The organism is Streptosporangium album (assembly GCF_014203795.1).
Classification (GTDB): domain Bacteria; phylum Actinomycetota; class Actinomycetes; order Streptosporangiales; family Streptosporangiaceae; genus Streptosporangium; species Streptosporangium album.
The window spans coordinates 392,452-616,945 of sequence record NZ_JACHJU010000002.1 but is presented as its reverse complement, the minus strand read 5'-3'; the positions used below and the strand labels follow the sequence as shown (position 1 = coordinate 616,945).

At 70.2% G+C, this 224,494-nt stretch carries 216 protein-coding genes, 4 tRNA genes, 6 pseudogenes and 1 riboswitch; of the genes and pseudogenes, 100 read left to right on the top strand and 126 right to left on the bottom strand.

Annotated elements, in window-relative coordinates; all coding sequences use genetic code 11:
* Positions 1-68 precede the first annotated feature (68 nt).
* Positions 69-2,348, top strand: a complete 2,280-nt coding sequence (locus FHR32_RS26580; RefSeq protein WP_376773393.1) for a xanthine dehydrogenase family protein molybdopterin-binding subunit — start codon at positions 69-71, stop codon at positions 2,346-2,348.
* A gap of 34 nt (positions 2,349-2,382) precedes the next feature.
* Positions 2,383-3,759, top strand: coding sequence for an NCS2 family permease (locus FHR32_RS26575; protein ID WP_184757276.1), 1,377 nt, complete (start codon positions 2,383-2,385; stop codon positions 3,757-3,759).
* A gap of 82 nt (positions 3,760-3,841) precedes the next feature.
* Here the strand turns inward: FHR32_RS26575 and FHR32_RS26570 are convergent, their stop codons facing one another.
* Together FHR32_RS26570 and FHR32_RS43125 are read right to left on the bottom strand one after the other, a co-directional pair.
* Entirely contained in the window at positions 3,842-3,991 is a 150-nt protein-coding gene (locus FHR32_RS26570) for a DUF4267 domain-containing protein (protein ID WP_312882710.1), read from the bottom strand.
* Between the two features lie 109 nt (positions 3,992-4,100).
* Positions 4,101-4,985: an excalibur calcium-binding domain-containing protein gene (locus FHR32_RS43125; protein ID WP_221466221.1), complete on the bottom strand. Its 885-nt coding sequence runs from the start codon at positions 4,983-4,985 to the stop codon at positions 4,101-4,103.
* Positions 4,986-5,443: 458 nt separating this feature from the next.
* Here FHR32_RS43125 and ald point away from each other — a divergent pair, with 458 nt between their 5' ends.
* Positions 5,444-6,559 (top strand): alanine dehydrogenase, encoded by a 1,116-nt coding sequence (ald, locus tag FHR32_RS26560; RefSeq protein WP_184757275.1) that lies wholly within the window; start codon positions 5,444-5,446, stop codon positions 6,557-6,559.
* Positions 6,560-6,643: 84 nt separating this feature from the next.
* Here ald and FHR32_RS26555 read toward each other — a convergent pair whose 3' ends face one another.
* Positions 6,644-7,354, bottom strand: coding sequence for a thioredoxin-like domain-containing protein (locus FHR32_RS26555; protein ID WP_184757274.1), 711 nt, complete (start codon positions 7,352-7,354; stop codon positions 6,644-6,646).
* Positions 7,355-7,518: 164 nt separating this feature from the next.
* On the opposite strand from FHR32_RS26555, the gene FHR32_RS26550 reads away from it, so the two are divergent.
* Both FHR32_RS26550 and FHR32_RS26545 read left to right on the top strand, forming a co-directional pair.
* Entirely contained in the window at positions 7,519-8,127 is a 609-nt protein-coding gene (locus tag FHR32_RS26550; protein WP_312882709.1) for a DUF305 domain-containing protein, read from the top strand.
* Positions 8,128-8,220: 93 nt separating this feature from the next.
* Entirely contained in the window at positions 8,221-8,520 is a 300-nt protein-coding gene (locus FHR32_RS26545) for a DUF3467 domain-containing protein (protein ID WP_184757272.1), read from the top strand.
* 22 nt (positions 8,521-8,542) lie between these two features.
* Here the strand turns inward: FHR32_RS26545 and FHR32_RS26540 are convergent, their stop codons facing one another.
* From FHR32_RS26540 to FHR32_RS26525, 4 genes are all read right to left on the bottom strand, one after another.
* A complete protein-coding gene (locus FHR32_RS26540) occupies positions 8,543-8,854 on the bottom strand; it encodes a tryptophan--tRNA ligase (protein WP_184757271.1) in 312 nt (103 codons plus the stop codon).
* A gap of 87 nt (positions 8,855-8,941) precedes the next feature.
* A complete protein-coding gene (locus tag FHR32_RS26535; protein WP_184757270.1) occupies positions 8,942-10,000 on the bottom strand; it encodes a threonine aldolase family protein in 1,059 nt (352 codons plus the stop codon).
* A 65-nt stretch (positions 10,001-10,065) separates the two neighbouring features.
* Positions 10,066-10,707, bottom strand: a complete 642-nt coding sequence (locus FHR32_RS26530; RefSeq protein WP_184757269.1) for an SDR family NAD(P)-dependent oxidoreductase — start codon at positions 10,705-10,707, stop codon at positions 10,066-10,068.
* Entirely contained in the window at positions 10,704-12,773 is a 2,070-nt protein-coding gene (locus tag FHR32_RS26525) for a DUF6421 family protein (RefSeq protein ID WP_184757268.1), read from the bottom strand. The genes FHR32_RS26530 and FHR32_RS26525 overlap by 4 nt, the downstream gene beginning before the upstream one ends.
* A 361-nt stretch (positions 12,774-13,134) precedes the next feature.
* On the opposite strand from FHR32_RS26525, the gene FHR32_RS26520 reads away from it, so the two are divergent.
* On the top strand, positions 13,135-13,851 hold the full coding sequence (locus FHR32_RS26520) for a poly-gamma-glutamate hydrolase family protein (RefSeq protein ID WP_184757267.1): 717 nt from the start codon (positions 13,135-13,137) through the stop codon (positions 13,849-13,851).
* 115 nt (positions 13,852-13,966) lie between these two features.
* A complete protein-coding gene (locus tag FHR32_RS26515; RefSeq protein WP_221466220.1) occupies positions 13,967-14,179 on the top strand; it encodes an MBL fold metallo-hydrolase in 213 nt (70 codons plus the stop codon).
* Between the two features lie 160 nt (positions 14,180-14,339).
* Here FHR32_RS26515 and FHR32_RS26510 read toward each other — a convergent pair whose 3' ends face one another.
* Positions 14,340-15,176, bottom strand: coding sequence for a nitrilase-related carbon-nitrogen hydrolase (locus tag FHR32_RS26510; protein WP_184757266.1), 837 nt, complete (start codon positions 15,174-15,176; stop codon positions 14,340-14,342).
* The gene (locus tag FHR32_RS26505) at positions 15,173-16,636 is read right to left on the bottom strand and encodes a purine-cytosine permease family protein (protein ID WP_184757265.1); all 1,464 of its coding nucleotides are present in this window, start codon (positions 16,634-16,636) and stop codon (positions 15,173-15,175) included. The genes FHR32_RS26510 and FHR32_RS26505 overlap by 4 nt, the downstream gene beginning before the upstream one ends.
* 112 nt (positions 16,637-16,748) lie before the next feature.
* On the opposite strand from FHR32_RS26505, the gene FHR32_RS26500 reads away from it, so the two are divergent.
* A complete protein-coding gene (locus FHR32_RS26500; protein ID WP_184757264.1) occupies positions 16,749-18,254 on the top strand; it encodes a PucR family transcriptional regulator in 1,506 nt (501 codons plus the stop codon).
* A 160-nt stretch (positions 18,255-18,414) separates the two neighbouring features.
* Here the strand turns inward: FHR32_RS26500 and FHR32_RS26495 are convergent, their stop codons facing one another.
* Positions 18,415-18,612 carry a hypothetical protein gene (locus FHR32_RS26495; RefSeq protein WP_184757263.1) on the bottom strand — a complete coding sequence of 66 codons (198 nt, stop codon included), beginning with the start codon at positions 18,610-18,612 and terminating at the stop codon, positions 18,415-18,417.
* The gene (locus FHR32_RS26490) at positions 18,609-18,842 is read right to left on the bottom strand and encodes an ATP-binding cassette domain-containing protein (protein WP_184757262.1); all 234 of its coding nucleotides are present in this window, start codon (positions 18,840-18,842) and stop codon (positions 18,609-18,611) included. The genes FHR32_RS26495 and FHR32_RS26490 overlap by 4 nt, the downstream gene beginning before the upstream one ends.
* 378 nt (positions 18,843-19,220) lie before the next feature.
* On the opposite strand from FHR32_RS26490, the gene FHR32_RS26485 reads away from it, so the two are divergent.
* The 3 genes from FHR32_RS26485 to FHR32_RS26475 all read left to right on the top strand — a co-directional run bounded on the left by FHR32_RS26485 (position 19,221) and on the right by FHR32_RS26475 (position 21,537).
* On the top strand, positions 19,221-20,066 hold the full coding sequence (locus FHR32_RS26485) for a class I SAM-dependent methyltransferase (RefSeq protein WP_184757261.1): 846 nt from the start codon (positions 19,221-19,223) through the stop codon (positions 20,064-20,066).
* A gap of 30 nt (positions 20,067-20,096) precedes the next feature.
* Entirely contained in the window at positions 20,097-20,735 is a 639-nt protein-coding gene (locus FHR32_RS26480; RefSeq protein WP_184757260.1) for a TetR/AcrR family transcriptional regulator, read from the top strand.
* Positions 20,736-21,117: 382 nt separating this feature from the next.
* Positions 21,118-21,537: a hypothetical protein gene (locus FHR32_RS26475; RefSeq protein ID WP_184757259.1), complete on the top strand. Its 420-nt coding sequence runs from the start codon at positions 21,118-21,120 to the stop codon at positions 21,535-21,537.
* Between the two features lie 124 nt (positions 21,538-21,661).
* On the opposite strand, the gene FHR32_RS26470 is transcribed toward FHR32_RS26475, so the two are convergent.
* The 6 genes from FHR32_RS26470 to FHR32_RS26445 form a co-directional block, all read right to left on the bottom strand.
* Positions 21,662-23,197, bottom strand: a complete 1,536-nt coding sequence (locus FHR32_RS26470) for a serine/threonine-protein kinase (RefSeq protein WP_184757258.1) — start codon at positions 23,195-23,197, stop codon at positions 21,662-21,664.
* Positions 23,194-24,819 (bottom strand): zinc ribbon domain-containing protein, encoded by a 1,626-nt coding sequence (locus tag FHR32_RS26465; protein ID WP_184757257.1) that lies wholly within the window; start codon positions 24,817-24,819, stop codon positions 23,194-23,196. Before FHR32_RS26465 ends, FHR32_RS26470 begins: the two co-directional genes overlap by 4 nt.
* Before the next feature lie 271 nt (positions 24,820-25,090).
* Positions 25,091-25,768 carry an adenosylcobinamide amidohydrolase gene (locus tag FHR32_RS26460; protein ID WP_184757256.1) on the bottom strand — a complete coding sequence of 226 codons (678 nt, stop codon included), beginning with the start codon at positions 25,766-25,768 and terminating at the stop codon, positions 25,091-25,093.
* A 91-nt stretch (positions 25,769-25,859) separates the two neighbouring features.
* Entirely contained in the window at positions 25,860-26,633 is a 774-nt protein-coding gene (locus FHR32_RS26455; protein ID WP_184757255.1) for an ABC transporter ATP-binding protein, read from the bottom strand.
* Between the two features lie 67 nt (positions 26,634-26,700).
* Positions 26,701-27,666 (bottom strand): FecCD family ABC transporter permease, encoded by a 966-nt coding sequence (locus tag FHR32_RS26450; RefSeq protein WP_184757838.1) that lies wholly within the window; start codon positions 27,664-27,666, stop codon positions 26,701-26,703.
* Between the two features lie 222 nt (positions 27,667-27,888).
* Complete coding sequence (locus FHR32_RS26445; RefSeq protein WP_184757254.1) at positions 27,889-28,848, bottom strand: ABC transporter substrate-binding protein; 960 nt, start codon at positions 28,846-28,848, stop codon at positions 27,889-27,891.
* A 266-nt stretch (positions 28,849-29,114) separates the two neighbouring features.
* Between FHR32_RS26445 and FHR32_RS26440 the strand changes: the two genes are divergently transcribed.
* Positions 29,115-29,480 (top strand): hypothetical protein, encoded by a 366-nt coding sequence (locus FHR32_RS26440; protein ID WP_184757253.1) that lies wholly within the window; start codon positions 29,115-29,117, stop codon positions 29,478-29,480.
* A 65-nt stretch (positions 29,481-29,545) separates the two neighbouring features.
* Here the strand turns inward: FHR32_RS26440 and FHR32_RS26435 are convergent, their stop codons facing one another.
* Positions 29,546-30,400, bottom strand: a complete 855-nt coding sequence (locus FHR32_RS26435; RefSeq protein ID WP_184757252.1) for a Gfo/Idh/MocA family protein — start codon at positions 30,398-30,400, stop codon at positions 29,546-29,548.
* Between the two features lie 166 nt (positions 30,401-30,566).
* On the opposite strand from FHR32_RS26435, the gene FHR32_RS26430 reads away from it, so the two are divergent.
* Positions 30,567-31,148: a histidine phosphatase family protein gene (locus tag FHR32_RS26430; RefSeq protein WP_184757251.1), complete on the top strand. Its 582-nt coding sequence runs from the start codon at positions 30,567-30,569 to the stop codon at positions 31,146-31,148.
* A gap of 200 nt (positions 31,149-31,348) precedes the next feature.
* Here FHR32_RS26430 and FHR32_RS26425 read toward each other — a convergent pair whose 3' ends face one another.
* The 3 genes from FHR32_RS26425 to FHR32_RS26415 all read right to left on the bottom strand — a co-directional run bounded on the left by FHR32_RS26425 (position 31,349) and on the right by FHR32_RS26415 (position 32,844).
* Positions 31,349-31,606, bottom strand: a complete 258-nt coding sequence (locus tag FHR32_RS26425) for a hypothetical protein (RefSeq protein ID WP_246467434.1) — start codon at positions 31,604-31,606, stop codon at positions 31,349-31,351.
* Between the two features lie 140 nt (positions 31,607-31,746).
* Complete coding sequence (locus FHR32_RS26420) at positions 31,747-31,983, bottom strand: DUF397 domain-containing protein (protein ID WP_184757249.1); 237 nt, start codon at positions 31,981-31,983, stop codon at positions 31,747-31,749.
* The gene (locus tag FHR32_RS26415) at positions 31,984-32,844 is read right to left on the bottom strand and encodes a Sco1979 family transcriptional regulator (RefSeq protein ID WP_376773407.1); all 861 of its coding nucleotides are present in this window, start codon (positions 32,842-32,844) and stop codon (positions 31,984-31,986) included. It abuts the gene before it with no gap.
* Positions 32,845-33,150: 306 nt separating this feature from the next.
* Between FHR32_RS26415 and FHR32_RS26410 the strand changes: the two genes are divergently transcribed.
* The 5 genes from FHR32_RS26410 (at position 33,151) to FHR32_RS26395 (ending at position 38,375) form a co-directional block, all read left to right on the top strand.
* Complete coding sequence (locus tag FHR32_RS26410) at positions 33,151-33,543, top strand: ATP-binding protein (protein WP_184757247.1); 393 nt, start codon at positions 33,151-33,153, stop codon at positions 33,541-33,543.
* Positions 33,544-33,815: 272 nt separating this feature from the next.
* Positions 33,816-36,209 (top strand): helicase-associated domain-containing protein, encoded by a 2,394-nt coding sequence (locus tag FHR32_RS26405; RefSeq protein ID WP_184757246.1) that lies wholly within the window; start codon positions 33,816-33,818, stop codon positions 36,207-36,209.
* Between the two features lie 329 nt (positions 36,210-36,538).
* Positions 36,539-37,483: a sensor domain-containing protein gene (locus FHR32_RS26400; protein ID WP_312882708.1), complete on the top strand. Its 945-nt coding sequence runs from the start codon at positions 36,539-36,541 to the stop codon at positions 37,481-37,483.
* Between the two features lie 5 nt (positions 37,484-37,488).
* Positions 37,489-37,752, top strand: coding sequence for a sensor histidine kinase (locus tag FHR32_RS44770; protein WP_246467432.1), 264 nt, complete (start codon positions 37,489-37,491; stop codon positions 37,750-37,752).
* Entirely contained in the window at positions 37,704-38,375 is a 672-nt protein-coding gene (locus FHR32_RS26395; protein WP_184757245.1) for a response regulator, read from the top strand. Before FHR32_RS44770 ends, FHR32_RS26395 begins: the two co-directional genes overlap by 49 nt.
* A gap of 49 nt (positions 38,376-38,424) precedes the next feature.
* Here the strand turns inward: FHR32_RS26395 and FHR32_RS26390 are convergent, their stop codons facing one another.
* Both FHR32_RS26390 and FHR32_RS26385 read right to left on the bottom strand, forming a co-directional pair.
* A complete protein-coding gene (locus FHR32_RS26390) occupies positions 38,425-39,681 on the bottom strand; it encodes an ArgE/DapE family deacylase (RefSeq protein WP_184757244.1) in 1,257 nt (418 codons plus the stop codon).
* A gap of 4 nt (positions 39,682-39,685) precedes the next feature.
* Positions 39,686-41,296, bottom strand: coding sequence for a DUF885 domain-containing protein (locus tag FHR32_RS26385; RefSeq protein ID WP_184757243.1), 1,611 nt, complete (start codon positions 41,294-41,296; stop codon positions 39,686-39,688).
* A gap of 113 nt (positions 41,297-41,409) precedes the next feature.
* On the opposite strand from FHR32_RS26385, the gene FHR32_RS26380 reads away from it, so the two are divergent.
* The 5 genes and pseudogenes from FHR32_RS26380 (at position 41,410) to FHR32_RS26355 (ending at position 43,418) form a co-directional block, all read left to right on the top strand.
* Positions 41,410-41,811: a hypothetical protein gene (locus FHR32_RS26380; RefSeq protein WP_184757242.1), complete on the top strand. Its 402-nt coding sequence runs from the start codon at positions 41,410-41,412 to the stop codon at positions 41,809-41,811.
* Positions 41,811-42,050: a helix-turn-helix domain-containing protein gene (locus tag FHR32_RS26375; protein ID WP_184757241.1), complete on the top strand. Its 240-nt coding sequence runs from the start codon at positions 41,811-41,813 to the stop codon at positions 42,048-42,050. Before FHR32_RS26380 ends, FHR32_RS26375 begins: the two co-directional genes overlap by 1 nt.
* 45 nt (positions 42,051-42,095) lie before the next feature.
* Positions 42,096-42,413: a hypothetical protein gene (locus tag FHR32_RS26370; protein WP_184757240.1), complete on the top strand. Its 318-nt coding sequence runs from the start codon at positions 42,096-42,098 to the stop codon at positions 42,411-42,413.
* Positions 42,377-42,980: pseudogene (locus FHR32_RS47365) on the top strand (endonuclease/exonuclease/phosphatase family protein). Before FHR32_RS26370 ends, FHR32_RS47365 begins: the two are co-directional and overlap by 37 nt.
* A gap of 117 nt (positions 42,981-43,097) precedes the next feature.
* The gene (locus FHR32_RS26355) at positions 43,098-43,418 is read left to right on the top strand and encodes a GroES family chaperonin (protein WP_184757238.1); all 321 of its coding nucleotides are present in this window, start codon (positions 43,098-43,100) and stop codon (positions 43,416-43,418) included.
* Between the two features lie 103 nt (positions 43,419-43,521).
* Here the strand turns inward: FHR32_RS26355 and FHR32_RS26350 are convergent, their stop codons facing one another.
* The 3 genes from FHR32_RS26350 to FHR32_RS26340 all read right to left on the bottom strand — a co-directional run bounded on the left by FHR32_RS26350 (position 43,522) and on the right by FHR32_RS26340 (position 45,500).
* A complete protein-coding gene (locus FHR32_RS26350) occupies positions 43,522-44,469 on the bottom strand; it encodes a hypothetical protein (protein WP_184757237.1) in 948 nt (315 codons plus the stop codon).
* 228 nt (positions 44,470-44,697) lie between these two features.
* On the bottom strand, positions 44,698-44,991 hold the full coding sequence (locus FHR32_RS26345; protein ID WP_184757236.1) for a hypothetical protein: 294 nt from the start codon (positions 44,989-44,991) through the stop codon (positions 44,698-44,700).
* A 134-nt stretch (positions 44,992-45,125) separates the two neighbouring features.
* Positions 45,126-45,500, bottom strand: a complete 375-nt coding sequence (locus FHR32_RS26340) for a hypothetical protein (protein WP_184757235.1) — start codon at positions 45,498-45,500, stop codon at positions 45,126-45,128.
* 240 nt (positions 45,501-45,740) lie between these two features.
* Between FHR32_RS26340 and cpt the strand changes: the two genes are divergently transcribed.
* A complete protein-coding gene (gene cpt / locus FHR32_RS26335; RefSeq protein WP_184757234.1) occupies positions 45,741-46,274 on the top strand; it encodes a chloramphenicol phosphotransferase CPT in 534 nt (177 codons plus the stop codon).
* A 63-nt stretch (positions 46,275-46,337) separates the two neighbouring features.
* Here the strand turns inward: cpt and FHR32_RS26330 are convergent, their stop codons facing one another.
* The 3 genes and pseudogenes from FHR32_RS26330 to FHR32_RS44760 form a co-directional block, all read right to left on the bottom strand.
* Positions 46,338-46,817, bottom strand: a complete 480-nt coding sequence (locus FHR32_RS26330) for a TIGR02611 family protein (protein ID WP_312882707.1) — start codon at positions 46,815-46,817, stop codon at positions 46,338-46,340.
* A 194-nt stretch (positions 46,818-47,011) separates the two neighbouring features.
* Entirely contained in the window at positions 47,012-47,182 is a 171-nt protein-coding gene (locus FHR32_RS44765; RefSeq protein WP_312882759.1) for a cellulose binding domain-containing protein, read from the bottom strand.
* A 67-nt stretch (positions 47,183-47,249) separates the two neighbouring features.
* Positions 47,250-47,357, bottom strand: a pseudogene (locus FHR32_RS44760) (hypothetical protein); the annotation flags it as partial.
* A 419-nt stretch (positions 47,358-47,776) separates the two neighbouring features.
* Here FHR32_RS44760 and FHR32_RS26320 point away from each other — a divergent pair.
* Complete coding sequence (locus tag FHR32_RS26320) at positions 47,777-48,703, top strand: phosphotriesterase family protein (RefSeq protein ID WP_184757232.1); 927 nt, start codon at positions 47,777-47,779, stop codon at positions 48,701-48,703.
* Positions 48,704-48,706: 3 nt separating this feature from the next.
* Positions 48,707-49,585, top strand: coding sequence for a sugar phosphate isomerase/epimerase family protein (locus tag FHR32_RS26315; protein WP_184757231.1), 879 nt, complete (start codon positions 48,707-48,709; stop codon positions 49,583-49,585).
* A 47-nt stretch (positions 49,586-49,632) separates the two neighbouring features.
* On the opposite strand, the gene soxR is transcribed toward FHR32_RS26315, so the two are convergent.
* Positions 49,633-50,145 carry a redox-sensitive transcriptional activator SoxR gene (gene soxR, locus FHR32_RS26310; protein WP_184757230.1) on the bottom strand — a complete coding sequence of 171 codons (513 nt, stop codon included), beginning with the start codon at positions 50,143-50,145 and terminating at the stop codon, positions 49,633-49,635.
* A 50-nt stretch (positions 50,146-50,195) separates the two neighbouring features.
* On the opposite strand from soxR, the gene FHR32_RS26305 reads away from it, so the two are divergent.
* Both FHR32_RS26305 and FHR32_RS26300 read left to right on the top strand, forming a co-directional pair.
* The gene (locus FHR32_RS26305) at positions 50,196-50,363 is read left to right on the top strand and encodes a PNPOx family protein (protein WP_184757229.1); all 168 of its coding nucleotides are present in this window, start codon (positions 50,196-50,198) and stop codon (positions 50,361-50,363) included.
* 171 nt (positions 50,364-50,534) lie between these two features.
* Positions 50,535-50,900 carry a nuclear transport factor 2 family protein gene (locus FHR32_RS26300; protein ID WP_184757228.1) on the top strand — a complete coding sequence of 122 codons (366 nt, stop codon included), beginning with the start codon at positions 50,535-50,537 and terminating at the stop codon, positions 50,898-50,900.
* A gap of 122 nt (positions 50,901-51,022) precedes the next feature.
* Here FHR32_RS26300 and FHR32_RS26295 read toward each other — a convergent pair whose 3' ends face one another.
* Complete coding sequence (locus FHR32_RS26295; protein WP_184757227.1) at positions 51,023-51,244, bottom strand: DUF6158 family protein; 222 nt, start codon at positions 51,242-51,244, stop codon at positions 51,023-51,025.
* Between the two features lie 136 nt (positions 51,245-51,380).
* Here FHR32_RS26295 and FHR32_RS26290 point away from each other — a divergent pair, with 136 nt between their 5' ends.
* The gene (locus FHR32_RS26290; RefSeq protein WP_184757226.1) at positions 51,381-52,340 is read left to right on the top strand and encodes a LysR family transcriptional regulator; all 960 of its coding nucleotides are present in this window, start codon (positions 51,381-51,383) and stop codon (positions 52,338-52,340) included.
* A gap of 78 nt (positions 52,341-52,418) precedes the next feature.
* Positions 52,419-53,855: a hypothetical protein gene (locus FHR32_RS26285; RefSeq protein WP_184757225.1), complete on the top strand. Its 1,437-nt coding sequence runs from the start codon at positions 52,419-52,421 to the stop codon at positions 53,853-53,855.
* Between the two features lie 64 nt (positions 53,856-53,919).
* On the opposite strand, the gene FHR32_RS26280 is transcribed toward FHR32_RS26285, so the two are convergent.
* From FHR32_RS26280 to FHR32_RS26255, 7 genes are all read right to left on the bottom strand, one after another.
* Positions 53,920-54,240 carry a PadR family transcriptional regulator gene (locus FHR32_RS26280; RefSeq protein WP_184757224.1) on the bottom strand — a complete coding sequence of 107 codons (321 nt, stop codon included), beginning with the start codon at positions 54,238-54,240 and terminating at the stop codon, positions 53,920-53,922.
* Between the two features lie 80 nt (positions 54,241-54,320).
* On the bottom strand, positions 54,321-55,154 hold the full coding sequence (locus FHR32_RS26275) for an amidohydrolase family protein (RefSeq protein ID WP_184757223.1): 834 nt from the start codon (positions 55,152-55,154) through the stop codon (positions 54,321-54,323).
* A gap of 248 nt (positions 55,155-55,402) precedes the next feature.
* Positions 55,403-56,242: a sugar phosphate isomerase/epimerase family protein gene (locus FHR32_RS26270; protein WP_184757222.1), complete on the bottom strand. Its 840-nt coding sequence runs from the start codon at positions 56,240-56,242 to the stop codon at positions 55,403-55,405.
* A 93-nt stretch (positions 56,243-56,335) separates the two neighbouring features.
* A complete protein-coding gene (locus FHR32_RS26265) occupies positions 56,336-57,517 on the bottom strand; it encodes a substrate-binding domain-containing protein (protein ID WP_184757836.1) in 1,182 nt (393 codons plus the stop codon).
* A gap of 111 nt (positions 57,518-57,628) precedes the next feature.
* Positions 57,629-58,567 (bottom strand): ABC transporter permease, encoded by a 939-nt coding sequence (locus FHR32_RS44755; protein ID WP_312882706.1) that lies wholly within the window; start codon positions 58,565-58,567, stop codon positions 57,629-57,631.
* Positions 58,564-59,610: an ABC transporter permease gene (locus FHR32_RS44750; protein WP_312882705.1), complete on the bottom strand. Its 1,047-nt coding sequence runs from the start codon at positions 59,608-59,610 to the stop codon at positions 58,564-58,566. The genes FHR32_RS44755 and FHR32_RS44750 overlap by 4 nt, the downstream gene beginning before the upstream one ends.
* Entirely contained in the window at positions 59,607-61,055 is a 1,449-nt protein-coding gene (locus FHR32_RS26255) for a sugar ABC transporter ATP-binding protein (protein ID WP_376773392.1), read from the bottom strand. Before FHR32_RS26255 ends, FHR32_RS44750 begins: the two co-directional genes overlap by 4 nt.
* Before the next feature lie 211 nt (positions 61,056-61,266).
* On the opposite strand from FHR32_RS26255, the gene FHR32_RS26250 reads away from it, so the two are divergent.
* Positions 61,267-62,448: an ROK family protein gene (locus FHR32_RS26250; protein ID WP_221466219.1), complete on the top strand. Its 1,182-nt coding sequence runs from the start codon at positions 61,267-61,269 to the stop codon at positions 62,446-62,448.
* Positions 62,449-62,468: 20 nt separating this feature from the next.
* Positions 62,469-62,960, top strand: a complete 492-nt coding sequence (locus FHR32_RS26245; protein WP_184757220.1) for a GNAT family N-acetyltransferase — start codon at positions 62,469-62,471, stop codon at positions 62,958-62,960.
* A 96-nt stretch (positions 62,961-63,056) separates the two neighbouring features.
* Here FHR32_RS26245 and FHR32_RS26240 read toward each other — a convergent pair whose 3' ends face one another.
* A complete protein-coding gene (locus FHR32_RS26240) occupies positions 63,057-64,334 on the bottom strand; it encodes an alpha/beta hydrolase (protein ID WP_184757219.1) in 1,278 nt (425 codons plus the stop codon).
* Positions 64,335-64,393: 59 nt separating this feature from the next.
* On the opposite strand from FHR32_RS26240, the gene FHR32_RS26235 reads away from it, so the two are divergent.
* Positions 64,394-64,945 (top strand): helix-turn-helix domain-containing protein, encoded by a 552-nt coding sequence (locus FHR32_RS26235; RefSeq protein WP_184757217.1) that lies wholly within the window; start codon positions 64,394-64,396, stop codon positions 64,943-64,945.
* 188 nt (positions 64,946-65,133) lie between these two features.
* Here FHR32_RS26235 and FHR32_RS26230 read toward each other — a convergent pair whose 3' ends face one another.
* Positions 65,134-66,444: a WD40 repeat domain-containing protein gene (locus FHR32_RS26230; RefSeq protein WP_184757216.1), complete on the bottom strand. Its 1,311-nt coding sequence runs from the start codon at positions 66,442-66,444 to the stop codon at positions 65,134-65,136.
* A gap of 72 nt (positions 66,445-66,516) precedes the next feature.
* Between FHR32_RS26230 and FHR32_RS46140 the strand changes: the two genes are divergently transcribed.
* The 3 genes from FHR32_RS46140 (at position 66,517) to FHR32_RS26215 (ending at position 68,834) form a co-directional block, all read left to right on the top strand.
* A complete protein-coding gene (locus tag FHR32_RS46140) occupies positions 66,517-67,434 on the top strand; it encodes a sensor histidine kinase (RefSeq protein ID WP_312882704.1) in 918 nt (305 codons plus the stop codon).
* Positions 67,431-67,703, top strand: coding sequence for a response regulator transcription factor (locus FHR32_RS46780; protein WP_184757214.1), 273 nt, complete (start codon positions 67,431-67,433; stop codon positions 67,701-67,703). Before FHR32_RS46140 ends, FHR32_RS46780 begins: the two co-directional genes overlap by 4 nt.
* A 132-nt stretch (positions 67,704-67,835) precedes the next feature.
* Positions 67,836-68,834, top strand: coding sequence for a DUF8094 domain-containing protein (locus FHR32_RS26215; RefSeq protein WP_184757213.1), 999 nt, complete (start codon positions 67,836-67,838; stop codon positions 68,832-68,834).
* A 192-nt stretch (positions 68,835-69,026) separates the two neighbouring features.
* On the opposite strand, the gene FHR32_RS26210 is transcribed toward FHR32_RS26215, so the two are convergent.
* Positions 69,027-70,070: a P1 family peptidase gene (locus tag FHR32_RS26210; RefSeq protein ID WP_246467428.1), complete on the bottom strand. Its 1,044-nt coding sequence runs from the start codon at positions 70,068-70,070 to the stop codon at positions 69,027-69,029.
* Between the two features lie 136 nt (positions 70,071-70,206).
* On the opposite strand from FHR32_RS26210, the gene FHR32_RS26205 reads away from it, so the two are divergent.
* Entirely contained in the window at positions 70,207-70,551 is a 345-nt protein-coding gene (locus tag FHR32_RS26205; protein WP_184757211.1) for a YbaB/EbfC family nucleoid-associated protein, read from the top strand.
* 4 nt (positions 70,552-70,555) lie between these two features.
* Here FHR32_RS26205 and FHR32_RS26200 read toward each other — a convergent pair whose 3' ends face one another.
* Positions 70,556-71,431, bottom strand: a complete 876-nt coding sequence (locus tag FHR32_RS26200; RefSeq protein WP_184757209.1) for a WXG100-like domain-containing protein — start codon at positions 71,429-71,431, stop codon at positions 70,556-70,558.
* A 23-nt stretch (positions 71,432-71,454) separates the two neighbouring features.
* Positions 71,455-71,766: a hypothetical protein gene (locus tag FHR32_RS26195; protein WP_184757207.1), complete on the bottom strand. Its 312-nt coding sequence runs from the start codon at positions 71,764-71,766 to the stop codon at positions 71,455-71,457.
* Positions 71,767-71,797: 31 nt separating this feature from the next.
* Between FHR32_RS26195 and FHR32_RS26190 the strand changes: the two genes are divergently transcribed.
* Positions 71,798-72,121, top strand: coding sequence for a hypothetical protein (locus FHR32_RS26190; RefSeq protein ID WP_184757206.1), 324 nt, complete (start codon positions 71,798-71,800; stop codon positions 72,119-72,121).
* Between the two features lie 73 nt (positions 72,122-72,194).
* Here the strand turns inward: FHR32_RS26190 and FHR32_RS26185 are convergent, their stop codons facing one another.
* Positions 72,195-75,077 (bottom strand): hybrid sensor histidine kinase/response regulator, encoded by a 2,883-nt coding sequence (locus FHR32_RS26185; protein ID WP_312882703.1) that lies wholly within the window; start codon positions 75,075-75,077, stop codon positions 72,195-72,197.
* Between the two features lie 166 nt (positions 75,078-75,243).
* Between FHR32_RS26185 and FHR32_RS26180 the strand changes: the two genes are divergently transcribed.
* The 6 genes from FHR32_RS26180 (at position 75,244) to FHR32_RS26155 (ending at position 80,168) form a co-directional block, all read left to right on the top strand.
* The gene (locus FHR32_RS26180; protein ID WP_312882702.1) at positions 75,244-75,927 is read left to right on the top strand and encodes a response regulator; all 684 of its coding nucleotides are present in this window, start codon (positions 75,244-75,246) and stop codon (positions 75,925-75,927) included.
* The gene (locus FHR32_RS26175; RefSeq protein ID WP_184757202.1) at positions 75,924-76,775 is read left to right on the top strand and encodes a glutamate ABC transporter substrate-binding protein; all 852 of its coding nucleotides are present in this window, start codon (positions 75,924-75,926) and stop codon (positions 76,773-76,775) included. The genes FHR32_RS26180 and FHR32_RS26175 overlap by 4 nt, the downstream gene beginning before the upstream one ends.
* A gap of 150 nt (positions 76,776-76,925) precedes the next feature.
* Positions 76,926-77,705 (top strand): amino acid ABC transporter ATP-binding protein, encoded by a 780-nt coding sequence (locus FHR32_RS26170; protein ID WP_184757200.1) that lies wholly within the window; start codon positions 76,926-76,928, stop codon positions 77,703-77,705.
* Between the two features lie 12 nt (positions 77,706-77,717).
* The gene (locus FHR32_RS26165; RefSeq protein WP_512700854.1) at positions 77,718-78,554 is read left to right on the top strand and encodes a glutamate ABC transporter substrate-binding protein; all 837 of its coding nucleotides are present in this window, start codon (positions 77,718-77,720) and stop codon (positions 78,552-78,554) included.
* A gap of 73 nt (positions 78,555-78,627) precedes the next feature.
* Positions 78,628-79,296 (top strand): amino acid ABC transporter permease, encoded by a 669-nt coding sequence (locus tag FHR32_RS26160; protein WP_184757197.1) that lies wholly within the window; start codon positions 78,628-78,630, stop codon positions 79,294-79,296.
* A complete protein-coding gene (locus FHR32_RS26155) occupies positions 79,293-80,168 on the top strand; it encodes an amino acid ABC transporter permease (RefSeq protein ID WP_184757195.1) in 876 nt (291 codons plus the stop codon). Before FHR32_RS26160 ends, FHR32_RS26155 begins: the two co-directional genes overlap by 4 nt.
* A gap of 109 nt (positions 80,169-80,277) precedes the next feature.
* Here FHR32_RS26155 and FHR32_RS26150 read toward each other — a convergent pair whose 3' ends face one another.
* A complete protein-coding gene (locus tag FHR32_RS26150; protein WP_312882701.1) occupies positions 80,278-80,715 on the bottom strand; it encodes a MarR family winged helix-turn-helix transcriptional regulator in 438 nt (145 codons plus the stop codon).
* 79 nt (positions 80,716-80,794) lie between these two features.
* Here FHR32_RS26150 and FHR32_RS26145 point away from each other — a divergent pair, with 79 nt between their 5' ends.
* On the top strand, positions 80,795-81,376 hold the full coding sequence (locus FHR32_RS26145) for a TIGR03086 family metal-binding protein (RefSeq protein WP_184757193.1): 582 nt from the start codon (positions 80,795-80,797) through the stop codon (positions 81,374-81,376).
* A 46-nt stretch (positions 81,377-81,422) separates the two neighbouring features.
* On the opposite strand, the gene FHR32_RS26140 is transcribed toward FHR32_RS26145, so the two are convergent.
* Positions 81,423-82,388, bottom strand: coding sequence for a UDP-glucuronic acid decarboxylase family protein (locus tag FHR32_RS26140; protein ID WP_184757192.1), 966 nt, complete (start codon positions 82,386-82,388; stop codon positions 81,423-81,425).
* A complete protein-coding gene (locus FHR32_RS26135) occupies positions 82,385-83,392 on the bottom strand; it encodes a glycosyltransferase family 9 protein (protein WP_221466216.1) in 1,008 nt (335 codons plus the stop codon). Before FHR32_RS26135 ends, FHR32_RS26140 begins: the two co-directional genes overlap by 4 nt.
* Before the next feature lie 509 nt (positions 83,393-83,901).
* Here FHR32_RS26135 and FHR32_RS26130 point away from each other — a divergent pair.
* Positions 83,902-84,861 (top strand): glycosyltransferase, encoded by a 960-nt coding sequence (locus FHR32_RS26130; RefSeq protein ID WP_184757191.1) that lies wholly within the window; start codon positions 83,902-83,904, stop codon positions 84,859-84,861.
* A 92-nt stretch (positions 84,862-84,953) separates the two neighbouring features.
* On the opposite strand, the gene FHR32_RS26125 is transcribed toward FHR32_RS26130, so the two are convergent.
* The 7 genes from FHR32_RS26125 to FHR32_RS26095 all read right to left on the bottom strand — a co-directional run bounded on the left by FHR32_RS26125 (position 84,954) and on the right by FHR32_RS26095 (position 94,299).
* Positions 84,954-85,622 (bottom strand): AIM24 family protein, encoded by a 669-nt coding sequence (locus FHR32_RS26125; protein WP_184757189.1) that lies wholly within the window; start codon positions 85,620-85,622, stop codon positions 84,954-84,956.
* An 85-nt stretch (positions 85,623-85,707) separates the two neighbouring features.
* Positions 85,708-87,720, bottom strand: a complete 2,013-nt coding sequence (locus tag FHR32_RS26120; protein ID WP_184757829.1) for a beta-galactosidase — start codon at positions 87,718-87,720, stop codon at positions 85,708-85,710.
* Between the two features lie 58 nt (positions 87,721-87,778).
* Positions 87,779-88,711: a dihydrodipicolinate synthase family protein gene (locus FHR32_RS26115; protein ID WP_184757187.1), complete on the bottom strand. Its 933-nt coding sequence runs from the start codon at positions 88,709-88,711 to the stop codon at positions 87,779-87,781.
* Positions 88,708-89,751 (bottom strand): oligopeptide/dipeptide ABC transporter ATP-binding protein, encoded by a 1,044-nt coding sequence (locus tag FHR32_RS26110; RefSeq protein ID WP_184757185.1) that lies wholly within the window; start codon positions 89,749-89,751, stop codon positions 88,708-88,710. The genes FHR32_RS26115 and FHR32_RS26110 overlap by 4 nt, the downstream gene beginning before the upstream one ends.
* Positions 89,748-91,715 (bottom strand): dipeptide/oligopeptide/nickel ABC transporter permease/ATP-binding protein, encoded by a 1,968-nt coding sequence (locus tag FHR32_RS26105; protein WP_184757184.1) that lies wholly within the window; start codon positions 91,713-91,715, stop codon positions 89,748-89,750. Before FHR32_RS26105 ends, FHR32_RS26110 begins: the two co-directional genes overlap by 4 nt.
* Positions 91,715-92,656, bottom strand: coding sequence for an ABC transporter permease (locus tag FHR32_RS26100; protein WP_246467426.1), 942 nt, complete (start codon positions 92,654-92,656; stop codon positions 91,715-91,717). The genes FHR32_RS26105 and FHR32_RS26100 overlap by 1 nt, the downstream gene beginning before the upstream one ends.
* 20 nt (positions 92,657-92,676) lie before the next feature.
* Positions 92,677-94,299, bottom strand: a complete 1,623-nt coding sequence (locus tag FHR32_RS26095; protein WP_184757180.1) for an ABC transporter substrate-binding protein — start codon at positions 94,297-94,299, stop codon at positions 92,677-92,679.
* 298 nt (positions 94,300-94,597) lie between these two features.
* On the opposite strand from FHR32_RS26095, the gene FHR32_RS26090 reads away from it, so the two are divergent.
* Positions 94,598-95,359, top strand: coding sequence for a FadR/GntR family transcriptional regulator (locus FHR32_RS26090; RefSeq protein ID WP_221466214.1), 762 nt, complete (start codon positions 94,598-94,600; stop codon positions 95,357-95,359).
* On the opposite strand, the gene FHR32_RS26085 is transcribed toward FHR32_RS26090, so the two are convergent.
* The 12 genes from FHR32_RS26085 to FHR32_RS26030 all read right to left on the bottom strand — a co-directional run bounded on the left by FHR32_RS26085 (position 95,344) and on the right by FHR32_RS26030 (position 109,844).
* Positions 95,344-96,333 carry an ABC transporter ATP-binding protein gene (locus FHR32_RS26085; protein ID WP_184757177.1) on the bottom strand — a complete coding sequence of 330 codons (990 nt, stop codon included), beginning with the start codon at positions 96,331-96,333 and terminating at the stop codon, positions 95,344-95,346. The two genes, FHR32_RS26090 and FHR32_RS26085, sit on opposite strands and share 16 nt — an antisense overlap.
* Positions 96,330-97,346, bottom strand: coding sequence for an ABC transporter ATP-binding protein (locus tag FHR32_RS26080; protein ID WP_184757175.1), 1,017 nt, complete (start codon positions 97,344-97,346; stop codon positions 96,330-96,332). Before FHR32_RS26080 ends, FHR32_RS26085 begins: the two co-directional genes overlap by 4 nt.
* A 31-nt stretch (positions 97,347-97,377) precedes the next feature.
* On the bottom strand, positions 97,378-98,259 hold the full coding sequence (locus FHR32_RS26075; protein ID WP_184757173.1) for an ABC transporter permease: 882 nt from the start codon (positions 98,257-98,259) through the stop codon (positions 97,378-97,380).
* 1 nt (position 98,260) lies between these two features.
* Positions 98,261-99,238: an ABC transporter permease gene (locus FHR32_RS26070; protein ID WP_184757172.1), complete on the bottom strand. Its 978-nt coding sequence runs from the start codon at positions 99,236-99,238 to the stop codon at positions 98,261-98,263.
* Positions 99,235-100,884, bottom strand: a complete 1,650-nt coding sequence (locus FHR32_RS26065) for an ABC transporter substrate-binding protein (protein ID WP_184757170.1) — start codon at positions 100,882-100,884, stop codon at positions 99,235-99,237. Before FHR32_RS26065 ends, FHR32_RS26070 begins: the two co-directional genes overlap by 4 nt.
* Positions 100,881-101,591 (bottom strand): PIG-L deacetylase family protein, encoded by a 711-nt coding sequence (locus tag FHR32_RS26060; protein ID WP_184757168.1) that lies wholly within the window; start codon positions 101,589-101,591, stop codon positions 100,881-100,883. Before FHR32_RS26060 ends, FHR32_RS26065 begins: the two co-directional genes overlap by 4 nt.
* 23 nt (positions 101,592-101,614) lie before the next feature.
* The gene (locus FHR32_RS26055; protein ID WP_221466213.1) at positions 101,615-102,541 is read right to left on the bottom strand and encodes a GNAT family N-acetyltransferase; all 927 of its coding nucleotides are present in this window, start codon (positions 102,539-102,541) and stop codon (positions 101,615-101,617) included.
* 408 nt (positions 102,542-102,949) lie between these two features.
* Positions 102,950-103,666: a maleylpyruvate isomerase family mycothiol-dependent enzyme gene (locus FHR32_RS26050; protein ID WP_184757164.1), complete on the bottom strand. Its 717-nt coding sequence runs from the start codon at positions 103,664-103,666 to the stop codon at positions 102,950-102,952.
* A gap of 70 nt (positions 103,667-103,736) precedes the next feature.
* A complete protein-coding gene (locus FHR32_RS26045) occupies positions 103,737-105,311 on the bottom strand; it encodes a serine/threonine-protein kinase (RefSeq protein ID WP_184757162.1) in 1,575 nt (524 codons plus the stop codon).
* A 68-nt stretch (positions 105,312-105,379) separates the two neighbouring features.
* On the bottom strand, positions 105,380-107,050 hold the full coding sequence (locus FHR32_RS26040) for a glycerol-3-phosphate dehydrogenase/oxidase (protein ID WP_221466212.1): 1,671 nt from the start codon (positions 107,048-107,050) through the stop codon (positions 105,380-105,382).
* A gap of 112 nt (positions 107,051-107,162) precedes the next feature.
* Complete coding sequence (locus FHR32_RS26035) at positions 107,163-108,005, bottom strand: MIP/aquaporin family protein (protein WP_184757158.1); 843 nt, start codon at positions 108,003-108,005, stop codon at positions 107,163-107,165.
* A gap of 486 nt (positions 108,006-108,491) precedes the next feature.
* Positions 108,492-109,844: an APC family permease gene (locus FHR32_RS26030; RefSeq protein WP_184757156.1), complete on the bottom strand. Its 1,353-nt coding sequence runs from the start codon at positions 109,842-109,844 to the stop codon at positions 108,492-108,494.
* Between the two features lie 226 nt (positions 109,845-110,070).
* Between FHR32_RS26030 and selD the strand changes: the two genes are divergently transcribed.
* The 3 genes from selD to FHR32_RS26015 all read left to right on the top strand — a co-directional run bounded on the left by selD (position 110,071) and on the right by FHR32_RS26015 (position 114,433).
* On the top strand, positions 110,071-111,063 hold the full coding sequence (gene selD, locus FHR32_RS26025; protein WP_184757154.1) for a selenide, water dikinase SelD: 993 nt from the start codon (positions 110,071-110,073) through the stop codon (positions 111,061-111,063).
* 107 nt (positions 111,064-111,170) lie between these two features.
* Positions 111,171-111,920 carry a TetR/AcrR family transcriptional regulator gene (locus FHR32_RS26020; protein ID WP_184757153.1) on the top strand — a complete coding sequence of 250 codons (750 nt, stop codon included), beginning with the start codon at positions 111,171-111,173 and terminating at the stop codon, positions 111,918-111,920.
* Complete coding sequence (locus FHR32_RS26015; protein WP_184757151.1) at positions 111,917-114,433, top strand: PEP/pyruvate-binding domain-containing protein; 2,517 nt, start codon at positions 111,917-111,919, stop codon at positions 114,431-114,433. Before FHR32_RS26020 ends, FHR32_RS26015 begins: the two co-directional genes overlap by 4 nt.
* A gap of 200 nt (positions 114,434-114,633) precedes the next feature.
* Here the strand turns inward: FHR32_RS26015 and FHR32_RS26010 are convergent, their stop codons facing one another.
* From FHR32_RS26010 to FHR32_RS46775, 5 genes are all read right to left on the bottom strand, one after another.
* Positions 114,634-115,275, bottom strand: a complete 642-nt coding sequence (locus tag FHR32_RS26010; protein WP_184757828.1) for a protein-L-isoaspartate(D-aspartate) O-methyltransferase — start codon at positions 115,273-115,275, stop codon at positions 114,634-114,636.
* Between the two features lie 174 nt (positions 115,276-115,449).
* On the bottom strand, positions 115,450-115,824 hold the full coding sequence (locus tag FHR32_RS26005; protein ID WP_184757149.1) for a hypothetical protein: 375 nt from the start codon (positions 115,822-115,824) through the stop codon (positions 115,450-115,452).
* A 101-nt stretch (positions 115,825-115,925) separates the two neighbouring features.
* On the bottom strand, positions 115,926-117,104 hold the full coding sequence (locus tag FHR32_RS26000) for a hypothetical protein (RefSeq protein WP_184757147.1): 1,179 nt from the start codon (positions 117,102-117,104) through the stop codon (positions 115,926-115,928).
* Between the two features lie 2 nt (positions 117,105-117,106).
* Positions 117,107-117,418 (bottom strand): calcium-binding protein, encoded by a 312-nt coding sequence (locus FHR32_RS25995; RefSeq protein WP_184757146.1) that lies wholly within the window; start codon positions 117,416-117,418, stop codon positions 117,107-117,109.
* A 42-nt stretch (positions 117,419-117,460) separates the two neighbouring features.
* Positions 117,461-118,348, bottom strand: a complete 888-nt coding sequence (locus FHR32_RS46775; RefSeq protein ID WP_312882700.1) for an NUDIX hydrolase — start codon at positions 118,346-118,348, stop codon at positions 117,461-117,463.
* A 239-nt stretch (positions 118,349-118,587) separates the two neighbouring features.
* On the opposite strand from FHR32_RS46775, the gene FHR32_RS25985 reads away from it, so the two are divergent.
* On the top strand, positions 118,588-119,805 hold the full coding sequence (locus FHR32_RS25985; RefSeq protein ID WP_312882699.1) for an MFS transporter: 1,218 nt from the start codon (positions 118,588-118,590) through the stop codon (positions 119,803-119,805).
* 266 nt (positions 119,806-120,071) lie between these two features.
* Here FHR32_RS25985 and FHR32_RS25980 read toward each other — a convergent pair whose 3' ends face one another.
* From FHR32_RS25980 to FHR32_RS25960, 5 genes are all read right to left on the bottom strand, one after another.
* The gene (locus FHR32_RS25980) at positions 120,072-121,139 is read right to left on the bottom strand and encodes a class I SAM-dependent methyltransferase (protein ID WP_184757145.1); all 1,068 of its coding nucleotides are present in this window, start codon (positions 121,137-121,139) and stop codon (positions 120,072-120,074) included.
* A gap of 174 nt (positions 121,140-121,313) precedes the next feature.
* Positions 121,314-122,441 carry an SMI1/KNR4 family protein gene (locus FHR32_RS25975; RefSeq protein ID WP_184757143.1) on the bottom strand — a complete coding sequence of 376 codons (1,128 nt, stop codon included), beginning with the start codon at positions 122,439-122,441 and terminating at the stop codon, positions 121,314-121,316.
* 79 nt (positions 122,442-122,520) lie between these two features.
* Positions 122,521-123,759, bottom strand: coding sequence for a sugar ABC transporter permease (locus tag FHR32_RS25970; RefSeq protein ID WP_184757141.1), 1,239 nt, complete (start codon positions 123,757-123,759; stop codon positions 122,521-122,523).
* Complete coding sequence (locus tag FHR32_RS25965) at positions 123,756-124,568, bottom strand: ATP-binding cassette domain-containing protein (protein WP_184757140.1); 813 nt, start codon at positions 124,566-124,568, stop codon at positions 123,756-123,758. Before FHR32_RS25965 ends, FHR32_RS25970 begins: the two co-directional genes overlap by 4 nt.
* Positions 124,569-124,575: 7 nt before the next feature.
* Complete coding sequence (locus tag FHR32_RS25960; protein WP_184757138.1) at positions 124,576-125,652, bottom strand: substrate-binding domain-containing protein; 1,077 nt, start codon at positions 125,650-125,652, stop codon at positions 124,576-124,578.
* A gap of 623 nt (positions 125,653-126,275) precedes the next feature.
* Here FHR32_RS25960 and FHR32_RS47360 point away from each other — a divergent pair.
* From FHR32_RS47360 to FHR32_RS25940, 4 genes and pseudogenes are all read left to right on the top strand, one after another.
* Positions 126,276-126,578 carry a hypothetical protein gene (locus FHR32_RS47360; protein WP_221466210.1) on the top strand — a complete coding sequence of 101 codons (303 nt, stop codon included), beginning with the start codon at positions 126,276-126,278 and terminating at the stop codon, positions 126,576-126,578.
* Between the two features lie 130 nt (positions 126,579-126,708).
* A complete protein-coding gene (locus FHR32_RS25950; protein WP_184757136.1) occupies positions 126,709-127,695 on the top strand; it encodes an outer membrane protein assembly factor BamB family protein in 987 nt (328 codons plus the stop codon).
* Between the two features lie 28 nt (positions 127,696-127,723).
* Positions 127,724-127,840: pseudogene (locus tag FHR32_RS25945) on the top strand (IS5/IS1182 family transposase); the annotation flags it as partial.
* A 154-nt stretch (positions 127,841-127,994) separates the two neighbouring features.
* Complete coding sequence (locus tag FHR32_RS25940) at positions 127,995-129,035, top strand: trypsin-like serine peptidase (RefSeq protein WP_184757134.1); 1,041 nt, start codon at positions 127,995-127,997, stop codon at positions 129,033-129,035.
* Between the two features lie 316 nt (positions 129,036-129,351).
* Here FHR32_RS25940 and FHR32_RS25935 read toward each other — a convergent pair whose 3' ends face one another.
* From FHR32_RS25935 to FHR32_RS25925, 3 genes are all read right to left on the bottom strand, one after another.
* A complete protein-coding gene (locus FHR32_RS25935; protein ID WP_184757132.1) occupies positions 129,352-129,972 on the bottom strand; it encodes a transposase in 621 nt (206 codons plus the stop codon).
* Positions 129,973-129,999: 27 nt separating this feature from the next.
* Entirely contained in the window at positions 130,000-130,296 is a 297-nt protein-coding gene (locus FHR32_RS25930; RefSeq protein ID WP_184757130.1) for an AfsR/SARP family transcriptional regulator, read from the bottom strand.
* A 96-nt stretch (positions 130,297-130,392) separates the two neighbouring features.
* On the bottom strand, positions 130,393-131,751 hold the full coding sequence (locus FHR32_RS25925; RefSeq protein WP_184757128.1) for an MFS transporter: 1,359 nt from the start codon (positions 131,749-131,751) through the stop codon (positions 130,393-130,395).
* Between the two features lie 91 nt (positions 131,752-131,842).
* Here FHR32_RS25925 and FHR32_RS25920 point away from each other — a divergent pair, with 91 nt between their 5' ends.
* Positions 131,843-132,436, top strand: a complete 594-nt coding sequence (locus FHR32_RS25920) for a TetR/AcrR family transcriptional regulator (RefSeq protein ID WP_184757127.1) — start codon at positions 131,843-131,845, stop codon at positions 132,434-132,436.
* A 47-nt stretch (positions 132,437-132,483) separates the two neighbouring features.
* Here FHR32_RS25920 and FHR32_RS25915 read toward each other — a convergent pair whose 3' ends face one another.
* Complete coding sequence (locus tag FHR32_RS25915; protein WP_184757126.1) at positions 132,484-133,449, bottom strand: helix-turn-helix transcriptional regulator; 966 nt, start codon at positions 133,447-133,449, stop codon at positions 132,484-132,486.
* A 62-nt stretch (positions 133,450-133,511) separates the two neighbouring features.
* On the opposite strand from FHR32_RS25915, the gene FHR32_RS25910 reads away from it, so the two are divergent.
* The 3 genes from FHR32_RS25910 (at position 133,512) to FHR32_RS25900 (ending at position 136,258) form a co-directional block, all read left to right on the top strand.
* Positions 133,512-134,660 (top strand): epoxide hydrolase family protein, encoded by a 1,149-nt coding sequence (locus FHR32_RS25910; RefSeq protein ID WP_184757124.1) that lies wholly within the window; start codon positions 133,512-133,514, stop codon positions 134,658-134,660.
* A gap of 189 nt (positions 134,661-134,849) precedes the next feature.
* Positions 134,850-135,608, top strand: coding sequence for a CoA transferase subunit A (locus FHR32_RS25905; protein ID WP_184757122.1), 759 nt, complete (start codon positions 134,850-134,852; stop codon positions 135,606-135,608).
* Positions 135,608-136,258: a CoA transferase subunit B gene (locus FHR32_RS25900; RefSeq protein ID WP_184757120.1), complete on the top strand. Its 651-nt coding sequence runs from the start codon at positions 135,608-135,610 to the stop codon at positions 136,256-136,258. The genes FHR32_RS25905 and FHR32_RS25900 overlap by 1 nt, the downstream gene beginning before the upstream one ends.
* A gap of 65 nt (positions 136,259-136,323) precedes the next feature.
* On the opposite strand, the gene FHR32_RS25895 is transcribed toward FHR32_RS25900, so the two are convergent.
* From FHR32_RS25895 to FHR32_RS25875, 5 genes are read right to left on the bottom strand one after another with little or no spacing between them, the layout of a single operon-like run.
* Positions 136,324-137,412: a branched-chain amino acid ABC transporter permease gene (locus FHR32_RS25895; protein ID WP_221466208.1), complete on the bottom strand. Its 1,089-nt coding sequence runs from the start codon at positions 137,410-137,412 to the stop codon at positions 136,324-136,326.
* On the bottom strand, positions 137,409-138,275 hold the full coding sequence (locus FHR32_RS25890; RefSeq protein WP_184757118.1) for a branched-chain amino acid ABC transporter permease: 867 nt from the start codon (positions 138,273-138,275) through the stop codon (positions 137,409-137,411). Before FHR32_RS25890 ends, FHR32_RS25895 begins: the two co-directional genes overlap by 4 nt.
* Positions 138,272-138,967, bottom strand: a complete 696-nt coding sequence (locus FHR32_RS25885) for an ABC transporter ATP-binding protein (RefSeq protein WP_184757116.1) — start codon at positions 138,965-138,967, stop codon at positions 138,272-138,274. Before FHR32_RS25885 ends, FHR32_RS25890 begins: the two co-directional genes overlap by 4 nt.
* The gene (locus FHR32_RS25880; protein ID WP_184757114.1) at positions 138,964-139,740 is read right to left on the bottom strand and encodes an ABC transporter ATP-binding protein; all 777 of its coding nucleotides are present in this window, start codon (positions 139,738-139,740) and stop codon (positions 138,964-138,966) included. The genes FHR32_RS25885 and FHR32_RS25880 overlap by 4 nt, the downstream gene beginning before the upstream one ends.
* The gene (locus FHR32_RS25875) at positions 139,737-140,597 is read right to left on the bottom strand and encodes an ABC transporter substrate-binding protein (protein WP_376773406.1); all 861 of its coding nucleotides are present in this window, start codon (positions 140,595-140,597) and stop codon (positions 139,737-139,739) included. The genes FHR32_RS25880 and FHR32_RS25875 overlap by 4 nt, the downstream gene beginning before the upstream one ends.
* Positions 140,598-141,211: 614 nt before the next feature.
* On the opposite strand from FHR32_RS25875, the gene FHR32_RS25870 reads away from it, so the two are divergent.
* Positions 141,212-141,805, top strand: coding sequence for an RNA polymerase sigma factor (locus FHR32_RS25870; protein ID WP_312882758.1), 594 nt, complete (start codon positions 141,212-141,214; stop codon positions 141,803-141,805).
* Positions 141,798-142,814, top strand: coding sequence for a CU044_5270 family protein (locus FHR32_RS25865; RefSeq protein WP_184757112.1), 1,017 nt, complete (start codon positions 141,798-141,800; stop codon positions 142,812-142,814). Before FHR32_RS25870 ends, FHR32_RS25865 begins: the two co-directional genes overlap by 8 nt.
* A 128-nt stretch (positions 142,815-142,942) precedes the next feature.
* Here the strand turns inward: FHR32_RS25865 and FHR32_RS25860 are convergent, their stop codons facing one another.
* Positions 142,943-144,355: an amidase gene (locus FHR32_RS25860; RefSeq protein WP_184757110.1), complete on the bottom strand. Its 1,413-nt coding sequence runs from the start codon at positions 144,353-144,355 to the stop codon at positions 142,943-142,945.
* Between the two features lie 719 nt (positions 144,356-145,074).
* Between FHR32_RS25860 and FHR32_RS25855 the strand changes: the two genes are divergently transcribed.
* From FHR32_RS25855 to FHR32_RS25840, 4 genes are all read left to right on the top strand, one after another.
* On the top strand, positions 145,075-145,842 hold the full coding sequence (locus tag FHR32_RS25855) for a DUF899 domain-containing protein (protein WP_184757108.1): 768 nt from the start codon (positions 145,075-145,077) through the stop codon (positions 145,840-145,842).
* A 93-nt stretch (positions 145,843-145,935) separates the two neighbouring features.
* Positions 145,936-146,112: a hypothetical protein gene (locus tag FHR32_RS25850; RefSeq protein WP_184757106.1), complete on the top strand. Its 177-nt coding sequence runs from the start codon at positions 145,936-145,938 to the stop codon at positions 146,110-146,112.
* A gap of 11 nt (positions 146,113-146,123) precedes the next feature.
* Positions 146,124-147,140 (top strand): sigma-70 family RNA polymerase sigma factor, encoded by a 1,017-nt coding sequence (locus tag FHR32_RS25845; RefSeq protein ID WP_246467424.1) that lies wholly within the window; start codon positions 146,124-146,126, stop codon positions 147,138-147,140.
* Positions 147,115-147,573, top strand: coding sequence for a hemerythrin domain-containing protein (locus FHR32_RS25840; RefSeq protein ID WP_221466207.1), 459 nt, complete (start codon positions 147,115-147,117; stop codon positions 147,571-147,573). The genes FHR32_RS25845 and FHR32_RS25840 overlap by 26 nt, the downstream gene beginning before the upstream one ends.
* A gap of 24 nt (positions 147,574-147,597) precedes the next feature.
* Here the strand turns inward: FHR32_RS25840 and FHR32_RS25835 are convergent, their stop codons facing one another.
* The 4 genes from FHR32_RS25835 to FHR32_RS25820 all read right to left on the bottom strand — a co-directional run bounded on the left by FHR32_RS25835 (position 147,598) and on the right by FHR32_RS25820 (position 150,040).
* Complete coding sequence (locus FHR32_RS25835; RefSeq protein ID WP_184757102.1) at positions 147,598-147,852, bottom strand: hypothetical protein; 255 nt, start codon at positions 147,850-147,852, stop codon at positions 147,598-147,600.
* Entirely contained in the window at positions 147,803-148,456 is a 654-nt protein-coding gene (locus tag FHR32_RS25830) for a hypothetical protein (RefSeq protein WP_184757100.1), read from the bottom strand. Before FHR32_RS25830 ends, FHR32_RS25835 begins: the two co-directional genes overlap by 50 nt.
* A 65-nt stretch (positions 148,457-148,521) precedes the next feature.
* Positions 148,522-149,010 (bottom strand): GNAT family N-acetyltransferase, encoded by a 489-nt coding sequence (locus tag FHR32_RS25825; RefSeq protein WP_184757098.1) that lies wholly within the window; start codon positions 149,008-149,010, stop codon positions 148,522-148,524.
* 76 nt (positions 149,011-149,086) lie between these two features.
* Positions 149,087-150,040: a LysR family transcriptional regulator gene (locus tag FHR32_RS25820; RefSeq protein ID WP_184757096.1), complete on the bottom strand. Its 954-nt coding sequence runs from the start codon at positions 150,038-150,040 to the stop codon at positions 149,087-149,089.
* A 284-nt stretch (positions 150,041-150,324) separates the two neighbouring features.
* Here FHR32_RS25820 and FHR32_RS25815 point away from each other — a divergent pair, with 284 nt between their 5' ends.
* A complete protein-coding gene (locus tag FHR32_RS25815; protein WP_184757095.1) occupies positions 150,325-152,631 on the top strand; it encodes a M64 family metallopeptidase in 2,307 nt (768 codons plus the stop codon).
* 102 nt (positions 152,632-152,733) lie between these two features.
* Here the strand turns inward: FHR32_RS25815 and FHR32_RS25810 are convergent, their stop codons facing one another.
* Positions 152,734-153,846: a CapA family protein gene (locus FHR32_RS25810; RefSeq protein ID WP_184757094.1), complete on the bottom strand. Its 1,113-nt coding sequence runs from the start codon at positions 153,844-153,846 to the stop codon at positions 152,734-152,736.
* A 161-nt stretch (positions 153,847-154,007) separates the two neighbouring features.
* Here FHR32_RS25810 and FHR32_RS25805 point away from each other — a divergent pair, with 161 nt between their 5' ends.
* Positions 154,008-154,697 carry a phosphotransferase family protein gene (locus FHR32_RS25805; protein ID WP_184757822.1) on the top strand — a complete coding sequence of 230 codons (690 nt, stop codon included), beginning with the start codon at positions 154,008-154,010 and terminating at the stop codon, positions 154,695-154,697.
* Positions 154,698-154,844: 147 nt separating this feature from the next.
* Here the strand turns inward: FHR32_RS25805 and FHR32_RS25800 are convergent, their stop codons facing one another.
* Positions 154,845-155,798 carry a pyridoxal-phosphate dependent enzyme gene (locus FHR32_RS25800; protein WP_184757093.1) on the bottom strand — a complete coding sequence of 318 codons (954 nt, stop codon included), beginning with the start codon at positions 155,796-155,798 and terminating at the stop codon, positions 154,845-154,847.
* Between the two features lie 89 nt (positions 155,799-155,887).
* On the opposite strand from FHR32_RS25800, the gene FHR32_RS25795 reads away from it, so the two are divergent.
* Complete coding sequence (locus FHR32_RS25795) at positions 155,888-156,040, top strand: hypothetical protein (protein WP_184757091.1); 153 nt, start codon at positions 155,888-155,890, stop codon at positions 156,038-156,040.
* A gap of 12 nt (positions 156,041-156,052) precedes the next feature.
* On the top strand, positions 156,053-158,110 hold the full coding sequence (locus FHR32_RS25790; RefSeq protein ID WP_184757089.1) for a hypothetical protein: 2,058 nt from the start codon (positions 156,053-156,055) through the stop codon (positions 158,108-158,110).
* A gap of 224 nt (positions 158,111-158,334) precedes the next feature.
* On the opposite strand, the gene FHR32_RS25785 is transcribed toward FHR32_RS25790, so the two are convergent.
* Positions 158,335-158,634, bottom strand: a complete 300-nt coding sequence (locus tag FHR32_RS25785) for a nucleoside triphosphate pyrophosphohydrolase (protein ID WP_184757087.1) — start codon at positions 158,632-158,634, stop codon at positions 158,335-158,337.
* Between the two features lie 154 nt (positions 158,635-158,788).
* Here FHR32_RS25785 and FHR32_RS25780 point away from each other — a divergent pair, with 154 nt between their 5' ends.
* A complete protein-coding gene (locus tag FHR32_RS25780) occupies positions 158,789-159,802 on the top strand; it encodes an HNH endonuclease family protein (RefSeq protein WP_221466206.1) in 1,014 nt (337 codons plus the stop codon).
* 118 nt (positions 159,803-159,920) lie between these two features.
* Here FHR32_RS25780 and FHR32_RS25775 read toward each other — a convergent pair whose 3' ends face one another.
* Both FHR32_RS25775 and FHR32_RS25770 read right to left on the bottom strand, forming a co-directional pair.
* The gene (locus FHR32_RS25775) at positions 159,921-160,157 is read right to left on the bottom strand and encodes a DUF397 domain-containing protein (RefSeq protein ID WP_184757083.1); all 237 of its coding nucleotides are present in this window, start codon (positions 160,155-160,157) and stop codon (positions 159,921-159,923) included.
* Entirely contained in the window at positions 160,154-161,011 is an 858-nt protein-coding gene (locus FHR32_RS25770) for a helix-turn-helix domain-containing protein (RefSeq protein ID WP_184757081.1), read from the bottom strand. The genes FHR32_RS25775 and FHR32_RS25770 overlap by 4 nt, the downstream gene beginning before the upstream one ends.
* 336 nt (positions 161,012-161,347) lie before the next feature.
* Here FHR32_RS25770 and FHR32_RS25765 point away from each other — a divergent pair, with 336 nt between their 5' ends.
* Positions 161,348-161,848 carry an ATP-binding protein gene (locus FHR32_RS25765; RefSeq protein ID WP_184757080.1) on the top strand — a complete coding sequence of 167 codons (501 nt, stop codon included), beginning with the start codon at positions 161,348-161,350 and terminating at the stop codon, positions 161,846-161,848.
* A 325-nt stretch (positions 161,849-162,173) separates the two neighbouring features.
* On the opposite strand, the gene FHR32_RS25760 is transcribed toward FHR32_RS25765, so the two are convergent.
* Positions 162,174-162,416, bottom strand: a complete 243-nt coding sequence (locus tag FHR32_RS25760; protein ID WP_221466205.1) for a hypothetical protein — start codon at positions 162,414-162,416, stop codon at positions 162,174-162,176.
* A 145-nt stretch (positions 162,417-162,561) separates the two neighbouring features.
* Between FHR32_RS25760 and FHR32_RS25755 the strand changes: the two genes are divergently transcribed.
* The 9 genes and pseudogenes from FHR32_RS25755 (at position 162,562) to FHR32_RS25715 (ending at position 171,327) form a co-directional block, all read left to right on the top strand.
* Complete coding sequence (locus tag FHR32_RS25755) at positions 162,562-162,813, top strand: AbrB/MazE/SpoVT family DNA-binding domain-containing protein (protein ID WP_184757078.1); 252 nt, start codon at positions 162,562-162,564, stop codon at positions 162,811-162,813.
* 3 nt (positions 162,814-162,816) lie between these two features.
* Positions 162,817-163,227 carry a type II toxin-antitoxin system VapC family toxin gene (locus FHR32_RS25750; RefSeq protein ID WP_184757076.1) on the top strand — a complete coding sequence of 137 codons (411 nt, stop codon included), beginning with the start codon at positions 162,817-162,819 and terminating at the stop codon, positions 163,225-163,227.
* A 187-nt stretch (positions 163,228-163,414) separates the two neighbouring features.
* Positions 163,415-164,581 carry a DUF2207 domain-containing protein gene (locus tag FHR32_RS25745; RefSeq protein WP_184757073.1) on the top strand — a complete coding sequence of 389 codons (1,167 nt, stop codon included), beginning with the start codon at positions 163,415-163,417 and terminating at the stop codon, positions 164,579-164,581.
* A gap of 160 nt (positions 164,582-164,741) precedes the next feature.
* Positions 164,742-164,966, top strand: a pseudogene (locus FHR32_RS25740) (NADAR domain-containing protein); the annotation flags it as partial.
* Between the two features lie 88 nt (positions 164,967-165,054).
* The gene (locus FHR32_RS25735; RefSeq protein ID WP_184757072.1) at positions 165,055-165,861 is read left to right on the top strand and encodes a neutral zinc metallopeptidase; all 807 of its coding nucleotides are present in this window, start codon (positions 165,055-165,057) and stop codon (positions 165,859-165,861) included.
* 196 nt (positions 165,862-166,057) lie between these two features.
* On the top strand, positions 166,058-167,602 hold the full coding sequence (locus FHR32_RS25730; protein WP_184757071.1) for a PucR family transcriptional regulator: 1,545 nt from the start codon (positions 166,058-166,060) through the stop codon (positions 167,600-167,602).
* Positions 167,603-167,747: 145 nt separating this feature from the next.
* A complete protein-coding gene (locus FHR32_RS25725) occupies positions 167,748-168,998 on the top strand; it encodes an NAD(P)/FAD-dependent oxidoreductase (protein ID WP_184757070.1) in 1,251 nt (416 codons plus the stop codon).
* 78 nt (positions 168,999-169,076) lie between these two features.
* Positions 169,077-169,694 (top strand): TetR/AcrR family transcriptional regulator, encoded by a 618-nt coding sequence (locus FHR32_RS25720; protein WP_184757069.1) that lies wholly within the window; start codon positions 169,077-169,079, stop codon positions 169,692-169,694.
* Positions 169,684-171,327 (top strand): acyl-CoA dehydrogenase family protein, encoded by a 1,644-nt coding sequence (locus tag FHR32_RS25715; protein ID WP_184757068.1) that lies wholly within the window; start codon positions 169,684-169,686, stop codon positions 171,325-171,327. The genes FHR32_RS25720 and FHR32_RS25715 overlap by 11 nt, the downstream gene beginning before the upstream one ends.
* Positions 171,328-171,647: 320 nt before the next feature.
* Here the strand turns inward: FHR32_RS25715 and FHR32_RS25710 are convergent, their stop codons facing one another.
* Positions 171,648-172,517, bottom strand: a complete 870-nt coding sequence (locus FHR32_RS25710; RefSeq protein ID WP_184757067.1) for a class II glutamine amidotransferase — start codon at positions 172,515-172,517, stop codon at positions 171,648-171,650.
* Between the two features lie 137 nt (positions 172,518-172,654).
* A complete protein-coding gene (gene gad / locus FHR32_RS25705) occupies positions 172,655-174,085 on the bottom strand; it encodes a glutamate decarboxylase (protein WP_184757066.1) in 1,431 nt (476 codons plus the stop codon).
* 202 nt (positions 174,086-174,287) lie between these two features.
* On the opposite strand from gad, the gene FHR32_RS25700 reads away from it, so the two are divergent.
* The 5 genes from FHR32_RS25700 to FHR32_RS25680 all read left to right on the top strand — a co-directional run bounded on the left by FHR32_RS25700 (position 174,288) and on the right by FHR32_RS25680 (position 176,623).
* Positions 174,288-174,911, top strand: a complete 624-nt coding sequence (locus FHR32_RS25700; protein ID WP_184757065.1) for a hypothetical protein — start codon at positions 174,288-174,290, stop codon at positions 174,909-174,911.
* A gap of 106 nt (positions 174,912-175,017) precedes the next feature.
* Positions 175,018-175,093 (top strand) — tRNA-Lys (locus FHR32_RS25695).
* Positions 175,094-175,121: 28 nt separating this feature from the next.
* Positions 175,122-175,343, top strand: a complete 222-nt coding sequence (locus FHR32_RS25690; protein WP_184757064.1) for a cold-shock protein — start codon at positions 175,122-175,124, stop codon at positions 175,341-175,343.
* A 107-nt stretch (positions 175,344-175,450) separates the two neighbouring features.
* The gene (locus FHR32_RS25685) at positions 175,451-175,966 is read left to right on the top strand and encodes a hypothetical protein (protein ID WP_184757063.1); all 516 of its coding nucleotides are present in this window, start codon (positions 175,451-175,453) and stop codon (positions 175,964-175,966) included.
* Between the two features lie 102 nt (positions 175,967-176,068).
* Positions 176,069-176,623 carry a hypothetical protein gene (locus FHR32_RS25680; protein WP_184757062.1) on the top strand — a complete coding sequence of 185 codons (555 nt, stop codon included), beginning with the start codon at positions 176,069-176,071 and terminating at the stop codon, positions 176,621-176,623.
* On the opposite strand, the pseudogene FHR32_RS47700 reads toward FHR32_RS25680, so the two are convergent.
* Positions 176,608-176,764: pseudogene (locus FHR32_RS47700) on the bottom strand (IS982 family transposase); the annotation flags it as partial. The gene FHR32_RS25680 and the pseudogene FHR32_RS47700 overlap by 16 nt on opposite strands.
* A 201-nt stretch (positions 176,765-176,965) precedes the next feature.
* Between FHR32_RS47700 and FHR32_RS25675 the strand changes: the two are divergent.
* The gene (locus FHR32_RS25675) at positions 176,966-177,310 is read left to right on the top strand and encodes a hypothetical protein (protein WP_184757061.1); all 345 of its coding nucleotides are present in this window, start codon (positions 176,966-176,968) and stop codon (positions 177,308-177,310) included.
* Between the two features lie 10 nt (positions 177,311-177,320).
* A pseudogene (locus tag FHR32_RS43110) lies at positions 177,321-177,847 on the top strand (NAD-dependent epimerase/dehydratase family protein).
* A gap of 143 nt (positions 177,848-177,990) precedes the next feature.
* On the opposite strand, the gene FHR32_RS25665 reads toward FHR32_RS43110, so the two are convergent.
* Both FHR32_RS25665 and FHR32_RS25660 read right to left on the bottom strand, forming a co-directional pair.
* Positions 177,991-181,122 carry a S8 family serine peptidase gene (locus FHR32_RS25665; protein ID WP_184757060.1) on the bottom strand — a complete coding sequence of 1,044 codons (3,132 nt, stop codon included), beginning with the start codon at positions 181,120-181,122 and terminating at the stop codon, positions 177,991-177,993.
* A 396-nt stretch (positions 181,123-181,518) separates the two neighbouring features.
* Entirely contained in the window at positions 181,519-182,049 is a 531-nt protein-coding gene (locus FHR32_RS25660) for an SRPBCC family protein (RefSeq protein WP_184757059.1), read from the bottom strand.
* Between the two features lie 508 nt (positions 182,050-182,557).
* On the opposite strand from FHR32_RS25660, the gene FHR32_RS25655 reads away from it, so the two are divergent.
* From FHR32_RS25655 to FHR32_RS25645, 3 genes are all read left to right on the top strand, one after another.
* Positions 182,558-182,824, top strand: coding sequence for a hypothetical protein (locus tag FHR32_RS25655; RefSeq protein WP_184757058.1), 267 nt, complete (start codon positions 182,558-182,560; stop codon positions 182,822-182,824).
* The gene (locus FHR32_RS25650; protein ID WP_184757057.1) at positions 182,797-183,072 is read left to right on the top strand and encodes a hypothetical protein; all 276 of its coding nucleotides are present in this window, start codon (positions 182,797-182,799) and stop codon (positions 183,070-183,072) included. The genes FHR32_RS25655 and FHR32_RS25650 overlap by 28 nt, the downstream gene beginning before the upstream one ends.
* Positions 183,073-183,756: 684 nt before the next feature.
* The gene (locus FHR32_RS25645) at positions 183,757-184,524 is read left to right on the top strand and encodes a sulfite exporter TauE/SafE family protein (RefSeq protein ID WP_184757820.1); all 768 of its coding nucleotides are present in this window, start codon (positions 183,757-183,759) and stop codon (positions 184,522-184,524) included.
* Positions 184,525-184,849: 325 nt separating this feature from the next.
* On the opposite strand, the gene FHR32_RS25640 is transcribed toward FHR32_RS25645, so the two are convergent.
* Together FHR32_RS25640 and FHR32_RS46770 are read right to left on the bottom strand one after the other, a co-directional pair.
* A tRNA-OTHER gene (locus FHR32_RS25640) sits at positions 184,850-184,926 on the bottom strand.
* Between the two features lie 42 nt (positions 184,927-184,968).
* Positions 184,969-186,672 (bottom strand): tetratricopeptide repeat protein, encoded by a 1,704-nt coding sequence (locus FHR32_RS46770; protein ID WP_184757056.1) that lies wholly within the window; start codon positions 186,670-186,672, stop codon positions 184,969-184,971.
* A 392-nt stretch (positions 186,673-187,064) separates the two neighbouring features.
* Here FHR32_RS46770 and FHR32_RS25630 point away from each other — a divergent pair, with 392 nt between their 5' ends.
* Positions 187,065-187,586 (top strand): hypothetical protein, encoded by a 522-nt coding sequence (locus FHR32_RS25630; RefSeq protein ID WP_184757055.1) that lies wholly within the window; start codon positions 187,065-187,067, stop codon positions 187,584-187,586.
* A gap of 257 nt (positions 187,587-187,843) precedes the next feature.
* On the opposite strand, the gene FHR32_RS25625 is transcribed toward FHR32_RS25630, so the two are convergent.
* On the bottom strand, positions 187,844-189,241 hold the full coding sequence (locus FHR32_RS25625) for an IS1380 family transposase (protein WP_184751892.1): 1,398 nt from the start codon (positions 189,239-189,241) through the stop codon (positions 187,844-187,846).
* 1,119 nt (positions 189,242-190,360) lie between these two features.
* Here FHR32_RS25625 and FHR32_RS25620 point away from each other — a divergent pair.
* Entirely contained in the window at positions 190,361-190,588 is a 228-nt protein-coding gene (locus FHR32_RS25620) for a hypothetical protein (RefSeq protein WP_184757054.1), read from the top strand.
* Positions 190,589-191,158: 570 nt separating this feature from the next.
* Positions 191,159-192,589 carry an IS66 family transposase gene (gene tnpC, locus FHR32_RS25615; RefSeq protein ID WP_184757053.1) on the top strand — a complete coding sequence of 477 codons (1,431 nt, stop codon included), beginning with the start codon at positions 191,159-191,161 and terminating at the stop codon, positions 192,587-192,589.
* Between the two features lie 20 nt (positions 192,590-192,609).
* Here tnpC and FHR32_RS25610 read toward each other — a convergent pair whose 3' ends face one another.
* Both FHR32_RS25610 and FHR32_RS25605 read right to left on the bottom strand, forming a co-directional pair.
* A complete protein-coding gene (locus tag FHR32_RS25610) occupies positions 192,610-193,608 on the bottom strand; it encodes an IS3 family transposase (RefSeq protein WP_184757819.1) in 999 nt (332 codons plus the stop codon).
* 29 nt (positions 193,609-193,637) lie between these two features.
* Positions 193,638-194,045, bottom strand: a complete 408-nt coding sequence (locus FHR32_RS25605; protein WP_184754033.1) for a transposase — start codon at positions 194,043-194,045, stop codon at positions 193,638-193,640.
* Positions 194,046-194,149: 104 nt separating this feature from the next.
* Between FHR32_RS25605 and FHR32_RS25600 the strand changes: the two genes are divergently transcribed.
* On the top strand, positions 194,150-194,842 hold the full coding sequence (locus FHR32_RS25600; protein WP_184757052.1) for a site-specific integrase: 693 nt from the start codon (positions 194,150-194,152) through the stop codon (positions 194,840-194,842).
* A 141-nt stretch (positions 194,843-194,983) separates the two neighbouring features.
* Here the strand turns inward: FHR32_RS25600 and FHR32_RS25595 are convergent.
* A tRNA-Ile gene (locus tag FHR32_RS25595) sits at positions 194,984-195,057 on the bottom strand.
* Positions 195,058-195,212: 155 nt separating this feature from the next.
* On the opposite strand from FHR32_RS25595, the gene galK reads away from it, so the two are divergent.
* Entirely contained in the window at positions 195,213-196,331 is a 1,119-nt protein-coding gene (gene galK, locus FHR32_RS25590) for a galactokinase (protein ID WP_184757051.1), read from the top strand.
* A gap of 8 nt (positions 196,332-196,339) precedes the next feature.
* Here the strand turns inward: galK and FHR32_RS43105 are convergent, their stop codons facing one another.
* Together FHR32_RS43105 and FHR32_RS25580 are read right to left on the bottom strand one after the other, a co-directional pair.
* The gene (locus tag FHR32_RS43105; protein ID WP_221466201.1) at positions 196,340-196,750 is read right to left on the bottom strand and encodes a class I tRNA ligase family protein; all 411 of its coding nucleotides are present in this window, start codon (positions 196,748-196,750) and stop codon (positions 196,340-196,342) included.
* 113 nt (positions 196,751-196,863) lie between these two features.
* Complete coding sequence (locus FHR32_RS25580) at positions 196,864-197,433, bottom strand: MarR family winged helix-turn-helix transcriptional regulator (protein ID WP_184757050.1); 570 nt, start codon at positions 197,431-197,433, stop codon at positions 196,864-196,866.
* Between the two features lie 65 nt (positions 197,434-197,498).
* Between FHR32_RS25580 and FHR32_RS25575 the strand changes: the two genes are divergently transcribed.
* Positions 197,499-198,833 (top strand): MFS transporter, encoded by a 1,335-nt coding sequence (locus FHR32_RS25575; RefSeq protein ID WP_184757049.1) that lies wholly within the window; start codon positions 197,499-197,501, stop codon positions 198,831-198,833.
* On the opposite strand, the gene FHR32_RS25570 is transcribed toward FHR32_RS25575, so the two are convergent.
* From FHR32_RS25570 to FHR32_RS25550, 5 genes are all read right to left on the bottom strand, one after another.
* Positions 198,779-200,389, bottom strand: a complete 1,611-nt coding sequence (locus FHR32_RS25570) for a dipeptide ABC transporter ATP-binding protein (RefSeq protein ID WP_184757048.1) — start codon at positions 200,387-200,389, stop codon at positions 198,779-198,781. The two genes, FHR32_RS25575 and FHR32_RS25570, sit on opposite strands and share 55 nt — an antisense overlap.
* Positions 200,386-201,255: an ABC transporter permease gene (locus FHR32_RS25565; protein ID WP_184757047.1), complete on the bottom strand. Its 870-nt coding sequence runs from the start codon at positions 201,253-201,255 to the stop codon at positions 200,386-200,388. Before FHR32_RS25565 ends, FHR32_RS25570 begins: the two co-directional genes overlap by 4 nt.
* Positions 201,256-201,379: 124 nt before the next feature.
* Positions 201,380-202,351 carry an ABC transporter permease gene (locus FHR32_RS25560; protein ID WP_184757046.1) on the bottom strand — a complete coding sequence of 324 codons (972 nt, stop codon included), beginning with the start codon at positions 202,349-202,351 and terminating at the stop codon, positions 201,380-201,382.
* The gene (locus FHR32_RS25555; protein ID WP_312882698.1) at positions 202,348-203,979 is read right to left on the bottom strand and encodes an ABC transporter substrate-binding protein; all 1,632 of its coding nucleotides are present in this window, start codon (positions 203,977-203,979) and stop codon (positions 202,348-202,350) included. Before FHR32_RS25555 ends, FHR32_RS25560 begins: the two co-directional genes overlap by 4 nt.
* A 27-nt stretch (positions 203,980-204,006) precedes the next feature.
* Positions 204,007-205,761: an FAD/NAD(P)-binding protein gene (locus tag FHR32_RS25550; protein WP_184757045.1), complete on the bottom strand. Its 1,755-nt coding sequence runs from the start codon at positions 205,759-205,761 to the stop codon at positions 204,007-204,009.
* Positions 205,762-205,889: 128 nt separating this feature from the next.
* Positions 205,890-206,002, bottom strand: a riboswitch (SAM riboswitch).
* Between the two features lie 52 nt (positions 206,003-206,054).
* Here FHR32_RS25550 and FHR32_RS46130 point away from each other — a divergent pair.
* Positions 206,055-206,555, top strand: a complete 501-nt coding sequence (locus FHR32_RS46130) for a DUF402 domain-containing protein (RefSeq protein WP_184757044.1) — start codon at positions 206,055-206,057, stop codon at positions 206,553-206,555.
* A 27-nt stretch (positions 206,556-206,582) separates the two neighbouring features.
* On the opposite strand, the gene FHR32_RS25540 is transcribed toward FHR32_RS46130, so the two are convergent.
* From FHR32_RS25540 to FHR32_RS25530, 3 genes are all read right to left on the bottom strand, one after another.
* Positions 206,583-207,356, bottom strand: a complete 774-nt coding sequence (locus FHR32_RS25540; RefSeq protein ID WP_184757043.1) for an enoyl-CoA hydratase — start codon at positions 207,354-207,356, stop codon at positions 206,583-206,585.
* 287 nt (positions 207,357-207,643) lie between these two features.
* Positions 207,644-208,765, bottom strand: coding sequence for a nitric oxide synthase oxygenase (locus FHR32_RS25535; RefSeq protein ID WP_184757042.1), 1,122 nt, complete (start codon positions 208,763-208,765; stop codon positions 207,644-207,646).
* Between the two features lie 348 nt (positions 208,766-209,113).
* Positions 209,114-209,186, bottom strand: a tRNA-Asn gene (locus tag FHR32_RS25530).
* Between the two features lie 180 nt (positions 209,187-209,366).
* Between FHR32_RS25530 and FHR32_RS25525 the strand changes: the two genes are divergently transcribed.
* Complete coding sequence (locus FHR32_RS25525; protein ID WP_376773405.1) at positions 209,367-209,666, top strand: YtxH domain-containing protein; 300 nt, start codon at positions 209,367-209,369, stop codon at positions 209,664-209,666.
* Between the two features lie 89 nt (positions 209,667-209,755).
* On the opposite strand, the gene FHR32_RS25520 is transcribed toward FHR32_RS25525, so the two are convergent.
* Together FHR32_RS25520 and FHR32_RS25515 are read right to left on the bottom strand one after the other, a co-directional pair.
* On the bottom strand, positions 209,756-210,217 hold the full coding sequence (locus tag FHR32_RS25520; RefSeq protein ID WP_184757040.1) for a hypothetical protein: 462 nt from the start codon (positions 210,215-210,217) through the stop codon (positions 209,756-209,758).
* Positions 210,214-211,512, bottom strand: a complete 1,299-nt coding sequence (locus FHR32_RS25515) for an MGH1-like glycoside hydrolase domain-containing protein (protein ID WP_184757039.1) — start codon at positions 211,510-211,512, stop codon at positions 210,214-210,216. The genes FHR32_RS25520 and FHR32_RS25515 overlap by 4 nt, the downstream gene beginning before the upstream one ends.
* Before the next feature lie 176 nt (positions 211,513-211,688).
* Here FHR32_RS25515 and FHR32_RS25510 point away from each other — a divergent pair, with 176 nt between their 5' ends.
* Positions 211,689-212,117, top strand: a complete 429-nt coding sequence (locus tag FHR32_RS25510) for a hypothetical protein (protein ID WP_184757038.1) — start codon at positions 211,689-211,691, stop codon at positions 212,115-212,117.
* A 223-nt stretch (positions 212,118-212,340) separates the two neighbouring features.
* Here FHR32_RS25510 and FHR32_RS25505 read toward each other — a convergent pair whose 3' ends face one another.
* The 5 genes from FHR32_RS25505 to dnaG form a co-directional block, all read right to left on the bottom strand.
* Positions 212,341-213,681 (bottom strand): sensor histidine kinase, encoded by a 1,341-nt coding sequence (locus FHR32_RS25505; RefSeq protein WP_184757037.1) that lies wholly within the window; start codon positions 213,679-213,681, stop codon positions 212,341-212,343.
* 2 nt (positions 213,682-213,683) lie between these two features.
* Positions 213,684-214,364 carry a response regulator transcription factor gene (locus FHR32_RS25500; RefSeq protein WP_184757036.1) on the bottom strand — a complete coding sequence of 227 codons (681 nt, stop codon included), beginning with the start codon at positions 214,362-214,364 and terminating at the stop codon, positions 213,684-213,686.
* A gap of 87 nt (positions 214,365-214,451) precedes the next feature.
* Entirely contained in the window at positions 214,452-215,654 is a 1,203-nt protein-coding gene (gene efeB, locus FHR32_RS25495; RefSeq protein WP_184757035.1) for an iron uptake transporter deferrochelatase/peroxidase subunit, read from the bottom strand.
* Between the two features lie 305 nt (positions 215,655-215,959).
* The gene (gene rpoD / locus FHR32_RS25490) at positions 215,960-217,063 is read right to left on the bottom strand and encodes an RNA polymerase sigma factor RpoD (RefSeq protein ID WP_376773382.1); all 1,104 of its coding nucleotides are present in this window, start codon (positions 217,061-217,063) and stop codon (positions 215,960-215,962) included.
* A 185-nt stretch (positions 217,064-217,248) separates the two neighbouring features.
* Positions 217,249-219,099 (bottom strand): DNA primase, encoded by a 1,851-nt coding sequence (dnaG, locus tag FHR32_RS25485; protein WP_184757034.1) that lies wholly within the window; start codon positions 219,097-219,099, stop codon positions 217,249-217,251.
* Between the two features lie 337 nt (positions 219,100-219,436).
* Here dnaG and FHR32_RS25480 point away from each other — a divergent pair, with 337 nt between their 5' ends.
* Positions 219,437-220,099, top strand: coding sequence for a M23 family metallopeptidase (locus tag FHR32_RS25480; RefSeq protein ID WP_312882697.1), 663 nt, complete (start codon positions 219,437-219,439; stop codon positions 220,097-220,099).
* Positions 220,100-220,134: 35 nt separating this feature from the next.
* On the opposite strand, the gene FHR32_RS25475 is transcribed toward FHR32_RS25480, so the two are convergent.
* Together FHR32_RS25475 and ppdK are read right to left on the bottom strand one after the other, a co-directional pair.
* Positions 220,135-221,367, bottom strand: coding sequence for a deoxyguanosinetriphosphate triphosphohydrolase (locus tag FHR32_RS25475; protein WP_184757816.1), 1,233 nt, complete (start codon positions 221,365-221,367; stop codon positions 220,135-220,137).
* 147 nt (positions 221,368-221,514) lie between these two features.
* Positions 221,515-224,157 (bottom strand): pyruvate, phosphate dikinase, encoded by a 2,643-nt coding sequence (gene ppdK, locus FHR32_RS25470; RefSeq protein WP_184757032.1) that lies wholly within the window; start codon positions 224,155-224,157, stop codon positions 221,515-221,517.
* Between the last annotated feature and the right edge of the window lie 337 nt (positions 224,158-224,494).

Genomic DNA, 224,494 nt, shown 5'->3' with positions numbered 1-224,494 from the left:
TCAACGGCCCCGTCCCGTGTTTCGTCACGTCTGCCATGGTCACCCCTGACCTGGGCTGATGTACTGCAGTGGTGAGCGGCACAGAGACTCGCCAGAGCCAGAGCCCGACCGAGAGCCCGGCCCGGGGTCCCGGCCCGGTCCGGACCCAGAGCCCGGCTCGGAGCCGGGGCGTCGGCGAGAGCGTGCCGCGCCCCGACGGGACGCTGAAGGTGACGGGCGAATTCGCCTACTCCTCCGATCTCTACCTCGCGGACATGATCTGGGGGGTGACCCTGCGCAGCCCGCACCCGTCTGCCTGGATCCGCTCCGTCGACATCGGTCCCGCGCTGGCCATGCCGGGCGTGCTGGCGGTGCTCACCCACGAGGACGTGCCGGGTGAGAAGTTCTACGGTTTGGAACACCGGGACCAGCCGGTGCTGGCCATCGACCAGGTCCGCTACCAGGGGGAGCCGGTGGCGCTGGTGGCCGCCGACCATCCGGAGCGGGCCAGGCGGGCGGCCGAGGCGATCGTCGTGGAGTACGAGGTCCGCGAGGCGGTCGTCGACCCGCGCCGGGCCGCCTTCGACCCCTCCTGCCCGGCGGTCCACGAGAGCGGCAACGTGCTGCGCCACCAGCCGGTGCGGGTCGGCTCACACTTCACCGCCCCCGTGGTGGTCGCCCGGGAGTACGAGGTGGGCATGCAGGACCAGGCCTTCCTCGGCCCGGAGTCCGGCCTGGCCGTACCGGCCGAGGACGGCGGGGTGGACCTGTTCGTCGCCACCCAGTGGCTGCACGTGGACCGCGACCAGATCGCGCCCTGCCTCGGGCTGGAGCCGGAGCGGGTACGGCTGTCGCTGGCCGGGGTCGGCGGCGCGTTCGGCGCCCGTGAGGACCTGTCCATGCAGGTGCACGCGTGCATGCTGGCACTGCGCACCGGTCGCCCCGTGAAGATCGTCTACGGCCGGGAGGAGTCGTTCTTCGGGCATGTGCACCGGCATCCGGCCCGGATGCGTTACGAGCACGGCGCGACCGCGGACGGCAGGCTGGTCTACGTGAAAGCGGAGATCCTGCTCGACGGCGGCGCCTACTGCTCCTCCTCCCTCGCCGTGGTGGGCAACGCCGCCTCGCTCGGGGTGGGGCCGTACGAGGTGGACAACGTCCGGATCGACGCCTACGGCGTCTACACCAACAACCCGCCCTGCGGGGCGATGCGCGGCTTCGGGGCCGTGCAGGCCTGCTACGCCTACGAGTCGCAGATGGACGCGCTGGCCGAGGCGTGCGGCATCTCCCCGGTCGAGGTCCGCGTCCGCAACGCGGTCTCCCAGGGCTCCAGACTGGCCACCGGCCAGGTGATCGACACTCCCGCGCCGCTGGCCGACATGCTCCGCGAGCTGGAGGCCATGCCGTTGCCCGAGGCCGGCGGCACGGGCCTGCTGGACATGCCCGGCGGCGTGTCGCAGACCACCCACGGCGAGGGGGTGCGGCGGGGCGTCGGGTACGGCGTGGGCATCAAGAACATCTGCTTCTCCGAGGGCTTCGACGACTACTCCACCGCCCGGGTCAGGGTCGAGTTGCTCGGCGGCGAGCCGCACGTTCTCGTGCACACCGCCGCGGCGGAGGTCGGCCAGGGCCTGGTGACGCTCCAGGAGCAGATCGCCCGCACCGAACTGGGCATCGACCGGGTGACGGTCGCCCAGGCCGACACCGCCGTGGGCTCGGCCGGGTCCTCGTCCGCGTCCCGCCAGTCCTACGTCACCGGCGGTGCGGTCAAGGCCGCGTGCGAGGCCGTCCGGAAGCGGCTGGACGACCTGCGGGCCGGCGGCTCGACGCTGGAGGAGGCGCTGGAGCAGGGCGGTGCCGTCGAGGAGACCCGGGAGTACCGGCACCGGCCGACCTTCCCGCTGGACCCGGTCACCGGGCAGGGCGACTCCCACACCCAGCTCGCGCTGTGCGTGCACCGCGCCGTGGTCGACGTGGACACCGAGCTCGGCCTGGTCAAGGTGGTGGAGCTGGCGGCCGTACAGGACGTGGGGAAGATCATGAACCTGCAGGCGCTGGAGGGGCAGATCCACGGCGGATCCGCGCAGGGGCTGGGGCTGGCGCTGATGGAGGAGATCCAGGTCACGGAGGGGCGGGTGCTCAACCCCTCCTTCACCGACTATCTGATCCCCACCATTCTCGACATGCCGCCCATGCGGGTGTCGATCCTGGAGAACCCCGACCCGCACGCCCCTTACGGCCTGCGCGGCGCGGGTGAGCCCCCCACGCTGTCGTCCACCCCGGCCGTGGCCGCCGCCGTACGGGCCGCCACCGGCCTGCCCCTGTCCCGCGTGCCCATCCGTCCCCATGACATCGCGCTGAACGGGTAGGAACGGCTCATCCCCCGCGCCTTGAGAGGGGATCATGGATCGGTTCTTCGAGCTCACCGCACGCGGGTCGAGTGTCGGCCAGGAGGTCAGGGGAGGTCTGACCACGTTCATGGCCATGGCCTACATCATCCTGCTGAACCCGATCATCCTGGGCGGGGCCGCCGACGTCACCGGCGCGAAGCTGTCGATCCCGCAGCTCACCACGTCGACCATCATCGCCGCTGCCGTGAGCACGATCCTGATCGGGCTGGTCGGCAACGCCCCGTTCGGCGTCGCCGCGGGACTGGGGCTGAACGCGGTGGTCGCCTACCAGGCCGCACCGCACATGACCTGGGCGCAGGCGATGGGACTGGTCGTGCTGGAGGGACTGGTGATCGTGCTGCTGGCGGTCTCCGGGGCGCGCCGGCTCATCATGAACGCCATACCGCTCGCGCTGAAGCACGCGATCAGTGTGGGGATCGGGATGTTCATCACGCTGATCGGGCTGGTGGACGCCGGGTTCGTCGCCAAGGGGACGGGGACGCCCGTACAGCTCGGCGCCACCGGGCACCTGACGGGCTGGCCGGTGGCGGTGTTCTGCTTCGGCCTGCTGCTGGTGATCGTGCTGTCCGTGCGCAAGATCCGGGGCGCCATCCTGATCGGCATCGTGGTCACCGCCGTACTGGCGATCGCGGTCAACTCGCTCGCGACGATCAACCCGGCGAGCTGGGGTGTCGTGGTGCCCAGGGTGCCGGAGGCGGTGGTGTCGCTGCCGGACGCCGGGCTGGTCGGCCGGGTGGACCTGTTCGGCGGCTTCTCCCGCGCGGGAGTGGTGACCGCGACGGTCGTGCTGTTCACGCTGGTGCTGTCGGGGTTCTTCGACGCGATGGGCACGATCATCGGGGTGAGCGACGAGGCGGGCCTGGTGGACGCCGAGGGCCGGGTGCCCCGGCTGGGGGCCATCCTGACCGTCGACGGCGTGGCCGGGGCGATCGGCGGGTTCTCCAGCGCCTCGGCCAACACGGTCTTCGTCGAGTCGGCGGCCGGTGTCGGCGAGGGGGCCAGGACCGGCCTGGCCGCCGTGGTCACCGGCACCATGTTCGTACTGACCCTGTTCTTCACCCCGCTGGCGGCGGTCGTCCCCGCCGCCGCCGCGGCTCCCGCCCTGGTGCTGGTGGGCGCGCTGATGATGACGCAGGCCAGGAACGTGCCCTGGGAGGACCTGACGCTGGCCGTCCCCGCGTTCCTGACGATCGCCCTGATGCCGTTCACCTACAGCATCACCAACGGCGTCGGTGCCGGTGTGGTCGCCTACACGGTCATCCAGGCGGCGACCGGCCAGGCCCGGGGCATCCCGCTGCTGCTCTGGGTGGTCACGCTGGTCTTCGCGGCGTACTTCGCCATCGAGGGCATCCGGGGACTGTTCGTCTAGGGACATCCGGCCCGATCAGTGACATCTGCACGGCTCCCTGCCGCCAGGACGATCGATTCTGTTCATGGACGGGCTCCGGCCTTCAGCTGGCGAAGAGGAGGGCGGCGCTGATGAGCACGGCCACGGCGGTGGCGAAGTGGATGCCGAAGGCCACGGCCTTGGTGCCGCCGTGGCGCAGGACGATGACGGTGTCGCCGAGGGCAACGAGGGCGACGACCAGCACGAGCAGCACGAGCAGCGGCTGGCGCTCCTGATCGGGCGGTTCTCGGACTGACTCCGGGGATCGCCCGGGCCGCGCTCACCGCCCGGGCGTTTCCCGCGCCGTCACCCCCGGACCCTCTTTACGACAGCCCGCCGGTCTCGCAGGCCACGCCGTCCCCGTCCGCGTCGGTGTACCAGTAGTACTCCTCGTGGACGCCCCGGGTGTAGGGGCCCCCGTAACCGTCGGCGATCGCCGCCTTGCAGCTGGGATAGCGCGGGTCGGGCTCGCGCCCGCCGGACGTGGTGCTGCCCGACGAGGTGGCCCGTGGACCCCCCGTCACGGAGGTGGTGGCGCGGGCGCCGGAGGACACGGTGGTGGCCTGCGGGGTCGTCGTCGCAGTGGTCACGGCGGCCGGCGGGGTCGTCGTGGGCGTGGGGGTGGGAGTGGTCGCGGTCGAGGGGTCCGAGCTGGGCGGGGTCACGGGCAGGTCGGAGGCCGGGGAGGAGACCGACTGGCTCGGCTGGGGCTGTCCGGTGGCCGGCGGAGCGGTGCCCGCGGGTCCGCCCAGCCGTACGACCATGGCGGCCGCCTGCTCCTTGGTGAAGGATCCCGCGATGCTGAGGCTGTCCTCGGTGATCACCTGGGCGACGAGGGGGGCCGCCACCACCTTCTCCCCCGCGACGATCGCGAGCTGCTGCTTGACCGCCTCCTGGGTCAGGTCGTTGATCTGGTCGCGGAAGGCGGAGGCGAACGCGATCCTGACCGAGTAGGCGCCTCCTTTGTCCTGGACCGTCTCGATCTTCCGCACGGCGTTCACGCTGACTCCGGCGGCAAGGGTGTAGCAGGTCTGTCCCGCGTCGTCGGGCACGCCCTCGGGGGTCGTGCAGGCGCCGGCCTGCGAGCCGATCACCGGGGCGAAATGGATGGGGACACGCAGGCGCTGGGGAGGGGGTGCGCCGAGCGGCACACCGGGGTCCCTGGTCATGAGCACCGCGAGGGTGCCGAGCACACCGGTGGTCAGCACGACGACGACCAGGGCGACGATCAGTATGACGGTGGTGACCCGGCTCGCCCGGGGATCCCCCGGCGCGCCGCCACCGGGATCGGTGCCCGGTCTGCCCGGTCCCTGCGGGCCTCGCGGCCCCGAGGGAGGGCCGGCAGGTGGGGGGTCATGGGGCCCGGACGGCCCGGAGGGGGGGACCCGAGGCCCAGGTGGAGGTCCCTGTGGCACGGGTGGGTCTCCCGGACCCGAGTGCGTCTCCATCGTCATATGCCTGCATCCCTCACATCTGGCTCGCGGGTGAGCCTACCGATCACCGAAAGGGGCCGGTAACCAGCCGGACGGGCCGGCTGTGCGGGCCGGGTTCTACGGCGCTTGACGAAATGTCAGCAATTTTTGTGAATTCCTTCCATCGTGCGCATGGTGGCCCCCTTCCCGGGGACGCAGAGTGAAGAAGATACAGGCGCAATCCTGGAGGAGCCGTGAAGATCGCAGTTCCCCGCGAGGTCAAGAGCCACGAGTATCGCGTGGCCCTCACTCCCGCCGGAGCGCACGAGTTCATCCGGCACGGCCACCGGGTCTTCGTCGAGAAGAACGCCGGCGCCGGATCCTCGATCACCGACGCCGACTTCCAGAGCGTGGGCGCGACCATCCTGGAGTCGGCGGACGAGGTGTGGGCCGAGGGCGACCTGGTGCTGAAGGTGAAGGAACCGGTCGCCGAGGAGTACCACCGGATGCGCAAGGGACAGGTGCTCTTCACCTACCTGCACCTGGCCGCGTCCGAGCTGTGCACCCGGGCCATGCTCGAATCCGGCGTCACCGGAATCGCCTACGAGACCGTGCAGAGCGAGAACGGCTCGCTGCCGCTGCTGGCTCCGATGTCGGAGGTGGCCGGACGGCTCGCCCCGCAGGTGGGGGCCTACCACCTGATGCGGCCCGAAGGCGGGCGGGGCGTGCTCATGGGCGGGGTGTCGGGCGTGCACGCGGCCAACGTGGTCGTGATCGGCGCCGGGGTGTCCGGTATGAACGCCGCGGTCATCGCGCTCGGCATGCAGGCCGAGGTGGTGCTGCTGGACCGCAACATCGACCGGCTCCGCCAGGCCGACCTCGTCTACCAGGGCCACTGCCAGACGGTCGCCTCGAACAGCTACGAGGTCGAGCGCGCGGTCCTGGCCGCCGACCTGGTGATCGGCGCGGTGCTGATCCCCGGTGCGAGGGCCCCCAAATTGGTGAGCAACGAGCTGGTCTCGCGGATGAGGCCCGGCTCGGTCCTGGTCGACATCTCCATCGACCAGGGAGGCTGCTTCGAGGACTCCCGGCCGACCACCCATGACGCGCCCACCTACCGGGTGCACAACTCGATCTTCTACTGCGTGGCCAACATGCCGGGCGCGGTCCCGCACACCTCGACGTACGCGCTGACCAACGTGACCCTGCCCTACGCGCTGGCGATCGCCGACCTGGGCTGGCGCGAGGCGCTGCGCGGCGACCCCGCGCTGGCCGGGGGCCTGAACACGCATGAGGGGCACCTGACCAACCTGCCCGTGGCCGAGGCTCACGGACTGGAGGCGGTGCCCCTGGAGCGGGCGCTGGACTGAAGGGCGCCCCTGCCGGGTAGGGCCCGCGCCGGGGTGCGGGCCCTACCGGATGCGCACACCGTGGGGGATTCGCATCCGGCGAGGTCAGGAGCTCGGGGAGGAGCTGGGCGAGGGGGTCGCGGACGGGTCCGTGGACGGGTCCGCGCTCGGAGCGGCCGTCGGGGTGGCCGTCGGGATCGGGGCCTCCGCGGTGGTGGTGTCCACGCCTCCGGTGCAGGGCGAGCCGAGCTCGGGGGTCTCTGTGCTGTTGTTCCTGTACTTGGCGATGTACCTGGGCAGGCGCGGGTCGTCGGCGCGGTCCAGCTTGAGCTGCTTGTTCCAGGAGCTGGCAACGATCTTGGCGGGCAGCCCCGGGTACGGGCTCAGCAGCATGTACTCCTTGGAGGACAGCTCCTTCAGCTTGTCCACCTGGTCCTTGGGCAGGTCCGGCTGGTAGGTGATCCAGACGGCGCCGTGCTCCATCGCGTGGACGGCGTTCTCGTTGTTGACCGGCTGGTCGTAGATGCCGCAGTTCTGCCAGGCCGGGTTGTGCTCGCCCCCCATCGGGGGGTTCTCCTTGTAGCTCACCTTGGTCTGGATGTGCATGCTGCCCGGATATTTGGCGCTGGTAACGGCGTCCAGCGAGCCGACTGCCCGCTCGTTGACCAGGTAGAAGCCGACGATCCCGACGAGCAGGACGATGACGGCGCCACCGGCGCCCCACATCAGGAACGCGGTCCGGCGTTCCTTGCGCTTCTGCTCCTGGCGCATCCGGGCGAGATGTTCCCGTCTCGCCTGCGCCTTTTTCTCCGTCATCGACCCTCCAGCCGGGAACCAATTTCGGGTCACACTATGCCCTACTGGTGTGTGTGGAGAATAAGGCAAACACAACGGGTGATAGAGCAACGATTCCTGACAGTGGGTACTCTGGGCAGGCGATGGAAACGCCTCCCCAAGCCAATGCGACCCCAAGGCGCCGCGTGGCGCTCGGCCTGCTGCTCGGATGCCTGGCCGTGGCGGCCGTCCTGCTGCTGATCATCGGCAGGACCACGGCCCCGACCGACGCCTCCGCCGAGGCGGGATTCTCCCGCGACATGGCCGTCCACCACGCCCAGGCCGTCGAGATGTCCTTCATCGCCAGAGACGGCAGCAAGGACGAGGGGCTGCGGCGGCTCGCCTACGACATCATCGTCACGCAGACCGCCCAGCGCGGCATGTTCATGGGCTGGCTGCAGCAGTGGGGGCTGGACCAGTTCGGCGAGCGGCCGGCGATGGCGTGGATGGCCGGCCACGGCCACGGCGGGACGGCCCCGGCCTCCGCCGCGATGCCTGGGATGGCCGGCCAGGAGGAGCTCAAAAGGCTCCGCGAGGCCACCGGCAAGGACCAGGAGGTCCTCTTCCTGCAGCTCATGATCCGCCACCACGAGGGCGGCGTGCAGATGGCCCAGGCTCTGCTGAAACTGTCGGACCGCGACGAGGTGGCCACCATGGCCCGGCACATCGTCGAAGGTCAGGCGAGTGAGATCAATCTGATGACCGACATGCTGAGGCAGCGCGGCGCCCAACCGCTGCCTTCCATCCTTAAATGACGTCGACCTTGAATGGCGTCGGCGCGTCCTTGCGCGGCCGGTTTCCGGCCAGGGCAGCATGGAGCCAACCTGGTCGGAGGAGACGGAAACATCATGGTGAACGACGAGCCGGAGAACCGCCTGGAGGTGAGCATCTCCGCCGAGGTGGAAGCGGGACAGTACGCCAACTTCGCCTCCGTCTGGCACACCGAGGACGGCTTCGTCCTGGACTTCGCAGTGATCACCAGACCTCCCCAGCTCGCCAACGACCCCTCCTCCGGGCAGCACTTCGTCAGCGTGCCGACCCGGATCGTCAGCCGGATCCGGATCCCCCCGAGCCAGGTGTTCGAGCTGATGAAGGCCCTGGAACAGCAGCTCACCGCCTATGAGCAGGAGACGGGCCGCAAGAACTGACCCGGGGGATCACCCGGCCCCTTCAGGGCAGGCCGATCGCCTCACGGGCGGCGGCCATCACTCCGGCGCCGCGCTCGACAGCTCGCGCGGCGCCGGCGTCCAGCAGCCGCGACAGCTCGGCCGGGTCGGCCGACAGCTCCCGGTAGCGCTCCTGGATCGGCCGCAGCGTCTCCACCACGGCTTCGGCCGCCTCCCGCTTGAGCGCGCCGTACGTCTCGTGGGTGAGCGACTCGACCGGCCGCCCGGAACAGGCTGCGAGGACGGTGAGCAGGTTGGAGACGCCGGGCTTGTCCTCCGGGCCGTGCCCGGAAACGGAGAACGGCCGCCGGTTCACGGCGGCCGTCTGGTTGCGCAGTCGAGGCTGGCTAGCGGGTCCGCCGATGGGCGGCCCGCCACAGACCCAGACTGTGCGTGCTCATGATCACGACCTTAGCTCCTCCGCCACCGCGAGGGCAAAGGCGTCCACATCTGCCTCGGTGGTGTCGAACGCGGTCATCCAGCGGACCTCGCCGGTGGCGACATTCCAGGTGTAGAAGCGGAAGCGCTTCTGCAGGCGCTCGGTCACCTCCGGCGGCAGGATCGCGAAGACCGCGTTGGCCTGCACCGGGCGCGGCACCTCGACGCCCGGGATCTCCCGGACGGCGGCGGCCAGCCGCCGGGCCATGGCGTTGGCGTTGCGGGCGTTGCGCAGCCACAGGTCGCCCGCGAGCAGCGCCTCGAACTGGACCGAGACGAACCGCATCTTGGAGGCGAGCTGCATCGCGGTCTTGCGCAGGTAGCGCAGACCGCGCACGGCCTCGGGGTTGAGCACCACGACGGCCTCGCCGAACATCAGCCCGGCCTTGGTGCCACCGAAGGAGAGCACGTCCACTCCCGCGTCCGTGGTGAACGCGCGCAGCGGCACGTCCAGCGCGGCGGCCGCGTTGGTGGCGCGGGCGCCGTCAAGGTGGACGAGCATGCCCAGCTCATGGGCGTGATCGCAGATCGCCCTGATCTCCTCCGGGGTGTAGAGCGTGCCCAGCTCGGTGGTCTGCGTGATCGAGACGACCTTGGGCTGGGCGCGGTGCTCGTCGCCGAAACCCCACGCCTGCCGGTCGATCAGCTCGGGGGTGAGCTTGCCGTCCGGGGTGGGGACGGGCAGCAGCTTGAGCCCCGCCGTCCGCTCCGGCGCCCCGCCCTCGTCGGTGTGGATGTGCGCCGACTCGGTGCAGACCACCGCCTCCCAGTGCGCGGTCATCGCGCGGAGCGCGACCACGTTGGCGCCGGTCCCGTTGAACACCGGCCAGACCTCGGCCGCCGGGCCGAAGTGCCTCCTGAAGACCTCCTGCAGCGCCTGCGTGTAGACGTCGTCGCCGTAGGCGATCTGGTGTCCCCCGTTGGCGAGCGCGATCGCCTGGAGGATCTCCGGGTGCACCCCGGCGTAGTTGTCACTGGCGAAACCCTTCACCAGCGGGTCGTGCCTGCGAATCGCGTCCGTCACTTCTTCCCCTCCGGAAGCGGCCCGGCCGCACGGGTGTACGGCCGGCCGCTGTTGTGCACGTGCCCTCACTCGCGGGTGAGGTCGATCCTGGTGCCGTTGGCGTCGGTGTCCCACAGACCCTCGATCGCGGCGGCGAGGTCGTCGACGTCGGTGAAGCCGGGGAACCTCCGTTCCGGGCTCGCCGTGCGCATGGCCTCGTTCACCAGCGCCTTGACCACCAGGACATTGGCCGTGGCGCCGGTGCCCTCCAGGGCGTCGGCGAAGGCCAGGGTCCAGGCCTCGGAGGCCGCCTTGGCGGTGCCGTAGGCCGCGCCGCCCTGGGTGGGGTGCTCGGCCGCCTTGGCAGAGACGATGGCGAACCGGCCCCGCTCGGCGGCCTTGAGCAGCGGCTCGAAGGCGAGCGTGACGTGCTGGAGGGTGCGGATGAGCAGGTCGTGCAGGAGGTCCCAGTCCTCCAGCCGGGTCTCGGCGAAGGTCTTGGAGCCGCGCCAGCCGCCGACCAGGTGGGCGATCCCGTCCAGGTGGCCGTGCTCGGCCTCGATGGCGCGGGCGAGCCCCTTCACGGCCTCGAAGTCGAGCAGGTCGACCGCCAGCGTCCCGCCGGCGCCGGACTTGTCGACCCCGATGACCGTGTGCCCCTTGTCGGTGAGACGGCGGACGACGGCCTGACCGGCGGGGCCGGCCGCACCGGCAACAAGGATGATCATGCTCGGATCCCCTTCGTGGAGTCGACGACATCGCTGAGCTTACGGCGCAGGGCCTCGTAGAACATGCTCAGGGGGAACTCGTCGGGCAGCACCGCGTCCACCACGGCCTTCGGGAATCCCTCGACGGGCAGCGCGTCCACGCCGCGGTTCCAGGCCGAGGCGGGGTGCGGCGCCACGTAGGCGGCGACGAGCTGGTGCGCGGCCAGCCAGTGGGCGAGCTTGGAGCGGTCGATGCCGTCGCGGTAAAGCTTCTCCACCTCGCCGCGCAGGTCCGCGACGCCGTCGGCGACCCGGTTCCAGTCGACGCTCAGCCGGTTGTCGGTCCACCGGACGACGTCGTTGCGGTGCAGGTAGGCGAAGAGAAGCTGCCCGCCGAGCCCGTCGTAGTTGCGGACCCGGTCACCGGTGATCGGGAAGCGGAAGAGCCGGTCGAAGAGGATCGCGATCTGGACGTAGCGGGCGTGCGGCACGCCCTCCTTCTCCAGCTTCACGGCCTCGCCGTACGCGGTCAGGTCGCAGCGGAGCTCCTCCAGGGAGTACAGCCAGTACGGCATGCGCTGCTTGATCATGAAGGGGTCGAAGGGCAGGTCGCCGTGGCTGTGGGTGCGGTCGTGGATCAGGTCCCAGAGCACGAAGGTGTCCTGCGCCAGCTCCTGCGACTCGATCAGCCGGGCCGCGTCCGGCGGCAGCGCCAGCTTGAGCGTCGCCGCGGCGGCCTCGCTCACCGCTCGGAACCGGGCGGCCTCACGGTCGGCGAAGATACCGCCCCAGGTGAAGCGGGGCGGGGTCTCGCGGACGGCGACGGTCTCGGGGAAGAGCACAGCGGAGTTGGTGTCGTAGCCGGAGGTGAAGTCCTCGAACGCGATCGGCACGAACATCGGGTTGTCGTAGCCGGAGCCCTCCAGCTCGGCCAGCCACTCGGGCCAGATCGTACGGATCCAGACGGCCTCGATGTGGCGGAAGGTGGTGCCGTTCTGGGTGTACATCGGGAAGACGACCAGGTGCTCCAGGCCGTCGATCCGCTGGGCGTCGGGGTGGAAGGCGTTGAGCGAGTCCAGGAAGTCGGGCACGCCCAGGCCCTGCTCGACCCACGTGCGGAAGTCGGCCACCACCGCGGCGAGGTAGGTCTCGTCGTGCGGGAATAGGGGCGCGAGCCGTTCGACGTGACCGACGATCTCGGAGACCAGCTCGGCCGCCCGCTCGCGGTCGCCCTCGATCGAGCCGTCCTTGGCCTGGAGCGGCTTGATCGCCTCCACGGCGTTCTTGAGCCCCAGGAAGGCCTCACGTGCCGCCGGCTCCCCGGTGGCCGCCGCCGGGACGGGGACGCGCGCGGCCCAGGTGACGAGGTTGCCCCAGAGCGCGGCGTGGTCGTAGTCGCCGATCGAGTCGTCGCCGAACAGGTCGGAGTCGGCGAGCACCACGACGCGGCCCCTGCCGTGCCGTACGGCCACCGCCAGCGGCCGGCCCGCGGGGTCGGCGGTGGGCGACGTCCGGAACAGGACGGTCGCGTCGGCGGGTGCGGTGAGGACTCCGGCGCGGTAGAAGCACGCGCGGCGGGCTCCCGCGAGGAGATCCTGGCCGTCGGCCTCGCCGGGAGAACCCAGGACCCAGGAGGCCACGCCGTTGTGGGCGCTCCTGGGGTCCTGGACGGTGGTGTGCTCGACGCCGACGCCGAAGCGGGCGAGCAGCTCGTCGAGGTTGCTGCCGTACTTCTCCTGCTCGCACTCGGCCAGCACGACCAGGCCGCCGCCACCGTCGACATGGGCCTCGATCGCGTCGAGCTCCTCAACGGGGAAGACCGGGCTGCCCAGGCCGGTGGTGCGCTCCCAGCGGCCGGCCGAGGGGTGGGCGATCACGAAGACGTCGTTGGGGCCCAGCAGCGCGGGAGTGATCGGGCCCTCGGTGTGGGTGGCCACCGTGTGGCCCAGGCGGCGCAGGATGTCGGCGGCGCGGACGTAGCCGTTGTCGTCGGGATGCCCGGGATTCATCGTCTCGGCCACGTCCCGCCGGATGGTCCACGACTCGCTGTGTGCCTCGTCGAACAGTACACGCGGGAAAGCTCTCACGATAAATCCTCCCTCAGATGAGACTCAATAACGGAAAATATACACAATCCATCCAAATATTGACATGTCCCTTACGGGCAAGCCGAGGCGGGAACGAAGGATCTTCTGCGGTCCCGGCCCCGGAGCAGCGCCCAACGGCCTCACCCGCCGTAACCGGTCACGGCGGGGATCCGCCCTCCCGCGGGTACGACCATGGCCCGGACGACGGGCACCGTCGGTGCGATCCGGCCGTACGGGGTACCGCCGGGGATACGGCCGGGCTCTCGCCGGCGGAGGCACCGACCGGGCCCCGGCACCTGAGCGTGGAGCTCCGATTAGGATTTTGGCCGACAACGTCCCAAGATCGTCTCAGGAGTGATCCGTGAAGAGAGCCCTGCTCGTCGCCGGAATCGCCGCCTGCCTGCTCGGCAGTGCGGCACCGGTGCAAGCGGCCGACAAGTATCGCGGTTACGCCGAGCTCGCGGCGCACGAGGTAGAGGGCAAGGACTACCGTCTCGTCCAGCGGTTTTCTCGCGGGACAAAAGTGGCGCACATCGCCATCCACGGCGGCGCCATCGAAGCCCCTACCACCCAGCTCGCGGACTACGTGGCGCAGGCCGGCAACCACACCTTCTACTCCTTCGAGGGCATCAAGCCCGCCGGCAACTCCGGTCTGCACCTCACCTCCACCCACTTCGACGAGCCGAAGGGGGTCAAACTGGTCGCTCGTAGTAGCTACACCATCTCCTGGCACGGCGCGTCCGGCGCCGATGCGACCACATACGTGGGCGGCCGCGACACCGCGTTGATCAGAACGGTCACCGCTGAACTACGCGCCGCCGGGTTCACGGTCGCCAACTCGGTACCCGAGGAGATAGGCGGGGACAGCTCACGCAACATCGTCAACAGAAACCTCAGGCACAAGGGCGTCCAACTCGAACTCTCCAAGGGCCAGCGCGAGCAGTTCTTCAAAGACGGGAGACTGGCCCGCTCCTGGATAGAGAACCCGGCCAACCGCACCGCGGCGTTCTACCGCTACACCGCGGCGGTCAACCGCGCTCTGGCCTCGACCCTCGCCCGATCCGGCCTTACTCGGTAAGCCGCAGAGCCCTTACATAAGAAATAACCGGACCCGCCGACACCGGCCCCCGCCAGTCGGCGGGCATCCACACCCGCACGCTCGCACCAGCGACGATCGGTGTCCGCACCTGGTGATGGCACACCGCCTTGAGGCCCCCGTCATCCGCGGCGAGGTCCCCGGGCCGCCGCCCGTCTTCACCGACGCGCCCGACTGGGAACGCGACTTCTACGAGAACAAGCCCGCCCTGCCCTCGGCCCCGCCCGTGCGGGTGGACCGCGAGCTCGAAGACGGCGATGTGATCGACTTCGGCGGCGGGGCGCGCGTGGTCGGTCACCCCAGACCTTGACGCCGTCCTCCGGGGCCGCGCGGGACATGCCGGCGAGGGTCTCGGGTGTCTCCGGCCTAGATCGCCGTGGCGCCACGAGATCCACAAAACACGCCTTAGGACCCCGGCAGCGTGGAGATCCGTGGCTGCGGGCGCACCGGCGGGCGATGGGCCTGCGGGGCTAGACGATCGACCGGTACAGCTCCGGCCGCCGGTCGGCGTGCACGTCGTTGTGCTCGCTGATGCGTTTGTTGCGGGCGTCGCCGAGCCGGCACTCGGCGATCAGCAGGCCCTCGTCGTAGCGGGGGCGGGGACCGGCGAGGGGGAAGCCGTCGGCGTCGGTGATGACCGAGCCGCCGACCCAGGCCACTCCGCGCTCGGGTCCGGTCCGGTCGCAGGCGGCGACGAACATGCGGTTCACCGCGGCGCTCGCCTGTGCCCGCACCACCTCGGCGGGGCGCTCCCCCTCGGGACGCGGGGACAGCGGCCAGTTCGTGGGGACGCAGAGCAGGTCGGCGCCGCGGAGTGCCACGGTGCGGACCCACTCGGGGAACTCCAGGTCGTAGCAGACCAGGGCGCCGATCCGGCCGACCGGCGTTTCGATGACCGGCGGCAGCTCGTCACCGGGGGTGAAGACGGTCTTCTCCCTGTCCCACAGGTGCGCCTTGCGGTACACGGCCCGCACGCCGCTCTCGTCGACGAGGACGGCGGAGTTGCGCACCAGTCCGTCCTCGTCGCGCTCACACAGCCCGCCCACCATGATGAGGCCGTTCCGCCGTGCGCAGGCGGCCCAGCCCTCGACGGTGGGACCGTCCAGGGGCTCGGCGAGTTCCGCCGCCTCCGCCGGGTCGCGGAACACGTATCCGCTGTTGGCCAGTTCGGGCAGGACCACGACCCGGGCGCCGGCTGCCGCGGCGCGCTCGACGGCCCGCAGGCCGGCGGCGCGGTTGGCGTCCGGGTCCCCCACGGCGAGGGTGATCTGGCAGCAGGCGACCGAGGTCGGCGGCATCTGGATCATCCCGCCGCCACCGGCGCCGTGGACGGGTCGTGGGCCCCCTCCAGCTCGCGGTCACTGGCGGCGACCGCCGCCTCCTCGGCCCTCAGGTCGATCCCGCGTGTGAGCGCGAAGTACAGCACGCCCGACACCAGCAGGCCCACCGCGAAGGAGATGTCGGCGCCGTCCAGTGCGGCGGCCACGGGGCCGGTGTAGAAGGAGGTGGAGAAGAAGGGGACCATCGCGACCATGCCCACAAGGTAGGCGGCCAGGCCGCGCCAGGACCAGAGCCCGTAGATGCCGCTCGGATCGAAGATGGCGGTGATGGCGTAGTGTCCCCGTCGCACGAAGTAGAAGTCGACGAGGTTGACCGCGGTCCACGGGATCAGGAAGTACAGCATGAGCAGCAGGAAGACGTTCAGGCTGCCGAGATAGTCGGCCGGCAGGAGCAGCGCCACCACGAGGACCACGGCCTGGATCGCCACGACGCCGATCACCCGGATCCCGATGGTGGGCCGCACCGCGCGGAAGGCGTCCACCATGCTGGCGGAGGTGAGCATCCCGCCGTACGCGTTGACGGCCATGACGCTGATCAGCGCCAGTGCCGAGACGACCACGGCGAAGGTGCCGAAGCCGGGCACGATGGCGTTCCCGACCTGCTGGATTCCGGCGATCGCGTCCGGCTTCGGCATCGCCGAGGCCAGCAGGGCGCCCAGCGACATGAGCCAGACGGCGGAGCCCGCGGCGCCGGCGTAGGTCCACCAGATCACCTTCTTGACCGGCACATCCTTGGGCAGGTAGCGGGAGTAGTCGGACACGTAGACCGCGTAGCTGATCTGGTAACCGGCGGCGGCGGAGAACACCAGAAGGAACGACGTCCAGGAGAAACCGGAGCCCGGGGCCGCCGCGGGCACGTCCAGCTGGGTCATCGCCCCGACCGTGAGGACACCGAACACCGCGATGAGCAGGTAGGTGAGCCAGCGCTGCACCCTGTGCAGCAGGTCGTGCCCGATCACGGCCAGCACGATCGCGAGACCGATGAGGAGCGGGTACCACAGGCCGATGCCGCCGGGCAGGATGGTCTGCATCCCCTGCGTGGCCAGCACGACGTTGAAGACGTTGAACCCCACGTAGACGAAGACCACGGCGGCGAACGGGACGATCGCCCCGCGGAGGCCGAACTGGGCCCGCGACTGGATCATCTGCGGTAGGCCCATCCGTGGTCCCTGGTTGGCGTGGAAGGCCATGAAGAAGGTGCCGAAACACGCCCCGAGCACGACGGCCAGCACCGACCAGCCGAGGCTGAGCCCGACGGTGGGGCCGAGGAAGCCGGTCACCATCGTGGTCAGCACGAAGTTGCCGGTGAACCAGAACGGCCCCTGGTGCCAGACCTTGCCATGCCTCTCACTCGCCGGCACGTAGTCGATGGAACGCACCTCGATGGCACGCAGGCCGGACGCGGGCTTTGGGCGGTCGCTGTTCATGGGTCTTCCTCGAAGCATCGCGGCGAGCTGATGCAGTGAACGTATGTGGTTGAAATAAAAACCAGCATGGCAAAAATGTCGATTATGTCCGAATCTAGTGGACACTGTGTCCATGCCGTTCCATCTCGCCGACCTGGTCACGATCCCTGAGCTTCATCTGTCGGTGGTCGCCGGGTCGGATCGCCTGGACCGCCCGGTCGAAGCCGCCCATACGTCCGAACTCGTCCGGCCGGGCGAGTGGTTGCGGGGCGGAGAGCTGCTCATGACCATCGGGGTGCTGCTGCCGATGGACCTCGCCTCATGCCGGGCCTACGTGCGCGACGTCACCGACGGCGGGGCCTGCGGCCTGGCGCTCGGGCTCGGTCACGGCCTGCCGTACCAGCATGCGCCGGCGCCGCTGGTCACGGCCGCCGAGGAGGCCGGGCTGCCCCTGCTGACCGTGCCCGACGAGATTCCCTTCATCGCTGTCACCAAGGCGGTCTTCGCCGCGCGGGCGGCCGAGCAGCGCCGCGAGCTGGAGCGCGCGTTCGAGACCCAGCGGAGGCTGACGACCGCCGCGGCCTCGGGCCGCGGGCTCTCGCCCATCCTGAAAGCGTGGACGGAGGCCACCGGGCTCGGCGTCGCGGTGACGGACCCTCTCGGACGGCTGATCGCCGCCGCCGGTCGGGGTACGGCCGACCTGCTCGACTCCGGCACGGACCTGGTCCAGCAGGTCGCCGCCCGGGGCATGCGCGGCAGCGGGATCAGCATCGTGGGCGGCACCCACGCGGAGGTACAGCCACTCGGCGCCCAGAGGCTGCGCGGGCTGCTCATCCTGAACGGTTCGATGGCACCGACGACGCGGCTGCTGTCCTCGGGGCTGGTCTCGCTGCTCTCACTCGAACTCGAACGGCGTCACCTGGCCGAAGAGCCCGAGCGCAGGCGCCGGTCCGCGCTTCTGGAGCGGCTGCTGGACGCGACCTCGGCCGGACAGGCCCGAGACGTGCTGGGGGCGGCCGGGCTGACCGCCGACACCGTACGCGGCCTCGTGGTCGAGCCCGCCAGCGAGGCCGCGGAGGTGGCGGCGGACCTGGCACTCGCCGCGCCGGGCGGGCTGGCCCGGATCTCGGCGGGGGCCGTCGAGCTCGTCGTCGGCGGCGACCTCGACGTGCAGGAGCTTCTCGATCGGTTCGCTCCAGGCTGCCCAGCGGGTATCGGGTCCCTCGTCCCGCCGGGTTCGGCGGTGTCGTCGATCCGGCAGGCCAGAAATCTGCTGGAGGTGAGCAGGCTGACCGGGCGGCCGGCGGAGGCGCAGGTGAGCGGGTCGAGCCGGCTGCTGCTGGGACTGGGCGACCGCCGGGCGCTGCGGGGCTACGCCGACGCCGTGCTCGGGGCGCTCGACGGCGCCGACCCCGCCGGCAACCTGGTGACGACCCTGGCCACCTGGCTGGACACCGGCGGTTCCTGGGACGAGACCAGCCGGCTGCTCAACGTGCACCGCCACACCGTGCGCAACCGGATCGACAAGGCGATGCGGATCACCGGCCGCCGCCTCGACGACGCCAACGACCGGTTCGACCTCTGGCTGGCCACCCGATCCCGCCAGGCCTCGCGGGACGCGACCCACTCCACCGGCTAGCCGATGGACCGCTGCCGGCTCACTCATGACGCACATGCGCCAATTGCGACGGTGACCGTGGTGCTCCCCGGTTCTCATGTCTGCTGGATGTCCGGATCCTTCCGTCCGGCCGGGGCGGGGGCCAGGGTGATGCCGAGAAGGGCACGGGCGGGCTTGTGCCTCATGTCAGTACCGGCACCGCGACCAGCATCGCGAACAGAGAGGCGGCCACGGCCATGATCTTGCTGCTGTGCGTGTCGAGGAGTTTGCGGGTCTCGACCGCCGGCAGCCGGTGGAATGGGATCGAGGTCCGGGTCCGATGGCCGTCCATGGACTTCGCGTCGCCGCTCCTGGTCGCGGGGACGTTGACATCGGTCATGCCGCACTCCGATCGGTGTCGGCGGTCAGTTCGAGGAAGGTCTGTTCGAGGCTCTGGCCCTGGTTGAGCTCGTCGACGGTGCCCTGGACGAGGAGACGGCCGCGGCCGATCATCACGATGTGGCCGGCGACCCGCTCCACCTCGTGCAGCAGGTGCGAGCTGATTAGCACCGAGCAATCCGAGTCGGCCAGGCCCCGGAGCAGCCCGCGCATCCAGTTGAACTCGATCATTGGTCCAGTCCATCGGATGCGCGGCCGCCGGTCATCGGCCCCGGGGCGAGGGCCGCAGGTCCAGGTCCGTCGCCCCGGACATGGACCTGGGTCGATCTGGATGTCGACCCAGGTCGCCAAAGCCACGGTCCGGCGGTCCATGGGCCGGGGCGAGACAGGCGGCCCTCTGCCGCCCGGGAGAACGCGGAGCCCCGTCCGGGAGCCGTCACATCCGGCCGGCGGCCGACCGCCGCCGGTGTCGTGCCCTGTTGACATCCCTCGGCCCCTCACCCCAATATGAACACACATTCATGAACGACTGTTCATAATGGATCGCAGAGTCATCGGGGCCGTCGAGATCATCCGGCGGCACCCGGAGACGGCCACGGGAGGAAAGAGATGCAGTCCGTCGTCAACACCCACCAGTCCGAGGCCTGGAACGGCTACGAGGGCAACCACTGGGCCGATCACCAGGACCGCTACGACGCCGTGAACAGCGGGTTCAACGACCACCTCATCGGGGCGGCCGCCATCGGCGAGCATGATCGCGTGCTCGACGTCGGGTGCGGCAACGGACAGGTGACCCGGCTGGCAGCCCGGCGGGCACGGCTCGGGCACGCCACCGGAGTCGACCTGTCGGCGCCGATGCTGCGGCGGGCGGGAGCCACCGCGGCCGGCGAGGGGGTCGCCAACGTGACCTTCGAGCGGGGCGACGCCCAGGTCCACCCCTTCCCGGACGGCGGTTTCGACGTGGCCGTCAGCCGGTTCGGGATCATGTTCTTCGCCGACCCGGTCGCCGCGTTCGCCAACATCGGCCGCGCGCTGCGGCCGGGGGGACGCCTGGCCTTCCTGTCGCTGCGGGATATGGGAGACAACGACCTCGGCCCCGTCTTCGCCGCGATGGCGCGGCACCTCCCGGCCAGGCCCGCCTCCACCGAACCCGGCGCCGCCGGGCCGGAGTCACTGGCCGATCCGGCGCGCATCCAGGAGGTGCTCACCGGCGCGGGATTCGAGAAGGTGACCTCGACGGCCGTCGACGCCCCCCAGGTGTGGGGCCGGGACGCCGAGGACGCGGGGGATTTCCTCGGCGCGTGGGGACCTGTCCGTTTCATGCTCGACCAGGTCGACGAGGCCGCCGCCGCCCGGGCCCGTGACGCGCTCACCGCGGCGCTCCGTCCCTACGAGGAGGGCGACGCCGTACGGCTGCGCGGCGCCGCCTGGCTGGTCACCGCCGTCCACCCCTGACCACCTGGTCACCGCCTACGATGCGATGTGATGTCACCGAGAAAAGCAGCGGTCCTGCGTGACGGCGGCGGCCAGAGCCTGCGCGAGCACCTGGTCGCCGCCGCCGAACGCCTCATATCCCGGCGGGGCACCGCCGGGCTCACCGTGCGTGACATCGCCCGTGAGGCCCAGGTCGCCGACGGGGTGCTCTACAACCACTTCGCGGGCAAGGAAGAGCTCATCGCGCTCGCCCTGCAGGCCCACGTCCAGACCGTCCAGCGCCGGTTGGGCGAGCTGCCCGCGGAGGCGGGCAGCGGCACCGTCGAGGCCAACCTGCGCACCTACGTCGCCTACGGCCTGGCGCTGCACACCGCGATCCTGCCCGCCTTCGCCGGGCTGCTGTCCCAGCCGGAGGTCCTCAGCCTGCTGACCGACATGCCCGACCCCGTCGGGAAGGGACGCGGGCTGAAGGCGGAGCTGACCGCATACCTCCGTGCCGAGCAGGACCTCGGCCGCCTCGCCCGGCACGCCCGCGCCGAGGCCGCCGCCACGATGGTCGTCGGAGCCTGCCACGAGCTGGTCCTGCCCCACCTGTTCCGAGGTTCCGCCCCGGCCTCCCTGGAGGTCCCGCCCGGTTTCGTGGACGACCTGGTGGCCACCGTCATGAACGGCATCGCCCCGTCCCCCTGACCACCGGGCCACGGCTCCGTCGGACGCCTCCGCACCCAACAGCCCCGGAGAGCGGAGCCCTCAAGAGTGCCGCCCGTCAGTGACCACCTGGCTGGACGCGATGCGGGCGCTCCGGGTCCGGACGGCTCTTGGCGATCAACGGGTCTGAAGACGCCCAAGTGATCGTCGGGCTCCCGCCGGCAGACCGCCACGGATTTTCCGGTACGAATGCGACAGGATCCCGTCCTGCGGGGGCGCCGTCATCCTCGACCCCGGCACCTGGGGTGACGATCGCGAAGCCGTCAGCTACGGCGTCAACCCCGCCCTGGCCCAGGCCGAGTCGGCCCTGTACCACTGGGCCTACCTGCTGATGGCCCTGGTCGCCCTCGCCCTCCTGCACGTGATGCGCCGCCGCGTGGTGCTCTTCGGCCACATCGTGGGCCCGCTGACCGCTCTCGGCTACATCAACCTGTCGGGGCTGCTCATGATCGACCCGGTGGAGCGGCGGCTCGGACAGCACAACAGCCCCGAGAAGACCGCCCGGATCCTTGAGGAGATGCTGAACCTGCCCGGCGTCACCTTCGGTTTCCAGATGCCGTGGATCTTCTTCGCCCTCTTCGGCCTGCCCATCCTGCTGATCGGCGTCTGGCGCTCCGGGTTCGCGCACTGGTGGGTCCCGCTCGCCGGCGGCGTCGTACTCGGTCGCGACGGTGAACGCCTCCAGCAGGCCGATGGCGATGATCCCGCATCCGACGATGCACATCGATTTTCGGCAGGGTGCGGAAGTGCCGCGTCAATGGCACGGTGTGAAAAAACTGGGTGAACGGCACCGCACGGAGACGTCGAACGGGGGGAAGGGGCACCGCCATGCCGGGAGCCTAAACACTTGTATCGACCTTGCCCATAGGACAAACACCCCAGCAAACCGATTGCAAGTGGACGACAAGTCACGACGTCTGGAACGACACGCTCCGTACGAACCGGTTGGCGAGCGCGTCGTCACATGTGCTGGGCGCACAGAAGTAGATCATGAGGGCGGGCTTGTCCGCCCGCTCCACCGCCCAGCCTGTGAAGTCGAGCCGGCCACCGCGCTGCGGGTCCGTGATCGACCCCTCCAGCCGTACGGCGGGCTTCCCGCCCACGCGCACCTGCACCACCTCGGAGTAGACGTTGACCGTACCGGGCAGCGAGGACTGCAGGGTCTCCTGGAGCTGCTGGGCGCCGCTGCGGGGGTCGAGGGTGTCCAGGGTCTGCGCGTAGACGCCGGTGGCCTCCTCCGGCGTGTTCTTGATGATCTCGTTGACGGCCGCCCAGTCAGCGGTGACGGGTGTGCCGAACAGCGTGTCGAACTCCCCCACCTTCGGCGAGGCCACCACGAACACGTCCGCGTGCGGGCGCAAAGTCCAGTCACCGGGACGCTCGAAGGCGATCGGCACGGCGGCGGAGCCCTCGTAGGCCACCCAGGCGTCACTTCCCCGCATGACCGTCGCGAGCACCACCACCAGCGCGATGATCACCGCGATCGCCGCTCCCGCGCCGATGAGAATGCCCCGGCCACCGGACCCGGGCTCCTTCCGCCTCTTCTTCTCCGCCCGCACCGTCGGAGGGCTCTGGACGAGTTGGTAGGGCTGGCCGCTGATCGCATCCCGGAGTTCGGCGACGAACTGCGTGCACGTGTCGTACCGCTGCTCGGGCGACTTGGCCAGCGCCCGCATCATGACCCCGTCGACCTCCAGCGGGAGCTCTGGCCGGAGCGTGCTGAGCGGGGTGGGCGTCTCGGCCAGATGGGCCCAGAGCAGCGCGATCTCGTTGTCCCGCTGAAACGGCAGCCTCCCGGCCAGCGCCTCGTAGACCACGCAGGCCAGGCCGTACTGGTCGCAGCGGCCGTCGATGTGCTCCTTGTTGATCTGCTCGGGAGACATGTAGCGGGGGGTGCCGATGAACTGGTCGGTCTGGGTCAGCCCGGAGATCGAGGTGCGGTGCTTGGTGATGCCGAAGTCGGTGAGATAGGCGTGGTCACCCTCGGTGTGGCCGGCGATCAGGATGTTGGCGGGCTTGACGTCCCGGTGGATCAGGTCGTGCGCGTGCGCGGTGTCCAGAGCGGCGGCCACCTGGGCGAAGATCCTGTTGACCTGGCTGATCGGCATCGGCCCCCGGTCGTAGAAGAGGCGGCGCAGGTCGGGACCGTCGACGTAACGCATCGCGATGTAGAGCGTGCCGTCGGCGGCCGAGTCGGCCTCGTAGATCGGGATGATGTTGGGGTGGTCCATGCTCGCGACCGTCCGCGACTCCAGGACGAAGCGCTGACGGAAACGGTCGTCCTCTCCCAGCAGCGGATTGAGGATCTTCAGCGCCACCCGGCGGTTGAGCCGGGGGTCCACCGCGAGGTAGACCACGGCCATGCCGCCCTTACCGATGATGTCCTCGATGTAGTAACCGGCCACCTCCTGCCCGATCAGGGCCCGCTCGTTCACGGCCGTCACGTCTCCGAGGGATGGCCGCAGTAGCCGCAGAAGCGGTGGACCGGGCCCAGCCGCATCCCGCAGGCGGTGCAGTACTTCTGGGCGGCCGGATCCGCCGACCTGGCGCCGGTCCCCGGAGCGGTCGGGTCCGCCGGCTTGGCGCCGGGATCTCGCGCGACCAGTACGGGCTGGCCCGGCGAGGTGGAGGACACCTTGGGCAGGGCGGGGAACGACCGGCCGACCACGACGGTCGGGGAGGCCCCCTCGTCACGCAGCGGGCGCCGCAGCGGGGGCGGCGGTCCCGGGACCGGCGGGGGGGTGTCTCCTCCGGGCCTGGTGCCCCCGGTCGAGCTCTCACCGGGGCGGGTGGCCGCGGACGGGCCTGCCGCGGGCTCCGGCGAGGACCTGCGCCTCCAGAGCAGCAGCGCGGCGGTCACGACGGCCGCCACCAGCACCCCGCCGACGGCCAGGAACATCCAGAGCGGCGGCCCGCCGCCGCCGTCGACGGCGGCGTCCGCCTTCTTGGCCCCCTCGTCCTCGGCGGTTCCACGCTTCTGCTGGGACGTCTTCAGATGCGCCGCCGCCACGGTGTGCCCGGGATACAGGTCCAGGACGTGCTGGAAGGCGGGCACGGCGTCGCCGTAGTACTTGGTGTGGAAGCGGGTCAGCGCCTGCTCGAAGGCCGCGTCGATCGGGCCGCGCCGGGGCGCGACCTTCGCCTCGGCCAGCGCCTTGGTGATCTCCCGGACCCCGATCATCCGGCCGTCCTTGCCGCCACCGACCAGCAGCCCGACGACCTCGCCCTTCTTGTCCTCGATCACCGGACCGCCGAGCAGCCCCCTGTCGACGAGGGCGCCCAGCTTCTCCGGCTCGTTGACCTTGTTCTGCGGGTCCCTGAACTGCCGACCGTTCTCACCCGCGCCTCCCGCGCGCAGGTGCGCGATGTCCACGGTCTCGGGCAGGTTGACGGCGGGCCGTCCGGTGAATCCGGCGACCGCCACCGGCGAGGCGTCCTTGTCGGGCACCGCGGCCGCGAGCGGCGCCGTGGGCAGGCCCGCGCCGCCGTCCGCGCGGCCGACGGGCACCAGCACCGCGGGCCCGTCGGGGCTGGAGTCGGCGCGGACGATCTCGGCCTTGAACCCCTCCTTGTCGGGAGGGGAGATGTTGGGGAAGACACGGATCTCGGTGGTCACGTCGAAGATGCAGGTCGCCGTGGGCTGCTTGGGCGGGTAGCACTCCTGCAGGTGATGGTTGAGCTGGTCGTTCTTGACCGTGTGCCGCTCGAAGTCGTCGGGGATCTTGACCTTGTAGTGCTCGGCGAAGACCTTGTTGGCGGCGTAGACCTCGATGTCCTTGCCGGACTTGACCACCCGGGTGAGGGTGACCATGCCGCCCTCGGGGTTGATCACGGTCCCGGTGCCGCTGCCGATCGGCACCTTGTAGCTCCGCTCCACGTGGATCAGCTCACCGATGTGGTCCAGCAGGGTGATGTCGACGTGCGCCTCCGCCTCGATCCGGACCACTGCGGGGGTGACCAGATCGGTGATCCCGCTGGGATGCTCGTGCGCCAGGGCGGGAGACATCGCGGCGACCGCCAGCACAAGGCCGCCGAAGATCGTCAGAGCCGAGCCGAATCGCCTCATCGCCACTCCATAAAGGGGAATAAGGACCAGCGTGGCAACCGTAGTGCAGAAGTCAATAGAACAATGGCCAGACAAACGATTCTCGGGGAGAGAGCCCGCGCTTCCTCAGCCAGTGGACAACCCGACTATGTTCACAAATGCCAAATCCATCTACAAAAAGGACGGATCGACCGCACAAATGGGGAACCGGTCCGGTCAGCCGTCCGCCTGGTAGTCGGCTCTGTCGTCGCCATCGCGATCACCTGCTCATCGCCGGGAGTCTCGCGCTCGTTCACATGCTACTTCCCATGATTTCTTGACTCAAAGTAGCCGGCACATCACGGCCCGCCCATCCGTGGGCGCCTCGCCGTACGGCGTCGTGGACGGCGCGGGCGACGCGGGCACCCCAGACCGACCGGGGTCCGCCGAACAGCTCCTCGGGGCCGTCGTCGCGTACGGCCACGCAGACCGCGTCGGAGGCCGTGCCCGTACAGGGGAAGCCGGCCTCCAGCAGCGCCTGGGTCTTGGCCTCGGTCACCGTCATGACCGCGTTGACCAGCGCGGCGTCACTCATCGCGACCGGTACGGCGACGATGATGTTGACCGTGCCGGGGAGATGGATGGGTGCGAGCTCGGGGTCGGGGACGCCGTCGGGGGCGGCGGCCCAGGTGGGGACGCGCAGCCCGACGGTCGCCACCGCCTCCACTCCCCCGTCGGCCGCCCGGGTGAACCGGTCGACCGAGGCCGCGGTCAGCATGCCGACGCCCGGCCCCGGCGGGGCCATCTCCAGCAGGTGGTCCACCGGGTCCATCCGCGCGTAACCGCCGGCCACCTGGGCGTTGAGCACCCATTCCACCGGACCGATGCCGCCGCCGACCATCGCCGAGGAGATCGCCCGCCAGCCGGGCCCGAACTCCCACAGCAACGAGGCCAGCCGGGCCCCGTCCTCCTGGCGGTGGCGCAGTTTCACGGGGGCTCCACTCGGGTCTTGGCCTGGGCCGGCGCACTCCGGTCCCACGGATGCTCCGCTCACGTCTCGGCCGGGGCGACGCGTTCCGGCCTCATGGGCGTTCCAGATGGACCTCGGGCCTGCCGCCGGCGCCGGTACCGACGCGGACGCGGGCGTCGAAGTGCTCGCCGATCAGTTTCTCCGTCAGCACCTCGGCCGGGGCGCCCGAGGCCGCCACCCTGCCTCCGGCGACCAGCATCATCGAGTCGGCGTACTGGCCGGCGAGGCTCAGGTCGTGCAGGGTCGTGACCACGGTCAGCCCGTCGGCCAGGCGGAGCCGGTCGAGGAGCTCCAGGACCTGCTGCTGGTGCCCCAGGTCCAGGGCGGTGGTGGGCTCGTCGAGCAGGAGCACGGGGGCCTGCTGGACCAGCGCCCTGGCGAGCACGACGCGCTGGCGCTCACCCCCGGACAGGTGGCCGAGGGCGCGGGAGGCGAACGACGCCAGGTCGAGCCGGTCCAGCACCGACGCGGTCACCTCGCGGTCGCGGCGGCTCTCCCTGCCCAGATAGGAGATGTACGGCGTGCGGCCCAGCAGGGCGTAGTCGAACACGGTCATGTCGACGGGGAGCGCCGGCGCCTGCGGGGCGTAGGCGAGCAGCCGGGCCCGGTCCCTGGGCCGGAGCCGGCGGGCGGGCCTGCCGTCGATGAGCACCTCACCGGAGCACGGCAGTACCCCGGCGAGCGCTCTGAGCAGCGTGGACTTGCCCGCGCCGTTGGCTCCGATGACGGCCAGCCAGTCACCGCCGCGTACCTGGAAGTCGACGCCGGACAGCACGGTCCGCGTCTCCAGGACGACGGTGAGGTCGCGCACCTCGACGTGGCTCACGTGATCCCCCCGTCCTGCGGGCCTGAACCCGCGCGGGCGTGTGCGCCGCGCCGTGCGGCCGGCCCGCTCATGTCTCCACCCGCCTGGTCATGCGGAGCACCGCGACGAAGAACGGCGCGCCGAAGAAGGCGGTGACGACGCCGATGGGCAGCTCGGCCGGGGCCAGCGCGGTCCGGGCGATCAGGTCGGCGAGGACCAGGAAGGCGGCGCCGCCGATCAGCGAGAGCGGGAGCACGACCCGATAGGACCCCCCGGCCAGGCGGCGGACCACGTGGGGGACGACGATGCCGACGAAGCCGATCAGCCCGCTGACCGCGACGGCCGCCGCGGTGGCCAGGGAGGCGGCGAGCAGCACGGCCAGCCTGACCCGGGCGACGTTCAGGCCGAGGCTGACCGCCTCGTCGTCGCCGACCGAGAGCACGTCGAGCAGCCTGCCGTGGAGCAGCATGACCACCACCGAGACCACGGCGTACGGCGCGACCAGTGCGACCTGGTCCCAGCCGCCGCCGACGTCGCCGAGGATCCAGGCGTAGACGCGCTGGAGCTCCTCCACCCTGAGCTGCTGCAGGAAGGTCTGGACGGAGGTGAGGAAGGACGAGACCGCCACGCCGGCGAGGACCAGTGTGGCGGTGCCGCCGCCCCGGCCGGCGACGTTGCCCAGGGCGTAGGCGAGCAGGACGCCGCCGATGGCCCCCGCGAACGCGGCGACCGGGATGAGGAGGGCGTCGTTGTCGCCCTTCATGAAAACGATCGCCGTCGTGGTCGTGAGGCCGGCGCCCGCGGCGGCTCCCAGTAGGTAGGGATCGGCCAGCGGGTTGCGGAACACCCCCTGGTAGCCGGCGCCCGCGGTGGCCAGCAACCCGCCGACGATCGCGGCGAGCAGGACCCTGGGCAGCCGGAGTTCCAGCAGCAGGCCCTGCTCGACCGGCGCCAGCCCGGAGTCGGCCGAGACGAACGGCAGCCAGTCGAGCAGTTGCAGCGCCACCTTCTCCGGGGCGATGTCCGCCGCGCCGATCATCAGGGCGGCGAGCATGGCGGCCAGCAGGAAGGCCGGCGCCAGCAGCCATGCCGACCGCCGGGGACCGGCGGCCGGCCGCGGCGGGACGCCGGCCGCCTTCGCGTCACGTCCCGCCGTCCCGGCCTGCAGGGAGCCCGCGCCGTGCTCCGCCGCGGGGGCGTCCGGGGAAGGGGGGTCTGCTGCCCCGGCGGTCCCGGCCGGGCGGGCGGCTCCGGCCGGGCGGGAGAGATCGGCCATCTAGTCGGTCGCGGCCTTCTGGACGGCGTCGCCGACCTGCTTGGCGAGGTCCACGATGCGCGGCCCCCACCGGGAGGCGATGTCGTCGTCGAGGCCGATGACCTGGTCGTTCTTGACGGCGGAGAGCCTGGACCAGCCGGGGCGCTTGGCGAGGGCGTCCCTGGACTGGGCGCAGCACTTGGTGTCGGCCAGGAAGATGAGGTCCGGGTCGGCCTGGGCGACGAACTCGGCGGAGAGCTTGGGGTAACCGCCGGCCGCGTCGGGGGCCTTGTCGGCGACGTTGGTCAGGCCGAACAGGCCGTAGATCTGGCCGATGAAGGTGGTGGACGTGGCCGAGTAGGGCGTGGTGTCCAGCTCGTGGTAGTAGGTGAGCTTCTTGTCCTTGGGCGCGGCCGCGGCGAGCGCGTCGATCTGCTTCCGCATCCCGGCCACGACCTCGTCGGCCTTGTCCTCGTTGCCGGTGGCCGCGCCGAGGTCGGCGATCTGGTCGTAGGCCTCGTCGAGCTTGGTGGCCGCGGGCTCCAGCAGCACCGGGACGTTGACCTTGGTCAGCTTGGCCACGACGTTGTCGATGTCGTTGGAGAGCACCACCAGGTCGGGCTTCTGGGCGATGATCGCCTCCGCGTTCGGTTTGAAGCTCGACAGGTCGCTCTTCGGCGCCTCCGCCGGGTAGTTCGACTGGTCGTCCACCGCGACGACCAGGGGGCCGGCTCCGATCGCGAACAGGTTCTCGGTGGCGGTGGGCGACAGCGAGATGATCCGCTCGGGCCTCTTGGCGAGGGCCACCGACCCGTTGCCCGCCTCGACGGTGACCGGGAAGCCCGCGGCGGCCGGGGAGGCGGGAGAGGCCGGGGATGCGGTGGCCGCGGCGGGGGTGGCGGGGGCAGGACTCTGACCGCATCCGGCCAGGGTCAGTGCGCCGAGGAACGCGCCGGCGAGAGTGGTACGTACGGGCCTCAAGCGAGGTCCTTTCAGTTGCCGGAACCGAGAGACCCGCAAAAGGGACGGATCACCCTTTTCCACGAGGGTTGACGGCGTCGACGGCAGCGGAAGGCGACCTGGCTCGATCCGTGAGGACCATGACAGTTGCGGGACAGCGCCGGACTCACACCGGACTTCGCTACGCGCTGCGCGTGGGACAAACGTTACCAAGTGTGCCGGATACTCCGGTGCCGCGGGCTCCTGCCCCGCCCTCCCGCACCGGAGACCGGCGACACTCATGCCGGGTGCGACATGGCAGCCGGCCGGTCCGCCTCCCGGATGCCGTACGCGCCGAGTCCCTCTTCAAGCATGCCGAAGCCCTGTTCCGCGTTGGCGAGCGCGTCAGGATGGACGGCGTCGGCGGACTCCCCCTCAAGGAGACGCCGCAGGTTCTCCGTCACGAGCGCGTTGCGGACGCCCATGATCTGCGCGGCCGCGAGCCGGGCGGTGACCTCCACGGCCTCGACCGCGTCGCCTGGCTGGTCGCGGCGTTCACCCTGGGGGCGACGGCGATGCTGCCGCTCTACGGCCGACTCTGCGACGTATTGGGCGCCAAGCAGGTCTACCTCGCGGCGATCCCCACCGCGGAGCAGACGAACATCCGCCGGTAGTCACCGGACGGCCGGGATGCCGGCGACGGCCGTTGCGGCCCTCGTGCCCGGCGCGGGGCCACCCGCTAACCGAGTTGGTCCTCCGCAGCGGAGATGATCTCCTGGAGGCGGAGGCCGTGAGCGGCGTCGAGCGGGTGACCACCGCCCCGGCGCACGGTCTGGGCGAACTCGGAGAGCATGACGGCGAAGGCGTCGGAGCCGATCTGGTCACCGTCGATGACCTCCCGGCCCAGCCGGCCGTAGACCTCCACCCTGGAGGGCGGCGTCTCGCCCGGCACGCTCATGCAGAGCGAGGCCTCGCTCACCGCGCCGGTCTCGTGTTCCAGCAGCAGCCCGGCCCATCCCAGCGTGTTGCCGTGGGCGCGGACCCCGGTGACACGGCCGAGCGCGGCGTCCAGCATGTCGATCATGTGTGGGCCGACGTCGAGGATCGCTCCGCGCTCCAGCCGCCACGGGCTGGCGAAGTCACCGCCGAGCAGCGCCCCGGAGATGTTGGCCGCGTATCCCCCGAACGGTTCGAGGGCCGAAACCCGTGCCAGGAAGGACCGTGTGGCGGCCGAGTAGCGCCAGGTGAGCACCATCTGCGAGGCCACGCCCGCCTCGGCGACCGCCTCGGCCAGCCGCCGCGCCCCGTTCAGGTCCGCGGCGAGCGGCTTCTCCAGCAGCAGGGCCTTGCCCGCCTTGGCGGCGAGCACCCCGATCTCGGCCTGTACGGCGGGCGGTACCGAGAACGCGACCGCCTCGCAGTTGTCGAACAGTTCCTCGACGCGTTCGAAGACCGGGACGCCGAATCTCGAGGCCGCCTCGGGGCGCCGCGCCCACACGCCTGCCAGCCGGGTATGGGGTCCGGCGGCCAGCATCGGCGCGTGCACCTTCTCCGCCCAGGGCCCTGCGCCCACCAAACCCACAGATATCGTCACTGGCCCAGTTTCTCACGCCCCTGTGCTCCGATCACGGCCTCGGGGCGGTGCACGATGACCATGCCGGCCCTCCCCACGAGCACGATCCGGACGTCTCCCCGGTCGCCGAAGATTTCGCGGGGCGCTGACCGGCCACCGCAGACCGTACCGGCATGATGGGGACATCATGAACGAGATGATTCTGCTGCGGCACGGCGAGACCGAATGGAGCAGGGACGGGCGTCATACCGGGCGCACCGACCTGCCGCTCACCGGCAAGGGTGAGAACCAGGCATGGGCGCTCGCCCCACTGGTCAAGGGCCGGACCTTCGACCTGGCTCTTGTCAGCCCCGCGCTACGCGCCCAACGGACGGCCGAACTCGCCGGGCTCACGACCTACGACACGGATCCCGACCTGTGGGAATGGGACTACGGCGGTTACGAGGGCATCACCACGCCGGACATCCGCCGGACACGTCCCGACTGGTATCTGTGGCGCGACGGGGTCATCCCCGGCGACGCCGAGCACCCCGGCGAGAGCGTGGAGGAGGTCGGCGCCCGCGCCGACCGGCTGATCGCCCGGGCCCGTACGGTCGACGGCGACGTGGCCCTGGTCGCCCACGGGCACTTTCTCCGGGTGCTGTGCGCCCGCTGGCTCGGCCTGCCCGCGCGGGACGGCCGCTTCTTCCGCCTGGACACGGGCACCTACTCCCGGCTCGGCTTCGAGCACGGCGAGCCCGTCGTCCTCACCTGGAACGCTCCCGTCTGACCCGGACGGCTCCGGCCGGAGCGACCCCGGCCGGAGCGGGTCCGGCCGGAACAGCTCTGGTCGGGACCAGCCTGGTCGGAGCAGGCGGAGTGCCGGGTGCGGTGGGTGACCGTACCCGGCGCCGGTTACATGGCGTCAGCCGTCGCCATCATCGTGAAAGCCGATCCCCAGGTCGACGGCCACCACGCCCTTCCTTACCGTCAAGCGGCCGCGGCGTGCGGCTGCGGGCCCCGCCCGGTCAGCCATTCCAGGACCTTGCGATGACCGTGACAGGCGTCTTCGAAATGCCCCCAGCGCCAGTAACGAGGCTGGTCACGGACCCCGGTGACCCACGTCCGGTAGGAAACCGTGGTGGCCTCCCCCTCGTGCGCGGCCACCGAGGCGACACCGTAGGTGCGGATCACGACACGGCCACCGGGCGCGAACAGTACGTCGTCGGCCACGGGATACAGGGTCATCTGGTCAAGCATGGTCTGGGCCCCCAATTTCTCCGCCCCATTGTCCCTCTGAGAACACAGACTCTGCCCGACCTGCTTACTTCTTGCGTTACATCACCGACGCACCAGGGTTACGAGGTGAGCCGGATGTAAAAACAGTGTTACACCGTCAGGCTGTCAAACTCGCCATCCTTCACCCCGAGCACCAGCGCACGGATCTCGTCGCGGGTGTAGATCAGGGCTGGGCCGTCGGGAAAACGGGAGTTACGGACCGCGATGCTGCCATCTGAAAGTTCGGCGAGCTCCACGCAGTTTCCCTGTGAGTTGCTGTAGCGGCTCTTGCGCCAACTGGCTCCCGCCAGGTCCGTGGCGGGCATGCCGTTGTAAGTCTGCTCCATTTAGATCTCTCTGAGAAGGTCGCCGAGGATCTCGGCGGTGCCCCCGGGCGTGGTGCTTTCCACGCACAGCTGCTCCATAGCCGTGAGGTATGGATCGACGTCCTCACGTTTGTCCAGGTAGAGGGCACCCCAGAGCTGCTCGACATAAACGACGTCCGACAGGTCGGACTCGGGAAAACGCAAGATGCTGAACGCGCCACCCTCGGCCGCGTGCATACCGAATCGGAAGGGCATCACCTGGAGGGTGATGTTGGGCAACGTGGCCACCTCCAGCAGGTGCTGGAGCTGTTCACGCATGATCTCCTTACCTCCGATGGGCCGCCTCAGGGCCGCCTCGTCGATGACCGCCCACAACCGCGGGCCGTTCCTCTTCGTCAGGCGATCCTGTCGCTGCATTCGCATATGCACACGACGGTCGATCTCCGCCTCCGGTGCGTCCGGATAGCCCAGTCGCATCACCGTGCGCGCGTAGGCGGACGTCTGCAGCAGGCCGGGGACGAACTGCACCTCGTAGGTGCGGATCACGTCCGCCGACTCCTCCAGCCCCACATAGGTGGTGAACCAGTTCGGCAACAGGTCACCGAACTTGTGCCACCAGCCGGGGGTGTTCGCCTCGCGGACCATCTCCAGCAGGCCGCGCCGTTCGGCGTCGTCGAGCACGCCGTATAGGGTGAGCAGGTCTTCCACGTCCCGTGTCTTGAAACCCACACGGCCGAGCTCCATTCGGCTGATCTTGGACTCGGAGGCGCGGATGTGGAATCCGGCCGCCTCACGGGCGAGCCCCTTCTCCTCACGCAGGCGACGCAGGCTTGCGCCGAGCATGATGCGCCGAACAGTGGAACCGGTACCGGGCGGGTCCATGGACACGTGTGCTCCTTGCTCGCTTCCCTGACCGACAGTCTGTCACTTCACGGCCCAAGATTCCTTAGCCGCGAACAAGGTCCCCTTTCCGTACGGATTGCCGAATCTGGGGTAACCGTAGCGCTTGCACATCCCTTATGCACGTGCATTCGCTCTTGCACCTGCACGCGAGTTTGCACCATGATGACCGGTGTGCAGTCCGCCCAAACCGCGCCCCCCCGAACGTCATGGACAGCGCTCGACTGGTGGCCCCCAGTCGGCTGGTGGCCAGACGCGGCGCGTGACCTCCTGTCCGGATCTCCGGCCATGGCCAGCGCCACCTTCGTGCTCCCCCCACAGGCCGAGTCCGTCCACTCGGCCCGCAGCTTCGCGACGGGCACCCTCACCGGGTGGAAGCTCACCGAGCTGAGCGAGAACATGGAGCTGGTCGTCTCGGAGCTGGCCACCAACGCCTTCAGGCACGGCCTGCGGCTGGCCGAATCACGCGCCAGGGAACCGATCAGGCTCTCCCTGATCCGCCGGAACCGCCTCGTCGCCTGCGCGCTCAACGATCCCGGGGCGGGCCTTCCCGCGCTCCGCGACCCGTCGCCGCTGGACATCGGTGGCCTCGGCCTGCACATCGTCGAATCGCTCAGCCTCCGCTGGGGCTGGGCGCCGCTGGCTCCCTACGGCAAAATCGTCTGGGCCGTCCTCCGGTAAAGATCCATGAGCAGCCCTCAGCGGGCCTCTCCCTCCATCAGAAGACCTTCCCGTGAAGGCGCCGCCTCTTCCCCTCATCTGGCGCCGATCGGTCCCGGGCCCGCCGAGCCTCCCCCGCCGGCGGTCCCGGGATCGGTCAAGAATGCGGGAGAACACCCCCGGAACGCATTGCATTCTGCGCGGTACATGCCGTCGGGGATGCCCTCTGCATTACCGTGGATTCCTATGGCTCACGGAGAGTCCCCGCGCGAGATTCCTGAGAGAGCTGCGAGATGGACGATCACCTGCTCGGCTGGTTGAAAACCCTCGACGAAGAACGGCTCACCCACGTGCTGGCGAACCGGCCGGACGCCATCGCCCCGCCGTGGCCGCGCCGCCTGGACACCCTGGCGCAGCGGCTGGGCAACGGGTTCGCCCTGATGTCCGTCATGCGCGGGCTGCCGCTCCCGTGCCTGGAGGTCGCGCAGGCCGCCCTGTCCCTGGGCGCCCGGGTCGACCTGGAGGCACTGGCCCGGTTCATGGGCGTGCCGGAGGCCGACGTGGCCCCCTGGATCGACCGGCTGTTCGACCATGCCCTGGCCTGGCCGGACGACGAGGGGCGGATCCACATCGCCGACGGGGTCTCCCGCTGGTGGACGGCCCCCTGCGGACTCGGCGAGCCGCTCTCGCACTACCTGAACTCCTGGGCGGTCAGCGCCGACGCCCTCCGCGCGCTCGCCAGGGCGCTGGGCCTGCCCCACGGCCCCAAAAGGCGGATGGTCATCAGGGTCACCGAGGTGCTCTCCGATCCCCGGCGGGTGACCGCCATGGTCGAACGGGCTCCGGAGGGCACGGAGCGGCTGCTGGACGAGTTCGCCTGGGACGGCCCGATCCGCGATGTGGACGGCGGCCGGTTCGTCATACCGGGCACGCCGGAGAAGTGGGTCGCCGATCACGGTCTGCTCTTCCGGCCGAGCTGGAACGTGGCCGAGATGCCCCGGGAGGTGGCGCTCGCGCTGCGCGGTCCCGGCTACCACCCCCCGTTCACCCCCTGCCCGCCCGAGCTCGCGACCGTGCCGGTGGACCCCGAGACAGTCGACCACCTGATGACGCTGGCCGCCCCGCACGTGGTCGAACGCTGCGCCGCGATGCTGGAGAACACCGCCAAGGTCCCGCTGCCGCTGCTGAAGGCGGGCGGGGTCGGTGTGCGCGAGGTCCGCCGGCTGGCCAAGGACACCGGCTGCGACGAGGACGAGACCCGGCTCCTGCTGGAGATCTGCGCGGTGGCCCGGCTGCTGGCCTGGGACGAGCCGACCGGCGGGCTGGTGCCCACCGAGAAGTTCGACCGCTGGCGGCTGGACGACGCGGCGGCCAGGCTGCGGGTGCTGCTGGCGGCGTGGTGGCGGATGGAACGCTCGTCGCTCCGCAGGATCGGCGGCAAATACGGCACGGTGCTCGGCGACGACCCCGCCGGGGCCGCGGTCGGCCGGGCCCGGCGGGCGGTGCTCGGCGTGCTGGCCCGCCTGCCCGCCAGTACGGCATGCACGGACCAGGCCGGATTGGTCAGATCCGCGCACTGGCACGCCCCGCTGCTGGAGCAGTCGCTCTTGGCCGAGTGCGCCCCCGCCGTACTCGAAGAGGCCCGGATGCTCGGGCTCGTCGCCTACGACACGATCACCGACCTGGGCCGCGCGCTGGCCGCCCTGGACACCTGGGCGGGCGACGAGAACGACGACTCCACCCCGGTCGTGGAGCACGACCCGCTACTGATGGAGTGCTCCACCCGCGCACTGGCCAGCGTACGGCGGAGCGCCCTGTTCGGCGCCGACCTCACCGCCGTGGTGACCGGGCCGCCCTCCACCGAGCTGGCCGAGCTGCTGGACCGGACCGCCGAACGCGAGTCACGCGGCGCGGCCTCGGTATGGCGCTTCACCCCGGCGAGCGTGCGCCGGGCGATGGACGCGGGCTACGGCGCCGACGCCCTCCTGGCCGACCTCGCCGAGGTGGGAACGGTGCCGCAGCCTCTCGACTATCTGGTGCGTGACGTGGCCAGGCGGCACGGCGAGGTCACCGTGACCACGGTCGCCTGTATCGTGCAGGCCTCCGACCCGGTGCTGCTGGCCGAGATCGCCGGGCACCGGCGGCTGGGCAGACTGGGCCTGCGCCTGCTGGCGCCGACCGTGCTGGCCAGCTCGGTGCCCGCCGACAAGACCCTCGCCGCCCTCCGGGAGAACGGCTACGCCCCGGTGCCGATCGAGGACACCGGGGAGATCACCATCCGCCGCGCCCGGATCGAGGAGCCGCAGAACGGGCGGCTGATCCTGCTGCCCGGCGGCCGGGTGGCCGAGCTGGAGCAGTCGTACCCGCTGCTGGAGCCGCCTCCCGACCCGCACGAGCACGCCCGGCGGCTGCTCACCGCCGAGAACGACGTCACCCGGCACCAGGGCAGGACGTGGGCGGTCATCGGCCGCATGGCCTCCCGGCTGCCGACCGCCCAGCAGTCGCTGCTCGGCTTCGTGGTGGACCGGGGGGTGCGGGCGGCGATCACGCTGACCGACGGCCTGACCGCCACCATCAGCCACGGCGAGCTGCGCAGCGGCGTGCTCGACGCGTGGTGCGAGGAGGCCGGCGATTACCTGGAGTTCCCGCTGGCCGACATCGTCGAGGTCCGCGGCACCTACGCCTGACCTCGCAGGACTCCACGCCGTCCGCACCCGGTGGAGGACCCGGGATCCGGCTCGGCCGGGCTATTCGACGGCCGAACGCTCGCAGGTGGTGCCTTGCGGGGGGAGGCGGACGCCTGGCTCGCCGGGCCGGCCGGAGGTGCCGGGGCCGGTCGGTTTTTCCAGGAAAACGGTCACGGAGACTCCCATCGCTTGAGTGACGTGATCCAGCCTCCAGACACGGCTCAGCGGCCGCCATCGGTGCGAGTCCCCCGCAAAGGTGGGATATCGCCACCCACCGTGGTGGGGCTGGGCCTACCGTCTCCGCGGCGTCGAACGGGCAGACTGATCCGGTGACAAGGATCCGCCGCGCGCTGAAGCATGGACTCGTCTCCGCCGGAGAGCTGTCGCTGAACGCCGCCACGGGCGTGGCCGCGCTGCTGCTCACCGCCACGGTGCTGGCCGGTGTCGCACTGGTCCCGGTGGCCGGGATCGGACTCCCGCCGCTGGCCCGCCTGCTCACGCCGGTCCGGTCCTTCGCACGCTTCCAGCGGGCCCGGGTGAGCAGGGCCCTCGGCCGCGCCATCGCCGAGCCGTACAGCTCACCGGCCGGACCGCGGATCCGGGCTCATCTGATCCCCGCCCTGCGCGACCCCGCCACCTGGCGTGACCTCCTCTGGCTGGCCGTCCACGGTGTCACCAGCGCGGCCTTCGGGATCGCCGTCTGGGCGATGCTGTCCGCCGTCGGCGCGATCTGGACCCTGCGGACGGTGGACACGGGCCGGATGGTGACGTTCACCCTGTCACTGTCGATCCTGTTGATCATCTTGGCGGCCGTGCCCCTGTTCCGCACCGGGCAGGCACGCATGGCCCACCTGCTGCTCCGGCCGACGTCCTCACCGGCCCGGCGGATCAGGGAGCTGACCGAGTCCAGGGCGGCGGCCCTCGACGCGCAGGCGGCCGAGCTGCGCCGGATCGAGCGCGACCTGCACGACGGTGCGCAGGCCAGGCTCATCTCGGTGCGGATGAACCTGGGGCTGGCCAGGGGCTCCCACGATCTCGCCCAGGTTCAGGAGCTGGTCGAGGAGGCCTGGGGTCCACCGGCCAGGCCCTGGCCGAGCTGCGGGACATCGTGCGCGGCATCCATCCGCCGGTGCTCGCCGACCGGGGGCTGGCCGGGGCGATCGAGGCCGCCGCGCTGCTCTGCCCGGTCCCGGTCGAGATCGGAATCGACCTGCCGGGCCGCCCCGAGGCACCGGTCGAGTCCGCCCTGTACTTCGCGGCGGGTGAGGCCCTGACCAACATGGCCAAGCACAGCGACGCCACCCGGGCATGGGTACGGCTGCGCCACTCGGACGACGTCCTGCGCCTGACCGTCGGCGACGACGGGCGCGGCGGCGCCGACCTCGCCGCCGGCACCGGCCTGCGCGGCATCGAACGCCGCCTGTCCGCCTTCGACGGCTCGCTCGCGGTGAGCAGCCCCTCCGGCGGCCCGACCGAACTCACCATGGAGCTGCCGTGCGCGTTGTCATCGCCGAAGATCTCGCCCTCCTGCGGGACGGCCTGATCCACCTGCTGTCCGCCAAGGGGCTCGACGTGGTCGAGGCCGTCGACAACGGACCGATGCTGCTCGACGCGCTGATGCGGCACCGCCCCGACGTCGCCGTGATCGACGTACGGCTGCCGCCCACCTTCACCGACGAGGGGCTCCGCACCGCCCTGGAGGCACGGCGCCACGTGCCGGGGCTGCCGGTGCTGATCCTGTCGCAGTATGTGGAGCAGCTCTACGCCCGCGAGCTGCTGTCCGACCGCACCGGCGCGGTGGGCTACCTGCTGAAGGACCGGATCGGCGACGTCGACCAGTTCGTCGACTCCGTGCGGCGGGTGGCCGCCGGGGGCACCGCCATGGACTCCGAGGTGATCTCCCAGCTGCTGACCCGCCACGGCAGGGACGAGCCGCTCGCCGAACTGACGCCACGGGAGCGGCAGGTGCTCGCGATGATGGCCGAGGGCATGTCCAACCTCGCGATCGCCGGACGCCTCCACGTCACAGACAAGGCGGTCGGCAAGCACACCAACAACATCTTCGCCAAGCTGGGACTGCCGCCGTCCGACGACCACAACCGGCGGGTGATGGCCGTCCTGGCCTGGCTCGAAGCCGAACCCCGTCCCTTCGACCCGCCGAGGTGACGCCGCGCGCCGCCCTCCGGCGACACCGGCGCCGCCGCCGGCTGACGGGTCAGCCCCTGACGCCGCACCGGCGCAGGACCAGCAGGGCGAGCGCCCGGGTGACGTCGCGGAGCTCGCGCAGGTCGACCTGCTCGCGCGGGGCGTGGGCGAAGCGGACGTCACCCGGCCCGTAGTGCAGGGCCGGGATGCCGCCCGCGGCGTACAGGCGCAGGTCGCTCCCGTACGGCGCGGCCGTCTCGGCGGGGCGGGTCCCGGTCACGTCGGCCACCGCCGTGGCGACCTGGTCCAGCAGCTCGTGCCCGGCGGGCAGCCGGCCGCTGGCGAACTGGCCGCCCGGCCAGGTGACGGCGGGGGGATGTTCCCGCAGCCACGGGTGGCCGAGCTCGGCGACAGCGGTCTCCAGGGCGAGACGCGCCTGGGCGGGGTCCTCGTCCAGGCGCACGCCGAGACGGCCCTCGGCGACGAGCAGGTCCGGCACGCTGCTGGCCCAGTCGCCCGCCCGGACCGTCCCGATCTCGATCGGGTAGGGCAGCGGGTTCCCGTCGAAGACCGGGTCGGGGGCGCGGTTGCGGTCGGCCTCCAGCCGCCTGATCGCCTCGAAGACCGGCCAGAAGACCTCCAGGGCGTTGACGCCCTCGTAGCGGGTGGCGCCGTGGGCCGCCCGCCCGGCGACCTCGATCCTGAAGGTCAGCGCGCCGGCCGTCGCCGCGATGATCGCCCCGCCGGTCGGCTCGGTGATCACCGCGGCCTCGCCCCGGTGGCCGCGGGCCAGGGTGGCGAACGCGCCCAGGCCGCCGTCCTCCTCCCCCACCACGCAGTGCACGGCCAGCGGCCGGGCCAGCCGTACCTTCGACCTGCGGAGGGCGGCGACGACGGCGAGGTTCGCCGCGAGTCCCGCCTTCATGTCGCAGGCCCCTCTGCCGTGCAGGACGTTTCCGCCGATCCGGGCGCCGAAGGGGTCGCCGCCCTCCCACTTGGCCAGGTCGCCGGTCGGCACCACGTCCACGTGCCCCTGCAGGACGAGGGCGGGGGCGCCCTCGCCCCCGGTGACGCCGACGACGCCGTAGCCCTCGACGCGGGGGGCCTCCGTGCCGGGGAATCCGGGGGCGGCCTGGAGGGTGTCGAGGTCGAGCTTCCAGACGTCGACGTCCAGCCCCGCCTCGGTGAGCAGCCCGCCGCAGCGGTGCTGCAGATCCGACTCGGCGTCGGTGCCGGTCACGCTCGGCACCCGGACCAGCTCGGTCAGGAGCCGGACCGTCTCCGCCTCGTCCAGGGCGTCCAGAACCCTCGCCTCGTCGTCGGTCATGCCGTCAGCCTTCCAGGGCCACCCGGCGGGCCAGCCCCAGGGGGAGGCCGCCGGAGCCCGCCAGGGCGTCGTGGAAGGTGCGCAGGTCACCGCGGTCCGCGGCCAGGTAGTCGTCGCGGATGCGGTCGATCTCCAGGGCGCCGGTCAGGTAGGAGGGGGCCTGGGTGGGCCAGGCGCAGTAGCGGGCGACCTCGCCCTTGGCCGTGCCGGGGGTGAGCGAGGACCGGGTGGTCATGAACTCCTCGGCCTCCTCGACGCTCATGTCACCGCAGTGCAGCGAGGTGTCCACGATGATGCGGGCCGCCCGGAAGAGGCGGAAGTCCAGGTGGGCGAGCTCCTGGGCGGGGGTGGTGAAGTAACCCTGCTCCCGCATGACCTTCTCCACGTACAGGGCCCAGCCCTCGGTGAAGTAGGGCGTGCGGAACAGCCTGCGGGCCCGGCGCGGGTTGCCTGCCATCCAGGACAGGTGCCAGTGGTGACCGGGGTAGGCCTCGTGGACGGCGATGGAGGGCATCTGCGCCCTGGCGTTGGTGCGCAGCCGCTGGCGCACCTGCTCCTCGGTGAAGGAGTCGGGGGTGAACGGTACGAAGAAGTGCCCGATCCGCGAGGGGGACAGGGGCGGGGGCTGCAGGTAGGAGGCGACGGCCAGGATGGGCCGCTGGAACTCCGGCGACGGCACCACCCGGCACTCCTCGCCCTCGGCGAACGTCACCAGGCCGTGCTCGCGCACGAATCTCCTGGCCCGCTCGGTCTCGGCGTCGTACTCGGCCCGCATGTCCTCCAGGGTCGGCGCGTGGTCGTCCTGGAGGGCGACGACGGCGGCGTGCCAGTCATCGGAGCCGCCGGGCAGCCGCCGGGCGACCTCGCGCATCTGCGCGTCCAGCTCGTCGTAGGCCGCCTGACCGCGTTTGAGCAGCTCGTCGGCGCCGTAACCGAGCATCTCCCGCTCGCGCAGCAGCGTGGAGTAGAGCTCCTGGCCCATCCGCCAGGTGCCGGTGGCCTGGAAACCCTCCAGGAACCCCACCAACTCGTCGAAGGCCGCCGCCGCGGGCTCGGCCGCCGCGACCAGCCGGGCGCGCAGCGTCTCGTCGGCCACCTGGCCGGGGACCGTCTCGGTGAGGAAGCGCCGGGCGGTCCGCGCCTGGCCCAGACCCCGCTCGATCAGCAGCGGGGCCGCCAGCGCGGGATCGAGGTTCGTACGGCAGGCCGCGATGACGCCCGGCACCTCCGCCAGCCGCGCGACGGCCGCCTCGACCAGCTCGCCCTCGGGTGCCAGCCGGTTCAGGAACGGGCTGAACATCGAGTTGAAGACCGGCCCCAGGTAGACGGACGGGTCGCGCCGCCAGGCGGGCCAGGCCTCGTAGGCGAGCCCGCCGCGCAGGGTGGACATGATCAGCTCGCGGTCGACCACGTCCTCGAAGTCTCCGCCCCGCGCCGCCTGGAAGCGCGCCAGCCACTGTCGCGACTCCCGCTCGCGGGCGAGGATGCCGGCCTCGGTGAAGTCGCCGAGGGTCCTGTCATAGCCTTCCGCGTCCGCGAGGGCGGCGTGGATGGGGTTGGCCGCGAGATACCAGTCGAGGTAGTCACCGACCAGGTCAGGGGAGAGGTCCGTCATGTCCGGTGAGCCTACTCCGCGCTCCCGACATCCGGGATCCGACTTGCCATATCGACTTTCGATGGTTACGTTCATCGATACTATCGATATTCGATATTCCTTGGAGCGGTCGCGTGGCAACGCAGAACAACATGATCGGACGCATGACGGCCAGGCCCGCCGTGTTCGTCCTCCTGGTCGTGATAACCGGAGCGATCACCGGCCTGGTGCTCTACTCGCGGGCGGGCCTCTTCGGCCTGACGTACGGCTCCGTCGACGCACGCACACCCAACTCCTTCTACGGCTTCTCCGTGCAGGACGAGGAATGGGCCGCGCAGCTGGCCAGACCCGGCGTCATGCCCAACATGTCCGGCCGGCTCGGCTTCCACGACCCCACACCCGACACCGGCCAGCTGATCTGGCAGGCAATGATCTTCCCCGGTTTCGTGGTCGCCGCCGGCCTCGGCCTGCTGGTGCTGTCCGGCGTCCTGCGCGACGGGGTCCGGATGCGCGACGACCTGGAAGGGACGGTCTGATGTCACCGGCCGAGATGGAGTCCCACTCCATCGCCGTCCACCTCGACCACCTGCTGGCCGAGCGCGGGATGACACTCACCGAGCTGGCCGAGCGCGTCGGGGTGACCGTGGTCAACCTGTCGATCCTGAAGAACGGCCGGGCCAAGGCCGTCCGGTTCACCACGCTGACCCGGCTCTGCGAGGTTCTGGAGTGCCAGCCGGGAGACCTGCTGAGCCACCGTCCCCCGCAGGAGCGGTGATCCGGGCCTTCTCCCGGCGCGCCTGAACCGGTAGCGTCCGGCGAGATGACCACCGAAACGATCTCCACTACGGCCCCGCCTGCCGACCGCCCGCACCGGAGGCGCTGGATCAGCGTCCTGATCTGGATCCTGGTGACGCCGTTCGCGGCCTGGGCGGTGCTGCGGACGACCGGCTGGGACGCCGGATTCCGGTGGATCCAGCTCGTGGCGTTCACCCCGTACGTGGCGGCGGCCTCGGTCGCCGTCGCGCTGCTCGCCCTGGTCCTGCGCCGCTGCGGGTGCTGGCCGCCAACCTCGCGCGCGGCGACGCCGACACCAAGACGGTCATGGACCTCGTCCTACGGCTCAGGCCCGACATCCTGACCCTCCAGGAGCTCACCCCCGAGGCGGCCGAGCGCCTGGAGAAGGCGGGCATCCGCAAGGCCCTCCCCCACCTGGCCGGCGAGCCCGTCCCGGGCGTCTGGGGCTCCGGCGTCTACGCGCGATTCCCGCTCCGCGCGGACCAGGCCGCGCTCAACTACGGCAACTTCCGCCAGTCGGTGGCCGTCGCGCCCGAGCAGAACCTCCAGATCGTCTCGGTCCACCCCTGCGCCCCCCGGTTCGACTACAAGGCGGCCTGCTGGGCCCAGGGCCTGCGGGCGCTGCCCAGGCCCGGCGCCGGGCCGTACCGGGATCCTGGCCGGGGACTTCAACGCCACCCTCGACCATGCGGTCATGCGGGAACTCCTCACCGCCGGCTACCGCGACGCCGCCGACGTCACCGGGCAGGGTTTCACCCCGACCTGGCCCCAGCAGGGCTGGGAGCCGGTCCCCGGGGTGACGCTGGACCATGTGCTCGCCGACCCCCGGATCGGGGTCCGGTCGTTCGGCGTCCACCGTGTCCCCGGCACCGACCACCGGGCCGTCTTCGCCGAACTGGTGCTCCCCTGAACCGCAGGTTGACCGGCCGATCCGGACCCGTGCGGGCGACTCCCGACAGGCCCGGGGAGGACGGCCGAGCCACCGGGCCCGCCGGGGCGATCCCGCCGGTCCCATAAGCTTTGTCCTGTGGGTGACCCGAAGTTCGAGATCCAGATGCTCCACGACCGCGTCATGATCAAGGTTGAGCAGGAGCCGGAGGAGCGGCGCAGCACGGCGGGCATCGTCATCCCCGCCACGGTGAAGATGGCCAACCGGCTCGTCTGGGGCGAGGTCTGCGGTGCGGGCCCGAACGCCCGCGCGGTGAAGGTGGGCGACAAGGTGCTGTTCAATCCCGAGGACCAGTACGAGGTCGAGGTCCACAGCCAGCTCTACCTCATCATGCGCGAGCGCGACCTGCACGCCATCGCCACCCCGCAGACCGACAACGGCACCGGCCTGTACCTGTAGCCGTGACCGGAGCCGCCCTGCCGGCGCGCCCGGAGCCGGGCTTCTCCGATCTGTCCGCCGGTCCGGTACGGCGGGCGCGGCGGCCGTACCGGACCGGAGGTCGTCACCGGCGGGTGTAGCTGAGGTAGACCTTGTTCTTCCAGTCCTCGGCGGAGATGTCGGCCAGCACCCGCGTGGCCTTGCCCTGGAGGTCGAGCACGGCGACCCGGTAGGCGTTCCCACTGGCCATGACGGCGATGATGTGCTTGTCGTCCCACCAGCCCAGCAGGGCCTTCGGCTTGACGTCCGCCTTGCCTGCGAGCTTGCCCGTGGCCCGGTCCCAGAAGCAGACGTACTCGGTGTAGGACGCCGGACACCAGGTCATGAAGGTGCGCGCGGAGGGTGCGAAGGCGTCCTCGCCGCCGGCCGGGATCCCTGTCTTGGCCAGGGCGCGCCGGACCACGCCGGCCTGGTCGTAGAAACGGGTGCCGCCCTGGTAGTCGGCCACCACGTAGACGCCGTCGGGGCTCCAGCGGAACCTCGCCGCCCTGTCCACCCCCTTCACGATCACCGTCCGGGCGGTCTTCGCCGTCGCGTCGACGATCACGAAGCCCGTCGTCTCCCAGAGCGTGCCGTTCCTGCCCTGGACGGTCAGGACGGCCTTGGTGCCGCTCCGGGACCAGTGGGCGAACTTGGCGATGGACGGCTTGGCGACGGTCTGGATCTTGCTGGCCTTGTTCGCCGCCAGGTCGGCGAGGAGCACCGAGTCGTGGCCCGCACTGTAGGAGGTGGGCACCGCGAGGGCCATGGTCCCCTTGGGGGCGACGGTGACCTCCTGATAGCCGATCTGCTTGACGAACCCGGTGCTTCTGCGTAGGTATGCCGAGTTGCCGAGGGTGTACGAGGTGATCGTGAACGGGTCCGTGGAGCTCTCGCGCACGGTCACCCGGGTGTCGGGGAGCGCGACGTCCACGGAACTGGCGGCGTAGGCGGCGGTCGGGGTGAGCGCGAGCGTCGAGGCGACGATGACGGCGCATCCGAGTGGTCGGTAAATCCCAGGAGTCACAGACACTGCGGCATTTTAAGCCGGAAATTCATCCGGGATCCCACCCATGCTTAATTGATTTATCCGGCACCTCAATATGCTCCGACATATTAACATATAAATGTTATGTCCATATTATGAAATCACCGCATAAACGCTCTCCATGCCGGGGCGGCCAGGCGGTCGACATCCGAGGAGTCGGCCGAGCGGGCCAAGAACGCGATCTCGCTCGACAGCCGGGCCCTGTCCGGCTGATCACGTGGCCTTCCGCGTGCGGGGCGGGGCGGCCGCCGCCACCTCCCCGCAACGGGCGCATTCGGCCGCCATCGTGACGCGGAGCCGGCGCTCCTCGTAGAACCGGTGCCCCAGCGCGGCCACCACCAGGATCGCGCCGAGGAGGAGAAGCATCACCGGACCGTACTTGTCGTGCCCGATCAGGCCCATGACGAGGTGGGCCATGCCTGCGGCGACGATGATCGCGCCGACGTTGAGCAGTTCCCTGTTGAGCGTCCACCCCGAGGCGGATCGTCTCCGTTCCGTCTCACTCATGCACCCCAGGATGGCTACCGCGAGTTACATCACCGGTCGGATCCTGTGACCGACGTGTAAAGGATGCGGGCTCCTCCGTTACATGCGGGAACGCCACGGACGGCCGGTCGGGTGTCCCCGGCTCCGGAACGGGGTCAGAAGTAACCGGCGCCCGCGATGGTGGCGGGGGTGGTGCCGAGGTTCTTCACCTTGAAGCGGATGCAGGCGGGGGCCGTGTCGGGGTCGGCGGCGACGTAGGGCGCGTGGTCGTTGGCGACGATGGTCACCGCCCCGATGGCCTTGCCCTTACAGGTACCGATCTTCACCTCGGTCGGCACCGTGTTGTTCTCCAGCTTGACCAGGACCTTGCCCTTGTACGGGGCCGTGGGGACGAGCCCCTTGGCGAGGGACACCTCGGCGCCGGGCAGGATCGTCGCTCCCAGATTGACGGTGTCGGCCCGGGCGGCGACGCCGGTCACGATAACGATTCCGGCCGCCGCCAGGGCGACCATCGAGGTCAGGGCGCGCATCGGATGTCACTCTCCTTGTGTCCAGCTTCGGGGATCAGACGGAGAGAGACTACGGAGAGGGACGTCCCAAAATGATCATGTGGCTGGAAGCTCCGGGTAAAACCTCTCCGGAGACGCCGCGCCTGCCGGCCGGATTCCGTCCGGCGCGGTGGTCGGGGACGTCCGCCGGGTCGTGGTGGGCGGGAGGCGGCCGCCGTAAATCCGTTCCGGTCACGCCTTCGGAGCATTTACTGTGGCGCGATGACGACCGAAATGATCGTTCTCAACGGTGGTTCCAGCGCGGGGAAGTCCGGGATCGCCCGGTGCCTGCAGGCGATCCTGCCGGATCCGTGGCTGACCTTCGGGGTCGACACGCTGGTCCAGGGGATGCCCGCGTCAATGCGGACGCCGGGGGCGGGGATCGAGTTCGCCCCGGACGGTGAGGTGATCGTGGAGCCCGCGTTCCGGACTCTGGAGGAGGCGTGGATCCAGGGGATCGCCGCGATGGTCCGCGCGGGCGCACGCGTCATCGTGGACGAGGTCTTCCTCGGTGGGGCGGCTTCGCAGGAGCGATGGCTGAGGGCGCTTGACGGGCTACAGGTGCTCTGGGTCGGTGTGCGCTGTGAGAGTACGGTCGCCGCGGGCCGCGAGGTCGCGCGGGGCGACCGGGTCACGGGAATGGCGCGGTCGCAGGCGGACACGGTCCACCACGGTGTGGCCTACGACCTGGAGGTGGACACGACCCGCACCGAGTCCATGGAGTGCGCCCGGATCATCGCCGCCCGTCTCAGGTGATCCGGCCCGCCCGTCACGACGCGGCCGCCGCCGGCCGTACGGCGGGCAGGAGCGGTCACCGTGCTAACGGTTGATCAGCTTCCGCGCCTCGGCGATCAGGTCGAAGTGGAAGCTGAGCTTGAGGCCGTAGTAGACGATGGCCATGGCGGCCACGGCGGCCACGAGGACGACCAGGATCTTGACCGGCCAGCCCTGGCGGCCGAGCCAGGCCGTCCAGGCCGACAGGGTCCGCTTGCCGAACTCCAGCAGCAAATGTGCCCAGTGGAACTCGGTGGCGAGCACGGCGAGGCCGGCGAAGACCACCAGCCAGCCCGGTCCGGGGAAGGGGACCATGACGAGGCCGGCGATGACCAGCACGGCACCGAGGAAGCCAATAACGATCTTGAGGGTGAGACGGCCCGTCCGGGTGGACCTGACGCCGTCAAGCCAGCCGTGGATGCCCGATCGCCGCGCCGCCTCGTCCTTCAACGCGTCGGCGTCCCCGGTCTCGGACGGCCGCTCGGTCCCGGCCTGGGTTTTCCGCACCTCATCAGAGATAGCCACGCGTCCCCCGGACAGTCGGTTTCGCTCCAGAATAGGCCAGCCCATTCCAGCTCCGCTCCTTCTGGGGGATGAGCCGCGCCTGTTCTGGAGAACGAGTCGCGCCTGCGCCCTGGGTCGCACGGAGAGGGTGTGGCCCGCGCCCGGGTCCCGCGCGGCTTCGGAGGGCCGCGCGGAACCACGGTCGGGCCGGCCGGTCAGCCGGCCGTGCAGGTGACGGTGTCGGGGACGCCGTTGGTGCCGGTCCAGCTACCCCCGAAGCCGAACGTCGTGGACGCCCCGCTCCCCAGGTTGCCGTTCCAGCTCGCGTTCTTCACGGTGACGTCGGCGCCGGTCTGGGTGTGGACGCCGCTCCAGAGCTGGGTGATCTGCTGGCCGTTTGCGAACGACCACGTAGTAGGTGAAGGAGGTGTCGGCGGCCAGGCCGGTCAGCGCGAACGACGCCGAGGACGGCGAGCCGGCCTTCACGTCGGTCGCCCCGGCCTCCCGGTAGACGTCGTAGCCGGTCACCGCGGTGTTGTCGGTGGACGCCGTCCAGGTCAGCGTGGCACCCGAAGAGGTGATCGCCGAGGCGACCGGCTTTCCGGGCTTGGACGGCGGGGTGGTGTCGTCGGGCGGGACGGTCCCGCCGTTGTCGGCGTAGAGGATGCCCCGGCCGTTGGTGCCGAGGTAGACCCGCGGGAAGGCCGCTCAGCCCGTACCGGGTCCGCCTCGGTTTTCGCCGTCTCCGTGCGAAATTGGGGACGCCCGCCGGCTCACCGAAACTCACCCGCCCCGGACCCGGACCCGGACGCCCAAAAGGATCAAGGAACCGGCCGAAGGACAAGCGTCCACCCTACCGAAAGACCGTAACGACCGGCAACGAACACCGAGAGTGACGTTAAATCGCAAGCTAAGGGCAACAAGGTAAAACCATTGAGGCTTCCATTATGTTTACCCAAAATATGAGTTAATGTCCGTTCATGCCCGAGGCTCTCCTCGACACAATCGAGGCTCCCCTTGTCAGGACCGTCACCGGCTCCTGCGCTCCGTCCGCCATCGACGGGGCAGTCCTCCCCCGCGAGCACCTGCGCAGCGACATGCGCAGGGCCGCCGACGCCGGATCCGACCCGCACCGCTGGCTGGACGAGGAGCAGGAGGTCATTCGGGAACTGTGCGGGCTACGCCAGTCCGACAGGCTCGGCCTGGTCGTCGAACTGAGCTGCATCGGCATGGGTCGCGACGCCGCCACGCTGGCCCGGGTCACCGCCGGCAGCCGGGTGGCCGTGGTGGCCGGGACCGGATTCTTCTCCGGCCCCTTCACCCCCTCCTGTGCCCTCGACGCCGACGTGGACGCCCTCACCGCGCACCTGCTGACCGAGATCGAGGACGGGCTGGACGGCACCAGCGTCCGCCCCGGCGTGATCGGTGAGATCGGCATCTGGGGCCAGAAGCCCACACCCGCCGAGGAGCGCTGCGTGGCAGCCGCCGCCAGGGCGTCCCTGGCCTCCGGCCTGCCCGTCGCCACCCATCACCGCGGCGGTCTGGCACTGCTGGAGATCCTGCTCGGCGAGGGCCTGCCCGCCCACCGGGTCAGCGTCGCCGGCTCCGGGACGGACCCGGCGACCCCCCAGAGGATCGTGGAACGCGGGGGCTACGTCTGCCTCTCCTCCCTCGGCGCCGACCGGCTCCGGCAGGCGCTGGACCTCATCGAGGCCGGATACGCGCACCGTCTGCTGCTCAGCAGCGGCCTGTCGAAGGTCTCCGAGATCGAGCGGTACGGCGGAGCCGGCTACAGCCATCTGTTCCGCACCTTCCTGCCCCGGCTGCGCGAGTCCGGGGTCGGCGAGGAGACCATCCGCCTGATCACCCACGACAACCCCCTGCGCTGGCTGAGCCACATGGAGTGACCCATGTCGATCAAGGTCGCGAACGCCCCCGTCAACTTCGGGATCTACCAGGTGGAGGGCGCCCCGCTGGACGCCGACACCATGCTCGGCGTGCTCGCCGAAGCCGGCTACGACGGGGTCGACTCGGGCCCGATCGGCTACCTGGGAACCGGTGCCGAGCTGCGGGAGCGGCTGGGACGGACCGGGATGGGACTGGCCGGCGGCTGGGTGGACCTGCGCTACGAGGACGCCGGCGCCTTCGCGGCCGACCTGGCCGGGCTGGACGCGGCGCTGGCGGTGTTCGCGAGCGTGCCGGTCGGCGACGGGCGGTTCGCGCCCCGGCCCACCCTGGCCTGCCCCGCCCACCCGGCGCGGTTCGCCGGGGGCGTCGCCCCCGGCCTGCCGGGCGAGGCGTGGGCGGGGTTCGCCTCCCGCGTCCAGCAGGCGGCCGACCGCTGCCGCGACCGCGGCCTGGAACCCGTCTTCCACCACCACGCGGGAACGCTTGTGGAGACCCCCGATGAGGTCGAGCGGCTGCTGGAGCTCACCGACGTCTCGCTCTGCCTGGACACCGGCCACCTCTGGCTGGCCGGCGGCGACCCGGTGGCGGCGCTGCGGGAGTGGGGCGGCCGCATCGGCCAGTTCCACCTCAAGGACGCGAGCCGGGAGGCGCGCGACCGGGTGCGGGCGGCCGGCGGCGACCTGGCGGCGGCCGTCGCGGGCGGCGCGTTCCCCCCACTCGGCGCAGGAGAGATCGACCTGACCGCCGTTCTGGGCGCGCTCGGCGGCTACCAGGGCTGGCTGGTCGTCGAGCAGGACGTTCCGGGCTCCGGCCAGGACCTCGACCGGATCCTGGACGACCAGCGCGCCAACCGCGCCTGGCTACGCGCCCACGGCCTCTGACGTCCCCGGGGGACGTCTCCGCGGCCGTGTGCGCGCACCGGACGCCGTTATGCCCCCACCGCCTCCGGAGACTCCAGGTCCGGGCCCGCGCAGGAGGAGGGAGGGGCGCAGTCACGGCGCGGGACGACCATCAGACGCGAGCCGGGTCCCCGGGCCGCCGCCACGTCGTCGGGGTTGGCCAGCGCGCAGCGGTCCAGGGACAGGCAACCACAGCCGATGCACTCGGTAAGACCGTCGCGGAGCCGCTGGAGCTGCCTGATCCGGTCGTCCAGCTCGCTCCGCCACGCCACCGAGAGCTTCGCCCAGTCCTCGCGGGTGGGGGTGCGCTCGTCGGGCAGGGCGGACAGGGCCTCCTGGATCGACCTCAGGGGGATGCCGACCCGCTGCGAGACCCTGATGAAGGCGATCCGGCGCAGCGTGTCACGGGTGAAGCGACGCTGGTTGCCGACCGTACGGCGGCTGCTGATCAGCCCCTTGGACTCGTAGAAGTGCAGGGCCGAGACGGCGACCCCGCTGCGCGAGGCCAGCTGCCCCACGGTGATCTCCACATTCTTGGGCATGCCTCACCATAGCTTGACCTCAACCTTGGATGAGGTCGCATGCTCGTCCCATGACGTTCACCCAGGCAGAATTCGACTATCTCGCGAGCCGGCGGCTGGTCCGCCTGGCCACGGCGAGCCCCGACGGCGTGCTGCAGAACAGCCCCACCGGTTTCTCCTGCGCCCCCGAGACCGGCACCCTCGACATCTACGGCCGGGCCAGAGGCCGCGACGTCTGACCCCGCCTTCGAGGCCTTTCCCCGCTGATGCCGTCACCGCGGACCGGACACATCCGGGTCGACCTATAGAGAGCCCGGTAAGTACTGGTGGACGACGGATTCCGCGTTCCGCCGATCTCCGTAGCTTTATGACCTGCAGGAACAACCGCAGGAAACAAGGAGACGGACGACATGAGCGACACCGCCAAGCTGGTCGAGCGCTACCTGGCCACCTGGAACATCACCGACGCCGCCGAGCGTCGCGCGGAGATCGACGCCCTCTGGGCCGAGGACGGCCGCTACATCGACCCCCTGGTCGACGCCGCCGGCCGCGACGCGATCGACGCCACCATCGCCGCGGTCCAGCAGCAGTTCCCCGGCCTGGTCTTCACCCTGGGCGGCGACGTCGACGCCCACCACAACCTGGCCCGCTTCACCTGGAACCTCGGCCCTGAGGGCGGCGAGGCCATCGTGGTCGGCTTCGACGTCGCGGTCATGACCGAGGACGGCCGCATCCAGACCGTCCACGGCTTCCTCGACCAGGTCCCCACCGCCTGAACGGCCATGGCCGGACCGCCCCTGGAAGCGCGGCTGGCCGCACTCGCGACATCCGGAGGCGGTCGTCTGTGATTGCGGCCGAACAGCTCGGTGCTGGTCGCCCCGGGGTCACCTCACACCCCCTAACGCCGTCGCGCGCCGTCGCGCAGCCGTCCGGGGTCGATGTCCCGCTCGGGGTGCCGGCGGAGATATTCCTGCTCCAGTTCCTCGGTGCGCATGGTGTGGTTGGCGAGCGCGTCGCCGGAACCGTGCAGGAGCGTGTCGGTCCGGGTCGCGTGCAGGTGCCGCAACTCGCGGAGCATGTCGTCCTCTGTCAGTTCTGCCGGATCGATTCCCATGGTCATGAGGTCTCGTTACCCTGTCACGGCCTTTCCTCACTCCCTTCTCCATCACTTCCATTAGAACGATTTCACGAAATTGAGTCAGATTTCATGACTTGTTTGCATTGCAGGCATACCGCGGCGGCCTTACCTTCCCGGTATGGACCTCGAGCTCCGACATCTCAAGATCGTGCGCGCGGTCGCCGAGGCCGGGAGCGTCACCAAGGCGGCCACCCACCTCGGACTGGCCCAGCCTGCGCTGACCGCGCAGCTCAAACGGATAGAACGGGTGCTCGGGGGAGCTCTTTTCGATCGCGACCACAACGGCGCGCGGCCCACGCCTCTCGGGGAGCTGGTGCTGTCCAGGGCGATGGTGCTGCTCCCCGCCGCCCGGGAGCTCCAGGAGGAGGCGGTCCGGTTCGCCAATAACGGCGGGGACATCCCCAGCTACCGGCTGGGCGCCACCAACGGGCCGATCCTGGGCGGGCTGGTGGACCGGCTCGCCACGGCATGGCCGTCGTCCCCGGTGAGCACCTACACCTCCTGGTCCGCCAGGGAGCTGACCACGATGGTCATGCTCGGCCGGCTCGACTTCGCGCTCATCGGCGCCTGCGGGGAGAGCCCGCCCCCGACGGCCGGGCCGGTGGTGTGGCTGACGGTGGGGGTGGACCCGATCTTCGTCCTGCTCAACGAGGAGCACCCGCTGGCCGTCCGCAAGGAGGTGGCACTGGCCGAGCTGTCCGGCGAGCAGTGGGCGGGCACCCCCGGCGACGGCTGTTTCGGCGACTGCTTCGCCACGGCCTGCGCCCGCGCGGGCTTCACGCCCCAGACCATCTACGAGACCGACGTGGCCACCTGCCTGCATCTGGCCGCGGTCGGCCGCGCCGCCGTACTGTGCAAGGCGACCTTCCAGCCGGCCCCGGGCGTGGCGATGGTGCCGCTCGCCGACGCACCGCTGCACTGGCGGCAACTGCTCGGCTGGCATCCGGAGGCGCCCGCCGCGCGGGTCGCGGCGGCGGTCGCCGAGCAGGCCAAGGCCGCCCACGCCGACGCGGTACGGCGCAGCACGCGTTACGCCGCCTGGCTGGCAGACAATCCCCGATTCGGCACCGCTCCCTGACGTCCCGCCGGCCGGCGCCGGACGATTCCGGGAGGGGCGGCGGTGCCGCCGTATCCGGAGGTCCAGAAGAATGAAGGGATGAGCGAGCTTCTGAGGCTGAGCGAGGGCGCGGTGCTGACGCACCTGGCCACCCGTGCCGAGCTGGCGGCCGATGCCCTGACGGCCGTCGACGACCTGCGGCTGTGGGCACGGCTGGCCGACGGTGAGGGGGTGCCGCTGGCCGGGGGCGGGGTGGTCCGGACCGTGGTCGACGCGGGCGAGCCCTCCCTGACGGGACCGACCGGCTGGCTGGCGGGTGTGGAGCCGGAGGACATGGTCGCGCTCCGCCTGCGCGACGGCAAGCTGGAGCTGTCCACCACGACGCTGACCGACTTCCCCGCGGAACGGGCGATCCGGGTCGTCGAGGAGTTCGGCGGGCAGGCGCTGGAGGGGTTGCGGGCCTTCGCCGAGGGGTTGGAACCCAGCCCCGGCGTCTCGATCGACGTGGTGGTCCTGGAACTGCTGATGAAGGCGCCGGAGACCTTCGCCGATCCGCTCCCGCCGCTGGCCCCGCTGCTGCGCGAGGCCTCTCTGGAGCTGCGGGGCGGACGGGTCGGCATCGTGGGCGCGCCCTGGGAGGTCGGGTCGGTCGCCGATCTGGCCCCGCTGGACATCATCAGGCTGGCTCTGGTGCGCAGCGCGCTACGCACCTACGACGAGGGCGCCGACCTGTCCAAGGCGGTCGCCTACCTGTCCCGGTCGGAGACGGTGCTCGCGAGGATCGCCGACGAGGTGGAGCGCGAGCCGCTCGGCCCCGGCCTGATCGAGGCGCTCCCCCGCGACGAACCGGCCGCGCTGCTGCTGATCGCCCGGTCGGCCGAGGGCGAGGGACGGTCGTTCGAGGCGGCCGGGATCATCACCGAGGTGCTCTCCCTCGCCCCGGACCTGGGCCCCGCCCAGCGGGACGCGGCCGAGTACGCCGCCTGCCGTACCGCCCCGGACGACCCGCTGCCCGTGCGGGCCGCGCACCTGTTCCGGCAGTTGCTCACGTATGTCCACCGCCCGGCCCGCCGCCGCCTGATCGACGACCTGGTGGCGCTGAGCGTCCGGGTGGCCGAGCCCGCCCTGGCCGACCTGGCGCTGTTCGAGAACGACGTCGTCGGCGAGTTCCTGGACGCGCGGGGCGACTGGCTGCGCGACGACGAGGTGGAGCTGCTGGAGTCCTGGCGCAGGACACCGCTGCGCCTGTGGGACGTCCTCGACGTCGCCGGCGACCGGATCACCCTGCGTGAGGCCGGGAGCGACGGCGGGGAGCCGGTGACGCTGACCGACGAACTGCTCCCCCAGCAGGCCCTGCCCGGCGATCTGATGCTGACCAGGCTGCTGGGCGACGGAGAGGGCCCGCGCGTGTTCGGCCACCCGTTCAAGGTGGACCCGGCGCGCCGCGAGGAGATGCTCGCCCTGCTCGTCGACCCGGTCGACCCCTACGCGGTGGCCGCCTTCTTCAGACGGGCCGGGCGGGCTCCGGCGCCGTGAGGACCGGGCGCTCCGGACGCGGCGGATGAGGGCTCGGAGCGGCGCGAGGGCCTGGTGCCCGCGGTCAGTCCGAGCCCAGGACTCCGCCCACGACGCCGCTGAACGCCTTCCAGGTGGCGCGTTCGCCGGCGAGGGCCTTGTGCCCGGCGGCGGTCAGCTCGTAGGTCCGCCGTTTGCGTCCGGCGACGGTGCTCCAGTCGCTGCTGACGTATCCGGCCCTCTCCAGCCGGCGGAGCGCCGGGTAGACGGTGCCGGTGGGAAGGTCGAGGGAGCCGCCGCTGCGTGACTTGAGGGTGGTGATGATGGCGTAGCCGTGCAGCGGCCCCTGCTCCAGCACCGCCAGGATCAGCGCGTCCAGTTGCCCGCGGAGCATGTCGAGCTTCATATAGCCACTCTACATGTATCGAATCTGAGGGTCGCCGGCCTTCCCTGCCTGGTCAGCGAGGCCTGGTGTCTCCGGCGGGCTCAGGCGAGACCGTAGACGCGGGCGGCCACCCCGCCGAACACCCCGTCGCGCTCGGACTCCGACAGGTGCGCGGTGAGCGTGCGGGCGCTCTCCAGCACCGTTCCGTACGGCGCGGCCAGCAGGCAGACGGGCCAGTCGGAGCCGAACATGACCCGGTCGGGCCCGAAGGCCTCCAGCACCACGCCGGCGTAGGGCCGCAGATCCCCGACCGTCCAGCCGCCCCAGTCGGCCTCGGTGACCAGGCCGGACAGCTTGCACGTGACGTTCGGGCGGGCGGCCAGCTCGCGGATCAGCGAGGCCCACGGTTCCAGCTCCCCCGAGGCGATCGGCGGCTTGGAGCAGTGGTCCAGCACGAAGTCCACCTCGGGCAGCGCGGCCACGGTCTCGATCGCGGCGGGCAGCTGGTGCGGGAGGGTGAGCAGCTCGTAGACGAGCCCGGCCCGCCCGACGGCCGCCAGGCCGCGCCGTACGTCGTCGCGGCAGAGCCAGCGCGGGTCGGGCTCGCCCTGGACCTGGTGCCGGATGCCACGCAGGTAGCGGCCGCCCGGTACGGCCAGCAGCGCGGCGAGGTCGTCGCCCACCGAGGGCGTGGTCAGGTCGGTCCAGCCGACCACCGCCGCGACCAGGTCGTGCGCTTCGGCCAGTGCCAGGAACTCCGGCGTCTCCTGCGCCACCGTGACCGTCTGCACGAGCACCGTGGCCGTGATCGCCGCGGCGTCCACCGGCAGGTCTCCGATGCCGAAGTCCCTCCGCAGCGGGGCCATCTCCGGACCGGTGATCCACTCCTGGTCCCGCACGGACAGGTCCCAGACGTGGTGATGCGCGTCGATCATGGCACCCCCCAGGGGATTGATCCGATCATTCAATCGACAGGAAGCCTCATCGGGCAAGCTCTCGGCCTCGAAGCAGGGCATTGATCGGATCTCAGGGAGGGCTTCTCCGGGAGCCAGGCGCTCCGGGTGCAGCCCCGCGCACTCGGCGCGCGGGGCTGCACCTCAGGGGAGAGCCGCCCCCAGCCGTCTTGGGGATGGCATCCGCCGGGTCTGCCCCTCGCACGCTCAACCGGGCCGGAGGCCGCCGTTCACAGGGTGCGAAGAAAGGCCAGGCCCCGGGTGGCGAGGTCGTCCTGGGTCGTGGCGAGCGGCCGCCAGATCGAGGCGGCGGTGGCGATCGACCGGTTGTGCGCGGTGAAGGACTCGATGCAGAGCGGGCCCCGGTAGCCCACCTCGCGCAACGCTCCGGCCAGGCCCGGCCAGTCGAGGTGGTCGGCTCCGGGGGCGCCGCGGTCGTTGGCGCAGACCTGGACGTGCGCGACCAGCTCGTCGGCCTGCCGTACGGCCGCCGCGAGATCCCGCTCCTCGATGTTCATGTGATAGACGTCCAGCGCGAGACCGACCCCCGGTATCCCGCCGACCGCCTCGACGGCCTGCTCGACCGTGTTGATCAGGCTGCTCTCGTAGCGGTTGAGCGGCTCGACCGCGACCGTCACCCCGCGCTCGGCCGCATACTCCCCGACCGGCGTCAGGTTCTCGCGCAGCTCGGCGTAGCACGCGCGCCGTTCCTCCCCCGACATCCGCCAGGTCCGGCCGACGGACGCGTACGCCGGACCGCCGATCACCGGGCTTCCCACGGCCACCGCGGCGTCGACGCAGCGCCGGAGGTAGTCCTGGGTCGCGCGGACCGTCGCGCCCTCCGCCGCGACGAGTTCCCTGCCGGGCGGCATGACCAGCACCACCGACGCCTTCAGCCCGAGCTCCGCCAGCAGGTCGGCCGCCTGTTTCGGATCCCAGTCGCCGATCTGTTCCACCGGCAGCTCGATGACGTCGAACCCCCAGCCGGCCACCTTCGGGGCCAGCCGTACAAGGTCCTCACCGGTCAGCGGCGAGACCCACACCCACGTGTTGACACCGATGGAGAACATCGGCAATCCCTTCTCGTCTTGAACGGCCGCCCGGGACGGCGGCGCCCGGCCCTTGCCGGGACGGGCGCCGCCGTCGTCGTCACCTCGACGGTCCTACTTGCCGCCCCATTTGGCGGGGAAGCCGGGCAGGTCCTCGCAGCCGCAGAGCGCGTAGTGCAGCGGCGGCATGTTGGGCTGCAGGTAGGTGTCCAGGGACTCAGAAGTGATCTTTGGCTGCGGGAGCTTCCACGTCTTGGGCACCTCCTCGCCCTTGAGGATCTTCAGGGCGGCGATCACCGGGGTGCGCCACTGATAGGTGGGGTAGGTGGGCGCGACGGCGGTGAGGCCGCCCTCCTTCCACTTCTGCAGGAAGTCCTGCTGGTCCTCGCCGACGATCGCCGGCACCGGCTGGCCGGCGTCCTCGAACGCCTCGACCGCGGCCACGGCGGTCGCGCCCGCGTCCATCCAGACGCCGTCGAGCTTGCCGTTCCGCTGGATGTAGTCGCTCACGATGCTCTTGGTCTTGGCCGCGTCGCCGTCGGTGAACTCCACCCCGACCACGTCGAGCCGGCTCTTGTCGAAGACCACCTTGGCCGCCGACCAGCGGGTCTCCAGGACGTCCACGCCCGGCAGGATCCGCAGCGCGAGGACCTTGCCCCCGGCGGGGACCTTCTCCACCAGGAACTCCGCGCCGTCGGCGCCGAAGGCGTAGCCGCCGATGGGGTTGATGAACGTCACCGGGCAGTCGGTGTCCACCCCGCGGTCGAAGACGATCACGGGGACCTTCGGGCAGGCGCCCGTCACCGCGGGGGTCAGCGTCGCGGTCGTGTTGGGCGAGACGATCAGCGCGTCACAGCCCTTGCCGACCAGTTCGGCGATGTCGGAGATCTGCTTGTCGTCCTTGCCCTCCGCGTCGAGCGCGGTGAACTTGGCGATCTCCTTGTGCAGGGCCACCTCGGCCTGCATGGTCTTCCAGCCCACCTGCCGCCAGGGGTTGTTGACCGCGGCGTTGGAGAAGCAGAGGTGGTAGGGGCCGTCCTTCTTGTACTTGGCGGTGTCCGCCTTCTCACCCGGCGCGATGGCCTGCTCCCACGGCTTGCCCTCCGGGCCCTCGGGGGTCTGGGCGCGCATGCCGAGCTGGGCGTCGAAGTCGGCCTGGACGAAGAACTTCGACTGCTCGCCGGTCCCGGAGGACGTGGTCGCGACCGGAGCCGACGCCGAGGCGGCCGTCGAGGCCGCGGAGGTCGCGCCGGTGGCGGCCGGCTTGTCGCTGGCGCATCCGGCGGCGAGCAACATCGCGGAGACGCCCGCGACGAGAGCCACGATAGACCTGTTCAACTCAAGGTCTCCTTCTTTTCTTTTGGGGGGTGCCTCTTCATGGGGGAACACGTTCGAAAAGAGGTGTGTTCAGACGCGTGCCGCCCGTCGGAGCGGGAGCCGTACGGCCCCCGCGGCGACCGCGGCGATGATGATCACGCCTTGGACGGCATACTCCAGGGCCCCCGAGATACCGTGCAGGTTGAGCAGGGTGAACAGGGCCTCCAGTGTGAACGCCCCGGCCATGGCCGCCACCACCGAGCCGCGCCCGCCGCCGAGCACGACGCCACCGAGCACGACGGCGGTGATGGCCTGGAACTCCAGCCCCTGGCCGACCTGGGCGGAGACTCCCGCGAAGCCGCCGAGCAGGATGCCCGCCACGGCCGCGGCCAGGCCGGAGACGACGAAGGCGAGGACCCGGGTCCGGCCGACCCGGACGCCCGACAGGGCCGCCGCGCGCTCGTTGTCGCCGGTGGCGATGAGCCGCTTGCCGAAGTCGGAGCGCATGAGCAGGATCGCCGCCGTGCCCACGACCAGGAGGATGAGCACCGACCAGGGCACCGGCCCGAGGTCTTTGCGGCCGAACATCCGGAACGTCTCCGACAGCGCACCCCGCGGGGCGCCGCCGGTCCACAGGAACACCGCGCCGGACAGCACCAGCATCATGCCCAGCGTGGTGATGAACGACGGCACCCGCAGCCCGGTGGTGATCACCCCGTTGACCAGCCCGACCAGCAGCCCCAGCGCGAGCAGCAGGGCCAGCACCGGCCAGGTCGCCGCCTCGTCGCCCTCGATCAACCGGGCCGCCACCACCACCTGAACGGTGACCAGCGACCCGACCGACAGGTCGAACTCCCCCGAGACGATCACGAAGTACTGCCCGGCCGCCAGGATGACCAGCGGCGCGGCCCGTTTCACGAACGCCAGGAACCCGGCGGGCTCCAGGAAGAACGGGTTGGCCACGGCGATCAGCACCAGCAGCACGGCCAGCACGAGGAAGATCGGCCCTGCGGACCTGAGGGCTCTCACCGGGATCGCCTCCTGACGGTACGGCGTGCGTAGCCGGCCACCGCGACGACGATGACCACGCCGCGCACCACGTCCTTGAAGAACGCGTTGACCTCGAGCTGGTTGAAGACGCTGTCGAGCACGGCCAGCAGCAGCACCCCGCCGACCGTCCCGGGGACCCCGCCCCGGCCCCCGGCCAGGGCGGTGCCGCCGAGGACCACCGCGGCGATCGACTCCAGGTCGTAGCCGCCGTCGGTGCCGACCGTGGGTGCCCCCGCGCCGAGCCTGCCGGCCAGCAGCAGGCCGGCGATCCCCGCGCAGACCGAGCACAGGACGTGCGTGGCGACGATGACCCGGCCGGTCCGCACCCCGGACAGCCGGGCCACCTCCTCGTCCCCGCCGACCGCGTAGATCCGGTATCCGAGCCGGGTACGGCGCAGCAGGAACCAGGCGGCGACCGCGACGGCGGCCCAGAGCAGCGCCGAGACCGGGACCGGCCCGAGTCTGTCGTAGCCGAGCCGCTGGAAGGACTCCGGAACGCTGCCCGCCGGACCGTCGTAGAGATGGTCCACGACCCCCCGGATGATCAGCGCCGTGCCGAGCGTCGCGATGAAGGCGTGCACATGGAGCCGGGTGATGACGAGGCCGTTGACCAGGCCGACCAGCGCGCTCACCGCGAGCACCGCCGCGACGGCCGGCACGATCCCGCTGTCCTGGCCCGCCATGATCTCCGCCGCGACGAGCGAGGTGAGGCTGATCAGGTACGCCACCGACAGGTCCAGCGACCCGGCCAGGATCGCCAGGGTCTGCCCCACCGCGACGATGCCCAGCGCGGCCGACCGCTGCTGGATGCCGACGATGGTCTCCAGGGTGAGGAAGTCGCCCCCGTCGAGGGCCACCAGCGCCCATCCGACGAGCATGACCCCGGCCAGGGCCAGGTAGATGACCTGTGTCGAGCCGATACGACCCGACAGCACCCCTCCACGGCGTGCGGCGGCGGCCGGCTCGGCGGGGACGGACGCCGCCGGGGGCCGGGCGAGGCGGAGCCTCTCTCGTGCGGTCACGGTGACACCTCGCCGGCTGCCAGACGCATGACCGCCTCCTCCGAGGGACCGGAGGGGAGCTCTCCGGCGATGCGGCCGTCGCGCATCACGACGATGCGATCGCTCATGCCGACGAGTTCGGGGAGTTCGGAAGAGATCATCATGATGGCCATGCCGTCCTTCGCCAGGCCGCGCATCAGGTCGTAGATCGCGGCCTTGGCTCCCACGTCGACTCCGCGCGTGGGCTCGTCGAACACGAGAACCTCCGGTGCCACGGTCATCCACTTCGCCAGCACGACCTTCTGCTGGTTGCCGCCGGACAGGTAGCGGACCTCCTGCTCGGGGCGGGGAGGCTGGAGCCGTACGGCCTCCAGCAGTGCCCTGACGTCGCCGCGGCCGCCCCGCCGTACGGAGCGGGAGACCAGCAGGGCGTTGTCGCGGACCGACTGGCGCAGCGCGAGCCCCTCGGCCTTCCGGTCCTCGGTCACCAGCCCGATCCCGGCCGCCACGGCCTGCCGTACCGACGCGGGCCGCAGCGGGGTCATCTCGCCGCGGGTGAACGGCTCGGCGCCGAAGAGGGCCTTGGCCAGCTCCGTCCGGCCCGAACCCTGCAGCCCGGCCACCCCGAGGATCTCCCCCGCGCGCAGGTCGAGGTCGATCCCGTCGAGTACGGTGTTGCCGCCGCCGCGCACGCCGAGCCGTACCTCGCCCGCCGCGCCTGCTTCCCGGGGCGGGAAGTAGGCGCGCAGGTCGCGGCCGACCATCAGCCGGACCAGCTCGTCGGAGGTGATCTGTGCGGTCTCCGCGGTCGTGACCAGCGTGCCGTCCTTCAGGACGGTCACCCGGTCCGCCAGGTCGAACACCTCGCGCAGCCGGTGGGAGATGTAGAGGACGGCGATCCCTCGCTCCCGCAGCCGCGAGACGAGCCGGTAGAGCAGCTCCACCTCGTGGTCGGCGAGCGCGGCCGTCGGCTCGTCCATCACGATGATCCGGGCGTTCTGGGAGAGCGCCTTGACGATCTCCACCACCTGCTGCTGGGCGATGGACAGGTGACGGACCAGGTCGCGGGGGCCGAAGGAGGTCTCGCCCAGCTGCTCCAGCAGCCGCGCGGTGGCGGTCTCCATCGCGGCCCGGTCGACCAGGCCCCGCCTGACGGGCTCGCGGCCGAGGAAGACGTTCTCCGCGACACCGCGCTCGGGCAGCAGGTTGAACTCCTGGTAGATGATCGCCACCCCGGCGCGCTGGGCGTCAAGGGGATGGGAGAAGGAGACCGGGGAGCCGTCGATCTCGACGACGCCCTCGTCCGGCAGGTGGACACCGGCGAGGATCTTCATCAGCGTGGACTTGCCGGCACCGTTCTCCCCGACGACCGCGTGCACCTCGCCCGCGGCCACCTCCAGTCCGACCCCGCTCAGCACGCGCACGCCGAGGAAGCTCTTGGCGATGCCGCGCATCTTCAGGATCACGACGCGTCCACCTCCCGCCATCATCCGGTTCCGGTGACACCCGCATGGACGGCATCCGCCGGTAACCGTCGGATTTCCTCCATATTGCGGGATGCTAAAGGGAGCTTATGGCGATGGTCAAGCAAAAGTCAGCGTCATTTAGGCATAATGGTGACATGGGTAAGCGTAAGCTGCTTTGACGCGGTGTAAACGAGGAGTGTTGACTGTGCGCATGCTGAGCGAAGCGAACGGTTCAATCGCCGGCGCGGGGGCGCTTCTGACAATCCTGCGTGACGGTCAGGCCCGGACCCGGGCCGAGTTGGTGCAGCTGACAGGGCTGGCACGGTCCACCCTCGGGCAGCGACTCGACGTGCTGCTGAGCCAGCAGTGGATCGTCCCGACCGAGGAGGCCATCTCCTCGGGAGGCCGTCCCGCCGTCGCCTTCACCTTCAACCGCGCCGCGCGCATCGTCCTGGCCGCCGATCTCGGCGCCACCCACGCCCGGGTGGCGATCACCGACCTGGGCACCGAGGTCCTGGCCGAACGGGCGGACGAGGTGCCGATAGACCGTGGTCCGGTGGAGACGCTCACCTGGCTCCAGCACATCTTCGAAGACATGCTCGCCGAGACCGGGCACACCCCGGAGGAGATCTGCGGCATCGGCGTCGGCCTGCCCGGCCCGGTCGAGCACAGTTCGGGCCGGCCGGTCAATCCGCCGATAATGCCGGGCTGGGACGGCTTCCCCGTCCCCGAGTGGCTCGGCGAGCGCTTCGGTGCCCCCGTGCTCGTCGACAACGACGTGAACATCATGGCCCTCGGCGAGCACTGGGCCGCCCGGCCCGAGGCCGACCACCTCATCTTCGTCAAGATCGGCACCGGCATCGGGTGCGGCATCATCAGCGACCGCCACCTGCACCGCGGCGCCCAGGGCGCGGCCGGCGACATCGGCCACATCCAGGTGGTCTCGGCCTCCGACACCGTCTGCCGCTGCGGCAACCTCGGTTGCCTGGAGGCCGTCGCCAGTGGCGCCGCCATGTCCGCCCGCCTCTCCTCCAGCGGCGTGGAGGCCTCCGACAGCCGCGACGTGGTCCGTCTGGTGCGCAGCGGCAACACCCAGGCCGTCCAGCTCATCCGCCAGGCCGGCCGCGAGGTCGGCGACGTCCTCGCGTCGATCGTGAACTTCTTCAACCCCTCGGTGATCGTGGTCGGCGGCGACATCGCCGAGGCGGGCGAGCAGATCCTCGCCGGCCTCCGCGAGGTCATCTACAGCCGGTCCCTCCCCCTCGCCACCCAGCACCTGACGATCACCGCCAGCGAACTCGGCGACCGCGCGGGCGTGATCGGCGCCGCCGTCATGGTCATCGAACACGTCCTGGCCCCGGGCACCGTCGACCAGTCCGTCACCCGCGCCTGATCGTGGCATGCTGACCCACCATGGACGCCGAACCGATCAGGACCCCACGGCTCACGCTCGAACCGCTGGCCGTGGAACACGCTCCAGAGATGGCCGAGGCACTCGACGATCCCGCCCTCCACACGTTCATCGGAGGCTCCCCCGCGACCGCCGGGCAGCTCCGTGACCGCTACACCCGCATGGTCGCCGGGCCGCCGGCCGGCGGTGACGACGCCTGGCTCAACTGGGTGATCCGCCTGGACGGCCCGGACTGCCTGGTCGGCTACGTCCAGGCCACCGTGACCTCCGGCCGGGCGTCGGTGGCCTGGGTGGTCGGCACCCCGTGGCAGGGCCGGGGCATCGCCGGCGAGGCCGCGCTCGCACTCACCGGCTGGCTCGGGGAACACGGCGTGCACGCCCTCGTCGCGACGGTCCACCCCGACCACGCGGCCTCCTCGGCAGTGGCCCGCCGTATCGGTCTCGTCCCGACCGACGGCCGGGTGGACGGGGAGGTCGTCTGGCGGTCCGAGTAGCCAAACTCGACACCGCAGGGTGGAGGCCGCTGCGGCCTGCACAGCTTCGGGAACCGGGGCTGACGCCCTGAGTCGGGTCTTGGCTCCGGAGGCCGGTCAACCGATCTTCCCACGGTCCGGCGTCAGCCACTCGACGATGTCGGCGACGACGGCCGGGTCCACGTGTTGCGCAGGTTCGTATTCCGCAGGCGTGGACGGACCTGCGCCGGGAAAAAACAGGTGGTTGTCGGCATCGTAGACGCGGATCGTGACATCCGGCCGGTGAGCGAGGCCGGCCTTCCACTGTGAGAGATCGTCCGCGACGGTCACTTGATAGTCGCGGCCGCCCTGGAGGATGAACATCGGCTTGTCCAGCGCCGCCGCGGTCGCGACCGGGTCGTAGCCGCGCAGATCCAGCCAGTACGCTGCCGGTCGGCCGAACAGCAGCGCTTCGGTCGGCGTCGACGGTGACAGGTCGGGGCTGGCGACCATCGCAGCCTGCCGCACAATCGCCTCGACGGCGGCCTCCACCGCCGGGCCGGGATCCAGCGAAGCGAGGTAACGGACGACGCGGACGGCGGCCTGATGCATCGGCTGCGTATCGCCGGCCATGATCACCAAACCGGCGACGGACGCCTCGGCGGTCGCGACACGCGGGGCGACCTTGCCGCCCATACTGTGGCCGAGAACGAAGACGCGGGCAGGGTCCACGCTCGACTGCTGCTGGAGCAGTTGGACGGCGGCGACCGCGTGCGGCACGTACTCGTCGGCCATCGTGAAGCCGGGTGCGTTCGCCACCTGGCCGCTGTGGGTGTGGGTCACCTTGTCGAACCGCAACACCGCAACACCGCGGCCGGCCAGCCCCCAGGCCAGATCTTTGAGCGGTTTGTTGGCTCCGCTGGTGGCGTCGCGGTCGAAGGGCCCTCCCCCGCTGAGCAACACGACGCCCGGTCGCGGGCCGGGCCCATGCGGCATGCTCACCGTGCCGGACACGGCGAGAGGTCCGTCGCCAACCGTGACGTGGTGCTCAGCGAACCTCGTCGGGTCGGCGTACGGCGGCGGCGTCCAAGGCCCGGTGGCCGCGGCAAGCCGCAGACCGTTCAGCATGCCGTCGTGGTCGACCGCCATGACCACGGTGAGTCCCCCGCGCTCGCAGGCCACCGGGACACTCACGCGGACCAGCCCTGCCTCGATCCGCTCGCTCACCGGCTCCCCGATGGTGGAAACCTGTCCGCTCTTGCCCATCTCGGCCGCCCAGGCGACCTGCAGCGCCTCAGCGTTGACCACCGCTCGCAGCGGCGGCGCGAAGAGCCGTTCGATCTCGGCGAAGCGTCCCTTACATGCCATCTCGACGACCGCAACGGCGGTCGCTGCCGGGTCGGCTCCCATCGTCATCTCCAACCCTTTCCTTTCTCATTTTTTGAGAAAGGTAGCACATGTGAGATCATAGGGGGGTGGACACGTTAGAGCTTCTTGCGCACCCGGTGCGGCTGCGAGTCGTGCACGCGATGCGCGGAGGGCGGATGCTGACGACTTCCCAGCTGTGCGCTCGGATCCCCGATGTCTCGAAGGCCACCGTTTACCGGCACGTCGACCTGCTCGTGACCGGGGGAATCCTGGAGGTGGCCGACGAGCAGCGAGTACGCGGCGCGGTGGAGCGCCGATACCGACTGCGTCAGGACCGGGCGGCGATCGACGCCGACACGATCGAGTCGCTGTCGCTCGACGATCATCGGCGCGGATTCGCCACGGCGACGGCCACCCTGCTCGCCGAGTTCAACACCTACCTCGACCGAGATCACGCCGACCCGACGGCAGACCTCGTCGGCTATCGACAGCATGCTGTCTGGCTCAGCCGAGACGAGCTCCTCGAGATGATCAGCGAACTGCGCAGCGCGATCGCGCCCCGGCTGGCGAACCAATCCACACCCGACCGCGCGCAATACCTGCTCAGCCCGATCCTGTTCCCGACCGAGGAACCGTCCGCCGGCCCCGAGGCCGGTTGAGCCGCCACCACACGCTCACGCTGCTACGGGGTAGCCCGGCTGGAATCCGACAGCTATCTGATCAGCGTCCTGCTCTGGGGAGACAGCTCTACCTTTCACTTGGTGACACGAACCCGAGCACCGGGCCGACTCGGACGACAGCGGGGCCCGGTCGAGTGCCGCGGCGTAGCCGGCGAGCACGGCCGCTGTCAGTTCTTCGCTGTGATCGGGGACGGCGGCGGGCGTCCGTCGTAGAGGAACCAGGCGACGACCTCATCTGTGTCATCGATGGTCACCAGCACGCGCGCATCGGCGGCGAAGGCTGCGACCAAAGAGTTCGGATGCTCGATACGCCGGGTCCACAGCTCGCGGCCCGCGCCATCGGTCACGGTCGCATGCCGGTCTCCGATGACCAGGGCGCGCGGGCCGTCCGAGGACCAGACCACCGATCGGCACGTCCCATCGATCCGGACGCGTTCCGGACGCCCATGTCCTGGGCGCAGCACCTCGATGGCGCCGTCTCCCCCGACGGCGATCGCGTCGCCGTCGGGAGAGCACGCGAGCGCGCGGGCGCCGGGCAGGCCGGTGCGATGCCGGGCCACGACCTCGCCAGAGGACACGTCGTAAATCACCACTTCGCCGTCTGCCGCGATGTGGGCCAGTCGCCGCCCGGAGTGGTCCAGTACCGCCTCGCCTCGGGCCGGGACGGTCGTGGCGAACACGACCTCGCCGCTGTCTGCCACGGCCACCACGATGCGTCCCTCCCTGGCGCTCGGGTAGTACGGCCTGCCGTCATCGGCCGCGACGACCAGCCGCCCGTCGCCGCTGAAACCGGTGTGGAAGAACAACGCCGACTCGTCATCGTCATCCGCCGACTCTGACAAGCCGCGAAACCCCCACGCGTCCGCGGTCCCCGCCGTGACGGCCTCCGGCCCTGCGGACCACAGACAGGTCATGTCGTGGGTGCGCCAGACAAGCATCTGCAGGTCCGTTGAGGTCGCGACCGCGAGCAGCGAACCGTCGGGGGCGAACGCCACGTCGCGTCCCCATCCGATGAGGGCGTCGTCGTCGTCCAGAGCGCGCTGGTGCCATGTGCCTGATTCCATGTCGAGCAGGTACAGGCCACCGCACGCGGTGTTGCCATCGGAGCACAGGGTGAGCGCGAGCCATCGCAGGTCCGGGCTCACAGCGACCGCCTCGACCGCCCCGAGGTCCGGGCCCTCGTCCGGATCGGCGGGCGGCCCACCGTCGAACGCCTCGTACTCTTCGGCGTCGTACGACGGGTGATGGCTGATGTACAACACCCGATGGTCGGCCGCGGCGTGCCACGGGCGGCCGTCCCCGCGCCGCCACTGCTCCCACCAGCGGTAGGGCATGGGACGACGCCCTGGCCAGGTGACCGACTCCTCCATCAGCGCGCCGAGGTGCTCCTCCGGCAGCCCTTCGGCCATCCGGGTGACACCGTCCCACGCCTCGAACTCACGGCCATCGCCCGCCATGGCCGCCCAGCGCTCGATCACAGTGCTTCGCCTTCCAGGTGTCCCGTAGAAAACGGCAGTCATCCGTATTTTCTACACACTCTAGTGATCTTGGTGCGCATCGCCACACACCGCGGTCCGCTATGGGTCCGTCCCCAGGTCGCGGCCGAGACGCTGGCGATCACCACCCTGGTGAGCCTGGTCTGCGTGACGTTCGTCAACCGGGGCCACTTCGGCGATGTCGTGCCGGCCCTCCCGGTCCTCGTGACCTCGACGGTGATCGGCGCCGTGCTGCGCGGTCTCCGCGTGGCCCGGACCCAGCTGGTCGAACAGGAGGAACTCACCGCCGAGGAGCGGGCCCGGCGCACCCTGCTGGAGGAACGCAACCGGATCGCCCGCGAGCCGCACGACGTGGTCGCCCACCACATGTCGGTGATCTCCATCCAGGCGCAGGTCGCCCCGCATCTGGTCGAAGACCCTCCCGAGGAGCTGACGGAGAACCTGGCGGGCATCCGCGAGAACGCCGTCGAGGCGCTGACCGAACTGCGGCGGATCCTGGGTGTGCTGCGCTCACAGGACGCCCAGGCGGACGGGGTGCGCCACACCCCGCAGCCCACCCTCGACCGGCTGGAGGAACTGGTCGCCAACGTACGCGGCGCCGGGGTCACGCTCACCGCCGAGATCATCGGTGAGCCGCGCCCGCTGTCGCCGGGCGTCGAGCTGTCGGCGTTCCGTATCGTCCAGGAGGCGCTCAGCAACGCGATGCGGCACGCGCCCGGAGCCGCGGTACGGGTGGAGATCGGGTACCACCCCGGCGCTCCGACCGTCCGGGTCGCCAACACCGCGCCGGACCGGCCCGCCCCACCGTCACCGGGCGCCGGGCACGGCCTGCTGGGCATGCGCGAACGCACGGCCATGCTGGGCGGTGATCTGGCCACCGGCTCCACCCCGGACGGCGGCTACGAAGTGACCGCGCTCCTGCCAGCCACCGCCCCGAAGCTGCCCGCCGAGTCTGTTGAGGACACCCCATGACACCCATCCGCGTGGTGATCGCCGACGACCAGATGATGGTCCGCCAGGGCTTCACGGTGCTACTCAACGCCGAACCCGGCATCGAGGTCGTCGGCCAGGCCGTCAACGGCCTCGACGCCGTCACCAAGGTCGCCGAACGGCTGGTGGTGGCGGAACAGACCGTCAAGACCCGTGTGAGCCGGATCCTGGTCAGGCTCGGCCTGCGCGATCGGACCCAGGCCGCGGTCTACGCATACGAGACGGGGCTGGTGCGCCCAGCCGGGTACTGACTGAGCTTTAGAAACAAGGCTCGCCACACCCACCTGACAAAAGTGACCATTGGGACTTCTGGGAAGATAGGGACATTCATCTTCAAATTTCTGGGGGTTGTGGTGTCTCGGTTCGGCTGGACAGTGATGTGTGTGGCGATCGCGTCCACGGCGGTGTCGTCGGGATGCTCGGCCGGAGAACCCACGGCCCCGCAGTCTCCTGCCACCTCGCCCTCCTCCGCGGCCGCGTCGCCCGGACAGGGTGCCGGCACCGTGCAGCCGGCCGTCACGGCTGAGGAGGCCAGAAGCCTGCTGGCCCGCTACGTTCAGCTGAACAACAAGGCCAACAAGACCTTCGACGTCGGTCTCCTGCGGAGCTACGAGGGCGGGGCGAGCTTCGCGATCGACAGCGCCGGCTACGTCTCGGCACGCGAACTGAAGGCCAAGCCCGGCGGCGCCTTCACCTACGTCGACCCCGTCTTCTATGTTTCGGCCAAGGGGGGCGAGGAGTGGGTCCTGACCACGGTCCGCCGGGACGTCAACGGCGGCAAGAAGAGCGACCGCCTCACCTACCTGCTGTTCTCCAAGACTCCTGACGGGTGGCGGCAGATCTACGCCCCCGACGGCGCGGCGGGGGACACGGCCCGGCCGAAGATCGACGTGACCGCCGCGGGTACGGTCAAGGAACTTCCCCTCACCGCCTCAACCGGGCTGATGACCTCTCCGGGGAACTTCGCCAAGCTCTACGCCAGGCAGCTGACCGGCGGGGGGACGCCGGAGGCCAAGGCCCGGTTCGCCGTGGACGACGATCTGGCCAACCGGGCGGCGAGCAGCCGCAGAAACATGAACCGCTACGCCCGTGTCACCGAGAAGGTCCGGCCGGCACCCGAATACCCCTCGCTCGCGCTACGTGTCGCCGACGGGGGCGCCCTGGTGTTCACCACGCTGGCCCGCACCTCGCGCTACGACGTACGGCCGGGCAACTACGTCTACAACGAGCATCTCGCCTCGCTGGCCGGCCGGCACCACCGTTTCATGATCGTGAATGACCTGATCGAGGTGGTGGCCCACATCCCGCCCAGGAACGCCCGGCTTCAGCAATTCACGGTGCTGGGCTCCTACTGGGCGGCCGTCTCGGGGAGCGGTTCCTGACACCTCGCCGGCACCCGGCCGGCCCCACCCGCAGCGCGAGGTGGAGCCGGCCGGGCACGTGGCTCACTTCACGACGACGGCGGCGATCCTCAGGAAACAACGTCAATGCAGGTCCGCAGCCCCCTTTCAAGCTGTGCCCGAAGATTTTCACAGAGGCCCTGATCTGCATCTCCGTTGGAAATTTCGCCGAAACTACCGGGACCCCATGAGGCGCGGGAGCGGTATCGCGTACAGGGTGCGCCCGCCCACGCCCGTCATGGTCGTCGCGGTGAACAGCGAGTTCAGCACGGCCTCCTCCACGACGTCGAGCGCCGCCCCGAACAGCGGGCTCAACGCCGCGTCCCGGGGAGGCGCACCCTCCGGCTGGACCGAGAAGGCGATGCCGTAGTCCCCACTGCCATGGCTGTAGGAGGCGCCGACCCGTCCCAGTGCGAACACCGCGCGCCGCGCCAGGCGGGTGAGCTGGCGGGCGTCAAGGGGCGCGTCGGTCGCGACGACGACCATGCATGACCCCACATCCGGGGCGGCGGGCTCGGCCAGCCCCAGGGAGGCCGGCGTGACCGTGGAGCCGAGGACGCGGAGCGTGCCGCCGAAGTTCGCCTGCACCAGGGCACCGAGGGTGACCGGCCCGTCCGCCAGGTCGAGCACCCGGGAAGCGGTGCCGATGCCCGCCTTGAATCCCAGCGCGCCGGTGCCGGTGCCCGCCCCGACGCATCCTTCCGCCACCGGCCCCGGCGCCGCGCCGTCGATGGCCTCCAGCACCTGCGCCTCACCGACCGGACGGGCGCGGATGTCCGACAGGTATCCGTCGTTGCACTCTCCCACGACCGGGTTGAAGGTCCGCACGTCCGCGCAGTCCGGCCGCGCCAGCATCCAACTCACCACCGCGTCGGCCACGCGAAACGCCGACAACGTCGCCGTGAGCATGACGGGTGCCTCGATCAGCCCGAGCTCGGCCAGCTGGGTGGCGCCGATCAGCTTGCCGTGGCCGTTACCGGCGAACAGGCCCGCCGGCAACGGCGCGTGCGGGCCGACGCCGTCAGGGACGATCGCGGTCACGCCGGTGCGGATGTCGGGTTCCCGAAGGACGGTGCAGTGTCCGACACGTACACCGGGCACGTCGGTGATGGCGTTGTGCTCGCCCGGCCCATACTCGCCGATCACGATCCCGAGGTCACGCGCCCTGTGACCACGCCCCGTCATGTTCAAGGCCACGTGCCGTGATGCGTCCGCCATGACGGCAATCATGGTTCACCGCGCCGTGGAGCACCATCCGGTTCCACGTGCTGGGACAACCGCTCACGATCGTCGACCGTTAGGCTCGGCACAACGCATATGGCATATGAGGGCGTAGAGCGAGAGAAGGAATCGAATGACGACACCGGGGGACCCTCTCCGGCAGACCGGCGATCCGGAGATCGACCGCGCGCTGTCCCGGCTCATGGCGGAGACGGCTGGGTTCGAAGAGGTCAGGCGCCAGGTCGAGGAGACAAAGGGGCGGGGCGAGGGGGCGAACGGCCAGATCACCGTCGAGGTCCTGGCCACCGGCTCGCTCCGGACGCTGCGGATCGATCCGCGCGCGATGCGGCTCGGCTCCGAGGCGCTGGCCGAGGCGATCCTGGAGGCGGTCAGGCAGGCCGAGGAGGACGCCTCAAGCCGGATGACCGCGCTGACCCAGCCTCTCGTGGACCCGTCATGGGAGAACGGCCGCCGCTGATCACTCACCGCTTGAGGATGAAGGCCCGCGGGGCGTGTGCGAGAGCGGACCGCAGCGTCGCCTCGTCGGATATCGATCCGGTGACGCCGTTGTAGACCAGCGAGGCCGACACCGTGCGCCGGAAGAAGTTGCCCGCCGGACCTGTGCCGAGAAGCGTCTCGGTGACCTTTGTCGCCGGGATGAACCTGCGCACGTCGCGCATCGCCTTGATGCCGCCGTTGTAGGCCAGCTCGGCGGCGAAGTGCTTGGCCATGTAGTCCGGGATCGAGCCGATGGGCTGGCCCGTGGCGGCCGAGGACGCCACGTGCACACCCGTCTTCACCACGGTCCAGACGAGGGCGTCGGACACCGCGTCGAGCCCTTCGCGAACGAGGTAGGTGCCCACGTTGTACTTGCCGATCCGCTTGGCGAGGACCATCTTGATGATCTTCTGAAAGATGGTCTTCTCCAGCCGCGCCCTGGCCACCAGCCATTTCATGGCCGCCTCTGCCATGAACCTCGCGGAGGGGTAAAGGTAGCCGAACATCATGGTGAACGCCATGGCGGCGATCTGGGTGCCGATGATCCAGAGCTGTTCGCGGTGCTCGTCCACCGTTTCGGCGTACTCGTCGCAACCGTCGGCGAGTTCCCGCAGGTTCGCCGCCATGGCGGCATAGCGAGGAGCGAGCTCGTTCGGCCAGAGATCGGCGAAACGGTCGACCGTACGGCTGTCGTTGTGCCTGCGCACCGTGCCGACGCCCGCCTCGGCGCGGCCGGCGATCTCCTCGATCGAGTCCGCGAAGGCCCGCAGGCTCTGGGCGCGGGCACGGAGGTTGGACGTGTCGGCCTCGGGCACGTGCACGCCCGCGAACCAGGAGAGCGCCTGGAATGGATCCATCATGTACGGACATCACCCATCGCGGATCACGCCCCCGTCTTGGCGGGGGGAAGTTGGGGAATCGGGGGTTCGGAGAGATCGGCGACCGTCGGGAGCGATGTGATGATGTTCCCTTCGAGCATGTCCCAGAGCGTGTTGAAGTCACGCAGGCCGCCGGCCACCGAGAAACTCACATCCGCCATGTTGAGGATGGCGGCCGACAGGGCGTGGAAGCCCTCGCTGTACCACTTGGCGAACGCCACGCCGTCCTCGTCGTCGCCGACGAGACCCCCCGTGCTCGCCAGGTCCCTGGCGGTGGTGTTCTTGAGCGCGACGTCGTCGCCCGTCTCATCGAACATCCTGGCCAGGGCGCGTATGGACGCCCAGTCGATGCTGACCTGGTCGGACGGGGCGTTTCCCTCCGAGGGCGCCGGAGGGAGGGGCGGCGCATACGGGCTGCGGGTGGGGCTTGGCGTCGGGACCGGCGAGGGGCCGGACGTCCAGGGCGCACCGGGGCCGGGCGAGGTGCCCGGCGACGGACTGACCGTGGGAGAGGGGCTGTCCGTGGGAGAAGGGCTGTCCGTGGGAGACGGACTGCCCGTAGGAGACGGACTGCCCGTAGGAGACGGACTGGCCGTGCTGGTGGGGCTGGGACTGCTGGTCGCTGTAGGGCTGGGCTCGCCGGAAGCCGTCATCGTCATTTCCTTTTGCTAAATACCACAAAATGCCACAATTGATGACAGAGAAATGTTAGATAGCCGGTGTTACAAATGTGTTTAATGTGACGCTATGTCCTGTTAATCAGTTCTCGTCCCTGCGTCAGGCGGGTCATCTCGCCGAACACCCGCTCCAGTTCCTTCGCCAGCTCCGACACGGTGCCCGTCGCGGGCAGCTCCTCGACACGGCGGCACAGCTCGGCGGCCCTCGCGGCGCCGACGGCCGCGCAGCTGCCCCTGAGACGGTGCGCGAGCGATCCGGCCTGCTTGGGATGCCCCGCTTCCACCGCCTCCCGCAGCTCATGGAGGACACCGGGCACACTGGACAGGAACGCCTGTGCGATGTCCGCCACGTCCTCCGGTGACAGACCTTCCAACTCGGCCGGAACCTCCGGGCTCACCCAGGCCGGGATCTGGCCGAGCACGTGCTGCCAGTCCACCGGCTTGGTGAGGTGGGCGTTCATGCCCGCCTCCAGGCAGCGGACGCGGTCGTCCGGCATCGCGGCGGCGGTCATCGCGATGATCGGGGTACGGCCGGGCCTCTCCTGCCGCCGTCTGATGTCCACCGTCGCCGCCAGACCGTCGAGCACGGGGAGCTGACAGTCCATGAAGACCAGGTCGTAGTCGCCACCGAGCACCGCCCGCACCGCCTGCTCTCCGTCGTCGACCACGTCGACCCGGTGCCCGGCCTTACGCAGGACGAGCCTGGCGACCTCGCGGCTGACCTCGTCGTCCTCGGCGACGAGGATCCGTACCGGTTCCGACCTGGACTCCACTTCGAAGTTGCCGGACTCGTCGTCCTTGTCGGCCGTGGACAGGGTGTTCTCGATGGCGGCGAGCAGGCGGCGGCGGCTGAGCGGACGGGTCATCGACTGCACGATCCGGTCGGGGGCGACGGACACGTCCGGCCAGGCGGATCCGGTCCGGCCCGGGGTGACCAGTACGACCACGTTCGTGGCATGGAGCAGGGAGTCGGACAGGATCGCGTCGGCGAGCGAGACCGGCTCGTCCGCCTCGGGAACGGCACTCATGTCGAGATCGACGACGGCCAGGTCGAAGGGGTGCCCGTCACCGGCGGCGGTCCGCAGCATCGCGAGCGCGGCCGCCGCGTCCTGCGCCTGCTCGGCGACGAGCCCCGCACCGGCCAGAATCCGCCCGGCCAGCGCGCGGTCCTCCTGCCGCGCGTCGGCGACGAGGACCCGCCGGTCGCGCAACTCCGCAGAGGCGGGGGCGGACCAGGTCAGGACGTCCACCGGCAAGGTGAGGTGGAACCTGCTGCCGATCCCCTCCATGCTGTCCAGCCCGATCCGGCCACCCATCAGTTCGGTGAGCTGCCTGCTGATGGCCAGGCCGAGCCCGCTGCCGCCGGTGCGGCGGGTGATGGGCGAGTCCACCTGGCGGAAGACCTCGAAGACCCGGCCCCTGTCGTCGGGCCCCACTCCCACCCCGGTGTCGGTGACGGCGAACCGCAGCGTGACGTGATCGTCGCCGATCGCCTCCTCCCCCCCTGCCGTCTCCAGCGCGACCTCCAGGTCGACTCCGCCCTGAACGGTGAACTTCAGCGCGTTGCCGATCAGGTTGCTGAGCACCTGGCGCAGCCGTACCGGGTCACCGACGACGTGCTGGGGCACGTCGTCATCCAGGCGGAGGGTGAGCCAGAGCCCCTGCCGATAGGCGTGCGGGGCCAGCGGCGCCACGACCTCGTCGCACAACCGGGGCAGGTCGAACGGCACGGCTTCGGCCTCGAGCCGGCCGGCCTCGATCTTCGACAGGTCGAGGAAGTCGTCGAGCAGACGCAGCAGGTTCTGTGCCGACGCCTGCACGGTGCCCGCGTAGTGGCGCTGCTCGTCGTCCATCCGGGTGCCGAGCAACAGGCCGTTCATGCCGAGCACGCCGTTGATCGGGGTGCGTATCTCGTGGCTGACCTTGGCCAGGAACTCGGTCTTGGCCACCGAGGCGCTGACCGCCTCGTCCCGTGCCGCCGCAAGCGCCTCGGCGTACCTGGCCAGGGTGGCCTGCGTCCGGCGGCGACCCCTGGTGGTGCGGATCTGCACCGCCAGCCCTGCGACGATGAGAACCGCCAGCAGCGCGGCCACGGACAGCACCCGCATCCGGAGGGTCTCCGCCGAGGCCAGCGCCTCGGCGGTGGGCACCTCGGCGGTCACCGTCCAGCCGATGTCGGGGATGGGCTCCGAGGCCGACAGCACCGTGCCGTCGAATCCGGTGAACAGCGAACGGCCGGCCAGCGCGGCGTCCACCCTCGGGTCCTCCCGCATAGAGGTGAGCGCGTAGACCTTCCGTCCGGGGTCGGCGACGAGCACGCCCGACTGGTCGGTGATGAGCAGCCGGATCCCCTGTGCCTCGGCCGCCTGCGAGGCGAAGTCCTGTATGGCGTCCAGGCTGTAGACCGCCGCGAGGATGCCGAGCAGCTCTCCGCCGTCGGCGGCCGGGATGGGCACCGCCACCGCGACGGCCCTGGACACGCCCCGCATGGTGGGTGTGTACGCCTGCGACACGTGTGCCTGGCCGCGACTGCGCACCGCGAGGTACCAGTCGGTGGTGCTCACGTCCTGCGGCAGCCCGCTCCGCGGCTCGGCGCCGATCATGTCGCCGTCCGCCCCGATGACGATCACGCCGCTGATCCCGCTGCGCATGTGGGCCAGTTCCTTCAGGTATCCGGCCAGCGCGGAACGGGTCGCCGACTCGCCGGAGATCACCGTCCGCCGTACCTCCGGCCGCTGGGCGAAGGCGCTGACCAACTGCTTGAGCGAACCCATCTGCTGCTCGACCACGACTCGGCTCACCGAGGCGGTGGTCTCCACCCGGTCGCGCACCTCACTGCGGACGGCCTGATCGGACAGGGTGATGCTGGAGGAGGTCAACAGCGCCAGCGGCAGCATGCCAAGAAGGATCCACAGCGCCGTGACGGCGAACAGCCCTTTCAATCTCGTCACCCCGCCTGCGGCTGACGCCGCCCAGTCACCGTGTCAGGCCCCGATAGTAAGGGCCTCGGATCCGCGAAGTGGATCCCCGTGAGCAGAAGGAACAGAAGATTCCTGGCTGTAACAAAACGCCTTTAAGATGACGCCAGCGTCAGAAGATCACGGACATAGGAGCAGCGTGACGACGGACATCACCGTCCTCATCGTGGATGACGACCCGGTCGTCACCACCGCGCTGCGCGCGCAGGTGAATCGGATCTTCGGCTTCAAGGTGGTGGGCATCGCGCATACCGGACAGGCGGCCCTGGCCGCCGCGCACCACTTCGCGCCGCGGCTCGTCCTGCTCGACCTGCACCTGCCCGACCTGCCTGGCCTGGAGGTCGCCCACCAGCTCCGGCGGCCCAACCAGCCGCCCATGGACGTCATCGTGGTCTCCGGCCAGAAGGACTCGACCGCCGTCAGGGCGGCGATGCAGCGCGGCGCCCTCTACTACCTGGTCAAGCCCACCCGGGTGGACACCCTGGAACAGACGCTGCAGAGGTACGCCGCGACCATCGCGCAACTGGCGGAGGCCGGAAGCGTCGAGCAGCAGGAGATCGACCGGATCTTCCGTTCGCTGCACCTGGACCAGACGGCCCGGCCGAAGAGCATCTCCGCGGCCACGGAGCAGTCGGTGCTCGACGCGCTGGCCGCGGCCGAGGCCGATCTGTCCGCGCACGAGATGGCGCAGGCGATCGGCGTCAGCAGGGCGACCGCCCGGCGCTATCTGGAGTATCTCGCCGAGCTGGGGCAGGTCGAGTCGGGCCTGCGTTACGGGCCGACGGGCCGCCCGCAGCACAGGTACCGGATGCGGATGCCGTGACCGCCTTCAGGGCGACGCTCGCCGCGCTGGTCTGGCTGGCACTCGCCGGCTGCGGCGTGTCCGGCTCGCCCTCGCGGCACTCGGCGTTCCCCGAGGGCTCCACCATGGCCCACGTCCAGCAGCGCGGCGTCCTCACCGTGGGCATCAAGTTCGACCATCCGCTGTTCGGCTACAAGGACCCGGCCACCGGGCGGATCACCGGATTCGACGCGGAGATCGCCCGGCTCGTCGCCAGAGACCTCACCGGCAGTGAGAGCAACATCCGCTTCATCGAGACCATACCCCGCAACCGCGAGGACTTCCTGCGGCGCGGCGTGGTCGACGTCGTCCTCGCGACATACTCGATCACGCCCGCGCGGCGCAGGCTGGTCGGCTTCACCGACCCCTACTACTACGCCGGGCAGGACGTGCTGGTCCGCGCCGGTGACACCGCCGTCCAGGACGCGGCGGACATGGGCGGAAAGAAGGTCTGCACGGCCAGGGGCTCCACCTCCGTGGACCGGCTGCGATCCGAAGTCCCCCGCGCCGAAATCGTGCTCGTCGACACCTATACGGAGTGCGTGACCGCCCTGATCACCGGGCGGATCGACGCGATCAGCACCGACGACACGATCCTGCTCGGTCTGATGATCCAGCACCCGGAACAGGTACGGCTCCTGCGCAGGCCGTTCGGCAGGGAGCCGTACGGCATGGGCATCCGCCACGAGGACACGGCCTTCCGCGACTACCTCAACACGCTGATCGCGGGCTACCTGCGCGACGGCCGGTGGGACCGCGCCTTCAGGGACACCATCGGCGTCGTGGGCGCAGTCGCCGAACAGGCCAAGCCCTCGCCCATCCCGCGCTGAGCAAAACGCGCACAACGCTTTTCGCGACACACGCGGCTTCTACCGTTACGCCAACGCCGCCCGACGCGCCCATCACCCGATGATCCGATGATCATCCATGTACGGCGCGGCCTGCGGACAGTGGACCGCCCGGACTGAAGGAGCGTGACGATGACCGTACACGGGGTGGCGACCGAGGAGCCTGCCGCCGCGGAGGCGCCGTTGGTGGTGCTGGACAAGGTCAACAAGCATTACGGCGAGCTGCACGTGCTCCGGGACATCGACCTGAGCGTCCAGCGCGGCGAGGTGATCGTGATCATCGGGCCGTCCGGGTCGGGCAAGTCCACCCTGTGCCGCGCGATCAACCGGCTTGAGAGCATCGACTCCGGCGTCATCGCCATTGACGGCACCCCGCTGCCCGCCGAGGGGCGGCAGCTCGCCCGGCTACGCGCCGACGTCGGCATGGTGTTCCAGAACTTCAACCTCTTCGCCCACAAGACGGTCCTGGAGAACGTCACGCTCGGACCGGTCACCGTGCTCGGGAAGAGCAAGGACGCGGCCGAGCGGCGGGGCCGCGAACTGCTCGACCGGGTGGGCATCGGCAACCAGGCCGACAAGTATCCGGCGCAGCTCTCCGGCGGCCAGCAGCAACGTGTCGCGATCGCCCGCTCGCTGGCCATGGACCCCAAAGTGATCCTCTTCGACGAACCCACCTCCGCACTCGACCCCGAGATGGTCAACGAGGTGCTCGACGTGATGACGGCGCTCGCCCGCGACGGCATGACGATGCTCGTGGTCACCCACGAGATGGGCTTCGCCCGCCGCGCCGCCGACCGGGTCGTGTTCATGGCCGACGGCCAGATCGTCGAGGAGAACACCCCCGACGACTTCTTCGGCGCTCCGCGCAGCGAGCGCGCCAAGTCATTCCTCGCCAAGATCCTCAGTCACTGACCCCCCATAAGGATGATCATGTTCAGACGATCCATCGTCACGGCGTTCGCCCTCACCCTTGTCACCCTGACCTCCGCGTGTGGCGGCGACGGCGGTTCCGGCTCCATCGTGGACAAGGCGAAGGACGAGAAGAAGCTCGTCATCGGCGTCAAGGCCGACCAGCCCGGTCTCGGCCTGCGCACGCCGGACGGCACCTTCGCCGGTTTCGACATCGAGGTCGCCAAGTATGTCGCCAAGGCCCTCGGCGTCGACCCCGCCAACATCACTTTCAAGGAGACCGTCTCGGCCAACCGCGAGGCGTTCCTCCAGCAGGGCCAGGTCGACATGGTGGTGGCGACGTACTCCATCACCGACGCCCGCAAGCAGAAGGTCTCCTTCGCCGGGCCGTACTTCGTCGCCGGGCAGGACCTGCTCGTCCGCGCCGACGACAGCGCGCTGACCGGGCCCGAGGCGCTCAACGGCAAGAAGCTGTGCTCCGTCGCCGGCTCGACCTCCGCGCAGAAGGTCAAGGACACCTACGCCAAGGAGGTCCAGCTCCAGGAGGAGCGGGCCTACTCCGCGTGCGTGGACCGGGTGCTCGGCGGCCAGCTCGACGCCATCACCACCGACAACGTGATCCTCGCCGGCTACGCCGCCCAGCACGTCGGCAAGCTCAAGGTGGCCGGCAAGACGTTCAGCACCGAGAAGTACGGCATCGGCCTCAAGAAGGACGACAAGCAGGGCCGGGACGCCGTCAACGAGGCGCTGACCAAGATGTTCTCCGACGGGAGCTGGAAGGCCGCGATCGAGGCCAACTTCGGCGCCGCCGGCTTCGCCGCCCCCGAGGCGCCGAAGCTCGAAAGGTACTGACCCCCCTTGCCGGTACGGCGGGCGTCGCATCCTGTCCGGCGCCCGCCGTACCCCGACCGGACTTGAGGTACCCATGAACGCACTGATCCTTGAGCGAGACACCGTCATCCTGGCCTTCTGGATGACCGTGCGGCTCACCGCGGTCAGCACCGTCGGCTCGCTCGTTCTCGGCACCCTGCTGACCGCGATGCGCGTCTCGCCGCTACCGATCCTGCGCACCGTCGCCAGCGGGTACGTCACCGTGGCCCGCAACACCCCGCTCACGCTCGTGCTCCTGTTCACCGGCCTGGGGGTGGGCGCGAACCTTGGTGTCGAGTTCTCCGACGACATCAGCGTGAACAACTTCTGGCTCGCCATACTCGGGCTGACCGCCTACACCTCCGCCTTCGTGTGCGAGGCGCTGCGCTCCGGCATCAACACCGTGCCGGTCGGCCAGGCCGAGGCCGCCCGCTCGATCGGGCTCAGCTTCCAGCAGACCCTGCGCCTGATCATCCTGCCCCAGGCGTTCCGGGCCGTGGTCGTGCCGCTGGGCAGCATCCTGATCGCGCTGACCAAGAACACCACCATCGCCCTCGTGGTCGGCGTGGCCGAGGCGTCCGTGCGGATGCGGGAGATGATCGAGGTGTACGGAGACCAGGTGATCCAGGTCTTCTTCGGGTTCGCCGTCGGGTTCGTCATCCTCTGCCTGCCCACCGGGCTGTTCTTCGGCTGGCTGTCGCGCCGCCTGGCGGTGGTCCGATGAGCACGGCGCCCTTCGGCAACCTCTACGAGGCCCCGGGTCCGCGCGGGGTCCGCCGCAATCGGGTACTGACCGTGGCCGTGACCGTGGTCATGCTCGCCGTCGCCGTGCTCGTCTACGTCAGGTTCGACGCGAACCAGCAGTGGTCGGCCGAGAAGTGGTTGCCGCTGCTCCGTCCCGACGTGTGGGTCACGTTCATCCTGCCCGGCCTGTTCGGGACGCTGAAGGCCGCCGTCGCGGGGATCTTCCTCGCCACCGTCTTCGGGTTCGTGTTCGCGGCCGCCCGGATGTCCGAGCACCGCTGGCTCAGGGTGCCCGCGGCCGTGGTCGTGGAGTTCTTCCGGGCCGTCCCGCTCCTGCTGCTCATCTTCTTCGCGTTCTTCGGCTCGTTCGTGCTCATCGGGACGAGCATCTCCGCGTTCACCGCCGTCGTCTTCGGGCTCACGCTCTACAACGGCTCGGTGATCGCCGAGATCGTCAGGGCCGGCGTCCAGAGCCTGCCCAAGGGCCAGGCGGAGGCCGCCTACGCGATGGGCATGCGCAAGGGTCAGGTCATGCGGCTCGTCCTGCTCCCCCAGGCCATCCGCACCATGATGCCCGCGATCGTCAGCCAGTGCGTGGTGCTGCTCAAGGACTCCGCGCTCGGGTTCATCGTCGGCTACGACGAACTGGTGGACCGGGGTCTCAACGGCATCGCCGCGAACTTCTCCAATGTCATCCCCGCCGCCATCGTCATCGCCGCCATCTTCATCGCCATCAACGTCACACTCGACAAGCTCGCCCACTGGCTGCACGACAACAGCGGCAGGCGAGTCCGTCCGGGAGGCGAGGCCACGCCCGCGACCGCCGAGCCCCAGCCGGTCGAAGCGCTGTAGCCGCTGGAGAGGAGGCACGCCTTCCGGAAGATCGATCAGGAGATCGAGCTGCAGCCCGTCCTGGACCAGCTGGCCCGCAGGCGGTGCGCGTGCCATGCCGTCCCGGCGGTCAAGCGCCCGTGATCTCTTCGGGAGGCAGGGCGGCGAGCGCCCGCAGGGCACGCAGGAAACCCTGCCGGTCTTCTGAGGGGAGGCGCGCCAGCAGGCGTTCCTCCTTCCGCCGGATGGCCGCCTGAGCGGAGTCGCGCACGCGGCGGCCCTCGGCGGTCAGCGACAGGACGCGAGCGCGCCGGTCGGCGGGGTCGGGGGCCCGCTCGATGAGGCCTCTCCGCTGCAGGTCGTCGAGGAACCCGATGATGCGGGTCTTGTCCGCGCCGATGGACTCCGCGAGCGCGGCCTGGGTCCGCAGCGGCCGTTCGTCCAGTGCGAGCAGGACCGAGTAGGCCCACATCGACAGGCCGTGCTCGTGCAGCACGGGCAACTCGGCGTCGATCAACGCCCGGCTCAGCGGGCTGATCATCGCGGCCAGGTCGGGACGGTCGGTCACGCCATCACACTATACGCATTGACAGATGATATACATACGTTGATGATATGCATGAGCTTACTAAAAAGAGGGGGCGCTCATGGATATCCGGGAACTGGACAGGCGTGCGGTGCGCGCGAGCATGGATGTGGTCGCCAAGGCGACGGCCGAGGACCTCGGCCGTCCGACGCCATGCGCCGGCTGGACGCTGGCCGACCTGCTCGCCCACATGACCGCCCAGCACCACGGCTTCGCCGCCGCGGCGCGGGGAACCGGAGCCGACCTGACGGTGTGGCGGGTTCAGCCGCTCGGCGGCGATGCCGTCCCGGCCTATGTCAGGTCCGCCGAGCGCGTGATGACGGCGTTCGCGGAAGACGGTGTGCTGGATCGCACGTTCGCGCTGCCCGAGTTCGGCAAGGGCCTGACGTTCCCCGCGCCACAGGCCATCGGCTTTCATTTCATCGACTACCTGGTGCACGGCTGGGACGTCGCCCAGTCTCTCGGTGTCGCGTTCACGGCGGAGCCGGAGCTGGTGGAGGCCGCCTGGCCGATCGCCCAGGCGGTCCCGGACGACGAGCGACGCCTCAGGCCGGGCGCCGCGTTCCAGCCGAGTTCGGCCGCCCCCGAGGGCGCGGCCCGCTTCGACCGTCTCCTCGCCATGCTCGGCCGCTCCCCCGCATAGGACGTGTCCGTGGATCCTCGCTACGGAGAGGATCCACGGACACGTCCTAGCGCCGGAGAAGCTCCTCCGGCTCGCGCAGCTCCTCGGTGAACCAGGAGATGGTACGGCTCAGCCCGTCGGCGATGTCCACCTTCGGCGCCCACCCCAGCCGGAAGGCCGCCAGAGAGGTGTCCGGACGCCGGACCTCCGGGTCGTCGACGGGACGGTCGACGAAGTGGATCGGCGAGTCCGAGCCGGTCAGCTCGCGGACCGTCTCCGCGAGGGCGAGCACGGTCAGCTCCGCCGGGCCGCCGATGTTGACCGGGCCCTCGAAGTCACTGTCCGCCAGGGCGAGGATGCCCTCGACCGTGTCGTCCACGTAGCAGACGGACCGGGTCTGGCCGCCGTCGCCGGTCACGGTGATCGGCTCACCGCGCAGGGCCTGGCGGATGAAGGTGGGGATGGCCCTGCCGTCGTGGGGCCGCATCCTCGGCCCGTAGGTGTTGAAGATCCGTACGATCGCGGTGTCGGTCCCGTGGGAGTTGCGGTAGGCCGTGGTCAGCGACTCGGCGAACCGCTTGGCCTCGTCGTACACGCTCCGCGGCCCCACCGGGTTGACGTTGCCCCAGTAGCTCTCCCGCTGCGGGTGCTCCAGCGGGTCGCCGTACACCTCGCTGGTGGAGGCCAGGACGAAGCGGGCGCCCTTCTCCCTGGCCAGCCCGAGGGCGTGCAGCGTGCCGAGGCTGCCCACCTTGAGCGTCTCTATCGGGTAGCGCAGGTAGTCGACCGGGGAGGCCGCCGAGGCGAAGTGGAGCACCAGGTCGACGTCGCCGGGGACGTGGACGAATCCCGTGAGGTCGCACTCCACCAGGCGGAACGCGGCCCGGCCCAGCAGATGCTCGACGTTGCGGGGTGAGCCGGTCAGGAAGTTGTCCATGCAGATCACCGCCGCCCCCTCCGCGAGCAGGCGTTCACACAGATACGACCCCAGGAGACCGGCTCCGCCGGTCACCACCACCCGTCGCGCGTTCATCGGACGTCCACCTCCAGTAGATCGACGACGGCGCCGAGGACCTCCCGGACGCCGATTTCCAGCAGGCCCTCATCGGGCAGGTTCCCCCGGGGGTCGCCGGAACGTCCCGCCCACAGGGCCACATGCGGCCCGTGGGACGGCCCCCACAGAGCGGGCGAGACGGGACCGAACAGCACCACGGAGGGGGTGGCGAACGCGGTGGCCAGGCGGGCCACGCCGGTGTCGCCGCAGACGACCAGCCGGGCCCGCGCGACCAGCGCGGCCAGCTCGCCCAGGCCGGTGCGGCCGGCGAGCACGGACGCCTCCGGCAGACAGGCGAGGGAGGCCACCCGCTCGGCGAGCGCCCGCTCCCCGGCGCTCCCCGTGATCACCACCTCGTGACCGGCCTGCCGCAGCGCGACGGCCAGCAGCGCGAACCGCTCCGGCGGCCACCGCCTGGCGGGAGCGGCCGCTCCCGGATGGACGACCACCGGCGCGGACCGCTCGGACGAGAGGTCCGGGCCGGCCGTTCCCCGGAGGGCGGCGGTCGGCGCGACCCCCCATGCCGGCGGGGCCTTCAGCCCCAGGTCCACCGGGTCGGCCGCGATGCCGTGCCAGCCGAGGAGCTCGCACCAGCGCCGGACCACGTGCGCGTCGCCCCGCCACGAGGGCCCTCGCACGTCCGGGAAGCCGGGATGGGCGTGGGTGAGCAGCAGCCCCGGATCGGTACGGCGCAGCGCGCCGATGCTCCACGGGCCCCTGCCGTACAGGTTGACCGCGAGGTCGGGGGGCGAGCCCAGCCGGAGCGGCCCCGGCCCCGGCACGTCGAGCAGCTCGTCCACCGCACCGATCAGCGGCACCAGATCGGCCAGCGAGGCGGACGCGGCCAGCACGATCCGGTGGCCGGGGTGGGCCCGCCGCAGAGCGCGCAGGGCGGGAACCGCGGCGAGGAGGCCGCCGAGACCGAGCCCGCGCAGCACCACCATGACCGGCGCATCCTCGGCCGCCTGCCTGCCGGAGATCATGACAGCTCCCGGACCGTCACGGTCATGACGGCTCCGCGGGCGGGCAGACGGCCACCTCACACGCGGGGAGGGGGAAGGGGCGCCGGCCGTACTCGCGGCGGCTGAGCCGCCCCCTCTTCTCCGGGGCCGCCGCCTTCACGCCCGTCACAGGTGCCGCCGGGTCATGGAAGATCGCGTTTATCCCGAGAAATCTCATGGATTCGCCTCTCTGCTGTAACTGGTTAACTACCGAGCGCAGCGATTCCCAAAACGAAAGAACGGGGAAAAGTCACGGTAAGAGACCTGCATATAACTACATGTCACTACCTGTGGCTTTTTGGGGGGTTTGTTCATCGGCCCGCCGAGTCCGATGACGAGACCACGCCGGAGATGCCTGTGCCCAGCCGCGAACACCCATCCGCCGTCCTGTCCGACCGCCACGGAACGCCGGTCACGGATGCCCCCCGCAGTCCCGGTTCCCGCGGGGAGGAGCCCAGGGCCGGATTCCGTGCGGCCCCCGGGGCCCGTCGATGAGGATCCTGCTCTGGCACGTGCACGAGTCGTGGACGACGGCGTTCGTCCAGGGCACGCACGACTACCTCGTACCGCTCCTCCCCGACCGCGGCCCCGACGGGCGTGGCCGGGCACGGACCTCCTCCTGGCCCGCCACCGTGCGCGAGGTGCCGTGGAACCGGCTCTACGGCGAGCACGTCGACCTGATCGTCCTGCAGCGCCCGCATGAGCTCGACCTCGCCCAGAGCTGGCTACGCCGCCGCCCGGGCCGGGACGTGCCTGCCGTCTACGTCGAGCACGACGCGCCGGAGGGGAACGCGCCCGGCACCCGGCACCCGCTGGCCGGCCGCGACGACATCCCGCTGATCCACGTGACCCACTTCAACGAGCTGTTCTGGGACTCCGGCAGGGCGCCCACCGAGGTGGTCGAGCACGGCGTCGTCGACCCCGGCCACCGCTACACGGGTGAACTCCCGCGCGCCGGTGTCGTCGTCAACGAACCGATCCGGCGCGAGCGGGCCGCCGGAACGGACCTGCTGCCGAGGTTCGCCGCCACGACGCCGCTCGACGTCTTCGGCACGAAGGTCACCGGCCTGCCGCACCGGCTCCGCTTCCCGTTCGGAACCTTCGAGGACCTGCCGCAGCAGGCGATGCATGCCGAACTCGCCCGGCGGCGCGTCTACCTGCATCCCTACCGGTGGACCTCGCTCGGGCCCTCCCTGATCGAGGCCATGCTGCTCGGCATGCCCGTCGTGGCGCTGGCCACCACCGAGGCCGTGGAGGCGGTGCCACCGGACGCGGGAGTGATCTCGACCCGCGTCGCCACCCTCACCGACGCGCTGCGGGGCTTCGTCACCGACCCGGCGCGGGCCCGGCAGTGCGGGAAGGCCGCCCGAGCCTCCGCGCTCGCCCGCTACGGCCTCGGCCGCTTCCTGTCCGACTGGGACGGCGTGCTCGACCGGACCGCCGGACGCTGAGCCGCCGGCCGGGCGCCGTACCCCGGGTGACCCTCTGTACGGAGAAAGGCCGGCCGTACGGAGAAAGGCCGGCCGGCCGCGCGGTGCGGTGGTCAGCCGCCGGTCTGCGGAACGATCGGGCCCTCGCTGGCCTGGACCAGGACGAAGCCCTGCCCCTGGAACGCGAGCTGCGCGGCCTCGCCGCTCCCCCGCCCGATGAGCGCCCCCGCCTTGAAGGTGCGGTTGACGCCCACGCGCAGCCCGGCGCTCCAGCACACCGCGGACTGGCTGTCGGCGAAGGTCGGCGCCAGGGAGGTGTCGAGCAGCACCGGCGCGCCGTGCGCGGTGACCGCCACCCAGCCGGTGCCCTGGACGGTGGTGTTGAACAGGCCGCCGGTGACGATGCCGGCGCCCTGCAGCCGCTGGATGTCCCAGGCGAGCTGGGGATCGAAGGCCAGCAGGTTGGCCCCGTTGACGGTGATCGCCTCGTTCTCCAGGTAGAACAGGTGCACGTCGTCGGCATTGTTCGCCAGGAAGAGCGGGCCCTGCCCGCGTACCCGCATCAGCGGCGCGCCCTCCCCCGTCACCATCTTCTTCAGGAAGCGGCCGACGCCTCCGGACCCCTCGTAGTCGAAGTCCATCTGCCCCTGGAAGGCGACCATCGATCCCTGCCGTGCCAGCACCTCCCCGTTCAGCTGCACCCGCAGCATCTTGGGGTTCTGCAGGACGAAGTGGCCGGGCACCTGGCCCTGGTCCATGTTGCCGAAGAACGGACTGCGCACAGGAGTGCCTTTCAGCGTCGGAGGAGTCGCACCAGTACTGACGGACGGACCGGGAAGGGAGTTCCCGCGGCCGGCGAGAACTCCGTCAGACGGGTGTGGCCGCCGGGCGGAGCAGGGCCGCCCCTCGGGACGCGAGCCGTACGTGGTCCGACGGGCCGGCGCCGGCGAGGTCGTCGCACATCGGCGCCGGCAGGGGTACGGTGACGGCTTCCGCGGAGTGGTTGAGCAACACGTAGCGGAGGGTTCCGTCGGCCGCCTGCCGTACCCGCGCCTGCACACCGGCGGGCAGGCCGGGAAGGACGGGCCGGACGCCCGCCTCCTCGCCGGCGCGCCGCAGCAGTTCGCGCATCGTGGCGGGGTCGGGGAGCGTGCCGAGATACCAGGCGGCGCCCAGCCCGAAACGGTGCCGGGTGACCGCCGGCAGGCCGGTGAGCTCTCCGCCGGAGAAGGACGCGACGGCCTCGGCCCCCTCCAGCGTGATCTCCTCCGACCACAGGCTCCCCCTCCCCCGGGACAGCTCCACGCCGACGCCGTCGTCAAGCGGCCAGAACTCCTCCACGCGCAGACCGAGCATCCGCCGGAAGGGGGCCGGGTAGCCGCCGAGGTGGACCCGGTCGCACGGGTCGACGATCCCGGAGAAGAAGGACATCAGCAGCGTCCCACCGCCCTCGACGTACCGTTCGAGGTTGGCCGCCTCCTCCTCGCCGGCCATGTAGAGGTTGGGCACGACGACCAGCCGGTAGCCGGACAGGTCACCGCCCGGCCGGACGATGTCACACGCCACGTTTTCCTGGTAGAGGGGCAGATAGTGGGCGAACACGAGGTCGTCGAGACGGAGGTCGGCGTTGGGGCGGGCGGCCTGTTCGAGCCCCCACCAGCTCTGCCAGTCCAGGACGACGGCCACGTCGGCACGGGGCGACCGCGCGCCGAACAGCTCCGGCACGCTCGCGAGCTCCTGGCCGAGCTCCCGCACCTCCCGGAAAGCCCGGGTGTCCGTGCCACCGTGCGGGACCATCGCCGAGTGGTACTTCTCGGCCCCGCCGCGCGACTGCCGCCACTGGAAGAACATCACCGCGTCGGCGCCGTGCGCGACGGCCTGCCAGCTCCACAGCCGCATGACGCCGGGTGGCTTGGGCGCGTTGCGGGCCCGCCAGTTGACGGCGCTCGGCGCCTGCTCCATGAGCAGGTACGGCTGACCGCCCCGCAGCGAGCGCATCACGTCGTAGGAGAGGGCGGCCCTGGGCGCGGCGTGCTCGTCGTGCGGATCGGGGTAGGAGTCGTAGCTGACGACATCCAGGTGGGAGGCCCACTCGAACAGGTCGAGGGTCTTGGCCAGCGGGACGAAGTTGGTCGTGGCGGGCACCTCGGGGGCGATCCGGTCGAGGATCCGCTTCTCGGTGAGATAGCAGGCGAGCAGCTCGTCGGAGCCGAACCGGGCGAAGTCGATCTGCTGGGCGGGGTTGGGGAAGGTCGGTGCGGTGCGGGGCGGCAGCACCTCCTCGAAGGAGGCGTACCGCTGCGACCAGAAAGCCGTCGACCAGGCGTCGTTGAGCGCCTCGACGTCGCCGTAGCGCTCGCGCAGCCATTCGCGGAAGGATCCGGCGGAGACGTCGCAGTAGCACGCCCGCACGTGGCAGCCGTACTCGTTGCCGATGTGCCACATGGCCAGCGCCGGGTGGTCGCCGTAGCGCTCGGCCACGGCGGAGACCAGACGTGCCGCGTGCTCCCGGTAGACCGGGCTGGAGGGGCAGTAGTGCTGGCGCGCACCCGGCCAGAGCCGGGTCCCGTCCGCCCGTTCCGGCAGCACCTCGGGGTGGCGGGCGCTCAGCCACGGAGGCGGGGAGGCGGTCATGGTGGCCAGGCAGACGCCGACACCGCCGTCCGCCAGCCGGTCCATGATCCGGTCGAACCGGCCGAACTCCATCCGATCCGGCTCCGGCTGCACGAAAGCCCAGGAGAAGATGCCCAGGCTGACCAGGTTGACCCCGGCCTCCCGCATCAGCCTGACGTCCTCGGCGTGCACCTCCTCCGGCCACTGCTCGGGGTTGTAGTCACCGCCGTAGGCGATGCCCCCCAGACGCCGGTACAGCCGATCCATCCGGTTCAACTCTTGACGCTCCCTTCTGGCGGCCCGGCTCGGCGGCCGGGCCGGTCCGTCACAGCAGGCCGGCGGCTGCCAGGTATGCGCCGACCCGGCCGGTCTCGTCGCCGTCCAGCGGGATCTGCGGCAGCGCGGTGGTCGGGTGGTCGATGATCCCGCGCAGGTGCAGGGCCGCCTTGAAGGCGCCCATGGCCGACGACCCCGCTCCCATCCGCGCCCCACCGGCTCTCACCAGGCCGAACAGGCGGAACAGGCGTTCCTGCTCGGTGCGCGCGGCCTCCCAGTCGCCCTCCGACGCCGAGCGGAACAGCCGGGTGTACCCGTGGGGGTCGACGTTGCCGAGTCCGGGCACCACGCCGTCGGCCCCCATCCACAGGGCGGAGTCGACGGTCAGCTCGGATCCGGTCAGGACGCTGAAGGAGCCGATGTCGCTCCGCTCCCGCCGCCCGAGGATCACCTCGCGCAGGCCGGCCTCGTCGCCGCTGGAGTCCTTCACCCCGGCCAGCACGCCGTCGGCCGCCAGGCCGAGCAGGAGATCGGCACCGAGCTTGCTGTGCACGGAGACGGGCAGATCATAGGCGTACAGCGGCAGACCGGCCTGGCCGGCGATGGTCCGGAAGTGCCCGTCGATCTCCACGGGATGGGTACGGGTGTAGAACGGCGCGGTCGCCACGATCCCGTCCACGCCCGCCTTGACGGCGGCCCGCACGTGCTCCAGCACCCTCGGGGTGGTCATGTCGATCACACCGGCCAGCACCGGGACCTGGCCGCCCACGTGGCCCAGCACCGTGTCCAGCACGATCGCCCGGTGTCCGTCCGGCAGGAACGCCACCTCCGAGGAGGAGCCGAGGACGAACAGCCCGTCCACCCCGCCGTCCAGCAGGTGGTCCACCAGCCGGGTCAGCGATCCGGTGTCGACCTCGAAGTCCGGGGTCAACGGGGTGCACACCGGGGGGATGACGCCGGTCAGTGCGGTGGCGGTTGTCATTGACGCTCCTGTGCTTGGCTGATCAGGTCGAGGTCGGTGGCCCCGGCGGGGACCGGGTGGTGGCAGCGGAACAGGTGGTCGCCGGACGGGCCGGCGCCGCCGGCCCGCATCGCCGGCATCTCCGTGGCGCACACGTCGTCGGCCTTCCAGCACCGGGTGCGGAAGGGGCATCCGCTCGGCGGCCGCGTCGCCGACGGCACCGAGCCCACCAGCGGGATCGGATTGATCGGCGAGAGCAGTCCGGGCGTGGCGGAGAACAGTGCCCTGGTGTAGGGGTGGCGGGCATGGTCCGGTACGGCCTGCGACGGGGTCCGTTCGACGACACGTCCCAGGTACATCGTGATGACCTGGTCGCTCATCCGCCGCACCGTCTGGATGTCGTGGGAGACGAAGACCAGCGTCAGTCCGAGCCGGTCCTTCAGGTCCAGCAGCAGGTTCAGGATCTGGGCACGGACCGAGACGTCCAGCGCGCTCGTCGGCTCGTCCGCGATCAGCAGCTCCGGTTCGAGCGCCAGCGCCCTGGCGATGGCCACGCGCTGGCGCTGGCCTCCGGAGAGCCGGCCCGGGAGCTGGTCGGCGGCGCTCGGAGGCAGGCCGACCAGGTCGAGCAGCTCACGCACCCGCCCGTCCCGCCACTGCGCGGTGCCGCGCCGGTGCACGTTCAGCGGGTCGCGCAGGACCTGCCGGACGGGCAGCCGGCGGTTGAGCGCCGTGGACGGGTCCTGAAAGATCATTCCGGTGCTCGACCCGATGAGGGTCCTGCGCTCGGCGTCCTTCATCGACCAGAGGTCCCGGCCCCGGAAGGACACCGTGCCGGAGGTGGGCCGTTGCAGCCCTACCAGCACCTTGGCCAGGGTGGACTTGCCGCAGCCGGACTCCCCCACGACACCGACCGTCTGGCCGGCGGCGACGGTCAGGTCCGCCCCGGTGAGGGCGTGCACCCGGTCGCGGGAGAACAGTCCGCCGGAGCGCGCCCGGTGCACCACATGGACGTCGGCGAGTTCGAGCAGGGTCTCCGCCGTGCCGGGGTCCGTCGTCATCGGGTCTCCTTTCCGGCGAACACCGGTGTCGTGATCTCGACCGCCGGGTGGTGACAGGCCACCGAGTGGCGGTGGACGTCTCCCTCCAGCCGGGGGGCGTCCGTGCGGCAGACGTCCGTGGCCATCGGGCAGCGGTCGGCGAACCGGCAGCCGGCGGGGAAGCCGGCGGGGGACGGGACCACCCCGCGGATCTGGGTGAGCCGCTGTGCGCCGGACTCCAGTGACAGCACCGAGCCGAGCAGCCCCCGGGCGTAGTGGTGGGCCGGGGCTCCGACGAGGGTCGCGGTGACGCCGGTCTCGACGATCTGCCCGCCGTACATCACCACGACCCGGTCGGTGACGTCGGCCACCAGGGCGAGGTCGTGGGAGACCAGGACCAGCGCGAAGCCGAGTTCGGACCGGAGCCGCAGCAGCAGCTCGATCACCTGAGCCTGGACCGTCACGTCCAGGGCGGTGGTGGGCTCGTCGGCGATGATCAGCTTGGGGCTGCGGGACAGGGCCATCGCGATGAGCACCCGCTGGCGCTGGCCTCCGGACAGCTCGTGCGGGTAGGAGGGAAGGGTCCGCTCCGGATCCAGTCCGACCAGCTCCAGCAGCTCGGCCGCGCTCCGCCTGCCGCCACGTCTGGTCACCTGTTTCAGCTGGGCCTTGATGGTCATCGCGGGGTTCAGCGAGGAGAGGGCGTCCTGGTAGACCATCGCCATGTCGTGTCCCAGCAGCCTGCGGCGGGCCGGCGGGGAGAGCCGCAGCAGGTCCTTGCCGTCGAAGCCGATCTCGCCGCGGATCCGGGCTCCGCGCGGCTGCAGGCCCATGACGGTCAGCGCGGTGAGCGACTTCCCGCACCCGGATTCGCCGACCAGCCCGAGCACCTCTCCCGGACGGACGTCGAAGGAGATCCCGTCGACGATGTCCACGCCGTCGTGCCGGCCGTCGAAGCCGATGGCCAGATCGGTCACCCGCAGGACCGGCTCGCCGGTGGGCAGCGGGCGGGCGCGTCCGGCCAGGCGGCGGGCCGCCTCTGCCAGTCCCGGCAGTTCGGTGACCTCCCCGGTGCCCGGCCGGGCCTGCTCCAGCGCGTCCACCTCGGCGGGCTTCTCCGCGTCGGCCGGCCGGCGTGCCGCCGGCGCCGCCCAGGCGTCGGACACCCCCTCGGACAGGATGTTCAGCGAGAGCACCGTGATCAGGATCAGCAGGCCGGGGAACACGGTGGCCCACCAGCCTCCGAGCAGCACCATGTTCCTGCCGTCGGCGATGACGCTGCCCCAGGACGGGTCGGGTGGCCGGACCCCGGCGCCGATGAAGGACAGCGACGCCTCGAAGACGATGGCGTCGGCGACCATCACCGTGCAGAACACCAGCACCGGCGCCGCGCAGTTGACGGCCACGTGCCTGAGCAGGATGTGGGGGGTCCGGGCGCCGATGATCCTCTCGGCCGCCACGTAGTCCTCCCCGTACTGCGCCAGCACGTTGGCCCGGACCACCCGGGCCACCGACGGCATGTACAGGAAGCCGATCGCGATCACCAGCACCGAGACCCCGCCGCCGAAGACCGCCACCAGCACCGCGGCCAGCGCGATCCCGGGGAAGGCCATGATGACGTCGAGGACCCGCATGATCGTCTCGTCGACCCACCTGCGGGAGGTGGCGGCGACGGCGCCGATGACGGCCCCGGCCACCAGCGCCAGGCCGGTCGCCCCCAGCCCGATGAGGAGCGACCAGCGCGCCCCGTACATCAGCCGGCTCAGGATGTCGCGGTTGGCGCTGTCCAGTCCCATCCAGTGGTCGGCGGAGGGGCCGCCGCCGGCGGCCTGCTGGAAGTACGGGGAGTGCGGGGCCGTCAGGGGGGCGAGCAGGGCGGCGAGAATGACCGCCGCCAGAACGCCCAGGGCGATCCACGACAGCGGGGACAGCCTCGTGAAGGTGACTCCGGGCCGGGCCAGCGCGCCGGTCAGTCCTTTTCGCATCAGGCGGCGCTCCTGAGCCGGGGGTTGATCAGCAGGTAGAGGACGTCGACGGCCAGGTTGACGGCCATGAATCCGACGGCGATGGTCAGCACCACGCCCTGGACCACCGCCGGGTCACCGTCACGTACGGCGTTGATCATGAGTTGTCCCATCCCTGGCAGGGAGTAGATCTGCTCGATGACCACCGCGCCGCCGAGCAGGTATCCGATCCGCAGGCCCAGCACCGTGAGCGGGTTGATCAGGGCGTTGCGCAGCACGTTGCGCCCGACGACCACCAGCGGGGGGAGCCCACTGCCGATCGCGGTGCGGACGTAGTCCCTGTCCAGTTCCTCGACCATGGAGGTGCGGATGATCCGGATGAGCTGGGCCGCCACCGGGAGGGACAGCGACAGGGCGGGCAGTGTCATCGACCTCAGCCAGCCGGTGAGGGAGTCGGCGGGGTTGATGTACCCGCCGGTCGGGAAGATCCCCTTACCCACCGCGAGCCACTGGATCATCAGCAGCGCCAGCCAGAAGGCCGGGGCCGCCACCCCGACCAGCGACACCACCCGGATCACCTGGTCGGGCCAGCGGTCCCGGAAGAGCGCCGCGGTGACGCCGAGGACCAGCGCGACGACCACGGCGATCCCCAGCCCCAGGAAGGTGAGCTGGACGGTCAGCGGCAGAGCGGTGAGCACCGAGTCCAGCACGGGGGCCTTGGTGAGCACGCTGGTGCCCATGTCACCGTGGAGCAGGTCACCGACGAAGTGCACGTACCGCAGCGGCAGCGGGTCCAGCAGGCCGTTCTCGACCTGGAACCGGTGGATCTGTTCCGGGGTCGGGTTGGCACCCTGGAAGTAGGCGTACTCCGGCTTGCTGTTCGAGAACCGCATGACGATGAAGACGAACAGGACGACGCCCAGCAGCAGCGGGATCAGGATGAGGACGCGGCGGAGAAGCATCCTGGCGATGACGGCCATGGTCAGGTGCGCTTGGCCTGCAGCAGGTTGATGCCCGGGTACGGCTGCGGGCGGATTCCGGAGAGTTTCCGTGGATCCCACGCGGTCATCAACTCGGTGTGCACGACCGGATAGAGCACCGCCTGCTCGGCGATGACGTCGATGTACTTGTGGATCAGCTCGGCCTTCTCCGTCCTGCCCGGCTCCTCGGTGGCCTTGTCCATCATCTCGAAGAGATCCTTGGCCGCCTTGCTGCTCTCCCAGTGGCTGTACTTCATCCACAGGCCGCCGCGGACGTAGTTGTAGTGCATGATCAGATCGGCGTCCATGCCGAACTGGTTGGGGTTCGACGCGGCGGCGACCACCTGGTAGTCCTGGAACTGGTCCATCTTGGCGAACAGCGCGGCGGTGTCCTGCGGCTCCAGTGTGGTCTTGACGCCGATCGCCTCCCAGGAGGCGGCGATGGTCGGCAGGCAGTCGACGATCCAGCTCAGGTTGACCGCCATCAGGTTGACCGTCAGGTTCTCGGCCCCGGCCTCCTTGAGCAGCGCCTTGGCCTTGTCCGGGTCGTAGTCGTAGACGGTGGCCGCCTTGGCGTGGTCGGGGTGTCCCTCGTTGAGGAAGGAGCTCGACGCGGTGCCGTGCCCCTTGAGCGCCACCTGGATCATCTTCTGCTTGTCGATCGCGTAGTGCAGCGCCTGCCGTACCCGCACGTCGTCGAAGGGTTTGGCACCGGTGTTGAACATGAGGAACATGTGGTTCATGCCCTTGCCGCCCTCGACGGTCAGCCCTGACGCGGCGAGCTGGTCGATGTTGGCGTAGGGGACGTTGTCGGCGATCTGCGCCTCGGCCGCGGCTCCGGAGATCTTGGCGACCCGCGCCGCGGCGTCGACGATGGACAGCCAGTTCATCTTCTTGACGGTGGCCGGCCGCGGGCCGTTGTAGTCGGCGAACGCCTCGAAGGTCGTGTTCGACTTGGGATTGTGCGCGGTCTGCTTGTAGGGGCCGGATCCGCAGGTCTTGCCGCCCTTGGCCGCGTCCCAGGCGCCGGGGGCGCCGAAGACGTGCTTGGGCATGATCTTGGCGATCGTCAGCCGCGGCGCCGCGTCGGGGAACGGGAACTTGAAGACCAGTTCGACGTTGCGGTCGTCGATCTTCTTGACCTCCTGCAGCCATGCCTTGAAGAAGTTGCCGACGAGCACGTTCGCGGCCGGGTCGAGGATCCGCTGGAAGGTGAAGACCACGTCGTCGGCGGTCACCGGCCGGCCGTCGTGCCACTTCGCGCCCTCGCGGAGGGTGAACTTCCACGAGGTGGCCGCCGGGTCCGCCGGCAGGGCGGTGGCCAGGGCGGGATACGGCTCGCGCGTGATCGGGTCGGTGTCCAGCAGCCCCTCGTAGATGTGGCTGATGCCGGCCATCGTGAACGCGGAGGCGGTCTGCGTCGGGTCCCAGCTCTGGTCGTTGCCGTATCCGATGACGGCGGTGACCAGGTCCTTGTCCGATCCGGCACCGACCGAGCCGGTCGAGGCGGGTCCGCCCGAACAAGCGGAGAGGGAGGCCGCGATGGCCGCCGCCGCGCCCGCCGCTCCGCTGTAGCGCAGGAAGTCGCGGCGGCTGAGGGCGGGCCGGAATGGGGGGGCGCTCACGGTGCCTCCTACAGGCGTCGGGGTCAGGGAGAGAAATTCCTAGGACGTCCTACGTCCTACGTTATGTATTAGAGTGGACGGTAAAGGGCTAGCCGCCATTTGGTCAACAGAAATTGGCGGGAACGTTTCCGTAATGTTTCGTCGCGATCACTCTCCAGCGGCTCCGCCACGCCATCGACCGGAGAATCGCGTCGTATGCTGTCGGGTCGGAAGCAAGCCGGGGACCTGGTCTCGCACCACCGACGACTGCCACCCGGCACGGGGCACCGCCACCGGCCGCCGATCACAAGGGAACACCGTGACCACAGCCCCCCGCCCGTTCCGCGGCCGGCTCAGCCGCGCCGTCGAGGTCCAAGAGGCCGTCAAGGACATCATCCTGCGGCGCAGGCTCGCGGCCGGCGACCCGCTGCCCACCGAGTCCGAGCTGATCGAGGAGCTCGGGATCAGCCGCAACTCGGTCCGGGAGGCGCTCAAGGCCCTGCAGGCCGTCGGCATCGTGGACATCCGCCACGGCTTCGGGATGTTCGTGGGCCGGATGTCGCTGAGCGGCCTGGTCGACGAGCTGGCCTTCCACGGCCGGATCACGATGCAGGACGGCCGGAACGATCTCGGCCACCTCATCGAGATCCGCGAGATCCTCGAGACCGGCCTGGTCCAGCGGCTGATCGACCGGCACCAGGAGGCCGACCTGTCCCCGGTCGACGTCGTGATGGAGCAGATGGAGGCCGAGGCCCTCGTGGGAGACGTCTCACCGGACACCGACCGGCTCTTCCACGACGTGCTCTACCGCCCCCTGGGCAACCCCCTGGTCGGGCAGCTTCTCGGCGCCTTCTGGGACGTCTACCACCAGCTACGCGACAACCTGGGGAGCCCCGACGAGTCCCCGGCCGACGTCGTGCGGCGGCACCGCGACATCCACGCCGCCGTCGCGGCCGGGGACAAGGCGGCGGCCATCGCCGCGGTGCACGCCCACTTCGAGGGCGTCCGCAACCGGCTGGGCAGGCTGCGGCGGCTGGGCGATCCGCCGCACCCGAGCACCCCGCCTCAGCCGTCCCCGTAGTGCCAGCACTCGGTCCAGCGTCCGTCGCCGAGATCGGTGCGGGGCGGGGTCCGCTCCGAGCAGACCGGCAGGGCGATCGGACAGCGGGGATGGAAGCGGCAGCCGCCCGGCGGATCGGCCAGGCTGGGGGGCTCGCCGCGTCTGAGGATCTCCGGTGGCGACACGCGGTCCGGATCGGGGGCGGCCGACAGGAGCAGGCGGGTGTAGGGATGCGCCGGCTCCTGGGTGAGCACCTCCCCCGGACCACGCTCGATGAGCCGCCCGGCGTACATCACCGTGATGTCCTCGGCGAAGTAGCGCGCGCTCGCGATGTCATGGGTGATGTACAGCAGGGCCAGACCGCTCTCGTCGGCCAGGCGCTCCAGCAGCCGGAGCACTCCCAGCCGGATCGACACGTCGAGCATGGAGACCGGCTCGTCGGCGATCAGCACGGCCGGCCGTACGGCGAGTGCCCTGGCGATCGCCACCCGCTGGCGCTGCCCGCCCGACAGCTCGTGCGGAAGCTTGTCCATGAACTGCTCGACCGGGGTGAGGCTGACCCTTTCGAGGAGCTCGGCCACCTGCTCGGCCTCGTCGGCGGCCGAGCGCACGTGACCGTGGATCCGCAGGGGCCTGGCCAGGTGGTAGCGGACCCGGTGGAAGGGGTTGAGCGACGCGAAGGGGTCCTGGAAGATCAGCTGCACCTGGCGGCGGTAGTCACGGAACCCGGACCCGCGATGGGCGCGCACGGGACGGCCGCGCAGCAGCACCTCCCCGGAGGTCGCCGGGTAGACCTGCGCCAGCAGCCGCGCGACCGTGCTCTTGCCGCAGCCGCTCTCCCCCACCAGCGCGGTCACCGAACCGGCGCGCAGCGCCAGGGACACGTCCTCCACCGCGCGGACCGGCGGGCGCCGGCCCAGCCTCCCTCTGGGGCCCCGGGCCGCCGTGAAGTTCTTGGTCAGGTTCCGTCCCTCCAGCACCACCTCTCCGCTCATGAGTCGACCTCCGACGTCGGTCCGGTGGGGACGGGCACTCCGGTCCCGTCGTTCAGCAGGCAGGCGACCTCGCCCCCGGGGCCGGGACGCAGGAGCGGAGGCGTCGAGGAGCACTCGTCGAGAGCGGACCGGCAGCGGGGGTGGAAGGCGCAGCCGGACGGCAGCGCCCTCAGGTCCGGCGGCGTGCCGGGGATGCTGAGCAGTTCCTGGCGGGGCCCGTGCAGCTTGGGGAAGGAACGCAGCAGGCCGAGCGTGTACGGATGACGGGGCGCCCGGTGCAGTTCCCCGGCCGCTCCGGTCTCCACCACCCTGCCGGCGTACATGACCGCGATGCGGTCGGAGATCTCCATGAGCAGCGACAGGTCGTGTGTGATGAAGACGACCGCGAAGCCGTACTCGTCCTTCAGTGCCCGGATCTCGTGCAGGATGTCACGCTGGACGACCACGTCGAGGGCGGTCGTCGGCTCGTCCATGATGATGATCTCCGGGTTGAGGGCGAGCGCGATGGCGATCACGGCACGCTGGCGCATGCCTCCGGAGAGCTCGTGAGGGTAGCTGCGCAGCCGGTCGGCGCCGATGCCGACCCGGCGCAGCAGCTCGGCCGCCCGTTCGGTCCGGACCTTGCGCGGCAGGTCGCGTTCGTGGATGCGCAGCACATCGTCGATCTGGGCGCCGATGGTGCTCACCGGGTTGAGGGAGTTCATCGCGCTCTGGAAGACGATCGCGAGCTCCTTCCAGCGGAACGCCCGCAGCGCCGCACGGTCGAGCTCCAGGACGTCGACGGGGCCGCCGCCGGCCCGGTGGTAGAGCACGGAACCGCCGGTGACCACGGCCGGGGGCCGCAGCAGCCGTCCGAGGGCGTGCGCCAGCGTCGACTTGCCGCTGCCGCTCTCCCCCGCGACCCCGAGGATCTCACCGCGCCGCAGGTCCAGCGAGACGTCGTCGACCGCGTGCACGGTGCCACCCGCCGACAGGTAGTCCACGCTGAGGCCGCGGATCTCAAGGATGTTCACGCGCTCACCTCTCCCCCGGTCTCAAGGATGTTCACGGGCCCACCTCTCCCGCGGTCTCCAGCACCGCGGCGGATTCGCGGCGGGGGCGCCGGGGCGCCCGTACGGTCCGCAGCCGGGGGTTGGCGATCTCGTCGATGCCGAAGTTCATCAGTCCGAGCCCGGCGCCGACGAGCGCGATGCACAGGCCCGGCGGGATGAACCACCACCACGCGCCGACGAGCAGGGCCTGGCCGTTCTGCGCGAAGTAGAGCATGCTCCCCCAGCTGACGGTGGACAGGTCGGCCAGCCCGAGGAAGGACAGTCCCGCCTCGGCGAGGATCGCGGCCACCACGGTGGCCAGGAAGCTGGTGGCGATCACCGGCAGCTCCACCGGGAGGATCTCGTAGAAGATGATCCTCAGCGGCCTCTCGCCGCCGGCCCTGGCCGCCTCGACGAAGTCGCGGCGGCGGATGGACAGCGTCTGCGCGCGCAGGACGCGGGCGCCCCAGGCCCAGCCGGTCGCCGCGATGACGACCGCGACCGAGGTGACACCGCGCTGGGGCAGGTAGCCCGCGAGCACGATCACCAGCGGCAGCGCCGGGAGCACCAGGAAGATGTTAGTGAGCACCGAGAGCGCCTCGTCGACGACGCCGCCGAAGTAGCCGCCGACGAGGCCGACGGCGATCGACACGGCGGTGGCGATCACGGCCGACAGCACCCCCACGCCCAGCGAGACGCGGGAGCCGTGCACGACCTGCAGGAGGATGTCCTGGCCGGTCTGCGTGGTGCCGAGCCAGTGCTCGGCCGACGGCCCCGCCAGCGCCTCGCCGCCGGTGGCGGACGGGTCGCCGGTGAGCAGCAGCGGTCCGAAGATCGCCATCAGGGCGAAGAAGGCGAGGATCAGCAGGCCGATCCTGATCTTCCACGAGCGCATGTCAGGCCTCCTGCCGGGTGCGGGGGTCGAGCACGACGTAGGCCAGGTCCGCGAGGAGGTTGGCGGCCAGCACCGCCAGCGAGATGACCAGGAAGATGCCCTGCATCAGCGGGAAGTCCTCGTTCTCCACCCCCTTGAGCAGCATCGAGCCGATGCCCGGATAGGAGAAGACGATCTCGGTGAGCACCGAGCCGCCGACCACGAACCCGAGCGACAGGGCGAAGCTGGTGATGTTGGGCAGGATCGCGTTGCGGGCGGCGTAGGCCCACATGACCCGGCGGCTGGTGAGCCCCTTGGCCTCGGCCATCACCACGTAGTCCTCACCCAGCGTGGTGACCATGACGTTGCGCATCCCGAGGATGCGGTCGGCCATCGAGGCGATCACGATCGTGATGGCCGGCAGCGCCGCGTGGTAGAGCACGCTCGACACGAACGGGCCGTCGAAGGCGGGCATGACGTCCAGGCCGTAGGCGCGGCTCACCGGGAACCACCGCAGCGTCACGCCGAAGACGAACACCAGCGCCAGGGCCACCCAGAAGTACGGCACGGCGTGCATGAACGTGGTGGCGGGCAGCACCCCGTCGAGCCAGCTCCCCCGCTTCCACGCGACGATCACGCCGAGGAAGGTGCCCAGCAGATAGCTGAGCAGGGTGGCGACCCCGACCAGGCCGATCGTCCACGGCAGGCTGCCGGCGATGATCGTGGACACCTCGGCGGGGAAGAACGTGATCGACCGGCCCAGCTCGCCGTGGAGCAGGTTCCCCAGGTAGTCGAGGTACTGCTGCCAGACGCCGGCGTCGCTGATCCCGAACGCGCGCTTCATCGCGTCGATCGCGGCCGGGTCGACGTTGCCCTTCAGCCGGGCCACCAGCAGGTCGACCGGGTCCCCCGGCATCAGCCGGGGGATGAGGAAGTTGAGGGTGACGGCGGCCCAGGCCGTCAGGAGGTAGAACCCGAGCCGCCTGGCGAGGAACCTCACGTGCCCGCCGGCCGGAGGTGGAGCAGGACCACCGCCGCGTCGGGTGAGGTGTACGGCGAGGGCATCGCGTACGGATCCTGCTCGCTGGGCCAGCCGACGTACTTGTCGGTGCGGTACTGGGCCCAGGAGGGGCTGTAGAACAGCGGGAGGACGGGGACCTTCTCCACCATGATCTTTCCGAGCCCCTGGACGGCCCGCTCCTGCGCGGCCTGGTCGTCGGTCGCGGTGTAGTCGGCGATCAGCCTGTCGGTCTCCCCGTCCTTCCAGCGCTCGTAGTTGCCCGAGGTCGAGGTCCCGACCGGCTTGGCCAGGCCTCCGTCGAGCAGCGTGCGCAGCGTGAGGTACGGGGTGGGCCCACCGGGCGTGCCGCGGATCGTCATGTCGTAGGTGCCCTTGCCGACCTTGGAGACCCAGTCCTGGAAGGCCACGCCCCGCGTCTCGACCTTGATCCCGATCTTGGCCAGGTCCTCCCGGATGAGCTGGGCGGCGTTCACCCAGTCGGTGAAGGGAGAGGGCACCAGCAGCGTGAAGGACAGCTCGGACGACTCCACGCCCGACTGCTGGAGCAACTGCTTGGCCTTCTCCACGTCGACGGAGTATGCGGCGTCCTTGTGCTCGGGCGGCAGGTAGGCGTCACCGCCCGGCATCGACACGCCGCTCGGGTGCGCCACGGTGGTGTAGCCGCGTTCGGCGACCTTGACGATCCGATCCCGGTCGACCGCGAGGCTGATCGCCTGCCGTACCTCGGGCTTGGCGAAGGCCGGCTTGGTCAGGTTGAGATAGAGCGAGACCAGCCCCTCGGGCGGGAAGTAGTACTTGTTGGTCTCCGGCTGTCCCTGGACGTAGATCTTGTCGATGTCGGGCACGAAGGCGCCGGCCCAGTCGATCTCCCCCTGCTGCAGCCCGGTCTGCACGGCGTTGGCGGTGTAGGCCGGGAAGCGCAGGGTCGGCACCACGGGCTTGCCCGGCTGCCAGTAGGCGGGATTCTTCTTCATCTCGTAGAGCTGGGAGGAGAACGACGAGAGCATGTACGGCCCGGTGCCGACCGGCTTGGGATTGGTGAAGGTGACCGGGTTCTCCTTCTCGAACAGGTGCTTGGCCACGATCGGCCGGTTGCCGGTGATGTTGTACAACTTGGCGTACGACGTCGAGCCGAAGTCGATCTCGACCTTGTCGGGGGCGAGCACCGTGGTGCCCTTCAGGTCGAGGGCTGCCGTGTTGAGCTCGGGGTGCTTCTTCAGCGTGTCGAAGGTGAAGGCCACATCGTCGGCGGTGAACGGCGTGCCGTCGGTCCACTTCACCCCCTGGCGCAGGGTGAGGGTCAGGGTCTTGCCCTTGTCGGACCATTCGTGCCCGGTGGCCAGCCAGGGGGTGCTCTCGCCGGGCTTGAGCTTGTTGATGAACTCCAGCGTCTCGTAGATCATCCCGGTGCTGCCTAAGTTCACCCCTTCGAGGTGAAAGGGGTTGAAGTCCTCCTGGAAGGAACCGGCGTCGATGGCGTGGATCACGAGCGGAGGGGCGTCTCCGGCGGCGGCTCCCCTCTCCGGGGGCGCGCCGGAGCAGCCGGCCAGGACCAGGGCGGCCACGAGCGCGGCCGGCAGGAGGCGTATCGGGGTGCGGGATCGTTGTCGGCGGTGCGAGGTCATGCGGCGGTTCCCTTTCCGAAGAAGCGTGTCCGGAGGTCGCGGGAGCCCTTGGGCGCCGCGAACGCCTGCGCCCGCCGGACCCCGGCGGGGGCCCCGCGCACGATCGTGAGGGCGCGGTAGTAGTCGACGTAGGGGAAGCCGTAGGTCTCGCCGCGGGCGAACGCGTAACCGGTGATGGCCCGCGACCAGACCTCGTAGGCCTCCTCGGTCAGCTCGACGGAGACGTCGGGCCGGTAGCCCTCGGCGTCCTCCCAGTTGTCGGCGTAGTAGAGCTCTCCCGCCCAGTACGCGGGCAGCTCGCGTTCCAGGGTCCGGAGCCCGCCGTAGAAGCGGGCGTCCAGCACGATGCGGTGGGTGCGGGCGTGGTCCTTGTGGATGCTCTCGCTCCAGTGCGTCAGGATGACGTCCGGCCGCAGCTCCCTGATCAGGTCGCCGACCCGCATCTTGACGTCCTCGTCCTCGGGGAGCAGGCCGTCCTCGTAGTCGAGGAACCGGACGCCCGCGCCGATCGCCGCCGCGAAACCTTCCGCCTCGTCCCGTTTCTGCTCGGCGTACTCGGCGACGGGTATCCGGGGGTGGCCCCGTTCGCCGAGCGTCAGGTGCAGCAGGGTGGCCTGGTCTCCCGCCTGGACGTGCTGGGCGAGTACGGCGCCCGCCGTCAGGTCCATGTCGCCCGCGTGGGCGCCGATGGCCAGAACATGGGTCATGCGTCCTCCTAAGCCGTGCCCTGTCAGCCGGTGACCTCGCCGCGCTCCTCCGCCCGCCACCTCATGACGTGGAATCTCCTGGTGACCGAGTAACCGGCCTTCGTGTACAGGTGGCCCGCGGGGCTGGCCTCGCCGGTCCACAGGAACCACGACGAGTGCAGTCCCTCGGCGCGCATCCGGGTCATCGTGGCGTGCAGCAGGATCTTGCCGAGCCCGGTGCCGCGCTCGGCGGGGTCGACGCCGAACGGGCCGAACCGCTCGGGGACGCCGCGGTAGGCCCCATGCATCGCGAACCCCACGATCCCGTCCCTGCGGGCGATCAGGATGCGCTCGCGGGGGATGCCGCCGAGGACGGCGTTCCTGAGCGCCTCGCCCCAGTCGGGGTTGAAGACGTCGGCGGCGAACCGGATCAGCTCGGGCAGCTCCCCGTCCTGCGGGCTGCGGAAGTCGTAACCTTCACCGGCCCGCCTGGCCCGGAGCTCGTGGACCTCGTCCGGCGTGACGTAGCCGACCAGGCCGCGGTCCATGGCCACCGGTGAGTAGAGCGTCGTGAAACCGAGGTCCGTCAGGAGCCGGTGGCCGTCGGGATAGGCCTGCGGATCGATTCCGGGCAGGACGTAATTCGGCGTGTAGGAGGCGAAGTCGACCTGGCTGCGGCCGTCCTCGCGGAGGAAGTCCAGCGCCTCCCGGAGCAGTCTGCGGCCGAGGCCGCCGCCGCGGTGCTCGGGGGCGACGAAGAAGAAGGGGATCCAGCCGGTCTCCGGATCGAGGTCCGTCCCGGCGAGCGGGGTCAGCCGCCGTACGGCGTAGGCGGCCCCCACGACCTCACCGGCCAGGACGGCGACACGCAACCCGGCCGGGTCGAAGTTGGGATCGAGAAGCACGCAGTCCCGCAACCAGCGGGCCGTCGTGGGATCGGCGGGGAGGCTCCGGTTCCACCCATCGAGCAAGGAGGACTCGTCTCCTCGGGCAAAAGCGCGCACAGTGACCGTCACCATCGGGTCCTTTCGCCTCGACTGTGCTCAAAAGCTTCCCGATGAAGAGTCGTTCCGGTCAATAAGGGACGGGAAGAAAATTTCTTTCTGTCATAACCTCTAGAAAATTAGCTTCATTCACGGTAGTAGTAAGTAACCCCTGCCCTCGCGAACGGAGGCGTCGAACGCCAAGGTAAATGTCAGTGGCACTCGGCGGCTGCCGTGGACGGCGGTGCCGGGATGGCTTTCCAGCCGACGCCGCCGGTCGGGCGCGCCTGTCCGTCCGCTCCATCCGTGTGGAGTCGGCCACCACCTCGCGGATGACCGACGGTCCGGCGGTGCCCGCGATCATGAGGGCGATCCACTTGGGGTTGGCCGGGGGACTCAGGCCAGGCAGCGCAGCGCGGCCTTGAGCCTGCGGTCGAGCGGGTGGCCGTCCGGCAGCCGGCCGACCGTTGCCTCGACGAAGGTGGAGACGGGGAGTTGCTCGCTCATGCCGAACGCGTGCACCCAGACCCGCTCGGCGGTCATCTCGACCTGCGCCTTGGAGTCCTGCTCCCCCAGCACGAACGTCGCCACCTCGGCCCGCCACCGGGCCCGCTCGTCCGCCTCGCCGTCCGGCACGGGGGCTCCCACGTCGTCGGCGTGGGCGGCGTACTCGGAGTCGTAGTGGAAGGCCTGCAGGCCCACCGGGTACGGCCCGGCCATGGTCTGCAGCTCCGCGTCGCGGCCGAGCGCGCGCATGCGCTCACGCGTCTCCCCGTTCGCGCGCCGCCACTCCCAGAGCACCTCCTCGACGGGCACGTCACGGCGACGCCGTACGCACCAGTCGTTGAAACCGTTGTAACCGCCGGTGACGCCCTCACGTTCGAGCGTCGCGGAGAACCCCTTGAGGTCGCCGTCCAGGCAGGCGTGGTTGTACAGCTCCTCCCCTGCCAGGTGGGCCAGCACGTCCCGCACCGACCAGCCGGCGCACCGGGAGGGGCGGTTCCAGCCCTCCTCGCCGAGGTCGGAGAAGTGGCGGTCCAGGCGGGCCGCCTCGGTGTCGAAGATGTCGAAAGGGTCGAAATCCGCCAGCGGATTCTCTGTCGGTGAAGTCATACATGAGGAGTTACCCAGGAAGCTCCGGTCATGCCACCGGCACCCTGGGACCTCCCTCCAGAGAAATGTCCTAGTCGTCCCTATCGTCCTTGTCGCCCTTGCCGGGCCGGTGGTCGCCGCCCGATGCGAGGTCGAGCCCGGAGTCACGCAGGAAGGCGGTGAGCGGCCCCTCGGAGGCGAGTTCCCCCTTGCCCCGCGCCTTGACCAGCTCGCGGCCGATCCCGAGCAGCTCGTCACGGGCGCCCTTGCCGTCGCCTTCCTCGATCTTCCTGCCGACTTTGGAGATCTTCTCGCGGATCTTGCGGGCCAGCTTGGAGTCGATGCCGCCCTGGCGCTCCTGGTCGCTGACGGCACGGCTCAGGGCCAGCAGGCGCGCCCGCCATCCTCCCGGGTCCGATCGTGGCGGCGCGGTCCGGCCGGGGGGCGGGGACGGGGACGCCGGCACGGTCCGCGAGGCGGCCGGGGACGGCACCGCGGACGGCGTTTCCGAGGGGATCGCGGCGGCGGCCCGCCCCGACGGGTCCGAGGGGGCGGATGTCCACACGGCCGCCGCCATGACCGCGGCGACCACGCCCGCCGCACCCAGTGCGATCCCGGCGTTGCGCCCCGGCAGGCGCTCCCTGAGACGGCCCGCCGTAATCTTCGCCGTCCACGCCGACGGCACCGGGACGGACTCCGCCGGGTGGAACACCGCGGTGTCTCTCGCACGGTCTCTGGCGTGTGACGCCACCCGGTGGGCGATCTCGGTCAGTGCCCGGCGGACGATCTCCCCGCTGGCCGGCCGCGCGGCGGGATCCTTCTCCAGCAGGGCCAGCACCAGCCGTTCCAGCTCCACCGGGATGTCCGGGCGATACCGGCTCGGCGGGTCGGGAAGGTCGTGCACGTGCTGGGAGATCAGTTGCGGCGCCGGACCGGTGAACGGAGGACGCCCGCACAGCAGCTCGTAACAGACGCAGCCAAGCGCGTACAGGTCAGAGGCCGCGGTCCCCGGCTCACCGAGAATCTGCTCGGGTGACAGGTAGGCGGCCGTGCCGATGACGCTTCCGACGGAGGTCATCCGCATCGCGGCCTCGGTCGCGACCCGGGCCGTCCCGAAGTCGACCACCTTGAGCACGCCGTCCGCGCTCTGATGCAGGTTGGCCGGTTTGACGTCGCGGTGGACAACCCCGGCCCGGTGCGCGGCATCCAGCCCGGCCGCGACCTGCCCCGCCAGGCGGCACATCGCGGAGATGCTCAGCGGCCCGTTCTCGGCCAGCTCGGTGGCGAGGTCGCGACCGGCCAGCAGCTCCATCACCAGGAACGGCCGGCCCTCGTGCTCGCCCACGTCGAACACCGTCACCACGTTGAGGTGGACGACGCGCGCGGCGGTCCGCGCCTCCCGGGCGAACCGCTCGCGCATCGAGATGTCCCGCACCTCCGGCGACAGGATCTTGACCGCTACCGGCCAGCCCGGTCGCAGGTCATGACCACGCCACACCTCCCCCGTCCCGCCCCGGCCGATCAGCTCCTCCAGCCGATACCGGCCGGCCAGCACGACCGGCGTCCGTTCCCAACCGCCCACGATCCCCGCCATCGACTCCGAGCCCGGCAATTGGGACCCCACCTTACGGTGCCCGCCGGGGTCGTGTTCACGGACACCGATCATGACGGCGGCGTCCGGGCCGCCGAGCGGAGCGTCGGGACGGCGGGGAAGGGCTCCGGCGCGGCGGAACGCTAAAGGCTCGTGTCGGCGGCGCCGGAGAAGGCCGGCGGCTCCGGGACGTCGTGCAGGATCACCTCGGCCGTGACGTCGTCGGGTTGTCTCTCCGCGGCGAGCTCCGCCTCGACGTGCAGCCGGTAGTTCTCCGTTTCACGCCGCAGCGTGTGGTCGTCCCAGTCCAGGACCGGGGCCATGAGGGCGGTCACCTCGGACACGGCGGCCAGCCCCCGGTCCCGTTCCTCGATGGAGATGTGGGTGCGACGGACCAGCACGTCCTCCAGGTGCAGCGCCTGCTCGTGCGACGCCGCGTAGACGACCTCGGCCCTCAGGTAGCTCGGGGCTCCGTGGATCGGCTGCCCCAGGGTGGGGTCGGCGGCGAGGAGGTCCAGCACCTCGTCGACGTCCGAGCCGTAGCGGCGCAGGAGGCGCTCCACGGTGAGGACGCTCAGCCCGGAGCGCGCCGCGAGGCGGCGCCGGCGGTTCCACTGCGCTCCGTACCCGGTCGCGCCGAGGAGCGGCACCCGCTCGGTGACGGACTCCGGTACGGCGTCGCCGAGATCCCGCACCGCCATGTCGACGGCGTCCTTGGCCATCACCCGGTAGGTGGTGTACTTACCGCCGGCGACGATCACGAGGCCCGGGACAGGAGCCGCGACCAGGTGCTCGCGCGAGAGCTTCGCGGTGTTCGCGGCGTTGCCGGAGATCAGGGGGCGGAGCCCCGCGTACACGCCTTCGATGTCGTCGCGGGTCAGCGGCCGGCGCAGCACCGTGTTGATGTGGTCGAGCAGGTAGTCGATGTCGGCGCGGCTCGCCACGGGGTGGTCCTGGTCGAGGCTCCACTGCGTGTCCGTGGTCCCGATGACCCAGTACCGTCCCCACGGGATCACGAAGAGCACGCTGTTCTCGGTCCGGAGGATCATGGCGCCGCGGAGGTCGATCGCCTCGCGCGGCACGACGATGTGGACGCCCTTCGACGGCTTCACGGTGGGGGTTCCCCCGACGCCGGCCATCTCCAGGACCTGGTCGGTCCAGACGCCGGTGGCGCTGATCACCTGACGGGCGCGCACGGTGATCTCCTGGCCGCTCTCCATATCCAGCACGCGTGCCCCGGTGACGCGCTCCCCCTCGCGGAGCAGTTCGGTCGCGCGTGCCCGGCTGGCGACGACGGCACCGTATGCCGCGGCCGTCCGCACGACCGCCAGGGTCATCCGCGCGTCGTCGGTCTGCCCGTCGAAGTACTGCAACGCCCCGATGAGCGCGTCGGAGCGCAGACCGGGCGCCTCCTGCAGGGCGCGGCGGCGGTTGAGATACCTGTGGCGGGGGACGACGGAGCGCAGGCCGCCCAGGACGTCGTACAGAGTCATGCCGGCCCCGATGTAGAACCGTTCCCAGATCCGGTGCGTGAGCGGGAAGAGGAACGGGACGGGGTGGACGAGATGGGGGGCCAGCCGGGTGAGCAACAGGTGGCGCTCCTTGAGCGCCTCCCGGACGAGCCGGAAGTCCAGCTGTTCGAGATAGCGCAGGCCGCCGTGGATCAGTTTGCTGGACCGGCTCGAACTGCCGGACGCCCAGTCCCGGGCCTCGATCAGCGCGACCGACAGGCCGCGGGACACCGCGTCGAGCGCTGCTCCGGCGCCGACGATCCCGCCGCCGATGACGAGCACGTCGTAGGTGTTCTCGCTCATCTCCCGGAGTGCCGTCGTACGGTTCCGCGGTCCCAGTGCTGCAGATTTCACGGTAGGAGTTCCTCTCGTTCAGGGCGAGCGCGGTCTTCCTGTGAAGGCGGGGCCCGGCGGTTCAGTCGGGCCCGCTGGGGAGAAGGCCGGGCTCGGGCTCGCTGGGGAAACGGCCGCGTTCGGTCTCCTCGGCGCCCGGCAGGAACCGGCCGATGAGCAGCTCGTACAGGGCGGCGCCCAGCACGCCGCCGATCAGTGGCGCCACGATGGGCACCCAGAAATAGAGCTGGCCGTACTGATCTCGCCAGGCCGTCGCGTAGCCGGTGAGGAACGACGCGAGCCGGGGCCCGAAGTCACGCGCCGGGTTGATGGCGTAGCCGGCGTCGGTGCCCCAGGCCATGCCGATCGCCACCACGATCAGGCCGACGACGAAGGGCGCGAGGTTGACCCCGGGCGGGGAGTTGCCCAGGTCGGTGACGGCGAGGATGAGGAAGAGCAGGATCGCGGTGCCGATGATCTGGTCGCGGAACCCGCCCCAGGTGCCGACCGGCAGTTCTCCGTTGCCCGGCAGGGTGGAGAAGACGCCCTGGGTCTTGACCGTGAACCCGGGGTCGACTTTGGCGAGGACCTCGGAGTAGTTCCACCGCACGATCAGGGCCGCCACGAACGCGCCGGCGATCTGGGCCAGGGAGTAGGGCAGCACCTTGTGCCAGGAGAAGCCCTTGAAGGCCGCGAGGGCGACCGTGACCGCCGGGTTGAGATGCGCCCCGCTGAGCCGGCCGGCGGTGTAGACGCCCAGGGTGACGCCCAGTCCCCACGCCCACGCGATGCTGTCGTGGTCGCCGATGCCGCCGGCGACCACCTGGGCGACGACCCCTACCCCGAACAGGATCAGGATCATGGTCCCCGCGAACTCGGCGGCCAGTTCACCGACGATTTCAGGAAGTTTTCTGGGGTTCGCCATGTACGCCCTTCCGGAAGCTGTACGGCTCGCCCTTTCTGTGGACCGCCCTGGAGGCGAGAATCGGTCACCGGCCGGCCGGCCGCCGGCTCCGGCGCCCGCGGACCGTGTGGCCTGCCCCGCGGCCGGCGATTGCCGAGCCCTCGAATGCCAGACAGAATTTCCAGTTGTTAGTGAAATGTCCTGTATGTAGCCGATGACACGCATTAAATGGCCAATAGATGACATTGGCTGCCCCAAAAAGGGCGCCGGCCAGGCGACTCAACGCCGGAGCCCACGCCGGTCGGCCGGATCGCACGGCCCTCTACGAGGACAGACATGGTGCGCGGAGCGCCCGGCGCCCGGACCGCTCCGCCCGCTCAGGAGTCCGGGACTCCGCCGTCGCCCCGAGGTGCCCCGCCCTCTCCGGCACGCGGGAGGGGTGGTCGTCGAGTACGTCGAGTTCACACCCGACGCCCGCGTCCGAAGCACCGCCTGACCCGTGGGCCGCTACCCCTCGGCGGCGGGGGTGCCCTGGCGGCCCCGGGTCACCAGCCAGTTGACCACCCACAGGAGGAGGCCGATACCCATCAGGACACCCGCCCGGATGTAGACCTCGGCGGGGCGGCCCGTCAGGGGGCTGGCCAGCACGACGGCCAGGACGGCGCCGAGCACGGGCAGGGCCGTCGGCACCTGGTAGTGCGCGTGTTCCACGGTGTCCCCGCGGAGCACGAGGACGGCCACGTTCACGACCGCGAAGACGCACAGCAGCAGGAAGGCGGTGGTGTCGCCGAGGCCGGCGATCTCTCCCGTCGAGATCAGGGCGATGGCGAGCGCCGTGGTGAAGACGATGCCGATCACCGGTGTGCGGCGGCGCGGATCGACCCAGCCCAGCGCGCGCGGCACGACCCCTTCGCCGGCCAGGCCGTACACCAGCCGGGAGGCCATCATCATGTTGATCAGCGCGGAGTTGGCCACCGCGAACATGGCGATCAGCGCGAAGAGCTTGGGCGGGAAGCTGATCCCACCGGCCTTGACCACCTCCAGCAGCGGCCCCGACGACTTCTCCAGGACCCGGTAGTCGACCAGGAGTGAGGAGGTGATGGCGACGAGGATGTAGATCACGCTGGTGATCGCCACTCCGAGGAAGATCGCCCGGGGGAAGTTGCGCGAGGGGTCCTGGGTCTCCTCGGCCATGTTCACCGAGTCCTCGAACCCGACGAACGCGAAGAAGGCCAGAGCCGTGCTGCCGAGCAGCGCGAGGAACAGGCCGCCATCCTGGTCGGTGCGGAACTCGGTCAGCCTGGACGGCTCTCCGGCACCGGTGACGATCGCGTACACGCCGATGGCGATGATGACCACGAGCCCGGTCAGCTCGATGACCGTGAACACGATGTTGGTCTTCACCGACTCCGAGACGCCGCGGTGGTTCAGCAGCGCGACCGCCACGATGAAGACGATCCCGACGATGACGGCGGGCACCGTGAGGAACTCCTTCAGGTAGTCGCCCCCGATGGCGCGCGCCGCCGCGCTCGCCGAGGTGAGCCCGGAGCACATGACCGCGAACGCCACCATGAACGTCAGGAACGGCGTCCGGAAGGCACGCTGGGTGTAGAGGGCGGCGCCGGCCGCCCGCGGATACTTCGTCACGAGCTCGACATAGGACATCGCCGTCAGCAGGGCGATGACGAACCCGATCAGGAACGGCGCCCACAGGGCCCCGCCGACCTTGCCGGCCACCTTGCCGGTGAGGGCGTAGACGCCGGTGCCGAGGATGTCGCCGACGATGAAGAGGATGAGGAGCTTGGGGCCGATGGCCCTTTTGAGGGATACCTGTCCGGCATGAGGAGTGGGAGATGCCATGCATGATCCGATTCCCCTGCCAGGGCTTCCGACACGGCGATCCGGAGATTTCACACTTCCGGATCACGGCGCGGACGGCCTCGCGCCGCGGCGGCAGGCGAACGGGCCGGGCGGACACCCCGCATTCGGGGTGACGCCGTACGGGCGGGTCGGGAAAGATCGGGACGACGGCCGGGTCGGCGACGTCGCGGTCGCACACCCCTCATGACCTTTCCGAGGAGAACCGATGGACCGACGACTGACGCAGTACGCCCAGGGCGGCGGATGCGCGTGCAAGATCCCACCGGGTGAGCTGGAGCAGACGCTCGCCGGGCTCGGCGTCGCCCCACCCCGCGACGCACCCGGCGAGCTGCTCGTCGGCCTGGAGACCGGGGACGACGCCGCAGTGGTCCGTCTCCGGGACGGTGTGGCCATCGTGAGCACCGTCGACTTCTTCACCCCCGTCGTCGACGACCCCTTCGACTGGGGCAGGATCGCCGCCGCCAACGCGCTCTCCGACGTCTACGCGATGGGCGGACGGCCGCTGGTCGCGCTCAACCTGCTCTGCTGGCCCACCGGCACCCTCCCCTACGACCTCGCCCGCGAGGTGCTCCGCGGCGGCGCGGCCGTCGCCGCCGAGGCCGGCTGCCATCTCGCCGGGGGACACAGCATCACCGATCCCGAGCCCAAGTACGGCATGGCGGTGACCGGTGTCGCCGATCCCGCCCGGCTGCTCCGCAACGACGCCGGCCGTCCCGGCCTGCCGCTCAGCCTGTCCAAGCCCCTCGGTCTCGGCGTGCTCAACAACCGGCACAAGGCGACCGGGGAGGTCTTCCCCGAGGCGGTCGAGACGATGACCCGGCTGAACGCCGCCGCGGGCCAGGCCGCCGTCGAGGCGGGCATCGCGTGCGCCACCGACGTGACCGGCTTCGGACTGCTCGGCCACCTCTACAAGCTGGCGCGGGCCTCCGGGGTGACGGCGGTCGTCGACGCGGCGGCCGTGCCGTACCTCGCGGGGGCGCGCGAGGCCGTGCGGGACGGCTACGTCCCCGGTGGGTCGCGCCGGAACCTGGACTGGGTCGCGCCGCACACCGACTTCGGGCAGTCCGACGAGGAGACCCGCCTGCTGCTCGCCGACGCGCAGACCTCCGGCGGGCTGCTCCTCGCCGGGGAGATCCCGGGCGCCCCGGTGATCGGCGAGCTCATCCCCCGTGCCGGGAGCGTGCTCATCCTGCGCTGAGCCCTTCGCCGCCCCTCTCTCTGGTGTCCCCGTCCACAGTGTGCTATCAATTAAATGACCAGATAATGTCATTTGGTCAAACTTCTGCGGATGATTGAGCACGGACGATGAAGCCACAGGCCAGAAGGGTGGGGCGGCCACCCAAGGACGCCTCACACCACCTGGAACGGGCGCACCGCATCCTGGACGCCGCGACGGACCTGGTCCTGCGCTGGGGTTACGACAAGACCACCATCGAGGACATCGCCCGGCGGGCCGGGGTCGCCAAGGGCACGATCTACCTGCACTGGAGGACACGCGAGGAGCTGTTCGCCGCGCTGCTGCGCCGGGAGCGGGTCGCGATGCTCAACGAGGTGCGGCGGCGCGTCGAGGACAGCCCCGGCACGCTGCGCGACCTGCTCAGGCTGCTGGCCTCCGAGGTCATGAACAGGCCCCTGATGAGGGCGGTCCTGCTCGGCGACTCGGAGGTGCTGGGCAAGCTCACGCGGATGAAACGGGACGGCGAGATCAGCGCCGGCCTGCGTTCCGGCTTCGAGACCTACCTTGGCGCGCTGCTGGAACACGGCGCCCTGCGGACCGACCTCTCGCCCGCCGAGCATGTGACCGCGCTGGTCTCCATCCTGTACGGATTCCTCCTCGTGCCGCAGATGATGCCCGAGAAGTACCGCATGTCCAACGAGCGGCTGGCGGAGCTGCTCGCCGACGCCGGAAGCCGCACGATGGAGGCCGACGGCCCGATGACGGCGGAGAGCACCCGCGCGATCGCGCGGGCGACCCTGGACTTCGTTGACTTCGCCGTGGAGACCGCGCAGCGAAAACTGCGCGCCTCCCTCGGCTCTGAGGAGAATGCACGGTGAACGTCCTCCCCCTCCCCGATGAGGCAGCCGATCTCGCCCTGGCAGGCGGAAAGGGCGCCTCGCTGGCCCGGCTGGCGCGCGCGGGCCTGCCGGTCCCCGGCGGCTTCCACGTCACCACCGGCGCCTACCGGGACTTCGTCCACGCGGGCGGGCTGCACGACGAGATCATGCGGGCCGTGTCGGACACGCTCCCCGAGCAGGCCGCCCAGCGGATCGCGGCGCTGTTCGCCGGGCGCGAGATGCCACAGGAGACCGCCGAGGAGATCCTCGCCGCCTACGCCAGGCTCGGCGACGACGTGCCGGTCGCCGTGCGGTCGTCCGCCACCGCCGAGGACCTTCCCGACATGTCGTTCGCCGGGCAGCAGGACACCTATCTCAACATCCGCGGCGACGCCCTGCTGGACGCGGTCAGGCGCTGCTGGGCCTCGCTCTGGACCGCGCGCGCCATCGCCTACCGGACCGGGAACGGCGTGCCGCACGACGAGGTGGCGCTGGCGGTGGTCGTCCAGGAGCTGGTGCCCGCCGATGCGGCGGGCGTCCTGTTCACCGCGGACCCGGTCACCGGCGCGCGCGACCGCGTCGTGATCAACGCCTCCTGGGGCCTCGGCGAGGCCGTCGTCGGCGGGCAGGTGACGCCCGACACCGTCGTGATCGGCAAGGCCGGCGGCGAGGTCGTCGATGAGCACGTGGGCGACAAGACCGTCATGACGGTCCGCACGCCCGGCGGCACGCACGAGGAACCGGTGCCCGAGGAACTGCGCCGCCGTCCCGTGCTCGACCGGGCGCAGGCCGTACGGCTCGCGCGGCTCGGCATGGAGATCGAGGAACTGTACGGCACGGCCATGGACGTCGAGTGGGCCGTCCACGACGGGACCTTCTCCATCGTGCAGGCCCGCCCGATCACCCGGCTCAGACAGCAGGTCGAGGAGTGGAACGACAGCCTGACCGGCGACTGCCTGTGGACCGGCGCGAACCTCGGCGAGGCCATCCCCGACGTGATGACCCCCTGCACCTGGTCGCTCGTCCAGATCTTCATCCGTGAGGCCATGTCCACCTCCACCATGCCCGGCTTCAGCCTGGTCGGCAACATCGGCGGCCGCTTCTACATGAACCTGAGCATCGCGTTCTCGATTGCCAGGGCGATGGGCATGGGGAGCAGGCTCGGCGCGATCGAGCAGGTCTTCGGCAAGCTCCCGCCCGGCCTGGACGTGCCGCTGCTGCCCACCTCACGCTGGCAGATCGTCAAGAGCGTGCTGCCGCTCGTCTTCACCCTGCGCAGGCGGGTGGCGGCCAACGCCGCGAAGATGCCCGGCTTCCTCGCCACCGCACAGCGGCGGTGCACGACGCTGCGCGAGCGGGCCGCCACGGCCACGACGACGGACGAGCTGACCACGCTGTGGGAGCGGGAGCTGCTGCCGCACTTCGTCGAGGCCTGCCAGATGCTGGAGGCCGCCGGACGGCAGGGCGGCGCCGCCCTGGTCATGACCCGTGACAGGTTGCGCAAGCTGGCGGGCGAGACCGACGCCGAGGCCATGCTCACCGGGGCCAACGCCGACGGGGAGCTGGCCAGCCTCGGGCCGATCGTCGGCCTGGGGAAGCTCGCGAAGGGTGAGATCGACCGGGAGACGTTCGCCCGCACCTACGGGCACCGCGGCGCGCACGAGTTCGAGGTCTCCCTCCCCCGCCCCGGCGAGGACCCGGAGTGGATCGACGCGCAGCTCGCGGCCATGACCGACCCCCTGCACCAGGCGGACGCGCTGCTCTCCCATCAGCGGAAGGCCGGCGAGGCGGCCTGGGAGCGGTTCGAGCGGCGTCATCCCGGCAAGGCGGCGAAGACACGCGAGCAGGTGCGGCGGTGGAACGCGATCGTCCGCGACCGGGAGGACACCCGCTCGGAGGTGATCCGGGCCTTCTGGGCGCTGCGCGCCTTCGTCCAGCGGGCCGGGGAACTCACCGCGCACGGTGACGACCTGTTCTTCCTGTCGATCCAGGAGATCCTCGCCGTCCTGCGCGGCGACGGCACCCCGCTCGCACAGGTGGCGGTCCGACGGGCCACCCACGAGCGTTACGCGGCCCTGCCCGCCTATCCCACGCTGATCGTCGGCCGTTTCGACCCGGTCCGCTGGGCCGCCGATCCCGACCGGCGCGGCGACATCTTCGACGCCCGGGGCGGCAGCGCCCCGGTGAGCGAAACGGTGGCCGGTTTCCCCGGCGCGCCCGGCGTCGTCGAGGGCATCGCCCGCGTCATCGCCGGTCCCGAGGACGGCGACAGGCTCGCCCCCGGGGAGATCCTGGTGACGACGCTGACCAACATCGGCTGGACCCCGATGTTCCCCCGCGCCGCCGCCGTCGTCACCGACATGGGCGCGCCCCTCTCCCATGCCTCGATCGTCGCGCGTGAGCTCGGCATCCCGGCCGTGGTCGGCACCGGCAACGCGACCATGCGGCTACGCGACGGCGACCGCATCCGGGTGGACGGCGAGCGCGGCACGGTGGAGGTACTGACCGATTGAACTCCTCCCCGGCCTGAGGGCCGGAGAGGAGTTCAATTCCGCCACGACACCTTCTGGCTCTGACCGGCCGGTCCGGCGCCGCTCGCACGCGGGGCCGGGGATCGCTTCCATCCGCGCCCCGGCCTTGCGGCATCACGCCCGGGGTACGGAGGCCGCCCTCCGGCATTGGCCTCTCGCATGGTCCCGGTCGACCGACGCTCTCAGTCCGGGAAGCCGTACCGTCCGTGGAGGCGGACGAACCTGGCCAGTGTGAGGACCTGCCGACGCTCCAGCCCGGTCACGGTGCGCTGGAACAGTACGACCTCCTCCTGCCCGCCCGATCCGATCGGCTGCACGAGATGGCCGCCGAGCCGGAGCTGTTCGACCAGCGGCGGGGGGACCTCGGGGAACGCGGCCGACACGAGGATGCCGTCGTACGGAGCGTGATCCGGCACACCGCGGCTGCCGTCCCCGATGAGCAACTCGACATTGCCGACCCCGTGCCGGGCGAGATTCCACCGTGCCTGCCGGGCCAGATCCGGCCACCGCTCGATGGTCACGACATCGGCGGCCAGGCGAGCGAGCAGCGCGGTCTGGAAGCCGAGGCCGGTGCCGATCTCCAGCACATGGTCGCCCCCGGCGACACCGAGGCCTTCGATCATCCTTGCCGACAGCGAAGGCTGCGTGGTCACCTGCCCGTGCCCGATGGGGATGGGCTCGTCCTCGTAGGCGACCACGACCTGGTCCGCGGGGACGAATCCCGCTCGCGGCGTCGCCCGTACGGCCTCGAGCAGACGCTCATCGCGGGCGCCCGCCGCCCGGATGGCCCGGACGAGATCTTCGGGAGAAGCGCCTCCGGTCATATTCACCGCCCCCACTCCCGCCGGAGAGCGAGCATGCCGTCCGGCTCGAGGCCGGCCCGTGACCCGGAGCCACGGCCGACCCGGTCGAGAACCGCCTGAAGCCACTCGGAGTCTCCGCTCGAGGCGCGATGGAGACGCATGTCCACCGGCCGCATCGACATGGCCCCTCCTCCGTCACCGGTAGCGGAAGCCGTCGAGGAAGCGGCGGAAGAGCCCGCCCAGGCGGGGCAGGGGCTCGGCCGGCGGCGGCGCCACCGCGCGCTGCCGGGCGATGGGCCGGTCGTAGTCGGTCCGCGCGATGGCGTCGACGACCTGCTCCTCGTCGAAGTCCTCCGACCCCTCGACCACGGGGACGAAGCCGACCAGCATCCCGTTCCGCATCACCTGGGCTTCGAGGCCCGCGGTGCCGTCGGTGTCCCAGTCCGCCTCGCGCCCGCCGGGCAGCAACACGCGCACCCCGAACTGATATACGCCGACTCTCGCCAGGTGAGCGTCTATGCCGCGCTCGCGCAACGTGTCGACGACCCGCCGTGCCCGGTTCTCATCCACCTCTCCCACGGTAACCGGGCCGAGCCGCCCGCGAGCATCGACGCCGCCGCTCGTCGGTTGATCTACCTCGGCCGTCGTCAGCCGACGCCGCCGACTCCTCGTCAGCCGGTAGGCGGATCGGCGAGCCCGGCGTGGTCGAAACGCGCCATGAGGCTGGGCTTACGCAGATGCTCCTGCCGCAGGAGCGTGAAGCGCCGCGTGAACCCGTCGAGACGGTCGGCACGCTGGGCGACGGTCCGCAGGTCCTTGAGCAGCTCGACGGCCGCGTCGTACTCGCCCGCCTTCTTGGTGCCGATCATCGTTTCGACGCGCAGCCACGCTCCGTCCTCATCCCGGGCCAGCGCTTCCAGCCGCTTCTCCCGGGCCAGGGCCCGCTCCCGTTCGCGACGGGCCTCCTCCTCGGCCCGCCTGACCGCGGCACGGCGTTCGCGCTCCTGGCGGCGTTCCGCCGCGGCATCCAGCAGCTCGGCCACGCTACGCCGGGGAAGATCACCGTAGTCGTTCTTGGGTTCGCCGCGGAACCGGCGCAGCAGTTCCGCCCGGACCTGAGCCGCCTGGTCCCCGACGACCCGCAGCAACAGTTCAGCCTTATCCGCCTCGGTCAGGCCCGCGATCCACGTGGCCAGCTCGCGCGGATCGTCTCGCACGGCGGCCGGCGCCGGACTCGCCTCGGCAGCGACAGCGAGCAGATCAGCGTCGATGCGGAGGAAATCGGCCAAGGCCTGCTGCCCCGCGCTCAACGACCCCAGCCCCGCCGGCACCGGAGGTTCGAGTCCGTCCTCATCGGCGTAGTCGAAGGCGTCCTCATCACGCTCCCACGCACCGAAGGCCGACAGCCAGGCCAGGTAGAGAGGTCGCAGATCCCCGGCGCCGAGTTCGGCCCGGACACCGATGATGGCCGACAGGGAGTCCTCCGCGTACTCATCCCATTCGCCCGACTCGTCTTCGCTGGTCAGGTCAAGGATGAGATGCTCGCCCGCAACCCATGCCGTCACCTGGTCTCCGGCGCAGTACTGCTCGGCGACGTCCATGTCGAGGAGCGTTCGCGGCAGCCGGAGCATCACCCGATGAGTGCCCCAGTTGGCCAGATACAGATGGGCGTCGTAGTAGCGCTCCATCATCCGGCGCGGATCACCGCGGAAGTCTCCCCAGTGGTATTCGTTGGTGAAGCTGGTCGCGGTGATCCGGGCCCGGGTGGACAGCGCACGGACCTCGGCCTGCTGACGGGCGTCCAGGGGACGGTCCACCGCCAGAAACTGGTAGTACTGGTATTCGCTCATCGTCAGGACTCCCAGTGCCGGTAGGCGTCGATCCACTCCGAGCCTTCGGGGCGCGGAGTCGGCAGCGGAAGGTCGAGGATGCCGATCGCCTGCCGATGTGACCCGCGAGCGCAGATCGCGACGATCCCGCTCCCGCAGAACAGATCAATCTCCTTTACGGTGACCTCCGCCCCCAGGACGGTCGTCTGGAACGGCAGCGCCAGGTTGTCGGCAATCATGACGTGGAACCCGGCAAGCTGCTCGTCTTCGTCGTAGGCGTCGACGGTGGCCTCTTCGACCAACGCGTCCAGTTCCGCCTTGCTCAGTTTCGTCACGGCCACCAAGCTTAAACAGGACAGTGCGCGGCCCGGCCTTCTTCACCGGAGAGAGCCGCTCTGCGGCCAGCCGTGCAACGCGAGGCCCCGGCCGGCGACGATGGCCCGGACAGCCGCCGCGGGGTAGTCGATCGTGTCCGGCGGCAACCCGTCCAGCGGCCACCAGCCGATCTCCGAGCACTTGTGCGGCTCGGCGTTGTACGGCTCGCCGTCCCAGCGCTCCACGGTGAAGAACAGCCCGACCCGGTCCGGCGCGCGGTGCATCACGTGGGCGAAGACAAGACGCTCCGGGGCGATCGTCACGCCGACCTCCTCGCGGGCCTCCCTGATCGCCGCCTCGGTCACGTTCTCGCCCTCCTCCAGATGTCCGCTGGGCAGATGCCAGCGGCCGTCGCCGTACCCGGTGTTCGCCCGGCGGGCGAGCAGCACCGCACCGTCGCGGACGAGAAGCACGTGCACGTCGACAACGGCCCGGAACCGATCTCCGGCCGCCGGACGGGAAGGCGCCACCTCGGCGGGACGGGAACGGCCGGTGGCGATGGGGCCGGGATCAGCGGGACGGGAGGAGTGGTCGATGGCGGCCGGCCCGGGATCGGCGCGCTGGTCCAGGGCCTGGATCCACTTGACCGCGACCGCCGCCGCCTGAACCAGCTCCGCGCGCAACGCCTCCGGGTCGTCCTCGGCGAACGCCTCCAGCACCTCCTCGTGCAGGATGTGCCGCCAGGTCACCCCTTCCCCGGCCTTCGCCTCCTCCAGATCACGCTTGGCCCGGTCCGCCGCCGCCGTACGCTCCGGCCCGGTGCCGTCCGGATGCTCCTGCCACCCCCACATGGCGTCCTGAGCGACCCGCTCGGCCGCGACGTCGGCCAGCACCCGGGCCAGCGAACCGGGGACACCGTAATCACCGTCGGGAAGCGTGAACCCGGTCATGGACGAGACTCCTCGTGGATTCGGCGATCCGGCCGATCGGCGGCGCGGTTCCCGGACGGGCTCCGGGCCGTCACACGCTACCGAGGCCGGGAAGAGGCGCGGCGCGCGGCCACAGGTTTTCCGGACTCGGCTGAGAGCGAATCGCCTACGCAAATCTGCGTATTTCGTTCTTCCTGTCCTGCTTCACCGCATCTCAGCACGCCATACTTCTACGCATCCAGGCGACAGGAGCGCAGAAGGTGGCAGGACTCGGCAGGAACTTCAACACGTTGTGGGCGGCCACCGCCGTCTCCAACGTCGGCGACGGCATAGCGGCGGCCGCCGCGCCGTTGCTCGTCGCCTCGGTCACCGACGACCCGGTGCTGGTCGGCCTGGCCGTGTTCGTCCAGCAACTGCCCTGGGTGTTGTTCTCGTTGGTCAGCGGTGTCTTCGTGGACCGCCTCGACCGCCGTCGGCTGATCGTGGTGGTCAACGTGCTCCGCGGTCTGATCGTGGGTGTGCTGGCGCTGGCGGTGTGGCGGGACGTGGCGACGATCCCGGTCATCTACGCCGCCGGGTTCCTGCTCGGCACGTGCGAGACCCTCGGCGACAACGCCTCGGGCACGCTCGTCCCGATGGTCGTGAAGTCGGAGGATCTCCCCCGCGCCAACGCGCGCATGCACACCGTGTTCTTCGCGGTCAACCAGTTCGCCGCGCCGCCGCTGGGCGCCGCCCTGTTCGTGGTGGCGGCGGCACTGCCGTTCGGGATCAACGCCGTGACGTTCGCGCTGGCCGCCGTACTGATCTCCACCCTGCGCGGCGTACGGCAGGCCGCTCCGGCCGAGCGGCGGTCCGTGCGCGCCGACATCGGCGAGGGCATGCGCTGGCTCTGGAACCACTCCGCGCTCCGGATGCTCACGCTCGCCCTGTGCCTGATGAACGTCACGCTCATCGCCGGCTTCTCGATCCTCGTCCTCTACAGCCGTGAGCGCCTCGGCCTCGACGAGTACGGCTACGGCCTCCTCATCAGCGCGTCCGCGGCCGGCTCGCTCGCCGGTGCGATGATCGCCCCTCGGCTCCAGAGAAGATTCTCCGGCTCGCTGCTGCTCCAGGCCGGCCTGGTCATCGAGACGCTGACGCACGTCGGGCTGGCGCTCGCCACCACGGTGTGGGTCGCCGGGCCCGTCCTGCTCGCCTTCGGCGTCCACGGATCGGTCTTCGGCGCGGTCAGCGTGACGCTGCGCCAGCGGACCGTGCCCGACGCGCTGCGTGGCCGGGTGCAGAGCGTGTACATGATGTTCGCCGTCGGCGGTTCGGCGCTGGGCGCCCTGGTCGGCGGGCCCATCGCCCGCTGGCTCGGCATCGCCGGACCCTTCTGGGTGTCGGCGGCGGTGATGGCCGTGCTCACGGCCGTGGCCTGGCGCCCCTTGGGCCGGCGGTTCGTCCTCTCCGGCACGGACGGGCGCCGGGACGGCTAGGACGGCGGCGCGTCCTCTTGGGTCATGACACGAGTGACCAGGGAGCAGACGCGGTCTCACGCAATGTCTTCAGAGCCTGGGCCCTGGCCGGCCTCTCCGTCGCGGCCGGGCCCGCCGGCATGGTGACCTGCCCACCTACCTCCAGGGCGTCAACGGCGCCGCTGCGCAGGGGACGGGACTGGCCATGCTGATGTTCAGCGTACCGGTCCTGCTCATGCCCCAGCTCGGCGGGCGACCGACGTGGAACGGCGAGCTCGGCCCGCCCGCTAGGGTTTCAGCTCCAGCACCAGGTTGAACGGGGTGGCGGTCGCCTGGCGCATCCGGGTGAAACCCGCCTCCCGGGCCACGTCGAACAACCGCTCCCGCCCGGCCTGGGCACCCAGCGCCCCGGTCGCCCCCTGGGAGAGCGCGCCGGGCACGCAGATCGTGGCGGAGGCGTTGAAGAAGAGCCGGCCCACCGGGGTGAGGTCGTCCGGCAACCGGCCGTGCGCGAACGGCTCGACCAGCAGCACGGTGCCGTCAGGGGCGAGGGTCGTGTGGACGTGCCGCAGGGCGCCGACGGGATCTCCCATGTCGTGCAGGCAGTCGAACAGGCAGACCAGGTCGTAGCCGGTGCCGGGGTAGTCGTCGGCGCAGGCCGTCTCGAAGGTCACCCGGTCCGTCACCCCGGCCTGTACGGCCAGCTCGCGGGCCCGCGCGATCGAGGGCCCGTGGGAGTCGATGCCGGTGAGGCGCGCCGCCGGATAGGCCTGGGCCAGTACCAGGGTCGAGGCGCCGTGCCCGCAGCCGACGTCGGCCACCCGGGCTCCGGCGACCAGCCTGTCCCGCACCCCGTCGAGTGCGGGGATCCAGTCGCCCGGCAGGTTGGCTGCGTATCCGGGGCGGAAGAACCGTTCGGTGCCGTTGAACAGCGCCGGGTCGTGGTCGCCCCAGGCCAGGGCCTTGCCGCCCCGGTACGCGTCCACGAGCTTGGCCTCGTCGCGATAGACCGACGAGATCAATTCGGCGAGCCCTGTCATGAAGACCGGGCTGGAGCCGTCGGCGAACACCGTCGCCTGCTCCTCGGTCAGCGTGTACGTGCCGCTCTCGTCGACGCCCCCCTCAGGGGAATAGGAGACGTATCCCGCGGCGGCCTGGGCGGCGAGCCACTCGGTGACGAGCCGCTCCCGGGTGCCGGTGCGCCGGGCCAGCTCACCGGCGCCGAGTGGTCCCGCCCCGGCCATGGCCTTCCACAGGCCGAGCCGATCGCCGAGGACGACCGTCGCCGCTCCGAACGCGGCCCCCATGTCCAGCACGACCCGGTCCACGAGCTCCTGGAGTCTGGATCCGTCCATCGGAGTCTCCTCGATGGTCTCGCAGGTGTCGTGGCCGCGGACCGTGGTTGCCCCGTGTGACGGCGATCCCCCGAGCGGCCACAGTCTTGATGGTAACCACCGGCCTCCCGCCGGACCGCTCACCGGTGGGCCCCGCCCTTCACCGTGTCGACTCCCAGTCCAGCGTTCCCTTCCTCACCCTCGGCCGCCAGCCGCGGATCGGCCTGCCGGTCTCCAGGGATTCCGCGGTCGCCCTGAGCAGGGCGAGATAGGACGGCCAGGCGACGTCTCCCTCCAGCGTCCGCGAACGGGATCAGGTGGCCGTCCCATGGCCGCCTCCGCCTTGGCGATGACGCGGACACGCGCCGGGGGCTGCAGCGTCCGATAGGTGGCGGGAGCTCTGCGCGCCAGCCAGCGCTCGATACGCCGCCACACGGCGTCCGTCCGGGAGGCGACCGCCGGATCAGGACTCCGCACGACGGGCGGGCGCCGCGCCGGACGGCATCCGCTGGCGCGGGCCTGCGCGGGAGTGAGCCTCTCCGGTGTCGGTTCGGCGGTCGGTGTCGGTGTCGGTGACGGGCGGGGGGCACCGGCGCAGCCACTCGGGGCCAGGTCCGCGGGCTCATCGGCCCAGCGCAGCTCGCAGCCCGATGTGACGGCCGGGTACCAGTCGCGCAGGGCCGTGCCCTTCTCCATCGAATCGGCCACGGCCTCCAGCAGGGCGAGGTAGGAGGGCCAGCCCATCGGGCCGTCGTAGCGGAGGTTCTCGTTCCACGTGGACTCACCGACACGGCCGGTCCGGGGGTCGATGAACAACTCCCTCCCCTTCCCCGTCGCGGCGAAGGGCAGCAGGCTCCCGTGCCATCTCCCGTGTTCTGGATCGGCCGCCTCGGGTGGTCCCTCCATCACGAGATCACGGCAGTTGTAGGACCTCATGGTGAAGATGTCGTCCAGATCCGACAGCCCCTGCGACATCGGCAGCTGGAACCCGGCGCCCCAGTTGCCGTCGGCCCCGTCATGGCGGAGCAGCGAGGCGTACAGGTCGTCGGCGGACGGCCGCGAGCCGTCGTCCCATTCCACGGGCTCGCAACCGGCGGCACGCGCCTGGCCCGGGGTGAGGATTCGGGCGCGGATCCCCGCCTCGGTCTCCGGGGCCGGTTTCCCCTGCGCGTCGACGCAGCTCATCGACATCACGTTGCCCGTGGACAGGGAGGAGCAATAGACGACCTCGCCCATCACCGGGGAGCCGGCCGCCGCCGCGCCCCCGATCAGCACCAGCGCGAGCGCGCTCCGTACGGCCCGAGCAACCCGGAGCCCGGTCATTCGCCGCGTTCCGTCCCGAGGGCCGGCGTCCTCGGGGCGTGCTCCGGCGCGCCGTCCCGGAGCACGCCCCCGTGGACGGCTACGCCCTGCCGTGGGACACCCTCGATCTGCGCGCCACGGAGTCCAGAGCCACGGCGAGCAGCAGGACCGCGCCGGTGACCATGAATCTGAAGGACGAGTCGAGGTTGAGCAGGGTCAGCCCGCTGGAGATGGACTGGATCACCACGATGCCCAGCAGCGCGGCGAAGGCGGTGCCCCGGCCTCCGAAGAGGCTCGTCCCGCCGATGACCGCCGCGGCGATCGCGTTGAGGTTGACGTCCCCGGCGCCGCTGCTCTGGTTGACCGCCGCCAGCCTGGCCGCCGCCAAGACGCCGCCGACGGCGGCGAGCGTGGTGCACAGGACGAAGGCGGAGGTGTAGACGGCCTTCACGTTGATGCCGGCCCGGCGAGCCGCCTCCGCGTTGCCGCCGACGGCGTAGATCGACTTGCCGAACTTCGTCCGCGCCAGCATGTAGTGCATCGCCAGGACCAGCACCAGGAAGAGGACGAACATCCAGCCGACGCCCCGTGTCTGGTTGAGGTAGTACACGACCAGGCCGAGTCCGGCCAGCAGCGCCGTACTGCGCACGAGGAGGAACCGCGTCGACACTGCGGACAGGGACGCCCGCCGGCGTGCCCGGGCGTGGGCGTATCCGCTGGCGAACAGTCCAGCCGCGGCCAGCACGACGAGGACGTAGGACAGCCACGGCGGCACGAAGGCCAGTTGGGCGAAGGTCACCAGCCCCGAGTCGAACGGCAGGTTGATCGAGCCCTTCGCGCCGAGCACGTAGAGCTGCACGCCGAGCAGGCCCAGCAGTCCGGCCAGGGTGATGACGAAGCTCGGCACCCCGAACCGATTGAAGATCTGCCCGTAGATCCAGCCCATCGCGCATCCCAGGAGCACGGCGGCCAGGACGGCCACCCAGGCCGGAAGCCCGCGGTCCACGAAGAGCACCGCCATGGTCGCGGACGACAGGCCGCTGACGGAGCCGACGGACAGGTCGATCTCGCCCACGAGCAGCATGCACACGACGCCCAGGGCGATGATGCCCACGGGCACGCACTCCAGCGTGAGGTTCACCAGGTTGGGGCTGGACAGAAAGATGGGATTGAGGACCTGCAGCACGGTCCAGATGACGACCAGCCCGGCGACGACGGGAAGGACTCCGAGGTCGCCGCTCCGGACCCGGTCGACCAGGAGGGGGATCGCGCCGCGTATGCCGGTACGGCCTCGCAGCCGCTCGTCCTGCAGATCCGTGGGGGTGTCGACGGTGGTCACGGGTGGGATCCCTCCTCGGCGGACGTCGGCGCCGGTTGCCGGTGGCGCGCGGAACGCTGCGCCACCACGTTGTCCCTCGCGCCGGTGATCGCCGCGATGATGTCCTCGGGTGAGACGTCGTCGACGTCGAAGATCCCGTTGTTGCGACCCAGCCGGAGCACGCCCACCTTGTCGGCGACCGCCTTCACGTCGGCCATGTTGTGACTGATCATGATCACGCCCAGGCCGTGGTCGCGCAGCCGCTCGATCAGGTTGAGGACCTCGGCCGTCTGCGCCACGCCCAGGGCCGCGGTCGGCTCGTCGAGGATGACCACCTTGGGGTCGGCGAGCAGGGACCTGGCGATCGCGACGGTCTGCCGCTGGCCCCCCGAGAGCGAGGCGACCGGGACACGCACCGACGGGATCTTGGCCGAGAGCTGGCGGAGCAGCTCCCAGGAGCGCACCTCCATCGCCACGTCGTCCAGGCGCAGCGCGCGGACCTCATGCCCGAGGAAGAGGTTCTCGATCACGTTGAGGTTCTCGCACAGGGCCAGGTCCTGAAAGACCGTCGCGATGCCGAGCCGATGGGCGTCCGCCGGGCTGGAGATCTCGATCTGCCCGGACTCGAAGGTGATGGTCCCGGAGTCGGGGGTGTGGACACCGGACAGGACCTTGACCAGGGTCGATTTCCCCGCGCCGTTGTCGCCGACGACGGCGAGGACCTGGCCGGAGACGACGTCGAGGTCGATGTCGGTGAGCGCGGCCACCGCCCCGAAGGACTTGGTGATGCCGCGCAGGGACAGAATGGGGTCGGTCGTGGATGGAGGCATGGCGGTCCTACTTGATCCCGAGCTTGTCGCAGGCCGCCTTGTACGCCGGGGTGCAGACGTCCGCGGCCTTGAACGGCCCGTCCGGCCCGAGCACTTCCTCGGCCAGGTTCTTCTGCGTGACCACCGTCGGGGTGAAGAGCTGCGAGGGCGTGTCGAAGAGCGTGGTCTTCGCGGCGGGCGTCTTCCCCTGGGCGAACTCGTTGGCGATCTCGGCCGCCGCCTCGGCGACGATGCTGATGGGCTTGGAGATCGTGTTGTACTGGTCGCCGGCGACGATCCGCTGGATCGCGGCGAGTTCGGCGTCGTTGCCACTGATCGGGGGGACCGGCGTGTCGGCGGCCTTGAACGCGGAGATCGCGCCGCCCCCGGTGCCGTCGTTGGCGGCGACCACACCGGCGATCTGGCCGGGGAACTGGGCGATCTGGCCGCTGACCCACTCCTGCGCCTTGCTCGGCTGCCAGCCCGGGGTGTCGTACTCGGCCAGCAGCTTCAGGCCGCTGGAGTCGACGGCGCTGTGAATGCCCTTCTTGATCAGTCCGGCCGCCGCGTCCGTGGGTGAGCCGTTGACCACGAGGATCCCGCCCTTGGCGTCGTTCTCCTTGAGGCGGTCGACGAGCGACTGGGCGATCAGGGAACCGATCTTCTCGTTGTCGAACGAGACGTAGTAGTCGGCCTTGGCGGCCGGGATGGGCCGGTCGTAGGCGATGACCGGAACCTTCTGCGCCTGCGCCGACTTGACGATGGTGGCGGCCGCCGCCGAGTCGACGGGGTCGATGACGATCGCCTTGACACCCTGGGCGAGGACGGAGTCGGCCTGCTGCTGCTGCTTCGCCGCATCGGAGCCGGCGTTCTGGTACAGCACCTCGCAGCTCGGGCAGAGCTTCCTCATCTCCGCCTTGAACAGCGGCGCGTCGTACAGCTCGTACCTCGTCGAGGCGATGTCCGGCATGAGGAACGCGACCTTCGCGTTCTGGGCGCCTCCCCCCGACCCCGCCGGCGTCGTGGCGGACGAGCAGGCGGCTGCCGTCGCTATCGCCGCCACCGCGGCCGTGACCAGCAATGCACGTGAGGGGACCGTCTTCATCAAATCTCCTTGAGCGTGGATACCCCGCCCCCAGGCAGGGGGAGGAAACGCGGCACGGCACCGCGCGATTCGGTAAAATGTTCGACGGTGGCGATAACCAAGCCACTGCCTGCGTGATCGGCAACGCCCTCGCCGCCGGGCCGGCGGAGAGGTGAAACGCCTGTGGAGCCGGGGTAAGACCTCAAGGGAGATTCCTCCTGGCGGGCGACCGGCGGTGAAGCAGGAAGCCTCACGGATGACCGTGGGAATCCCCTCCCTCCGGGGAGGGATGGATGTCAATGCGTGCTCCTTGGCTCTTCCCGTTGCAGGGCGACGTCTCGCTGAGTTTCACCGGCGAGAGGGTGCCTATGTGAAAAACACAACACTGGAGAGCCTTTGAGTGTCAAGAGTCTGATAAAAACAACAGATATCATGTTATAAACTGCACGCGGGCCGCCCTGAGACTCTCGGTGGACCCCGGCTCTCCACCAGGCCAAGGCTGCACAGAGAGGCATCGCGGGCTTTTGTCCCGTTCGTGCGGCGCTGTCCTCGAGGTGTTATCTTCAGCGAAAACATCACATCCGGCCGACGGCGGCCGTGTCATGCCGGGCAGGCGGCTGACATGGATCTGTGCCGTCCCTGACATGCGGGCGGGCCAGGGTGCGTGGTGGAAGGACACCACCACCGAGGAGGACATCATGGCCCTTGCCTTCGAGGCAGAGGGGCTGGTCAAACGCTACGGGAAGACGACCGCCCTCGCCGGGATCGATCTGGCCGCCCGGCGGGGCACCGTTCCCGTCGAGGGGGACGCCGTGTTCACCGAGATCGTGCGGCGGCTCGACCAGGAACGGATCGCGGTCACCGAACTCATCCTCCGGCTGCCCAGCCTGGACGAGGTCTTCTTCACGCTCACCGGGCGCCACACCGGACAGGAGGCGGCGGCATGACGCTCACCGCGGAACGCGCGCAGGCACCGGCCCCGTCCCGGAACGTCCCTTCGGGCTCGTACGGCACAGCCTCGCGCTCTTCAGGAGAAGCTACGCCAAGACCCTGCGCACCCCCGAGCAGCTCCTCGACGTGACGCTGCAGCCGATCATCTTCGTGCTGGTCTACGTCATTACCACCCCCGCGGTCTGGGGGCCGTGGGTGTTCGTGGAGGAATGGCGGACGTCGCGTTGGATCTACGTGCACGACCTACGTTCCGGAGAGGTCGTGCACACCATCGAGCGGGGAGGAACACCGACCGTCGCCGGTGACCTGCTCCTGATCCACGAGGTCGAGGCCGGGGCCCGGGCGTTGCGGCTGCCGGACCTGACAGAGATCTGGCGGGGCGCACGGCGCGAGACCGGCGTGGAATCCGACGGCTGGCTGCGGGCTTGCCTGACGTTTGGTCCTGACGGTACCGCCTACGCGACGCTCGGCATGGGGAGCGGCTCCGAGCAGTCCGGAATCGTCGGATTCGACCCATCGACGGGCGAGGTGCTGTTCGAGTGCGGCGGGTGGGAGGAGAACGCAGGGTTCGCCCACGCGCATCCGGTGGTCGCCGGGGGCTTGGTGTGGATGCAGGTGGACGACGCCATTGTGGGCATGGACCCGAGGACGGGCGAATACCGCCGCTCGCACCGGCCGAAGGCCCGGATGAGCGGCGACCGGATCCTGGCCGTGGCCGACGGCATGGTCTTTGTTCTCGACACGCAGACGCCTGGGTCCTTCGGCGAGGACAAGCATCTTCAGGCCATCGACAGTGTCTCCGGCGATCTGCGGTGGTCGGCGCCGCTCACCCCGGCGCGGCCGCTGGAACAGCCGCACGTGGTGAGCTCGCCCGTTGTCACCGGGAGGGCGGTCTACATCGCCGACAGGTCCGGTGTGGTCCGCGCGTTCGGCACCGGCAGCGGTGAAGCCCGCTGGACCGTAGAGACAGGCCATCCAATCGGCAACGTCTACGATGAGGTCCTGATGGCGCAGGAAGACGAGAGTTTCTTCGACGAGGACGCTCAGGCCGTCCTGCCGGGCGACGGAATCCTCTACATCCGCACCGACACAGGAGTGGTGGCACTTCGATGACGATGAGCGTCCACCACGATGGCCACGTGTGGTGGACTTCTACCTGTACCTGTCCGCCGCGCTCGTCACCATACGTCAACTCATCCAACGCGCCCGCAAGCGTTACCGCTGGGACACCCGCCCGACGACCAAGCGACTGAAGTGATCCCTATTGCCGGGCGCTCTTAATCGTTTCTTTACGGGACATCTCGCAAGCGTTACGATCTTCCTTCTGGTCGGCCGGGCTCATCAGCCAGGCCGATTTTCCATGCTGGCGGGGGCAATGAAGGACGCCCTATGACTGGACGGGAAGATCTGTTATGAGGCGCACACTGATCGCGTTAGGCATCGGCTTGGGTCTGCTGGGCTCCACTGTCGTCTCCGCACCGGCTCAGGCCTCGAGCTGGGTGGCAGACCCCCTGGCCTCCACTGTGACTGCAGCTCAGCAGGTCGCGGCGTTCTGGCTCGCCGACGGGGCCGCCAACCTGAAGAACGCCACACCCTACGCCGTGCAGACCGTGGTCCACGGAGAACGCGGGTCCACCGACGTAGTCCTGGACGGCAAGCCCGGCGTAGTCGCGCCGGTGCCGAGCCCGCTCTCAGAGGAGGGGCAACCGCCCATGACCTTGGGCAAGGTGTTCTTCGTCGGTGCCGACGGTCAGCCGCACTGGTGCACGGGCACCGCCATGCAGTCGAAGTACCGCAACGTCGTCGCCACGGCCGGTCACTGCGTGTACGACACCCAGAGCGGTCGCACCACGCTCGACAAGTGGGCCTTCGTTCCCGGCTACTCCGAGGGCACGACCCCGTGGGGCCTGTACGTCGGAAAGCAGGCCGTCACCCATTTCGACTTCTACGCGTCCACGGACTACGACCGCGACTTCGCCTTCGTGAACGTGTACGGCGGCGTCGTCTCGTCCTCCGCCGGCGAGCTGACCAACACCGGGAGGCTGGTCGACAACGTCGGCGGGCAGGGCTTCATCTGGAACCAGAGGACGGCCTCCTCGGTGGACGTCTTCGGCTACCCGGCCGGCCCCAACCCCGACGGAACCCAGCCCTACACAGGCCAGACCCTCGAATCGTCCACCGGATCGACATTCACCATGACGCTCTCCGACCTCCCCTCCGACCAGCCCATCGGCGTCGACTCCCCGTTCACCGGTGAAGGCTCCCTCGGCTCCTCCTGGCTGTCCCGCTACAGCAGCGACCTCCGCATCGGCTACCTCACCGGCATCACGATCAGCGTCTCCGACACCGACGGCGACAACCGCTACGACACCGGCGTCTCCCCGTACTTCGACGGCCAGGTGGCAGAGGTCTACAACACCGCCAGCAACCTCTGGACCGGCTCCATCGCATAGACGGCCGCCGTACATTGCCGTACTCCCCCACCCAGGCGGGTACGGCAGGGCCCCTCATTCGCTGAAGCGGGCCAGATGGCGCCCGAGGGTATCTCTCCAAGTGTGTAAGGAGTGATCTAGAGGGAAGCAAGTCCCCTGTGGGGACACCCACTTCTTCGGGGGGAGAACGACTATCGTGTCCGTAATCGAGAGTTCTGATGTGGCGGGTGTCGGCGGTCATGTGACGGATACCGCTGTGACCTCGTTCCACCGTCGGTGGCAGGCTGTTGCCCGGTGTTGATGACGTCGCCGCCAGTGCGACCGGTGCAGGGCGTGATCAGGGTCGATGTTCCGCCTGGGCCGGGCCGGCACGAGGACCCGATGAATCGGACTTGACGGCGATCACATAGCTGTAGCCCACCTCGCGGATGGTCATCCGGCAGGCGCGCCCGCCGTACACCTCATCGGCGGCCACCCACGCGCGGATGACGCCACGCTCGCGCGCATGGGTGAGCATCTCGCATGGCAACTGCGGCTTGGTGGCGAACATCACCTCCTCGGGAACCCCGCCCAGCGTGCCGGAGTACTGGCGGGCCGCGCCGACGGCGTCGGTGGATGACTTCTCATCGCCGGTCTCATCGCCGATCTCATCGACCACCGGCACCACGTCCTCGGTGCCGAGATGGTCGATGGCCCAGGCCGCGACACGGATTCGGATGGTGCGCTCGTCCCAGCGGGCCCGCGGCAGGAAGTGCCGAAGAATGTGCGGGCCACGATGCCCGATCGCCTCGCCGAGGGTCCAGCAGTTGGCCGTGCCCTCCACCGCGAGCATCGCCTCGATCATGTTCCGGCAGGTCAGCCGAGTTTCTCTGCGCGGGAAGCAATCAGCCGGCCGGTCCATCAGCCCCGCAAAGCAGCCCGGCCAACGCTCGTGCGCTACCGTGACCCCTGCGGCCACCGTGTCTATGTTCGTCGTCACAAACGATCATGATGCTGGTGGCCGTTCCCATACCCGCGGGCGCCCCCAGGGATCACTGCCCCCGAGATCCCGATCTACAGCTGCCGTATCCGTCCTCACCTCGCAGCCGAACCCGCAGCCGCTCCCGCGACGGATGGCGGGCCGCTCCTGCGGCCAGAGCGCATCCGCCAGCTCCTCGACCGTGACGACCCGGCCCACCCCCACGGCGAGCCGGACCAGGAGCACGCGCAGCCGGGCGCCCCCGATCTCGACGCTCTCGCCGCCCGCCGTCACCTCCAGCGGGCCCAGGATGCCCACGCGCATGAGCTCAACCGTCCCATGCCGCGAGGACGGGACAGCCGCCTGACCGAGGCCCCGCCCATCCCTGACACGACGCCCACGGTGCCTGCCGGGACCACATCACGCTCGGACCGTGACCGTGGCGCGCGGCAGGAGCTGGACCAGTCCCGCGATGACCAGGGTGACGGCGATCAGATAGACCAGCCCGTGCTGGAACGCCTGCGTCACTCCGCCCGGGAGGCCGCCGTAGAACACGATGCCGATGATGCCGACCCCGAGCGCCGCGCCGACCTGCTGGGCCGTCGTGAGCACTCCGGCGGCGGCCCCTGCGTGGTGCGGCGCGACCCTGGCGAGGACGGTGCCCATGATCGGCGCGAACGCCAACCCCATGCCGAACCCGTCGACGAGCAACGCGGGGACCAGCCACCCGACCGGCCCGTCCCAGGCGACCGTGACGAGGAGGACGGTCAGGCCGAGGGCTCTGGTCAGCCCGCCGAAGGCGATCACCTGGCGGCCGAGGCGGGCCATCAGCCGGGGCGCGAGCAGTGACCCCGCCAGGTAGCCCGCGCCGATCGGCGCGAAGATCAGGCCGGCCTGGAGGGCGTCGAGACCCCTGCCCTCCTGGGCGTACAGGGCGAAAATCAGGAAATAGGCGGCCATGCCCATCGTGAAGGCGAGCTGGGTGAGCAGCCCGGCGGTGAACGCCCGCTCGCGGAACAGGGTCAGGTCGATCAGGGGCGACTCGTGCCGCCGCCTGCCGTACGCGAGGAGGAGCGCGGCGGCCGCGGCGAACGACAGCCACGTCCACAGCGGCCAGCCCTGCTCACGGCCCTCGATCAGCGGCAGCAGGGTCGCGACCAGCGCGAGCGTGACGAGGGCGGTGCCGCCGAGGTCGAGCCGTACGGCACCGCCGGGACGGCTCTCGGGGACCACCCGCCCGGTCATGACCAGGGCGGCCACCCCGATCGGCACGTTGATCAGGAAGCAGACCCGCCAGCCGAGCCCGAACAGGTCGGCCTGGATGAGCACTCCGCCGACGAGCTGACCGAACACCGCGGCCAGACCCATGGTCAACGCGTAGGCGTTGATGGCCTTGACCTGGGCGGGCCCGCTGTAGGCGGTGCGCAGGATGGCCAGCACCTGCGGGGAGAGCAGCGCGGCCGCCGCGCCCTGGGCGACGCGGGCGGCGACCAGCGTGGCCGCGTCGGGGGCGAGGCCGCACGCGACCGAGGCGAGCGTGAACAGGACCAGGCCGATGGCGAACATCCGGCGGCGGCCGAAGATGTCGCCGAGCCTCCCGCCGAGGACGAGGCCGGAGCCGTACGCCAGGCCGTACCCGGCGACCACCCATTCGATGGCGGCGGCGCCGGCGTGCAGGTCGCGCTGGACCGTGGGGATGGCCACGTTGACGATGAAGAAGTCGAGGATCGTGATGAAGACACCGGTCAGCACGGTGGGCAGGGTGCCCGCGCGGGGCATGGCCACTCCTATGGATAGAACGGTCGGTATATGCGGAAGTCATTAGATAGAACGGTTGATCTACTGTCAAGGCCGTGACAGAATCGGATGTGTGACGACGAGACCGGGGCCCCGCGAGCGACTGCTCGACGCCGCCCGTGACCTCACCTACGACCAGGGCGTGCACGTCGGCGTGGACGCGATCCTCAAACAGGCCGACGTCGCCCGCCGCTCGCTCTACCAGCATTTCGGCGGCAAGGACGGGCTCATCGCCGAGATGCTGCGCACCACCTCCAACGAGGCCCGCTACCACCAGGTGATGGACGCGGCAGGCGACGACCCGCGCCTGCGCGTACTCGCCGTCTTCGACGAGCTGGAGAAGATCACCACACGGCCGTCGTTTCACGGCTGCCGCTACACCGCCGCCGAGCTCGCCCTCACCGACCCGGCCCACCCCGCCCACGCGGTGATCCGCGCCTACAAGGACGGGCTCCACCGGCTCTTCACCGCCGAGCTGGCCCGCCACGGCCACCCGGCCCCGGACTTCGGCGCCGACCAGCTCCTCGTGCTCATCGACGGGGTGCTCGCCCACGCCCTCACCCGTCCGGACGCCCACCCCGCCCTGGCCGCCCGAGCGATGGCGGAGCTCGTCCTCGGTTCCGGCACGCCACCGTCCGGCCTCGGACGACGTGGATCGGCCACGTAGTCACGCGCCCCTGCGCCCGCATGCGCCCGACGGCCGGCGCGTCAGCCTCAGCGGTCGGGCGGCGGGGTTCTCGATCGGTCCTGGGCCACCGCGCCGGCGAAGCGGCCGGACAGCTTGCGAAGGTGCCGGGCGAGTTCCGGTGGTGACTCGACCTCGAAGTCGACGTCGAGCATGCCCACCGTGAGCACGACAAGGTCGAACGAGTCCGAGGCGATTTCCAGCAGGCAGGTGTGGTCGTCGATGGGGGTCACGATTCCGCTGACGCGTCCGGCGACGTCCGTCGCGGAGGCGTGCACCCGCAACCGGGCGCGGAGCGGCCACATCTCGAAGCCCATCGTCCTGCACAGATAGGCCGCCACGTCGCCGTCGGGTGGTTCTCGGTGGGTGAATCGGGGACCGTTGGGCGTTCGCAGAGAGATCCGGTCGACCCGGAAGGTGCGCCAGTCCGTCCGTTCGACGTCCCAGCCGACCAGGTACCACTTCCGCCCCCAGCAGACGAGGCGATGCGGTTCGACGCCGCGGCGGGACTCGGTCCCGTTGTGGCTGACGTAGTCGAAACGCAGCACCTCGGAAGCTCGGATCGCGACCGAGATCCCGGTGAGCACCGCCGCCTTCACGGTGGGCACGCTCCTGGGCGGCATCGCGACCACCGCGCTTCTCAGCGCGGTGACCCGGTGTCGCAACCGGGACGGCAGCATCTGCTCGACCTTGGTCAGGGCGCGTAGCGAAGCCTCGTGGTCCGCCGCCGTGGTGTGCAGCCCGACCGTGACCGCCACCGCCTCCTCGTCGTCCAGCAGCAGCGGGGGCAGCGAAGCGCCGGGTCCAAGCCGGTAACCGCCCACCGGGCCCATCGAGGCGTGAATCGAATATCCCAGCTCACGGAGCCTGTCGACATCGCGCCGCACCGTTCTGGTGGTGACCCCCAGCCGCTCGGCGAGTTCCGTGCCGGACCAGTCGCGGTGCGTCTGCAGCAACGACAGCAGCCGCAGCAGCCGGGCGGGTGTTTCCAACATTCCTCCACTATCGCCCCTGTGTAGGACCGGAGCTGTCCTATACAGGGCGCAGGGTGGGCGGCATGAGCACAGAAACGCCCTTCCACATCGATATTCCGCAGGCCGAACTCGACGACCTGCGGGACCGGCTGGCCCGTACCCGCTGGCCGGACGGACTTCCCGGCGTCGGCTGGTCCTACGGGGTGAACAAGGACTACCTCATCGAGCTGGTCGAGCACTGGCGTAACGGCTACGACTGGCGAGAGCACGAGGCCCGTCTCAACAAGGTGCCGCAGTTCACCACGACGATCGACGGGCAGAACGTCCATTTCCTGCATGTACGCTCGCCCGAGCCGGACGCCACTCCACTGATCATCACTCACGGGTGGCCGAGCACGGTGTACGACTTCCTGGACATCCTCGGGCCGCTGACCGACCCGCGGTCACACGGTGGGGACCCGGCGGACGCCTTCCACGTCGTCGCCCCTTCGCTGCCGGGCTTCGCGTTCTCCGGGCCGACGCGGGAGACCGGCTGGGGGGTCAACCGCACCGCGCGGGCCTGGGCCGAGCTGATGCGCCGCCTGGGATACCACCGCTACGGCGCGCAGGGCGGCGACTTCGGCAGCATCGTCTCCCCGGAAATCGGCCGGACGGACCCGGAGCACGTCATCGGCGTCCATGTCAACGCGCTGGCCAACGCCGCGACACCGGTCGACCCCAGCGAACTGGACACGCTCTCCGAGGCGGACCGGGAGCAGGCCGGGCAGAACCAGATGTGGTGGTACGGCCGCTCCGGCTACGCCACACAGATGTCCAACCGGCCGCAGACCCTGGCGTACGCGCTCAACGACTCTCCGGCCGGTCAGCTCGCGTGGAACCTGGAATGGTTCGTGGACTGGGACCCCGCCCGGACCGAGCAGACCCCCATCGACCGCGACGTCATCCTGACCAACGTCACGATCTTCTGGCTGACCTCGACCGCGGGATCAGCCGCTCGGCTCTACCGTGAGGCCGGACCGGAGTCGTGGGGCCGGCGTCCCGAGCCCGCACCGGTTCCGACGGGTGTGGCGAACTTCCCCGGCGACCGGGCGATCCGCGGGCTGGCGGAGCTGTCGAACACGATCACCCACTGGTCGCGGCACTCCCGCGGCGGGCACTTCGCCTCGCTCCAGGCCCCGGACCTGCTGGTCGCGGACATCCGGCAGTTCTTCCGGACGGTGCGGCCGCGGTAGCCGGCCGCCATGACGGCTCCGGGCGGGCTCGGGCGGGCTCCGGCTCCGGCTCCGGCTCCGGCTCCGGCTCCGAAGTAAAGACGATCATAGTCAATCCGCTCCGTCGCCCGTGTCCGCCACCGTCTGACCTCGGACAATGTGGATCGGCCACGTAGTCACGGCCCCCGCGCCCGCCTACGTTCGACAGTCATGAACAAGTTGACGAGTTCGGCCGCCACGGCGGTGACCGATATCCCGGACGGGTCCTCGGTCGCCGTGGGCGGCTTCGGGCTGTGCGGGACGCCGATGGAGCTGATCCGCGCGGTGCACGCGCTCGGCGTCTCCGGGCTGCGGGTGGTCTCCAACAACTGCGGCGTGGACGACTGGGGCCTCGGCATCCTCCTGGCCGACCGGCGGATCGCCCGGATGACCAGCTCGTACGTGGGCGAGAACAAGGAGTTCGCCCGGCAGTACCTCAACGGCGAGCTGGAGGTGGAGCTGGTGCCGCAGGGGACCCTGGCCGAGCGCCTGCGCGCGGGGGGCTGCGGCATCCCGGCCTTCTACACCCCGGCCGGGGTCGGCACACAGATCGCCCAGGGCGGCCTGCCCTGGAGTTACGACACCGGCGGGTCGGTCGTCACCGCCTCTCCCGAGCGGGAGACACGGAGTTTCGGCGACCGGCCCTACGTCCTCGAAGAGGCGATCGTCACCGATTTCGCGCTGGTCCACGCCGCCGTCGGCGACCGGTTCGGCAACCTGCGCTTCAACGCCTCCGCGCGGAACTTCAACCCGCTGTGCGCGATGGCCGGCCGGGTGGCCATCGCCCAGGTCGAGGAGGTCGTCGACGCGCTCGAACCCGACGAGGTGCACCTTCCCGGGATCTTCGTGCAGCGGGTCGTCCACGTGGGGCAGACGGAGAAGAGAATCGAACGGACGACGGTCCGCCCCGTTCCGGAAGGGACTTTCTGATGGCACTGACCCGCGAGCAGATGGCCGCTCGAGCCGCACTCGAACTGGCCGACGGGCAATACGTCAACCTCGGCATCGGCCTGCCCACGCTGATCCCGAACTTCCTGCCCGAGGGCGTGGAGGTGATCCTCCACAGCGAGAACGGCATCCTCGGCCTGGGCCCCTACCCGTATGCGGGTCAGGAGGACCCCGACCTGATCAACGCGGGCAAGGAGACCGTGACTCTCCTGCCCGGCTCCTCGTTCTTCGACTCCGCCCTGTCCTTCGGGGTGATCCGCGGCGGTCACCTGGACGCCGCCGTGCTCGGAGCCATGCAGGTCTCCGCCGCCGGCGACCTGGCCAACTGGACCATCCCCGGCAAGATGATCAAGGGAATGGGCGGCGCCATGGACCTCGTCCACGGCGCCCGCCGGGTGATCGTCCTGATGGAGCACGTGGCCAAGGACGGCTCGCCCAAGATCCTGAAGGAGTGCTCGCTCCCCCTGACCGGTCGGGGGGTGGTGGACCGCATCATCACCGACCTGGCCGTCATCGACGTCACGCCGGACGGCCTGGCCCTGCGCGAGCTCGCGCCCGGTGTCAGCGTGGACGAGGTGCGCGCAGCCACCGAGGCGCCGCTCGCGGTGGAGGACTCGCTTCTGGCCTGCTGAACCGTCCGCCACAGGCCGCCGCACCCTTCCCCGGACGTCCGGGGAAGGGGGCGGCGGCCTGTCGGTCACTTCCGGCGCAGGCGCGCGGCCAGGCTCGTCAGCCCGCCCGGCATGAAGTACACCATCACGATGAACAGCACGCCGAGCACGAACAGCGGCTCCGACAGCGGCGCCCGCAGCACCGCCGGCAGGCTCGCGACGGCGTCGGAGGTGCCGAGCGCGGCGAGCCGGTGGTCGAGGTAGGTGTAGAGGACCCCGCCGAGCGTCGCCCCCCACCTGCTCCCGGTGCCGCCGAGCACCACCATCACCAGGAAGGCGAGGGTGAAGTTGGAGGTGGTGATCTGCGGGCTGGAACCGCCGACCAGGAAGAGGTGCACGACTCCGCCGAGCATCGCCAGGAAGGACGCGACGACGAAGGAGAGCAGGCGGAAGTGGTAGGACGGCAGCCCCAGCACCGACACCCGCAGCTCGTTCTCCCGGATCGCCTGCCAGACCCGGCCGGGCTCGGAGTTCACCGCCCACCCGATGACGGCCAGCACCAGGATCAGGTAGCCGAGCGCGAGCCAGTAGAGGTTGGCGGTGTTGGCCACACCTGACAGGAATCCGGGCAGCGCCGAAGGCGTGAGCGACAGCCCCTCCTCACCGCCGGTGAGGCGGCCCGGGTCGCTCATCACCACGATGGAACCGACCTGTGCCATGGCGAGGGTCACCATGGAGAAGGCGATGCCGTTCACCCGCAGGGCCACGGCTCCCAGCAGCGTGGGCACCACGAGGCCCACGAGCACGGCCAGGAGCAGGGCGGCGGGCAGCGAGAGTCCGAACTTGGTCACGGCGATGTTGACCGTGTAGCTGCCCAGGGCGATGTAGAGGGCGTGCCCGAAGGAGAGCAGCCCCGTGTGGCCGAAGAGCAGGTCGTAGGTGGCCGCGAGCCCGGCGAACACCAGGCAGATCGCCAGCAGTTGCAGCGAGCCCGGACTGTTGACCACGCCGGGGAGCAGCGCGGGCAGGTCCAGGGTGGAGAACGGCAGGATCGCCAGCAGGGCGAACACGGCCACCGGTACGGCGCGGCGCACCATGCGCCGCCTGGCCGGATCCGGGCGCGGCCGGATGTCGTCGACGGTCACGGCTCTCTCCACCACGGCTGTTCTGATCACGTGGCCCTCCCGGCCAGACCGCCCGGCCGGGTCAGCAGGACCACGGCGAGCAAGAGCACCACCGAGGCCTCCCCGACCCCTGCGGCGGCGTAGAAACTGGTGAACTGCTGGACCAGGCCGACCAGGACGGCGGAGACCGCCGAGCCGGTGACCGAGCCCATGCCCCCGATGACGACGACGATGAAGGCGAAGATGAGCAGGGAGGTGCCCTGCCCGGGGGAGACGTTGCCGAAGTAGACCCCGGCCAGTGCCCCCGCCAGCGCCGCCGCGGCGCCACCGATGGCGAACACCAGCGTGAAGGCGGTCCGCACGTTGATGCCGAGCGCGGTGACCATGGTGCGGTCCTCGACGCCCGCCCGGACGATCAGTCCGAAGCGGGTGCGGCGCAGGAACACCTGGATCGCGACCAGCACCACAGCGGCGGCGCCGATCAGCAGGAACCGGTCGTTGGGGACGATCGCGCCGAGAATGCGGGTGGTCTCCCCGGCCCACGCCGGTTTGGGGAAGTTCAGCGGATCCGCTCCGAAGGTGGCCTGCAACAGCGCCACCCCGGCCAGGCTGAGCCCGACGGTGACCAGGACCTGCTCGATCGTCCGGGTGTAGAGCGGCCGGATCAGCAGCACCTCGACCAGCACGGCGACGACCGTGCCGGCCACCACGCCGAACACGACGGCCGGCACGAAGGCGAAGCCCAGATGGGCCGAGGACCACCAGGTGCCGTAGGCGCCGACGGCGAGGAACAGGCCGTGGGCGAAGTTCAGCACGTCGGCCAGGCCGAAGATCAACGACAGTCCGGACGCGATGAGGAAGTACAGCGCGCCCAGGCCGAGGCCGGTGAGCGCGAGGAGAACGACGTTGCTCACGCCACCCCCAGGAGGTCGCGGGTGAGTTCGGGATCGGTGAGCAGCGAGTCGGCGTCCCCGGTGTGGACGACGCTCCCCTGCTCGATGACGACGACGTGATCGGCGATCCGGCGCACCAGGGCCAGGTTCTGCTCCACCAGCAGGATCGGCACGTCGTGGGAGGCGCGCTCCAGCACGTCGGCCACCTCGGTGACGATCCTCGGCGCGAGTCCCTTGGTCGGCTCGTCCACCAGGAGCATCCGGTTGTCGTTGAGCAGCGTGCGGCCGATCGCGACCATCTGCTGCTGCCCGCCCGACAGCGTGCCCGCGCGCTGCGCGCCCCGCTGCTTCAGCTCGGGGAACATCTCGTAGACCTGGTCGTAGCGGTGCGGGCCGCGCCCGCGTTCGGCGAGCCGCAGGTTCTCGGTGACGGTGAGGCCGGCGAAGACGTTGCGGTCCTCGGGCGCGTAGCCCAGCCCCCGACGGATGATCAGGTGGGTGGGCAGGCCGGTGATGTCCTGACCGTCGAGCCGTACGGTCCCGGTCTTCGGCACGAGGCCGAGCACCGCCTTCAGGGTGGTGGTCTTGCCCGCGCCGTTCCGTCCGAGCACGGCGGTGACCCCCTGGGGGGCGACCGTGAAGGCGACGCCCTGCAGGATGTGGGAGGTGCCGATCCGCACGTGGAGGTCGGCGACCTCGAGGAGGGGTTTCACAGGGCCTCCCCGAGGTAGGCGTCCTGGACGACGGGATTGGCCATGACCTTCTCCGGCACGTCTATGGTGAGCAGGCTGCCGTGGTGCATGACGGCGACCCGGTCGGCCAGGCCGAGCAGGACGTCCATGTGGTGTTCCACCATCAGGACCGTGCGGCCCTCCTGGCGGTGCACGGCGCGGATGACGTCGGTGAGGGCGGGCACGTCGGCCACGCCGACCCCGGCCATGGGCTCGTCCAGCAGGATGATGCGCGGGTCGGTGGCGAGCAGGATGGCGATCTCCAGCTTCCGCTTGTCGCCGTGGGACAGCGAGCCGGCGACCTCCGCCGCCCGGCCGGCGAGCCCGACGCGCTGGAGCGCGTCCGCGGTGGCCGCCCACGCCTCGTTGTCCGCCTCGGCCTTCCGCCAGATCCGCAGGCACGTGCCGCGGTGGGCCGCCGCGGCCAGCCGTACGTTCTCCGCCACCGTCAGCGCCGGGAAGACGCTGGAGGACTGGAAGGTACGGCCGAGGCCGCGCCGCGCCCGCCGGTGCGGCGCCGTATCCGTGATGTCGGCCTGGTCCAGTTCGATGGTGCCGGCGGTCGGCCGTACCAGCCCCGAGATGAGGTTGAACAGCGAGGTCTTTCCGGCTCCGTTGGGACCGATCACGGCGACGAACTCGCCCTCGGCGACGTCGAAGCCGACCTCGGAGACGATGTGTGCTCCGCCGACCGCCCAGCCGAGCCCGCGCACGCGCAGGACCGGCTGGGCGGGGACGGTCTCGGCTGTCGTCACTTCTTGACGACCGGGGGCGCGACGGCGTCGGCTTCGAGCTTCTCGACCAGCTCGGCGGTGGGCGTCTCGCCGCCGGTCAGCTTGGCCTGGAACATCGGCTGGAGCAGCGCGTGGTCCTCCGCCCGGACGGTGAGCTTGCCCTTGACGCCGTCGAAGCTCCAACCGGAGAGGGCCTGGGCCATCTTGTCGGGGTCGGTGCCCTGCTCCGCGGCGTGCACGATCATCTGGGCGGCGGTGAAGCCGTCACCGGTGAACAGGTCGACCGTGCCGCCGGCCTTGGTGACCCGCTCGGTCATGGCCTTCTCGATCTCGGTGCCCGCCGCTCCGGCGAAGTAGTGCGACAGGAAGTTGACCTTGTCGGCCACCTTTCCGTAGGACGGCCAGGTGGCGGTGATGTCCAGGCCGGTGACGACCTTGGTCGCGTCGAAGACGCCCTGCTGGCCGAGGGCGGTCCACATGGCCTGCGCGGTCGTGCCCGCCCAGGCGACGAACAGCAGGTCCGCCTTGGACTCCTTGGCCTGGGTGGCGAACGGGGTGAAGTCGGTGGCGCTCGCCGGGACGAGCAGCGGCTCGACCGTGGCCCCCTTCGCTCCCAGGACCGCCTTCACCCCGGCCACGTTGGCCTGGCCGAACGCGCTGTCCTGGGCGAAGACGACGACCTTCTTGCCCTGGGTGTCGCCGATGAAGGCGGCGGCGGTGCTGATGTCCTGGGAGGTCTGCCGACCGGACCGGAAGGTGTAGGCGCCGGCGCCGGTGACCGCGTCGGTGGCGGCCGGGCCCGAGACGAACAGCACCTTGTTCTGCTCGGTGATCGGAGCGACCTGCGTGGCCACTCCCGACGAGGTGGACCCCGCGATGATCTTGTAGCCCTTGCCGATCAGGTCCTTCGCCGCGGACCGCGCCTGTCACGGGTGGGCCGGAGCAGGGGGGACCGGCGTGAGCGCGCGATCGTCTCTGGCCGGTATGTCGCCGGGCCACATCCCCCTCCTCCACCCATCTCTCCAGCGCCTCGAAAGCCCACCGGTAGTAGGGCAGCATCGGCACCAGCCTGCCGGGGAACATGCCGCAGAAGCCGTCGACGTGGTTGCCGTCCTCGATCCGGTACAGCCGGTGCAGTTCCGGGCGGCCCTGCGACGCGATCATGTCCGCGTGCGCGTCCTGCGACCCGTGGTCGCGGTAGCGGGGGTAGCGCTTGAGCGCGGCCGGCAGGTAGGTCAGCAGGTTCGGCCCGTCCCGATGCCAGAGCGGCCCGTCCCAACAACGACCTCCGGGGGCATCGTCCGCGTTCATACGCCCGCCGGGATCACCGGATCGGGTGAGCCCTCCGGCCGGGCGGCGGAAGCCGTACCGTCTCCGGGGGTGGCGGAGCATCTCCGATGACCGTGAAAGCAAATCAGCGGATCGGGCGACAAAGGAGGACCGCCAACCGCGTCCGAAAGGGTGACATGACAGGAAGACCATCTTGACCGCGGTGTCCTGGGCCGCTCATCCGCAGGGGGACGCCGAAGTCATCCGGCTCTCCCTCGACGAATCCGAGCGGTTCAGCGCGATCTTCGACCTCTACTTCGGCGAGATCCACCGCTATGTCGCCCAGCGGCTCGGTGCCGACAGCGCGGAGGACATCGTCGCGGAGACGTTCCTCACCGCGTTCCGCAAGCGGGCGCGTTACGACCCGTCCCGTGCCGGCGTGCGGGCGTGGTTGTACGGCATCGCCACCAATCTCATCGGCAGGCACCGCCGCACCGAGGTGCGCACGTTGCGCGCGCTCGGACGCTACGGCCCCGACTCCGACACCCCGGGGCATGAGGAACGGGTCGCCGTGCGGGTCAGCGCGGAGAGCCTGCGGCCGAGCCTGGCGACGGCCCTGGCGGGGCTCCACCAGCGGGACCGCGACGTGCTGCTCCTCGTGGCCCTGGCCGGACTGAGCCACGAGGAGATCGCAACCGCCCTGGGCATCCCGTACGGGACCGTCGGGTCACGGCTGAACCGGGCCAGAAAGAAGCTGCGCACCGCGCTGGGCGGCACCAACCCGATGCTCGATCCCGAGGAGGCCGACAATGGATGAGCTGGAGAAGGTCCGCGAGCTGTACGGCGAGCCACCGGCCGACCCGATCCTTGAGGCCAGGGTGCGGGCACGGCTCGCGGCCGCACCCCGGCGCCGCCGGTGGCGGCTGTCGTGGACGGCGGCCGTGGCCGGGCTCGCCGCCGCGGCCGCGGCGGTGGCGATCACGTTTCCGGGGGTGATCGGGGAGGCGGGACGGACGGAGCGGGCCACGGAGATCTCCGGACGGTCGATCCTTCTCGCGGCGGCGACCAGGGCGGAGTCGGGCCCCGCCGCGACACGCGCCTACTGGCGCGTCAGGAAGCTGCATCGGCAAACGCACCCGGAGCCACTGGGCAGGGGTGAGAACCGCTACCGGATGGTGGAGTCGCGGCTCACCGAGCAGTGGGCCTCCAGGGACGGCAGGGTCTGGGCCGGCTCCCGGACGCTGGGGGCGCGGCCGAGAAGCGGAGCCGACGCGGAGGCCTGGCGCCGTGACGGCTCCCCCACCGAGTGGGCGGGCCAAGGGCTGTCCACGGCGCCGGGCGAGGGCCTCCTCAACGCCGTCACGGACAGGGCACCCTTCAGCATGGCCGGTCACGGGATGAGCTTCGAGCAGATCCAGAGGCTTCCGGCCGACCCCGTCGCTCTGAAGGACCGGGTCGCCGAGGTGGTGCGGGATGTTCCGGGCGGCTCGACCGACGGGGTCGTGGCGGACGCGCTCAGCGGTCTGCTGTGGAGCAAGCCCTCGCCACCCGACGTGCGCGCGGCCGCCTACCGGGCTCTCGCGGAACTGCCGAACGTCCGCTACCTGGGCACGGCCAAAGATGAGCGGGGCCGGGCGGGGGCCGCGTTCTCCTTCACCGTGCGGACCACCGCGACCGTCCAGCGGACGCTGATCATCGACCCCACCAGCTCCCAGGTGCTGTCCTCCACCGACACGGGCAGGCCGGGGACGGTGGGAGACGAGGTGGAGGTGGTCCTGGAGGCGGGCTGGACCGACGACGAGCCGACCGCCCCCGGACTCCCCTAGCCCGGCCGCCCTTCCCCGGCATCCGCCGCCTGGCCGTACCGCCGCCCTTGACGCTCTGTCACCGATCACCGATCACCGATCTGCGTGGACGGTGCTCGCCCGGGGCCGGTGACACGCCCGCCGGCGGCTCAGCCGACGGAGAGCGAGGGGTGGCGGTCCTTCCAGGGCATCGCCTGTTCCAGCTGCGCGGCCACCCGCAGCAGCAGGTCCTCCCTGCCGTGGGCGGCGACGAGCTGCACCCCGATCGGCAGCCCTTCACGGCTCTGCCCGAGCGGCAGGCTGATCGCCGGGTGCCCGGAGACGTTGAACGGCGCGGTGAACGGCCCGTACTCGAAGATGCGCCGCAGCCAGGAGCGGACCGTGTGGCCGGAGTCGTCGTAGTCGAGGGTGCCGTGGGGCGCCGGGAGCTGCCCGAGTGTCGGCGTCAGCAGCAGGTCATGGCGGGTGAAGAACAGGCCGATGGGCCGGGTCACCCGGTGCTGGGCGTCGATCGCCGCCATGACGTCGAGCGCGGTGAACGCCTCGGTCTCGGCGAGGACCTGCCGCGACACGGCCTCGAGCAGGGACCGGTCCGGCCGGCGGGGTGCCCTGAGCAACGCCGCACCGGTCGCCACCGCGCTGAGCATCGTCGCCTCGACGAGTGCGTCGGGGTCGACGGCCGGGCTCGTCTCGGTCACCGTGTGCCCGATCCACTCCAGCACGTTGCCCACGGTGACCGTGGCTGCGGCGACCTGCGGGTCGACCGCCGTCCCCGACCACGCGCCGGTCGTGACCGCGATCCGCAGACGGCCGGGATCGGCGCGCACCTCGTCGGCGTAGCGGCGGGCCGGTGGCGGTGCCGTGTACTTGTCGCCGACGGCCGGCGCGGCGACGGCGTCGAGCAGGTGCGCCGCGTCGCGGACGGTCCGCGTGAGCCCGAACTCGACGACCTGCCCGAAGCCGATCTCGCCGGCGAGCGGGCCGCAGGGGGTGCGGCCACGGCCGGGCTTCAGCCCGACGAGCCCGCAGCACGAGGCCGGCACGCGCAGCGACCCTGCCCCGTCGTTGCCATGGGCGAGCGGCACCGCGCCGGCGGCGACAAGCGCGGCCGACCCGCCGCTCGACCCGCCGACGCCCCGGTCGAGGGCCCAGGGGTTGCGGGTCGGCCCGTATCTCACCGGCTCGGTCGAGAAGCTGAGGCCCAGCTCCGGTGCGGTGGTCTGGCCGAGCGTCACCAGACCGGCCGCGCGGAACCGGGTCATGAGGTCGTGGTCGACCAGTGCGACGGCGCCGCGGATGCTCCGGCTGCCGAGCGCGAACGGCACGCCCCGCGCGAACGGGCCACTGTCCTTGATCACGAACGGCACGCCGGCCAGTGACCCGCCCGGCTCGTGGTCGAGTGCCGGTTCGAACAACGGCAGCGTCAGCGCGTTGAGGTCGGCGTGGGCGTATTCGAGGGCGCGCCGGGCGACGGCCTCGACCTCCGCCGCGCTCACCTCACGTGCCCGGATCAGCTCACGCAGGCCGACCGCGTCGAGGCTCGCGTATTCGTGCAGTTCCATCGGTCCGCCTCCGCACCTCGTGGCCGTGACCAGCGTGGCGCATGATCCGGTGCGGCACCACCGGATTTCGATGTCCCGCCGTCATCCCGGGAGCGCGGGTGGCGGCCCCTGCCGCGGGTGAGCGGTCCGGTGCACGCTCCGCACCGCGGCGACATCCGGGTGGGGGCGCAGCTCTGGTACGGCCTCCGCCGCCAGAGCGAGCCCGCGCTCACGGCCTTGACAGGGCCGAGCCAAGGTAAGCCCAGAAGCCGCAATACAAGATCGTTGAAGGGGTTCCGGACTGGCGGAGTCGCGTAATCAGCTATCGCGTATTCGTCCGGTTGTCGGGTTCAGATGTGACGGACGGTGATCGCAGCGGAAGCTCGGCTGTGCTGGGACATGCTGGAGTCATGACTGATGATCAGGTAGCCGCAGCTGTCCGTGTATTGATCAATCGGTACGACCCCGAAGGTCTGTTGGGCATGGGGGCTCCTGAAGACTCATTCATCCCATGTCTCACAAGAGTCTGACAGAGAGGGGGGCGAGCAGCCCCGCGTCGGTGAGCAGCGTCACAGCAGCCGCACCGATGAGTTTTCGCCGCTCGCCGCCTCTGTACAGGTAGGCGGTCAGCAAACGGCGCGGGCTGGCGGATCGCATGGTCGGTCCGCCGGTACGGACGGATGCCGTGCTGGTCGGTTCCTACCGTTTCTTTGATCAATTCTGAGTAGAAGGAGAAGGTCATGACTCTTCCACAGGTCGTGTCCCGCGACGAGTGGCTGGCAGCCCGGCTGAAGCTACTCGCGCAGGAGAAGGAGGCCATGCGGGCGCAGGACGCGGTCACCGCACAGCGCCGAGAACTGCCGAGGGTCAGGATGGACAAGGAGTACGTCTTCGAAGGCTCAGCCGGTAAGGCCCGCCTCATCGACCTGTTCGAGGGCCGCCGCCAACTCCTCGTCTATCACTTCATGTGGAACAATTCGGCAGCCAGGGCACGTGGAGACCAGGCCTTGGATGAGGGTTGCCCGAGCTGCTCGTTCACCATTGACCACGTGGGCCACTTGGAGCACCTGCACGCCAGCGACACCACATTCGTGCTCGTTTCCCGCGCACCACTGGCCGAGATCGAGAGGTTTCAGGCGCGGATGGGCTGGACGATCCCGTGGTACTCCTCGGCCGGGAGCGACTTCAACTACGACTTCCACGTCACCAACGACGAGTCCGTCGCGCCCGTCGAGTTCAACTACAAGGACAAGGCGACCTTGGAGCGCAGCCCAAAAACCTCGTTCGTGATAAACGGTGACGGGCAGGCCATAAGCGTCTTCGTCCGCGACGAGGACACCGTCTTCCACACCTACACGACGTACGGGCGGGGTACCGAGTTCATGATGAGCACCTACCAATTTCTCGACCTGACCCCAATGCGCCGCCCGCGCTACGTCAACCAATGGCCCTACCGCGACACGTACAACGGCGGAGCGGGCCATTCCCACCACGCCCACCACTGCTGAGCCGTTGAGGCAGGGCCGGTGGCGCCTTGCGAACCGAGGCGTCACCACTCTGTCTCGAACCATGGGAGTCATCGAATGATAATGATCGAGTCCATGCCACTGAGGTTGATACTCGTCCTTGTGTTCGCGGGCACCGGAGGGTGGTTCCTGTTCCGCAGCGTACGACCCGGCCCTGGTGGCGCGGCACCGGACGCCACGGACCGGATCTCCCACCTGGCCCACGCGCTCATGGCCACGACGATGGCCGCCATGATCTGGCCGATGGGATGAGTGGAGGGGCGATGACGCGTATGGCGCAGCGGCGGATGGACACGTCCCCCACCACGCTCGACGAGGGGTTCGCTCGGCTGAGCGAGCCGTACCGGCGGGAACTGGTGGCGTACTGCTACCGGATGCTCGGCTCGATCCACGACGCCGAGGACCTGGTCCAGGAGATCTACCTGCAGGCGTGGCGCGGCTACGGCGGTTTCGAGGGGCGTTCCTCACTGCGTACCTGGCTGTACCGGATCGCGACTAGGGCGTGCCTCAAGGCGCTGGAGGGCAATGGCAGCCGGCCGTTGCCCTCCGGGCTGGGCGGCCCGAGCGACGCCCCGGGCGACCCGTCGGGCCCCCGGCTGCCGGAGGTGCCGTGGCTGCAACCCGCTCCCGACGCGTTGTTCAGCGCCGATCCGGCCGTCGTCGTCGAGGCGCGGCAGACCATGCGGCTGGCGTTCATCGCCGCGTTGCAGCACCTGCCTGGCCGGCAACGCGCGGTGCTGATTCTGCGCGACGTGCTGGGCTGGCGGGCGGCCGAGGTCGCCGACCTGATCGACACCACGACCGCTGCCGTCAACAGCGCCTTGCAGCGCGCCCGGGCGCGGCTCAGCGAGGTCGCGCCCACCGCGGACGGCGTCACCGAACCGACCGATCCGCACCAGCGGGCGCTGCTCGATCGGTACGCCGCCGCCTTCGAGAACGCCGACATCGCCGCCCTGATGGGGCTGTTGACCGACGATGCGGTGTGGGAGATGCCGCCGATCCCGACCTGGTATGCCGGCCGGGAGACGGTCGGCCGGTTCCTCGCCACTAGGGTCCAGGCCGTCGGCGACCACCGGATGGTGCCGGCGACCGCCAACGGGCAGCCCGCGTTCGGCGCGTACACACGCGACCACGACGGCGTGTACCGGCCGCACGCGCTTCAGGTACTGACCGTCACCGCCGCGGGCGTCGCGCGGGTCGTCGCGTTCCTCGATGCGGACCTGTTCGCGCTGTGCGGACTGCCACCAGCGCTTGATGCCACCGGTGATACTGGGGTGTGAAGTCGACGCCTTCCTCGCCGTGCGGGCGGAGCCGGACGTCTCCGGGGCCGGGGCCCTCCCCACCGGGAGCGCGCAGCCGTACGCCTCCGGAATCCCGGCCCCCCGTCTGGGCCAGGAGCTGGCCCGGCACTGCCTGACCTTCTGCGGCGCGCTCCACGCGCACCACACCAACGAGGGCGGCGCGTTCACCGTCTTCGAGAAGCAGTTCCCCGATCTCACTCCGGCACTCGACCGGCTCCGCCGGGAGCACCACCTGGTGGCGCGGGCCCTGACGGACCTTCAGACACTGCTCGCCGACCTCACCTCCGCCACCGGTACGGCCGACGCGGACCGGCTCCGAGCGGAGCTGGAACGGCTGGCCTCCGAGCTGGAGGAGCACTTCGCCTACGAGGAACAGCAACTCCTTCCCGTGCTGGGCGCACGGCTCCGGTAGCCGCCCTCCCCTGTCCGGCCTGGATCAGAACCCCATGAGCGAGGGCATCAGATCGGACGCTCCGGCATGGAAGATCATGCCGAGAACGGTCCGCAGCCGCTCTATCTCGCCGGCTTCCAGGTTCAGGTCGACGGCGAGGACGGTCTCGGTCTCCATGGCGTCCGCCGCCTCGGGGGTGAGGCGCAGCTCGCAGGAGAACCAGGTACCCTCGCCGTCGCGATGGGACAGCTCACGGAGCCGATGGAACGGCTCCGCCAGCCCCTGAACACCGGCCTCCACCCCGTCGCGGTCCACCGTGATCAGGGAGAACCGGCCGACCTGGGCACAGCGGACCGTGGCGCCGGTCCAGCCGGAAGGTGCGGCGGCCCGGACCAGCTCGCCTGACGCACCCCTCCAGCAAAATCAGCCGTTTCGCCGCGTCCCCGGCGGCCAGGTCGCAGAGAGCCTTCAGCCACGGTGCGGTGGGGCCGCTCTCCCACTGCAGTGCCCGCCCCACCCCCTGAGCGTCGAAGATACGGGGAAGCATGAGGTCGAACAGCGGATCTTCGGACGGCGCCGGCAGCCTGCCGGCGGTTTCCAGCCATCCGACGACCAGCGGGTCGTGGATCGGGGCCTCGATCCCGGTCGCGCGCAGCAGGGTCGGCGCCAGTGCGACGCCGCGGTCCTCTCCCGTCCGGAGTCTCAGCACGAGCCGCCTGGCCAGTTCGGCCCGCCACTCCGGCGGCCGGGTCGCGAGGACCGCCACGATGCGGTCGGTGTCCTCGTACGGCGCGCCCCACCGGGAGGTGAAGTCGCGGCGGTTCAGCCAGGTCGCCACGGCGGCCGCGACGGCGGAGGCGTCCTGGCGGTCGATGAGCCCGCGGATCTCATCCCAGGCGATCATGCGCCGGCCCCCTCACGACGACGGACGGTCCGGAGGACGTCCGGGGTGACAGGTCGTCCGTCCGCTCAGCCTCGCCGGTCGTCCCTGAGCCCGCCGGGTTCGGGCCGCCACACGTAGCGGACGTCCGGCTCACGCTCCTCGTTGCCGCTCCCGTCGGTCCGCTCGACCGCGACGAAGCCGTGCCGTCCGTAGAACCGCTGCGCCGGCCCGTTGACCTGGAACGTCCACAGCTCCAGCCCGCCCGGCCGGCGTTCTTTGGCCAGCGCGACGAACCGGTCGCCGATGGTCCGGCCGCGCCAGGACGGATCCAGGTAGAGCTGGTCCAGATGGTCGCCGTCGAGCACCATCACCCCGACCACGGAACCCGCCACGGTCGCCACCCAGGTTTCCCGCGACGGCACGACCACGTGCAGAAACCAGTCACGCACCTGCTCATCGGCGTGCGCCCGGCGGACCGTCGGCAGCGCCGCCGTGTAGGAACGCAGCCACACCTCGGCCACGGCGGAGGCGTCGGAGGTGTTCGCGCGCCGGATGACGACATCGTTGGTACTCACGGTCAGGCACCCTCGCAGAGGCGCACGCTCCGCGCACCCGAATTTCCGGCGAGAGCGTCGAAGCCGTCATGCGCGATCAGCCGAGGGTCGCGGCGGTTCCGTTGCGGACGGTCCAGGCCACGTAGTGGGGGCGTTCGGCGATCGCCTCCCGGTGCGCCTCCATCGCGAACTCGGCCAGCTCCTGGGCGCGCTGGGCGAGCGGGCCGTCGCGGCGCCAGGCCACCAGGTGCCGCAGCCACAGAGGGTTCCCGGCGAGCGGGCGCACCACGATCCCGGGACCGTCCTGCACCGTGGCCTGGCAGGGTGAGACCGCGTGCCCGCCGGCGACCAGCTGCCGGATCACCGCCTGCTCGCTCATGCTGTGCGGGACCCGGGGTGTGAAGCCCGCCTCCTGGCAGGCGGAGTAGACGCATTCCGGCCAGCCGACGCCGTCGGGTGGCGAGATCACCCAGTCGTCGTCGGCGAGGTCGGCCAGATTGACCTCCTCCTCGGCGGCGAGCCGGTGCCGGCTGCTCATGAGAACGAAGACCGGCTCGGTGGCCACCAGGCGCATGCCGACCGAGGGAAGGGTGGGTAGCTCGTTTCCCGGGTAGTCGACGAGGGTGACCGCGTCGAGGCGGCGGGAGGCCAGCAGGTCGAGGAGGAGCCGGGGGGAGTACTCGGTGTGCACGGTGATCGACACGCCGGGGACCTCGAAGAGCCGGGTGAGCAGACCGGACAGCACGGGCGTCACGTATCCGCCGATGCGGACGAGGTTCGACTGGCCGTCGTAGGCGCTGACGCCGGTGACCAGCTCGTCCACGGTGAGCAGGATGGACCTGGCCCGGGTCAGCACGAACTGGCCGAAGGGGGTGGGGGTGACGCCGAGGCGACCGCGCCAGAAGACCTGCCCGCCGAGCGCCCCCTCGACCCGCTGAAGCTGGGCGGTGAGCGCGGGCTGCGACACACCGACGGCGGTGGCCGCCCTGCTGAGGCTCCCGGCGTCGGCGATGGCGCAGATCACACGCAGGTGACGCAGCTCCAGCTGCACGGCAGCCCCTCCCTTCACGCCTATAACATGAGGACTATACCTTTTCATGATTAACAGGACATTTCGGAGGTCACGCATGGTGGACGGCACATCAGACCGGTAACCCGATTTCCCCAGCCCAGCCGGGTGCCATGCGTGAGGGATACGCGAAGTGCGATACTTCCGCCACACCCGCCCGACGGAGCCATAAAGCCAGAGTTATCCCTGTTTGGGATGTGCGCCCGGGGCGCCGACGCACGATAGTGCAGGAACTCCCCGATTGGTCTCTGGAGGTTCCCCCCGCCATGCGTATCACCAGGCCGCTCACGGCCTTGGCGGCCGTCTCGATGACCGCCGCCTTGCTCACCGTTCCCATGGCACCCGCCAGCGCCGCCGTCGGCGGCGCCACCGTGGTGCCGCTCCAGGTCACGGGAGACCCTGCCAAGCGGTTCAATTTGATCATCATGGGCGACGGCTACACCGAGGGCGAACAGTCCACGTTCGCCGCCGACGCCGATCAGCAGCTCAACGTGATGTGGTCGATCGAGCCGTACAAGTCCTACCGCAATTACTTCAACGTCTACCGGGTGGACATCGTCTCCGGCGAGTCCGGCATCGACTGTGACCCCGATCTGGCCTCCGGGAAGAAGAACACCCCGCTGAGCATGGGTTTCTGGGGCGGCTGCAACCCCGCCAGCGTCCAGCGGCTGATCACCATGAGCAATTCGGCGGCCACCTCGTACGCCAACCTGGTGACGGGGACCAGCAGCGGCAACCGGCAGATCCTGGCCCTGGGCAACAGCGGGACCTACGGCGGAGCGGGCGGCGCCTATGCCACCTCCTCGGGCCACAACGCGATGTCGGCCCTCATCGCGCCGCACGAGATCGGCCACTCGCTGGGCGGGTTGCAGGACGAGTACACCTACTACACGCGAGGCGTGGACGGTGGCGCCTACTCCGGATCCGAGCCCGGCTCCACGCACCACACCCTGCTGACCGAGCAGCAGATAAAGGACCAGCGGAAGAAGTGGTGGCGCTGGCTGGGAGAGCCGAGCGAGGCGGGCGGCACCATCGGCCGCCACGAGGGCGGCCTGTACTACAGCAGCGGCGTCTGGCGGCCGAGCAAGCACTCCATCATGAGGACGCTGGGCTACTACTACGACCAGGTCAGCCGTGAGGTCATGACCCAGAAGATCTCCGCCAAGGTCGGCCTCATCCAGGACAGTACGCCCACGACGTCGCGGGTCGGCGCCGACCGGGTGCTCTGGGTCGAGCCGCTGCACCCCAACAGCCACTCGCTGACCACCACGTGGAGCGTCGACGGCACCGAACTGCCGGGCGACCGCACCACGCTCGACCTCCGCACGCTGAACCTGCCGTCCGGCACGCACACGGTGAAGGCGACCGTCGTCGACCCGACCGACTTCGTGCGGGACCCCGCCATCCGCTCCAGCGCTCTCACCGCGACCCGCACCTGGACGGTGGACACGACCGTGACCACCACCCCCGCCGCGGTCGGCGCCGGTCTGCTCTCCTCCACACCCACCGGCCGCGCCGTCGGCCGCGACGAGGTGGTCTACGCCGAGACCACCCACCCCGACGACGGCATCCCCGCCGTCACCTGGGCGCTGGACGGCGCGCGGCTTGACGGGAGCGACGAGGACCTGGATCTGGGAGGGCTCACGCTCGCCCCCGGCAGCCACACTCTCACCGCCACCTCCGGCGGCGACACGCGATCCTGGACCGTCGACAACACGCTGCCCACGACCGGCTACGAGCTCTCCGAGCCACTGGTCAAGTCCGGCGACGCCTATGTCTACAACAGCCCCTTCACCATGAAGCTCACCGGCGGCGACGACCAGGACGGGTACGTCGTGCACGAATCCCGCGTGGACGGCGACGGCTGGTTCAACTACTTCGGCTGGCCGACCTCCGCCGCCCTGCCGTGGACGTTCAGCGAGAGCGGCACCGTCATCGACAGCCTCACGTACGGCAAGCTGCCCCGCGGCAGGCACACCGTCGAGTATCGCTCGATCGACCCGAGCGGCAACTACGGCACGGCCAAGAGCTTCAGGGTCACGACCCTCGCGGCCCCGCCCGCCTGCACCACCACGATCACCGGCGTGAAGAACGGGTCGCTCTCCGTCCGCTCCGGCGTCACCTGCCTGAACAACGCCCAGGTCAACGGCGGGGTGACGGTCGGTTCCGGCGCGTCCCTGGTGGTGAACGGCGGCACGATCAGCGGAGCGGTCACCGCGTCCACCGCCGCCGAGGTGCACCTGCTCAAGGCTCGGGTCAGCGGTGCGGTCGTCATCTCCGGCACCACCGGCCAGCTGATCATCGCCAGCTCGGACATCAAGGGCGCGACGCTGCTGGCCGGCAACACCACCGTCGACGCCCTCGTCATGGCGGGCACCAGCATCCACGGCGCGCTGTCCTGCAGCGGCAACACGCCCGCGCCGTCCGACGCCGGGGTGTCCAACCAGATCACCGGTAGCGGCCAGTGCGCCGGTCTCGTCGACGACCCGCGGCCCAAGGCCCGGGACAAGGCCTACGAGGCCGTACGGTCCAGCAACGTCCCCGAGAAGGGCGTGGACGAGCACGACGACTGACACCGGGGACGACAGGGCGGGCGGGGCGTCCCTCACGATCAGGTGAGAGGCGCCCCGCCCGCATGTCGCAGGGGATCGCTCCGATTCTCCGCACCCACCCGCTCACGTCCGCCGGAGTGCGAGCGTGCCGTCCGGCTCTCGGTCGAATCGCGACCCGAAACCACGGCTGACCCGGTCGAGAACCGCCTGCAGCCACTCGGAGTCTCCGCTCGAGACGTGATGGAGACGCATCTGACGGGCCTGCATGGGCACCATCCGCAGACCGGCCGGCTTTCCCGGCTCCGGCTCCACCGACACCAAGTACAGCAGCCGCAGATCGTCCCGGTACTCCTCATAGCCGGTGATGCCCTCGTAGTCGTCGATGAAGTCACCGCAGCCATACAGGATGAGCCCGTCACGGTACACCTCGACAGGCCGGGGATGGTGCGAGGAGTGCCCGTGCACGACGTCGGCACCGCCATCGACCAGGCGGTGCGCGAAGCGCGTCTGATCTCGGGAGACGCCGTAACCCCAGTTGGACCCCCAATGAATGGAGACGACCACGACGTCACCGGGGCGCTTCACCTGCCGCACCCGGCCGGCCACCTCGGACGCCGCGGCGTCCGACAGCTCGGGGACGAAATCGACACCGGCACGGTCCGGGGCCGCCGCCCATTCCGGCGGAATGCCACTGGACGGCGTCCCACAGGAGAAGACCAGGACCCGCCTGCCCCCCTCGACGGTGACGATCGCCGGCCGCCGCGCCTCGTTCGCCTCCCGGCCGGCCCCCACCGCCCTCAGCCCCGCACCGGCCAGGGCGTCGAGCGTCTCCTCCAGACCTCGACGGCCGAAGTCCATGACGTGGTTGTTCGCCAGCACGCAGACGTCGGGCCGTACGGCGGCCAGGCAGGGAAGGTTGGCCGGATCCATCCGGTAGTGCACGGCCTTCCCCGAGGCGAACTCATCGCTCCGGGTGACGCTCGTCTCCAGATTCACCACCCGGACATCGGGCGCGGCCTCCTCCAGCGCCTGCAGGGCATCCCCCCACGGCCAGGAGGGGTCGACCGGTTGGGGAATCCTGCCGTTCACCGCCTCCGCCAGATCAACGTAGGTCCGGGCGTCCCGGACATGCCTCTCCCGCAGCGCCGGGTCACCGGGGTGCGGAAGGATCTGGTCGACGCCGCGGCCGAGCATGACGTCGCCGCAGAGGAACAACGTCACCGGACCGGCGCCCATGCTTCCATGCTAGCTTTCGCCCCCTCCAGATCACGCTTGGCCCGACGTCACGTGCATCGCCGAGCACAGACGCCGGCGCCGCCCGCGCGCCGGGGCCCGACCGACACCGGTTTGCACCACGGCTTTCGCACGGGCGACACTGATCGCGCGCGGCGAAGACCCTGCTCACCACCGCCCCGGACATCGCCGCGCCCCGCCTGCTGGGCGAGGGACGGCTGTTCGACGACGCCCCCGGCCCGTGGCCCTATCTGATCACCACGCGGATGTCCGGGGTCCCCTGGGAGAACGCCGCGCTGTCCGCCGAGCAACGGCTCGCGGTCGCCGCGGACCTGGGACGACAGGTACGGCGCGTGCACGCGCTGCGCCCCTCGGGCATCGTGACCGACGCCGGCTGGCCGCCCCCGAACGTGGCCGCAGCCGCCGAGCGAAGTTCGCTGCCGCCTCATCTGGTCGAGCAGGTTGACGACTACCTCGCCCGGCTCGAGCCGTTCGACCGCGTCTTCGTCCACGGTGACCTGACCGGCCGGCACGCCTTCGTCGAGAACGGCCGGCTCACGGGGATCATCGACTGGGGCGATGCGATCGTGACCGATCGGCACTATGAGCTCTGCCAGCTCCACCGCGCCGCGTTCCGCTGCGACAAGGCGCTGTTGCGGGTGTTCCTGGACGCCTGCGACTGGCCGGTCGGCAAAGACTTTCCCCGTCAGGCGCTGGGCCTTGCCCTGCACCGCCAGGCGCGGGGCCTCGCCCAGCACCACACGATGGACGTCTTCGAACCCGTCGCAGCCGTGCTCCCGCTCCACGACATCGCCACTCTCGACGAACTCGCGACCGAGCTCTTCGCCGTCTAAGAACTCGGTTCAGAATGAGCTTTGAGAGTCCGCAGCCATCACCAGGTATCCGCCTGCCACGATGACGTCGCAGCCTTCGGCAGCCGCCGACAGCGTGACGCATAGTTGATGTGAGCCCGCATGCGCGTCCGTCTCCGTGCTCCTGCCCTACCAGGGCTCCCCGTGGTCGAGCAGGCGTTCCAGCCGTGTCGCGTGCGGCCGCCAGTCCAGTCCTCTGCTCTCCGCCCAGGCGTCGTCATGGCAGGTCCGCAGGTGGCGCGGATCGGCGTCGCCGATCACGGTCACCACGTCGCCGCGGACGTGCTGGGCGCGCATCCGCGTGATGAGCTCCAGCGCACCCCACAGGTTCGTGCCCGTGGCGGCGCCGACCGGCAGTCCGGTGTCCTGGCGCACCCGGCGGGCGGCGGCCACGCTGGCGGCATCCGGCACGGGGACGACCAGGTCGACGAGGTCGGGGACGAACCCCGGCTCCATCCGCGGCCGGCCGATCCCCTCGATCCGGGACGGCATGCCGGTGCTGTAGTCGGCGGCGCCGCTGGCCCAGCCCGGGAAGTAGGCGGAGTTCTCCGGGTCGACCACGACCCAGTGCGGGCACTCCGCCACCTGCCCGAACAGCTCCTCCGCCAAGTCTCCCCCGTGCCAGTCGACAGCCGCGGCCGCGGCGTAGTGGTCCAGGTAGTGACCGCCGACCTCCTCGGCCAGCTTCTCGGCCTCGCCGTAGATGGCCAGGGGCGGGTCGACATGCCTGCAGGTGCCGCCCAGCCGTTCGACGCCCTCCCCAGAGGACTTCTCCGGCATGACCGCGATGTACGGCAGACCGAGCAGCCGGGCGAAATGGGCCTGGGCGACCGCCATCGCACCCCCGGTGGCCTCCACCACGGTGGTGCCCTCAGCGATCCGGCCCGAGGCGATCGCCTGACGGAAGAGGGCGCGCGCCAGCCGGTGCTTGAGGCTGCCCGTCGGCTGCGTCGACTCGTCCTTCAGCCACAGCCGCACCTGCCACCCGTCGGGCAGCGGGAACCGGCGCAGCGGCGTGGCGGGCGTCCGCTCCCTCTCCGCGTCCAGCCGTGCAACCGCCTCCACCGCCCACGCACTGATCATCCGGATAATCTACGCCGAATCAGCGGTTCCCTGCCTTCTCGACGATGGCAGGCTTCATAGGACCCCGCGCCGTCGGCGATGATGGCACGATGGACCCCGTGCGCGTCGAGGAGGGACTCGTCCTCGACAACCTCCTGGCCGACGACCTGCACATACCTCCCGGAGGAAAGGGAAGGCCGGGACATGACACGGACAGCGAGAGCGATCGGGAAAAGCGACTCGACCCGGTCGCGGCAACATGAGTACGGGGGTTCATGATGCGGACGCATTTCGATCCGGAGGAGACCGAGGAGTTCGAGTCGGCGAAGGACCTGCTGGTCCGTCGCTGCCTCGCCTGGGCAGATGAGCACGGCATGCGGGCCGACGAGGCGATGCTGATGGCGGCCCTGGACGCGCGGCACCGCAGCCGCGACGGGCGGCTGGCCCACTGGGACGCACGGCAGGTGCGGCGTTTCCTTCTGGAATGGATTCCCCGGCACCTCGCGGCCGAGCGGGATGTCCTCGCCACCGCACCGGAAAGCCTGCTGACGCTCCTGCGTTACCTCGCCGCGTCCGGCCTGCGCGACCCTCGGGGCGCCTCCCCGGCGGAGCTGGAGGCGGCCGTGGCCGAGGCCGCGGCGGAGTATCCGGCGGCGCTGGCCGACCCGGCCCGGCAGGGCATCGGGAAGTTCTGGGCGCAGATCGCCCTCGACAACGGCATCCTCCTCGACGACGAAAGGGCTGTGGCCAGGTTCCAGCGCGACATCGACACGGGCCGGATAGGGTTCGACGCCGGTGTGCTCGACAAGCTTCTCGAGGCCGAGTTCACCGGTGCCGGGCCCAACGACGAGCGGGCCTTCACCCAGCGTCCCGTCGCCCTCCCTCCCGCCGCCGAACTCGCCGCCGAGGCCGCCCGGAGCGAGGTCGTACGGCAGCTGGCCGCCCTGACCGGCTGGGTGGGGACAAACGGGCAGCCCCTCACCAAGACCGGAAACCTGCGGCTGGCCGGCGCCCGCGAGCTGGCAGCGCTGCTGGGCACCGGGGAACAGGATCTGCGGGTGCGCAGCTCCGCAGAGATGCCCCAGGTGAACCTCCTGCTGGCGTGGGCGAAGAAGACGGGCCTGGTGCGGGTGCGCACGGGCCGCCTGGTCCGGGTGGCCAAGGCCGCCCCCGTCCTGCGTGACCCGGAGGCGCTGTGGCAGCGCGCGTTCGAGGCGACCTTCGAGCTGGGCGCCGCGATCTGCACGCCCACCTTCGGGTGGACCCGCTCCTCGATGCTCGCCACGGCGTTCGACGTGCTGCTGCCCGACGTGCTGAACACGATGTACAGCATGCCGATCCCGATCCCCGTGGCCCGGCTGCAGGAGACGGTATGGCTGGCCTGCCAGGAGTACTTCCTGCTCGACTCCGAGGAGGACGGCTTCCGTCAGGACGTCTGGCGCCGCCAGGTCGAGAAGGACCTGCTCGCGGTGTTCGACGCCCTTTCCGGCCTCGGTGCCATCGAGCCGAGCCACGGCGTGCCCGACGAGCTGTACTCCAGTGACCTGCGTCCCGGCGTTCTCGGCGAGTTCGGTGAGTTCGGTGAGCTCACCGAGGACGACCTGCCGCTGCCGCCCGAGGCACGCGCCCGGCTCCTGCCACGCCTGGCGGAGCCGGGTCCGCTGGTACGGCTGACGCCCCTGGGCACGCGAGCCGTACGGGAGCGGATGCTCGCCGACGGCCGGGACGCCCCGCTGATCGGGGAGCTGGTGGACGCCACGGCAGGCGAACTGCTGGGCGTGCTCGCCCAGCACCACACCCGGGAGACGGCTGCGGTCGAGCTCGAAGGCTGGCTGGCGGCGCACGGAGGTGACGTCGAGCCGCTTCTGGACGCCATACGCGCCTGCCCCTTCCGTACCCGTGCCTCCGCCATGCTCTCCACCCTGGTGGAGACGCTCCCCCGCGGCCAGGCGATGCAGGCGGGGCTCCGGCATGATCCGGTGCTGGGGCCCATCGTCCTGACCGCCCTCCTGGAGGCGGGAGAGCTGCGCCCCGAGGATCTCGCCGCCGACGAGCACGCACTGCTATTGGCCGAGGGGTTGGTCCTCCTGCTGGAGCTGGGCGGTCCCGAGGCCGTCATGGAGCAGCTCAGCGAGTCGGCGGGCAGGGAAGCGCCCGAGTTCGTCGCGGAGGTGCTGGACTCGGGGCACCCCGCGCGAGCGGCCCTGGAGGAACTGCGCGCGCTGGTGTACGAGCCGATGCTGGCCCGGAGCAGCCGGCTGCGCCTCGTGCCGCACCCGGCGCCCGGCTCCCGGGGCCGCCCCAGCGGCCGCGGCAGGAAGCGCAGGCACTGACGGCCCTGCCGGAGCCCCGGTTGTCACCGGCCCACATGAGGTGAAATTCCGCAGACCGTGGGGCACCACCGATCCGAAAGGCAAGGCCGTGCGGTTAAGGCGTCCGGCCTATCGGCAGGTGGTACCTCACCGGTCGGACCGACCGTGAAGGAAGAGGCGGCAGCCGGAAGATCGTCGGCTGGGGACGGTGAGTTCTGCTCGATCCGGCATCGTCACACGGCCCCTCATCCAAGGTGGATCCGTTCCAGGAACGCTCCCCGCTCGGATCGTTTGGCCTCCGCCATCTTCTCGATGTCCGCCCACTCGTGCCCATGGACCTGAGCGATGGCCCGCAGCACTTCGAGCACGTCGGCGATCTCCTCCGCAACCTCGGCCGCCGGGGCCTCGCCGAGCTCCGTCGATTCCTCGAACAACTTCTCCAGCAGAGCCCTGCGATAGTCGGCATCGCCGAGAACGGTCACCACCGGGTCTCCGCCGTCCTCGCGGATGATCTCCGGAATCCTGTCCCGCACGAGTTTTCCCATGTCCGGCCGCTCCTCCGCGCGCACAGATTCCTTGCGAAGCCCCCAGAGACTACCTCGGCACCAAACTCCCCTGTCGTACGGGTTCCCACGCACCGACGGTGAAAATAGCCTGTATTTCGGCAAATAAACACCAGGGCGGCGGGGTCGTATGGACATGGGTTTCTTCCGTCTGGAGCCGACCGCGCGGTCCTCGTGGCGCCTGGCCATACTGATGGGGGCGAACACCCGCACGTACAAGTTCGCGCTCGGCGTCGCGCTCCTGGACGCCGCCGAAGGACGGTCGGAGATCCTTCTTCGGGACCTGGCGGTGCCGTACGCGATGGGGCTGGTCCGCCATCTCGGTCAGGCACCGCAGGTGTCCTCGAACGCGAAGACCGGAGAGTCGGACTTCCTCTCGGTGGCCGGAAGAGAGGCCACGGAGTCACTGAAACTCGGACACCCCACCGAAGAACTCCTGGCGGCCACCCTCCAGTCCATGCCCAGGATGGTGATGAAGAAATTCCACAACCTGCGTAGCGAAGGAGTGGAGGTGCCGCACCGCTTCTACGAGGTGACGGGAAGCTCCCGGGAGCGGGTCGTACGGCTGAGCGAACATCTCCGCGACATCGCCCGGTCGGAGCAGTCCGCGAGCCTGCGGAGCGAACTGTCAGCTCGCTGGAGCATCGTGGAGACGTCCTTCGCCACCGGGATCGGCCGAAGTCTGGTCCTTGAAGGGGTCGCCGTGGACATGGCCACGCTGCGGATCACCGACAGACAGCGGCGCCGATCGGTCACCGGCGTCACGGACGCGGTCATCGGCTTCCAGCACGGTCTCTGCCTGATCTGCGGGGAACCCATCACACCGGGCGTCGACGATATCGCCGTCGACCACGTCTTCCCCTACTCGTTCATGAGTCGTCTTCTCGGCCCCGGAGACCGAGGCACGACACCAGACCTGGACGCGGTATGGAACCTGGCCCCCACACACGCGCCGTGCAACAGACAGAAGAGTGACCGGCCACCGACGTCGGCGGAAATGACCAGGCTGGCGCGGCGAAACGAAGCCATCATGCAGTCGCCGCACCCGCTCAAACGAACCTTGGAGTTGACCCTGCAGCATAACGGTTACACCGGCACCCGGCCAGGCGAGTGGTTCACGTTCATCCAGCGGGTCCACGGCCTCCTTTGAGGTGCCCCGCGTCCTCCGGACACATTAAAAGCGACCCGCCTGCCGGATGTGATCGCAGGCGGTGAAGTGGCTGCGAACTGGGACCGGGACGATCCCTGTCACGCCATGACTGGCAGGCTCAGGGACGACGGAGTTCGCCGCGCTCGATGCCTCCGGTGAAGGCGTCGTACTCAGCGTCGGTGAACAGGTGCGGGGCCTTCTCGGGGTTCTTGGAGTCGCGGAGGGCCACAATGCCCTGATCCAGGAAGGCGACCTGGACGCAGTTGGTGCCGCCGCTGCTGAGGCTACTGGTCTGCCAGCGAGCGTCACGGAGCTGGGTCTCGATCCAGGCTGAGTCGAGGATGTTCTTGTTCATGAGAGGTCCTTGGCGATCGTGGTGAGGAGGGACAGCGACGCCTTCGGCGACAGCGCATCGGACTTCAGCAGGTCACTGGTGGTGCGGTAAAGGTCGACGGTCTCAGGTTCGTTCAGGTGCAGGGAGGCGCGCAGGGACTCGATGCACACGAGATCGCGACCGGCGGGAAAAGACATGATCATGAATGGGCCGTCCATTCCCGCATGGGCTCCGGCGGAGAACGGCAGAACCTGGATCGTGACGGCGGGGTTGGTGCGAGCGAAGTGCATCAGGTGCTCGATCTGGGCGCGCATGCAGGCCCGCCCTCCGACTTCCTGACGCAGCAGGCCCTCGGGAAGCACCGTCCAGATCTTCAAGGCCGGGTGGCGCTCCAGCATGGTGCGCTGATGCTCCAGCCGTAACGCCACGAAGTGGTCGATGTCTTCGGGTGTCTTCCAGACCCTGCTGCCTTCGGTTACTGCCCGGGCGTACTCGGGGGTCTGGAGCAGGCCGTGGACGGCGAGAGGGTTGAAGACGAACAGACCGCTGGCGCTCTCCACTTGTGAGAGGTAGTCACCGAGCGGGTCGTCGACCACACCCTCGTAGCGCTGCCACCAGTCGACTTCACCGGCCCGGCGCACGAGGTCGCGGAGTTCTTCTCGCAGGGCGGTATCGGTGATGCCGAAGACCTCGAAGAAGTGTGGAAGCTGTTGGATCTTGAGCCCCTGCAGCCCGTTCTCAATCTTGCTGACCGTCGATAGCGACTGGTATCCGAGGTGGCTTGCCGCCTCCTCCTGGGTCCAGCCGAGGGCCTCGCGGATGCGTCTGAGCTCTGCACCCAGACGCCGACGTCGTGGGGTGGGTTCGACGGGCATGACCACCTCCTTCCTCGTGGGGAGCGTAGTGCTCAGGGCAGCTTGAGGAAACACCATCTCTCCTAGAGGAAAGACTTTCTTCTAGGAATAGCTTGCTTAGAGGGTAACTTGCGCTGCATCATCGAGGCGTTGCAGCGGAAGGTGGCCAGAAAGTCACGGAAAGACATAAGCGCTCGTTCTATCCGTTCATCTCTCCGGAGACGTCCGATGTCCGCCACCGGTCCTCGCACCACTACCGACCTCGCGTTTTCTCACCAGAGCGAAACCTGAGCAAGCCCGCCAAGCATCTGCAGACCTGATCGCAGAACTGCCCCATCCCACCCGTTAGGAGCAACGATGCTCACCGAGCACGTTCCCGTCCCGGACCCCGGCGGGCATGGCAAACTACACAGCCGCTTCCGGATAACCGCCTGGTGCCTGCCTCCCACCGGCGCGGCCCGTCGCGCCCGGGAACTGCTCCGCCACCAGTTGTCCGGCCCGCCTCTCACCGCCGACGTGCTTGATGAGCTGGAGATCGTGGTCTCCGAGTTGGCCACCAACGCCACCCGCTACGCCCCCGGCCCCTACGAACTACGCCTCCTGCGCGACCACGGCCTGCCGGTCAGGGCCGAAGTGGTCGACGCCGGCGCCGGGGCCACCCTGATCGAGTACCTCCTGAACCGCCCTCTTCCTGTCCCCGATCGCATTGACGACTTCGAAGTCGGCGGGCGGGGCCTGCACATCGTCACCGAACTCACCCACGGGCGCTGCGGCGCCCAACGGACCCGGCTGTGCGGCACCGGCCAGCTCGCCACCGGCGTCTGGTTCGAGCTGCCGGCCCTACCCCACCGGCCCTAATCCCCCCAACCCTCCGGGCAGGCGGGACCATCCCCCGATCCCCCTGAACCCGGAGCTGGTCCACGCTCACGGCTCCCCGTGCCGAGCATGGACCTTCCAAAAGGCCGGCGTTCATGGACCTGATCCCACCCCTGTCCTGGACGCCGGCCTTCCCCATCCCAGCCAGATGAACGACGTCGAACTCCGGCACTCACTGCCAGGCATCGACGGCTAGTCTGCACTCCGCTGACTCGATCCAGAGATCGGGCACGCACCGATACCTCGTGATGGGCATCGGATCGATCGATCGCGGCGTACACCACGCCGGTGTCCAGCAGGACAACCGTCACGAAGGACGATCTAACCCCTCTCGGAGCAGCTCGTCATGCCGTTCGGAGACATCAGCGCGTCCGGAAGCTCCCAGGCCGATGAACGACAACTCCCGTCGCACGGTCTCGGAGCCCGGAGCCGCGACGAACCTGGCGAGCTCCGGATCAGACTCCACCAGCACGCGCAGCCGCCGCACCCCTGCCCGAGGAAGCCGGTCGACCAGGTGATGCATGTCCTCGTAGTCATGGGCAGCGGTCACATCTCCGATGTGTACGTGCCGCGCGGTCACGAGGCCGGATCTCCGAATCAGCTGATCCCAGTGGCGGGCGGCAACTTTCCGAAACCACTCACACACTCCACGTGACACGGTTTAGCCTTTACTTGTGATGGCTAAAGTAAAGGTTATGGAGCACGGCAAGAGAACACGTGCCAGGCGTACGGGGCCGGCGCGCATCTCCAGCAAGAACCAGGTGACCCTGCCGGCGGCGGTGCTGCGCAAGCTCGGTCTTCACGCGGGAGACCCGGTCGACATCGCCGAAGAAGGCGGCCAGATCATCATCCGGCGACACCGCAGCCGTCTCGACGGTGTGATCGGCACCATCCCGGGCTTCACCGAGGCCGTGGACGTCGAGGCGAGTCGCGAGAGCTGGAGATGACGGGTGCCGACCGTGATGCTCGACACCAACGTCATCGCCGGCCTGCTCAATCCCGACGACGCGCTGCACGACCATGCCTGTAACGCCGTTCGCCGCTGGGAGGACAAGGCGGCCTCGTTCACCATCTCCGTGATCACCTGGAGCGAACTGCGGGTGGGTGCGGTCCGCAGGGGTGTCGCGGCCGAGAAGATGCTCGGGGCGTTCCGTGCCGCCGTCATCGATCGGATCGTCGAGGTGGACGAGACGACGACTGAGAGCGCGGCCCTGCTCAGAGCCGCGGACCTGACGATTCGAGTACCGGACGCCCTCATCATCGCGACCGCCCGTGAGGTAGGGGCCGACGCGCTGCTCACCGCGGACCGGAAATTCCCGGGCATCGCCCCGGAACTCGTCGAACTGCTACGGCCGAGTTGATCCGGTAGACCGTCCGCCATCGCCCGATCACTGAGGCCGGCCGTCCGTGGATCTGATCCCACCCTTGTCCTGGAGCCGGCCTCCCTTATTTCGGCCAGGACGCCGTGTCCAGGGCCCTGCTCAAATGGAGCCGTGGATCTCTCCTGGGCTTATGGACGCCTCGGATATGGCGTGGTAATACGACAGGATGGGTCTTGTCTGGGTGGCGGTCGCCTGGGCAGTGTGGTTCACCGCGTACGGCTTGGCGATCCTCCTGAGCGACCGGAGAGAATCTCCGCAGGTCTTGTCCGGTCCGGTTCCCCCCAGCGTGCTTGGTCTGGTCAAGGGCCTGCCCGCCCGGCGCCTTTATGTGACGGCTCTGCTGGACCTGGCCGGACGCGGATGGCTCGACGTGGACCGGGCACGCGTCTCCATCTCAGCGCGGCAGCCCGAGGAACTGCTGTGGCCGTTTGAGAGATGGGTGCTGGAGCAGGTCACGGCCCGCATGGCAGGCACGGACGAGGCTCCGCTGGAGGCGGTGGTGCCGGACCCTGACCACCTGCAGGCGGAGTTCGCTCCTCTTGTACGGCGCCGCTCGGACGAGCTCGGCCTGACGGAGCGACGCTGGCACACCAGGACCGTCCCGGTACTGCTGGCAGTCCTCATCTTCGTCCCCGGCACCCTGACGTTGAATCTCGTGAGCTGGAACGTCGTGCAGTTCTTCGGCATTGTCGGGCTGGCCGGGGCAGCCTGGGTGATAGGCCGCGGCGTGCCGAGACACAGGGTGACTGCGGCGGGCAGGGCGTTCGCCGACGCGAACAGCGAGGCGGTGACCGGCGGCGACCAGCGCACCGACGCGGTCGCGGTGGCGCTCGGGGAGTCCAGGGAGGTTGAGACGTGGTCGTCGCTGGGCGGATGGCGCAAGGTCGAGGTCGACCGGAGCCCCTCGCCGGCCTCGCCATGGTCCTCCGCCCTCGGCGCGGTCATCGGCATCGGCGTCGGTGCCGGGGTGCAGTGGACCGGCTACTGGCAGGCGCGGGCCGTCGGCGGGCTCTTCCTGGTGGCGGGGATCATCGCCCTGGTCGGTGCGGTTCGCGAGTTTCGGCGCGTACGCCGGATGCCCGCTCGGGCAGATGTGACGGGTCAGGTGGTCTCGCTGTGGACTCATGAGGTGAGAACGACTTCGTCCACGGGACGCCGCTCACGCACGGATCACTACGTCGCGGTGGACGACGGGCAATCCAAACCCGTGCGGTCATACCAGGTGGACGGGCGTTTCTACCACCATGTGGGGCCAGGCGACTCGGTGCGACTGCTGGTCGACCCACGCACCCGAAGACTCGTCGAGGTCATCTCGCACGAACGGCACTCCTAGAACCTCCACCTGCGCATTCGCTGGAAAATCCGAGCGCCTCCCGCGCCCTGGATTCGTCAGCCGTCCAACGAGGAACCGACCCAAGCGAGCTCGCGATGACGATCCGGATTCTCGCTGTTCCAACGCAGCCGATAACTCACTGGCCGGGCGGTAGCCGTACATGGCACCGTATGACGGTGTCCGACCTGAGCGGATCCTCGCCGCCGAGCATCCCGGCGAGGCCAAGAGGCTCGGCCGCGAGGTCCATGGCTTCGACGAGGCCGTGTGGAATGAGCACCGTTACGAGATCGTGGTGCGTGGCAACCTCGCCGAGTTCGGCCGGCATCCGGAGCTGAAGGACTTCCTGCTCTGCACCCGCGCCCGTGTCCTGGTCGAAGCCGGCCCTGTCGATCGGGTCTGGGGCATCGGGCTCACCGCCGACGACGAACGCGCCGTCTCGGCTCGATCCGTCAGGAGTTCTATGCTCTCCGATCATGCGCTCCCTTCCGCCCGCCGCCGATCCCGGGCAACCTCTCCGACGCCTGGCCGCCTCCACACGACGGGTCCTCCTGCTGACCGTGTGCCTCGCCGTCCTGCCGTACGGGGTCGCACAGGCCGCTCCGTCCAAGAGCCCGTTGTCGAAGACCGGCAGGCTGGCGGCCATCTCGTGCCCGGAGCCACCGCTCATCGACGGAGGCATGCCGCGGACGCGCGAGTACCTGACGGCGGCCGTGGAATGCCTGAACAGATCATGGTCCGCCCACTTCGCCCACGCGGGACTGAGGTTCCGCAAGCCCACGGTCCGCTTCTACGAAGAACCCGAGCAGCGCGTATGCGGAGTACGTTGGCCCGCCAACGCGGCGGCCTTCTACTGCACGGAACGGGCCACGCTGGTGTTCCCGCTCACCGGTAACTGGATCGAGGGCCGGACCGACCTGTACCCCCTCAAGGTGGTGGCCCACGAGTACGGTCACCACCTGCAGAGCCTCACCGGCATCAGAGACGGCTACGAGGCCCGTTTCCACTCCGACCACACCCACCAGGCTGAGCTCGGCCGCCGCTACGAACTTCAGGCGGACTGCCTGTCGGGCGTGTTCCTGGGCAGCGTACGACGCTCTCTGCCACGGACCGGGCCGGACTGGGAGGCGCTGTCCGGCGCGCTCCGCGCCAGCGGCGACGACGCCGACTACCGCACCCACGGCACCGGCGCCAACCGGGTCCGCTGGTTCGAGCGTGGCTACCGCGCGGCCTCTCCCGCCGCCTGCGACACCTGGACCGCCACGCCGTCCCGAGTGTCCTGACCCGTGGAACACCGCCGGTGACGTACTGACGATCTGCCAACAAACCCTGGTGGACCGCCAGTAAATCGGACAGACAGGGGGATAAAGGAAGAATTATGGGTGTGGAGCGGATGGCCCCGGACGAGCGCCGGCAGCAGATCCCCACCGGCGCCCTCCCCCACATCGTCGGGGACTCCGGGGAAGGCGGCCACGGCGGATGCTGAGACTGGACCGGCTGGTGAACATCCTCGGCGGCTACGGGGCCCGGCTGTGCTGCGCTCCGGCGTCCCGGGACGTGGAGCTGCGCAGCGTGGTGGTGCACGATCCGACCGACACCCGCCCGGCGACCGGTGACGTGTTCCTGGCGGTCGGCGTGGATTCGGCGGCCGGCGCCGTACGGCTGGCGCGGGCGGCGCGTGCCGCCGCGGTGCTGGTGCGCGGGAGCCCGCCACTCGACGACAGCGCCCTGGTGGACGCCCGTGACGGCGGGATCGCCGTGCTGCTCGTGGAACCGGAGGTGTCCTGGAGCCAGCTCTCCGGCGTGGTGTACGGCCTGGTTCTCGAAGGCCGCGAGACCGAGGCCGGGCGCGGGCCGACCGATATGTTCGCCTTCGCCGACACCCTCGCGGCCGAACTCGGCTACGCGGTGACGATCGAGGATCAGATGTCACGCGTCCTGGCCTACTCCGGTTCGCAGCAGACCGCCGACCCGGCACGGCTGGAAACGATCCTGGGCAGGCGGGTGCCGGACACCATGCGCCGGCTGTTCGAACGGAAGGGCGTCTTCGCGCACCTGGCGGCCTCCGACGAGCCGCTGTTCGTCGAGCCCTCGCCTGCGCACGGCCTCCGGGGCCGCATGGTGGTCGCCGTGCGCGCCGGACGCGAGCTGCTGGGATCCATCTGGGTCGAGTGCGAGCGCCCGCTTCCCGGCGAGCGCCGGATGGCCCTGAGTGACGGGGCGCGGGCGGTCACGCTGCATCTGCTGCGGTCCCGGGTCAGCGCGGACCTGGAGCGTCAGGTGGAATCCGATCTCGTCATCCAGCTGCTGGAGGGCACCGCCGACGCACCCGCGGTGATCAGCAGGCTCGGCCTGCCCCGGGAACGGTTCCGAGTGATCGCGCTCCAGGCGCACATCGCGGCGGAGAGGCACGCCGCGATCCTGCTGGCCTTCGAACGCGCGACCACGGGCTTCGGCTGGTCACGGCCGGGACGCAGCGCGCTGTTCGGCAACACCCTGTACACCGTGCTGCCCTGCGGCGACGACGCCGCCTCCGCCCGCGACTGGCTCGCCGCGATCGTCAACGTCCTGCCGCGGCGGGTCACCGTGTTCGCCGGCGTCGGCGGGGTGGCGGGGCCCACCCAGCTGCCCGCGAGCAGGCAGGAGGCCGACGAGAGTCTCGCCCTGCGGGCGACCCGGCCCGGTGGCGTCCTGCCGGTCGTCTACGACGAGTCGTGGGACGAGATCCTGCTGCAGCGTCTCCGGGCGGCCGCCTCCGCCGGGCGTGTCCCCGCCCAGGGTCCGGTCGCCGAGCTGACCCGGCACGACGCGGATCACGGCACCCGGTACGTCGCGACGTTGCGCGCCTGGCTGGAGGCGCAGGGCGATCTGGCCGTCGCCGCCGGCCGCCTCGCCGTCCATCCGAACACCGTCCGCTACCGGCTCCGGAAAATGTCCGAGATCACGGATCTGCAGCTCGACCTGCCGGAGAAACGGCTCGCGATGATCATCGCATTGGCTGCCGGCCAGGGCAGGCAGCCCTGATCACCCGATGGTTGTCGGAGCCGGACAAAACCTCCCTCCACGCTTGTCCGAGGCGCACAGACCGTTCTCGTGTCACGGCGGCGATGCTCATGTCAGGCGGGCGACGCCCGCGGCAGGCAGAGGATGTCAGAGCGGAGAAGTGGTCATGGGTATCGATGGTGGGCCGCGCACGGCAGTGGTGATCGGCGCCGGCGTGGTGGGATTGTCCACCGCGTGGTTCCTGCAGGAACGTGGCGTCGACGTCACCGTGGTCGACCGTGACGGGGTGGCCGCGGGTGCGTCGTGGGGCAATGCGGGCTGGCTCTCACCGGGGCTGGCCATCCCACTGAACGAACCCGGCATCCTGCGTTACGGCCTGCGCTCCCTGCTCGACCCGAGCGCCCCGCTGCACGTGCCGGCCACCCCCGACGTGGGACTGTGGTCCTTCCTCACCCGTTTCGCCGCGAACTGCACCTGGAAGTCCTGGGGCCGGGCCGTACAGGCCAACCTCCCGTTCAACGAGGAGTGCCTGGAGGCGTTCGACGTGCTCACCTCGAGCGGCGTCGAGGCCCCCACGGTCGAGGCCCCGATCATGGCCGCGTTCGAGAACCCGCGGCAGGCCGTGGGACTTCTACACGAACTCCAGCGCATCAACCGGTCCGGGCTGGAGATCCGATACACCGCGTTCGACGGCGACGACGTCGGCAAGCAGGCGCCGCAGCTCTCCTCCCGCGCGAGGGCCGGGATCCGGCTGGACGGGCAGCGCTACGTCGACCCCGGGCAGTTCACGCAGTCGCTGGCCCGCTCCGTCGTCACCCGCGGCGCCACGATCCTGTCCGGCTTCCGGGTGATCGACGTCCACTCCGACTCCGGCAAGCTCGCTGTCCGGTCGAGCGAGGGGGACTCCGTCAGGGCCGACGCCGTCGTCCTGGCCACCGGCGCCTGGCTGAACCAGCTCGGCGGGTCATGGGGCGTCCGCGTGCCGGTGCGGGCCGGACGCGGTTACTCCTTCACCGTGCCGACCGACGAACCCGTGCCCGGGCCGATCTACCTGCCCGCCGTGCGCGTGGCCTGCACGCCGTACCAGGGCAAGCTGCGCGTCGCGGGGACGATGGAGTTCCGCGGCCCTGACGCCCCCCTGCACCAGAGGCGCGTCGACGCGATCATCGCGTCCGCCAGGTCGCTGCTCACCGGCGTCTCCTGGGACGAGCGCACCGACACCTGGGTCGGCCCCCGCCCCGTCACCCCCGACGGCCGCCCCCTCGTCGGAGCCACCGACGCCCCCGGAAGGTTCGTCGCCGGCGGGCACGGCATGTGGGGATTCACCCACGGGCCGGTCACCGGACGCATGCTCGCCGAGCAGATCACCACCGGGAAGCAGCCCGCGGCCCTGCGGGACCTCACCCCCACCCGCTGACCTGCCGCACCGCGAGCGGCGGTCCCGCCCACCCGCGACCGCTTGACTCAAGCGGCAAATCGGGATTCACTTCTTCGTATGGTCTACCGGCGTACCGAGAAGACCGAGCGGCGGCTCGCCGAGGTGCGGGAGCGGGTCGTCTCGGCGGCTCTGGCCGTGGCCGCGGAGCACGGCTTCGAGGCCACGAGCATGTCGGCCGTCGCCGAACGGGCCGACCTGTCGGCCGGCGGCATCTACCGGCACTTCCCCTCGAAGGGGGCGCTGCTGACCGAGGTCTTCAAACGCGCCTCCGGCCACGAGCTCGACGTGCTGGCCTCCGTGGCCGCCGTGGAGGGCGGTCCGGGACAACGCCTGGCGCGCGTGATCGAGATCTTCGCCCGTCGCGCACTGGACGGGCGCCGCCTCGCGTACGCGCTGATCGCCGAGCCGGTGGACCCCGCCGTCGACGCGGCCAGGCTGGAATACCGGCGGCGCTACCGCGACCTGTTCGCGGGCCTGGTCCGCGAGGGCGTGGCCGCCGGGGAGTTCCCCGCCCAGGACGCCGAACTGACGGGCGCGGCCCTGGTCGGGGCCGTGGCCGAATGCCTGGTGGGCCCCCTTGCGCCGGACCGCGCCCGGGGAGACGACGGACCACTGATCGCTGCCGTGACAACGCTGGCGCTGAACCTGACAGGAGTGAGTGCCCATGTCGGCTGAGCGGTCCGAGGTGGACCCGTTCGTCCAGGAAGCGCCGCGGCTCGCCAACCGCTGGACCGCGGACCGGGTGCTGCGCCAGGCGGTGCGGCGGCTCCTTCCCCCGGACGTCTTCCAGAAGGCGGCCGAGGACCTGGAGCTCGCCGCGGAGCGCTGCGTGACCGAGATGGCGCCCCTGGCGGCCAGGGCCGAGGCCACCCCTCCCCGGCACGTGCCGTACGACGCGTGGGGCAACCGGGTCGACCGGATCGAGGTCGACCCCGCGTGGACGGAGCTGGTGGCGATCCTGCAGGGGCTCGGCGCGGTGGCCATCCCCCACGAGAGGACGTACGGCGACCACAGCCGTGTCGTGCAGGCCGTCCTGTTCCAGATGGCGCAGGCCGTGAGCGCCACGGCGCTCTGCCCGCTCGGCATGAGCGACGGCGCGGTCACCTGCCTGCGGGAGCACGACGCGGACCTCGCCGCCGCGTATGTCCCCCTGCTGACCAGACGGGTGAACGGCTGGACCTCCGGCCAGTGGATGACGGAGAAGGCGGGCGGTTCGGACCTGTCGCGCTCGGGGACCGTCGCCACGCCCCTGGGCGACGGCACCTGGGCGCTCCGTGGCACGAAGTGGTTCACCTCCGCGACCACCGCCGACATCGCCGTCGCCCTGGCGCGGCCCGAGGGCGCCGGGCCGGGCAGCCGCGGCCTGTCGCTGTTCGCTCTGGAACTGCGCCGACCGGACGGCGGCTGGAACGGCCTGCGGGTGCGCCGGCTGAAGGACAAGTACGGCACCCGCGGCCTGCCCACCGCGGAACTCGACCTGGACGGCACGGTGGCGACCCCGGTCGGCGGGATCGGCGGCGGCATAGCCAAGATCTCGACCGTGCTCCACGTCGCCCGCATGGAGGCGGCCCAGGCGGGACCCGGCGCGACGGGCCATCTCCTGCAGCTCGCCCGCGACTACGCCCGCAGGCGCCTGGTGCGGGGCGCCCCGCTGGCGGACTCGCCCGTCCACGTCGGCTGGCTCGCCGAGATCGCGGCCGAGTACGAGGCCATGGTGCAGATGGCGCTGCGCACCGCCCAGCTCGTCGGCCTGCGGGAGTCGGGCTCCGGCGACGAGCGGCTGGCCCGTGTCGTCGTGCCGCTCGCCAAGCTGTCGACCGCCCGCCAGGCCGTGCGGACGTGCTCGGAGCTGCTGGAGTCGTTCGGCGGCGCGGGCTACCTGGAGGACACCGGCATCCCTCGGGTCCTGCGCGACGTGCAGGTCCAGTCCATCTGGGAGGGCACGACGAACGTCCTCGCCCTCGACGTCATGCGGGCGCTGGCCGACCCCGAGGTCGCCGCCGCGTTCCGGGACGACGTCGAGGCGCAGCTCGCCGCCCACCCGCATCCCCGCGTCGAGGCCGCCGCGCGGATCATCCGCGCCGCCGCGTGGGACGTCACATCGCGTGAGCCCGACCCCGCGGCCGGCCGCGAGGTGGCGTGGGGCATGGCCCGCACGTATCAGGCGGCGCTGCTGGCCGCGCAGGCCGGCTGGGCGCTCACCGCGCTCGGCGACGGGCGCAGTGCCGTCGCGCTGGAGACGTTCATCGCGCATCCGCTGGTCCCCCCCGCGCCGCACGCAGAGGCGAGGTCAATCGGATTGGAGTGACATGTCAGATCTCCCACCGGCCCGATCCATGCCCGACACCGTCGGGCTGAACCCCTTCACCGCCAGCCCCGTACTCCCCCGCGTCCTGCGCCGATGGCTGGACGGCGACACCGCGCGGTGAGCGGCCGACGAGTCCCTCCATCTGGCCTTCTACCGGGACGCGGTCAAGCTCGCGCTACAGCAACGGCCCGGGCTCGCGAAGAGCGCTGGGCGGGCTGAGCCTCCGGCCGGGGTCGCCGCTCCCCCGCTCCGGGTCCCTCCGGGTGGCCCGGATCGGGCCACCCGGAGGCGGTCCGGCTTGGGCGCCGCGGGGCGGGAGGTCAGACGGCCTGCTGCGAGGCGGCGGCCTCGGGGCGCAGGCCGGCGAGGCTCAGCCGGTGCGCCGGCTCGTCTGGCAGCACGACCCGGCGGGTGGGGCTGAGGCCCGGTCCGATGTGGAGCAGCTCGCCGGGCTCCATCGGGCGCCAGCCGGGATGGTCGTCCATACGTTCGCTGGCGACCACGGACGAGGGGACATCGGCCAGGTCGCGGGAGCGGATACGCATGCAGCCGTCGGTGCCGCTCTGGTCGAGGTGCCGGATGCCGTGGCGCCCGCCGGGGGCACGCTGGAGCACATGCAGTTCGTGGGTGTCGGGGTAACGCAGCGCCCACAGTTCCTCCGAGGTGGTGAGGACCAGGTTGAGGGCGTAGACGGGCAGGTTCCGGGCGATCCAGCGGGCGGCGCCCTCGATGCCGGCGGCGACGTCGCCACCGTGCGCCCTGGTCTCACGGGTGATCAGCGCGAAGAAGCGCTCGGAGTCGGTTTCTCCCTTGACCAGCCCTCGATACTCCCCCAGCTCCGCGTCGAGTTCGTCCAAGCCCTCGATCACCCCGTTGTGGGCGAAGAGCCGCCCGTCCTGCAGGAAGGGATGCGTGTTGCGGTCGTCCAGGCCACCGGTGGAGGCGAACCGGACGTGAGCCAGGAAGGTGGTGGATTCCACCTGCTTCGCCTCCTCGGCGAAGCACCGGTCCTCGTAGGCGGCGATGGGGGCCTTGTGCACCTTCGGGGTGCCGTCGGCGTCGAAGAAACCCAGACCGGTCCCATCGGGATAACGGAGGCTCTGCTTGCTCAGACTGTCCGGCGCGTCCAGGAGCCAGAAGATGGCACGCGTACGCCGAGGGGCGCTGCTCAAGCCAAACAGACGGCACATGCCAACGTCTCCTTCTCCTTCGACCACACTGGTCCCCCTCCGGCCGCACCGGTCGGAGGCCGCGGATCCGTTCCTCGCTGCGGCCCGGACGCGGCCGGCGGCCGTACGCCTTCAACCGCCGGCGTACGTGTACGCCTTCAGCCGCGACCGTGGCGCCGGGAAGTCTTGATCTCGGTACCGTGCGCGAAACCGCCGGCGTCATCGGCGGTGCGATGCGGTTCACGCTGTCCCTCCAGGTGGGGCAGGACCCGGTGCAGGTCTTCCACCAGCAGGTCGGCCAGATCGTGGCTGAAGCCGTTGCGGACGACGACGCGCAATACCGCCAGGTCCGTGCGGTTCTCCGGGAAGGTGTAGGCGGGCACCAGCCAGCCGCGTTCCCGCAGCGCGGCGGAGACGTCGAAGACCGTGAACGCGTCGTTCCCCTCCCGTACCCGGAAGACGAACGCCGGCACCTGGCTACCGTCGGTGATCAGCTCGAACTGGTCCAGCTTGGCGATCTCCCCGGACAGGCGGGTCGCCACGTCCCGGGACGTCTGCTGAACCCGGCGGTAGCCGTCGAACCCCAGCCGCAGGAAGTTGTAGTACTGCGCGACCACCTGGGCTCCCGGACGGGAGAAGTTCAGCGCGAAGGTCGGCATCTGCCCACCGAGGTAGTTGACGTGAAAGACCAGGTCCTCCGGGAGCGCGCCGAAGTCCCGCCACAGCGCCCAGCCCACCCCGGGCATCACCAGCCCGTACTTGTGCCCGGAGGCGTTGATCGACGCCACCCGCGGCACCCGGAAGTCCCAGTGCAGGTCCGGGTCGAGGAAGGGCGCGATCATCGCGCCGGAGGCGCCGTCCACGTGGATCGGCACGTCGAGTCCGGTGCGGGCCTGCAGGTCGTCCAGGGCTGCGGCGATGCCGGCGACGGGTTCGTAGCTGCCGTCGAACGTGGAGCCGAGGACGGCGACGACACCGATGGTGTTCTCGTCGCACAGTTCGACCGCCGTCTCGGGGCTCAGGTGGTACCGGTCGCCCTCCATCGGCACATACCGGGGTTCGACATCGAAGTAGTTGGCGAATTTCTCCCAGCAGATCTGCACGTTGATGCCCATCACCAGGTTGGGCCGGTCGGCCGGCCTCCCCTCCGCGAGGCGCCGGTGTCGCCAGCGCCGCTTGAGCGCCAGACCGCCCAGCATCGCCGCCTCGCTCGACCCAGTCGTCGAGCAGCCCGTCGCGCGGTGGGGGTCCTCGGCGTGCCAGAGCCGGGCGAGCATGTCCACGCACCGCATCTCCAGCTCCGCGGTCTGCGGGTACTCGTCCTTGTCGATCATGTTCTTCTCGGCGCACTCGGCCATCAGCCGCTGCGCCTGCGGCTCCGCCCAGGTGGTGACGAACGTCGCCAGATTCAGCCGCGCGTTGCCGTCCAGCATCAGCTCGTCGTGCACGATCTGGTAGGCCGTGTCCGGCTCCATCTGCCCGTCCGGCATGACGTAGCGCGGGACCCGGACGGGCTCCCGGCTGAAGATCGGGTTGACCTCCAGGTCCCGGCTTCCGCGGCGAGCGTGACGGGGCTGCTTCAGAGGCATCGTCCTGTGTCCTTCCCGAGCTGATCAAGCACGTCAGCTGGTCTTTCCCCCTCTGAGCCGGATACCCCGCCCGCCGTCGCACGACACCACCCCGATCCTTCGCGGGTTCGCCCTCGTGGATGCCGGCGACCGGGATGGGCGCGGTCTGGAACACGTCCTCGGGCAGGGGCAGGATGTCCGCCACCTCCTTCTCATAGGACAGGTGCAGCGTCGTCCAGGCCGTCGCCCGGTCGGCGGCGCCCGTCAGGTCGCGGCCGCCAACCGGCTGTTCGGAGGGCCCGCCGTACCGGGCATCGACACCGATGACCCCGGCCTGCTGCTGGAGTTCGCCGCGCGTACCGGCGAGCGGATCGGCTGGGAACCGGGCCGGACCGACTTCCGGTCCGACCGGCTGAACCGGGAGGCGCGGGAGGCGGCCGGGTTGGACCTGTCGAAGCGGCAGTACAACCGCCGATTCCGGGTGCTGCGCCGGATCGCCGCCGTCCTGCTCGACCGGTGCGGGAGCGCGAGCGGCTGGTGGATGATCGCCCAGGTGCGCGCCACGCCGGACGTGCTGGAACGGCTCGGCGAGGAGGAGCGCGGGCGGCTGCTGGACGTGGCCTGCCCCGGCAAGGCCATGCGGCTGATGGCCGCCGACCTGGCCTGGTGGCATCGCGGCACCGGCGGTGACGTCGACCCCGACACGCGGGTGTGGGCGTCGCTGCTGCGCCGGGCGGGCGCGTTCAGCGGCAAGCACGTCAGGCCCGACCTCGCGGGCCCCGCCGCCCACGGCCTGGCCTCGGGTGTCGTCGTCAGCGAGCTTCCCGGCGGGGATCCTCCGGCATGACACGGTGAGGCCTCGCCGCGACTCGGCGGCAGCCCGGCCCGGCGGAGCCTCACCGAGGGAAAACCGCTGTCCGTCCGTACGGGTGAAACGGCATGATGAACGTGGCTCCGTCGTAGCTCAGTGGTAGAGCGCCCGGCTCTTAGACCGGGTGGACGCCGGTTCGAGCCCGGTCGGCGGAGCCACCGCAAGCACCCGTCGGAGGGTACAGCCATGGCGCGCGGAACGGTGAAGTTCTTCAAGGAGGAGAAGGGCTGGGGAGCGATCTCCTCTCCCGAGCTTCCTGCCGGGCGCGGGGACGCCTTCGTCCATTTCAGCGACATCGTCGCAGACGGCTATCGCTCTCTCCGCCAGGGGGACGCCGTCGAGTTCGACATCGAGGAAGCACAACAGGACAGTTTCCGGTTCCGCGCGCTGAACGTCCGCACGCTGTGACGCCTCCCGGCTCATCAGGCTCGTCCGTGATCGGTCGAGCACCGGGCCGGCGACCTTCCATCGACCGGTTAGTCGTTATGCCGGGCTCCGTGGGATGGTTGCGCGTTATGAGCAGATCGTTGAAGATGACGCGCATCCTCCTAGTGGCCGCGTTCGCCGCCGGCCTTTCCGCCTGTTCAGCGGATGACAGCTCGTCTGCTTCCTCCGCGGTCCCGACCATCTCCGCGTCCTCGGCCGGACCCGAGACCGCCTCCGCCTCCGTCTCCGCGGAGCCCACGGATCCGGCCGCCTCCCCGGAACCCACCGCGGGTGCCCAGGACAAGGGCGACGGGGGCGGAGACTCGGGGCCCGCCGCCTATCTGCTCGGAGAGCTCAGCGCGAGTCCGGCGCAGCCGGGTCAGATCACGGTGCAGATCGGCGACGGGGACACCCAGCAGGTCAGGCTCAGCCCGACCGCGACGGTGCTCGACACGCGGGGAACGATCTGCAAAACGGGCAAGGCCCCGCACAAGTGCACCGTGGCGCAGTTGGAGAAGGCCCTCAACGCGCGCAAATTCCCTTATGCCAAGGTGACGCTCAAGGGCGAGATCGCCGTCCGGGTCGAGGCGATCGACAAGGGTTGACCGGCGCCCGCAGAGCCGGCATGGGTCCGTCGGTGGCGTTCGCCTGCGAGAGTCCGCCATGGCCGGGGTCGTGCGGGCGGTGACGGCACCGGACAGCGGGAGGTGGCGCGCGAGCTACCCGGATACGTCGCGGTGGTCCAGGAGAGGGCGTGGCGGGCGCTGGCGGACCGCGAGGCCGGACGCGACCAGGCCCGGCGGACCCGGCAGGCGGAGCTGGGACGGTTGCGTGACGCCGGACGGATTTCCGCGTACCGGTTCGGCCAGGCGTGGCCCATGACCTGGCACGACGATGAGGACGAGGACGGGGAGGACGACCGCTGGATCGAACCGATGCGGGTCGCGGGTGCGGGCGTGATCAGCGGCGCGGCGGCCGTGGTGACCTGGATCAACCGCAGGGAGTTCGATCGCTGGGATTTCACCGGCGCTCCGGCTGCGCACGCTGGCGGCCGAAGACCGGGTACGGCGGGCGCTGCTGCTCGACGGCTGCGGACGAGGCGCGCATGGTCATTTACCTCGACGGCCTACCGATCTTCGACGGTCACTGGGACGACGCAGACACCGGCGAGCGGTGGCCCGGCATGTCCGAGGCGATCGCTCAGAAGGCCCGCGCCCAGCTTCCCGGAACCGGCAGGATCGATCCACAGGCGTTTGTCGTAGCCGGACTGGCCCGGCAGGCAGGGGAACGCGCCGGGCAGACGCCGGGGCACGAACCGCAGCCGGCGGGCCTCCCGAGCGCACCCCGAGCAGCACGTGGGCCACGGCCAGGGTCAGCAGCTCGGCGTCGGACGACTTCGGCGGGCTGACCGAGTTCGGGGCCACCCCTCCGCTCTCCTCCTCCACGTAATGCAGGCGGTCGTCGAACCTCTCGACGCCTCGCGCGTTCTCCATCACCCAGTCCAACGGGAGTCCGTACTTTTCGAAGACCGGTCCCGGCCGCCTGTCGCTCCGCTCCTTGACCAGGGGTGCGTACGCGTTGAACACGAATTCGCCGCGTGGGAAATGGTCGACGACCTGCCGGAAGACCTGCCGCACGTCGTTTTCGGGGAGGAACATGAACAGTCCGTCAGCCACCATCATCATCATCACGGGTCTGTCGCCCGGGATCTGCTCGAGCCAGTCCGGATCGACGACCGACGCGCCGATCGTGCTGTGCTCCGCGTGTTCGGGGTAAAGCCGGTCGGCGATCTCGATGACGTCCGGAAAATCCACGTCATACCACCAGGCATGCCCCGGTTCCCCCGGACCACAGGCGGCACCGGCCTCCGCGGCATCTCTCCGGTGTCGCCGACCGGCGGGCGGACGGACTCACCCGCCACCTCTGCGAGAGTATCCGTAGACCCGTAACGCTCCACGAATGGTGAAGCTCACCGCAGGAGGAACGATGGCGAAGATCTGCGTGACCGGGGCGAGCGGCAAGCTCGGGCGGGCCGTCGTGCGGGACCTGCTCGACCACGGCTACGAGGTCGTGGCGACCGACGTCAGGCCGGGGCCCCGGACCTCGGAGTGCGGGTGCTGCTGGCGGATCTGACCGAGTACGGGCAGGCGGTGGAGGTCCTGCACGGTGCCGACGCCGTCGTCCACCTGGCCGACATCCCGGCGCCGGAGATCCACACCCCCGCCACGACCTTCAACAACAACGCGGTGATGAACTCGAACATCTTCCCGGCCGCCGCGCAGCTGAAGATCGACCGGGTGGTCTGGGCCTCCAGCGAGACCACCCTCGGGCCGCCGTTCGACGTGCCCCCGCGCTACGCCCCCGTCGACGAGGGCCACTATCCGGTCCCGACCTCGACGTACGCACTGTCCAAGGTGGTCTCCGAGATCACCGCCGAGCACATCGCCCAGTGGTCGGGCATTCCCTGGCGTCGAGATCAGGCGTGACCTCGGGGAGTTCGAGACACTGCTCGCGATCGACAGCGCCCGCGAGATCCTCGGCCTCACCCCGCGGCATTCCTGGCGCGACCACGCGCGAGCGCCCGCCCCGAAGGTCTGGGGGCGGGCGCCCGTGCGTGCCGGGTTAAGGCTTACGGCTGTACGGCGGGCAGCTTGCCGAAGCTGACCTGGCCGGCCTCGGCATCGCCGCTCCGGTTGTCCAGGGTGACCACGAGCCAGCCCTTCGCCGGGGTGGTCGCGAGCTTCGCCTGGTCGACGGTGAGCTGGATGGTGGACGAGGCGCCGGGGTCCAGCGGCACGTAGGCCCCCGTCGAGATCGCCGGAGCGAAGGCATCGAACGCCGCCGTCTCGGTCTCGTCGACGAAGCCCTCGGGAACCTGCGAGAAACCGGCCGCCGTGTAGGTGAAGCGGGAGGCGCCTTCGGTCAGGCCCACCTCGGAGGCGAGGACCGGCATCAGCAGCGTGCCGCCGTTCATCGGAGCGGTGGCGACCCACGCGTCCACCAGGGACCCGTCGGTCTTGAAGACGAACGTGCCGAACCGGCCGTCGAGGTCGCCCGTGGTGACCAGACCGTAGTCCGCGCCGACCAGGACGTAGTCGGGCGCCCCGTCACCGGTGGAGTCGATCGGGATGTCGAACTCGTTGGCCGCCGCGTTGGACCAGCGGCCCGAGGTGTTGACGGCGAAGACCAGCGCCCGGTCGGTGTCGGCTCCGCCGAGCACCGAGCCGGGGAGCGACTGCACCCCGACCGCGCGGATGTCCATCGAGTCCTCGGCACCGTTGACGTCGTCGGCATCGGTGATGCCCCAGGCGTAGACGTCCGCGGCGCCGGAGTGCTTGCCCTCGTTGCGAACCTTGATGGACGTGGCGAGCCCGCCGTCGCCCGGGGTGTACTTGCCCGGCTGGGAGGAGCGCACCTGGGACTGGGCGTCCGGGACGAGCAGGAACGCGGACCGCAGCGGGTAGACGCCCTCGGCGGCCTTCCGGGGCGTGGCGGTGACCGCGCCCTGGATGTGGACGACCGTGCCGAAGTTGGAGGCCTCGGCGGCGGGGAGCGCGGCCACGGCCTGGGCGCTGAGCGACAGCGTGACCCGCACCGTGCGGCTGCTCTCCGGGCCCACGGTCACGGTCGCGGGAGAGACCGCGACCTGCGCGCCGTAGGACTGGCCGTTGAACGCGGCGGCCAGGTCGTAGGTGACCGGGGTCCTGCCGGTGTTGCGGATGGTGAAGTCCTCGCTCTCCTGGAACACCCCGGTCAGCTTCTTCAGGCCGAACGACAGGTTGCCCGCGTCGTTCTTGGTCTCACCCACCACGGAGGCGCCGACCGCCTGCCGGGTGGCCACGACGCCGGAGCCGGCGACCCTGGCGGTGTAGCCCACGATCTTGGAGGTGGCGTCGGCGGTGCTGACGATCGCGGCCTTGATCCGGCCGGGCTTCCAGCGCGGGTGGGCCTCCTTCACGAGCGCGGCCACGCCGGTGACCATCGGAGAGGCCATCGAGGTGCCCGAGATCGTCGCGGCGCCCGAGCCGGTGCCGACCCCCGTCGAGACGATCGCGACGCCGGGCGCGGTCACGTCCGGCTTCAACGAGCTGCTGCCGTTGCCGGGGCCGCCCGAGGAGAAGGAGGCAAGCTGGGCGTAGGCGGGGTTGGGGACGGCCAGCGCCGACAGCGCGGTGCTCTTGCCGTCCAGCGCGGCGGCCGCGGCGCGGTCGGTGCCCTTGATGCCGAGGAACGGAATGGTGACCGTGTACTCCTCACCGGTGTCCGGGTCGGAGGTGATCGGGCCTTCCAGAGCAGGGTAGGCGGCATCGGTGTTGATCATCGCGACCGCGGCGGCTCCGGCCTTCTGACCGAGGATGGCCCGCTTGACCCGGGCACAGCTGCCACGCAGCGTGATCACGAGCTTGCCGGCGACGCCGCCCGGGTAGGCCGCGTAGTCGGCCGGGTCACAGCCCAGCGACACCGGGCCGGACGGGTAACCGGTGCGGAGCACCGCGATCGGCAGCGTGCCGGAGGGCAGGGCGGCCTCGTTGGAGTTCTGCGCGACGATCTCGGTGCCGTCCACCGAGATCTTCGCCGCGGGCAGCTGGGCACGTGCGACGTCGATGGCCGCCACCGAGATGGCGGTCGGGGCGACGGCGGGGGCTCCGGTGATGTAGGCGTTCGGTCCCGAGTTGCCGGCCGAGGCGACGAGGGTCACGCCCGCCCGGGTCAGCGTCCGCACGGCCTGCGCGGAGGGCTCGTCGACGCGGCCGAAAGGCGACCCGAGCGACATGTTGACGACGTCGGCGCCGTCCTTGAGGGCCCGCTCCATGGCCGAGACGATGACTTCCTCGGTCGCCGAACCGTTACAGCCGAAGACGCGGTAGGCCAGCACCGAGGCCTTGGGCGCCACCCCGGGGCCGATCTTGAAGGCCCGGGTGTGCGTGGTGGAGTCGTACGGACCGGTGTAGGTCTTGCCGTCGGCGTCCACTCCGAAGCCCGTCGAGCTGCCCGCCACGTGGGAGCCGTGGCCGTTGCAGTCGAGCGGGTCGGGGTCGGGTGCGGGCACCGAGTTCGGGTCGCTGCCGTCGTAGTCGTCGCCCACGAAGTCGTAGCCGCCGACGACCTTGGCGGTCGGGAAGGTGCCAGGCTCGATCACGGCGCCGTCGTTGCCCTCGAAGTCGGCCGGGTTGCCCGAGCCGCCGAAGTTGGCGTGGGTGTAGTCCACCCCGGTGTCGATGATCGCGACCTTGACGCCCGTGCCGGTCTTGCCGAGGTCCTGCCAGGCCTGCGGGGCGCCGATGTAGGTGACGGCGGCCGTGTTGTCACGGCTGAACGTGCGCACCGGGTGCACGGAGACGACCCCGGGGGCCTGCTGGAGTGCCGTCAGGCTGCGCAGCGGGATCATGGCGGCGATTCCGTTGAAGCTGTCGGTGTAGGTGGCGAGGACCTTTCCGCCCTCGGTCTTCACCTTCTGCTCGACGCCCTGCTGCTCCTTGTGGAGCGCGGAGCGCAGGGACGGCTTGTCGACGGACCCGCCGGTCTCCTCGGCATCGGCCACGGCGTCACCGACCGGCGTGCCGGTGACCTGGATGAGGACCTTGAGCTGACGGGTGGGATCCAGTGCGGCGGGTTTGAACTTCGTGTAGCTGAACGCGCCCTCCAGATGTTCGAAACTGGACGGCCGGGTGGAATCTGCGGTCGCCGAAGACGGGATCACCGTCAGCGGAATGGCGATACCCGCGGACGCGAGCACTGCAAGCAGCAGGCGCCTCTTCACGATCACCTCATGGGGGGGTGGGCGGAACATACGTGATCAGAAGCCTGAACCTGCCACACAAGGCATTGAATCCCTCTTTGGTAACAGATAGAACACAAGATCCGTAAAGTCGGATGTTGAGAGGTCCAGCCGGCGACCCGGGAGGCGGATAACTTGACCCAAGTTAGCGGATTCACTCAATACCGGGTGACGTCGGATGACGCGCGGTCGTCCGCGACCGCCTCGTCGACCTGGCTCGTACTTGTGGCGGAAATAGGCTCATCGAGTTTGCTACCTGGGGCTACGTCGCGAAAGCTGCTCCGAACTGAGATTTCACCGTGCATTGGTTTTCGTCGTTTGACAGCCTTTCTCGTGCTCGTGTGCCCCGGGTGTGCCCCGCTCCCCCGGCAGGAGAGCTCAGCCCGTTTGCTCGGCGAGGGTTTTGATGCCGAGTAGCGTGTCCTGAATGCCGGCGAGCAGGCCAGCGAGCCGGTGCCGAACGAGGGCCTCCTCCTTCTCCGGCATGCGGTCGATCGCCAGACTGAGTCCGGAACGCGCCGGGCCGATCCGCGCGCCATGCCGCAGCCGAGTGCCGCCGGCCTCGGGTTCGAGGTCGAACCGCCAGGCGGCCATCGGGGTTCGCGGGTCGGCCGTGCCTCCGCCGAACCTGCCGTCCGGATCGACCACGGCCCAACCGAACACGCGCAGGGCGTCCAGCTCAATCACGTACGAGACGGTCCGCCACTCGCCCAGCACCGCATTGTCGTTGTGGCCTTCGAAACGGGCATTCACCGCCGGCCGGTCGGCGTCGTCCAGCCATCGCACGCGCCGCAGCTCGGGGCTGAACCGGGCGGGCAGCTCGATGTCGATCACCAGCTCCCACACCCGAGCCGGGTCCGCCTCGATGTGCACATCGCACTCCACAGTCGGGCCGTCCGCGTAGCGCACGTCCTCGTCCCCTCTCGATGGCCGGCCACTCGGGGTAAGTATGTCCGGTCGGTCGGCGGTCCGCCTGTTGCCTTGCCCACCCGGCCACTGCCTGGCGAGCAGCGGATCCGGCACCGGCTCGACTGGCGACTACGCCGTCAGACCCGCGCTCGGCGGGGTCGCTACCGGCGGCAACGCGCTAAAGATCAATAAGTGCGGCTGGAACTCACAACCACTGAGTATCCCCGGCGGACGCCGCCCCGTTCTTGGGCGAGTTCACCCCGGGCATGGTCATGATCACTTTGAAGTGATGCAACCTGGCGTCGAGGGAGTCGTCCTGTGGGCCGGGTTCCGATCCCGCAGGATCGCGACCTGTACACGAGCCCCAGGCCGCCCGGGCGCTTTTATCGCGGGCCGCACCCCTTTCGCCAGGGAAAACCGCGCCCGAAAAGATCCTCGCGTTACGTCGCGCCCGCATTTCTTGATCAGAATACGACGTCTTCCGCTATTTCCCGGGTTGAGGTGCTAAGTGGAACTGTTTCCTGAAGAGAGTCAGTGGGAGCTGCTGACCGGCGCAGGGCTGCGGGAGGATTTCCAGGCTGTGTGGATCGAAGGCGACGACATCGACGCGATCGCCGCCGAGTTGAAGATCGACCCCACCACAACGCTCGAATGCGCCCCGGCCACCGCACTGCGCTGGAGCGATGCGGACGCGCGCACCCCACCCTCTGGGTGGGCAAGCACGCGCCCGGCTGGACGTTCGCTCTGGTGGTCGCCGGTTCGGCGTTCGACCTGAACCCGCCGGACCGGCGGGTCTTCGACTTCTGCTACCTGCGGAAGATCGACGAGTTCTACGGTGTCGGCGGCATTTACCGCGAGGAGGGGCTCGACGACCTGTGCCTCAACGATGATCAAGGTGACGAAGACGACCTCGATCCCCACCTGATCGCCGTCGGGCGGCTCACCGGCCGGTTCATCGACCGGGACTGGCCCGCCGAACGACGGACCCTGTGCCGGGTACCGGCAGGAGCGAGGACCTCATGACGTACGGGGAACAGTGGACCTTATGGATATATAGGGTCAAGCCATCCCCTGGAGGCATTGTGGCCCCTCACCCGCTGGTCGCCCTATGTGCACGATGACAGCTTGACCTGGTGGGGCCCGGTCTGGGGCAGCGCTCCAAGGTCTTCGCCCCTCCCCACTTCCGCTCCTTTCCCCGTCTCTTCGCGTGCGTCGCCTGCCGTGCTCTCCAGGCTCCAAACGTTCGGCTCATCGCCGTCTGCGTGGTCATGTGTCCCCCCTCGCCCTTTCGGAGAGATCCACATCGGCACCCCGCAGGACGACCGGGCCAGACAGCCGGCGGGCTGACCCGGCCCGGTTCCGTGGGCGGCCGTCAGCGCAGGTGCTCGCCAGCGGAGCCGGGATACTTCGCTGAGCGCCGAAGTATTTCCGGTTTAGCTTCGGCTGCGTGAGAATCTCGCCGGACACCGGCTGTCAGACGGAATCGCCCACCCTGGCCGCAGCAGGCGTCACCGCCGTGTTGTGGTCCTCGGTCTGCGGCTCCATCCGCGCAGCCGGCTGGGCCCATTCACCGGGAGCCCCGGCGTCGGGACGGCTCCTCGCCGGATCGCTGGTTCTGGGGTCGCTCGGTCCGGTACGCCACCAAGCATGGCCCTCGCGCGCCGCCTGGCCTGGCATGGGCGCCGATTCCGCGAGGGAAGAGACAGCGTGACGCCGTGGGAGATGCTCGCCGTCTTCGCGGCGGGCGCCGGCGCCGGCGCCGTCAACACCGTTGTCGGCTCCGGGTCACTGATCACCTTTCCCGTTCTGCTCGCCACCGGCATGCCGCCCGTCACCGCCGCGGTCTCCAACACACTCGGCGTGATCCCCGGCTCCATCAGCGGGGCCATCGGCTATCGCACAGAGCTCAGCGGCCAGAGCCGGCGCATCCTGAAGATGAGCGTCGGCGCCCTGCTCGGCGGCCTCACGGGCGCCACGCTTTTGCTGGCCCTGCCCGCCACGGCGTTCGAGAAGATCGTGCCGGCCTTGGTGGGCCTCGCCCTCGTCTTGGTCATCCTCCAGCCCCGGATCAGCAAAAGCGTGCGGCGCCGCCGCGAACGCACCGGCGGCTCCGCCCGCCCCGACGGCGGCCCGCTGCTTTTCACCGGACTGACACTCGCCAGCGTCTACGGCGGCTACTTCCCCGCCGCCCAGGGAATCATCTACATGTCCCTGATGGGCGTGCTCCTCGACGAGACCTTGCAACGCCTCAATGCCGTCAAGAACATCCTTGTTGCCGTCGTCAACGCCGTCGCCGCGCTCTTCTTCCTCTTCTCCGCGGATTTCGACTGGACGGCCGTCGTACTCATCGCGGCCGGTTCCGCTTTCGGCGGCCCGTTCGGGGCCAAAGTAGGCCGCCGCCTCAGCCCCGCAGTGCTGCGCATCCTCATCGTGGCGGTGGGTACCGCCGCCATCGTCCAGTTGCTGCGTCACTGACCCGGGACCTTCGTACTGCGCGGTCTCTGCCCCTAAGCGCCGGATCCGGTCCGCCTGTTCCTCAACCCCCGCCTTCAGCGCGTCAGCGGTGGCTTGACGGTGTGGTGAAAGTGCTCACTTGACGATCAATCAACTGCACTGTAGATCCAACGCGACATGCGCCCTCGCTTGCAGCGACGACCGGTGATCTTCATCGAGCTTGGGAACGCATTGGGAACGATCAGCCGCAAACAACCGGTGACAGCCATGGACAGCCGGACACAACGAAAGCGCCTCTGGCTCCAGACATGCAGGTCAGGGGCGCTTTCGTCATGGTCACGGAGGGTAGGGCGAGCGGGACTCGAACCCGCGACCCAGGGATTATGAGAGGTGAAGTCCCCCGCTTTCCTGAAAGCTTTCCCTCGGGTTGGGATTGATCCCGCCGATGTCCGCCCCGGTTGGCAGTCATCCGGCCATGGCGCGACGGCAGCGGGCAAGTTCCGCGCGCAGGTCGCGTCGCAGCGCCCGGTCCAGGCTGGGCTGGGCGAGCGCGTGGGCGAAGTCGCGGGCGGCCTCGTCCCACCGCCCCAGCCGCATCAGCGCCGTGCCCCGGTTGTAGCGGGGCACCGGCGCCGCCGACAGCGCCACCGCCCGGTCCAGGTCGGCCACGGCGGCGGCCACGTCGCCGCGTTCAAACCGGACGGCGGCCCGGTTCGTCCATGCCTCGACCAGCTCCGGATCCCAGGCCAGGGCCCGAGTGAGCAGCTCGTCGGCTTCGGCGAGGCTGCCACGCTCCGAGCGGATCAGCCCGAGGGTGCACAGCAGCGCGGGCTCCTGCGGGGCCAGCGTCAGCCCGGCCCGCGCGCCCACCTCGGCCGCGTCGAACGCGCCGCGCTCCACCTGCAGGTTGACCAAGGCGATCCGGGCGTCGAGGTGCCCGGGGTCAACGGCGAGCGCGCGCTCCAGGTCGTCACGCGCCCGATCGAGGCGGCCCCGCTCCTGCTGAAGCACGGCCCGGTTGTAGTACGCCTCGGGCAGGTGCGGTCCCAGGCGGATCGCGGTGCCATAGTCCCTGATCGCGGCCTGGGACCGACCCGCCGCACGGTGCAGGGCGGCCCGGTCCACGTAGTACTCACAGTTGCCGGGGTCGTGTGCGATCACGGTGTTGAGGTCGGCCAGGGCCTGTGCCGGATCGCCCAGGGCCAGGTGCACCTGCGCCCGGTTGTGGCGTAACCGGGCCAGGTCCTGCGGGCGCTCGCCGGGGGTGAGCACTGCCGTCAGCCGGGCCAGCCCGTCGTCGATCAGCCGCAGCGCGCGGGCGGGCTCACCCGCCCTGGTGTCCAGCAGCGCCAGGCCCTGCTCGTAGAAGACGGTGGACAGCACCCGCTGCCGCGGGTCGTTCAGTCCGGCGGCGAGGTGGAGCGCCTGTTCCAGCAAGTGCCGCGCCTGCGCCGGGTCCTGGTCGGCCGCCGACAGGTGCCTGGCGTACAACATGGCGGTGGCGTACGCGGCCGACATGGTGATCTTCGGGTCGTCAGTGGCGGCGCGCGCCTCGTGGTAAAGGTCGAGCGCTTCGGCGGCGCGGTCCAGCGCCGCCAGGGCGGTGGCCAGACCAGTGGTGAACGCCCACCAGTGCCGCAAGTCGCCGTCCGGGGTCACCGTGGCGCGCCCCCGCCCGGCAACTCGGGCCGCGTGGTGGTAGAAGCCGCGGGCCAGGCTGTCGCCCAGGGCCGTGCGCATCGCCTCCGGCGCCGGGTCGGCCGCTACCGGCTTGCGGGCGCCGCCGTCGCGCAGGTCCAGGCGCACCGGGGACGACCCGATCCGGCGGATCAGCGCGTCCAGCAGCTCGCAGGTGGTCTCGTCGGCATTGCCGACGTGGTCGAACCGCACCGTGACCGGGTGCCGGAGCGTGCCCGCCCAGGCCGCCACGAACTCCGCCGCGCCGTAGGCCAGGCAGGCGGTGCGCCGGGCGGGATGGAACCGGATCGGCTCCTCCTCGGCGGCCGGTCGTGCCGCGTGGTCGAGCCAGGGTGCGATGGCGTGCAGCTCAACCTTGTGGCGGGACGCCAGGCGGGGACGGTCGGCGGCGATCCGGCCGAGGAAGGCCGCGACCCCGGCGTACGGCCCGTGGTCGCGGTGGCAGTCGTAGCCGCCCGGCTCGCCGGTCACGGCCGGGCCGATCGCCGCAGGGGCGGGCGCCCGGGAGCGCCCGCCGTGCCGGCAGCTACCAGCACCACTCGATCCAGAGCCGGCGGGCGCCGGACAGCAGGCGCAGCGCGCTCTTACGGCGGATGGTCATCTTTCTCATGGGCACCTCCATGTGATCCACTTCAGGACTGCCCAGAGCATAATCCCGCTCAATGGAAATATGTAGACTGCTCGCGATCGCACCGGCGTGGTCAGGCCTTGCTCGGTGTGGGTGGGATGCGACAAGCAGGCGTTCGGCGACCTTCATGTCACCGCGCAGGACCGCGGTGCACCCTGCGGGTGCCGAATCTTGGTGCTGCGGCATTAGTTGGTGATAACGCAGCGGCAGGTGGCCAGGTCCGTGTTCACTCCGGATGATCGGTTTCTCCTCGCGGGGCTGCTCCACCGTCTGCCGACAAGCAGGAACGTCTCCCGATCCGGTGGCGGCCAGCCAACGCCGGTGGCTGGAGGGCCGTCGCTACCTCAACCGGAACCGTGCCGCCCTGGCTGCCGCAGCGTATGACCGGTACACCTCGGCTGTCCGTTACATGGACCCGCCCACCCTGTTCGAGAATCGGCCAAGCTACCGGCTGCTCGACCTGCGCTGGTCGAGCGGACAGGGAGAGATGACGTTCGGCCTGGCCAACTACTTCGACAAGCTGGATGTCTCCGAGGCCGTCGGCCACGAGACCGCCGCCGCGATGATGAAAGGGCAAACAGGCCTTTCATGGGAGGACCTCCCCTTCCGGGCGCTCATCAGAGACCCGTTCGGGTTCCATCGTCGGGCGGTCATTCCGGCCATCACGACGCTGATGCTCCGCCGGCGGCGTGCTGATGAAGAAATCTGGGCGTCTCGAGTTGCCCGAGGCGCTTGCCAGTACTGTTTGCCCAGGTGACAGCCTGGAGGTATGAGGTACTCAGCCTGAATCCACCGAGCGTCTTTGAATGATCGTTTCTAAGTTCGATTCCTCCATGAGGGCCGTTTCTCTCGGTGTTCGGCAGGTGGAGTCCTGTTTTCGGGCGTGATGGGGCCGCCGCTGGCGGGTTCTGCGGCTTGTCCGGGTCATGCGGTTCGGGGCGGTCGGTGGCGGTGTCGCCGGTGGCTGGGTAGGCCGTCAAGGTGCTGGCGGGGTGGTGCCTGTGAGATGGGATATCAAGCGGCTCGGGCGAGCGGTGGCGAGCGAAGCGCGTCGAAGAGGTTCATCCAGGCGGGCTGCCAGGGCCAGTGGCCGGGCAGGTGGAGGGTGATATGGCCGCGCCCGTGCCGGGCGAGGCGGGCGGGTACGGCGATGAGGTGGCGGCGCAGAGTGGCTCCACGTGCTCGTGCGCAGCGGGCTCCGGACAGGCAACCGGCGGCGCGGAGCAGGTTGTGGCTGATCGTGGCCAGTGCCAGCCAGGCGGCGTTGGCCGCGAAATTACCGGAGGGCAGGTGAGCCAGCGGCCCGGAGATCAGATCGGCGAAGATCTGCTCGATGATCGCGTGATCACGATGCTGTCCTTCGGCCTGGATCAGCTCATACGGAGTGTCGGTGAACACGGCGTGGTAGCGATAGCACGGGTGGTGGCCGGGGTCGGTCTGCTCACCCAGTCGTTTGACCCGGCGCACGATCAGGCGGGCGGTTACGGCCTGCCCCTTCTTGGAGGTGAACGCGGTGTAGCGGGTCTCGGCGACCTCGGCATCGGAGATCCACTGCCCGGATTCCTCGTCCAAGATGGCGTTGGGGTAGCTGATCGGGGTCCAGGCGCCCTGGGGGATCGCGGCGATCGCCGCCTTGATTTTGGGGTCCATCTTCGCGGTGAAGGAGAACCGGACATCGGCTCGCCGGCAGGCGCCGATGACCTTGGCGCTGTAGTAGGCCGCATCGCCTCGGCAGAGCAGGATGCCGGTGGCTCCGGCCTCCCGGGCCGTATTGATCGACTCGGTCACGAAGGTGTCTGCGCCGCGGGCGGAGTTGGCGGTGCCGCCGCGCAACCGACTGGCGGTGATGACCGGGGCGGCCAGTGGGGTGGACAGGGCCGAGGCGAGCACGTTGAGACCGCGGACCCGCAGGCTCTTGCCTTGAATCTTGGTGTGCCCGAACCCGGCGCCCTGTTTGGTCGGCCCGTAAATCCGTTTTTGCATCGAGTCCAGATCGAGGAACGCCAGCACGTCCACGCCGGGCAGCAGCGGTGTGTGCGCGGCCAGACGGGCCAGCAGGCGGCGGCCGACCTTCCCGATCTGCCGCACGTTGCCCCACGTCAGACAGCGCAGAAACGACCCGAGCGTGGAGGGGGCGCGGATCCCGGCAAACAACTTATCCATCCCGCCGTGGCGCAGCACGTCCAGATCATCGATGCTGTCGGCCCCGGCGATCATCCCGGCCACGATCGAGCCGATTTTCAGCGGGGCATTCACCCCGAGTCGGTCGGCGATGGTCACGTGCTCCTGAGCCAGACCGGCCAGGTCACAGCGCTCGGCCAGGCGCATCACCGGCAGCAGGCCTGCGTAGGCGACCGTGTGCTGGTCATCGAAGATCGCATGGGTGTGGGCGGGAGCGTGAGACAATCGCACTTACGACGTGCCCTCTTGATTCGGCGGCTGGAAGCGTAGAGAACTCCCATCCTGCCAGGTCAGAGGGCATCGTCATGTCTACGGTCCAGCCCTCACCTGATAACGCTCGGTGGATTCAGGCTCAGACAGAAGCGGAGTCCTGTTCTGCGGGATGGGTAGCCAACCAGCCCCAGCATTGAGAGCACCCTGAGGCCATCAAGCGCCGGCCCAGGTGCTGATGGACGGTGGTCTTTCCCGGAACTTCGGCACGTATTCGGCACAGCCAGCCGCAAACGATCGGCGTCAGCCGTGGACAGCTGGACAAGACGAAAGCGCCCCCGACCGCAAACAAGCAGGTCAAAGACGCTTTTCGTGTGGTACCGAGGGGTAGGGCGGGCGGGACTCGAACCCGCGACCCAGGGATTATGAGTCCCGCTCGCTACAACCGACAATCATGCCCACTGCCTGGGCAAACGATGCTGAAGCCTCGTGGTTACACAGAACTTCAGCACGCATTCGGCACGGCACTGCTCCACCGGGAGCTATTCGATGCGCTTGTTGCGCAGGAAGTGATGCCCGATCAAAGCGGCCTGTAGGCACCTGCGCGCCACTGCGCTGAGCCCGCTGTCGAACCGTCAGCCTTAGCCGCCGTCTGTCATCGTTGGCCTACCCCGGACGGCCCACAGACGGCCCAGCAGGGCTCCAGGGAAACATGCGGGCCGTGAATGGCTACCAGGGCTGCGCCGTGCCTCCCCCTCCTCGCCCCCGTGGTGATCCTGGGATCACTACTGCCTTGCTGCGAACCCCGTCCTGCTTCATTGTCAGCGTCCGGCGTAGAACCCCCTCCTTCTCCCCCTTCCGCCAGCTCGCCGTCTCTCCTCGGCCCGGCGTCGCCCCGCTCCCCCACCGTGAGAGCGACGGATTGAAGCGGCTTGAAAATGTACAGAAAGTCCTCATCCAGTGGTGTCGAGTCTCACTTGACTGGCTCCTGGTGGTGGCGTTGCTCTTGAACGACGCCAGAGCTTCGGAGGCGTCAGGGAACGTGACGTACGCCACACGATCACTGCGGGTCGCAGATCTAGAAGGTATCCGACACGCGTGACATGATCACTGTAAATCGACACGTTGGAGGTTTTGCGCATGAAGGTTCGCTTGGGGCGTATGTCCAAGGGGCTGTCCGTCATCGTCGCGACGGCGGCCGTCGGTGTCGCCCTCAGTTCGGTTCCGGCATCCGCACAGACAGTCATCAAGACTTACCCGTACACCGCGGCAGGCGCGAGGAGCTGCCAGATCGACCTCAAGCTGGCGCCCGCCGGGTACTACTGCACCACGATCAGCAGCCCCAGGCGCTACGCCCTCGCGCACTAATCTGACGCCACGCTTGAACGCCGCCTTCCGAAGTCTGAAGACGGCGTTCAAGCTCAAGGCGAGGGGCTCACGGAGTGCCGATCTCCTGGATCTTCACGATCTTGAACACCTACAAGAACAATTCGGCAAACTTCTTCCTGCTGGGCAAGGGGCTCTAAGCTGCCAGTTTGGCTGGCGGCAGGTGCAGGACTTGAATCTGCGCTGGCTGAGCCGACGGCTTTACAGACCCACCGCGAAACCGTTCTGACCAGCAGAAACGTATTTCCTGGTAGGAGTTTCGGCACGTACTCGGCACCAGTCGTGGAAATACAAGGCGATCCGGTGCGCAGCAACCCACCTTAACCGTATCGTTATATCGCAGGGCCGCGAAGCCCGAGGAACGGAAGCTCTGCGGCGGGCAAGCCGGAAAAACGGACCAGTCGCAAGGCTGGCACCGCGCTTCAGGCCAACCTCACAGCGGAGGCAACCGACTCCGCCATCACGTAGGTGATCTATCGACTAGTAAGCATTCATCAGGCCACGAGATCGAGTACGGCGTGAGCGGCTTGCCAGCCGTGGGATGATCTTCGTGTGCAGGCCGGGGATGGGCGTCCGTCGTATGACGAGCTTGCCGCCCTGGTCGTAGAGCAGGCGCGGATCATCGTCGAGTTGCGAGCCGAAAACGAGCGGTTGACGGCTCGGGTGGCGGAGTTGGAACGGCGGCTGGGCCGTAACTCGGGTAACTCCTCACTGCCGCCCTCGGCCGATACCTTCACCCGGCCGCAGAAGAAGGCGGTACCGGGGAGTGGCCGACGACGCGGTGGCCAGCCGGGCTCGGCTGGTGGCGGGCTGGCCATGGTCGAACGTCCGGACGCCGTCGCCGATCACCTGCCCGAGCGGTGTGGTGGGTGCGGGGCCGGGCTGGACCTGACCGGCAGCACGGGGTTCGAACGCCGCCAGGTGTGGGACATTCCCCTGGTCAGCGTGGCGGTGACCGAGCATCGGGCGCATCGGTGCCGCTGCACGTGCGAAACGACGACCCGGGCGCAGATGCCCGCGACGGTGTCGGGCTCGCCAACCTCTTATGGGCCGAATCTGCGCGCGTTGGCGGTCTACCTGCTGGTCTTCCAGCATGTCCCGGTCGAGCGGTGTGCGCTGCTGATCGCCGATCTGACCGGGGCGCACGTCTCGACCGGGTGGGTGTCGGGTCTGCTGGGCCAGGCCGCCACTGTGGTGGAGAGCAGCCTGAAGCTGATCCGGGCGCTGCTGACGCTGGGGCATGTGCTGCATGCCGATGAGACCACCACCCGGATCGGTAGCGGGCGGCGCTGGCTGCATGTGGCCTGCACCGAGAAGCTGACCCTGCTCGGGCTGGGGCCACGCTCGCGCGAGGGCGCCAACGCGCTGGGGGTGCTGCCGGACTTTCGCGGCGTGGTGGTCCACGATTCCCTCGCCTTGTACGACGGCTACCCCGATGCTCGGCACCGGTTATGCGGGGCGCACCTGATCAGGGAGTTGACCGCCGCGGCCGAGGACCACCCCGATGAGCGCCGGCCACTCCAGGTGCGCTGGGCGCTGGCGGAGTTGAACAAGCAGGCCAAGAAGGCCGCCGAGCAGGGACTGGCCGACATTGCGCCGGACCGGGCTCTGGTCTACCTGCAAGCCTTCCACCACGGGGTGGCCGTCGGGCTGTCGCTGCACCCCCGGGCGCCGGGCCGTAAACAGAGCCCGGCCCGCAACCTGCTGGAGCGCCTGCGCGACCGCAGTGCCGACGTGCTGCGCTTTGCCGACCAGCCGGGCCTGGTGCCGTTCACCAATAACACCGGTGAGCGCGCGCTGCGGCCGGTCAAGACCCAGGTGAAGATCTCCGGCTGCCACCAATCCGAGACCGGTGCCGCCGCCTGGCTGGCCGTACGCTCCTATCTCGACTCCGCTCGCAAGCACGGCTTGGGTGCCTTCGACGCGATCCACCGCGCCTTCACCGGCAGCCTCTGGATGCCCCCGATCGCTCTGGCCGACTGACCAGCCAGCATCACACAACGTCACAACGCTGTTGAATGCTTACCGGTCTGGAGGGTCGTGGATGGCTTGTTGATCCACACTCGGGTGGGCAGCGGCGGCGGGCAGGGCCGACGACCGCGGAACCGCTCGGGGTGGGCCAGGAAGGCCGCGTTCAAGGTGGCGACCCGTTTGGCGTGGATCTCGGCCGCGGAGCCGTCGTGCACGGACGCCGGGGTGTGCATTCCGATACCGGAATGGCGGTGTTCGTTATTGTAATATCGGAAGAACTGGCCGCAAAAGACGTTGGCATCTTCGATGGACCCGAACGTTCCAGGAAACGCGGGACAATATTTGAGCGTCTTGAACTGTGCTTCCGAGTACGGGTTGTCGTTGGACACGCGCGGCCGTGAATGGGACTGATCGATCCCCAGCAACGCGAGCAGGCCGGAAACGGTATTCGACGTCATCGACGTGCCGCGGTCGGCGTGAATCGCGCCCGGGGCAATCCCACCATTGGCCTCAATGGCGTGCTCGATGAACTCTCTGGCAAGGGTTCCTGTTTCCGTCGGCCAGATCTCCCACCAGACGGTTTTACGGGAGAAGATATCGATGATGACGTACAGGAGATAGTAGACGCCGCGCGAAGGTCCTTTCAGTTTCGTGATATCCCAGGACCACGCCTGGTTCGGCCCGTCGGCTTCCAGTTCGGGTTTCTTCTTCGCCGGATGGACGGCCTGGGCGCGGCGCTCGCCGGAGGAGCCGCGTTCGCGAAGGAGCCGGTACATGGTGGCCTGCGAGCACAGGTAGGTGCCCTCATCCAGCAGGATCGCCCACACCTGGCCCGGGGACCGGTCGACGAACCGGGGCGAGTCCAGCACCGCCAGCACGTGCGCGCGTTCTTCCTGCGACAACTCGGCCGGATGATGAAACGGCGTGCGCTCACGCGCCACGCGCGGCCGGGGATGGCGTTTCCGATACACGCCGGCGCGGGATCTCCCGAGGATCCGGCACGCGTGCTGCGTGCCGACGGCGGCTTCCAGGCCGGGGAAATACTCATCGAGGGCCTGGTTCAGCTCTCGTCGGAGTCCGCGCTGCTTGAGATGTTCTCCAGCAGCGCGAATGCTTTTCCCGCGATGTCCAGCGCTGTCCTGGTCTTTCCGAGTTCACCGGCGAGTTTGTCGTTTCGCGCCGCGAGTTTGGCCGCGTCCGCCTTGAGCTTCTTGTTCTCGGCCCGCAGCCGGGCCAACTCCTCCGATTCGGCGTCCTTCTTCGGTTTACCGGTCGACGCGGCCAGGGTTCCGTTGTCTTGCTGCTTGCGCCAGTGCTCGATATGCGAGTGGTACAGCTTCTCGGTGCGCAGCAGGGCACCGCGTTCGGGGCTGCCCTCGGGCAGCGCGTCGTAGGCCGCGAGGATCCGCGTCTTGTAGGCCGCGGTGAACGTCCGGCGCACCGGCCGGCTCGGCCGCTTATCGGTCACGTGACCATTTTGCCCCGTCATGGCGGCCTGATCAGCGAAGGTCATTGTCACTGTCTTGGTGGTCCCGTCTCGCCCTGCTTCACATCAAAAGGACTCATACGTCTATGTCTCACAGCAGTCTGACAGAGAGGGTGGCCGCCGTTGCCGCGCAGAAGCGGAGCGGCCCGAGGCTGGTGGCCTTCTTCGCGGCCCTGTACTTCGCCGGCCTGCGGCCCGAGGAGGCCATGGACCTCCGTAAGGCGAACGTGATCCTGCCCGCACTGGTCCGGAACGAGGAGACCGGTCGGTGGGAGGAACAGCCGAACGCCTGGGGAGAGCTGCGGTTGCGCACCGCGGCTCCAGACGTCAGTAAGGAGTGGACCGACGAGGGCACCCAGCGAGAGGAACGTCAGCTCAAGCACCGCGCCGAGGGCGAAAGCCGTTCCGTTCCCTGCGCTCCCGAGCTGGTTCGTTTCCTCCGCGCCCACGTGGCTGCCTTCCCACCCGAGAAGGATGGCCGGCTGTTCACCGGGGTCAACGGCGGCGACCTGCCGACCATCACCTACCGGCGCGCATGGGACAAGGCCCGAGCGGTGGTGTTGAGCGAAGCCGAGTACGCCTCTCCGCTCGGCAAGCGCATCTACGATCTGCGGCACACCTGCCTGTCCACCTGGCTCAACGCCGGAGTACCGCCCACCCAGGTCGCCACGTGGGCAGGGCACAGCGTGGACGTGCTGTTGAAGATCTACGCCAAATGCATCGTGGGCCAGGACGAGACGGCCAAGCGCCGGATCACCGACGCTCTCGGCGAGAGCTGACGACCTCCCCGAAACTTCGGCACGTATTCGGCACAGCGAGCCGCAGGCAACCGGTGCCAGCCGTGGACAGCCGGACATGACAAAAGCGCCTCTGACCGCGAGAGAGCAGGTCAGAGGCGCTTTTCGTATGGTCACGAGAGGTAGGGCGGGCGGGACTCGAACCCGCGACCCAGGGATTATGAGTCCCCTGCTCTAACCGGCTGAGCTACCGCCCCTCGCGCGCATGCCGTACTGCGGCATTCAATCAAAGGTCCGCCCTGTTCGCACATCCGCCGGGCGGTACGCGTTCAAGATGTGACCTTCGGCGGTGGAAGCGGTGTCCGGGGGACTCGCTAATCTACGGGGGGACGTTGTTGAGGAGTGTTGGATCATGCGCGTTGTTGATGCTTTCCGTGAGTCGTTCGGTGTGGAGCCGCAGGGGGTGTGGCACGCTCCGGGGCGGGTCAACCTGATCGGTGAGCACACCGACTACAACGACGGTTTCGTGCTGCCGTTCGCCGTGCCGTGGGGGATCACCGTGGCGATGAGGCCACGTGAGGACGACGTCATCCGGCTCCGGTCGCTCCAGGCGGGCGAGCCGTTGACCATCGAGACCCTCGACCGGGCCGAGGGCTGGGCACGCTACGTCGCCGGCGTGTTCTGGGTGCTCCGGGAGGCCGGACATCCGGTCAGAGGCGCCGATCTGGTGATCGACGGGGACGTGCCGCAGGGGGCGGGGCTGTCGTCGAGCGCGGCGCTGGAAGTGGCCGTCGGGACGGCGCTCAACGAGCTGTACGGCCTGGGCCTGGGCAAAATGGAGGTCGCCCTGGCGGCGCAGAAGGCCGAGAACGACTTCGTGGGCATGCCGTGCGGGATCATGGACCAGGCCGCGTCGGCCCTGGCCGAGCAGGGCAAGGCCCTGTTCATGGACTGCCGGAGCCTCGCCACCAGGAACATCCCGTTCGACCTGGCCCAGCACGGACTTCAGTTGCTGATCATCAACACCGGGGTCCGCCACGAGCTCGCCGACGGGCAGTACGCCCGGCGCCGCCGGGACTGCGAGAACGCCGCCAAGCACCTGGGAGTGGACGCGCTGCGCGACGTCACCGACCTGGCGGGCGCCCTGACCGAGCTGAGCGGCGACGAGCGCAGGCGCACCCAGCACGTGGTGACCGAGAACCACCGGGTCGAGGCGCTGATCGGGCTGCTGCGCGCCGGAGCGGTGCGGGAGATCGGGGCCCTGCTGAACGCCTCCCACCTGTCGCTGCGCGACCAGTTCGAGGTGTCCTGCGCCGAGTTGGACGTGGCCGTCGAGTCGGCGATCCGGGGCGGCGCCAGAGGGGCGCGGATGACCGGCGGCGGGTTCGGCGGGTCGGCCATCGCGCTGGTCGCCGACGACCGGGTGGACTCGGTGAAGGAGTCGGTCATCCGGGCCTACGCCGAGCGCGGCTGGACCGCCCCGGAAATCTACCCCGCCACCCCGGCCGCCGGAGCCCGCCGGCTCGACTGAGCCTCCTCTCACCGCCGCCGACGCACACCAGCCGGAGGAGGGGCGATAAGGGTCATCGGCACCCTCAGCGTCGGCCTCCCACCGCACGAGGCGTTCCGCCTGTTCACCGCGCGCGGCGAGAGGGACGGCCAGTAGACGGCGTGGAAGCGCACGACGCCCTTGCCCAGCACGTGGATCCGCCGGTCGGCGATCAGCGCGGCGTTGCGGTCGACGAGATCCCGTACGGCGAGGCCTTCGGCGTCGGCCGCCTGCACGTTCTTCAGCGAGTTGTCGTCGGTGCCCGTCTGCAGCCGTACCTCGTCGCCACGCAGGCGGTGATGGCGGGCGAGCACGTCGGCCTGGACCGGCTCGAGGGCGAAGCCCAGGTGCGGGCGCGCGTTGACGTACGGAATGGTGGCGGTCAGGAAAATTCGCGGCATCGGAACCTCCGATAGGGCTCCGAAACACATCGAGGCCCCGTCTCAGGGCCTCGGAAAAGACGTCCAGTGACCCGCGTTAGCGGGGCATCATCACCTGGAACGTCATGCCGCCATCATAACGAGCCGCCCCTCGTGACGGCAGGGGATTTCCGGTCGACCGAGGACCAGTCGGGCATCAGCGGCGGACCGCCGGCCTCCACGGCGCGGACCAGCCGTCGCAGCAGGCCGTCGAGCAGGTCGCGCTCACCGGGGTCGAGCAGGTCGAGCAGCGCTCTTTCCGACCGGTCTCCCTCCGCCATCCGCTCCTCCCACACCGCGCGCCCCTCCGCGGTCAGCGCGACGAGCAGGCGGCGGCGGTCGCCGGGGTCGGGTACGCGGGTGATGTATCCGGCCTGCTCCAGCCGGTCGAGCCGGTTGGTCAGCGTGGCCGGGTGGGTGTCCAGCCACTCGGCCAGCAGTGACGGCGTCACCCGGTAGGGCGGCCCGGCTGCGACGAGGTGGTGGAGCACCTCGAACTCCCAGGGCTTGAACCCGGAGGATGCCAGCCAGGCCTCCTTGCTGCGCCTGAGCAGCCGCATGAGCATCTGCATGCGTGTCACGATCCCCTCGGCCTGCGGGTCGAGGTCGGACAGCTCGCGTGACCAGTGCGCGATGTGGCGGTCGACCGAGTCCTGCTCTGACATGCCCACAGAGTAGCGACCGTCTTAATACGAATGTGTATATTTTGTTTTCGTAGTATTTTCCCCTCATGACCCCCTTGCGAGATCCACGCTTCCGCCTGCTCTGGACCGGCCAGGCCCTGTCGCACATCGGCGACGCCGTCACCCCCGTCGCCCTCGCCCTGGCGATCATCACCGCGACGGGCTCCGCCACCGACCTCGGTCTGGTTCTGGCCGCCCAGTCGACGGCCACGGTGGCGCTGATGCTGCCCGGCGGCGTCTGGGCCGACCGGCTCCCCCGCCAGCGGGTGATGCTGACCGCCGACGTGGTCCGCGGACTCGCCTACACCGCCATCGGCATCGAACTGATCACCGGAACGGTCGACATCGTCCATCTGGCGGTGCTCGCCGCGATCTGCGGCGCGGCGACGGCGTTCTTCCTGCCCGCCACCACCGGGCTGGTGCCCGCCACCGTCGACGCCGAGCATCTGGCCCGGGCCAACGCGCTCATGGCGATCGCCAAGCGCGGATCCATGCTGCTCGGTCCCGGGATCGCCACCGCCCTCGCACTGACCGCCGGGCCGGGCTGGGCGCTGATCCTCGACGCCGCGACGTTCGCGGTCAGCGCGGTGCTGCTGGGCCGCCTGCGGCTCGCGCCGATCCCGTCCGCGCCGCGCGAGCGGTTCGGCAGGCAGCTCGCCGAGGGCTGGACCGTGCTGCGCCGCCACCGGTGGTACTGGACGAACCTCATCGGCCACGCACTGTGGAACCTGGGCCGTTGCTTCCTGATCACGCTCGGCCCGCTGATCGCCGTCACCGGCCTCGGCGGTCAGCTGGCCTGGGGGACGATCGTGCAGGGCGGCACGGTCGGCGCCCTCTGCGGGGCGTTGCTCGCGCTGCGAGCCAGACCGCGCAGCCCCCTCGTGGCGGCCAACCTCGCGCTCGCGCTCGGCGCGCTCCCGCTGGTCACGCTCGCCGCCGGGGCGCCCGCCCTGGTCGTCGCGGCGGCCTACGGGCTGATGACCGGCGGCCTGGCGGTCATGTCCCCCTTCTGGGAGACCGCTGTGCAGGAGCACATCCCCGCCGAGGCGATCTCACGGGTGTCGGCCTACGACTGGATGCTCTCCCTGGGGCTGATGCCGCTCGGCATGGCCCTGGCCGGCCCGCTGTCCGCGGTGGCGGGGACGGCCCCCACGCTGTACGGCGCGGCGGCACTGATCGCCCTCTCCTGCCTGGGGGTGCTGGCCCTGCCCGACGTCCGCCGGCTCGGCCGGGCGCATGCCGAGGCCGGCCCGTCGAGCCGGGAACCCGCCGCCCTCCACCCCTCAGATGAGGGCCCCGGCGGCCCCCACCGGCCCGGCCCGACCGGTCAGGGCTCCGCGGACACGAGCGTGGGCACCGCGCCGAGCAGCTCACGGGTGTAGTCGTGCTTGGGGATGAAGAACACCTCGTCCACATGTCCCTCCTCCACCACCCGGCCCTCACGCATGACCAGCACCCGGTCGCTGATGTGGTGCACCACCCCGAGGTCGTGGGAGATGAAGATCAGGGCCGTCCCGTCGGCCGCCTGGATCTCCGCGAGCAGGTCGAGCACCTGGGCCTGGACCGACACGTCCAGCGCGGATACGGGCTCGTCGCAGACGATGACGCGGGGCCGGGGCGCGAGGGCCCTGGCGATGGCCACCCGCTGGCGCTGCCCGCCGGAGAGTCGCCGGGGGTGCCGTCCGGCGATGTCGGCCGGCAGGCCCACCCGCTCCAGCAGCTCGGCCACCCGGGCCTTCCGGTCCGGGAAAGACCTGCCGAGGGGCTCGGCGACCAGGCGGCCGACGGTGTAGCGGGGGTCGAAGGAGTCGAGCGGGTTCTGGGAGATCACCTGGATGGCGGACCGGCGGGGACGGCGCCCGCGCTCGGAGAGCGCCGACCAGGGCGCGCCGTCCAGCCGCACCTCGCCGGAGAGGGGGGTCAGCAGGCCCAGCACGAGCCGGGCGACGGTGGTCTTGCCCGAGCCCGATTCCCCCACGATGCCGACGGTCTCACCGGGGTGGGCCTCGAAGGAGACGTCGTCCACCACGCGTCGGGAGCCGTACCCGGCGGACAGGCCCGAGACCCGCACGACCGGCGCGCCGCGGTCCACGGTCCGCTCGGGCAACGGTGCGCGCAGGGAGACGCCTCCGGCGGCGACGGCGGACAGCCGGGTGCCGCGCGAGGCGGCCGAGGGGACGGCGGCCAGCAGCAGCCGGGTGTAGTCGTGCTCGGGCGTGGACAGCACGCGGACGGTCGGCCCCTCCTCGACGACCACGCCGTCCTTCATGACCAGCACCCGGTCGGCGATGGAGGAGACCACGGCCAGGTCATGGCTGATCATGAGCAGCGCGGTGCCGGCGGCCCTGCGTGCGGCGAGCAGGCGCAGGATCTGGGCCTGCACGGTGACGTCGAGCGCCGTCGTCGGCTCGTCCGCGATGATCAACGGCGGATCGGCGGCGATGGCCGAGGCGATGAGGGCGCGCTGGCGCAGCCCTCCGGAGAGCTGATGGGGGTACTGCCGGGCACGCACCTCCGGCTCCGGCACCCCGACCGCGTCGAGCAGCTCGATCACCTTCGCCCCGCGGCCGGCGCGCGGCACCACGTCATGGGCGGCGAGCACCTCGGCGATCTCATCGCCGACCGTGCGGAGCGGGTCGAGGGAGACGAGGGCGTCCTGCAGCACCAGACCCGCGAACCGGCCGCGCAGCCGCCGCCAGTCGCGCGCTCCGAACCGGAGCGCGTCCCCGCCCTTCACGGTGAACCTCCCCGCGGTCACCGCGGCGCCGGGACCGGTCAGCCCCACCAGGGTCCTGGCGGTGACGCTCTTGCCGGAACCCGACTCCCCCACGATCGCCACGCACTCGCCCGCCGCGATCGAGAGGCTCACGCCCCGTACGGCCCGCACCCCGGAGGCGGGGAAGGTGACCCGCAGGTCCTCGATCTCGATGAGACTCACCGGTGTCTCCCTTCGAAACGGCGCTGCAGGTGGCGTCCGGCCAGAGTGAGGCTGATGACGGTCAGCGTGACGGCGAGACCGGGGAAGAGCGCCGTCCACCAGGCGACACGCAGGTAGTTGCGCGCCTCCGAGAGCATCGAGCCCCACTCCGGGCTGGGCGGCTGCGGGCCCATGCCGAGGAAGCTGAGCCCCGAGGTGGCGATGATGGCGGTGCCCATGCCGATCGTGGCGAGCACCGGCAGGGGGCCCAGGACGTTGGGCAGCACGTGGCGCAGGACCAGGACCGGCCGGCGCAGGCCGAAGGTGACCGCCTGCTCGACGTAGCCGGATCGACGGACGACGAAGGTCTGTGCCCTGATCACACGGGCGTAGTTGGGCACCTGGGCCAGGCCGATGGCGAGGATGACGTTGCCGGTGCCGGTGCCGGTGATCGCGATGACCAGCAGGGCCAGCAGCAGTTCGGGGAAGGTGGCCAGCACGTCGAACAGGCGGCTGAGCAGCTCGTCGAGGTAGCGGGGGGACAGCCCGGCCAGCATGCCCAGCAGGGTGCCGGCCCCGGCGGCGAACAGGATCGCGGCGGCGCCGATGCCCAGGGAGTGCCCGGCGCCGTGGACGACCCGGGCCAGCACATCCCTGCCGAGGTGGTCGGTGCCGAACCAGTGTCCGGCGCTCGGCCCGGCGAGCGCGTGCAGCGGGTCGGCGGCCAGGGGGTCCACGCCGCTCAGCAGCCCCGGGGCCAGGGCGGCGACCGCGGCGAGGGCCAGGAACAGCAGGGGGACGGCCAGCCATGGCCGCACGCCGTACCGGCGGCCGGCGGGGATGGAGGCGGCGGCCGTGACCGGCGGCGCCTGGGAGAGGGCCGTCATCGGGGGGCCCGGGCCCAGACCCCCGGCTCGGGGACGGCTGAAAGGGCCGGCGAAAGGGGCAGAGGAAGGACCGGCGAAGGGACGGGTGAAGGGCCTCGCCCTCTTTCGGACACGGGTACGGCGCTCATCGGCTGCTCCTCAGGCGGGGGTCGATCGCGAGGTAGGTGAGGTCGACGATCGTGCTGACCGTGACGTAGACCAGGGCCGACAGCAGCACGACCGCCATCACCACCGGCATGTCCTTGCCGGTCACCGCGGAGAGGGTCACCTGGCCGAGCCCGGGACGGCCGAACACGGACTCCACGATGATCGCGCCGCCGAGCAGGGTGCCGGTGAACCAGCCGGTGAGGGTGACGGCCGGAAGCAGGGCGTGCCGCAGGGCGTGCCGGGCGACGAGCCGCCGCTCGGTGATGCCGCGCGAGCGCGCGGTCACCGCGAACGGCTCCTCCAGCGCCCGTTCCAGTCCCTCGCGCAGCACCTGTCCGAGCACGCCGCAGATCGGCAGGCTCAGCGCCACGGCGGGCAGCACCAGGGAGACGGGGCCCTGGTCTCCGGAGACGGGGAACCAGCCGAGGGTGAAGGAGAACACGGCGAGCAGCAGGATCCCGATCAGGAACGGCGGGACCGAGACCGCCACCAGCTCCGACAGGCCGGCCAGCCCGCCGAGCCAGGGCCGTCGCCCGGCGGTGGTCAGCGCGAGCGCCAGGGCGAGGACGCTCCCGAAGAGCGCTGCGGTGAGAGCGAGCCGGACCGTCGGCCCGATCTGTGAGGCCAGGATGTCGCCGACCCCGCGCTGCAGGATGTAGGAGTGGCCGAGGTCGCCGTGGAGCAGCCGGGCCAGGTAGTCGCCGTACTGCCGCAGGGCCGAGCGGTCCAGTCCCCATTCGGCGATGATCTGCGCCCGCCGCTCGGGGGTGTCGAGGCCGTCGCCGATGAGGACGTCGACGGTGTCGCCGGGGACGAGCAGCAGCGAGACGTAGGCCGCGGTGGCGGCGGCCCAGAGCACGGCGAGGCCGGATCCGAGCCGCCGGGCCACCGGGCCGAGCCACCCGACGACGGCCAGCCCCCGCCGCCGGGTGAGTGTGAGGGTGCTCATGTCCCTGTCCGGATGTCATAGGCGCTGTTGGGGGTGCCGGAGACCGGCTCGAAGGTGAGCCCGGTGACGCCGGCGCCGTAGGCGACCTGGTCGGCGGGCACGTAGAGCGGGAGGATCAGTGCCTCGTCGGCGACGAGCTTCTGCACCTTGGCGTAGAGCTCCCTGCGTTCTGCGGTGTCGGAGCTGGCCGACGCCTTGGTGAGGAGCCCGTCCAGCTCGGCGCTCTCGAAGTGGGTGCGGTTGATCGCGGCGCCCTTCGGCAGGATCAGGTTGAGCGCCGCCCCGGCGTCGGTGTCGCCGCGCGAGTTCTCGAAGACCTCGTACTGGTCGTCGTCGTAGGCCTTCTGCGCGGTGCCCTGGTCGACCAGTCTGACCTGGAAGTCGATGCCGCTGCTCTGTTTCACCGCGGCCTGGACCGCCTGGGCGAGGATGTCGCGGCGGTCCCTGACGAACGGGGCCGAGGCCACGGTCCGCACGGTCAGCCGCCTGCCGTCCTTGACCCGGAAGCCCTCGGCGTCGCGTCTGTCCCAGCCGGCCTCGTCGAGCAGCTTGTTGGCCCGCGCCGGGTTGCCGCCGAAGGTGTTCTCCAGCGAGGCGTCGTAGAACTGCGGGCTGCCCTGGCCGATGATGCTCCAGGCCCGCTTGGCGGTGCCCTGGTAGACCGAGTCGAGCACGGTGTCGACGTCGACGGCGTCCCGGAACGCCTTGCGGACCCGCCTGTCGTCGAACGGGGCGTGGGAGACGTTGAAGTAGTAGGAGAAGGCGCTGCCGGAGTTGAGGCTCGTCTCAAGCCTCAGCCGGGGGTCGGCCTTGATGAGACCGATCTCGGTGGCGGGCACGCCCTCGATCACCTGGACCTGGCCCGAGGTGAGCGCGCCGACCCGGACCGCCGCCTCGGGCAGGAAGCGGTAGGTCACCTCCGACAGGTATGCCGGGCCCTGGTGGGCCGAGCCCGTGGGCGGCCAGTCGTAGTTCGGGTTGCGCCGGTAGTGGACCTCCTGGCCCGGCGTGAACCGGTCAAGGATGAACGGCCCGGTGCCGACGACGTCGACACCGCCGGCCTTGAGGTCCTTGGCGTTCTTCAGCGACTTCGGGGAGACCTGGCCGGCGTAGGGCGAGGAGAGGAAGTCCAGGAACAGCCCGTCCGGCGCCTTCAGCGTGACCTTGAGGGTGTGCGTGCCGGTCGCCTCGGCCCTGCCGAAGTTGCGGAGCTGGATGGCGGCCACCGCCGCGTTGTAGCCCGGCACGAGGAACTGGTCGAGGTTGGCCTTCACCGACGCCGCGTCGAACTTCTCCCCGTCGTGGAAGGTGACGTCGTCGCGGAGCTTGAAGGTGTAGGTCAGGCCGTCCTTGGAGACCTCCCAGGAGGTGGCCAGCCACGGCAGGAACTCGCCGTTCCTCCCACGGGCGATCAACGAGTCGAACTGGTTGTGCACCAGCAGGCGGGCCTTGTTCTGGCCCCACTGCTGGGGGTTGAACGTGATGGGCTGCGTCTCCACCGCCCAGGTCAGCGACCCGCCGTCGCCTCCGCTACCGCCCACCGCGGCCGCCGGGGCCTGCGTCTGGGCTCCGCACGCCGTGAGTGCCAGTGCTCCGGCCAGCGTCAGGACGCCCCATCTCGCTTTCACGCTCTTCTCCTCAACGGCTCAGATGACTCAGGCGACATGTCTGATCGGGGTGGCGACGGCCTCGGACAGCACGATCCGGGCGAGCGCGTCGGCGTGCCGGAAAAGCGGGGCGTCGAGACCGGGCCGGGCGAATCCGCCGGTGGCCCGGCCGCCGACGACCCACGGTCCGAAGGCGAACCTGCGGGGGTGGGGGGTGTCCGACCGGTCCAGCAGGCGCCGGTCGGCGGGCCGTACCTTCAGCAGCCCTGAGTCCTCATCGGCCTCTCCCCGGTCCCGGAGCGCGGAGATCAGCGGGTCGGTGGCCCGGCTCACACTGGGCGCGGGCAGCCGGGCCTCGATCAGGGTCCGGGCCGCCATCCCGCCGGGGACGGTGGGACTGTGCGCCCACCATCGCCGGTCACGGTGCTCGACCCTCAGGTCCGCGCCGAGGAAGGTGACCACCCCCGCCCCGGCGAGGGCCCGCAGCTCCTCCAGCCGAGGGCCGGGCGGGCCGCTGGCGACGTAGCTGAAGAAGCCGTGGAACCACGGGTCGGAGACGCCCAGCTCGGCGAGGACGCCGTGGACGGACAGCAGCCCGAGGATCATGGCGTGGTCGGCGCTGTGCGCGGGGTCGGAGCGTCGCTGCAGGTCGGCGCCCAGGTAGCCGTTCATCCACCTGCGCAGCCCCGCGGAGTCGCCGAACCGCATGCGCTCCAGCGGACGGTCCAGCCGGTCGAAGTCCAGCCGGTCCAGATGCCGTGGTACGGCCCTGCGGATCAGGGCCCGCATCCCGGCGCTGCGCCACTCCTCGGCCGCGTATGCCTCCTCGAACTCCGGCCAGCCCATCCGGGACCGTCTCGGGTGGGCGGTGATGAGCTCGTGGTAGTACGCGAAGGCCAGTTCCTTGGCGACCAGCGGCCACACGTCCCGGCGGAAGTTCCACGGCCCCTCGCCCAGCGCCGCCGCGGTGAGGAAGCGCGGGACCGGCGGGCGCGCGCCCCGGAACGGGTATCCGGTCTTCGCGTGGTACGGCACGCCGCGGCGCGATCCCAGCTGAAGCAGCGGCTCCCGGCCGCTGGGCAGGTAGACCAGCTCCCCGTCGTACTCACGGATGAAGCGGCCGCCGCGGCCCGAGGTGAGCAGCACCGTCAGGTCGACGGAGGCCAGCCCCATGCCCCGCACGATCACCGGCTCGCCGCCGGGCACCTGGTCCAGGTCGAGGTCGGCGGTGTAACCGGTGGGCAGGTAGCGCAGCCCGTCGGCCTCCGCCAGGCCCGCCAGCGCCCGCTCCTGCCCGGTCGGGGTCACGTCGCCGTGCCCCTGGGCCAGGATCACCGCGTCCACCTCGATCGTCCGGCCGTCCTCCAGCCTCACCGCCTGCCCGCCGGGGACGTCGGCGAGGTCCAGCGCGCGGGTGGCGTGGACGTGGACCCGGACGCCGCGGGGAGCGGTGGTGACCGCGTGCTGGAAGACGTGCGAGAGGTAGGCGTTCTGGACCCGCCGGGAGGCGAATCCGCCGGGGTCGCCGCCGAGCCACTCGGCCAGCGACGGGCCGGGGCGGATCGGGCCCCGGCACTGGACCGACGCGTCGGTGAACAGCGTCACGTCGGCCGCGGTGGAGTTCATCCAGAGCAGTTCGGGCTGCTCGGCGCGCCAGACCCGCCCGCCGCCCGGCGGGTAGGGGTCGATCACGTGGATGTCCAGTGACGGCCAGTCGAGCAGGTCGGCGGCGTTGGCGCAGATCCGCTCCACCAGGCAGGTGCCGGTCGGCCCTGCGCCGACGACGGCGATGGAGGCACTCATGCGATCTCCTCACCCTGCGGCGCGGGGTGCGTCCCGCGCCGATCGGCCGGCTGTCTCATACGGCGGCGTAGTTCAGTGTGATCTCGGACATGTACTGCTCCCAGGCATGCCTCGGTGACCCGTTGGGGGGTCCGCGCTTGCGGCACGCCCACCGTGCCGCCAGGTCTTCCCCGGGGGCACCCCGCCGCGGCGCGAGGGTTGCCGGTCAGTTAGCCGGGTCTTTGCACTGACACTCTTAACCTAGTTAGAAGGTAGGAAATACATAAATACCTGTCAAGCCTTATTGTCGAGGGATGTCGCATGAGATGGTGAATGTGGTCTATCGGAAGTACGACGGCTCACTGCACTGGAACCACCGGGCCCTGCTCCTCGGCGAGGACGACCACGGCGTCTGGACGGGGTGCCTGGCCGGCGCCAGCGCCAGCAAGGGCATCGCGCCACCGATCACCTGGCAGCACGCGTTCGTGATGCTCTTCCCCCGCGACGCCTGGTGGACGGCCTCCTTCAACGCCGCGCCGCACAAGGCCGAGATCTACTGCGACATCTCCACGGTGCCCCAGTGGAGCGACGGCCAGGTGACCATGGTCGACCTCGACCTGGACGTGATCCGCATGCGCGACGGCCGGATCATCCTCGACGACGAGGACGAGTTCGCGGAGCACCAGATCCGCTACGCCTATCCCCCCGACGTCATCGAGACCGCCCGCGCCACGGCCGGCCTGCTCATGGAGGCCGTCACCACGGGCACCGCCCCCTTCAGCACCGCCCCCCACTGGCTCTCTCAGGTGACCTGACCGCCCCGCCCGCCGTACGGCGACGCCCTACAACGGCGGGAAGCCGGGGGCTCGGCGCTCGACGAAACTGGCCACCCCCTCGGCGAAGTCGGGGCGGGTGAAGGACTCGGCCATCAGGCGCACGGCGGCGGACTCCGCCGACTCCAGGGTCCGGCTCCCGTCGCCCCACACCTGGCGCTTGATCACGGCCATCGACGCCGGCGAGCTGTGTGTCGCCAGCTCTCGGGCGTAGGTCACGGTCTCCTCCAGCAGGCTCTCACCGGGGACCGACCGGTTGACCAGGCCGAGCTCGTAGGCCTCCGCACCGGTGAACGTGCGGCCGGACAGCAGCAGGTCCATGGCCCGCGCCTGGCCGGCGAGCCGGGGCAGGATCCACGACAGGCCGTACTCGGCGATCAGGCCGCGGCGGGCGAAGGCGGTCGTCCACTTGGCCTCCGCCGCGGTGAAGACCAGGTCGCAGACCAGGGCGTGCACCATGCCGAGCCCGGCGCAGGCGCCGTTGACGGCCGCGATGACCGGCTTGCCGATCGTGGTCGGGAAGGTGGGGGGACGCCTGTCCGGTTCCCCCTCATAAGAGCCGTCCTGGATGGCGTTGAGAGTCTGGAAGTCGGCGCCGGCACAGAAGCCCCTCCCCGCACCGGTCACGACGATCACCCGGACTTCCGGGTCCCGTTCGGCCTCCGCGAGCCGGTCGAAGTATCGCCGTCCCATCGCGTCGGTCCAGGCGTTGAGCCGGTCCGGCCGGTTGAACGTCAGCGTCAGCACGCCCTGCTCGATCGACGCCGGCACCAGATCCACCATTCCGCACCTCTTCCCTGAGTTCTGCAGAATATCGTTCTATACCTTCTCCTCTCCCGGCGAGAGCGTCGTGCGAGCGGGCCCGGGGAGCCGTTCAGGCTCCCGCCGGCGACTCCGTGCCTGTCCCGGGCGGACGGCGCCCCCGGACGGGCGGAACGGCCAGTTGACCGCCCGCGCCTCCCGGACCGGTCCCGTACCGTGCCGTACGGCCTCACCGGCGTCGTACGGCACGGCACGGCGGAACCCCGAGGGGGATCCCCGCGAGTGCGTCCCGTCCTGTTCCGCCGGAACTACCGCCCCGGCACCGTTCCGTGACCGAGTCCCCGTTCCAGGGCGTCGGGGTGGTGGACGAAGTTCGGCGAGAGCTCGGCCTCGTCGTAGTAGCGGTGGAAGACCGGCGTCGCGGAACCCGACATCGGTGGCACGATCCAGCTCCACTCGGCCGGGCAGACCCGGCCGGCGTTCTCCTCGCGCTTCAGATGGGTCAGGAACCTGCCGGACTCGGTGTGGTGGTCGGTCATCGTCACCCCCGCCCGCTCGAAGGAGTGCAGGACAGCCATGTTGATCTCCAGCAGGGCCTGGTCGCGCCAGAGCGAGCGGTCGTTGGCGGTGTCCAGCCCCAGCCGGCGGGCGACGGCCGGCATGAGGTCGTAGCGATCGGTGTCGGCGAGGTTGCGTGCGCCGATCTCGGTGCCCATGTACCAGCCGTTGAACGGTGCCGCCCCGTAGTGGATCCCACCGATCTCCAGGCACATGTTGGAGATGGCCGGTACGGCGTGCCAGCGCAGCCCGAGCTCTTCGAACCACGGGTGGGAGGGGTGGGACAGCGGCACCTCCAGTACGGCGTCGCCGGGCACCGTGGACATCAGCGGCCGCCCGTCCCCCACCGAGATGAACAGCGGCAGGACGTCGAAGGGCGTGCCCGGCCCTCCGGGCCAGCCGAGCTTGCATGCCATCGTGGTGAAGTCCACATACCGGGGGTCGCCGACGACGGACCCGTCGTCCATCGCGTACCCGGCGTACCGGATCAGCTGCTCGTTCCAGATCCTCGGCCCCGGCAGGCCCGGCCGGTCCGGGGCGAACACCGTGATCGTCGGCCGGATCCTGCGGCTGGGCGCCGCCTCCCTCAGGTGGTTGACGCACTCCACGGCCACACCCTCGGCCGTGTTCACCCACCGCCGGTCGCGCACCCGCAGCGACTGCCAGTAGAGCCGCCCGATGCACCGGGAGCTGTTGCGCCAGGCCACCCGGGCGCCGAAGGCGAGTTCCTCGGGGGTGTGCGTGTAGGTCCCCGTCCTGTAGATCTCGGCCCGCACCTCGCGCAGGCGGGGTTTCACCGGCCCCGCGACCGGGTTCTCGGCATGGAACAACCTCAGAAAGTCCACGGCCGTCGCGATGTCGGTTTCTTGCACGGCCGGAACATGCCCCTTCGTCTTCAAGAACGTGGATACCGATCGTTGGGCATCGTGGACCAGATCCGGTGCACGGCGCCGGGACCTCCGCCAGGTCAGCACAGAACAACCACCAATGTGTGGCTCACGGGCACGGCGGCCGTTCCGGGCGGCGCGGTGCCCTGTGTGCAGTGGCCCTTGCCCCACTGCGATCGCTGTTGTTCCGCGGCAGCCGTGTCATCCTCGCCGACTGGGGTCGCATGACGCGGCGCCTGTCATCTTCTATTACGGAAGATGATTTGTCTGCCAAATCAGGGCGTAAAAGAGCGAAGGCCCCGGGAGCTTGACTCCCAGGGCCTTCGAATGTTGCTCCCGCGATAGGACTCGAACCTATAACCTGCCGGTTAACAGCCGGCTGCTCTGCCGATTGAGCTACACGGGATCGTGCTCTGCGCTGCTCGGGCGGGATGTTTTCCCCGCTCCTTGCGGCGCAGGAATAGATTAGCGCACTCTGCGCGTGTGTGTCGCATCGATACACCGGGGTAGGTCCGAGAGGACGCGCGATCCGTGGGTAGGGGCCTGGCGGAGCACGGCTGTGGAGGTGGAGATGCGTTATCGAATGATGTTCGGGGTGGGTCTCGCGATTGGCTACGTCCTGGGAAGCCGCGCCGGCCGGGAGCGTTACGAGGAGATCAAGCGGATCGCCCAGCGGGTGTCCGACAATCCCTCGGTGCAGGAGACCGCGGGCCTGGTGGGCGCACGGATCTCGAAGGTCACCAACGTGGCCAGGACCAAGATGTCCCACGTGGCGAGGAACCGGCTGCCGTTCCTGCAGTCGGAGAACGGCTGGCAGTCCCAGAAGCACGACGAGACGGGAGTCGGCTGGCCGGAGGACGAGCGGGCCCACGCCCCTCATCCCTGACCGGTTGTGGAAGGCCCCCTCGGGGGCCTTCCGCGCGTCCCTGCCCCTTTCCGGCCGGCGGTTTCGGGGGCCGATCCGCGTCGGCGAGATCAGACGCCGAAGCTGCGGCGGATCTCCTCAAGCGCCTGCTCGGCGAGTGCCCGCAGACCGGGGTCGGCGGGATCCAGCCCCGCGTCGAAGACGAACTCCCAGATCACCCGGTCGTCGTCGGCCTTCCTGGCCACCAGCCTGACTCCCCCGCGCGCGTCCAGCGGGGCGTACTGGTTCACCAGGATCGAGGCGGTCACCCGCTCCCGTACGGCCTCGGGGATCCGCCCAGGCTCGGGCAGCAGCGCGCGGTGCGACTCCCCCGCCGTGGTGACGACCGTCAATCCCTGCTCGTCCCACACGCCGCGCTCCACCTGGAACCACGGCAGCCGGGTGCCGCCCAGGTAGAGCGCCCTGTCCGTGGCGATCACGTAGCCGTCCGGCCCGCCGGCGTAGGTGAGCACCCGGTCGGTCGGCGCGACGGCGGTGCGGACCTCGGCGGGCATGCGGTTGAAGAGCTTCATGGCGCAACGTTATCCGTGAGCAGGTCGAGGGTGAGCGCGGCCGACCAGGAGAAGTCCCGGCCGCCTCGCCCGCTGCCGTCGAAGGGGTCGAAGCACTCGCGGAATCCCGCCTGCCGGACCATGCGCAAGGTGGCCGCGCCGAGCAGTCCCGCCGCCTCCGTCAGGCCGTGTACGGCCAGCGCCTGCCGCAGCAGCCAGTTCGTGTTCACCCACGAGGGCCCCCGCCAGTAGCGGGACCGGTCGAACTGCGCTGCGCGGATCTCACAGCTCGGCACCGGATACCCGGCGGCTCCCATGAACCGGGGGGACTCGAGCACGCTCACCAGCCTCTCCACCCGGTCGGAGGGCAGGCCGGGGTCGAGCATCGGCCCGAAGCATCCGACCGTGCACACGGAGCTGAGCCGCCCGCTACGCAGGTCGCGCGAGCGGAAGACGCCGTCGGCCCAGAGCCGCTCCAGCAGCCCCGCACGGATCCGCTCGGCCGCCTCCCGGTACGGCCCGGGGTCCGCGCCCGCCACCGGGGCCATTTCGGCGAGCATCTGGCAGGAGGCCAGCCAGATGCCGTTGAACATCGGGTCCTCGACCGCGAACGGATGGTCCTCACGCAAGTAGGCGCCGTCGTAGCCGGTGTCGCGGTAACGCGTGGCCAGCCAGATGAAGCGGTCCTGGTAAGTGTCGAGATGATGGCTGGGAGGCCCGCCCCGCCGGTAGGCGTGGTGGATCGGGGGCAGCGCGGCCATCGGGGCGTCCCACGCGGGACTGTCGTCCATCCCCGACTCCCAGGGGTGCACGATGGCGGCCAGCCCTCCGCCGCCCAGGTCCCTGGTCCCGGCGAGATAGTCGTGCTGGGCCGCCAGCATCGGGTACAGCCGGCGGACGAGGGCGGCGGCCTCGTCGCGGTCTGCCGCGTACCGCCACACCCGCCACACGGCCAGGGCGTGCAGCGGCGGCTGGGTCAGCCCGGAGGTGGCCACCCGGTTGGGCGACGCCGGATGCTCCTGCGAGCGCCAGACGGAGGGGCCCGGGAAGTAGCCCTCGGTGCGGGCCGGCTGGAAGACGATGTGCGGCACCATGCCGGTGCTCCATTGCCCGGCCATCAGGCTGAGCAGTTCGGTCCCCGCTCTCCGCGGGTCGCATCGGGCCAGGCCGACCGCGACGAGGGTCGCGTCCCAGTTCCACTGGTGGGGGTAGAGACCGGGCGCGGGCACGGTGGCCGACCCCGTCCAGTTCGCGTCGAGCACGGACCACGCCTCGCGGCTGAGAGCGGCGTCGTCTATCGCCGACCGCACCTCCATTTGCCCAGTCTGCGCCTATATTCACCCAGATAACAGTGTTTATCAGCCCTAGTGTTCCTAAAGCTCCGCAGAGGGCTTAAAGCCTCCTGAGAGGCGTTGTCACTCTCATCGGCCCCGCGTGCAATCTGAGGGCTCCGGTGACAGTCACCGGAGAAGCCATCCAGCAAGGGGCATTCGTGAACATCAAGAAGAAGATCGCCGTCGGTGTGCTCTCCCTGGTCACCCTGGCGGGGGCGGCGGGCACCGTGTCCGCGGCCAATGCCGACACTCCCCCGGCCCCGACCCCGGGCACCGGCACCGCCACCCCCGCGCACCCCGACCAGAACAACCAGCAGGGCGAGCAGAGCGAGAACGAGCAGAACGAGCAGAACGAGCAGGACGAGAACGAGCAGAACGAGCAGGACGAGCAAGGCGAGCAAGGCGAGCAAGGCGAGCAAGGCGAGCAGGACGAGCAGGACGAGCAAGGCGAGCAGGACGAGCAGGACGAGCAAGGCGAGCAGGACGAGCAGGACGAGCAAGGCGAGCAGGACGAAAAGAGCGGGCAGAACGAAAACGAGCAGGACGAGCAGAACCAGCAGGACGACCAAGGCCAGCAGAACGAGTAGCCGTCGGCCCGCGGCGGAGGGCCAGACGGCGCAGCCTGGCCCTCCGCCGCGGAACCGGGTGATTCCGGCGTCCGTCCTCCGCGTGGCTCTCTCGAGCGGCCGCGTAGAGGACGGGCGCCTTCAGACGTGCTCTCCAGCCGGGCAGGACCTCAGGCGACACGACCGGGAACGGGAATCGGCAGGTTGTCAACGGCCATGGGCCCTCCTGAGGGGAAGCCGGACGTCACCCGGCACGCCGGGGGAGCCTGACGCGGAACAGAGCACCACCGCCCGGCGAGTCCGCCACCTCCACCCGGGCATGGTGTCTACGGGCGATCTCCGCCACGATGGCGAGGCCGAGGCCCGCCCCGCCCGCTTCGCGGTCCCTGGCCATGTCCACCCGGACGAACCGATCGAAGATACGGTCCCGATCCGCCTCCGGCACGCCGGGACCGTCATCAGCCACCTCCACGACCGCCATGTCCCCGTCGAGCCGCACCACCAGCGTCACCATGGTGCGGGTGTGCCGGACAGCGTTGTCCACCAGGTTGCGGACCATCCGGACGAGCGCCTGACGGTCTCCGGTGACCTTGACCGGTTCCAGACGGGCCTGTACCAGGAGCGTGCTCATACGGCGGAGCCTCGTCCGTTCCTCGGCGACGACGTCGTCCAGATCGATCTCCTCGCGTGGCGTCCCAGGCCGTCGCTCATCCGCACGGGCAAGCAACAGCAGGTCGTCTACCAGATCGCGCAGCCGTACCGCCTCGATCTGCATCATCCGCAGGGTCTCCGGTTCGGTATGCCAGCCGTCCTGCTCGGCGATTTCGAGGCCGCCCAGCACGCTGGTCAGGGGGCTGCGCAGCTCGTGGCTGGCATCAGCGACAAACCGCCGCTGAGCGGCCTGGGCCGATTCCAACCTGGCCAGCATCTGGTTCATCGTGACAGCCAGGCCCGCGACCTCGTCCCGTGTCCCGGTGACCGGTACTCGAGCGGACAGGTCGCCGTCCCCGATCGAGGCGACCTGCCGCCGGATTCCCTCGACGGGTGCCAGCGCCCGGCCCGACAACCGGTAGGTGAGCCCGCCGACGAACAACAGCGACACCGGCACAGCCAGGGCCAGCAGGCCAAGGGCCGTCCAGGTGGTGAGGTCGACGGACTGGAGCGAATCGGCGACGATCACCGTGTAGGAGGCGCCGGCGACGTCGACGCGCTCGGCCGCCATGAGCATGCCTCCGGTCTGCTCGACGACGGTCCGTCCCTCGGCCGAGGGACGCAGGCGAGTGAAGGGCGCCTCATCGGGGAATCCCCAGATGACTTTGCCCTGCGCGTCGACGATCTGCGCGACGCCCGTGCTCCGGCGCAGCGTCCACGTCACTTCCTTGAGGTCCCCCTCGTCGGACTGGCGCGCCTTGCTCGCGAGATCTCTCACCCCGGTGGTCAGGGTGTCGGCCGTCGAATCCACCAGCATCCGCCGCAGGACGAACACCCCGCCGATCGCCTCCAGCACCAGGACCACGGCGGTGACCAGCACGGCCACCCGCGTCGTCCGCCAGCGCACCCCTGCGCCGCCCCCGATCCGGGACACTGTCACCCTCCGGCCGGGTCAAGCGCGTATCCCACCGTACGGACGGTCCGGATGGCACATCTACCGAAGGGTTCATCGAGCTTCCTGCGCAGGTAACGCACGTAAACCTCGACCACGTTGTCGCCGCCCTCGTAGTCGGCGTCCCAGACTCCGGCCAGAATGTCGCTCTTGGCGACGGCCTCCCCCTTGCGCCGCATGAGAAACTCCAGCACCTCATACTCCCTCGGGGTGAGACCGACCTCCACATCTCCTCGGGCGACCCTGCGCAGGGCCGGATCGACCGTCAGATCCCCCGCGGTCATGATGACGGGCCGTTCGTGCCCACCGCGCCGTGCCAGCGCCCGCAGCCTGGCCACCAGCACCACAAAGGAGAAAGGTTTGGTCAGGTAGTCATCAGCGCCAAGGTCGAAGGCGTCGGCCTCGTCGTACTCTCCATCCTTCGCGGTGAGCATCAGCACCGGCGTCCAGATCCGCCGTTCCCGCATGCCACGGACCACGTTGTAACCGCTGAGCCCCGGCAGCATGATGTCAAGGATGATCACGTCGTAGTGGTCGTTCTCGACCGCCGCACGCAGTCCCTGGATTCCGTCGGCACGGACGTCAACGGCGACGTGGTGAACGGCGAGCCCCCGGCGCACGATGTCGACGATCCTGGGCTCGTCCTCGACCAACAGAACCCGCATCCTATTTACCCCCAATTATCCTTTTTAGGATGCCGAGGAGGATGTAAAGACGCCCTAAAGCCGTCCTGGCCGCCGACGGACGCACAGTCAGGCCAGGAGCGTCTCACCCCAGAACGAGCCCGGCCGTACCCCTCCCGGACATGCGAAGATGCCGGAGCCGACATGCTGGATGTATTCGTTAAGCGCGTCCTTCGCCGCCAGAGCCCGCTGGATCGGGATGAACCCCTTCTCGGGGTCGCGCTGGTAGGCCAGGAAGAACAGGCCCGCGTCCAGCCGCCCCAGGCCGTCGCTGCCGTCGGTGAAGGAGTAGCCCCGGCGCAGGATGGTCACCCCGCTCAGGGCGGCCGGGTTGGCCAGCCGCACGTGGGCGTCAACCGGCATCTTGTCCAGGACCACGGGATCATGCTCGCGCGCGCCTCCGTACGGGGCCCCCTCGCGCTTGGTCCGGCCGAAGACGTCCTCCTGTTCCTTCAGCGAACTCCGGTCCCAGGTCTCGACGTGCATCCTGATCCGCCTGGCCACCAGATAGGAGCCTCCGCGCATCCACTCGGGCCCCTCGGCCCCCACCCAGACGTGCTCGTCCAGCTTCCTGCCGTCGGTGCCGGCGATGTTGTTGGTGCCGTCCTTGAAGCCCATCAGGTTGCGCGGGGTCTGCGCGTCCGGCGTGGTCGAGGACGTCTTGCCGAAGCCGAGCTGGGACCACCGGATGGAGGCCGTGCCGAAGCCGATGCGCACCAGGTTCCGTACGGCGTGCACCGCCACCTGGGGGTCGTCGGCACACGCCTGCACGCAGAGGTCGCCACCGCTGCGGGCCGGGTCGAGCTTGTCCGCGGGGAAGTGCGGCAGTTCCTTGAGCAGGTCCGGCCTGGGCAGCTTGAGCTTGTCGAAGAACGAAGGGCCGAAGCCCACGGTCAGCGTGAGCCGTGAGGCGGGCAGGCCGATGGCCTCGCCGGTGTCGTCCGGCGGGGCGAGCTCCGTGCCCGTGGCCCCACCTCCGATCTCCTGCGCCGCGGTCATCCGGGCGGCCGCGGCGGTCCACGCCTTCAGCATCGCCACCACCTCCTCGCGGGAGTCGGTGCTCAGGTCGAAGGCGGCGAAGTGCAGCCGGTCCTGGACCGGCGTGGCGATACCGGCCTGGTGGGGGCCGTAGAACGGGACCACGACGCCCGCGGGGTCAGGCCGGGCCGGTTCCGGCTGTCGTACCAGACCGGCTCCCGCGACCGCGGCGGCGCCGGCGCCCACGGCGAGGCCGGCCCCGGTCAGGAGCCTGCGTCGGCTGAGATCAGGCATGTCTTCCCTTTCCGGAAGGATCAGCTCGCGGCGACGGCGGCGAGACCTTCACCGGCCGGACCGCGGGCGGTGCGTGCGGCGGCGGCGAGAAGACCATGGGCGGTGACGGGGCGGAGATTGGAGGGCAAGGAGGCTCCCGATAGTCAGTTAGGCGTCCCTAACTTAGCTTCCCCTTACCTCGTATTGCCAATCCAGGGGCATCCAGAGCGATGTGACAAGCACCACCTCCGGCCGCCGGGGAACCTGACCGGAGAACGGCGAAGGCCCCCGGGAACAGAACCAGGGGGCCTTCGCCGTACGGAATCTCAGTCGAGATAGTCGCGGAGCATCTGCGCTCGGGTCGGATGGCGGAGTTTGGCCAGGGTCTTGGACTCGATCTGCCGGATGCGCTCCCTCGTCACGCCGAACTCCCGGCCGACCTCCTCCAGTGTCCGGGGATGACCGTCGGCGAGACCGAAGCGCAGCTGGATGATGCGCTGCTCACGATCGGACAGCGTCGCGAGGATGTCGTCGAGCTGGTCCTGCAGCATGATGAAGGCCGCGGCCTCCATCGGCACGACCGCGTCCGCGTCCTCGATGAAGTCGCCGAGGTCGGAATCCTCCTCACCGATCGGCGACTGCAGCGAGACGGGCTCCTGGGCGATGCGCTGGATCTCGACCACCCGGTCGATCGGGAGGTCCATCTCCAGTGCGATCTCCTCGGGCATCGGCTCGCGCCCGAGATCCTGGTGGAGCTGGCGCTGCACCCGGACCAACTTATTGATCGTCTCGACCATGTGCACCGGAATACGTATGGTGCGCGCCTGGTCGGCGATCGCCCGCGTGATCGCCTGACGAATCCACCACGTGGCATACGTGGAGAACTTGTATCCCTTGGTGTAGTCGAATTTCTCAACCGCCCGGATGAGCCCGAGGTTGCCCTCCTGGATCAGATCCAGGAACAGCATCCCGCGCCCCACATATCTTTTGGCGATCGATACGACGAGCCGCAGATTGGCCTCGATCAGCCGCTGCTTGGCCCGCGTGCCCTGCCAGACCAGTTCCTTGAACTCCGGAAAGGCCAGCCGCGAGACGACGCTCGTCAGCTTGTCCTCGGCGAACAGTCCCGCCTCGATGGACTTGGCGAGCTCCACCTCCTCCTCGGCCGTGAGCAGGGGCACCCGCCCGATCTCCCGCAGGTAGATGCGGACCAGATCGCTGGTCGGAGCCCTTTTACCGACATCCTCCTCATCGGAGCGGGTGGTCTCCTCGTCGCCCTGGGGCTCGAGGACCTCCACTCCGTGCTCGGCGAGCATGCGGACGACGCGTTCGAGCGCGTCCGACGGCAGCTCGGATCTGTCGAGAGCGGCGGCCACGTCGTCAACCGTGACGCTTCCGCGCTCTCTTCCTTTCGCAACGAGGTCGGCCACCTGGTCTACCGATGGCGGCCCACTTGGCAGCACCGATGCACCCACGGGACACAGTCTGCTGTATTGGGCCCCCAAAATGGCAGACCTATTTTTGTCACCGAAGGTAAGGCCCCGATCATTATCGAACCGAGACCTTATTAAGGTTTGGTCGAATCAGCGCATGGAAATTAAAGCCAATTACGCGATCAGCTTCCGGTGGCGCGTTCCTTCAGCACGCGCCGCTGCTGCTCCAGCGCGACCAACTCACCGAACAGCCGGTTGTAGGCCTGCTGCTCGTCGACCGGGTTGGTCCGCTGCATGCGTGACTTCAGCTGCTCGATCGCCCGGGTCACCGAGACGAGCTCCAGCGCGGCCAGCATGGCCGAGGCGTAGCGCTCCTCGCTCGCCACGTCCGCGCGCAGCTCCTCCACCGCGAACCGGGTGACCACCCCGCGCAACGCGTCGGTCACCCCGGACAGCAGCCGGTCGACCCATTCACGGCCGCCGTGCCCGGCCGCGGGGGTGCCTCCGGCCTCCATGACCAGCGTGTAGAGCGCGGCGTGCTCGGGCAGCGTGAAGGCCCCGGAGCCGATGGCGTCGAAGCCGGGCCCGATCAGCGCGGGGCGCTGCACGGCCAGCTTCAGCACCTCGGCCTCGATCCGCACGCCGGGATCGGTGAGATCGGCGACCTTCCGCGGCCCGGTGGGCCGCTGCGGGCGCGACTGGGGCGGGGCGGAGATCTCGGCGATCCGGCCCATGACGAACTGCTCGTTGTTGAAGCCCAGCCACCGGTCGAGGTCCACCCCGTAGAGCTGGCGGAGGGCCCGGTCCTTGATCGCGGCCACGATCGGCGCGGCGGCGTCCAGCGCCGACAGCCGGCCCTCGTTGGTGCTCACGTCGTAGCGGGAGATCACGCTGCGGATCGCGAAGGCGAACAGCGGCTCCCGGCTGGCGATCAGATCCCGTACGGCGGCTTCGCCCTGCTTCATACGCAGGTCGCACGGGTCGAGCCCGTCGGGCTGGACGGCCACGAAGGTCTGGGTGACGAACTTCTGCTCGTCGGCGAAGGCCCGCAGCGCCGCCTTCTGCCCCGCCGCGTCACCGTCGAAGGTGAAGATCACCTCGCCCTGCGACCCCGACTGGTCCAGCAGCAGCCGCCGCAGCACCTTGATGTGCTCCGCGCCGAACGCGGTGCCGCAGGTGGCCACAGCCGTCGGCAGGCCCGACAGATGACAGGCCATCACATCGGTGTAGCCCTCGACGATCACGGCCTGGGCACGCTTGGAGATCTCCCGTTTGGCCAGGTCGATGCCGTAGAGGACCTCGCTCTTCTTGTAGAGCGGGCTCTCGGGGGTGTTGAGGTATTTAGGACCGTCCTCGGCCTCGTTCAGCTTCCGCGCGCCGAAACCGATCACGTCCCCGGTGATGTCACGGATCGGCCAGACCAGCCGCCCCCGGAACCGGTCGATCGGGCCCCGCCGCCCCTCCTTGGCCAGGCCGCCCTTGATCAGCTCCGCGCTGGTGAACCCCCGGGCCATCAGGTGCCGCGAGAGCGCCTCCCACTCGGCGGGGGCGTAACCCACCCCGAAGTGCTCGGCGTCGGCCCGCTCGAACCCGCGCTCCGACAGGAACTTGCGCCCGATCGCGGCGTCCGGCCCGGCCAGCTTCGAAGCGTAGAACTCCGCCGCCGCCCGGTGCGCCTCGATCAGCCGGCTCCGCTCGCCCTGCTCCCGGCCGGGGACGTAACCGCCCTGCTCGTAGCGGAGCTGGATGCCGGCCCGGTTCGCCAGGCGCTCCACGGCCTCCCCGAACGACAGGTGCTCCAGCCGCCGGACGAAGGTGATGACGTCGCCGCCCTCGGCACAGCCGAAGCAGTACCAGTATCCGCGGGTGGGGGTGACGTTGAAGGACGGGCTCTTCTCGTCATGGAAGGGGCAGAGCCCCTTCAGGTTTCCGCCGCCCGCGTTGCGGAGCTGGATGTGCTCACCCACGATGTCGGCGATCGGCGAGCGCTCCCGCACGAGCGCGATGTCCTCGTCACTGATCCGGCCTGCCACGCCGTGAGTCTAGTCCGGCCCCCCGGCAGCTCGGAGCCGGACGACGGAGGCGACTTTCGGGAACAGGTCGTGACCAATCGGAAGGTCCGTTACAAAGGTAAAGGCGGATTCTCGATAAGTTACCTGGGTGGAGATCATGCGATCGGGGCATATAGCACGATTGACCGCCGTGACCGGCGCGGTGCTCGTCACGGGGGCCTGTGCGTCACCCGGCGGCGTGGCAGGCGTCGGCACCCTGCCTCCGGCCTCTGCGGCCGAAGTCGTCGCGGCACCTGGCGCGGTGACCGCGACGATTCCATCGCCGACGCGGACGTCCGTCCCAAAGGTGCCGATAGTGGTGAAACGCCCCAAGGCCGACGATCCGGTGCAGGTGCCGCCGCCGAAGGTGTCCGACTACACCTATGTCTTCCCCGTGAAGAACTGCAGGGTGACCTACGAGAGCAGGCTGCTGGTCCTGCCCAAGACGACGATCTGGGCGGGCAGGGGATGCTCGTTCGTCTCTCCGGTGAACGGCGTGGTCGACGAGGTCAACACCAAGAACCAGTGGAAGCCCTCCACCGATCGGGGCGCCGATCGCGAGGGCCGGTTCGTCACGGTCATCGGGGACGACGGCGTGCGCTACCTCGGCGGGCACCTGGACAGAGTCACCCCCGGGATCGCACCGGGGACACGGGTCAGCGCGGGCCAGCTTCTCGGCCAGGTCGGCAACTCGGGCAACGCCCGCTCCACCGCCAGCAACCTCTACTTCGCGATCTCCTGGAAGACCTCCCCCTCGCTCTGGTGGGTACGGCGCGGCATGGTCAAGCCGTGGAACTACCTGGACGCCTGGCTGAACGGCAACCGCACGCTCTCCCCCAAGGACGAGATGCGGAGCGTGATGAACCAGACGGGGGCGGCGCCCAAGTGCGTGACCCTGTGCGCTTCCAAACCGGGCGCCAAGCCCAAGCCCACGGAGAAGCCCCCGAAGCCCGACGACGAGCACATCACGGTGGGCGGTTAGCACCAGCGGGCGGTCGGCCGCCCGCCCCGGCGGGGTCAACGTCCGGTCAGGTGCCTCTGCCAGGTGACCGCGGAGGTGTCGGTGAGCGAGGCGATCTGGTCGACGACCACACGCAGCCGCGCGGCGTCGCTCCCGGCCCTGACGAACAAGGGCCGGAGCGCGGGCTCCAGAGTGCCGGGCGCGCCCAGCATGATCAGGTGGGCCAGGTCGTGGATGAGCTCGCGCTGCCTGGCCTGGTTGGCGTTGTGTGCGTCCCGGGTCATCACGTAGTGGGCGGTGAGTCCCTTCAGCAGGGCGCACTCCAGCCGGATGGCCCTGGGCACGACCAGATCGGCGCTGTAGCGGCCGGCAGCCTGGCCGTGGGCCTCCTGGGTGGCCAGCTGCGCCGACCGGCAGAGACGGCCGATGAGCGAGCTGGTGAGACTTTTGATCGCGGCGAGATCGGTGAGCGAGCCGTCGAAGTGGCGGGGCCAGAGCGGCTGGGCGACCAGACGGCCGAAGATGTCCTCCAGCTCGCCGGGGTCGGCCTCCGGGACGTACCAGGCCCGGGTGGTCGCACAGACCTCCCTGCGCTCGGCGGGGTCGCGCAGGTTCTGCGGCACGACGGCGCCCGAGTGGACGGCGTCCTCCAGGTCGTGCACCGAGTAGGCGACATCGTCGGCCCAGTCCATGATCTGAGCCTCGAAGCTGACCCGTCCCTCCGGGGCGCCCTGCCTGATCCACGCGAAGACGGCCATGTCGTCGTCGTAGGCGCAGTATTTGGGGCTCCTCTCGCGGGTCCAGGGGTATTTGACCGCGGCGTCCAATGACGCGCGGGTGAGGTTGAGTCCGGCACTGCGGCCGTCCTCGGTGAGGACCTTGGCCTCCAGCCGGGTCAGCAGGCGCAGGCTCTGCGCGTTCCCCTCGAACCCGCCGCACCCGGCGGCGAGCTCGTTGAGCGCGGTCTCCCCGTTGTGCCCGAACGGCGGATGCCCGAGGTCATGGGCCAGACAGGCGGTCTCCATCAGATCGGGGTCGCGGCCGAGCGACTGACCCATCTCCCTGCCTATCTGGGCGCACTCCAGCGAGTGGGTCAGCCGGGTACGCGGCATGTGCTGCCCGCTGCCGAGGGTCTCCCCCGGCCCGACCACCTGGGTCTTGGCGGCGAGCCGCCGTAGCCCCGCGCTGTGCAGCACCCGCGCCCGGTCCCGCTCGAACGGGCCTCTCTCCAGGTTGCCGGGAGATTCCGGTACCCATCTCGCCTGATCGTGCTCGTCATAACCGTGCATAAGTGCAGTGATTTTATCCATGAAAGCGACACCCCATACCTAACGGCGGGGAAACACCTGGTGGCCGCTGACCTGCGGTCATCGGGCACAGCCCGCCTCCGGGGCACCCGCCGCCTGCGCGTGGAAGGCGCCCCGGGGGGAGAGAGGTCAACGGGTGCCGGAGTCCCCCGCCGCCAGGGCCGCCCGGCCGGCCTCCAGCCGGGCGACCGGGATGCGGAACGGCGAGCACGACACGTAGTCCAGCCCGACCTCGTGGCAGAAGTGGATGGAGTCGGGGTCACCGCCGTGCTCGCCGCAGATGCCGAGCTTGAGGTCGGGACGGGTCGCGCGGCCCTCCTCGGCGGCGATCCGGACGAGCCGGCCGACACCGTCGCGGTCCAGGGACTCGAACGGGGAGACCCCGAAGACGCCCAGGTCCAGATACTTGGAGAAGAACGCGGCCTCGACGTCGTCGCGGGAGAAGCCCCAGGTCATCTGGGTCAGGTCGTTGGTACCGAAGGAGAAGAACTCGGCGGCCTCCGCGATCTGCCCGGCGGTCAGCGCCGCGCGCGGCACTTCGATCATGGTGCCGACCAGCGCTCCGACTCCCACCTCGGTGAGGATCGCCCGCGCCTCGTCCCTGACGCTCTCCAGTTCCTGGACTGCGGCGACGAGCGGAATCATGATCTCCGCGCGGGTCCCCGGGACGGCCTTGGCCGCCTCGGCGATCGCCCGGACCTGCATGGCGAACAGGCCGGGGATGACCAGACCGAGCCGTACCCCGCGCAGGCCCAGCATCGGGTTCTGCTCGTGCAGGCGCTTGACGGCGGCGAGCAGCCTGCGGTCCTTGTCGTCGGCCTGCTCCCCGGCGAGGGCGACCTTGACCGACAGGTCGGTGAAGTCGGGCAGAAACTCGTGCAACGGCGGGTCGATCAGGCGGATCGTGACGGGCAGTCCCTCCATCGCCTGGAAGATCTCGGTGAAGTCCGCCTTCTGCAGCGGCTGCAGCGCGGCCAGCGCCCGCTCCCGCTCCTCGGGCGAGACGGCCAGGACCAGGTCCTCGACGAGCCGGCGGCGGTCTCCGAGGAACATGTGCTCGGTACGGCACAGCCCGATCCCCCGGGCCCCGAAACGGCGGGCGCGGGCGGCGTCCTCGGCGTTGTCGGCGTTGGCCCGCACGTCCAGCCGCCGGGACGCGTCGGCGTGGCCCATGAGACGGTGCACCGCCTGGACGAGCTCGTCGCCGGTGTCGCCCGTGCCCTCGAAGTACTCCACGACCGGGGAGGCGACCACGGACACCTCGCCCAGGTAGACGGCGCCGCTGGAGCCGTCGATGGAGATGACGTCTCCTTCGGAGACCACGACGCCGCCGGGTGCGGTGAACCTGCGCTCGTCGGCGGAGACCTCCAGTTCCTCAGCACCGCAGACGCAGGTCTTGCCCATGCCCCGGGCGACCACCGCGGCGTGCGAGGTCTTGCCGCCGCGGCTCGTCAGGACGCCCTGAGCGGCGATCATGCCGGACAGGTCGTCCGGATTGGTCTCGTGCCGGACCAGGATGACGGCCTCACCCCGGGCCGCGAGCTCGACCGCCCGTTCGGAGGAGAAGACGGCCTTGCCGACCGCCGCCCCCGGGGAGGCGTTCATCCCGGTGGTGATCTGTGTGCTCTCCGTGCCCTTGGCGAAGCGCGGGAACATCAACTGGGCGAGCTGGTCGCCGGTGACCCGGCTCACGGCCTCATCGAGGTCGATCAGGCCCTGGTCGACGAGCTGTACGGCGATGCGGAACGCGGCGCCCGCGGTCCGCTTGCCCACACGGGTCTGGAGCATCCAGAGCTTGCCCCGCTCGACGGTGAACTCGATGTCGCACAGGTCGCGGTAGTGGTTCTCCAGCTTCTCCATGATCTGCAGGAGCTCGTCGTAGACGGATTTGTCGATGCCCTCCAGCTCCTGCAGCGGCATGGTGTTGCGGATGCCCGCGACCACGTCCTCCCCCTGGGCGTTCTGCAGGTAGTCGCCGTAGACGCCCGGCTGCCCGGTGCCGGGGTCGCGGGTGAAGGCGACACCGGTACCGGAGTCCATGCCGCAGTTGCCGAAGACCATCGAGCAGACGTTGACCGCCGTACCGAGGTCGGCCGGGATGCGCTCCTGACGGCGGTAGAGGATGGCGCGCGGGGCGTTCCAGGAGTCGAAGACCGCCTTGACGGCCATGCTCATCTGCTGATGTGGGTCGGCGGGGAAGTCCTGTCCGGTCTGGGCACGGATGATGCCCTTGTAGGTCTCGACGAGCCGCTGGAAGTCGGCCGCCTCCAGGTCCAGGTCGTCGCGGCCGTTCTTGAGTTCCTCAAAGGCATCGTCGAACAGCGCGGCGTCGATGTCCTGGACGGTCTTGCCGAACATCTGGATGAGACGCCGGTAGGAGTCCCAGGCGAAGCGCTCGTTGCCGCCGGACTGCTTGGCCAGGCCGTGCACCGACTCGTCGTTCAGCCCGATGTTGAGAACGGTCTCCATCATGCCGGGCATGGAGAACTTCGCCCCGGACCGTACGCTGACCAGCAGCGGGTCGTCGGCCTGGCCCAGGCGACGCCCCATCCGCCGCTCCAGTGCGACCAGGTGGCCGGAGATCTCCTCGTCCAGGCCGTCGGGGAGCGCGCCGTCCTCCAGGAACCGGCGGCACGCGTCGGTGGTGATGGTGAAGCCGGGGGGCACCGGCAGTCCGAGATTGGTCATCTCCGCCAGGTTGGCGCCCTTACCTCCGAGTAGATCCTTAAGATCTTTATTGCCCTCGGTGAAGTCGTAAACGTACTTCGGCACGGTTGCTCCTTCTGCGACTTCAAACGACGCGTGGTTCGCCTCACTTCGGACTCTACCGACGAATAAGACGATAAAACATCACCCAACACAAGACGCTACGTTTGCGCACGTCAGGACCCACATAGCGGTCTAATCCAATTCAAATCGGCGCCAAATCAACCACCGTATCGGCCGTCCCTAGAATTGGTATAAACCAATTGGTATAAACCAATTATCCGGCATTCGGCCGCGTTCACCCGCGGTTCAGGCGGGGATGAGGAGCGCACGCCGGCCACCCCCGCCTTCCGTGAGCCTCGCGTTCCGCTGGCCCACCGGGGGGCGCTGTGGGATTGTCACC

Bases quoted from the DNA above. Each gene is read 5' to 3' on its own strand.
- FHR32_RS26575 (WP_184757276.1), top strand. From the start codon at position 2,383: ATGGATCGGTTCTTCGAGCTCACCGCACGCGGGTCGAGTGTCGGCCAG.
- FHR32_RS26555 (WP_184757274.1), bottom strand. From the start codon at position 7,354: ATGACGGAGAAAAAGGCGCAGGCGAGACGGGAACATCTCGCCCGGATG.
- FHR32_RS26545 (WP_184757272.1), top strand. From the start codon at position 8,221: ATGGTGAACGACGAGCCGGAGAACCGCCTGGAGGTGAGCATCTCCGCC.
- FHR32_RS26530 (WP_184757269.1), bottom strand. From the start codon at position 10,707: ATGATCATCCTTGTTGCCGGTGCGGCCGGCCCCGCCGGTCAGGCCGTC.
- FHR32_RS26515 (WP_221466220.1), top strand. From the start codon at position 13,967: ATGGCACACCGCCTTGAGGCCCCCGTCATCCGCGGCGAGGTCCCCGGG.
- FHR32_RS26510 (WP_184757266.1), bottom strand. From the start codon at position 15,176: ATGATCCAGATGCCGCCGACCTCGGTCGCCTGCTGCCAGATCACCCTC.
- FHR32_RS26505 (WP_184757265.1), bottom strand. From the start codon at position 16,636: ATGAACAGCGACCGCCCAAAGCCCGCGTCCGGCCTGCGTGCCATCGAG.
- FHR32_RS26500 (WP_184757264.1), top strand. From the start codon at position 16,749: ATGCCGTTCCATCTCGCCGACCTGGTCACGATCCCTGAGCTTCATCTG.
- FHR32_RS26495 (WP_184757263.1), bottom strand. From the start codon at position 18,612: ATGACCGATGTCAACGTCCCCGCGACCAGGAGCGGCGACGCGAAGTCC.
- FHR32_RS26490 (WP_184757262.1), bottom strand. From the start codon at position 18,842: ATGATCGAGTTCAACTGGATGCGCGGGCTGCTCCGGGGCCTGGCCGAC.
- FHR32_RS26485 (WP_184757261.1), top strand. From the start codon at position 19,221: ATGCAGTCCGTCGTCAACACCCACCAGTCCGAGGCCTGGAACGGCTAC.
- FHR32_RS26480 (WP_184757260.1), top strand. From the start codon at position 20,097: ATGTCACCGAGAAAAGCAGCGGTCCTGCGTGACGGCGGCGGCCAGAGC.
- FHR32_RS26475 (WP_184757259.1), top strand. From the start codon at position 21,118: ATGCGCCGCCGCGTGGTGCTCTTCGGCCACATCGTGGGCCCGCTGACC.
- FHR32_RS26465 (WP_184757257.1), bottom strand. From the start codon at position 24,819: ATGAGGCGATTCGGCTCGGCTCTGACGATCTTCGGCGGCCTTGTGCTG.
- FHR32_RS26450 (WP_184757838.1), bottom strand. From the start codon at position 27,666: ATGCTCGCCGCCCTGATGATCGGCGCGGCGGACATCGCCCCGGAGAAG.
- FHR32_RS26430 (WP_184757251.1), top strand. From the start codon at position 30,567: ATGAACGAGATGATTCTGCTGCGGCACGGCGAGACCGAATGGAGCAGG.
- FHR32_RS26425 (WP_246467434.1), bottom strand. From the start codon at position 31,606: ATGACCCTGTATCCCGTGGCCGACGACGTACTGTTCGCGCCCGGTGGC.
- FHR32_RS26420 (WP_184757249.1), bottom strand. From the start codon at position 31,983: ATGGAGCAGACTTACAACGGCATGCCCGCCACGGACCTGGCGGGAGCC.
- FHR32_RS26415 (WP_376773407.1), bottom strand. From the start codon at position 32,844: ATGGACCCGCCCGGTACCGGTTCCACTGTTCGGCGCATCATGCTCGGC.
- FHR32_RS26410 (WP_184757247.1), top strand. From the start codon at position 33,151: ATGGCCAGCGCCACCTTCGTGCTCCCCCCACAGGCCGAGTCCGTCCAC.
- FHR32_RS26405 (WP_184757246.1), top strand. From the start codon at position 33,816: ATGGACGATCACCTGCTCGGCTGGTTGAAAACCCTCGACGAAGAACGG.
- FHR32_RS44770 (WP_246467432.1), top strand. From the start codon at position 37,489: ATGGCCAAGCACAGCGACGCCACCCGGGCATGGGTACGGCTGCGCCAC.
- FHR32_RS26390 (WP_184757244.1), bottom strand. From the start codon at position 39,681: ATGACCGACGACGAGGCGAGGGTTCTGGACGCCCTGGACGAGGCGGAG.
- FHR32_RS26385 (WP_184757243.1), bottom strand. From the start codon at position 41,296: ATGACGGACCTCTCCCCTGACCTGGTCGGTGACTACCTCGACTGGTAT.
- FHR32_RS26375 (WP_184757241.1), top strand. From the start codon at position 41,811: ATGTCACCGGCCGAGATGGAGTCCCACTCCATCGCCGTCCACCTCGAC.
- FHR32_RS26370 (WP_184757240.1), top strand. From the start codon at position 42,096: ATGACCACCGAAACGATCTCCACTACGGCCCCGCCTGCCGACCGCCCG.
- FHR32_RS26345 (WP_184757236.1), bottom strand. From the start codon at position 44,991: ATGAGTGAGACGGAACGGAGACGATCCGCCTCGGGGTGGACGCTCAAC.
- FHR32_RS26340 (WP_184757235.1), bottom strand. From the start codon at position 45,500: ATGCGCGCCCTGACCTCGATGGTCGCCCTGGCGGCGGCCGGAATCGTT.
- cpt (WP_184757234.1), top strand. From the start codon at position 45,741: ATGACGACCGAAATGATCGTTCTCAACGGTGGTTCCAGCGCGGGGAAG.
- FHR32_RS26320 (WP_184757232.1), top strand. From the start codon at position 47,777: ATGCCCGAGGCTCTCCTCGACACAATCGAGGCTCCCCTTGTCAGGACC.
- FHR32_RS26315 (WP_184757231.1), top strand. From the start codon at position 48,707: ATGTCGATCAAGGTCGCGAACGCCCCCGTCAACTTCGGGATCTACCAG.
- soxR (WP_184757230.1), bottom strand. From the start codon at position 50,145: ATGCCCAAGAATGTGGAGATCACCGTGGGGCAGCTGGCCTCGCGCAGC.
- FHR32_RS26305 (WP_184757229.1), top strand. From the start codon at position 50,196: ATGACGTTCACCCAGGCAGAATTCGACTATCTCGCGAGCCGGCGGCTG.
- FHR32_RS26300 (WP_184757228.1), top strand. From the start codon at position 50,535: ATGAGCGACACCGCCAAGCTGGTCGAGCGCTACCTGGCCACCTGGAAC.
- FHR32_RS26295 (WP_184757227.1), bottom strand. From the start codon at position 51,244: ATGACCATGGGAATCGATCCGGCAGAACTGACAGAGGACGACATGCTC.
- FHR32_RS26290 (WP_184757226.1), top strand. From the start codon at position 51,381: ATGGACCTCGAGCTCCGACATCTCAAGATCGTGCGCGCGGTCGCCGAG.
- FHR32_RS26285 (WP_184757225.1), top strand. From the start codon at position 52,419: ATGAGCGAGCTTCTGAGGCTGAGCGAGGGCGCGGTGCTGACGCACCTG.
- FHR32_RS26280 (WP_184757224.1), bottom strand. From the start codon at position 54,240: ATGAAGCTCGACATGCTCCGCGGGCAACTGGACGCGCTGATCCTGGCG.
- FHR32_RS26275 (WP_184757223.1), bottom strand. From the start codon at position 55,154: ATGATCGACGCGCATCACCACGTCTGGGACCTGTCCGTGCGGGACCAG.
- FHR32_RS26270 (WP_184757222.1), bottom strand. From the start codon at position 56,242: ATGTTCTCCATCGGTGTCAACACGTGGGTGTGGGTCTCGCCGCTGACC.
- FHR32_RS26265 (WP_184757836.1), bottom strand. From the start codon at position 57,517: ATGTTGCTCGCCGCCGGATGCGCCAGCGACAAGCCGGCCGCCACCGGC.
- FHR32_RS26250 (WP_221466219.1), top strand. From the start codon at position 61,267: ATGCTGAGCGAAGCGAACGGTTCAATCGCCGGCGCGGGGGCGCTTCTG.
- FHR32_RS26245 (WP_184757220.1), top strand. From the start codon at position 62,469: ATGGACGCCGAACCGATCAGGACCCCACGGCTCACGCTCGAACCGCTG.
- FHR32_RS26240 (WP_184757219.1), bottom strand. From the start codon at position 64,334: ATGACGATGGGAGCCGACCCGGCAGCGACCGCCGTTGCGGTCGTCGAG.
- FHR32_RS46780 (WP_184757214.1), top strand. From the start codon at position 67,431: ATGACACCCATCCGCGTGGTGATCGCCGACGACCAGATGATGGTCCGC.
- FHR32_RS26210 (WP_246467428.1), bottom strand. From the start codon at position 70,070: ATGGCGGACGCATCACGGCACGTGGCCTTGAACATGACGGGGCGTGGT.
- FHR32_RS26205 (WP_184757211.1), top strand. From the start codon at position 70,207: ATGACGACACCGGGGGACCCTCTCCGGCAGACCGGCGATCCGGAGATC.
- FHR32_RS26200 (WP_184757209.1), bottom strand. From the start codon at position 71,431: ATGATGGATCCATTCCAGGCGCTCTCCTGGTTCGCGGGCGTGCACGTG.
- FHR32_RS26195 (WP_184757207.1), bottom strand. From the start codon at position 71,766: ATGTTCGATGAGACGGGCGACGACGTCGCGCTCAAGAACACCACCGCC.
- FHR32_RS26190 (WP_184757206.1), top strand. From the start codon at position 71,798: ATGCTGACCTGGTCGGACGGGGCGTTTCCCTCCGAGGGCGCCGGAGGG.
- FHR32_RS26170 (WP_184757200.1), top strand. From the start codon at position 76,926: ATGACCGTACACGGGGTGGCGACCGAGGAGCCTGCCGCCGCGGAGGCG.
- FHR32_RS26165 (WP_512700854.1), top strand. From the start codon at position 77,718: ATGATCATGTTCAGACGATCCATCGTCACGGCGTTCGCCCTCACCCTT.
- FHR32_RS26160 (WP_184757197.1), top strand. From the start codon at position 78,628: ATGAACGCACTGATCCTTGAGCGAGACACCGTCATCCTGGCCTTCTGG.
- FHR32_RS26155 (WP_184757195.1), top strand. From the start codon at position 79,293: ATGAGCACGGCGCCCTTCGGCAACCTCTACGAGGCCCCGGGTCCGCGC.
- FHR32_RS26145 (WP_184757193.1), top strand. From the start codon at position 80,795: ATGGATATCCGGGAACTGGACAGGCGTGCGGTGCGCGCGAGCATGGAT.
- FHR32_RS26140 (WP_184757192.1), bottom strand. From the start codon at position 82,388: ATGAACGCGCGACGGGTGGTGGTGACCGGCGGAGCCGGTCTCCTGGGG.
- FHR32_RS26135 (WP_221466216.1), bottom strand. From the start codon at position 83,392: ATGATCTCCGGCAGGCAGGCGGCCGAGGATGCGCCGGTCATGGTGGTG.
- FHR32_RS26130 (WP_184757191.1), top strand. From the start codon at position 83,902: ATGAGGATCCTGCTCTGGCACGTGCACGAGTCGTGGACGACGGCGTTC.
- FHR32_RS26120 (WP_184757829.1), bottom strand. From the start codon at position 87,720: ATGGATCGGCTGTACCGGCGTCTGGGGGGCATCGCCTACGGCGGTGAC.
- FHR32_RS26115 (WP_184757187.1), bottom strand. From the start codon at position 88,711: ATGACAACCGCCACCGCACTGACCGGCGTCATCCCCCCGGTGTGCACC.
- FHR32_RS26110 (WP_184757185.1), bottom strand. From the start codon at position 89,751: ATGACGACGGACCCCGGCACGGCGGAGACCCTGCTCGAACTCGCCGAC.
- FHR32_RS26105 (WP_184757184.1), bottom strand. From the start codon at position 91,715: ATGCGAAAAGGACTGACCGGCGCGCTGGCCCGGCCCGGAGTCACCTTC.
- FHR32_RS26100 (WP_246467426.1), bottom strand. From the start codon at position 92,656: ATGCTTCTCCGCCGCGTCCTCATCCTGATCCCGCTGCTGCTGGGCGTC.
- FHR32_RS26085 (WP_184757177.1), bottom strand. From the start codon at position 96,333: ATGAGCGGAGAGGTGGTGCTGGAGGGACGGAACCTGACCAAGAACTTC.
- FHR32_RS26075 (WP_184757173.1), bottom strand. From the start codon at position 98,259: ATGCGCTCGTGGAAGATCAGGATCGGCCTGCTGATCCTCGCCTTCTTC.
- FHR32_RS26065 (WP_184757170.1), bottom strand. From the start codon at position 100,884: ATGACCTCGCACCGCCGACAACGATCCCGCACCCCGATACGCCTCCTG.
- FHR32_RS26060 (WP_184757168.1), bottom strand. From the start codon at position 101,591: ATGACCCATGTTCTGGCCATCGGCGCCCACGCGGGCGACATGGACCTG.
- FHR32_RS26050 (WP_184757164.1), bottom strand. From the start codon at position 103,666: ATGACTTCACCGACAGAGAATCCGCTGGCGGATTTCGACCCTTTCGAC.
- FHR32_RS26045 (WP_184757162.1), bottom strand. From the start codon at position 105,311: ATGATCGGTGTCCGTGAACACGACCCCGGCGGGCACCGTAAGGTGGGG.
- FHR32_RS26040 (WP_221466212.1), bottom strand. From the start codon at position 107,050: ATGAGCGAGAACACCTACGACGTGCTCGTCATCGGCGGCGGGATCGTC.
- FHR32_RS26035 (WP_184757158.1), bottom strand. From the start codon at position 108,005: ATGGCGAACCCCAGAAAACTTCCTGAAATCGTCGGTGAACTGGCCGCC.
- FHR32_RS26030 (WP_184757156.1), bottom strand. From the start codon at position 109,844: ATGGCATCTCCCACTCCTCATGCCGGACAGGTATCCCTCAAAAGGGCC.
- selD (WP_184757154.1), top strand. From the start codon at position 110,071: ATGGACCGACGACTGACGCAGTACGCCCAGGGCGGCGGATGCGCGTGC.
- FHR32_RS26020 (WP_184757153.1), top strand. From the start codon at position 111,171: ATGAAGCCACAGGCCAGAAGGGTGGGGCGGCCACCCAAGGACGCCTCA.
- FHR32_RS26010 (WP_184757828.1), bottom strand. From the start codon at position 115,275: ATGACCGGAGGCGCTTCTCCCGAAGATCTCGTCCGGGCCATCCGGGCG.
- FHR32_RS26000 (WP_184757147.1), bottom strand. From the start codon at position 117,104: ATGAGCGAATACCAGTACTACCAGTTTCTGGCGGTGGACCGTCCCCTG.
- FHR32_RS46775 (WP_312882700.1), bottom strand. From the start codon at position 118,348: ATGACCGGGTTCACGCTTCCCGACGGTGATTACGGTGTCCCCGGTTCG.
- FHR32_RS25980 (WP_184757145.1), bottom strand. From the start codon at position 121,139: ATGGACGGATCCAGACTCCAGGAGCTCGTGGACCGGGTCGTGCTGGAC.
- FHR32_RS25975 (WP_184757143.1), bottom strand. From the start codon at position 122,441: ATGACCGGGCTCCGGGTTGCTCGGGCCGTACGGAGCGCGCTCGCGCTG.
- FHR32_RS25965 (WP_184757140.1), bottom strand. From the start codon at position 124,568: ATGCCTCCATCCACGACCGACCCCATTCTGTCCCTGCGCGGCATCACC.
- FHR32_RS25960 (WP_184757138.1), bottom strand. From the start codon at position 125,652: ATGAAGACGGTCCCCTCACGTGCATTGCTGGTCACGGCCGCGGTGGCG.
- FHR32_RS47360 (WP_221466210.1), top strand. From the start codon at position 126,276: ATGCGGGCGGGCCAGGGTGCGTGGTGGAAGGACACCACCACCGAGGAG.
- FHR32_RS25940 (WP_184757134.1), top strand. From the start codon at position 127,995: ATGAGGCGCACACTGATCGCGTTAGGCATCGGCTTGGGTCTGCTGGGC.
- FHR32_RS25930 (WP_184757130.1), bottom strand. From the start codon at position 130,296: ATGCGCGTGGGCATCCTGGGCCCGCTGGAGGTGACGGCGGGCGGCGAG.
- FHR32_RS25925 (WP_184757128.1), bottom strand. From the start codon at position 131,751: ATGCCCCGCGCGGGCACCCTGCCCACCGTGCTGACCGGTGTCTTCATC.
- FHR32_RS25915 (WP_184757126.1), bottom strand. From the start codon at position 133,449: ATGTTGGAAACACCCGCCCGGCTGCTGCGGCTGCTGTCGTTGCTGCAG.
- FHR32_RS25910 (WP_184757124.1), top strand. From the start codon at position 133,512: ATGAGCACAGAAACGCCCTTCCACATCGATATTCCGCAGGCCGAACTC.
- FHR32_RS25905 (WP_184757122.1), top strand. From the start codon at position 134,850: ATGAACAAGTTGACGAGTTCGGCCGCCACGGCGGTGACCGATATCCCG.
- FHR32_RS25900 (WP_184757120.1), top strand. From the start codon at position 135,608: ATGGCACTGACCCGCGAGCAGATGGCCGCTCGAGCCGCACTCGAACTG.
- FHR32_RS25865 (WP_184757112.1), top strand. From the start codon at position 141,798: ATGGATGAGCTGGAGAAGGTCCGCGAGCTGTACGGCGAGCCACCGGCC.
- FHR32_RS25860 (WP_184757110.1), bottom strand. From the start codon at position 144,355: ATGGAACTGCACGAATACGCGAGCCTCGACGCGGTCGGCCTGCGTGAG.
- FHR32_RS25855 (WP_184757108.1), top strand. From the start codon at position 145,075: ATGACTCTTCCACAGGTCGTGTCCCGCGACGAGTGGCTGGCAGCCCGG.
- FHR32_RS25850 (WP_184757106.1), top strand. From the start codon at position 145,936: ATGCCACTGAGGTTGATACTCGTCCTTGTGTTCGCGGGCACCGGAGGG.
- FHR32_RS25845 (WP_246467424.1), top strand. From the start codon at position 146,124: ATGACGCGTATGGCGCAGCGGCGGATGGACACGTCCCCCACCACGCTC.
- FHR32_RS25840 (WP_221466207.1), top strand. From the start codon at position 147,115: ATGCCACCGGTGATACTGGGGTGTGAAGTCGACGCCTTCCTCGCCGTG.
- FHR32_RS25830 (WP_184757100.1), bottom strand. From the start codon at position 148,456: ATGATCGCCTGGGATGAGATCCGCGGGCTCATCGACCGCCAGGACGCC.
- FHR32_RS25815 (WP_184757095.1), top strand. From the start codon at position 150,325: ATGCGTATCACCAGGCCGCTCACGGCCTTGGCGGCCGTCTCGATGACC.
- FHR32_RS25810 (WP_184757094.1), bottom strand. From the start codon at position 153,846: ATGGGCGCCGGTCCGGTGACGTTGTTCCTCTGCGGCGACGTCATGCTC.
- FHR32_RS25800 (WP_184757093.1), bottom strand. From the start codon at position 155,798: ATGATCAGTGCGTGGGCGGTGGAGGCGGTTGCACGGCTGGACGCGGAG.
- FHR32_RS25795 (WP_184757091.1), top strand. From the start codon at position 155,888: ATGGACCCCGTGCGCGTCGAGGAGGGACTCGTCCTCGACAACCTCCTG.
- FHR32_RS25790 (WP_184757089.1), top strand. From the start codon at position 156,053: ATGATGCGGACGCATTTCGATCCGGAGGAGACCGAGGAGTTCGAGTCG.
- FHR32_RS25785 (WP_184757087.1), bottom strand. From the start codon at position 158,634: ATGGGAAAACTCGTGCGGGACAGGATTCCGGAGATCATCCGCGAGGAC.
- FHR32_RS25780 (WP_221466206.1), top strand. From the start codon at position 158,789: ATGGGTTTCTTCCGTCTGGAGCCGACCGCGCGGTCCTCGTGGCGCCTG.
- FHR32_RS25775 (WP_184757083.1), bottom strand. From the start codon at position 160,157: ATGAACAAGAACATCCTCGACTCAGCCTGGATCGAGACCCAGCTCCGT.
- FHR32_RS25770 (WP_184757081.1), bottom strand. From the start codon at position 161,011: ATGCCCGTCGAACCCACCCCACGACGTCGGCGTCTGGGTGCAGAGCTC.
- FHR32_RS25765 (WP_184757080.1), top strand. From the start codon at position 161,348: ATGCTCACCGAGCACGTTCCCGTCCCGGACCCCGGCGGGCATGGCAAA.
- FHR32_RS25755 (WP_184757078.1), top strand. From the start codon at position 162,562: ATGGAGCACGGCAAGAGAACACGTGCCAGGCGTACGGGGCCGGCGCGC.
- FHR32_RS25745 (WP_184757073.1), top strand. From the start codon at position 163,415: ATGGGTCTTGTCTGGGTGGCGGTCGCCTGGGCAGTGTGGTTCACCGCG.
- FHR32_RS25735 (WP_184757072.1), top strand. From the start codon at position 165,055: ATGCGCTCCCTTCCGCCCGCCGCCGATCCCGGGCAACCTCTCCGACGC.
- FHR32_RS25730 (WP_184757071.1), top strand. From the start codon at position 166,058: ATGCTGAGACTGGACCGGCTGGTGAACATCCTCGGCGGCTACGGGGCC.
- FHR32_RS25725 (WP_184757070.1), top strand. From the start codon at position 167,748: ATGGGTATCGATGGTGGGCCGCGCACGGCAGTGGTGATCGGCGCCGGC.
- FHR32_RS25720 (WP_184757069.1), top strand. From the start codon at position 169,077: ATGGTCTACCGGCGTACCGAGAAGACCGAGCGGCGGCTCGCCGAGGTG.
- FHR32_RS25715 (WP_184757068.1), top strand. From the start codon at position 169,684: ATGTCGGCTGAGCGGTCCGAGGTGGACCCGTTCGTCCAGGAAGCGCCG.
- FHR32_RS25710 (WP_184757067.1), bottom strand. From the start codon at position 172,517: ATGTGCCGTCTGTTTGGCTTGAGCAGCGCCCCTCGGCGTACGCGTGCC.
- gad (WP_184757066.1), bottom strand. From the start codon at position 174,085: ATGCCTCTGAAGCAGCCCCGTCACGCTCGCCGCGGAAGCCGGGACCTG.
- FHR32_RS25690 (WP_184757064.1), top strand. From the start codon at position 175,122: ATGGCGCGCGGAACGGTGAAGTTCTTCAAGGAGGAGAAGGGCTGGGGA.
- FHR32_RS25685 (WP_184757063.1), top strand. From the start codon at position 175,451: ATGAGCAGATCGTTGAAGATGACGCGCATCCTCCTAGTGGCCGCGTTC.
- FHR32_RS25675 (WP_184757061.1), top strand. From the start codon at position 176,966: ATGGTCGACGACCTGCCGGAAGACCTGCCGCACGTCGTTTTCGGGGAG.
- FHR32_RS25630 (WP_184757055.1), top strand. From the start codon at position 187,065: ATGATCGGTTTCTCCTCGCGGGGCTGCTCCACCGTCTGCCGACAAGCA.
- FHR32_RS25620 (WP_184757054.1), top strand. From the start codon at position 190,361: ATGAAGGTTCGCTTGGGGCGTATGTCCAAGGGGCTGTCCGTCATCGTC.
- FHR32_RS25600 (WP_184757052.1), top strand. From the start codon at position 194,150: ATGTCTCACAGCAGTCTGACAGAGAGGGTGGCCGCCGTTGCCGCGCAG.
- galK (WP_184757051.1), top strand. From the start codon at position 195,213: ATGCGCGTTGTTGATGCTTTCCGTGAGTCGTTCGGTGTGGAGCCGCAG.
- FHR32_RS43105 (WP_221466201.1), bottom strand. From the start codon at position 196,750: ATGCCGCGAATTTTCCTGACCGCCACCATTCCGTACGTCAACGCGCGC.
- FHR32_RS25580 (WP_184757050.1), bottom strand. From the start codon at position 197,433: ATGTCAGAGCAGGACTCGGTCGACCGCCACATCGCGCACTGGTCACGC.
- FHR32_RS25575 (WP_184757049.1), top strand. From the start codon at position 197,499: ATGACCCCCTTGCGAGATCCACGCTTCCGCCTGCTCTGGACCGGCCAG.
- FHR32_RS25565 (WP_184757047.1), bottom strand. From the start codon at position 201,255: ATGACGGCCCTCTCCCAGGCGCCGCCGGTCACGGCCGCCGCCTCCATC.
- FHR32_RS25560 (WP_184757046.1), bottom strand. From the start codon at position 202,351: ATGAGCACCCTCACACTCACCCGGCGGCGGGGGCTGGCCGTCGTCGGG.
- FHR32_RS25550 (WP_184757045.1), bottom strand. From the start codon at position 205,761: ATGAGTGCCTCCATCGCCGTCGTCGGCGCAGGGCCGACCGGCACCTGC.
- FHR32_RS46130 (WP_184757044.1), top strand. From the start codon at position 206,055: ATGTCGCATGAGATGGTGAATGTGGTCTATCGGAAGTACGACGGCTCA.
- FHR32_RS25540 (WP_184757043.1), bottom strand. From the start codon at position 207,356: ATGGTGGATCTGGTGCCGGCGTCGATCGAGCAGGGCGTGCTGACGCTG.
- FHR32_RS25525 (WP_376773405.1), top strand. From the start codon at position 209,367: ATGTTCGGGGTGGGTCTCGCGATTGGCTACGTCCTGGGAAGCCGCGCC.
- FHR32_RS25520 (WP_184757040.1), bottom strand. From the start codon at position 210,217: ATGAAGCTCTTCAACCGCATGCCCGCCGAGGTCCGCACCGCCGTCGCG.
- FHR32_RS25515 (WP_184757039.1), bottom strand. From the start codon at position 211,512: ATGGAGGTGCGGTCGGCGATAGACGACGCCGCTCTCAGCCGCGAGGCG.
- FHR32_RS25500 (WP_184757036.1), bottom strand. From the start codon at position 214,364: ATGCGGGTTCTGTTGGTCGAGGACGAGCCCAGGATCGTCGACATCGTG.
- efeB (WP_184757035.1), bottom strand. From the start codon at position 215,654: ATGCCTGATCTCAGCCGACGCAGGCTCCTGACCGGGGCCGGCCTCGCC.
- FHR32_RS25475 (WP_184757816.1), bottom strand. From the start codon at position 221,367: ATGCACGGTTATGACGAGCACGATCAGGCGAGATGGGTACCGGAATCT.